Origin of the sequence: Bacillus sp. N5-665 (genome assembly GCF_022637375.2) — a bacterium.
Classification (GTDB): Bacteria; Bacillota; Bacilli; order Bacillales; family Bacillaceae_G; genus Bacillus_A; species Bacillus_A wiedmannii.
Genome location: NZ_CP093325.1, coordinates 3805850 through 4036535 on the forward strand (window position 1 = coordinate 3805850; position 230686 = coordinate 4036535).

231 protein-coding genes, 3 other RNA genes, 4 pseudogenes, 4 riboswitches and 2 other annotated features (1 of these 244 only partly in view) are annotated in these 230686 nt (G+C 34.9%); of the genes and pseudogenes, 59 read left to right on the top strand and 179 right to left on the bottom strand.

Translation table 11 applies throughout. The annotated features are described in order from the left end of the window. From MNO09_RS22040 to MNO09_RS22055, 4 genes are all read right to left on the bottom strand, one after another. Positions 1 to 261, bottom strand: the 5' portion of a protein-coding gene (locus MNO09_RS22040) for an RCC1 domain-containing protein (protein ID WP_001106801.1). 636 nt of this gene lie to the left of the window's left edge; 261 of the gene's 897 nt are visible here — the first part of the coding sequence; the start codon lies at positions 259 to 261; its stop codon lies beyond the left edge, outside the window. A 163-nt stretch (positions 262 to 424) separates the two neighbouring features. Next, on the bottom strand, positions 425 to 1066 hold the full coding sequence (locus tag MNO09_RS22045; protein WP_000387068.1) for a FusB/FusC family EF-G-binding protein: 642 nt from the start codon (positions 1064 to 1066) through the stop codon (positions 425 to 427). Positions 1067 to 1176: 110 nt separating this feature from the next. Beyond that, a complete protein-coding gene (locus tag MNO09_RS22050; protein WP_001015973.1) occupies positions 1177 to 1863 on the bottom strand; it encodes a DUF421 domain-containing protein in 687 nt (228 codons plus the stop codon). 178 nt (positions 1864 to 2041) lie between these two features. Continuing rightward, positions 2042 to 2305, bottom strand: a complete 264-nt coding sequence (locus MNO09_RS22055) for a CD3324 family protein (protein WP_000878310.1) — start codon at positions 2303 to 2305, stop codon at positions 2042 to 2044. A gap of 326 nt (positions 2306 to 2631) precedes the next feature. Between MNO09_RS22055 and MNO09_RS22060 the strand changes: the two genes are divergently transcribed. Further along, complete coding sequence (locus tag MNO09_RS22060) at positions 2632 to 3336, top strand: polysaccharide deacetylase family protein (RefSeq protein ID WP_000726878.1); 705 nt, start codon at positions 2632 to 2634, stop codon at positions 3334 to 3336. A gap of 38 nt (positions 3337 to 3374) precedes the next feature. Here MNO09_RS22060 and MNO09_RS22065 read toward each other — a convergent pair whose 3' ends face one another. After that, entirely contained in the window at positions 3375 to 4712 is a 1338-nt protein-coding gene (locus MNO09_RS22065; protein ID WP_001088179.1) for a sodium-dependent transporter, read from the bottom strand. A 302-nt stretch (positions 4713 to 5014) separates the two neighbouring features. Next, positions 5015 to 5237 (bottom strand) — a binding site (T-box leader). 221 nt (positions 5238 to 5458) lie between these two features. Here MNO09_RS22065 and MNO09_RS22070 point away from each other — a divergent pair. Further along, positions 5459 to 7093 carry a putative polysaccharide biosynthesis protein gene (locus MNO09_RS22070; protein ID WP_088107028.1) on the top strand — a complete coding sequence of 545 codons (1635 nt, stop codon included), beginning with the start codon at positions 5459 to 5461 and terminating at the stop codon, positions 7091 to 7093. Between the two features lie 38 nt (positions 7094 to 7131). Here the strand turns inward: MNO09_RS22070 and MNO09_RS22075 are convergent, their stop codons facing one another. The 4 genes from MNO09_RS22075 to MNO09_RS22090 all read right to left on the bottom strand — a co-directional run bounded on the left by MNO09_RS22075 (position 7132) and on the right by MNO09_RS22090 (position 10781). Then, positions 7132 to 7956: a DUF4037 domain-containing protein gene (locus MNO09_RS22075; protein WP_088107027.1), complete on the bottom strand. Its 825-nt coding sequence runs from the start codon at positions 7954 to 7956 to the stop codon at positions 7132 to 7134. A gap of 93 nt (positions 7957 to 8049) precedes the next feature. Then, on the bottom strand, positions 8050 to 8562 hold the full coding sequence (locus MNO09_RS22080) for a GNAT family N-acetyltransferase (protein WP_078183407.1): 513 nt from the start codon (positions 8560 to 8562) through the stop codon (positions 8050 to 8052). Between the two features lie 79 nt (positions 8563 to 8641). Then, the gene (cysK, locus tag MNO09_RS22085) at positions 8642 to 9559 is read right to left on the bottom strand and encodes a cysteine synthase A (RefSeq protein WP_078183408.1); all 918 of its coding nucleotides are present in this window, start codon (positions 9557 to 9559) and stop codon (positions 8642 to 8644) included. Positions 9560 to 9569: 10 nt separating this feature from the next. Further along, positions 9570 to 10781, bottom strand: a complete 1212-nt coding sequence (locus tag MNO09_RS22090) for an MFS transporter (RefSeq protein ID WP_001149418.1) — start codon at positions 10779 to 10781, stop codon at positions 9570 to 9572. A 244-nt stretch (positions 10782 to 11025) separates the two neighbouring features. On the opposite strand from MNO09_RS22090, the gene MNO09_RS22095 reads away from it, so the two are divergent. Continuing rightward, complete coding sequence (locus tag MNO09_RS22095; protein ID WP_000824203.1) at positions 11026 to 12666, top strand: peptide ABC transporter substrate-binding protein; 1641 nt, start codon at positions 11026 to 11028, stop codon at positions 12664 to 12666. Positions 12667 to 12707: 41 nt separating this feature from the next. Here the strand turns inward: MNO09_RS22095 and hflX are convergent, their stop codons facing one another. Together hflX and MNO09_RS22105 are read right to left on the bottom strand one after the other, a co-directional pair. Then, complete coding sequence (gene hflX, locus MNO09_RS22100) at positions 12708 to 13967, bottom strand: GTPase HflX (protein WP_000391895.1); 1260 nt, start codon at positions 13965 to 13967, stop codon at positions 12708 to 12710. Between the two features lie 483 nt (positions 13968 to 14450). After that, positions 14451 to 14990, bottom strand: a complete 540-nt coding sequence (locus tag MNO09_RS22105; RefSeq protein WP_241950053.1) for a cobalamin biosynthesis protein CbiN — start codon at positions 14988 to 14990, stop codon at positions 14451 to 14453. Positions 14991 to 15170: 180 nt separating this feature from the next. Here MNO09_RS22105 and MNO09_RS22110 point away from each other — a divergent pair, with 180 nt between their 5' ends. Continuing rightward, on the top strand, positions 15171 to 16154 hold the full coding sequence (locus MNO09_RS22110) for a ketoacyl-ACP synthase III (RefSeq protein WP_001086324.1): 984 nt from the start codon (positions 15171 to 15173) through the stop codon (positions 16152 to 16154). A gap of 87 nt (positions 16155 to 16241) precedes the next feature. On the opposite strand, the gene MNO09_RS22115 is transcribed toward MNO09_RS22110, so the two are convergent. The 4 genes from MNO09_RS22115 to MNO09_RS22130 form a co-directional block, all read right to left on the bottom strand. Beyond that, positions 16242 to 17510 carry an MFS transporter gene (locus MNO09_RS22115; protein WP_241950054.1) on the bottom strand — a complete coding sequence of 423 codons (1269 nt, stop codon included), beginning with the start codon at positions 17508 to 17510 and terminating at the stop codon, positions 16242 to 16244. 206 nt (positions 17511 to 17716) lie between these two features. Next, positions 17717 to 19465 carry an MFS transporter gene (locus MNO09_RS22120; protein ID WP_088107026.1) on the bottom strand — a complete coding sequence of 583 codons (1749 nt, stop codon included), beginning with the start codon at positions 19463 to 19465 and terminating at the stop codon, positions 17717 to 17719. 36 nt (positions 19466 to 19501) lie between these two features. Beyond that, positions 19502 to 20041 (bottom strand): PadR family transcriptional regulator, encoded by a 540-nt coding sequence (locus MNO09_RS22125; RefSeq protein WP_000678323.1) that lies wholly within the window; start codon positions 20039 to 20041, stop codon positions 19502 to 19504. A 175-nt stretch (positions 20042 to 20216) separates the two neighbouring features. After that, complete coding sequence (locus tag MNO09_RS22130) at positions 20217 to 21029, bottom strand: polyphosphate kinase 2 family protein (RefSeq protein WP_000427327.1); 813 nt, start codon at positions 21027 to 21029, stop codon at positions 20217 to 20219. Between the two features lie 250 nt (positions 21030 to 21279). Between MNO09_RS22130 and MNO09_RS22135 the strand changes: the two genes are divergently transcribed. Continuing rightward, a complete protein-coding gene (locus tag MNO09_RS22135) occupies positions 21280 to 21744 on the top strand; it encodes a YozF family protein (RefSeq protein ID WP_000821220.1) in 465 nt (154 codons plus the stop codon). Between the two features lie 19 nt (positions 21745 to 21763). Here the strand turns inward: MNO09_RS22135 and MNO09_RS22140 are convergent, their stop codons facing one another. After that, complete coding sequence (locus MNO09_RS22140) at positions 21764 to 22042, bottom strand: hypothetical protein (RefSeq protein ID WP_000582862.1); 279 nt, start codon at positions 22040 to 22042, stop codon at positions 21764 to 21766. 28 nt (positions 22043 to 22070) lie between these two features. Further along, positions 22071 to 22573, bottom strand: a pseudogene (locus tag MNO09_RS22145) (MFS transporter); the annotation flags it as partial. Positions 22574 to 22749: 176 nt separating this feature from the next. On the opposite strand from MNO09_RS22145, the gene MNO09_RS22150 reads away from it, so the two are divergent. After that, positions 22750 to 23235 carry an 8-oxo-dGTP diphosphatase gene (locus tag MNO09_RS22150; protein WP_070168667.1) on the top strand — a complete coding sequence of 162 codons (486 nt, stop codon included), beginning with the start codon at positions 22750 to 22752 and terminating at the stop codon, positions 23233 to 23235. A gap of 29 nt (positions 23236 to 23264) precedes the next feature. Here the strand turns inward: MNO09_RS22150 and MNO09_RS22155 are convergent, their stop codons facing one another. Genes MNO09_RS22155 through MNO09_RS22165 form a run of 3 tightly spaced genes read right to left on the bottom strand, consistent with a single transcriptional unit; the run spans position 23265 to position 26419 of the window. Continuing rightward, a complete protein-coding gene (locus MNO09_RS22155) occupies positions 23265 to 24890 on the bottom strand; it encodes a YndJ family protein (RefSeq protein WP_070168666.1) in 1626 nt (541 codons plus the stop codon). Between the two features lie 5 nt (positions 24891 to 24895). Next, on the bottom strand, positions 24896 to 25507 hold the full coding sequence (locus MNO09_RS22160) for a DUF4166 domain-containing protein (RefSeq protein ID WP_000002630.1): 612 nt from the start codon (positions 25505 to 25507) through the stop codon (positions 24896 to 24898). A 3-nt stretch (positions 25508 to 25510) separates the two neighbouring features. Next, positions 25511 to 26419, bottom strand: coding sequence for a DoxX-like family protein (locus MNO09_RS22165; RefSeq protein WP_070168665.1), 909 nt, complete (start codon positions 26417 to 26419; stop codon positions 25511 to 25513). 191 nt (positions 26420 to 26610) lie between these two features. Further along, positions 26611 to 26797: riboswitch (Lysine riboswitch) on the top strand. Between the two features lie 199 nt (positions 26798 to 26996). On the opposite strand from MNO09_RS22165, the gene MNO09_RS22170 reads away from it, so the two are divergent. Further along, positions 26997 to 28226, top strand: a complete 1230-nt coding sequence (locus MNO09_RS22170) for an aspartate kinase (protein ID WP_070168664.1) — start codon at positions 26997 to 26999, stop codon at positions 28224 to 28226. A 344-nt stretch (positions 28227 to 28570) separates the two neighbouring features. Continuing rightward, positions 28571 to 29023 carry a VOC family protein gene (locus MNO09_RS22175; RefSeq protein ID WP_000002878.1) on the top strand — a complete coding sequence of 151 codons (453 nt, stop codon included), beginning with the start codon at positions 28571 to 28573 and terminating at the stop codon, positions 29021 to 29023. A gap of 207 nt (positions 29024 to 29230) precedes the next feature. Here the strand turns inward: MNO09_RS22175 and MNO09_RS22180 are convergent. The 3 genes and pseudogenes from MNO09_RS22180 to asnA form a co-directional block, all read right to left on the bottom strand. Continuing rightward, positions 29231 to 29569 (bottom strand): annotated as a pseudogene (locus MNO09_RS22180) (helix-turn-helix domain-containing protein); the annotation flags it as partial. A 128-nt stretch (positions 29570 to 29697) separates the two neighbouring features. After that, positions 29698 to 29811, bottom strand: coding sequence for a helix-turn-helix transcriptional regulator (locus MNO09_RS22185; protein WP_000052039.1), 114 nt, complete (start codon positions 29809 to 29811; stop codon positions 29698 to 29700). Between the two features lie 136 nt (positions 29812 to 29947). Beyond that, positions 29948 to 30931 (bottom strand): aspartate--ammonia ligase, encoded by a 984-nt coding sequence (asnA, locus tag MNO09_RS22190; RefSeq protein ID WP_000284899.1) that lies wholly within the window; start codon positions 30929 to 30931, stop codon positions 29948 to 29950. A 70-nt stretch (positions 30932 to 31001) separates the two neighbouring features. Beyond that, positions 31002 to 31260, bottom strand: a binding site (T-box leader). Between the two features lie 405 nt (positions 31261 to 31665). Here asnA and MNO09_RS22195 point away from each other — a divergent pair. Then, entirely contained in the window at positions 31666 to 31800 is a 135-nt protein-coding gene (locus MNO09_RS22195) for a DUF3934 domain-containing protein (protein WP_000047588.1), read from the top strand. Positions 31801 to 31895: 95 nt separating this feature from the next. Here MNO09_RS22195 and MNO09_RS22200 read toward each other — a convergent pair whose 3' ends face one another. The 6 genes from MNO09_RS22200 to MNO09_RS22225 all read right to left on the bottom strand — a co-directional run bounded on the left by MNO09_RS22200 (position 31896) and on the right by MNO09_RS22225 (position 42028). Then, the gene (locus MNO09_RS22200; RefSeq protein ID WP_088107025.1) at positions 31896 to 35090 is read right to left on the bottom strand and encodes a DEAD/DEAH box helicase; all 3195 of its coding nucleotides are present in this window, start codon (positions 35088 to 35090) and stop codon (positions 31896 to 31898) included. A 118-nt stretch (positions 35091 to 35208) separates the two neighbouring features. After that, positions 35209 to 36141 (bottom strand): response regulator, encoded by a 933-nt coding sequence (locus tag MNO09_RS22205; protein ID WP_000500325.1) that lies wholly within the window; start codon positions 36139 to 36141, stop codon positions 35209 to 35211. A gap of 2 nt (positions 36142 to 36143) precedes the next feature. After that, positions 36144 to 37442, bottom strand: coding sequence for a sensor histidine kinase (locus tag MNO09_RS22210; protein ID WP_080014180.1), 1299 nt, complete (start codon positions 37440 to 37442; stop codon positions 36144 to 36146). 63 nt (positions 37443 to 37505) lie between these two features. Then, the gene (gene malS, locus MNO09_RS22215; protein ID WP_002096733.1) at positions 37506 to 39218 is read right to left on the bottom strand and encodes an oxaloacetate-decarboxylating malate dehydrogenase; all 1713 of its coding nucleotides are present in this window, start codon (positions 39216 to 39218) and stop codon (positions 37506 to 37508) included. A 74-nt stretch (positions 39219 to 39292) separates the two neighbouring features. Continuing rightward, positions 39293 to 40732, bottom strand: a complete 1440-nt coding sequence (aspA, locus tag MNO09_RS22220) for an aspartate ammonia-lyase (protein WP_000224176.1) — start codon at positions 40730 to 40732, stop codon at positions 39293 to 39295. Positions 40733 to 40756: 24 nt separating this feature from the next. Next, positions 40757 to 42028, bottom strand: coding sequence for a cation:dicarboxylate symporter family transporter (locus tag MNO09_RS22225; RefSeq protein WP_000713278.1), 1272 nt, complete (start codon positions 42026 to 42028; stop codon positions 40757 to 40759). Positions 42029 to 42405: 377 nt separating this feature from the next. On the opposite strand from MNO09_RS22225, the gene pyrH reads away from it, so the two are divergent. After that, on the top strand, positions 42406 to 43149 hold the full coding sequence (pyrH, locus tag MNO09_RS22230; protein ID WP_000806134.1) for a UMP kinase: 744 nt from the start codon (positions 42406 to 42408) through the stop codon (positions 43147 to 43149). 53 nt (positions 43150 to 43202) lie between these two features. Here the strand turns inward: pyrH and cls are convergent, their stop codons facing one another. The 6 genes from cls to MNO09_RS22260 form a co-directional block, all read right to left on the bottom strand. Further along, positions 43203 to 44414 carry a cardiolipin synthase gene (cls, locus tag MNO09_RS22235; RefSeq protein ID WP_000591945.1) on the bottom strand — a complete coding sequence of 404 codons (1212 nt, stop codon included), beginning with the start codon at positions 44412 to 44414 and terminating at the stop codon, positions 43203 to 43205. Between the two features lie 110 nt (positions 44415 to 44524). Beyond that, positions 44525 to 45670, bottom strand: a complete 1146-nt coding sequence (locus tag MNO09_RS22240) for an ABC transporter permease (RefSeq protein ID WP_000651862.1) — start codon at positions 45668 to 45670, stop codon at positions 44525 to 44527. Between the two features lies 1 nt (position 45671). Then, entirely contained in the window at positions 45672 to 46781 is a 1110-nt protein-coding gene (locus MNO09_RS22245; RefSeq protein WP_001020180.1) for an ABC transporter permease, read from the bottom strand. A 37-nt stretch (positions 46782 to 46818) separates the two neighbouring features. After that, entirely contained in the window at positions 46819 to 47757 is a 939-nt protein-coding gene (locus MNO09_RS22250) for an ABC transporter ATP-binding protein (protein ID WP_001093809.1), read from the bottom strand. A 136-nt stretch (positions 47758 to 47893) separates the two neighbouring features. Next, positions 47894 to 48994 carry a sensor histidine kinase gene (locus MNO09_RS22255; RefSeq protein WP_000397645.1) on the bottom strand — a complete coding sequence of 367 codons (1101 nt, stop codon included), beginning with the start codon at positions 48992 to 48994 and terminating at the stop codon, positions 47894 to 47896. 4 nt (positions 48995 to 48998) lie between these two features. Continuing rightward, positions 48999 to 49637, bottom strand: coding sequence for a response regulator transcription factor (locus MNO09_RS22260; RefSeq protein ID WP_000694104.1), 639 nt, complete (start codon positions 49635 to 49637; stop codon positions 48999 to 49001). Positions 49638 to 49920: 283 nt separating this feature from the next. Between MNO09_RS22260 and MNO09_RS22265 the strand changes: the two genes are divergently transcribed. Genes MNO09_RS22265 through exsE form a run of 4 tightly spaced genes read left to right on the top strand, consistent with a single transcriptional unit; the run spans position 49921 to position 52859 of the window. Continuing rightward, positions 49921 to 50403, top strand: coding sequence for an RNA polymerase sigma factor (locus MNO09_RS22265; RefSeq protein WP_001195466.1), 483 nt, complete (start codon positions 49921 to 49923; stop codon positions 50401 to 50403). Next, positions 50400 to 50843: a hypothetical protein gene (locus tag MNO09_RS22270; RefSeq protein ID WP_000972348.1), complete on the top strand. Its 444-nt coding sequence runs from the start codon at positions 50400 to 50402 to the stop codon at positions 50841 to 50843. Before MNO09_RS22265 ends, MNO09_RS22270 begins: the two co-directional genes overlap by 4 nt. After that, positions 50836 to 51906 carry a hypothetical protein gene (locus tag MNO09_RS22275; RefSeq protein WP_088107023.1) on the top strand — a complete coding sequence of 357 codons (1071 nt, stop codon included), beginning with the start codon at positions 50836 to 50838 and terminating at the stop codon, positions 51904 to 51906. The genes MNO09_RS22270 and MNO09_RS22275 overlap by 8 nt, the downstream gene beginning before the upstream one ends. Next, entirely contained in the window at positions 51903 to 52859 is a 957-nt protein-coding gene (gene exsE, locus MNO09_RS22280) for an exosporium protein ExsE (RefSeq protein ID WP_001261404.1), read from the top strand. Before MNO09_RS22275 ends, exsE begins: the two co-directional genes overlap by 4 nt. Before the next feature lie 30 nt (positions 52860 to 52889). Here exsE and MNO09_RS22285 read toward each other — a convergent pair whose 3' ends face one another. Further along, positions 52890 to 54137, bottom strand: coding sequence for a DUF445 domain-containing protein (locus tag MNO09_RS22285; RefSeq protein ID WP_000058306.1), 1248 nt, complete (start codon positions 54135 to 54137; stop codon positions 52890 to 52892). Between the two features lie 158 nt (positions 54138 to 54295). Further along, positions 54296 to 55636 carry a D-serine ammonia-lyase gene (gene dsdA, locus MNO09_RS22290; protein ID WP_000658343.1) on the bottom strand — a complete coding sequence of 447 codons (1341 nt, stop codon included), beginning with the start codon at positions 55634 to 55636 and terminating at the stop codon, positions 54296 to 54298. Between the two features lie 150 nt (positions 55637 to 55786). On the opposite strand from dsdA, the gene MNO09_RS22295 reads away from it, so the two are divergent. Beyond that, complete coding sequence (locus MNO09_RS22295) at positions 55787 to 56332, top strand: helix-turn-helix domain-containing protein (RefSeq protein ID WP_000427658.1); 546 nt, start codon at positions 55787 to 55789, stop codon at positions 56330 to 56332. A gap of 53 nt (positions 56333 to 56385) precedes the next feature. Here the strand turns inward: MNO09_RS22295 and MNO09_RS22300 are convergent, their stop codons facing one another. The 6 genes from MNO09_RS22300 to MNO09_RS22325 all read right to left on the bottom strand — a co-directional run bounded on the left by MNO09_RS22300 (position 56386) and on the right by MNO09_RS22325 (position 60161). Then, positions 56386 to 57066 (bottom strand): prolipoprotein diacylglyceryl transferase family protein, encoded by a 681-nt coding sequence (locus MNO09_RS22300; protein ID WP_000454854.1) that lies wholly within the window; start codon positions 57064 to 57066, stop codon positions 56386 to 56388. Positions 57067 to 57084: 18 nt separating this feature from the next. Next, positions 57085 to 57639 (bottom strand): TlpA family protein disulfide reductase, encoded by a 555-nt coding sequence (locus tag MNO09_RS22305; RefSeq protein WP_088107022.1) that lies wholly within the window; start codon positions 57637 to 57639, stop codon positions 57085 to 57087. A gap of 18 nt (positions 57640 to 57657) precedes the next feature. Then, a complete protein-coding gene (ccdA, locus tag MNO09_RS22310) occupies positions 57658 to 58371 on the bottom strand; it encodes a cytochrome c-type biogenesis protein CcdA (RefSeq protein WP_000990448.1) in 714 nt (237 codons plus the stop codon). Between the two features lie 53 nt (positions 58372 to 58424). Continuing rightward, positions 58425 to 59237, bottom strand: a complete 813-nt coding sequence (locus MNO09_RS22315; RefSeq protein ID WP_088107021.1) for a M56 family metallopeptidase — start codon at positions 59235 to 59237, stop codon at positions 58425 to 58427. Between the two features lies 1 nt (position 59238). Continuing rightward, entirely contained in the window at positions 59239 to 59655 is a 417-nt protein-coding gene (locus MNO09_RS22320; RefSeq protein ID WP_088107020.1) for a BlaI/MecI/CopY family transcriptional regulator, read from the bottom strand. Positions 59656 to 59762: 107 nt separating this feature from the next. Further along, a complete protein-coding gene (locus tag MNO09_RS22325; RefSeq protein WP_140399217.1) occupies positions 59763 to 60161 on the bottom strand; it encodes a DUF3942 family protein in 399 nt (132 codons plus the stop codon). Positions 60162 to 60650: 489 nt separating this feature from the next. On the opposite strand from MNO09_RS22325, the gene MNO09_RS22330 reads away from it, so the two are divergent. Continuing rightward, on the top strand, positions 60651 to 61349 hold the full coding sequence (locus MNO09_RS22330) for a peptidase E (protein WP_088107018.1): 699 nt from the start codon (positions 60651 to 60653) through the stop codon (positions 61347 to 61349). Between the two features lie 56 nt (positions 61350 to 61405). On the opposite strand, the gene MNO09_RS22335 is transcribed toward MNO09_RS22330, so the two are convergent. After that, entirely contained in the window at positions 61406 to 62815 is a 1410-nt protein-coding gene (locus tag MNO09_RS22335) for an MATE family efflux transporter (RefSeq protein WP_000804150.1), read from the bottom strand. Positions 62816 to 62914: 99 nt separating this feature from the next. Then, positions 62915 to 63679, bottom strand: coding sequence for a DUF2087 domain-containing protein (locus MNO09_RS22340; RefSeq protein ID WP_001280302.1), 765 nt, complete (start codon positions 63677 to 63679; stop codon positions 62915 to 62917). 225 nt (positions 63680 to 63904) lie between these two features. On the opposite strand from MNO09_RS22340, the gene MNO09_RS22345 reads away from it, so the two are divergent. Together MNO09_RS22345 and MNO09_RS22350 are read left to right on the top strand one after the other, a co-directional pair. Further along, entirely contained in the window at positions 63905 to 64690 is a 786-nt protein-coding gene (locus MNO09_RS22345) for an MBL fold metallo-hydrolase (protein WP_088107017.1), read from the top strand. Between the two features lie 361 nt (positions 64691 to 65051). Further along, positions 65052 to 65474 (top strand): PH domain-containing protein, encoded by a 423-nt coding sequence (locus tag MNO09_RS22350; RefSeq protein WP_088107016.1) that lies wholly within the window; start codon positions 65052 to 65054, stop codon positions 65472 to 65474. Between the two features lie 149 nt (positions 65475 to 65623). Here the strand turns inward: MNO09_RS22350 and fumC are convergent, their stop codons facing one another. The 3 genes from fumC to MNO09_RS22365 all read right to left on the bottom strand — a co-directional run bounded on the left by fumC (position 65624) and on the right by MNO09_RS22365 (position 69521). Next, the gene (gene fumC / locus MNO09_RS22355; RefSeq protein ID WP_088057819.1) at positions 65624 to 67012 is read right to left on the bottom strand and encodes a class II fumarate hydratase; all 1389 of its coding nucleotides are present in this window, start codon (positions 67010 to 67012) and stop codon (positions 65624 to 65626) included. Between the two features lie 123 nt (positions 67013 to 67135). Next, the gene (gene nhaC / locus MNO09_RS22360) at positions 67136 to 68539 is read right to left on the bottom strand and encodes a Na+/H+ antiporter NhaC (protein ID WP_088107015.1); all 1404 of its coding nucleotides are present in this window, start codon (positions 68537 to 68539) and stop codon (positions 67136 to 67138) included. A 322-nt stretch (positions 68540 to 68861) separates the two neighbouring features. After that, the gene (locus MNO09_RS22365) at positions 68862 to 69521 is read right to left on the bottom strand and encodes a class I SAM-dependent methyltransferase (RefSeq protein WP_000119207.1); all 660 of its coding nucleotides are present in this window, start codon (positions 69519 to 69521) and stop codon (positions 68862 to 68864) included. A 255-nt stretch (positions 69522 to 69776) separates the two neighbouring features. On the opposite strand from MNO09_RS22365, the gene MNO09_RS22370 reads away from it, so the two are divergent. Both MNO09_RS22370 and MNO09_RS22375 read left to right on the top strand, forming a co-directional pair. Then, a complete protein-coding gene (locus tag MNO09_RS22370) occupies positions 69777 to 70742 on the top strand; it encodes a DMT family transporter (protein ID WP_000371450.1) in 966 nt (321 codons plus the stop codon). Between the two features lie 16 nt (positions 70743 to 70758). After that, positions 70759 to 71430, top strand: a complete 672-nt coding sequence (locus MNO09_RS22375; protein WP_002096738.1) for a GntR family transcriptional regulator — start codon at positions 70759 to 70761, stop codon at positions 71428 to 71430. A 56-nt stretch (positions 71431 to 71486) separates the two neighbouring features. Here MNO09_RS22375 and fbpA read toward each other — a convergent pair whose 3' ends face one another. After that, positions 71487 to 71657, bottom strand: coding sequence for a Fur-regulated basic protein FbpA (fbpA, locus tag MNO09_RS22380; protein ID WP_000098301.1), 171 nt, complete (start codon positions 71655 to 71657; stop codon positions 71487 to 71489). Between the two features lie 193 nt (positions 71658 to 71850). Then, complete coding sequence (locus MNO09_RS22385) at positions 71851 to 72750, bottom strand: cation diffusion facilitator family transporter (protein ID WP_000510057.1); 900 nt, start codon at positions 72748 to 72750, stop codon at positions 71851 to 71853. A gap of 212 nt (positions 72751 to 72962) precedes the next feature. On the opposite strand from MNO09_RS22385, the gene MNO09_RS22390 reads away from it, so the two are divergent. Then, on the top strand, positions 72963 to 74036 hold the full coding sequence (locus MNO09_RS22390) for a WD40/YVTN/BNR-like repeat-containing protein (RefSeq protein ID WP_000825327.1): 1074 nt from the start codon (positions 72963 to 72965) through the stop codon (positions 74034 to 74036). 40 nt (positions 74037 to 74076) lie between these two features. On the opposite strand, the gene MNO09_RS22395 is transcribed toward MNO09_RS22390, so the two are convergent. After that, positions 74077 to 75177 carry a DUF4179 domain-containing protein gene (locus MNO09_RS22395; RefSeq protein WP_000653173.1) on the bottom strand — a complete coding sequence of 367 codons (1101 nt, stop codon included), beginning with the start codon at positions 75175 to 75177 and terminating at the stop codon, positions 74077 to 74079. After that, the gene (locus MNO09_RS22400) at positions 75174 to 75740 is read right to left on the bottom strand and encodes a sigma-70 family RNA polymerase sigma factor (RefSeq protein ID WP_000840017.1); all 567 of its coding nucleotides are present in this window, start codon (positions 75738 to 75740) and stop codon (positions 75174 to 75176) included. The genes MNO09_RS22395 and MNO09_RS22400 overlap by 4 nt, the downstream gene beginning before the upstream one ends. 269 nt (positions 75741 to 76009) lie before the next feature. On the opposite strand from MNO09_RS22400, the gene asnB reads away from it, so the two are divergent. Beyond that, the gene (asnB, locus tag MNO09_RS22405) at positions 76010 to 77833 is read left to right on the top strand and encodes an asparagine synthase (glutamine-hydrolyzing) (protein ID WP_000334038.1); all 1824 of its coding nucleotides are present in this window, start codon (positions 76010 to 76012) and stop codon (positions 77831 to 77833) included. A 42-nt stretch (positions 77834 to 77875) separates the two neighbouring features. Here the strand turns inward: asnB and MNO09_RS22410 are convergent, their stop codons facing one another. Next, entirely contained in the window at positions 77876 to 78703 is an 828-nt protein-coding gene (locus MNO09_RS22410) for a PP2C family serine/threonine-protein phosphatase (protein WP_002096740.1), read from the bottom strand. 124 nt (positions 78704 to 78827) lie between these two features. Between MNO09_RS22410 and MNO09_RS22415 the strand changes: the two genes are divergently transcribed. The 3 genes from MNO09_RS22415 to MNO09_RS22425 are packed head-to-tail and all read left to right on the top strand — an operon-like array spanning position 78828 to position 80427. Next, a complete protein-coding gene (locus tag MNO09_RS22415; protein WP_000651927.1) occupies positions 78828 to 79238 on the top strand; it encodes a MarR family winged helix-turn-helix transcriptional regulator in 411 nt (136 codons plus the stop codon). Beyond that, positions 79222 to 79551 (top strand): DUF3147 family protein, encoded by a 330-nt coding sequence (locus MNO09_RS22420; protein ID WP_000545632.1) that lies wholly within the window; start codon positions 79222 to 79224, stop codon positions 79549 to 79551. The genes MNO09_RS22415 and MNO09_RS22420 overlap by 17 nt, the downstream gene beginning before the upstream one ends. A 36-nt stretch (positions 79552 to 79587) precedes the next feature. Next, the gene (locus MNO09_RS22425; RefSeq protein ID WP_070168654.1) at positions 79588 to 80427 is read left to right on the top strand and encodes an alpha/beta fold hydrolase; all 840 of its coding nucleotides are present in this window, start codon (positions 79588 to 79590) and stop codon (positions 80425 to 80427) included. 39 nt (positions 80428 to 80466) lie between these two features. Here MNO09_RS22425 and MNO09_RS22430 read toward each other — a convergent pair whose 3' ends face one another. The 8 genes and pseudogenes from MNO09_RS22430 to MNO09_RS22465 all read right to left on the bottom strand — a co-directional run bounded on the left by MNO09_RS22430 (position 80467) and on the right by MNO09_RS22465 (position 85869). Next, positions 80467 to 80838 (bottom strand): hypothetical protein, encoded by a 372-nt coding sequence (locus MNO09_RS22430; RefSeq protein ID WP_000461778.1) that lies wholly within the window; start codon positions 80836 to 80838, stop codon positions 80467 to 80469. Positions 80839 to 80927: 89 nt separating this feature from the next. After that, positions 80928 to 81503: a histidine phosphatase family protein gene (locus MNO09_RS22435; RefSeq protein ID WP_000208291.1), complete on the bottom strand. Its 576-nt coding sequence runs from the start codon at positions 81501 to 81503 to the stop codon at positions 80928 to 80930. Between the two features lie 122 nt (positions 81504 to 81625). Beyond that, positions 81626 to 82288: pseudogene (locus MNO09_RS22440) on the bottom strand (serine hydrolase); the annotation flags it as partial. Between the two features lie 143 nt (positions 82289 to 82431). Continuing rightward, positions 82432 to 83562 (bottom strand): RNA-guided endonuclease InsQ/TnpB family protein, encoded by a 1131-nt coding sequence (locus MNO09_RS22445; RefSeq protein ID WP_088107013.1) that lies wholly within the window; start codon positions 83560 to 83562, stop codon positions 82432 to 82434. Between the two features lie 638 nt (positions 83563 to 84200). Beyond that, a pseudogene (locus MNO09_RS22450) lies at positions 84201 to 84629 on the bottom strand (serine hydrolase); the annotation flags it as partial. Positions 84630 to 84728: 99 nt separating this feature from the next. Further along, the gene (locus tag MNO09_RS22455; RefSeq protein WP_070168651.1) at positions 84729 to 85364 is read right to left on the bottom strand and encodes a cupin domain-containing protein; all 636 of its coding nucleotides are present in this window, start codon (positions 85362 to 85364) and stop codon (positions 84729 to 84731) included. A 161-nt stretch (positions 85365 to 85525) separates the two neighbouring features. Next, positions 85526 to 85687 carry a hypothetical protein gene (locus tag MNO09_RS22460; RefSeq protein WP_000109005.1) on the bottom strand — a complete coding sequence of 54 codons (162 nt, stop codon included), beginning with the start codon at positions 85685 to 85687 and terminating at the stop codon, positions 85526 to 85528. Positions 85688 to 85752: 65 nt separating this feature from the next. After that, positions 85753 to 85869, bottom strand: a complete 117-nt coding sequence (locus MNO09_RS22465; RefSeq protein WP_002011946.1) for a hypothetical protein — start codon at positions 85867 to 85869, stop codon at positions 85753 to 85755. Between the two features lie 41 nt (positions 85870 to 85910). Here MNO09_RS22465 and MNO09_RS22470 point away from each other — a divergent pair, with 41 nt between their 5' ends. After that, entirely contained in the window at positions 85911 to 86333 is a 423-nt protein-coding gene (locus MNO09_RS22470; protein WP_000214598.1) for a YfmQ family protein, read from the top strand. 52 nt (positions 86334 to 86385) lie between these two features. Here MNO09_RS22470 and MNO09_RS22475 read toward each other — a convergent pair whose 3' ends face one another. Genes MNO09_RS22475 through MNO09_RS22495 form a run of 5 tightly spaced genes read right to left on the bottom strand, consistent with a single transcriptional unit; the run spans position 86386 to position 92177 of the window. Beyond that, on the bottom strand, positions 86386 to 87219 hold the full coding sequence (locus MNO09_RS22475; protein WP_000755322.1) for a hypothetical protein: 834 nt from the start codon (positions 87217 to 87219) through the stop codon (positions 86386 to 86388). 20 nt (positions 87220 to 87239) lie between these two features. After that, on the bottom strand, positions 87240 to 88502 hold the full coding sequence (locus MNO09_RS22480; RefSeq protein ID WP_033657679.1) for an MBL fold metallo-hydrolase: 1263 nt from the start codon (positions 88500 to 88502) through the stop codon (positions 87240 to 87242). Continuing rightward, on the bottom strand, positions 88499 to 90169 hold the full coding sequence (locus tag MNO09_RS22485) for an ABC transporter permease (RefSeq protein ID WP_088107012.1): 1671 nt from the start codon (positions 90167 to 90169) through the stop codon (positions 88499 to 88501). Before MNO09_RS22485 ends, MNO09_RS22480 begins: the two co-directional genes overlap by 4 nt. 12 nt (positions 90170 to 90181) lie before the next feature. Next, a complete protein-coding gene (locus tag MNO09_RS22490) occupies positions 90182 to 91207 on the bottom strand; it encodes an ABC transporter substrate-binding protein (protein WP_000714705.1) in 1026 nt (341 codons plus the stop codon). Beyond that, complete coding sequence (locus tag MNO09_RS22495; protein WP_000351833.1) at positions 91185 to 92177, bottom strand: ABC transporter ATP-binding protein; 993 nt, start codon at positions 92175 to 92177, stop codon at positions 91185 to 91187. The genes MNO09_RS22490 and MNO09_RS22495 overlap by 23 nt, the downstream gene beginning before the upstream one ends. A gap of 160 nt (positions 92178 to 92337) precedes the next feature. On the opposite strand from MNO09_RS22495, the gene MNO09_RS22500 reads away from it, so the two are divergent. Further along, on the top strand, positions 92338 to 93231 hold the full coding sequence (locus tag MNO09_RS22500) for a LysR substrate-binding domain-containing protein (protein WP_070168648.1): 894 nt from the start codon (positions 92338 to 92340) through the stop codon (positions 93229 to 93231). A 40-nt stretch (positions 93232 to 93271) separates the two neighbouring features. Here MNO09_RS22500 and MNO09_RS22505 read toward each other — a convergent pair whose 3' ends face one another. Together MNO09_RS22505 and MNO09_RS22510 are read right to left on the bottom strand one after the other, a co-directional pair. After that, on the bottom strand, positions 93272 to 93796 hold the full coding sequence (locus MNO09_RS22505; protein ID WP_000736447.1) for a COG3014 family protein: 525 nt from the start codon (positions 93794 to 93796) through the stop codon (positions 93272 to 93274). A gap of 126 nt (positions 93797 to 93922) precedes the next feature. Then, positions 93923 to 95191, bottom strand: coding sequence for an MFS transporter (locus tag MNO09_RS22510; RefSeq protein ID WP_098653201.1), 1269 nt, complete (start codon positions 95189 to 95191; stop codon positions 93923 to 93925). A 118-nt stretch (positions 95192 to 95309) separates the two neighbouring features. Between MNO09_RS22510 and MNO09_RS22515 the strand changes: the two genes are divergently transcribed. The 5 genes from MNO09_RS22515 (at position 95310) to MNO09_RS22535 (ending at position 98258) form a co-directional block, all read left to right on the top strand. Further along, positions 95310 to 96524 (top strand): helix-turn-helix domain-containing protein, encoded by a 1215-nt coding sequence (locus MNO09_RS22515; protein WP_088107010.1) that lies wholly within the window; start codon positions 95310 to 95312, stop codon positions 96522 to 96524. Between the two features lie 66 nt (positions 96525 to 96590). Then, positions 96591 to 96770 (top strand): H-type small acid-soluble spore protein, encoded by a 180-nt coding sequence (locus MNO09_RS22520; RefSeq protein WP_016088502.1) that lies wholly within the window; start codon positions 96591 to 96593, stop codon positions 96768 to 96770. Positions 96771 to 96954: 184 nt separating this feature from the next. Further along, a complete protein-coding gene (locus MNO09_RS22525) occupies positions 96955 to 97290 on the top strand; it encodes an antibiotic biosynthesis monooxygenase family protein (protein WP_088107009.1) in 336 nt (111 codons plus the stop codon). Between the two features lie 2 nt (positions 97291 to 97292). Further along, positions 97293 to 97898, top strand: coding sequence for a dienelactone hydrolase family protein (locus tag MNO09_RS22530; protein WP_088107008.1), 606 nt, complete (start codon positions 97293 to 97295; stop codon positions 97896 to 97898). Continuing rightward, entirely contained in the window at positions 97899 to 98258 is a 360-nt protein-coding gene (locus MNO09_RS22535; RefSeq protein WP_088107007.1) for a hypothetical protein, read from the top strand. A 24-nt stretch (positions 98259 to 98282) separates the two neighbouring features. Here MNO09_RS22535 and MNO09_RS22540 read toward each other — a convergent pair whose 3' ends face one another. The 17 genes from MNO09_RS22540 to MNO09_RS22620 all read right to left on the bottom strand — a co-directional run bounded on the left by MNO09_RS22540 (position 98283) and on the right by MNO09_RS22620 (position 111925). Continuing rightward, a complete protein-coding gene (locus tag MNO09_RS22540) occupies positions 98283 to 98453 on the bottom strand; it encodes a DUF3951 domain-containing protein (protein WP_000602248.1) in 171 nt (56 codons plus the stop codon). Between the two features lie 62 nt (positions 98454 to 98515). Next, positions 98516 to 98827 carry an AzlD domain-containing protein gene (locus MNO09_RS22545; RefSeq protein ID WP_088107006.1) on the bottom strand — a complete coding sequence of 104 codons (312 nt, stop codon included), beginning with the start codon at positions 98825 to 98827 and terminating at the stop codon, positions 98516 to 98518. Next, positions 98818 to 99543, bottom strand: a complete 726-nt coding sequence (locus tag MNO09_RS22550; protein ID WP_075310279.1) for an AzlC family ABC transporter permease — start codon at positions 99541 to 99543, stop codon at positions 98818 to 98820. The genes MNO09_RS22545 and MNO09_RS22550 overlap by 10 nt, the downstream gene beginning before the upstream one ends. Further along, on the bottom strand, positions 99536 to 100372 hold the full coding sequence (locus MNO09_RS22555; protein ID WP_088107005.1) for a TrmB family transcriptional regulator: 837 nt from the start codon (positions 100370 to 100372) through the stop codon (positions 99536 to 99538). Before MNO09_RS22555 ends, MNO09_RS22550 begins: the two co-directional genes overlap by 8 nt. Positions 100373 to 100549: 177 nt before the next feature. After that, on the bottom strand, positions 100550 to 101848 hold the full coding sequence (locus MNO09_RS22560; protein ID WP_088107004.1) for an NtaA/DmoA family FMN-dependent monooxygenase: 1299 nt from the start codon (positions 101846 to 101848) through the stop codon (positions 100550 to 100552). A 170-nt stretch (positions 101849 to 102018) separates the two neighbouring features. After that, the gene (locus tag MNO09_RS22565) at positions 102019 to 102792 is read right to left on the bottom strand and encodes a flagellar basal-body rod protein FlgG (protein WP_088107003.1); all 774 of its coding nucleotides are present in this window, start codon (positions 102790 to 102792) and stop codon (positions 102019 to 102021) included. 42 nt (positions 102793 to 102834) lie between these two features. Further along, on the bottom strand, positions 102835 to 104145 hold the full coding sequence (gene flhF, locus MNO09_RS22570) for a flagellar biosynthesis GTPase FlhF (protein WP_064476527.1): 1311 nt from the start codon (positions 104143 to 104145) through the stop codon (positions 102835 to 102837). Between the two features lie 14 nt (positions 104146 to 104159). Continuing rightward, positions 104160 to 106226 (bottom strand): flagellar biosynthesis protein FlhA, encoded by a 2067-nt coding sequence (flhA, locus tag MNO09_RS22575; RefSeq protein ID WP_088107002.1) that lies wholly within the window; start codon positions 106224 to 106226, stop codon positions 104160 to 104162. Positions 106227 to 106250: 24 nt separating this feature from the next. Next, the gene (gene flhB / locus MNO09_RS22580; protein WP_001040116.1) at positions 106251 to 107297 is read right to left on the bottom strand and encodes a flagellar type III secretion system protein FlhB; all 1047 of its coding nucleotides are present in this window, start codon (positions 107295 to 107297) and stop codon (positions 106251 to 106253) included. Positions 107298 to 107307: 10 nt separating this feature from the next. Further along, positions 107308 to 108069 carry a flagellar biosynthetic protein FliR gene (locus MNO09_RS22585; RefSeq protein WP_001055715.1) on the bottom strand — a complete coding sequence of 254 codons (762 nt, stop codon included), beginning with the start codon at positions 108067 to 108069 and terminating at the stop codon, positions 107308 to 107310. Between the two features lie 15 nt (positions 108070 to 108084). Further along, positions 108085 to 108360 (bottom strand): flagellar biosynthetic protein FliQ, encoded by a 276-nt coding sequence (locus tag MNO09_RS22590; RefSeq protein WP_001098085.1) that lies wholly within the window; start codon positions 108358 to 108360, stop codon positions 108085 to 108087. 33 nt (positions 108361 to 108393) lie between these two features. Then, positions 108394 to 109152: a flagellar type III secretion system pore protein FliP gene (locus MNO09_RS22595; protein WP_061680559.1), complete on the bottom strand. Its 759-nt coding sequence runs from the start codon at positions 109150 to 109152 to the stop codon at positions 108394 to 108396. Next, entirely contained in the window at positions 109149 to 109469 is a 321-nt protein-coding gene (locus MNO09_RS22600) for a hypothetical protein (RefSeq protein ID WP_000121176.1), read from the bottom strand. The genes MNO09_RS22595 and MNO09_RS22600 overlap by 4 nt, the downstream gene beginning before the upstream one ends. 12 nt (positions 109470 to 109481) lie before the next feature. After that, entirely contained in the window at positions 109482 to 109841 is a 360-nt protein-coding gene (gene fliN, locus MNO09_RS22605; RefSeq protein WP_064476531.1) for a flagellar motor switch protein FliN, read from the bottom strand. 10 nt (positions 109842 to 109851) lie between these two features. Then, positions 109852 to 110838: a flagellar motor switch protein FliM gene (gene fliM, locus MNO09_RS22610; RefSeq protein WP_088107001.1), complete on the bottom strand. Its 987-nt coding sequence runs from the start codon at positions 110836 to 110838 to the stop codon at positions 109852 to 109854. A 14-nt stretch (positions 110839 to 110852) separates the two neighbouring features. Continuing rightward, positions 110853 to 111077, bottom strand: a complete 225-nt coding sequence (locus tag MNO09_RS22615) for a flagellar motor switch protein FliN (RefSeq protein WP_000775712.1) — start codon at positions 111075 to 111077, stop codon at positions 110853 to 110855. 62 nt (positions 111078 to 111139) lie between these two features. Next, the gene (locus MNO09_RS22620; protein ID WP_088107000.1) at positions 111140 to 111925 is read right to left on the bottom strand and encodes a lytic transglycosylase domain-containing protein; all 786 of its coding nucleotides are present in this window, start codon (positions 111923 to 111925) and stop codon (positions 111140 to 111142) included. A 256-nt stretch (positions 111926 to 112181) separates the two neighbouring features. Here MNO09_RS22620 and MNO09_RS22625 point away from each other — a divergent pair, with 256 nt between their 5' ends. Together MNO09_RS22625 and MNO09_RS22630 are read left to right on the top strand one after the other, a co-directional pair. Beyond that, complete coding sequence (locus MNO09_RS22625) at positions 112182 to 113315, top strand: flagellin N-terminal helical domain-containing protein (protein WP_088106999.1); 1134 nt, start codon at positions 112182 to 112184, stop codon at positions 113313 to 113315. A gap of 203 nt (positions 113316 to 113518) precedes the next feature. Beyond that, positions 113519 to 114319: a flagellin N-terminal helical domain-containing protein gene (locus MNO09_RS22630; protein ID WP_088106998.1), complete on the top strand. Its 801-nt coding sequence runs from the start codon at positions 113519 to 113521 to the stop codon at positions 114317 to 114319. A 95-nt stretch (positions 114320 to 114414) separates the two neighbouring features. Here the strand turns inward: MNO09_RS22630 and MNO09_RS22635 are convergent, their stop codons facing one another. From MNO09_RS22635 to MNO09_RS22740, 22 genes are all read right to left on the bottom strand, one after another. Then, positions 114415 to 115362, bottom strand: coding sequence for a DNA-binding domain-containing protein (locus MNO09_RS22635; RefSeq protein ID WP_098116669.1), 948 nt, complete (start codon positions 115360 to 115362; stop codon positions 114415 to 114417). 656 nt (positions 115363 to 116018) lie between these two features. Continuing rightward, a complete protein-coding gene (locus MNO09_RS22640) occupies positions 116019 to 116927 on the bottom strand; it encodes a chemotaxis protein (protein WP_016088523.1) in 909 nt (302 codons plus the stop codon). A gap of 120 nt (positions 116928 to 117047) precedes the next feature. Continuing rightward, complete coding sequence (locus MNO09_RS22645; protein ID WP_000068318.1) at positions 117048 to 117533, bottom strand: hypothetical protein; 486 nt, start codon at positions 117531 to 117533, stop codon at positions 117048 to 117050. A gap of 240 nt (positions 117534 to 117773) precedes the next feature. After that, positions 117774 to 118112: a DUF3964 family protein gene (locus tag MNO09_RS22650; RefSeq protein ID WP_088106996.1), complete on the bottom strand. Its 339-nt coding sequence runs from the start codon at positions 118110 to 118112 to the stop codon at positions 117774 to 117776. A gap of 49 nt (positions 118113 to 118161) precedes the next feature. Beyond that, positions 118162 to 119511 (bottom strand): flagellar hook protein FlgE, encoded by a 1350-nt coding sequence (gene flgE / locus MNO09_RS22655; RefSeq protein WP_088106995.1) that lies wholly within the window; start codon positions 119509 to 119511, stop codon positions 118162 to 118164. Between the two features lie 16 nt (positions 119512 to 119527). Beyond that, positions 119528 to 120115, bottom strand: a complete 588-nt coding sequence (locus MNO09_RS22660) for a flagellar hook assembly protein FlgD (protein ID WP_001143476.1) — start codon at positions 120113 to 120115, stop codon at positions 119528 to 119530. Between the two features lie 3 nt (positions 120116 to 120118). Continuing rightward, entirely contained in the window at positions 120119 to 121309 is a 1191-nt protein-coding gene (locus MNO09_RS22665; RefSeq protein ID WP_140399216.1) for a flagellar hook-length control protein FliK, read from the bottom strand. Between the two features lie 10 nt (positions 121310 to 121319). Next, complete coding sequence (locus MNO09_RS22670; RefSeq protein WP_088106993.1) at positions 121320 to 121730, bottom strand: cytoplasmic protein; 411 nt, start codon at positions 121728 to 121730, stop codon at positions 121320 to 121322. 116 nt (positions 121731 to 121846) lie between these two features. Beyond that, positions 121847 to 123151, bottom strand: a complete 1305-nt coding sequence (fliI, locus tag MNO09_RS22675; protein ID WP_088106992.1) for a flagellar protein export ATPase FliI — start codon at positions 123149 to 123151, stop codon at positions 121847 to 121849. After that, positions 123148 to 123837, bottom strand: a complete 690-nt coding sequence (locus tag MNO09_RS22680) for a FliH/SctL family protein (RefSeq protein ID WP_033660054.1) — start codon at positions 123835 to 123837, stop codon at positions 123148 to 123150. Before MNO09_RS22680 ends, fliI begins: the two co-directional genes overlap by 4 nt. Beyond that, positions 123824 to 124828, bottom strand: coding sequence for a flagellar motor switch protein FliG (locus MNO09_RS22685; RefSeq protein ID WP_000883360.1), 1005 nt, complete (start codon positions 124826 to 124828; stop codon positions 123824 to 123826). The genes MNO09_RS22680 and MNO09_RS22685 overlap by 14 nt, the downstream gene beginning before the upstream one ends. A gap of 13 nt (positions 124829 to 124841) precedes the next feature. Continuing rightward, the gene (locus tag MNO09_RS22690; protein ID WP_088106991.1) at positions 124842 to 126416 is read right to left on the bottom strand and encodes a flagellar M-ring protein FliF C-terminal domain-containing protein; all 1575 of its coding nucleotides are present in this window, start codon (positions 126414 to 126416) and stop codon (positions 124842 to 124844) included. A 22-nt stretch (positions 126417 to 126438) separates the two neighbouring features. Next, the gene (gene fliE / locus MNO09_RS22695; RefSeq protein ID WP_000701682.1) at positions 126439 to 126738 is read right to left on the bottom strand and encodes a flagellar hook-basal body complex protein FliE; all 300 of its coding nucleotides are present in this window, start codon (positions 126736 to 126738) and stop codon (positions 126439 to 126441) included. Positions 126739 to 126754: 16 nt separating this feature from the next. Next, complete coding sequence (flgC, locus tag MNO09_RS22700) at positions 126755 to 127168, bottom strand: flagellar basal body rod protein FlgC (RefSeq protein ID WP_088106990.1); 414 nt, start codon at positions 127166 to 127168, stop codon at positions 126755 to 126757. A gap of 20 nt (positions 127169 to 127188) precedes the next feature. After that, positions 127189 to 127596 (bottom strand): flagellar basal body rod protein FlgB, encoded by a 408-nt coding sequence (gene flgB, locus MNO09_RS22705; protein WP_088106989.1) that lies wholly within the window; start codon positions 127594 to 127596, stop codon positions 127189 to 127191. A 369-nt stretch (positions 127597 to 127965) separates the two neighbouring features. Further along, a complete protein-coding gene (locus tag MNO09_RS22710; protein ID WP_001058064.1) occupies positions 127966 to 128238 on the bottom strand; it encodes a hypothetical protein in 273 nt (90 codons plus the stop codon). Then, on the bottom strand, positions 128228 to 128596 hold the full coding sequence (locus MNO09_RS22715) for a flagellar export chaperone FliS (RefSeq protein WP_001149514.1): 369 nt from the start codon (positions 128594 to 128596) through the stop codon (positions 128228 to 128230). The genes MNO09_RS22710 and MNO09_RS22715 overlap by 11 nt, the downstream gene beginning before the upstream one ends. A 22-nt stretch (positions 128597 to 128618) precedes the next feature. Then, positions 128619 to 130016, bottom strand: a complete 1398-nt coding sequence (locus MNO09_RS22720; protein WP_088106988.1) for a flagellar hook-associated protein 2 — start codon at positions 130014 to 130016, stop codon at positions 128619 to 128621. Positions 130017 to 130035: 19 nt separating this feature from the next. Then, positions 130036 to 130899, bottom strand: a complete 864-nt coding sequence (locus MNO09_RS22725; RefSeq protein ID WP_088106987.1) for a flagellar hook-associated protein 3 — start codon at positions 130897 to 130899, stop codon at positions 130036 to 130038. A gap of 41 nt (positions 130900 to 130940) precedes the next feature. Continuing rightward, the gene (flgK, locus tag MNO09_RS22730) at positions 130941 to 132239 is read right to left on the bottom strand and encodes a flagellar hook-associated protein FlgK (RefSeq protein ID WP_070168629.1); all 1299 of its coding nucleotides are present in this window, start codon (positions 132237 to 132239) and stop codon (positions 130941 to 130943) included. Between the two features lie 17 nt (positions 132240 to 132256). Continuing rightward, positions 132257 to 132709, bottom strand: coding sequence for a hypothetical protein (locus MNO09_RS22735; protein ID WP_048561273.1), 453 nt, complete (start codon positions 132707 to 132709; stop codon positions 132257 to 132259). Positions 132710 to 132725: 16 nt separating this feature from the next. Further along, complete coding sequence (locus MNO09_RS22740) at positions 132726 to 133190, bottom strand: YaaR family protein (protein WP_241950056.1); 465 nt, start codon at positions 133188 to 133190, stop codon at positions 132726 to 132728. A 143-nt stretch (positions 133191 to 133333) separates the two neighbouring features. Here MNO09_RS22740 and MNO09_RS22745 point away from each other — a divergent pair, with 143 nt between their 5' ends. Further along, positions 133334 to 133831, top strand: a complete 498-nt coding sequence (locus tag MNO09_RS22745) for a hypothetical protein (protein ID WP_001020117.1) — start codon at positions 133334 to 133336, stop codon at positions 133829 to 133831. Between the two features lie 39 nt (positions 133832 to 133870). Next, positions 133871 to 134653 carry a protein-glutamate O-methyltransferase CheR gene (gene cheR, locus MNO09_RS22750; RefSeq protein WP_070168628.1) on the top strand — a complete coding sequence of 261 codons (783 nt, stop codon included), beginning with the start codon at positions 133871 to 133873 and terminating at the stop codon, positions 134651 to 134653. Between the two features lie 33 nt (positions 134654 to 134686). Here cheR and MNO09_RS22755 read toward each other — a convergent pair whose 3' ends face one another. The 7 genes from MNO09_RS22755 to MNO09_RS22785 form a co-directional block, all read right to left on the bottom strand. Further along, positions 134687 to 135403: a hypothetical protein gene (locus MNO09_RS22755; protein WP_000403983.1), complete on the bottom strand. Its 717-nt coding sequence runs from the start codon at positions 135401 to 135403 to the stop codon at positions 134687 to 134689. Positions 135404 to 135430: 27 nt separating this feature from the next. Continuing rightward, a complete protein-coding gene (locus MNO09_RS22760; RefSeq protein WP_070168627.1) occupies positions 135431 to 136771 on the bottom strand; it encodes a transglycosylase in 1341 nt (446 codons plus the stop codon). A gap of 29 nt (positions 136772 to 136800) precedes the next feature. Continuing rightward, positions 136801 to 138444 carry a flagellar motor switch protein gene (locus MNO09_RS22765; RefSeq protein ID WP_070168626.1) on the bottom strand — a complete coding sequence of 548 codons (1644 nt, stop codon included), beginning with the start codon at positions 138442 to 138444 and terminating at the stop codon, positions 136801 to 136803. A 173-nt stretch (positions 138445 to 138617) separates the two neighbouring features. Then, positions 138618 to 140621 (bottom strand): chemotaxis protein CheA, encoded by a 2004-nt coding sequence (locus MNO09_RS22770; RefSeq protein WP_064476550.1) that lies wholly within the window; start codon positions 140619 to 140621, stop codon positions 138618 to 138620. Positions 140622 to 140750: 129 nt separating this feature from the next. Continuing rightward, positions 140751 to 141119, bottom strand: a complete 369-nt coding sequence (locus tag MNO09_RS22775) for a response regulator (protein ID WP_000940570.1) — start codon at positions 141117 to 141119, stop codon at positions 140751 to 140753. A gap of 150 nt (positions 141120 to 141269) precedes the next feature. Then, entirely contained in the window at positions 141270 to 141947 is a 678-nt protein-coding gene (locus MNO09_RS22780) for an OmpA family protein (protein WP_000977943.1), read from the bottom strand. Positions 141948 to 141969: 22 nt separating this feature from the next. After that, complete coding sequence (locus MNO09_RS22785; protein ID WP_000502137.1) at positions 141970 to 142803, bottom strand: flagellar motor protein MotP; 834 nt, start codon at positions 142801 to 142803, stop codon at positions 141970 to 141972. A gap of 172 nt (positions 142804 to 142975) precedes the next feature. Between MNO09_RS22785 and MNO09_RS22790 the strand changes: the two genes are divergently transcribed. Then, positions 142976 to 143578, top strand: a complete 603-nt coding sequence (locus MNO09_RS22790) for an HD domain-containing protein (RefSeq protein ID WP_000400773.1) — start codon at positions 142976 to 142978, stop codon at positions 143576 to 143578. Positions 143579 to 143603: 25 nt separating this feature from the next. On the opposite strand, the gene hfq is transcribed toward MNO09_RS22790, so the two are convergent. Then, on the bottom strand, positions 143604 to 143792 hold the full coding sequence (hfq, locus tag MNO09_RS22795) for an RNA chaperone Hfq (RefSeq protein WP_000400657.1): 189 nt from the start codon (positions 143790 to 143792) through the stop codon (positions 143604 to 143606). 53 nt (positions 143793 to 143845) lie between these two features. Then, positions 143846 to 144064 (bottom strand): aspartyl-phosphate phosphatase Spo0E family protein, encoded by a 219-nt coding sequence (locus tag MNO09_RS22800; protein WP_002096752.1) that lies wholly within the window; start codon positions 144062 to 144064, stop codon positions 143846 to 143848. A gap of 238 nt (positions 144065 to 144302) precedes the next feature. On the opposite strand from MNO09_RS22800, the gene MNO09_RS22805 reads away from it, so the two are divergent. The 6 genes from MNO09_RS22805 to MNO09_RS22830 all read left to right on the top strand — a co-directional run bounded on the left by MNO09_RS22805 (position 144303) and on the right by MNO09_RS22830 (position 148944). Beyond that, entirely contained in the window at positions 144303 to 144422 is a 120-nt protein-coding gene (locus MNO09_RS22805) for a YjcZ family sporulation protein (protein WP_000120183.1), read from the top strand. A 165-nt stretch (positions 144423 to 144587) separates the two neighbouring features. Further along, on the top strand, positions 144588 to 145055 hold the full coding sequence (locus MNO09_RS22810) for a VOC family protein (RefSeq protein WP_046955172.1): 468 nt from the start codon (positions 144588 to 144590) through the stop codon (positions 145053 to 145055). Positions 145056 to 145061: 6 nt separating this feature from the next. After that, on the top strand, positions 145062 to 146276 hold the full coding sequence (locus tag MNO09_RS22815) for an MFS transporter (protein WP_088106986.1): 1215 nt from the start codon (positions 145062 to 145064) through the stop codon (positions 146274 to 146276). Positions 146277 to 146404: 128 nt separating this feature from the next. Continuing rightward, a complete protein-coding gene (locus MNO09_RS22820; protein WP_000459088.1) occupies positions 146405 to 146854 on the top strand; it encodes an ArsR/SmtB family transcription factor in 450 nt (149 codons plus the stop codon). Positions 146855 to 146873: 19 nt separating this feature from the next. Further along, complete coding sequence (locus MNO09_RS22825) at positions 146874 to 148094, top strand: MFS transporter (protein WP_088106985.1); 1221 nt, start codon at positions 146874 to 146876, stop codon at positions 148092 to 148094. Between the two features lie 124 nt (positions 148095 to 148218). Further along, positions 148219 to 148944 (top strand): sulfite exporter TauE/SafE family protein, encoded by a 726-nt coding sequence (locus tag MNO09_RS22830; RefSeq protein ID WP_088106984.1) that lies wholly within the window; start codon positions 148219 to 148221, stop codon positions 148942 to 148944. Between the two features lie 93 nt (positions 148945 to 149037). On the opposite strand, the gene MNO09_RS22835 is transcribed toward MNO09_RS22830, so the two are convergent. The 4 genes from MNO09_RS22835 to MNO09_RS22850 all read right to left on the bottom strand — a co-directional run bounded on the left by MNO09_RS22835 (position 149038) and on the right by MNO09_RS22850 (position 151741). Next, complete coding sequence (locus MNO09_RS22835) at positions 149038 to 149622, bottom strand: type 1 glutamine amidotransferase family protein (protein WP_000709445.1); 585 nt, start codon at positions 149620 to 149622, stop codon at positions 149038 to 149040. Positions 149623 to 149709: 87 nt separating this feature from the next. Continuing rightward, positions 149710 to 150444, bottom strand: coding sequence for an oxygen-insensitive NADPH nitroreductase (nfsA, locus tag MNO09_RS22840; protein WP_001004535.1), 735 nt, complete (start codon positions 150442 to 150444; stop codon positions 149710 to 149712). A 252-nt stretch (positions 150445 to 150696) separates the two neighbouring features. Beyond that, positions 150697 to 151014 (bottom strand): magnetosome magnetite crystal formation protein family, encoded by a 318-nt coding sequence (locus tag MNO09_RS22845; protein ID WP_000678041.1) that lies wholly within the window; start codon positions 151012 to 151014, stop codon positions 150697 to 150699. A 148-nt stretch (positions 151015 to 151162) separates the two neighbouring features. Then, entirely contained in the window at positions 151163 to 151741 is a 579-nt protein-coding gene (locus MNO09_RS22850) for a YdcF family protein (RefSeq protein WP_001227659.1), read from the bottom strand. 160 nt (positions 151742 to 151901) lie between these two features. Between MNO09_RS22850 and MNO09_RS22855 the strand changes: the two genes are divergently transcribed. Further along, the gene (locus MNO09_RS22855) at positions 151902 to 152567 is read left to right on the top strand and encodes a DUF421 domain-containing protein (RefSeq protein WP_000923942.1); all 666 of its coding nucleotides are present in this window, start codon (positions 151902 to 151904) and stop codon (positions 152565 to 152567) included. Positions 152568 to 152603: 36 nt separating this feature from the next. On the opposite strand, the gene MNO09_RS22860 is transcribed toward MNO09_RS22855, so the two are convergent. Both MNO09_RS22860 and MNO09_RS22865 read right to left on the bottom strand, forming a co-directional pair. Then, complete coding sequence (locus MNO09_RS22860) at positions 152604 to 153959, bottom strand: MATE family efflux transporter (protein ID WP_033659193.1); 1356 nt, start codon at positions 153957 to 153959, stop codon at positions 152604 to 152606. 129 nt (positions 153960 to 154088) lie between these two features. After that, positions 154089 to 154934, bottom strand: coding sequence for a MerR family transcriptional regulator (locus MNO09_RS22865; RefSeq protein ID WP_000925911.1), 846 nt, complete (start codon positions 154932 to 154934; stop codon positions 154089 to 154091). Positions 154935 to 155202: 268 nt separating this feature from the next. On the opposite strand from MNO09_RS22865, the gene MNO09_RS22870 reads away from it, so the two are divergent. After that, entirely contained in the window at positions 155203 to 156366 is a 1164-nt protein-coding gene (locus tag MNO09_RS22870) for a cation:proton antiporter (protein WP_000393879.1), read from the top strand. 63 nt (positions 156367 to 156429) lie between these two features. On the opposite strand, the gene MNO09_RS22875 is transcribed toward MNO09_RS22870, so the two are convergent. The 8 genes from MNO09_RS22875 to MNO09_RS22910 all read right to left on the bottom strand — a co-directional run bounded on the left by MNO09_RS22875 (position 156430) and on the right by MNO09_RS22910 (position 162959). After that, positions 156430 to 156708 (bottom strand): DUF3986 family protein, encoded by a 279-nt coding sequence (locus tag MNO09_RS22875; RefSeq protein WP_070168614.1) that lies wholly within the window; start codon positions 156706 to 156708, stop codon positions 156430 to 156432. Positions 156709 to 156763: 55 nt separating this feature from the next. Continuing rightward, positions 156764 to 158113 carry an aspartate aminotransferase family protein gene (locus tag MNO09_RS22880; RefSeq protein WP_140399215.1) on the bottom strand — a complete coding sequence of 450 codons (1350 nt, stop codon included), beginning with the start codon at positions 158111 to 158113 and terminating at the stop codon, positions 156764 to 156766. Positions 158114 to 158293: 180 nt separating this feature from the next. Then, positions 158294 to 159844 carry a solute symporter family protein gene (locus tag MNO09_RS22885; RefSeq protein WP_001027731.1) on the bottom strand — a complete coding sequence of 517 codons (1551 nt, stop codon included), beginning with the start codon at positions 159842 to 159844 and terminating at the stop codon, positions 158294 to 158296. 2 nt (positions 159845 to 159846) lie between these two features. Beyond that, positions 159847 to 160188: a DUF485 domain-containing protein gene (locus tag MNO09_RS22890; RefSeq protein ID WP_000817375.1), complete on the bottom strand. Its 342-nt coding sequence runs from the start codon at positions 160186 to 160188 to the stop codon at positions 159847 to 159849. A 246-nt stretch (positions 160189 to 160434) separates the two neighbouring features. Then, positions 160435 to 161064, bottom strand: coding sequence for a sterol desaturase family protein (locus MNO09_RS22895; RefSeq protein ID WP_000832139.1), 630 nt, complete (start codon positions 161062 to 161064; stop codon positions 160435 to 160437). 82 nt (positions 161065 to 161146) lie between these two features. Beyond that, positions 161147 to 161440 carry a hypothetical protein gene (locus MNO09_RS22900; protein WP_000286360.1) on the bottom strand — a complete coding sequence of 98 codons (294 nt, stop codon included), beginning with the start codon at positions 161438 to 161440 and terminating at the stop codon, positions 161147 to 161149. 19 nt (positions 161441 to 161459) lie between these two features. Next, on the bottom strand, positions 161460 to 162092 hold the full coding sequence (locus MNO09_RS22905; protein WP_000466561.1) for a LysE family transporter: 633 nt from the start codon (positions 162090 to 162092) through the stop codon (positions 161460 to 161462). A 138-nt stretch (positions 162093 to 162230) separates the two neighbouring features. Beyond that, entirely contained in the window at positions 162231 to 162959 is a 729-nt protein-coding gene (locus MNO09_RS22910; protein ID WP_001005944.1) for a YqcI/YcgG family protein, read from the bottom strand. A gap of 262 nt (positions 162960 to 163221) precedes the next feature. Here MNO09_RS22910 and cspB point away from each other — a divergent pair, with 262 nt between their 5' ends. Together cspB and MNO09_RS22920 are read left to right on the top strand one after the other, a co-directional pair. Beyond that, on the top strand, positions 163222 to 163419 hold the full coding sequence (gene cspB / locus MNO09_RS22915; protein WP_001161731.1) for a cold shock-like protein CspB: 198 nt from the start codon (positions 163222 to 163224) through the stop codon (positions 163417 to 163419). A gap of 119 nt (positions 163420 to 163538) precedes the next feature. Next, a complete protein-coding gene (locus MNO09_RS22920) occupies positions 163539 to 163787 on the top strand; it encodes a DUF2564 family protein (RefSeq protein ID WP_000534395.1) in 249 nt (82 codons plus the stop codon). A gap of 33 nt (positions 163788 to 163820) precedes the next feature. On the opposite strand, the gene MNO09_RS22925 is transcribed toward MNO09_RS22920, so the two are convergent. The 3 genes from MNO09_RS22925 to MNO09_RS22935 all read right to left on the bottom strand — a co-directional run bounded on the left by MNO09_RS22925 (position 163821) and on the right by MNO09_RS22935 (position 165306). Further along, positions 163821 to 163997, bottom strand: a complete 177-nt coding sequence (locus MNO09_RS22925) for a zinc-finger domain-containing protein (protein WP_000358801.1) — start codon at positions 163995 to 163997, stop codon at positions 163821 to 163823. 12 nt (positions 163998 to 164009) lie between these two features. Beyond that, positions 164010 to 164669, bottom strand: coding sequence for a ribonuclease H family protein (locus MNO09_RS22930; RefSeq protein ID WP_000875563.1), 660 nt, complete (start codon positions 164667 to 164669; stop codon positions 164010 to 164012). 148 nt (positions 164670 to 164817) lie between these two features. Then, entirely contained in the window at positions 164818 to 165306 is a 489-nt protein-coding gene (locus tag MNO09_RS22935; protein WP_001026468.1) for a QueT transporter family protein, read from the bottom strand. Between the two features lie 6 nt (positions 165307 to 165312). Further along, a riboswitch (PreQ1 riboswitch) is annotated at positions 165313 to 165357 on the bottom strand. A gap of 132 nt (positions 165358 to 165489) precedes the next feature. On the opposite strand from MNO09_RS22935, the gene MNO09_RS22940 reads away from it, so the two are divergent. The 3 genes from MNO09_RS22940 (at position 165490) to MNO09_RS22950 (ending at position 167738) form a co-directional block, all read left to right on the top strand. Next, positions 165490 to 166362: an aldose 1-epimerase family protein gene (locus MNO09_RS22940; RefSeq protein WP_000127425.1), complete on the top strand. Its 873-nt coding sequence runs from the start codon at positions 165490 to 165492 to the stop codon at positions 166360 to 166362. A gap of 70 nt (positions 166363 to 166432) precedes the next feature. Beyond that, positions 166433 to 166819, top strand: coding sequence for a reverse transcriptase-like protein (locus MNO09_RS22945; protein ID WP_000573873.1), 387 nt, complete (start codon positions 166433 to 166435; stop codon positions 166817 to 166819). A 13-nt stretch (positions 166820 to 166832) separates the two neighbouring features. Beyond that, positions 166833 to 167738 (top strand): DMT family transporter, encoded by a 906-nt coding sequence (locus MNO09_RS22950; RefSeq protein WP_000711191.1) that lies wholly within the window; start codon positions 166833 to 166835, stop codon positions 167736 to 167738. 2 nt (positions 167739 to 167740) lie between these two features. On the opposite strand, the gene MNO09_RS22955 is transcribed toward MNO09_RS22950, so the two are convergent. Next, the gene (locus MNO09_RS22955; RefSeq protein WP_001195212.1) at positions 167741 to 168001 is read right to left on the bottom strand and encodes a DUF6123 family protein; all 261 of its coding nucleotides are present in this window, start codon (positions 167999 to 168001) and stop codon (positions 167741 to 167743) included. Between the two features lie 182 nt (positions 168002 to 168183). Between MNO09_RS22955 and MNO09_RS22960 the strand changes: the two genes are divergently transcribed. Next, positions 168184 to 168744 (top strand): cysteine hydrolase family protein, encoded by a 561-nt coding sequence (locus MNO09_RS22960; RefSeq protein ID WP_000806341.1) that lies wholly within the window; start codon positions 168184 to 168186, stop codon positions 168742 to 168744. 33 nt (positions 168745 to 168777) lie between these two features. Here MNO09_RS22960 and MNO09_RS22965 read toward each other — a convergent pair whose 3' ends face one another. Further along, positions 168778 to 169638 carry a GNAT family N-acetyltransferase gene (locus MNO09_RS22965; RefSeq protein ID WP_088106981.1) on the bottom strand — a complete coding sequence of 287 codons (861 nt, stop codon included), beginning with the start codon at positions 169636 to 169638 and terminating at the stop codon, positions 168778 to 168780. Between the two features lie 122 nt (positions 169639 to 169760). Here MNO09_RS22965 and MNO09_RS22970 point away from each other — a divergent pair, with 122 nt between their 5' ends. After that, a complete protein-coding gene (locus MNO09_RS22970; protein WP_241950057.1) occupies positions 169761 to 184793 on the top strand; it encodes a DUF11 domain-containing protein in 15033 nt (5010 codons plus the stop codon). Between the two features lie 111 nt (positions 184794 to 184904). On the opposite strand, the gene MNO09_RS22975 is transcribed toward MNO09_RS22970, so the two are convergent. From MNO09_RS22975 to MNO09_RS23045, 15 genes are all read right to left on the bottom strand, one after another. After that, positions 184905 to 186452 carry a glycoside hydrolase family protein gene (locus tag MNO09_RS22975; RefSeq protein ID WP_000006325.1) on the bottom strand — a complete coding sequence of 516 codons (1548 nt, stop codon included), beginning with the start codon at positions 186450 to 186452 and terminating at the stop codon, positions 184905 to 184907. A 92-nt stretch (positions 186453 to 186544) separates the two neighbouring features. Next, a complete protein-coding gene (locus MNO09_RS22980) occupies positions 186545 to 187597 on the bottom strand; it encodes a glycosyltransferase family 4 protein (RefSeq protein ID WP_078183448.1) in 1053 nt (350 codons plus the stop codon). Next, positions 187594 to 188394: a glycosyltransferase family 2 protein gene (locus MNO09_RS22985; protein ID WP_000237689.1), complete on the bottom strand. Its 801-nt coding sequence runs from the start codon at positions 188392 to 188394 to the stop codon at positions 187594 to 187596. The genes MNO09_RS22980 and MNO09_RS22985 overlap by 4 nt, the downstream gene beginning before the upstream one ends. After that, positions 188369 to 189583 carry an O-antigen ligase family protein gene (locus tag MNO09_RS22990; protein WP_000429854.1) on the bottom strand — a complete coding sequence of 405 codons (1215 nt, stop codon included), beginning with the start codon at positions 189581 to 189583 and terminating at the stop codon, positions 188369 to 188371. Before MNO09_RS22990 ends, MNO09_RS22985 begins: the two co-directional genes overlap by 26 nt. A gap of 3 nt (positions 189584 to 189586) precedes the next feature. Further along, a complete protein-coding gene (locus MNO09_RS22995) occupies positions 189587 to 191023 on the bottom strand; it encodes an oligosaccharide flippase family protein (RefSeq protein WP_000533725.1) in 1437 nt (478 codons plus the stop codon). A gap of 37 nt (positions 191024 to 191060) precedes the next feature. Further along, entirely contained in the window at positions 191061 to 191699 is a 639-nt protein-coding gene (locus MNO09_RS23000; protein ID WP_000617656.1) for a sugar transferase, read from the bottom strand. 18 nt (positions 191700 to 191717) lie between these two features. Next, the gene (locus tag MNO09_RS23005; protein ID WP_002096755.1) at positions 191718 to 192338 is read right to left on the bottom strand and encodes a CpsD/CapB family tyrosine-protein kinase; all 621 of its coding nucleotides are present in this window, start codon (positions 192336 to 192338) and stop codon (positions 191718 to 191720) included. Beyond that, positions 192325 to 193068, bottom strand: a complete 744-nt coding sequence (locus tag MNO09_RS23010) for a YveK family protein (RefSeq protein ID WP_000806904.1) — start codon at positions 193066 to 193068, stop codon at positions 192325 to 192327. Before MNO09_RS23010 ends, MNO09_RS23005 begins: the two co-directional genes overlap by 14 nt. Before the next feature lie 37 nt (positions 193069 to 193105). Continuing rightward, positions 193106 to 194257 carry an acyltransferase family protein gene (locus tag MNO09_RS23015; RefSeq protein ID WP_502917629.1) on the bottom strand — a complete coding sequence of 384 codons (1152 nt, stop codon included), beginning with the start codon at positions 194255 to 194257 and terminating at the stop codon, positions 193106 to 193108. 328 nt (positions 194258 to 194585) lie between these two features. Continuing rightward, a complete protein-coding gene (locus tag MNO09_RS23020; RefSeq protein WP_001228053.1) occupies positions 194586 to 194726 on the bottom strand; it encodes an FbpB family small basic protein in 141 nt (46 codons plus the stop codon). Between the two features lie 359 nt (positions 194727 to 195085). Continuing rightward, a complete protein-coding gene (locus MNO09_RS23025) occupies positions 195086 to 195952 on the bottom strand; it encodes a 5'-3' exonuclease (RefSeq protein ID WP_000757058.1) in 867 nt (288 codons plus the stop codon). 130 nt (positions 195953 to 196082) lie between these two features. Then, positions 196083 to 196808 carry a P-type ATPase actuator domain-containing protein gene (locus tag MNO09_RS23030; protein ID WP_000964964.1) on the bottom strand — a complete coding sequence of 242 codons (726 nt, stop codon included), beginning with the start codon at positions 196806 to 196808 and terminating at the stop codon, positions 196083 to 196085. Between the two features lie 342 nt (positions 196809 to 197150). After that, positions 197151 to 197316, bottom strand: a riboswitch (M-box (ykoK) riboswitch). A gap of 125 nt (positions 197317 to 197441) precedes the next feature. Further along, positions 197442 to 197828, bottom strand: coding sequence for a DUF350 domain-containing protein (locus MNO09_RS23035; RefSeq protein ID WP_000606858.1), 387 nt, complete (start codon positions 197826 to 197828; stop codon positions 197442 to 197444). Next, positions 197825 to 199060, bottom strand: a complete 1236-nt coding sequence (locus tag MNO09_RS23040) for a glutathionylspermidine synthase family protein (protein ID WP_000084965.1) — start codon at positions 199058 to 199060, stop codon at positions 197825 to 197827. Before MNO09_RS23040 ends, MNO09_RS23035 begins: the two co-directional genes overlap by 4 nt. A 3-nt stretch (positions 199061 to 199063) precedes the next feature. Continuing rightward, positions 199064 to 199375: a hypothetical protein gene (locus MNO09_RS23045; protein ID WP_000169027.1), complete on the bottom strand. Its 312-nt coding sequence runs from the start codon at positions 199373 to 199375 to the stop codon at positions 199064 to 199066. 83 nt (positions 199376 to 199458) lie between these two features. Here MNO09_RS23045 and MNO09_RS23050 point away from each other — a divergent pair, with 83 nt between their 5' ends. Then, positions 199459 to 199908, top strand: a complete 450-nt coding sequence (locus MNO09_RS23050; protein WP_001235541.1) for a hypothetical protein — start codon at positions 199459 to 199461, stop codon at positions 199906 to 199908. 55 nt (positions 199909 to 199963) lie between these two features. Here MNO09_RS23050 and ssrS (MNO09_RS23055) read toward each other — a convergent pair. The 5 genes from ssrS (MNO09_RS23055) to MNO09_RS23075 all read right to left on the bottom strand — a co-directional run bounded on the left by ssrS (MNO09_RS23055) (position 199964) and on the right by MNO09_RS23075 (position 202065). Then, positions 199964 to 200147: non-coding RNA, 6S RNA (ssrS, locus tag MNO09_RS23055), on the bottom strand. Positions 200148 to 200168: 21 nt separating this feature from the next. Further along, a non-coding RNA gene (ssrS, locus tag MNO09_RS23060) (6S RNA) lies at positions 200169 to 200351 on the bottom strand. A gap of 116 nt (positions 200352 to 200467) precedes the next feature. Next, the gene (locus MNO09_RS23065; protein WP_000637542.1) at positions 200468 to 201301 is read right to left on the bottom strand and encodes a sulfurtransferase; all 834 of its coding nucleotides are present in this window, start codon (positions 201299 to 201301) and stop codon (positions 200468 to 200470) included. Positions 201302 to 201303: 2 nt separating this feature from the next. After that, positions 201304 to 201576 (bottom strand): YpbS family protein, encoded by a 273-nt coding sequence (locus MNO09_RS23070; RefSeq protein ID WP_000451806.1) that lies wholly within the window; start codon positions 201574 to 201576, stop codon positions 201304 to 201306. A 21-nt stretch (positions 201577 to 201597) separates the two neighbouring features. Continuing rightward, positions 201598 to 202065 (bottom strand): GNAT family N-acetyltransferase, encoded by a 468-nt coding sequence (locus tag MNO09_RS23075; protein WP_000338047.1) that lies wholly within the window; start codon positions 202063 to 202065, stop codon positions 201598 to 201600. A gap of 72 nt (positions 202066 to 202137) precedes the next feature. On the opposite strand from MNO09_RS23075, the gene MNO09_RS23080 reads away from it, so the two are divergent. Further along, positions 202138 to 202392 carry a DUF3931 domain-containing protein gene (locus MNO09_RS23080; RefSeq protein ID WP_000369740.1) on the top strand — a complete coding sequence of 85 codons (255 nt, stop codon included), beginning with the start codon at positions 202138 to 202140 and terminating at the stop codon, positions 202390 to 202392. A 3-nt stretch (positions 202393 to 202395) separates the two neighbouring features. Here MNO09_RS23080 and MNO09_RS23085 read toward each other — a convergent pair whose 3' ends face one another. After that, positions 202396 to 206055 (bottom strand): dynamin family protein, encoded by a 3660-nt coding sequence (locus MNO09_RS23085; RefSeq protein WP_241950058.1) that lies wholly within the window; start codon positions 206053 to 206055, stop codon positions 202396 to 202398. A gap of 550 nt (positions 206056 to 206605) precedes the next feature. Here MNO09_RS23085 and MNO09_RS23090 point away from each other — a divergent pair. Then, positions 206606 to 207769 (top strand): DUF418 domain-containing protein, encoded by a 1164-nt coding sequence (locus tag MNO09_RS23090; RefSeq protein WP_000193079.1) that lies wholly within the window; start codon positions 206606 to 206608, stop codon positions 207767 to 207769. Between the two features lie 183 nt (positions 207770 to 207952). Here the strand turns inward: MNO09_RS23090 and MNO09_RS23095 are convergent, their stop codons facing one another. The 14 genes from MNO09_RS23095 to MNO09_RS23160 all read right to left on the bottom strand — a co-directional run bounded on the left by MNO09_RS23095 (position 207953) and on the right by MNO09_RS23160 (position 220651). Beyond that, positions 207953 to 208651 (bottom strand): DUF1963 domain-containing protein, encoded by a 699-nt coding sequence (locus MNO09_RS23095; protein ID WP_000401865.1) that lies wholly within the window; start codon positions 208649 to 208651, stop codon positions 207953 to 207955. Positions 208652 to 209075: 424 nt separating this feature from the next. Continuing rightward, a complete protein-coding gene (gene pbuX / locus MNO09_RS23100) occupies positions 209076 to 210398 on the bottom strand; it encodes a xanthine permease PbuX (RefSeq protein ID WP_000809222.1) in 1323 nt (440 codons plus the stop codon). 3 nt (positions 210399 to 210401) lie between these two features. Further along, a complete protein-coding gene (locus MNO09_RS23105) occupies positions 210402 to 210995 on the bottom strand; it encodes a xanthine phosphoribosyltransferase (protein WP_000866483.1) in 594 nt (197 codons plus the stop codon). A gap of 106 nt (positions 210996 to 211101) precedes the next feature. Beyond that, positions 211102 to 211203, bottom strand: a riboswitch (purine riboswitch). A gap of 116 nt (positions 211204 to 211319) precedes the next feature. Next, positions 211320 to 212066, bottom strand: coding sequence for a type I methionyl aminopeptidase (locus MNO09_RS23110; protein WP_000628435.1), 747 nt, complete (start codon positions 212064 to 212066; stop codon positions 211320 to 211322). Between the two features lie 154 nt (positions 212067 to 212220). Then, on the bottom strand, positions 212221 to 212694 hold the full coding sequence (locus MNO09_RS23115) for a GNAT family N-acetyltransferase (protein WP_000640862.1): 474 nt from the start codon (positions 212692 to 212694) through the stop codon (positions 212221 to 212223). A 46-nt stretch (positions 212695 to 212740) separates the two neighbouring features. Continuing rightward, positions 212741 to 214258: a carboxypeptidase gene (gene ypwA / locus MNO09_RS23120; RefSeq protein WP_088106978.1), complete on the bottom strand. Its 1518-nt coding sequence runs from the start codon at positions 214256 to 214258 to the stop codon at positions 212741 to 212743. A gap of 100 nt (positions 214259 to 214358) precedes the next feature. Next, complete coding sequence (locus tag MNO09_RS23125; RefSeq protein WP_000493718.1) at positions 214359 to 216296, bottom strand: ATP-dependent DNA helicase; 1938 nt, start codon at positions 216294 to 216296, stop codon at positions 214359 to 214361. Positions 216297 to 216434: 138 nt separating this feature from the next. Continuing rightward, positions 216435 to 216617, bottom strand: a complete 183-nt coding sequence (locus MNO09_RS23130) for a DUF3921 domain-containing protein (RefSeq protein ID WP_000376887.1) — start codon at positions 216615 to 216617, stop codon at positions 216435 to 216437. Between the two features lie 61 nt (positions 216618 to 216678). Further along, positions 216679 to 217818, bottom strand: coding sequence for a THUMP domain-containing class I SAM-dependent RNA methyltransferase (locus MNO09_RS23135; protein ID WP_000521238.1), 1140 nt, complete (start codon positions 217816 to 217818; stop codon positions 216679 to 216681). A 180-nt stretch (positions 217819 to 217998) separates the two neighbouring features. Beyond that, positions 217999 to 218389, bottom strand: an RNA gene (gene rnpB, locus MNO09_RS23140) — RNase P RNA component class B. An 87-nt stretch (positions 218390 to 218476) separates the two neighbouring features. Then, the gene (gene gpsB / locus MNO09_RS23145) at positions 218477 to 218815 is read right to left on the bottom strand and encodes a cell division regulator GpsB (protein ID WP_000622425.1); all 339 of its coding nucleotides are present in this window, start codon (positions 218813 to 218815) and stop codon (positions 218477 to 218479) included. Between the two features lie 97 nt (positions 218816 to 218912). Beyond that, a complete protein-coding gene (locus MNO09_RS23150; RefSeq protein WP_000862919.1) occupies positions 218913 to 219467 on the bottom strand; it encodes an SLOG family protein in 555 nt (184 codons plus the stop codon). Positions 219468 to 219523: 56 nt separating this feature from the next. Beyond that, complete coding sequence (locus MNO09_RS23155) at positions 219524 to 219964, bottom strand: CotD family spore coat protein (RefSeq protein ID WP_000546280.1); 441 nt, start codon at positions 219962 to 219964, stop codon at positions 219524 to 219526. Positions 219965 to 220120: 156 nt separating this feature from the next. After that, entirely contained in the window at positions 220121 to 220651 is a 531-nt protein-coding gene (locus MNO09_RS23160) for a YppG family protein (protein WP_000487617.1), read from the bottom strand. A gap of 177 nt (positions 220652 to 220828) precedes the next feature. Between MNO09_RS23160 and MNO09_RS23165 the strand changes: the two genes are divergently transcribed. Continuing rightward, positions 220829 to 221020 (top strand): YppF family protein, encoded by a 192-nt coding sequence (locus MNO09_RS23165; protein ID WP_000242661.1) that lies wholly within the window; start codon positions 220829 to 220831, stop codon positions 221018 to 221020. Positions 221021 to 221045: 25 nt separating this feature from the next. Here MNO09_RS23165 and MNO09_RS23170 read toward each other — a convergent pair whose 3' ends face one another. Further along, positions 221046 to 221390 (bottom strand): YppE family protein, encoded by a 345-nt coding sequence (locus MNO09_RS23170; protein WP_000872967.1) that lies wholly within the window; start codon positions 221388 to 221390, stop codon positions 221046 to 221048. Positions 221391 to 221405: 15 nt separating this feature from the next. Continuing rightward, on the bottom strand, positions 221406 to 221648 hold the full coding sequence (locus tag MNO09_RS23175; protein WP_001252042.1) for a hypothetical protein: 243 nt from the start codon (positions 221646 to 221648) through the stop codon (positions 221406 to 221408). An 85-nt stretch (positions 221649 to 221733) separates the two neighbouring features. Here MNO09_RS23175 and MNO09_RS23180 point away from each other — a divergent pair, with 85 nt between their 5' ends. Then, positions 221734 to 221910, top strand: a complete 177-nt coding sequence (locus MNO09_RS23180; RefSeq protein ID WP_001982922.1) for a hypothetical protein — start codon at positions 221734 to 221736, stop codon at positions 221908 to 221910. Between the two features lie 309 nt (positions 221911 to 222219). On the opposite strand, the gene MNO09_RS23185 is transcribed toward MNO09_RS23180, so the two are convergent. Beyond that, positions 222220 to 223245 (bottom strand): DUF2515 domain-containing protein, encoded by a 1026-nt coding sequence (locus MNO09_RS23185; protein ID WP_002096758.1) that lies wholly within the window; start codon positions 223243 to 223245, stop codon positions 222220 to 222222. 103 nt (positions 223246 to 223348) lie between these two features. Here MNO09_RS23185 and recU point away from each other — a divergent pair, with 103 nt between their 5' ends. Then, a complete protein-coding gene (recU, locus tag MNO09_RS23190) occupies positions 223349 to 223951 on the top strand; it encodes a Holliday junction resolvase RecU (RefSeq protein ID WP_000155586.1) in 603 nt (200 codons plus the stop codon). A 65-nt stretch (positions 223952 to 224016) separates the two neighbouring features. Further along, entirely contained in the window at positions 224017 to 226692 is a 2676-nt protein-coding gene (locus MNO09_RS23195) for a PBP1A family penicillin-binding protein (protein WP_001283136.1), read from the top strand. Between the two features lie 23 nt (positions 226693 to 226715). Here MNO09_RS23195 and MNO09_RS23200 read toward each other — a convergent pair whose 3' ends face one another. From MNO09_RS23200 to MNO09_RS23225, 6 genes are all read right to left on the bottom strand, one after another. Then, positions 226716 to 227234: a YpoC family protein gene (locus MNO09_RS23200; RefSeq protein WP_000442664.1), complete on the bottom strand. Its 519-nt coding sequence runs from the start codon at positions 227232 to 227234 to the stop codon at positions 226716 to 226718. 3 nt (positions 227235 to 227237) lie between these two features. Next, a complete protein-coding gene (gene nth, locus MNO09_RS23205; RefSeq protein ID WP_000933019.1) occupies positions 227238 to 227885 on the bottom strand; it encodes an endonuclease III in 648 nt (215 codons plus the stop codon). Between the two features lie 15 nt (positions 227886 to 227900). Further along, a complete protein-coding gene (gene dnaD / locus MNO09_RS23210) occupies positions 227901 to 228608 on the bottom strand; it encodes a DNA replication protein DnaD (RefSeq protein WP_000728534.1) in 708 nt (235 codons plus the stop codon). A gap of 121 nt (positions 228609 to 228729) precedes the next feature. Further along, positions 228730 to 229917 (bottom strand): aspartate transaminase AspB, encoded by a 1188-nt coding sequence (gene aspB, locus MNO09_RS23215; protein ID WP_078183453.1) that lies wholly within the window; start codon positions 229915 to 229917, stop codon positions 228730 to 228732. An 18-nt stretch (positions 229918 to 229935) separates the two neighbouring features. Next, complete coding sequence (locus MNO09_RS23220) at positions 229936 to 230439, bottom strand: cell wall elongation regulator TseB-like domain-containing protein (RefSeq protein WP_000758745.1); 504 nt, start codon at positions 230437 to 230439, stop codon at positions 229936 to 229938. A 7-nt stretch (positions 230440 to 230446) separates the two neighbouring features. Next, complete coding sequence (locus tag MNO09_RS23225) at positions 230447 to 230617, bottom strand: YpmA family protein (RefSeq protein WP_000358354.1); 171 nt, start codon at positions 230615 to 230617, stop codon at positions 230447 to 230449. Positions 230618 to 230686 lie beyond the last annotated feature (69 nt).

Below are 230686 nucleotides of genomic sequence, written 5' to 3' on the forward strand. Positions count from 1 at the left end.
CACCGCTTCCACAGTATTATCACTTTTCAGAGCGATTGTATGAGCATTACCCGTGTTCGTCGCCATATGAACATTGCCCGCTGCGACTGCTTCAATATCACACCAACGGCTTACATTGCATTCTCCTTCTTTATTTCGCCCCACTGCCACAACTGTGCCATCCGATTTAAGAGCAACTGTATGACCACGACCTGCCGCTATCGTATCTTTAGGCCACCGTTTCACTTTTAACATTTCTTCTTTCGGTGAAATGTAATTCATGTTTTACCTCCTTGCATATAAGCAACTGTATCCAAATAGATATTTTATCTAATTTCATTATAAATGACCCGACTTTTTTTATAAATTTACAGCTATAAAAGAAGCCTATTATTACTTCTTCAAAAAATAAAAACCTCCAGTTTCAATACTAGAGGTTTTTTCTTTATTTCTTCAGTCGTTCAATAAAATCGTTCAATTTATCAAGAGATTTCATATTCTGATTACAAGCTACACCATCTTTGCAAATATAGTTTCCCTTTTTAACGAAAGTTCCTTGTACATCACCTTTAATTTCAACTAAAAACATCCCTACTTCTTCATGTCCATGACATAATGAACAAATGCTCTTTTTATTTAAACTTTGGAACGTTCCTTGCAGACCAACAAACTTATTTTTATCATTTTTCGCTATAATAAATTTCCTGCTTGACCCTTTATCAATCCAGCTTAAATAAGATAATTCTTTCATGTCCAGTTCTTCCATATCAGGAAGTTTTAATTTTTTCGCTTTAGGAAATAATTTTTTTAATGTTTGCGCTGTAACTTCCTGAAACGGAATGACATACGGATTTATTTTCATTAAAAACGATTCTGCATCTTCTCTATTTTGAACTGTTAATACCGTATCAATTAACTCTTTTTGTTCATCCGTTAAATTCTCAAATACATGTATTATCTTTTCAATCGCTAGTGATTTTAACGCTTGAATTACACCTCTATCATTTGCCGTTGCATGCCCGTTTGCTAAAATATAAGCTTGTGACTTTATAAAATTGTATTGATCACTTCTAATAAAAGCTTCCATCTTTATCACTCCATACAAATTGTTGATCTAGTGTTATTGTATACAAAGATTCAGCTTTTTGATATGTAAAAGATAACTTAGAAACGAATATTACATACATCGATTATGTTCTACCGCTTCATTTCCTGACAAAAGAAACCATCGTCTGTTTTCCATTCAGCATATAATACATCCTCAAATTTAGTAATCCCTCTTTGCTTTATTTGCTTATACAGCCATCCTTCATCAAAACCAGCTTCTCTCAAATTATCTTTCACTACTTTTCCATCACTAATTAATGAAATTGGTAAGTATACAGGCTTATGTTTTAAACTTAAATCATTTATGGTAGGAGATTCATATTTGCTCTTTTTCAGAACACTTATGTTTCCATTTGGTTCCAATATCATATATTCAACTTCTCTGATTGAAAAAATATCTTTTTGTTGTCTTAGCATTTGTTGTAATTGATTAATATCCAAATGATTCGATTTTAATTGCTCTCTGTCAATATGCCCATTACGAATGATAATAGAAGGGTATCCTTCAAAGAACTTTCTTGTCCCCCTAAATTTTTGTGTTATCACTTCTATTGCGTAAATTAACACTGTCCATACAAGTACCGCATATAAAATAGACCATACTCTCACTTCAGGGTCATATATCGTATTTCCGACTAATTCCCCAAGAACAATGGCAGAAATAAAATCAAATGGCGTTAACTGAGATATTTGTGTTTTCCCTAATATTTTAGTAGCAATTAATAAAACAAAAAAACCAACAAAAAGTTCTATCGTTATTTGCCCCAGATGATTCATAATCATTCACCTTTCTGTAATATGTAATATAACGTTTTTATTTCTATTCACATTTCTATACGATACAATTGTAATTCATTTTTTCTATTATCATGCCCATTCACACCCCGTATATCCAATACGGGCAAAGCAAAAAGAGTCTAGTTCAAAATGATAATTGAACTAGACTCTTTTGTTTTCATTTAGAATACACAATCTTTTTAATCGTTTCTCCGGAAAGAAAATACTCTTCTGCAAGTTGATGAATGGAAATTCCGCTTTTAAACGCTTCTTTAATAGCTTTGTTTCTTTCATCTAATTGTTTTCTTCCTCCAGATCGTGTACCCCATTTATAATGTTTCGTTTCTTGTTTTGGAATGTAAATTGTTTCACCTTGTATATACTTTTGAATTTCAGTAATTAAACTTTCTGGTAAAACCGTCGCGGCTTTAACGTATTTCATTTCTGCTCGCCCCTTATTTTTTATGGTTCATTTCAATAAGGTGCAAAGCCAAATATAAAAAATGATACGAGCTCATTTAGGCGATTGTATATTACTTGTCTACCTCACGCAAAGTATCGCCATTTCCATACTTGGCTTTGCATGAGACGCTGCAGTGTCTGGCAATTGAATTATAATCGCCATATAAACACCTCCTAATATACCTTTTGTATTTTATTATATGATAAATTCCTTCCCCTTGCATCCACATCCTTTTTTAAGCATGAAATTACTTAGTTTGATATAATACTTTTTAGTCCAATCAAAAAGTATAGTGAGGTTGCTTTATGAAAAAGAAAATAATCATTACAATCGTTACATTATTCATTATTACTGTAGCATTGTTCGGAACATACAAATTGATGAACGCAAGAAGTTTTCAATTGTTTGGAGATGTAACAAACCGAGTAGAAACAAATGAAAAAGTGATTGCTTTAACTTTTGATGATGGCCCTACGAACAATGTAAAACAAATATTACCGCTACTAGATACATACAATGCAAAAGCTACATTCTTTTTAATCGGAAATGAATTAGAGAAAAACTTATCGTTAGGAGAAGATATCGTACAATCTGGACACCAAATTGGAAACCATACATACTCTCATAACAGAATGGTTTTTAAAACACCTTCTTTTATTAAAGAAGAAATAGAAAAAACGAATTCATTCATCCGCCAAACAGGATTTACAGACGAAATTGATTTTAGACCACCTAACGGGAAAAAGCTAATTGGTCTGCCCTATTATTTAAATAAAAACAATATCGAAACAATCACATGGGACCTTGAACCTGATACTTTTTATAAATCTGCGGCTGATAAAATTGAATATGTTAATAAAAATGTAAAACCAGGTTCTATCATTTTACTGCACTCTATGTACGATGATTCTAATGAAAATTTACAAACGATTAAAGGTATTTTAGACTCTTTATCTAAGAAGGGCTATCAGTTCGTAACAGTAAACGAACTGCAAAAAAGAGCAAAATAAAAAGTAGCGTATCATAGAGCGATACGCTACCTTTCTTTTTAAATAATGCCAAGTACATTTAAGAATACGATAATTATCGCAATTGGTGCGATAAAGCGAAGTAAGAATAACCATAATACGAACAGTTTATAGCCTTTATTTTTACTTACACCAAGTTCTTTCATTAATACATCTTTCTTCATTTTTAAAGGAACAAAGATGGAAACTAATAAAACACCAAGTGGCATTAGTACGTTACTCACTGCATAATCCGCTAAATCAAAGATTGTCTTTCCGAAAATCTTCAGATCACTTAATATACCAAATGATAATGCTGATGGTACTCCAACAACGAAGATTAATAACCCTACGATTAAGGCCGTTTTTTCACGTTTGCCTTTACCTTTTGATGTTAACGACGCAACACTAATTTCTAGCATAGAAATAGCAGATGTAATCGTTGCGAAGAAGAACAGCAATAAGAAAATAACGAAGAACACTTTTCCGAACGCCATTTTACTGAAAATAGCAGGTAATACGATAAATAATAATCCTGGTCCTTGAGATGGTTCTAATCCAAATGCAAATACAACTGGGAAAATTGCAAGTCCTGCAAGTAATGTAATTACTAATGTTAAAGCTACGATAGAAAATGCTGAACGCGGTAAACTTTCTTCCTTCGGTAAGTATGAACTATATGTTACCATTACTGCTACACCGACCGATAATGAGAAGAACGATTGACCCATCGCATATAAAATAACTTCTGATGTTACATGTGAGAAATCAGGTTGTAAGAAGAAACGAACTCCTTCTCCCGCGCCGTCTAATGTAAGAGCACGAACAATTAATACAAAGAATAAAACGAATAGCGCTGGCATGAAATATTTATTTACTTTTTCAACACCGTTTTGTACGCCTTTACTTACGATAAAAATAGTAATAAGAATGAATAATAACTGTGCTCCTACTGCTAAATAAGGATTGGAAATGATTTCACCAAACGTAGCTTCGTATGCGCCATTTCCTTCCCATAGTCTACCTGTAATTGCATTCCATAAGTATAATAAAATCCATCCCCCTACAACACTGTAGAAAGAAAGTAATATGAAACAAGTTACAATCCCTAATTTCCCTAACCATGGCCATAATGTTTTTGGTGCGATTTCTCTATATGCATCAACAGCCTCTTTTTGTGTACTTCTTCCGATAACGAATTCAGCTAATAATAGCGGTAAACCAATTAATAATGTGAAACCGATGAAGATAAGGAAGAACGCCCCGCCTCCTCCGATGCCGGCCATATAGGGGAATTTCCAAATCGCCCCAAGGCCAATTGCTGAACCTGCTGCAGCTAATACGAAACCTAATTTCGATGTCCATTGCTGTGAATTCATTTGTTAATCTCCTCTCTGTCTCTTTTTCTTTGTTTCAGTTCAGTATTTATATTGTTCTATCAATACTCTTTTCTAATACGTTCACTTCCTCCCTAATCATAAAAAAACGCCCCTACGTAAATACGTAGGGACGACAAAAATATCGCGGTACCACCCTAGTTATGAAGATACAACAAAGTTAGGACCTAAATAAAAAACGTCCCTACGCAAATACGTAGGGACGATAAATTATCGCGGTACCACCCTAGTTATGAAGCCACAACAAAGTTAGGACCTAAATAAAAAACGTCCCTACGTAAATACGTAGGGACGATAAATATCGCGGTACCACCCTAGTTGTGAAACAATCTTCACCACTTTATTTGATAACGGTATAAACTACCGTCTTTCATTTCCTCACAATGTGAGATTTATGAAAGATGCTCCAGGACGAACTTCATGAATAATCTATATACTGATTCACACCAACCATCAGCTCTCTGAAATAGGGAGATATTCACTACTATACCCTTTCATTGCCCAAATATTATTTTCCGAATTGATTACTATCATTTTTATCACACATTAAAAATAGTGTCAACTTATATTTTGAATTTTTATGTATTACATTCTATTTAAAAAATGTAAAATATGACTTTTAAATGAATAATATTAGAATATTTATGTTCCATACTATATTAACTTCTCTAACAGGTTTATAGTAGTATACGATAAATGCAAGACAGCACGAGTAGGAGGAAAGAATTTTGTCTACTTCAAAAGTTTTAAAAGGTACTGCTTTATTAAGTGGTGCAACAATGATTTCACGTATATTAGGTTTTATATACTTCTTCCCTTTTCAACTATTAGTCGGAACACAAGGGGTCGCTTTATATGGATATGCATACTCTTGGTACGGTATTTTATTAAGCTTCTCAACAGCTGGTATTCCTATTGCCGTTTCCAAATTTGTTGCAAAGCATAATGCGCTCGGTGATTATAGTACAAGCAAAAAATTATACAACTCTAGTGTAAAATTAATGCTGTTTATGGGCTTCTTAGGATTTTTAAGTTTATTTATTGGGGCACCATACATATCACAATTTATTATTCGCTCGAAAACGCCAGACCCTCAATTTATCGCCGACGTAACACTTACGATGCGAGCATTAAGTTTCGCACTTATTATCGTACCAGCTATGAGTGTTACACGTGGTTATTTTCAAGGATTTCAGCATATGAAACCAAGTGCTGTTTCTCAAGTTGTAGAACAAATTGCACGCGTTGTTTTCATTTTAGTTGGTAGTTTTATCATTTCAAAACTATTAGGGGGTTCCGTAGCTTCTTCTGTTGCAGTTGCTACGTTTGGCGCTGTTATCGGAGCGCTTGCCAGCGTTTCGGTTTTAATGTTGTACTGGAAAAAATATAACAGATTAAAGCCTCCCGAAGGAGAATTAAAGTCAAGAGCATCCAATATTCCATTAAAAAATATTTATATGGAATTACTTCGATATGCAATCCCAATTGTATTTGTCGGTATTGCAATTCCACTCTACACGTTAGTAGATCAATATACTGTAGCTGATGTCCTTAGGGCGATGGGCGAGCCGTTAGAAACAGCGAATGCAGTTTTCGCTTATATAACGAACTACGCCCAAAAGTTAATTATGATTCCAGCTTCTCTTGCAACTGGATTCTCATTAACGATCATTCCGGCTATAACGAAATCTTATACAAGCGGGAAACTAGAAGAACTACAAGAACAAATTGCAAAGATATTTCAAGTCTTATTATTCTTCACTATCCCAGCTGCATTCGGTCTTGCTAGCATCGCTTACGATGCATTCCGTATGGTTTATGTAAATCCTGAAATTGCACTTGGTGGATCACAATATTTAATTTCTTTTGCACCTTCTGCTATATTAAGTGCGATTTTCACAGTGTCAGCAGCTATATTACAAGGAATCGATTATCAAAGAAAAACGATGATCGCTTTCTCAGTCGGTATTCTCGTTAAAGTTTTAGTAAATACACCGCTCTTACATTTATTTGGCGGACACGGTGCTGTACTTGGAACAATTCTTGGATACCTCGTTTCCAATGCTATTATGTTGTACTGCATCATTAAGTTTGCGAAATTTAAAATTGGTGAGACAGCAAAAACAGTACTTCTTATTACAATTTACTCCGCTGCAATGTCTGCTGTTGTAATTGCATTAAAAGCGATTTTAAAATGGATGATTCCTGGACAATCCTATATGGAATCACTTCTTATTGTCTTTATATGCGGCGCTGTAGGAGGGATTGTTTATCTTTTATTCGTCCTAACGAGTGGACTTGCTTCACATATTCTCGGTGATAGACTTCAACGATTACCCATACTAGGTAAATTAGTCAAATAAAAAGAAGGGAGGTAACTCATTGTTACATCCCTTCTTTTTTACTTCGCATATTGAATAAGTTTTTGTTGTTCCGCAATATGTAATTTTGGCGCATGGTGTTCTACTAAATGTAATAGCTCTTCAATTAACACTTCTAACTCCTGTACACTATACTCCGGTTTCCCTATTAACGTATTTGCCATACGCTCGTATAGATTTTCAGGCTTAATAATCATTCGTTCCACATTATGTGGCATCCATTTAAATGCCGGGTGATGTACATACATTTTATTCAAACCAAATAAGACCCCAAATATATTTCTTTGCACTTCACAAATAACATCATATAACATAAGCCAGTCTTTTCGTTTTAAAAGCGCTTCTCGATTATGCCAGCGATTACTTAACCAAAGATTTTCTGAAATCATCCGTTTCGCTAGGTCTTCTGGATATGCCACCACTCTATCTTTTAATTCATGTACTTTCTCTTCTCCATACAAACTAACACCATCATGAACGGATGATACGATACATTGTTTTTCATAACTTATATCATATTGATCCACCACATCCGAAATAACTTTCTCTACTGTTTCAGTTAAAAAGTTACTAATCTCTAATTTAATTCCCTCTTTTGTCAAATACGTTTCCGACCATTCTTCTTCCTCGTAAGGATAATATGACAAAATTGTTCCACCAATATGATTAATAGGCTCTTTACGATCCTCGTCCTCTGGTGGCATTGACCATAAAATATGTAATTCTATATCTGAATGTTCATCTTCTAGTTTTCTAGCTACTGAACCCGCTAAAATAATAGTCTCTACTTTCGGATTTCTCCTATAAATCTCCGACATTTCTATTGCTTTCTCTTTTAATCCCACTTCATTTCCCCCTATAATTGCAGTACACAGTTACCTTTTCATTTATCTATTTCGATATTATGCATTGCATTCCCTTTTCAATGTCCCACTAAATCATATTTCTATCCAATAACACTGAACAATTTCCCCAGTATGAACAGAAACTACTTCATCTTCTAACATACCGCCAACCTTTTGAATCGTTTTAGCCGAAGCGATATTAACTTTATCGCAAGTTATTAACACTTTCTGTAACCCTAACTTTTGTGCTTCATCTAATGCAAGTTGTAGTTGTTTCGTAGCGTAACCTTGACGACGTTTATTTGGATGTACACTATATCCAATATGACCACTTTCCCTCAATAATTCTGAGTTTAGTCGATGTCTAATATTCACAAAACCTATAAGTTCCCCTTTTTCAAAACTTAAAAATTGACTAGACGGTACTCGATTACCTTGTAAGTTTTCTCCTAGTTCCTGTCTACTCACTTTTTCAAACCAATTATCGAGAGAATCAAAATTTTGTAAAGAACTACTACCATGTGGTTTTTCATCCGTATGTAAAAATGCCTCCCGATACTCTATAATTTGTTCGCTATATTCATTTGCTGGTTTTAATAGTTTCATTTTCATTCTCCCCCTCTTTACAACCTAAAACAAACAGCTTAATCGTGACAATTTCACGATTAAGCTGTTTCTATCAATTTCATTCAAATAATCCCATACTCAAATAACGTTCTCCTGTATCAGGTGCAATACATAAAACTTTTTTACCTGCGCCTAGACGTTTCGCTATCATAATTGCTGCGTAAACAGATGCTCCAGACGATGGCCCAACTAATAAACCTTCTTGTCTAGCTAAGTTTCTCATTGTCGTTAAAGCCTCTTCGTCTGCAATTTGAATAATTTCGTTATACACTTCTGTATTTAAGTTTTTCGGGATAAACCCTGGACTTGTTCCTACTAGTTTATGAGGACCTGGAACACCGCCTGATAAAACGGGAGATCCTTTCGGTTCTACTACTGCAATATATAAGTTTGGTAGCTTCTCTTTTAACGTTTCCCCAGTACCTGTAATAGTTCCACCAGTTCCTGCCGTTGCTACGAATGCATCAAGCTCTCCATCCATTTGTGTATAAATTTCAAGGGCCGTCGTATAACGATGAATATTCGGGTTTGCAGGATTTTCAAATTGCTGCGGAATAAAACTATTCGGAATTTGCTTTTGCAGTTCTAACGCCTTCGCAATTGCTCCTGGCATTCTTTGTTCTGCCGGTGTTAAAACTACTTCTGCGCCGTATGCTTTCAATAAATTTATACGCTCTTTTGACATATTGTCTGGCATAATTAAAATCGCTTTATATCCTTTCGCAGCTGCATTCATCGCTAAGCCTATTCCTGTATTTCCACTTGTCGGTTCAATAATTGTATCTCCTGGTTGGATGAGACCATTCTCTTCTGCAACATGCAGTAAATTATAGGCAGCACGGTCTTTCACACTGCGTGACGGATTAAACATTTCTAGTTTCACATACACATCCGCTGCGCCTTCTGGTATAAATTTAGATAATCGGACGACAGGTGTATCTCCTATTAATTCTGTAACATTTTTACATAATTTCATAGTGCATCCCCTATTCTATCGTTTTCTTATCACTTGGTAATAACCAAGAAGTAAGTCCAATTAATGGTAGACAACTACATAGTAACATAATAAATTGTAGACTATATATGTCAGCCAATTTCCCAAGGACTACAGAACCTAAAGCGCCGAGTCCAAACGCAAGCCCTACAATTAATCCAGATACCATTCCTACTTTTCCAGGAACAAGCTCTTGCGCATAAACAACAATTACACTAAAACTACTTGAACTAATAAAACCGATACATAAAAATAGCGGTACGACCCACACGAGCGAAACGTGAGGTAATAAAAGAGCAAGTGGCGCCGAACCTATCATTGAAAATACAATAATTGTTTTCTTTCCAAATCGATCTGCTAACGGTCCCCCAAAGAAAGTTCCTAATACACCGGCAATCATAAATGCGAATACGAAATACTGGGCATTTTTTATAGATAAACCGTAATGTTCAATTAAGTAAAATTGATAAAAATTCCCGATACCAGCACCGTACCAAGAACGTACAAAAGTAAGAAAAACAAGAAGTATAATAACAAATTTAATATGTGTACTTACAATCGCATTTTCCGCCTCAAGCGCAGCCCTCTTTTTCCTTCTCACAGCGCCAGTTGCTAATTCATTCCTATACCAATTTGATACGAAAATTAATAATACAATTCCTACTGCCGCAAAAGCTGTAAAACCTAAAGAGCCAATTTGGCCGAGCGGAACGAAAATTAACGCTGTAAAAATAGGAGCTAGGGAATTCCCTGTATTTCCTCCCACTTGATAAATCGCTTGCGCTAAACCTCGTTTTGCACCGGCTGCCATATAAGCAACACGAGCACCTTCTGGATGAAAGACTGCGGAACCTAATCCGATAAATAAAACAGAAATAATAACAATAATAAAGTTCGGTGCAAACGCAAGTCCAATCATCCCAAGCATACTCGAAAACATACCGAGCGGTAATAAAAATGGTGATGGCTTCTTATCTGAATACATACCAAAAACCGGCTGCATAATCGATGACGTCATATTTAATGCAAACGCTATCCACCCTACTTGCATATAGGATAAATTCATCGTTTTTTCCAAAATAGGAAACAATGCCGGCACGACTGCTTGCATCGAGTCATTTAAAAAATGACCGAAACTAATCGCAAATAGTATTCGATATATCGTCGGTGTTTCAACAGTGTTTTTTTGCGAAACTGCCTGCATACGTGTATTTCTCCTTCCTGTACAAAATATATATTTATTACAGCAAGTGTAATAAAGTAAAACTTTAACCTCGATAAATTCTGACTTTTGAAACATTTCTATTCTATACTGGTTTCATTTATTTTTCCAGAAATATCACTTCTTACATAATATATTTTTTCTATATGTTTTATCGGATTTATTTATAGAAATTTTCTATATTTTCTTTTATACTAGGACAGAGATGAAGGGAAGGATGACAACAATGAAGAGAAAAACTAAAGGAATCGTTGCACTCTCAATCACATTATCTATGTTTTTAACAGCATGTGGTCAAAAACAAGAGGCAACAACTACCGTAGAAAAGAAAAAAGAATCTTCAAAACAAGTATTAAACATTGTAGAAGCTGGGGAAATTTCTACACTTGATTCATCTATCGCAACTGATGGGTTTTCTTACGCTGCATTAAACAACGTAATGGAAGGATTATATATGCCTGGTCCTGACAATAAACCTGTTCCTGCGGCAGCTGAATCATACAAACTGAGCGAAGACGGAAAAACATATACATTCACATTACACGATTCAAAATGGTCAAATGGTGATCCAGTGACTGCTCATGATTTTGAATATGCATGGAAACGTGCTATAAATCCAGAAACTGCTTCTGAATACGCACATATTATGTTCGATATTAAAAACGCTGAAAAAATAAATAAAAAAGAATTACCAATTGATTCATTTGGTGTAAAGGCGATTGATAATAAAACGCTTGAAGTACAGTTAGAACACCCCGTTCCATACTTTTTAGGGTTAATGGGATTTGCAACATTTTATCCTCAAAACAAAAAGGTTGTAGAAGCACAAGGGAAAAATTACGGACTTGAAGCTGCAAATGTAGTTTATAACGGGCCGTTTCAATTAAGTGAATGGAAACATGATACAAGTTATAAAATGACAAAAAACCCGAACTACTGGGATAATAAAAATGTGAAGTTAAGTGAAATTAATGTAAATATCGTAAAAGATACTTCCACAGCCGTGAATTTATTTGAAAGCAAACAAGTAGACCGAATTACGATTAATTCAGAGTTTGTTGATAAATATCAAAAAGATCCGAGCTTAAAGAAAATGGAACGTCCTTCTATGACATTTTTCCGATTTAGCCAAAAGAATCCTTTATTAGCAAACAAAAACGCTCGAAAAGCTATTTCGCTCGCTTTTGATAAACAAGGAATCGCAACAACGATTTTAAATAATGGTTCTATACCTGCGAATGCATTCGTTCCGAAAGGATTCGTAAAAGGACCTGATAATAAAGATTTTCGCAGTACAAGTAATGTAAAAGTAGAAACAAATGTGAAAGAAGCTAAAACACTATGGGAAACTGCGAAAAAAGAAACAAATTTACAAAATGCTTCTCTTTCAATCATAACAACTGATGAGTCTAACGATAAAAAAATTAGCGAGTTTTTAAAAGGTGAATTGGAGAAAAACTTACCTGGCTTAAAAATCACATTACAGCCCCTTCCAGTAAAAGCATTTTTAGATCGTGAAGGAAATGGTGACTATGAAATTTCACTTTCTACATGGGGACCAGATTATCCTGATCCTACAACATTTTTAAATATGTTTGTCACTGACGGACCGTTTAATAAGATGAGCTATTCAAACAAACAATACGACGAATTAATTGAGAAAACGAGCTCTACTTTAGCAACTGATTTACCAACACGTTGGAAAGCGTTCCAAGATGCAGAGAAAATTTTACTGGAAGATGATGCAACTATCGCTCCAATCTTCCAATCAGGCCTGGTATATTTAGAACGTCCAACAGTAAAAGATGTTGTCATTCGTCCATTTGCAGGAATTTATTCTTATAAGTGGGCCTCTATTACAGAATAAGAAAAAGGCGATCCTAACATATATTAGGATCGCCTTTTTTCTTATATTGCAAAACGCTTATACTTTTCGTAATCACTCGTCTTACATTCTACTTCTAGTTTCGTACCTTCGTTTTCATAACTTGTAGATAAAACGTGCGCATGATTATTGAAATAAGAAACTACCTGTCCTTGATCATACGGAATTAACATTTCACACTTCTTATACTCTTTATAGATGTGTGAGCGAATCATTTCTACAAGCTCTTCCATTCCAACATGTTTCTTCGCCGATAAATAAACGCGATCTTCTTGTACTTTCGGAATTTCAACATCTACCATATCTGATTTGTTATAAGCATAAATGGTTGGAATATTTTCTACTCCAATTTTCTTTAACGTTTCATTTGTAATATCAATTAATTGTTCATAATTTGGATTCGCGTAATCTACAACGTGAATAAGTAGGTCTGCTTCCGCTACTTCTTCTAACGTTGAACGGAACGCTTTCACAAGGTGATGCGGTAATTTGCTTACAAATCCAACTGTATCCGTTAATAAGAATGATTTGTTATCTGGCAAATCAATATTTCGCACAGATGTTTCTAACGTCGCGAATAACATATCTTTTTCAAATACTTGTTTTTCTTCAGTACCATTGTAAATTTCAAGCATCGCATTCATCGTCGTTGACTTTCCGGCGTTCGTATAGCCTACTAATGCTACAACTGGTACTTCATTTTTCTTACGTTGCTTTCGCTGCGTTTGACGCTGGGCAACAAGTGCTTCTAGATCTTTATTTAAAACTGAAATTTGTTCTTCAATTTTACGACGATCTAACTCTAATTTCTTCTCACCGACACCTTTATTTTTCGTACCAACTCCGCCGCTCTGTCTTCCTAACGATTCACGAAGACCGATTAAACGAGGCATCATATACTGAAGATGTGCTACCTCTACTTGCAACTGTGCTTCTTTCGTTTTCGCACGTTGCGCAAAAATATCTAAAATTAATATGGTACGGTCAATTACTTTGCAATCTAAATCCGCTTCTAAATTTCGAATTTGAGAAGGAGATAATTCGTCGTTAAAGATTACCATATTCGCATCTACTTCATTTACATAAGCTGCTACTTCTTCGATTTTTCCTTTTCCAATATAATGGGATGGATTTACTCGTTGTAAATTTTGCGTCACTTGCCCAATTACCTCTACATCACAAGCTTCTGCAAGATTTGTTAGCTCTTCCATTGAATATGCAAAATCCTCTTCATTACCTAAATTTACTCCAACTAAAACTGCTCTTTGTAATAATTCTTCCATATATTTATTCCTCCATTTCGATTACGTAAAATAAAAAACACAGGTTACTGCCTGTGCTTTCGTAAACGGATAAGGGTTCACCAAAGAAATAGAAGAAAGTTATACTTTCATCCTATCTCATAGTCAAAAAGTCCCATGATCATATACGCATCCACAATAAGTGTTCACCTATACGATCCCATTCTATTTATAAAGGCAAAACAAAAAGAGGGCGTATTCGTCCCTCCCTCTTTTTCACATATAAGCTTAATAAAGGGTTCCTTTAAAATAGGCAGACCAATCCCGTTCACTCTGCACACAGACAGAGCCTTTGAGCGCTATTCAATTATTTGCACAAAGTATTGAGACGTAATCTGATTAAGATCAAAGGAAGCCCCTCCGTTCATTTTAAGTTACATAAAGTGTAGCATAAGTAATTCGCTTTCACAAGATTTAACAGCCTATCTCACGCTAAAGAAATTCTTTATATTTTTACTTTAAGCGTCATTTTTTGCGCGTTTTTCTTACAATAAAAATAACAACTGCAATAATCAATAACACACCTATAGAAATAACAGCAACTTGCCACCAACTTAAACCGTTCACCATCTCACCTTTTAAATCCACTTTCTTCGTTGGAGCTGACTCTTTTGCAATATGACTTAAGGCGTTTCTCTTCAGCTCTGCCTCATCTAATGTCTGTGTTCCACTGCACATAGATGTCTCTAATTTCCCCTCCCCTCTATAAGAAGAAAAGACTAAATATTCTCCTCCCTCTGCAAAACGAAATGTACAGCTACCAAAACTTGTATATATAATAATTTGCGAAGAGCTTGTCCCTTTCCAAATTTTCTTCACTTCAAATAATGTTTTCATTTCCCCCTCTCTCTCTTGAACTTCTAACACCTTACCTTCAAACACTACATCTGTTTTTTGAAATGCATCTTCTGTGGATACTTTAGTGCAATCACACGCATAAGACTTATCTGAAAAAATAAAACTACAAATCAAAACAAGAGACAACAAATAAACGATTCTTTTCAAGAATCTCAGACCCTTTCATTATCAATTTCAGAAGCTTTCTGTATATTATTTTGACATCCCTTCTCATATCCCTTTTCGCTCATTTTTTATATAAGGATATTAAATTATTTCATAACCTGTTGACTGTTTTACCATCTGATATTAGTATCAAGTTATAAAAATAAATTAGGAGCTGTTCCTATGAATTCTAAATCTCGTATTACTGCAATTGGTACTCATGTTCCAAATCAAATGTTATCTAATAATGATTTAGAAAAAATGATCGATACGAATGATGAATGGATTGTACAAAGAACAGGAATGAAGGAAAGAAGAATTGCTAGCGAAGATGAATACTCCTCACACTTAGCCATTAAAGCAATTGAAAATTTATGTACAACTTTTAAAAAGAACTTAGAAGATATAGACTGTATCATCGTCGCTACAACAACCGCTGACTATGTTTTTCCTAGTGTCGCATGTCAAATACAACAACACTTCAACATACCTCATACAATAGCATTTGATTTAAATGCAACTTGCGCTGGTTTCACATATGGTCTGCACGTTGGGAATAGCTTGATTACTTCTGGCTCACATGAAAAAGTACTAGTCGTAGCGACAGAGACATTATCTAAAGTTACTGATTACACCGATAGAACGACCTGCATTTTATTCGGCGATGGTGCTGGAGCTATTTTATTAGAAAGAGATGAAAACAAACCGAGCTTTATTGCTGCTCATATGGGAACAAATGGGCACGGTGGTATTCATCTATACCGAACAAACTTATCTACTACTATGAATGGCACACAACTGCAAACAAATGAAAAAATCGTGCAAAATGGGAGAGAAGTATATAAATGGGCAACACGTACGGTGCCAGCAGGTATAAAAGAACTATTACATACTGCAAATATGCAAATAGATGATATAGACTGGTTCATACCACACAGTGTTAACTTACGAATGATTGAATCTATTTGTGAGAAAACCGAAATTTCAATTCAAAAAACTTTAACGAGTGTAAAATACATGGGGAATACATCTTCAGCTTCCATTCCACTCGCTCTAGATTTAGCTAGAAAAGAAGGGAAATTAAATAACAGAGACACACTTTTACTATACGGATTTGGTGGTGGTCTTACGCATTTAGGCCTTATTGTGGAGTGGGATTTAAACTGAAATTTTTCTTTTAAACAACTAACTACAAAAAAGCTGCATTCAAAGATTGGTTACCTCTCTTTGAACGCAGCTTTTTTTATCTTAATTTTATTTACCTGTCCGAGCCCATATCACAACAGGAATCAGCATGAAAGCTAAAGCTCCTCCAGCTAATGACAGTGCCGCATAACTTGAATTCGCTACTACCATACCTGACATCGCTCCGCCTGAAGCTCCAGCTAGCGCAATAAACACATCTATTTTCCCTTGTGTTTTTGCACGTGTGGAAGGTATAGTTGCATCAACAATTTGAGCCGTACCACTTATTAAACCAAGGTTCCATCCTAATCCAAGTAAAGACAAAGCAACAATTAATAGTATTAAAGAATCACTCGGCGCTATCGCAGCTATGACACCTGCTGCTAGTAAAATTACTCCACCAGCTATACTCATCGTAGTTCTGCCAATTTTATCAATTAACATTCCTGTAACGAGAGATGGAAGATACATTGCACCTACATGAAAACCAATCACAAGTCCTACTGCACTTAATCCATGACCGTGATGCCCCATATGAACTGGCGTCATCGTCATAATCGCAACCATCACGATTTGTGTAAGTATCATTACGATAGCCCCAACAGTAATACCTCGTTTGTTTTCTGTCGCTTCTTCTGTTACTGCTTGCCCTTTATTTGTATGTTCTTGTTTATATGTTTCTATCATATTTGCAATAAGTAACGGATCTGGACGAAGCATAACAAAAAGGACAAGACCCGCCAGTATAAATGCAGCTGCTGATAATATGAACGGACCAGCAAGTTCAGGAATTCCAATTGAATGAGCAAACCTTCCCATTACACCTACTAAATTTGGACCTGCGACTGCACCAAAAGTCGTCATTACCATCGTAATACTAATAGCGGTTGCTCTTTGCTTCTTATTCGCTAAATCTGTTCCAGCATAACGCGCTTGTAAATTCGTAGCTGTGCCCGCGCCATATATAAGTAAAGAAACTAGTAAAAGAATAATACTATTTGTTAAAGCTGCCACCACAGCTCCAATAGCCCCTAGTCCACCTACTATAAAACCTCCTGCAAGCCCTATGCGGCGACCATGTTTTTGCGATAACTTCCCAACAAAGAAAGCTGCTACCGCAGATCCCATTGTAAACATAGCTGCCGGCAATCCTGCATATGCATCTGTCCCAAGCATTTGCTGCGCAAGGAGTGCACCTACTGTAATCCCAGCAGCCAACCCTGCTCCGCCGAACATTTGTGAAATGCTTACGATTAGTAATGTTCGTTTGTATAATTTTCGTTGCTCTTCTTCTGTATACATACGATTACTTTTTAAAGCCCCCGCCCTATCTAACAATTCCTCATCCTCCCTTTAAAATTAAATCCTCTTGTTAATGTACTATGTTTAACGTTACATATTCAATGCTGTTTTCCATTTATCTCTTCCATTCTAAAAAACTTTCTAACCAAACTCGACTTCTCCCATGCTATATTAAAAATACTATTATTCACAATATGCAAGGAGAAAACAATAAAAAACAGGCTGCTAATAGCCTGTTATCTTTACACTTCCTCTACTACTCTTTCCCTTCTCTTTTTACTCAAAGCCTTTCTTTCCGAAAATAACAAACTTACTAAAGCACAAATTAAAATAATTGGCACACTTGCTTTATATAAATCTGTAAAACTCATAGCCATCTGATTCTTAGCATAATGATTCACATCATTCGAAAATGCACGTACTTCTTTCTTTATACTTTCCTCTTGTTTTTCAACTTCATTTGTCACTTGATTCATAACTTCTTCTCTTTTTACATCTCTATATTCTACTGGAATTTCTCTTAATACTTCATCCACTTTTTGGTGAATTAATGCATCTTTTTTCTCTTTATTTAACCCTACAAATGTTTTATTTTGATGCTTTTCTACACTTGGTTCTATACTTTGGTTCTCTATTTTTTCTTTTGTTACTTGTAGTATTTCAGCTTGCTGTGAGCTATCCACATGAATATTATGCACTTTTTCTTCTGCATAACGATATACATTCTCTTTATTTACAGCTAAATTGTGCGTTAAGTTAGATACAAATATTGCAACTGCTAATACAATTCCTACTTGCCGCAACATCGAGACAACACTTTGAGAAGCGGTTAATAATTCCCCTTCAAACGAAGAAGCACTTAAAACTGTAATTGGACCTACTACTAAACCATACCCAACACCTAATATCATACATGGAATAATAATTTCTATATTTGTTGAATTAACATCAATCATTTGCAACCAATAATAAGAGAAACCCATAACAAGAAAGCCTGACAAAATAATAGTTACTTTTCCGAGTTTTTTAATTAAAGTTGCTGCAACTGGTGAGACAAAAAATATCATTGCTGAAATAGGTGTCACTAAAAAAGCTGCTTCAATTTCCGTTCGACCTTGTATTTTCGTCAAGAACGTTGGAAGTAATACAGTTACTCCAATTAAAAATAAAATACTTAATATGACAACGATAGACGCTCCGACAAACATTCGATCTTGAAATAACTTTAAATTCACCATTGGATTATGAATCTTTCGTTCTACTAAAACAAATAGAATAAGAGAAATAGTGCTAATTGCATAACAAGACAAAGCAATATTACTTTGCCATCCCCATGTATTGCCTTTTACTAATATGAGAGTAAAAGAAAAAATTGCTGTGCTACTTAATAGTAGTCCTACCCAATCTATTTTTGAGATAATACGTTCTTCATTTTTTATTTGCAGCATAATGCAGCATAAAATGATTCCAAGAATACAAATTGGAACATTTACGAAGAACACCCATCTCCAACCGAAATTTTGTGTAATAATTCCACCTATTACTGGTCCCATTGCAGCTGATAGTCCTTGTGTTACCCCTAAAATTGCAAGTGCAACATGCCTCTTTGCTAATGGCATTGCTGATACGCCGATTACCATACTTGTCGGAAATAAAATTGCTGCACCAATACTTTGTATAAAACGAGAAAAGATAAGAAAATCGCCCGTATTGGCAAAAGCACAAAGCACTGATCCACCACCAAAAATTATCAAACCAAGAATATACATCTTTGCTTTCCCAAAAATATCAGCTATCCGTCCTAGTGGAATGGCTAGTACTGCAATCGTCATCGTATAAACATTTAATATCCAAGACATCTTTTCTAATGAAGTATTTACACTCGTTTGTATGGCTGGTAAAGCTATATTCATAATTGTCGTATCAATCATACAAAGAAATATACCTAAGCACATTAAAAAGACAATCTTAATACCCTTTGATTGCTCCATGTTCATCTACCCCTTTATTTATTATGAACGTGTTTTTCATTCTTCCGTTTTATTGTGTTTTTTTACTTCTAGTTGCTCTAGTTTTCTTTTCAACGTCTCTACTTGAGCACTATACGATGCGATACCTACATCTAGTGAAATTTCTTCAACAAAAGTAATACCTTCTCTCCACTTTTCATATTTCAAACGAAGATCCGCAATATATGCTTCTTTCCTTTCAATTTCGTCCGCAATCCATTTTTTTATTGCCTTGTCATCGCTATAATTACCGAAATACATCCTCATTAAAAAATCTGAACGTAAAACATCTTTCTCTACATCTGTTTGCATGTACTGATAAAACTCTTCACGCCCTTCATCTGTAATAAAGTACATTTTCTTATTCGGTTTTCCTTCTTGCATAATAACCTCTTTCTTTATTTTCCCCTCTTTTTCCAACTGTCGTAACGTTGGGTAAATCATTCCAAAACTCCCATCAAAGAAATGAGTAAATACGTCTTCGAACACAATTTTAATATCATAACCAGACATTTCTTTTCCCATTAACAAGCCTAAAATAACATCTCTTCCCTTCAAAATAAAACCTCCATACTATATATAATCAATAATCATATTAACGACGTTAATATGATTATTGATTATATACCTCATTCCGTTAATTGTAAAATGTTTCTAAATAAAAACACCCTGTAATTTTATTATCTAAAATTACAGGGTGGCTCTACTTTATATTTCATATACAAACTTTGTACTATTTTACAACTTCATCTTGATTAGCTTCAAAACCTTCTGTCTTACCCTCTTTCATTTCATAATAATACGAAGGTAATTCTATATTATGTTCTAAAAGGTAATCCTCAATTAATGAAATGATCACTTTCAACGTTTTCAATCGAGCATATAATTTATCGTTACTCGCGATAATTTGCCATTTTGCATTTGGCTTATTTGTTTTTTCAAACATGTCTTCCATCGCTTTAACATACTCATCCCATTTTTCACGGTTGCGCCAATCTTCGTCTGTAATTTTCCATTTTTTCAAAGGGTTGTTCTCTCTATCTTTAAACCTCTTTAATTGTTCATCTTTACTAATATGATAGAAAAACTTTCCGACTATATAATGATCATCTGTTAATAGTTTTTCAAAATCATTAATCTCATCATACGCTCTCGTCCACTCTTCCTTTGTAGCAAAACCTTCAACACGCTCAACTAACACACGGCCGTACCATGAGCGATCAAAAATAGTAATTTGCCCGTACTGAGGTAGTTTCCGCCAGAAACGTTGCAAGTAATGGTGCCGTTTTTCATGAGGTGCTGGTGCTCCAATTGGATTTACTTGGAACCCACGTGGATCAAGGTGTTCTGTCACTCGCTTAATCGCTCCGCCTTTTCCAGCCGCATCCCAGCCTTCCATAACGAGCATAACTGCGATTTTTTCCTCTTTTACAATTTGCTGCAACGCTAATAAGCGCCTTTGATATTTTTCAAGTTTCTTATTGTACTTAGATTTCGATTCAATTCTTTTCGTTACATCTACTTTAGCAAGATGTCCATTTTCCATAAAACAAATCCCCCTTGTTGTATGACAATGTTATTTTAACATATTATTGGCAATTTTTTCACATTAGAAAAAACTGTGTAGAAAAATCTCTACACAGCTTTTATAAAGAATACAGCAGTTAATATTCGCATTTAAAATGTAAATTACATTCATGAGTGTCATAAATACCACCTTACATTATATGGTATATACTCACATAAAGAGAAGATACTAATAAATAAATCCGTTACAGAATGGGAGCTCTCTAAAAATGAAACGAATAATATTTTCTCTCTTTGCACTAATCTGTTTCGCACTACCAATACAAGTTAGTGCATACACATTCCAATCACTACCAATTGAATCAAAATCAAAACAGTGGTATATCGAAATTGATAAATCCTATAACGTAAACAAGCAAGCAGCGCAGCAAAAACAAGGTGTATACGATACATATCGCTTACTCGTAAAAAACATCGGCAATGATGTGTCAAACGTAGCTGTAGAAATAGTTGATAACATTCCTACCTTTAAAGCTAGTTTTAATCCTACTACATTACATAACAACGTTTCAAAAAGTCAGACAAGCTTTGACTACATCGTATTCCCATTAGACTTTAACAGCCATAATTTCAAAGTCGTCATTACTTGGGAAGAAAAAAATTTCTCATACAACGGTCATCCGGTAAATGAGGAGGAACAAATGAAACAAACATTTGTGTTTAATGAAGAATAAGCCCTAATTTGATTAGGGCTTATTCTTCATTTACAAAACCAGATTGAATCGCTTCCGTTACTTCTTCTGTGATTTCTAGTTCTGTTGCTTCCGTACTAATTTTCTTGTCCCAAATATGTACGGAAGGCTTTTCGTTACAAAGATGTTTTACTAATACTAGTTGATTATATGTTAGCTTATTTTCTCTATGGGTGGCGATATAGACTGTGAAATTTTTTGCTTCAAAGACCTTTTCCTGCAAAGTGTATTGGCTGGCCAATTCCTTTGCTACTATATCGTTCAAGTTTTCTATAATCATATAAGTTATTCTCCTTTCCCTTATATCATCAATCAAATCGTCGAATACTTGGTACACATAATGCTACTCCAATTGTTACAAGTACTAATATAGCTAGTGTTATAATCGTTATCTCGCCACCTATGACAGTAGCTAACCATCCTACAACCACATAACCTAGTGGCACTAAAGCAAATGAACCTAGCATATCAAGGCTTGCCACTCTTCCAAATGCTTCTTCTGGTACAAGCTCTTGTAAACTTGTTTCCCAAATGAGTCCAAATATCATCATACCGAACCCTTCAATTGCCATTAATCCAATTAATGCAGGTGCCCAAGCAATAAATGGCATTATTAAAAGCGTATAACCACTTATTAATACACCACCATAGGCAAGTAATCCCCGCTTATGCCACCGTTCTCTCCCGCCAAATATTAGGCGGCAATTACAGCTCCAACACCAGAGGATGCCATTCCTAATCCATACACATATGCTTCAAAATGATGATGAACATTAAATAACCATGGAATTAATACGGTGATAATGCCGGCATCCCCCAAAGCTTTTTCTCTTTGTACGTCCCCTTGCATTTCTCTCTCCTTTTTTCAAATGATTATAGACTTTATTATATATCACTAAAAATTCCCAATATTCTTTTTCGATTATATAAGAAACCATTATGTTATGGTAAAATTATCAAAATAAATATAAAGGAGAATACATTATTATGCCTCAAAATTCTCATAACATCGAGCACCGCATCTATACAATGTGTATGATCCAGCGAAATAATGAAGTTTTACTTATAAAACGCCCCGATCATCGAGGTTTTCCTGGCTACATCGCTCCTGGCGGAAAAGTAGATTTCCCAGAAAGTATCGTTCAAGCTGCTAAACGAGAAGTAAAAGAAGAAACTGGATTACTTGTTTCAAATTTAACTTTTAAGGGATTAGATGAATACGTAAATCCGAAAGAAAATGTTCGATATATGGTATTTAACTATTGGACAGATTCATTTGAAGGTGAACTCCTTTTGAATCCTCCTGAAGGCGAATTATCATGGGTAGCAATCGATACAGCACTAAATCTTCCTATGCAAGATTGGTTTAAAGAGAGATTCCCATTATTTTTTGAAATAGGTACGTTTGAAATTCAACGTGCTTGGGACCAAGACTTAGATAAACAAGTTGCTATGACAATTACGCATACGTAAAAAAAGCTTGGTATCTCTCCAAGCTTTTTTCACTTTCCTTCTATTTTCTTAATCTCATAATCAATTTCTAAAAACTTAACTCCAAATATCCACATTCTATGGTTAGCTTCTAATATGTGATTCGTGTTCTCCTTTATAATAAAAGTCTCTGCTAACGGTAAACGAATTGTAAAGAAACGAGTATGTAAATAAATCCCCTCATCTCCTTTACCATTTCTTCTCAGCTTACTAGTAATGATTAAATCATTACTCTTATTACATAATTTTAAAACCCCCGTCATATTCGAATATGGTAAAGGTAATGCAATATTCATATATGTCTCGCTCTTATATGTGTGCTTTGAGTAAAGAGCTACAAAAATAGATTCTCCTGCTTCATTTTTTCTTAGCCAAGCCCTTACATTCTCTCTTCCATCTTTCTCATCTATTATCCCGACGATAGAGCCATGCATCGTTTCCCACTTACCGCCCATTCCTAAATGTATTTGTCCTACACGCTTACTCATTTTCTCATAGCAAAATGCAACCGGACGAAACCAACGAGCCCACTTAATATGCGATTGTAACTCATACTCTTTTGTATTTTCATAAAAACGAGTAATACTTAAAGGAATCTTCGCCATGTCAAATCCCTCACTATGAAAATCGTTCATATTATCAACTAAACCTTTGTATTCCTTGCTATCTATTAAACTTCTGTTATGTAAAAATGCTTCACCAACTGTCGTATTTCCTATTAACCTGCTCATTGGTTTCCCGTAATATTTATGATTCGGAGCACTCTTTTCAATCATCCAGCCGACAAATGCGGGTAACGCTACTCCAATTCCATTGACAACACCGTGAATCCAAACCATTTGAGCAATTGTAATCGTCATTACATGTTTCAAATTCCCATATGAATATACAAGTGAAAACATAATTGTTACCATGAGTGTGCTAGAAGATATGATTAGGAGAACTTTTGCACTAACAGCATTAAATTTCGTACACCAAACATAAATCCCATAACTATAAATAGCACATAAATATAGGAACACTGCAAAAAATTCAAATACCCTCGAGTACGTAATTCCTATTGCAACTGTCATAGGTGAAATGACGATGACAAACATAATAGCATCATATACTTTACTTCTCTTTTCTCTTTTCCTCCCAATTAAACCAGCTGATAACGGCAATAGAAATGCCGAATAATGAAAGTGTGCAGCTGTAAGCAAAACAATGTCGGAACTAAAGTGCATAATGGAAAGCTTTGCTACAGAAGCAAAAAACCAGAAACCACCTAAAAACAAATACATAAACGCACTATCGATAGCTGTCTCCTCTAACGGTTTCCATCCTCTTTCTAGCAATCTACTTATACCAAATAACGCAACAATTCCTGTATATACAAACCAAAGTAACGCAAAGAAATAATGATTTGTTACGAAAGCTAACGTTGCATTAATTGCTGCAATTGGATATAGCGGCGATACAAATTTATAAAAGAATACATACGATCCATTTCTTGTTTTCTTATCAATGATGCAAAATGACATCGGTATAAATAACAAAATAGATAATAAAATAATTGCTTCCACCGGGTTTATATTTGACCACTCACATATTAGAAAAATAATATAACAAGCAAACCCAACTATTATATTTTTCATATCATTTATTTCCTCTCTACAAATGTTCCCTTATATGAAAATAATGAACCAATTAACGGATTGCTTACTTGTACATGAATTCGAAAGCATTGTAGTGTTTCATCATAACTTTCTACAATGTTGGCCTCTCCGTATAAAAACCTAGGTAACGGGACTTTCCTTCCAAACATGTAAAACCATTGTTTCTTTGAAGAAATATGCATTGCCCCCACCTCATCAATATGAAAATTCAATGTAGAAACAAGTATTTGCGGTTCACCAAAATAATCTAAAATTTCATTATTCTCTTCATCCATCTGCATAATGGCGTTAAAGTATCTTTTCTTATTATGAAAATAAAAAGTACGATTCCACCGCACAAGTTCATTTCCATGTTCATCTCGCTCAGCGGTATTATGTATTGTAAATGGCACTTCCTTCCCCCGCTCAGAGAAAAACATTCTAAACTTCGATGCAATTTTTAATATCAATTTTACGAAAAAAGAACCTCCGTAAATTTCATCCATTTCTCCTTCTCCAGTAAAGCTATTTTCTTCCGTGATCTCATAGCGTTTCTGTAATTTCGGATGAAGTTTTTTATAAGAATCCCCTAATAGTCTTTCATACATATTAGCCATACATTATTCCTTTCTCTTCCTCTTGCAATTTTTTGCACTCGGTAAATCAGAACTATTTATATAACCGACAATCGATAACCCCATAAGTAGAACGTTTAATGTAATTGGATTAAACGGCTCTGTAAAGCTTACGATATTCGTAAAACCCGCCGCTATCGTTAAGGCTATTAACATAAAAATATGTACGATAAATACTTTTCGTTTTGGAAATGGCAACAGCCATATGGCACCAAAAATAATTTCTAATAATCCAATTATTTTAAGTACAAAAATACTATATTCCGTTGAACCAATTATCACAGATAGCATTTTTACTTCTTCTGAATGAGTAAACACTAGTTTCGGCACTATTCCTTGATACATCCATACAAAAGCAAACAAAAAACATACAAGCCAATATGTCATTGTTCTTCTAATTAGTAATCTCGGATGAAGTCCCTTTTCTAACCATAATTTTAAAGCATCAAAACTCCAAGCAGTCGCCCAGCCTAATAACGGACGAAACATATAGAAATCTATTACATTTCCTATACGACCAAACCTCGTATCGTAATCATATTGCGTCTCAAAATGAATGTGTTCTTTACGCGGTGTATACTTCCAATAACCACGCCCTATTTGAATAAGTGATAATTTATTATCTGTCCAAAATTTTAAAGAAGAAATCCGTTCACCCGTTTCTTTTCTTATTTCTCCTATCGATTCCCCTTCACCAGCTATTTCAAGTCCTAATCCAATTTTAGTTTTATATAAAAACTTCTGCGGTTCTCCTTCTTTTTTCTCTAAATACGAAATTTCAGTAAAGCGAGCATCCCATTCTGTATGTATATCTGGTTCCTGTGTATATCCCCATAATTTTTCCATTGTTGTGTTCATTTCTGCCGAAACATAAATAGGCTTTTTCCCCTTCATTCTTCCGCCTCCTATGCACTATAAATTTAATGTACATGCTATGAATTTATTTTGCTACAATTTTCACAAACTCCTTCAAAAAAAGAAAGAATTTTTAAAATTTATACAAAACACTTGATTCCCCGAAAAATTTAAATTATTATAAAACAAATGTTACCAACAACTTCATAAATCAAACACTCTCGCCTAAAACGTGAGATAGAGGTTGCGATACTTATGATTATTCTAATGGAGACACAGAGATGTCTATGAAATTAGATGAAAGGAAGTATTGCCGAAATCGATAATTTTCTCTGCATTTATCGATTGGGGCTGTTTTCGAATAGAAACAGAACTGTCATATGTACAGAAGTGTATGTATGAAGAGCTATCTACAAAAAAGAGATATCATTTTTATGGTATTCCTTTTTTGGCGGTTTTTTTATTAGCTCCGTTTTCTGTTTCCCTTTTCCTGTAACAGCACCATCCTCACTTATTTGAGATGGTGTTTTTTGTTTTTCTCTGGTAACTACAGGAATATTGGGATCTATATATGTCCTAATCTATTCTTAAAAATGGATGAAAGAAGGAATTCGTAATGGAAACGATTGTACAAAAATTTGGTGGCACTTCTGTTGGAAGCGTTGAGCGCATTCAACATGTAGCAAATTTAATTATTGAAGAATATGAACGAGGACATAGTATCGTCTCTGTCGTTTCAGCAATGGGAAAAAGCACAGATGAACTCGTAGCACTTGCTAACGCGATTTCAGAAAATCCGAGTAAACGCGAAATGGATATGCTTCTATCAACAGGTGAGCAAGTTACTATTTCATTATTAACGATGGCACTACAAGCAAAAGGTTATAACGCGATTTCATTAACAGGATGGCAAGCTGGTATTACGACAGAATCTGTACATAGTAGTGCACGGATTACTGACATTCATACAGATCGAATTCAATCTTATCTTACTGAAGGTACGATTGTTATTGTAGCTGGCTTCCAAGGAGCCAGTGAAGAACATGAAATTACAACGCTTGGACGCGGTGGTTCTGATACAACTGCTGTTGCATTAGCTGCTGCACTGAAAGCAAAAAAATGTGATATTTACACGGATGTGACCGGTGTATATACGACGGACCCACGAGTTGTAAAAGATGCTTATAAATTAGATGAAATTTCTTATGACGAAATGCTAGAACTAGCAAACCTCGGTGCTGGTGTATTACACCCGCGTGCTGTTGAGTTTGCTAAAAATCATAATGTCATGTTAGAAGTTCGCTCAAGTATGGAACAAGAAAACGGAACAATTGTAAAAGGAGAATGTAACATGGAACAACAATCAATCGTTAAAGGTATTGCATTTGAAGATAATATTACACGCGTCACAATGAAAGGATTAGAACAAGGTGCACTCTCAACAGTTTTCTCTACATTGGCAACAGCACATATTAATGTAGATATCATCATTCAAAGTATTACAAATGAAGGAACTGTTCACCTCTCCTTCTCAATCCATTCTAATGATTTAAAAGAAACATTAGAGGTATTAGAACAAAATCAAGAAACACTTCACTATGAATCTGTAGAATATGAAAATTATTTAGCAAAAGTATCCATTGTAGGATCTGGTATGGTCTCTAATCCAGGAGTTGCTGCGAATATGTTCACTACTTTAAAAGAAGAAGATATTCATATTAAAATGGTAAGTACATCAGAAATTAAAGTATCTGTCGTTATTGACCGCCTTCATTTAGTAACAGGTGTTGAGGCGCTGCATCAATCATTTATGGCAAAAATTGAGCCTTTAGTGCAGATGAGTTAATTTCCACCGGTAAAACTTTAAAAAATATATGAATCTATTTCCTTCCTATATAAATAGAAACAGGATAGGACTGTTTTGTGGGAAAGTCGAAGTTATTCTATCGAATAGCAATTACAGTATCAAATTCTTGAAATGATAGCATTCACGAAATAAAGTTCGCGCATATTTCAATAGTAAAGGGTTTACGAAGTGTTATTCGTTAACAAGATTTTATATACTATGCCCGAAAACACCTTGTCACATTTTCCTACGCTGTGACAAGATGTTTTTTGTTTAGAAAAGATTTTAGTATAATTATGAGGATAATTAAATAATAAATTTATACATAAAAGGAGATAAAAACTATGGCAAACAACCGATTACTACGAATGGACAATGTCAGCATCGTTGTAGAATCACTTGATAACGCAATCTCTTTCTTCGAGGAGATTGGCTTGAATCTCGAAGGGCGAGCTACTGTTGAAGGTGAATGGGCTGGTCGCGTAACTGGACTCGGTTCTCAGTGCGTAGAGATTGCTATGATGGTTACGCCAGATGGCCACAGCCGAATTGAACTTTCTCGATTTCTCACCCCACCTACTATAGCAGACCATCGGACAGCTCCTGTAAACGCCCTCGGTTATTTGCGCGTCATGTTCACCGTTGAAGACATTGACGAAATGGTATCCAGACTGACTAAGCATGGTGCTCAGCTCGTTGGTGAAGTAGTTCAGTATGAGAACTCGTATCGACTCTGCTACATTCGTGGAACCGAAGGAATTTTAATCGGTTTAGCGGAAGAACTCGGTAACAAATAAGTAATGTTTTATTAGACGTCTTTACTGAAGTAAAAATATTTGAAAGAACTTTACGCTTAATAAAACTTAGATTTTGAACCCCGTCCTAGCTTTAGAACGGGGTTATGCTTGTTTAAACTTTTTAACATACTATCAACATCCCGAAATCATTATAAAACAATTCAATTACTTGTTATACTCTTTCCTAGGAAATATAACGGACCCTTCTCACTTCTTATCATATATATCTTTTCTTTTAAAAAACGATCTGAACTCATTCAAAATAACTTTCTTCACGTCAGAGTAAAAAACCATCATGAATAGTGCAATTCCTAATAAAATCTCTTGCATTCCTTCATAATCAATGAAAGCACTCACAATTAGCAAACCAAACCCAATATAAAAACCAAACTCATTCTCTTTCTCAAAATCCTCATCTTCATCAATATGTATTTTCTCTTTTAAATTTCGGTTCCCTTTTATTAACTCATCGAGCGTAACATTATACATTTCGCTCAATAAAATTAAATTTTCAATATCAGGGCAACTTTTATCATTTTCCCACTTACCCCGCTTTAACAGGCAGTAAATCTCATCAAAGCTTTTAAGCACAATCAAGGCAGCCAGATGCGATTAACTGCCTATAAAAGCCCGATTGGTTCAACTAATAATCAGTAGGATAAATCGCCCACTGATTAAAGTTTCACTTTATACACTGCTTGCCTCGTTATACCAATCTTTTTAGCAACATCTTCTTGTGAAAATCCTTTTGATTCTCTTAATTTTTTAAGTTGTTGTCCTAAGCTCATAACCTCCCCTCCTTTAACAAATTATTACATAAAAGGATCCAAAAAAGAAAGAAACCATTAGTAAAACCCACTGTAAACCACTCGTTTACACTATAAAAAAGAGAGAATAACTCTTTGAGCTATCCTCTCTCTTCTATTAAAACAGATGAATGTTTTCTTTCTTGCAAGCTTCACGTAAATCGTCAGGCCATACAGAAGATTGAACTTCACCAATATGTGCTTTACGTAAGAAGTACATGCACATTCTTGATTGTCCAATACCACCGCCAATTGTTAACGGTAGTACGTCTTCTAAAATACCTTTATGGAAATCGTACTCACGTTTGAAGTCTTCACCTGTTTTCGTTAACTGCTCATCAAGTGATTTACTATCAACACGAATTCCCATTGATGATAATTCGAATGAAGATTGTAATACTGGGTGCCAGAATAAAATGTCACCGTTTAATTTCCAATCATCATAATCAGATGCGCGTCCATCATGCTTTTCACCTGAACGAAGTGCATCACCAATTCCGATAATGAAGACTGCACCGTGTTCTTTCGCAATTGCATGTTCACGATCTTTCGGTGTTAATTCTGGATATTTATCTTCTAGTTCTTGGGAAGTGATGAAAACAATTTCTTCTGGTAAATACTTTCCAAGGAACGGATACTTTTCAAATAAGTGGTCTTCTAAATCTTTGAATATTCCATAAATTGTTTGTACTGTTTCTTGTAAGTAATCTACAGTACGCCATTCTTTTTGAACGATTTTTTCCCAATCCCATTGGTCAACGTAAATGGAATGTGTTGCATCAAGTTCTTCATCACGACGAATCGCGTTCATGTTTGTATATAAACCTTCACCAGCTTCATATCCGTATTCATGTAATGCGAATCTTTTCCACTTCGCTAGTGAGTGAACAATTTCTAATTCTTCTCCTGAATGTAACATATCAAATTCAATTGGACGTTCTACACCGTTTAAGTGATCGTTTAATCCTGATTTTTTCGTTACGAATAATGGTGCAGATACGCGGAATAGTTCAAGACGTTTTGCTAATTGATCCTCGAAAAATGTTTTAACTTCCTTAATTGCGATTTGAGTCTCTCTTACTGTCATTAATGATTGATACATGGTGGTTTCCTCCTAAAATGTTTGGATGTTGTGAAAAGAAGCCAACAAAAAAAGCCCTTCTTTCCCAAAAAACTGGGACGAAAGACTTTGGTTCCGCGGTACCACCCAAATTAGCAACAGAGGTTGCTCACTTATACAATACGGAGATGAAATATCTCGATACTGTTCTTCTTGTAACGGCGAAGTTCCCGGCTAAGTCTACTTTCCTCTAAAGGATTTCGGTTAGCAACTCCAGGAGGTTCTTCATAATAGGCTTCGTATCAGGCTCACACCACCCCTGACTCGCTTAGACTACATCCTACTACTACTCGTCCTTTCATAGTCGTTTTGTTGTCACATCTCTGAAACATTTTATTAATGATTATTCTATACAAAAAATAAAGAAAGTCAACAAAAATTTAAAAATATTTTTCAATTCTTTATTTTACGGCTTTATTGATTGTTTTCAATATAACATCTTCACTTCTTTTGCCTTGTCAATCCAAAAAACGTTTCACTAACCGAGACTAACATATACACAACAAGTAATGTAATCGTTCGAAATATAGAATCCGCAGTATTTCGTATTATTTTCATTTTCTTTGTAATTCCTTTCAGTTTACGTGCAAATTCATGTTATACTATAGCATTCAAGCAGTTTATTTTTACTTAAAGCAATCATAGTCATTTATAAAGAGTATTTTCTAAATCATTGACTATTATCAAATAAGATTTTTATATAACGGAGTGATCATATGAGTAAAACGAAAGCAAAACCGAAAAAAGGTGTAGGACAAGGTACAGGAAGTAAAGGATGGAATCGTTGGCAATCAAGTGCAAAGAAAAAGGCAGCTGCCAAGCCATATAAAAGTAAAGGGACTAAAAAGTAAATTCTGTATTATCTCTTTACTTTGTTCAAAACAAATTATAATTATTACACTAAAAAAGCTATGCTCTCATATATTTGAAAGCATAGCTTTTTATATTAAATCATTAAAATATCTCGTATTTCTTCCTCCGTGATTGATGATAATTTCTCTTCTCCTGGCTCAATCACTTCAGCGATTAAATTTTTCTTACTCTCTTGCAGTTCATGCATCTTTTCCTCAATTGTTCCGTGGGCTACTAATTTTATAACTTGTACTGTATTTTTTTGTCCCATTCGATATGCTCTATCAGCTGCTTGTTGTTCAACAGCTGGATTCCACCATAAATCGTATAATATAACCGTATCAGCACCCGTTAAGTTAAGACCTGTACCACCAGCTTTTAAAGAAATGAGAAATAGATCCCCTTCTCCTTCGTTAAACCGGTCACATAGCTCTACACGTTCCTGCGAAGGTGTATTTCCATCTAAATAAAAGTATGGAACCGCTTGACGATTTAACTCACGACCAATAATGGACAGCATCTTCGTAAATTGAGAAAAGATTAAAATTCTCTTACCAGTACTTCTGCATTCCTCTAATATCTCTAACAGTTGCTCAAATTTAGCTGAGCTCCCCTTATAATCATCAACGAATAAAGCGGGATGATTACAAATTTGTCGCAATCTCGTTAAGCCAGCTAAAATTCTAATTTTATTTTTACGTAACGTATCCTTGTCTAAATGTTTTAACGTTTCTTCCCTTAATTTCGCTAAATAAGCAGCATATAGTCTCTTTTGATCTGGTAATAATTCCGATGACTGTAAGTGCTCTATTTTATCTGGAAGCTCCTGTAATACGTCTTCTTTTAATCGTCTTAATACGAAAGGTTTTACGCGCTTTGCTATGTCTTCTCTCCTTAGATCACCGAATTCTTTTCTTCCTGGTAATAATTCTGGAAATACGACGTGGAAGATAGACCATAGCTCTTCTAATGAATTTTCGACAGGCGTTCCCGTTAGTCCGAAACGATATTCAGCTTGAATTGTTTTCACTGCTCTTGCAGTTTGCGTTGTAGGATTTTTAAACGCCTGTGCTTCATCAAGAAATAGTGTATGAAACGGCCTCGCATACGATCTTATATCTCTTCTCAGTAACGGATATGACGTAATTACGACATCAAATTCCGCTACGTCATTTAAAATTTTTCGTCGTTCTGCTTGATTTCCATCAGCAATAACAGCTCTAATATGCGGGGAGAATTTTTTCAATTCACTAAACCAATTGTAAACGAGAGAAGACGGTGAAACGACTAATATAGGTAGTTTCTTTTCTCGAATTTCAGGCAACACAGAATCTATGTACGCAATACTTTGCAGCGTTTTTCCAAGTCCCATATCATCTGCTAAAATACCGCCAAAACGGTAATAGGCGAGTGTTTTCATCCACTCAAATCCGTATACTTGATACTCTCTCATTACAGCATGTAAAGTTTGCGGCACTGTAAACTTTAATTTTTTCGGATTTTGAATGCTTTCCACTAACTCTTGAACAGACTCATCTAAACTTAAAACATTACCTTCGTGAAGTCCGTTCATCCATTTCACACTCCGAATAAGCGGAACATTCACTTCTTCCCCATTTAAAAATTCTTTTCGAATACCTGATTCTTTTGCAAACTGATTAATTTCATTAAACTCTTTGCTCTCTAGTGATAATAATGAACCATTCGCTAATCGATAATATTTGCGTTTCTCTTCAAGAGCCACTAATACACCTTTAATTTCTGCTTCCGGTATTCCTTTTATATCAAAACGAAATGACAACCAATCAATTCTTTCTTTTCTTCTCACTCTAATAAGTGGTGCTGTATCCCCTTTATGAATACGTAATTTAATTGCTGTCGTCGCATAAATGTCAACCAAGCCTTTTAACGACGGAACGACGTGATATAAAAAGTTATACTCAGCCTCTTCATTATGCATAAAGTAACCACCTTCTGTTTTCGCAAAGGCACTTTCACTCATAATGTCTAAAATCTCTTTTTCCTTTTTCTCATCACGATTAAAAACAGACGGCTGTCCATCTTCTTCTAACGGATTGATCATGACGTTTCCATAATGAAATTCAAGACCTGCTAACAAACGATTTTTCACTCGATCTAAATACAGCTTTGCTTTTAGCGACGGCGTTTCAACACGATCTGATATTACTTCATCAATGCGTACCGTTCCCAGTTTCATTAATCCTGGCACAACTTTCGCTACAAAATGTTCCATCTTACTTTCAGGAATATAAAACTGATTGTTATTTGAGCGGCTCATCATCTTTTGCAATTCAATAAGTCGCATACAATCTTCCATAGGTAAATGATATAATTTCCCATTGTAAAGAGCGTTGTTATACATTTCCATAACTTGAACACGATTTAGGCCGTCTATATGAAGTGTGAATCCACCATTATTTCCTTTCGTAAACTCAAAATGTAATGGCAATAAACCGTTTGAAATTTGTAAGCCCTGAAACTGTTGTTCATTTTGTTTCAGCTGTACATACTCAACTTTAGAAAGTGAAGAGAGCATATCTTTCCACGAAGCTGGCGGTATGAATATCATACTTTCATCTTGTTTCGCATGTACTTCTAACGCATCTTCATACATTTTTTCATTATGATACATTTTAATAAGCTGCTGAATAACCGCATCTGTTTCTTGCCTGAAGCTATGTACATCTGGTGTGTATGTAAATTCATTAGAACAATGAAAAGTCTCTCTCTTCTCCACTTTAGAAAGAAATTCTCTAATATGCTTTATAAAATATGTTTTCGCAAGTTTTAACTGAATTCCAAGAAGGGCCCCACCACTTTTCGTCGCTACTGGTGAACATATAAACGCAACATCTAATATTTCACGTGTATCAAAACGGTGTTGTTTACTTTTTGGCCGCAGTGGTTTGTCTGCAAACAACTGAAACATTCCGCTCGTTAATTGATCATTTCCGCTCATATTTTCGGACATGCCGCCCGTTTGCTGGTTATAATTTATTTGTATTAGTACGGCTGCAACATGTTGACAGTACGTTTGAAAAGACGCTATTGAAGGACAACTACATCTCGCAACTACATCACCTTTTTTAGCTTTTTCTACTGTAACATGAAAATCTTCATTCCCTTTTACCGTCGCCTCACAAATTTCTTTCGTTTCATCATAATGATTCACGATTACTTTATTTGCTTTATAATAAGCTTCACCTCTTTTATATGAGGTCTCTCCGCATACTTCTTTTATAATCGATTTATTTAATGTAAAACTCATTGTTTTGACACTTCCTTAATGTAAAACCATTTTCTCTTACTTAACATTTTACATGCTCTACGAGAAAATATAAAATATTGATTGAACAAAAAAAGATGCTTATTTATAAGCACCTTCTTCACTCTATCTCCATCAACCGTTTCGCCTCAAAATATAACACTTGAATAAATTTTTTCGTATTAATTCGTATATGGCCAGAAGTCGCTAGTTCATCCTTTGTCATTTCTGTCATCCGTTTTCTAACTATCGTAAAATCAAAAAATTTCGGAGCATAGCTTTCAAATTTTGGATTTGAAAAGTCTGTTAGTCCGAGGGAGGCTAAATGATTCAATGATTGATAAATCGCTCTTCTTACACGTTGTTCAGATGCTTTTCTCTCCTTATCTATATCTGCATCCGAAGCTATATGATCTAATTTTTTTAATGTTATTTGGTGAAAAATATCTTTTAACGCAGGAAATCCAAATTCAAATGTTTGCGCCTTTTCTTGTCCGTATAAATATTCCAGCATACTAAGTAAATCTTTACTTCCGTTCTCTCCCGCAATACCGAGTTCTGCTAGTAAGAAGCGTCCTGAATCTGATATCTTTTTTCCTTCTTGCACTGTTTCACTACGCATTTGCGGATTTTCCCACTGAAACACATTATTTAATGATTTTTGAATGTCATATATAGAACGTTCCAAACGAATACGCTCCATCACTTTTCGTACAACAGATATTACTTCTATTTTGTTTAGTGGTTTCGTAATATAATATTCTACACCAAGTGTATACGCCTCACCAATGAGCTGTTTCGATTCCACTTGGGAAATCATAATAATTTTCCCAGTAAATGAAGACGCTATATGGCGAACTGTTTCAATGCCATCTCTCATCGGCATTAGTAAATCAATAAATAAAATATCTACTTTTTTATAATTTAGCTGTTCTGCTTCAACAAAAGCTCCATCTTCCGATTCTCCAATTACTTCCCCAAGATCGCCATCCTCAATAATTTGCGAAAGCATCGAACGGAAAACTTCATCATCATCTACGATATAATAAAACAAACCTATTCCCCTTCCCGCTTTAAACTGCACTCCGGTAAACAAACGATAAACTTACACCCTTTTCCTGTTTCATTGTCTTCTAACCTTACTTCTCCGCCGAGCTCTGTTACCATTTCGTGTATGTAAGAAAGTCCAATACCTGTTGACGGTGTTCCTGTTTGATCATACTTGGAAGTAAACCCTGGCTTAAATACTAATTTCTTATACTTTTGTGCAATACCAGGGCCATCGTCAATTACTTCAAAGATTACATGTTGATCTCGTTTATATAACTTAATACGAATGAGACCTCTATCTTCAATTGCTTCCACTGCATTGGCAACTAAATTATTAAAGATTGATAGCACTGTATACACGTGATATGCAGCGTGTTCACCTTCTATATGTTTTGAAAAACGTATATCTTTCCCTAGCATTTCAGCATATTTCTCATTTATTCTTACGATCATTTCTGTAAGCTCATGTCCTTCTACATACTCAGCCACATTTTTATCTAATAACAGTTTAGATAACCCTGCAAAAATTCTTTGATTATCCTTTTTTATTTCATGTACTTCTCCCGCTATTTTCAATGCTATTTTACTGCTAGAATCATCGCTTGTCTGTAAATTCCGATATAGTTGATATGCTTCTTGTGTAATCAACTCTGCATTTTGTAAAGTTTTTTTCAAGTGAACAGATTCTACATATAAATTTGAAAGGTGCATTAACATTTTTTCATTTTCTTTTCGGACTTGTGACTCTTTTAATTTCGTTTCATATAAAATCATCATATTTAAAAAGCCAAGTGCAAAGAAACTACGAAAAATAGCAATAATAATTAATTTATTCACTTCAGAAACTGTTATTGTTGTACTGAGTACTACCATATGATAAATCGCAAGTTCTGACATACTTGCGATAATTTCAATTGTAATTCCAAGGCACCCAATAACGATTGGTTTCTGATGAAACTTATTCACCCTACAAAGTGAAAAGAGACTTCCATAAATAAAATAATAAAAGAACACAGCATAGCGCAAATAAAATGATTCTGTCATATGAAATGAACCTTGCATGATCCAATCAAGGCATACACGGAATAAAACGACACATATACCGACAAGAATACCCGCAGCCCCTGCTGGTATTCTTCTTAAAAATAATAATAAAAAGAAGAAAAGCGGTGTCCCAAAGCTAACACGAAACGTATCGTTAAAAGGATGAAAATTAAGCTCTCCAGCAATCGGAACAACTACCATTAATATAATTAAAAGGGATATATCTTTCTTCCATAATTGATTCCAATTCAAAGGTGCCACTTCCTATACTTTTTTCGACAATAAAAGTGAAAGCCCGCTTATTATAATAAACGGGCTTTATTTCTATATTCTAACCTTTTCTACCGCTTTTATTTGGCGGTACTCTGGCTCCCATATTGCTTCTTTCACTGCAATCTTGATATCGTTATCACTTAAGTTCTCTCTAGCAACACCTTCTGCAACGGCAACTTTCGCTACTTCAATTGCAACCATTTCCGAGATATTACGTAGCTCTTCAACTTCTGGTAAGATAGGTGCCCCTGGCTGACTTGTATCTACCATGCTTGCAACTGCTTCAGCAGCTGCTGCAAACATTCCATCCGTCATGACGCTTGCACGTACAACAATTGTTCCAAGACCAAGACCTGGGAAAATAAGTGCGTTATTTGATTGTCCAATCACATACGTTACACCGTTGTATGTAACTGGTTCAAATGGACTTCCTGTTGCAACTAATGCTCTTCCTTCTGTCCACTCGATTAAATCGGCTGGTTTTGCTTCAGCAAGTGGCGTCGGATTCGACATCGGTAAAATGATTGGTCTTTCTACGTGAGAAGCCATTTCTTTAATAATCTCTTCTTTGAATGCTCCTGCAACAGTTGATGTACCGATTAAAATTGTCGGTTTTACATGCTTCACAACTTCAGCAAGTCCGATCACATCATTTTGTTTCCACTCACTTACTTCCGCTTCTTTTCTTGCATATGGAATTTGGAAATCAAGAAGATCTTCCATATTATCTGTAACTAACCCGTTACGATCAATACACCAGAAACGCTTATATGATTCTTCTTCTGATACGCCAACGCGGACCATTGCATCTCTAACTTGATCTGCGATACCGATTCCAGCCGTACCAGCACCAAACACAACAACGCGGTGTTCACTTAAAGGTACGCCCGAAACTTTCACTGCCGATAACACAGCAGCCAGTGAAACTGCACCTGTACCTTGAATATCATCATTAAATGTACAAATATCATGACGATATTTATCTAAAATTTTCCGTGCATTTCGAGAGCTAAAATCTTCCCAATGTAAAAGTGCTTTCGGGAATTGTTTATTCACTGCTTGTACAAATGTATCAATAAATTCATCGTAAGCTTCACCAGTTATACGAGGGTGACGATTTCCAATATAAAATGGATTGTTTAATAGTTCCTCACGATTTGTACCCACATCTAAAATTACCGGTAATACACGGCTAGGATCGATACCAACTGCGGCCGTATAAACAGCTAATTTCCCGATTGCGATGTTTATACCACCAACACCCCAGTCACCAATTCCAAGTATGCCTTCTCCATCTGTTACAACGACTAAATCAATGTTTTCAGCTGTTGCACCGATATTGGCGAATGCTTCTTCGATACCCGACGGATCGTTAATTGATAAATACACACCACGTGGTTTACGGTATTCATGACTATACCTTTGAATTGCTACACCGACTGTTGGTGTATATACAATTGGTAACATTTCACGTAAGTGATTTGTTAATATACGATAAAATAATACTTCATTTCGATCATGTAACGCTGTTAAGTATACGTTCTTTAATAAATCATCCGGCTGAGAACAAAATTGTTCATACGCTCGGCGTGCTTGTTCTTCTAAAGTTAAAACTGCTGGCGGTAATAACCCTTTTAAACCTAATTCTTCTCTCTCTTCTTGCGTGAAAGCGACCCCTTTATTTAAAAGTGGTGTCGATAATACTTCTACTCCTCTTAATGTCGTTTCTAATGAACCATTAGAAGCTACTGTAAACTTACTCATAACATCCCTACCTCTATTCATATATAGCATTTCTATATTGTAAACAAAAAAGAGGGGATTGTCCCCCTCTTCTTTTAATTTTTCTTTAAAAGAGTTGCTCCTGCAATCCCTGGGTGCGTCATTTCGAATGGATCTAGAATTAACTCTAGGTCTTCTTGTGACAGTACACCATTTTTCACACAAAGTTCTCGAACGGATTGACCTGTTGCGATTGCTTCTTTCGCAACGCGAGCTGCTGCTTCATAACCGATATGAGGGTTCACGGCTGTAATAATTCCTACACTCTTCTCAACATACTCTTTTAAGCGATCTTCATTCGCTTCAATTCCTTTTAAGCAATTATCTGTAAAGGCACGGAAACCGTTATTCATAATGCTAATAGATTGAAGTAAGTTGAAAACAAGTACTGGTTCCATAACGTTTAATTCTAATTGTCCTGCTTCTGAAGCAAGGCAAATTGTATGGTCGTTACCAATTACTTGGAACGCAATTTGATTAATTACTTCTGGCATAACAGGGTTTACTTTCCCTGGCATAATAGATGAACCTGGTTGACGAGCTGGCAACATAATTTCCGCTAAGCCAACACGTGGACCTGATGCCATTAAGCGAAGGTCATTCGCAATTTTAGACATATTCATCATACATACTTTCAGTGCTGCTGATACTTCTGTGTATGCATCCGTATTTTGCGTTGCATCTACTAAGTCTTCTGCACCAACAAGTGGCAGTTCACTAATTGTAGCTAAATGTTTTACAACTGCTTCAATATATTCTGGATCTGCATTTAAGCCTGTACCAACTGCAGTTGCTCCCATATTTACTTCATATAGATGTTGACGTGATTGCTTGATACGTTTCATATCACGTTCAAGTACGCGAGAATACGCTTTAAATTCTTGTCCAAGACGAATTGGCACAGCGTCTTGTAAATGTGTACGACCCATTTTAATAACATGATCGAACTGCTCTGCTTTTAATTCAAATACATCGTGCATATAACCCATCGTTTGTAATAAGCCTTCTAATGCATTTAATGTTGCAATATGAATCGCCGTGGGGAATGCATCGTTTGTTGATTGCGCCATGTTTACATGACTATTTGGACTAATATAATGATAGTCTCCCTTTTCCATTCCTAATAATTCAAGAGCACGATTGGCAATGACTTCATTTGCATTCATATTCATTGAAGTACCTGCTCCGCCTTGGATTGGATCTACGATGAAATGATCATGCCATTTTCCATCAAGAATTTCTTGAGCGGCTTCTGCGATCGCGCCGCCCTTGTTCAATTCCAATCTTCCTACATCTGTATTAGCAAGCGCTGCAGCCTTTTTTACAATTGCGAATGCTTTAATTAAGCCTTCATGGATTTTGTATCCTGTAATTGGGAAGTTTTCTACTGCACGCATTGTTTGTACGCCGTAGTATGCATAGTTTGGCACTTCTTTTTCACCTAAAAAATCTTTTTCAATTCGAACACCATTTTTAACTTCAGTTAATGTTGCCATGATTATTCACTCCTTAACGATTTCTTATGCTGCTTTTGTTTCTTTGACTGTTTCTACATATTGTTTTGCTTTCTCATTATCGAATTCGCCTTCCCACTTCGACATAACAATGGCCGCTAATGCATTTCCTAATACATTGACAGATGAGCGAATCATATCTAAAATGCGGTCAATTCCCGCAATTAACGCTATACCTTCTAGTGGTAATCCCATTGAACCTAACGTTGCTAATACAACAACGAACGATGCACCTGGAACTCCCGCCATACCCTTGGATGTTAACATGAGAACGAATAATAACGTAATTTGCTCTGTCAGTGACATGTGCACACCGTACATTTGTGCAACAAACAATGCCGCTAACGCTTGATAAATAGCCGATCCAGTCAAGTTGAATGTATAACCTGTCGGAATAACGAAAGAGGCAACTGCCTTTGGACAACCGAACTCTTCCATTTTTCTCATTATATTAGGTAAAACAGCTTCTGAACTTGCTGTCGTAAATGAAAGAATAAGTTCTTCTTTTAAAATTTTCATTAATGTAAAAATGTTTACGCCAACCATTCGTGCATTAATACCTAATACAATCACAACGAATAGTATAACAGTTACGTATACAGCTAGCACTAGTTTTCCTAAAGGAAGTAGTGTTGCTACACCAAATTTTGCAACCGTAACTGCAATTAATGCGAATACACCAAATGGTGCAAATTTCATAACTTGATTTGTAACCCAAAACATCGCTTCGAGTACACCTTCAAAGAAGTTAAAGACGGGCTTTCCTTTGTCTCCAATTGCCGCAACTCCTAAACCGAATAATACTGAGAAGAAAATAATCGGTAATAAGTCACCTTGTGCAATCGATTCAAATACGTTTTTCGGTACAATATGAACAATCGTTTCTGCAAAGCCTTTCTTCTCTGTTGCATCTGCTGTTTGTTTATAAGAAGAAATATCACTTTGCTGTAAATTACTCATATCAACGCCAGTACCTGGTTGGAATATATTCGCTGCAAGTAATCCCATTAAAATAGCAATCGTCGTAATAATTTCGAAATAAAGAATTGTCTTACCGCCCAGTTTCCCAAGCTTCTTCATATCTCCTACACCAGCTACCGCAACAATTAATGCTGAAATAACAATTGGTACTACAATCATTTTAATTAAGTGAATAAATATATCCCCAATTGGTGTGATATAAGAAATCGCCGTTTTATTGCCATAAAAGATTGCCCCTACTACAATCCCTAAAACAAGCGCGACAAAAATTTGTGTTGCCAATCCGAATTTTTTCATTTATGTTCATCCCCTTCATGCGAACGCTTTCATTTCGTATTTATAAAAGCTTACTCACACATCTTATAGGCGAACCTACAAAATCATACAAAAACCTACAAGTTCGTCACAAAAAATTCAAAAATTTTTCTTTTCTTTTTCATTGACACCTTTTCATTAAAAAGAAATAAAATATACTTGATAAGCAATCAGATTGTTTCGTATAATCAAAAAGATATATACTTACAACAAATCAAAATGAAAAGGAGTGGATAGTATGAAAAATTATGTACAAAAATTCGTCTTATCTTCTTCTTTTCTTTTTCATTTTCTAAAAAAGGAACAAAGGCATTTGCCTTTGTTCCTTTTTTATTGCGATCTATATAGGGGGAATTGTTATGAAGCCATATAAAAGAGTCTTAATTAAATTAAGCGGCGGTGCACTTGCCGATCAATCCGGAAATAGCTTTAACTCCAAACGATTAGAACATATCGCAAACGAAATTATATCCATTATTGACTTAGGTATCGAAGTATCCATTGTCATCGGCGGCGGTAACATTTTCAGAGGTCATCTAGCTGAAGAATGGGGAATTGATCGTGTAGAAGCTGATAATATCGGTACGTTAGGTACAATTATCAACAGCTTAATGCTTCGCGGCGTTTTAACAAGTAAAACAGATAGAGAAGTACGCGTTATGACTTCCATCCCGTTTAATGCAGTAGCAGAGCCTTATATTCGCCTCAGAGCAGTACATCATTTAGATAACGGTTATGTTGTCATTTTTGGCGGCGGTAACGGGCAACCGTTCGTTACGACAGATTATCCAAGTGTTCAAAGAGCCATTGAAATGAATAGTGACGCAATATTAGTCGCAAAACAAGGAGTAGATGGCGTCTTTACTAGTGATCCAAAACATAATAAATCAGCGAAAATGTACAGAAAACTAAACTATAACGATGTTGTTAGGCAAAACATTCAAGTCATGGATCAAGCCGCTTTATTACTTGCCCGTGATTATAATTTGCCAGCACACGTCTTTAACTTTGATGAGCCTGGAGTTATGAAAAGAATTTGCTTAGGTGAGCATGTCGGGACATTGATTAATGATGATGCTTCATTGCTTGTGCATGAAAACTAATTATTTCTCATTAAAAAAGGGTGTCTATAAAAGACATCCTTTTCCATTAATCTTTATAAATAAAAATCAACAAATCCCGCCAATTTCTCCTTACAACGCTCCCAAAATGATAACTTCTCAAAAAAATCTTTCGTCATCTCTTTCGAATCACGAAAATCTTCTGTTAACGCCTTATTCACTTCTGAAACGATAGTTCCACCATGAATATACAAATTCATCTCATCATTTATATAGAAGCTACGTGCAGTTATGTTCGTTGTGCCGATAACAGTTAGTTCATTATCAATCAGCATTAACTTTCCATGAAACATACCTTTTTTATAACCATATACCGTAATTCCGTTATTAACTGCTTGACGAATATAAGGATACGCTGCCTCTTTAATAAGAGGAATATCTGGTTTATATGACCAAAGTATTTTTACTGTAACACCACGTTTTTGCGCTTCAATTAAAGCATTCATCAGTTCTTTATTTTTCGCTATAAAATAAGGCGTTGTAATGACAATTGAATGCTTCGCTTGTTTTATTAATTCGATATACTTTTCAGCGACGTAATGTCCATTATAGCTAGTCATCGTATGTAATGTATTCCCTTTACTAGCTTTATTCGCACTTCTTTTTATATGTTCTTTCGTATCTCGTTTCCAATCTAAAGCGAATTGCTCTTCTAAATCTTTCGCTCCTTCTCCTCTAAGCCGCACATGATAATCACGCCAATATCCAAATCGCTTATCTTTTCCTAAGTACTCATCTCCCATATTAAAACCACCCGTATAGCCAATCTCCCCATCAATGGTCGTAATACGGCGATGATTACGATGGTGAAGTGAATAAAATCCGAATGGCAATTCAGGTTTTCTACTATATGTAAAATGCACACCACTTTCCCGCAATTCATTTTTCATCTTTCTTTCAAATGATAAATCATTAATGCGATCAACTGATAAATAGACGTTTACTCCTTCTTTTGCCTTCCCTTTTAATAAGTTTAAAAAAGTATGGCTACTTTTATCATCCGACAAAATAAAAAAGTACGTGTAAATAGATTGCTTCGCCTCTCTTATATCAGTAAATAACTGTTTATAAAATGACTTTCCTTCTACATATAATTGAAAATCACTATAATGAGGAGCGTACTCTGTCGGCATATTTTTCCCGACTTCCATTTTTCTTCCGAGCGTAACGTCAATATGCATCCAAATTAAAACAAAAACGAAAATAGTAATTACAATAGAAGTAACTCGCAATATTTTTTTTATCATTTTGATTTCCTTCCGCTCATTTTCTTTCCACTCTTCTATTTTGTCATTCCAATTTAAATTTCATGCTCCATACAAAAAAGGATGCGACTTAACGTCACACCCTTTCTCCATTAAACAAAGTTTCTCGCATCATTATTTCTTCCAAACTTATAAATAGCAATTAAGAAGAATGCTACCGCAAAGGCAATTAGGATTAAAATATTTAAATACAAATCTGAAACTGGAATTCCTTGTTGTAGTTTTGATACCGTATCTAATAGCCATCTTTGCGGAAGAAAATCAGCTACTTTTTGCACTGCTTTCGGCATAATATCATATGGAAAATAACATCCAGCGAGTAAACATGTCGGTACAATGATCATATTTTGCAGTGCATTTGCCGATGCTGAGTTTTTCGAAAAAGCGACAAGCACTAACGATATTCCAATCGCTATTAAAGCAAATAGCATGAGTACGCCAAGCATCACTATGAAAGGCATATTGATATTCGTATGAAAAACATTCGTTAGGAATAGGATTGTAATCAGAATTTGTACTGTTAATAGCAGCATATTTACCCCGACATTAGATAATATGAATTTCTTCCCATCTATCGGCGTTGATAAGAGTCTAAAATACGTTCTATTTTCTTTTTCTTTTAAAATATAACCTGATAAGTTCGCTGCTGAAAATAGCATAAACATAATAAGGTAACCCATCGTTTGGTTTGTCATATCTTTATTTTTCGAAGTATCTTCTAGCGTCTCAGTTTTCATTTTAAATGAACCTTTTTGATATCCTGCGTACATAGTATCAAATGCACTTTGATCTGTTCCTGCTACTTTACTAATAGCTGCTACATTATCAATATAATTGTATAAATATGATTTTATAAATCCTGTTACTTGATCACCTTTAATCGATGAAATTTCAATATGATTTGGTTTCCCTTCTCGAACACTTTTTGAAAAACCAGAATCTAATGTAATAACTCCATCAAGTTTTTTGGAAGTGAGTTTGTCTTCTACTTCAGATTCTTTAATTTTACTTACCTTTACATGATTTAATCCTTCTAAAAATTTCACCGTATCATTTGCTATAGATTGATTTTCTTTATTAATAACCCCGATATTTAACGTCCCTTGCCCCATATTCCCATACATCGAGAAGGAGATTAGTGTTCCGATTATCGGCAAACTAATAATAATGAATAACCCTTTTTTATTTTTCAAAAGTACAGATAACGTTTTTTGTATGAGCCATAAAATATCTTTCATACTATAGCCCCTCCCGTCTACGTAATGCAATAATTGCAATTAATAAAAAGAGTGCTGAAATGCCAAGGTTTAAACATATTACCGGTAGTGCTGCTCCTACATCATTTGCATAAATAATTTTCATAACAGCTGTGTTTGCCCACGTTAATGGTGATAAATTCGTAACGAAATTTTCTTCTATTACGAAATATGCACCACCAAAAATAGAGGCTAATTGCACAATAACCATAATAATCGCTCTAGATGATTCCGGTGTTTTTGTAATATATCCAATTCCTAAACCGAAGCTAATTGCTAGAAAAATTTGTGTTAATAAAATAAGAAATATGATTCCAAGATGGTCGCCCCAATTCGCTTGAAAAACAAATTTACTAAATAACATGACGAGTAATATGCACAGAGCATTTGCTACTAGGCTACCAAGTACTTTTCCAATGAATATTTCAGCCTTACTTATAGGTGCAGCAATGAGACGATCTCCTGTTTTACGTATTCGTTCTCCTCGAATTAAAGAACTCGCTCCCATCGCAGCATATAGTGCAATCATCGTTGTCATTACAACCGCGTAGTAATCCATAGAACCTGGCTTTTTCGCAGCTTGTAAAGATGTTTCTTTTATATAATCATTATGATTTCCGCTTGAAATAACCGCGCTCACCTTACTAGGATCAACTTTTGCAACTTCGGCCGCTACATTGTACTTATCAATAAATGTTGTAAGCATGCCTTCCACAATACTTCCCTCAATACTACTTTTGTCACTTCCGTAAAATTTCGCACCATCTTTATTTAATTCTACATAAGCAGCATATTTATTTTGCTTCACTTCTTCTTTCCCATCTATACTGCCGGAAGCTTTTTTAAAATGAATACCCGATTTATCGACTTCTTTCGTAAATGCTTCGAACGTTTGAGAAAATGTGCTACTTGCTTCATCTTTGTAGAGCACTTGTATATCTTTAATCGCTTGACTATCGCTATCAAATGCATTCGTTAACGCTGTTCCTAACACAAGCATTAGTACAATCGGAAATGCTAACATAAAAACTAAAGTTCTTACGTCCCTGAAATCTCTTTTAATATGCATAACTGCAATATTGAAGATGTTCAATTGATGAACCTCCCTTTACCTTTTCTTCATTTACCTTTTATTTATCTCGTAAGTTTCTTCCAGTCAACGTAAGGAATACTGTTTCTAAGTTCGGGGCCTGCTCCTCTAACGAACGAATTTCAATGTCATGATTAATGAAATGCTGAATAATTTTATTTAAATTATTTACTCCTGCATCCGAGTTTACCTTGATTACGTTCTCTTCAACTTGAACAGCTTTCACACCGTTTATCTCTTTTAACTTTTCTACATCTAAATTTTCTACTGACTTCACTTCAACCCAAATGTCTTTCGTATCAGTAATAATCGCTTTTAACTGTTCTTTCGTTCCTTCTGCAATCACTTTACCGTGATCTACAATTGCTATTTTCGAACAAATCTCTTCTACTTCTTCCATGTAGTGACTCGTATAAATAATAGTACTTCCCATTTCATTTAATTTCCGAACAGACTGAAGGATATAGTTTCTTGACTGCGGATCAATTCCAACTGTCGGCTCATCCATAATAATTAACTTCGGTCTATGAGCAATCGCACAAGCAATATTCAGTCTTCGTTTCATCCCGCCAGAAAAGTTTTTTGGGTAACTTTTATGCTTATCACTAAGCCCTACAAATTGAAGTGCTTCCTCTACTCTCGCTTTTAGCTCAGCTCCTCTTAACCCGTACAATCCAGCAAAGAATTTCACATTTTCATAGGCAGTTAACTCTTCATAAATCGCAATATCTTGCGGAACGATACCGATGTTCATTTTGGCAAATCGATTATGTTTCTTTATATTTTTTCCTAGTATACTAATTTCACCTTCATTACTTCTTAGCAATCCAGCAATCATATTTATCGTTGTACTCTTACCAGCACCATTTGATCCTAAAAAGCCAAATATCTCTCCTTCTTTAATAGATAAAGACATATTATCTACCGCGATGAAATCACCAAATTTTTTCGTTAAATTTTTAATTTCTAATGTATTCATCATTTCACCCCTATTTCGGTTTCTCTGCTTTTAGTATAAACAAAAAAAATGAACCTGCTCAGTGCAGAAGTTCATTCTTTTCGCATGAGATTATTCACTTTTTTCATATGAGATGATTCATCCTCGTCATAATTTCCTATATGGGCAACAGCATCGTTACTGAAAAACCACTTCTTCCGTCTACAATAATTTTTCCGTTTACTGATGCTGTTCGCTCCTCCATCCCCATAATCCCGAGACCTTTCTTAACGAGAGCTGCACCTTTTCCATTATCCTTCACCTGTACTTTCACCATCTTGTTAAGTACATGAATATCGATTGAAATGACTGTCGCATCAGCATATTTCATCGCGTTCGTTAGTGCCTCCGTAACATTTTCACCGATAATCTTCCACTGAATTGGAGAAATCATATCTAAATTCCCTTTATATACGAAAGGAATATTTATATCATGTTTACCGGCAAATTCCTCTATGAATAATTTCATACGATGAATACCAATTTGCTCAGTTGGCGGCTTCATATTTTTTAATGTAACCCGAATACTTTCAATTCCATCTTTCGATATATGAATTGCATTTTGTAATAACTCGGCAGATTTTTCTTTATCTATCCCCATTAACCTCTTTGCTGCTTCCATTTGAATTAGCGCCCCTGTCATCGAGTGGCCAATTTTATCATGAATTTCTTGTGACAACCGATTTCTCTCTTCTAACTTAAATGTGTACTCTGATTGCTTTATGTACTCTTTATTTTCATGTAAGCTTTTCGTCAGCCGCTGCATATCTTTTCGCATCTTATCATTTTGTGATTCAAGCTTTAATACACGCGATATATACCGTTCTGCCATAGTTAATACAATAAAAGAAAATGTAACAATTAATCCATATGTCATTCGAATACTTTCTTCTGTAAAGATAATAGGAATCATCATAATGATAAAGAGCTGCCATTTCTTCTCTATATAACGAAATATAACTTCATATAAGTTCAATGGTAAAAATAAAATAAAAAACGGATGAACCTTCCATGTAAATAATATAACTATGCCAATTGACAGACTAGATAATATGTTTTTGTACGTATCTTGTTTAAATATAGAGATCAGCACATTTACAGAAAGATATAAAAGCAAAGTAAGTATAATCCATGGTAAGTTCACAACATTTAAATAAATGTAACTAAACACAATATATATAAAGACAATTAATTTACTTACAATTAACCAAAATTCCATATCTTTAATCTACTTTCCCTGTTAAATAATAAATTGCAATTTGTGTGCGATGTTCAAGTCCAGTTTTCCCTAAAACTGATGTAATATAATTTGCAATCGTTCCTTCTGATATGAAAAGTTGCTTTGAAATTTCTTTATTCGAGAAACCTTTCGCAATTAATGCGATAATACTAAGTTCTCTTTCTGTAAAAAGACTTGTATCTATTTTGCATTCGTCCTCTTTGCTCTCCATTAAATTGCTCTTAATTTTATCAAGCACTACATCTTGCATAACAGTTTGACCGTTATATACTCCTTTTATTGCATCACGAATACGCTCTGGATCATTATTTTTTAATAAATAACCTTTCGCCCCGTTCTTCACTGCGTCCAAAATATATTCATCATCATCGAACGTCGTTAAAATTAGTGGTTTCGTTTCCGTTTCTTCACAAATAAATTTCGTTGCCTCTACCCCGTTCATATTTGGCATGCGGACATCTAAAAGAGCGATATCAACGTCGTTCTTTTTACAATATTCCACTGCTTCTTTCCCATCATTTACTGTATCTACCACTTCGAACTCTTCATATGTATTTAAAATAATTTTCATGCCTTCTCTAATAAAAGAATTATCATCCGCTATTAATATTTTAATTTTCATGTTTGTTAGTATGGACCTTCCCCTACTAACATTCACATCCTTTCTTCACGTAACATTTCCCACTTGCTCATTATATACTTCTTTTTACCATTTTTTCACACCTTTTTTCATATAGCTTCCTTCCTAAAAATATATTATTCTTTTTTTACAACATGTGTAGGGTGACCAATCATTTCTTACGTCTATATAATAGAATGCGTCAAAAAGGAGGGAGAGACCCATTGAGGAAAAACAATTAATTGAAAAAGCACAGCAAGGAAGCGAACATGCTTTTCGTATCCTTGTGCAAACATATCGTCATTATATTTTTCAAGTTATCTTTTCTATTTTAAGACATGAAGAAGATGCGAAAGATGTTACACAAGAAGTATTCTTAAAAATTCACGCCTCTCTCCCAAATTATCAATTTCGCGGATTAAAAACGTGGATGGCACGTATTGCCACCAATCACGCTATTGATTATAAAAGGAAGAAAGCTAGAGAAAATGAAGAACTCTCCTTATGTAAAGACACTGAGGAAAATATAAAATCCTCTCAGAATATTGAGGCTTTATTATTGACGAAAGAGCAAAAATTACTCATTGCTCAAAAACTGAGAGAACTTCCCGAAAATTACCGTGACGTCGTTCTCGCACATTACTTAGAAGAAAAAAGTTATCAAGAAATTTCTTTACAGGAAAACATCGAAGTGAAAACAGTCGAAATGAAACTGTACCGGGCAAGAAAATGGATTAAAAAACATTGGAAGGAGGAAGAGTTTCTATGATGCATTATTCAAAAGAGGATTGGCGCAATTATACTTTAGATTTTATAGAAAGCAATGAACGTGAATCTATGGAAGAACACCTTTATGAATGTGATCATTGTTTAGCACTTTATATGGAAAGTATCGATGAACAACATGAAAACCTTCCAATGATAAATGATGATTCATTTACGAACGAAGTTATGACGGAAATTAATTTTGAAACGCTACAACCTAATGAAAATATAAAAACAAACTCACTAAAGCGCACCATTATTCACTACATAATTGCGACTGCTGCTACAATTATTTTTATGGTAAGTGGTTTATTCCAGTATATTTTCACAGCGACATCAAATTTCGAGAAATCTTCAAAACATAACGAGTCTTCTATCTCACAACAAATTGTAAACAAATCGGTAGACACATCAAAAAAGGACGGAGGTTCAAAGCATGAATAAAAATCCCTTTTTAGCACTTGTATTAGGGCTAATTCCCGGGCTTGGACATTTATATTTAAAGAAATTTGGACGGTTTATTTTATATAGCGGAGGGGCTGTAGTTCTATTTATCTTTGCAGCATTTTGTACAATAGCATTAGGTGCGCGTGATATTGCTTTTCTTTCTCTATTTTTACTAGTCGTCTTATGGGCGATCAATTTATTAGATTTAGTTATCACTATTATTAACCAATCGAAAAAACAAGCTGCAGGAGAATTTACAGAGTCCTCTAAAGAAAGCGAACGATTTTATATCATTCTTCTATCAATCATCCCTGGACTTGGACATTTTCAATTAGGACTTATGCAACGTGGACTTACATTTTTAGTAGCTTGCACAGGAATCGGAAGTATGATTATTTTCGTTGCACTTTTAACATCGCAAGAAAGTTTCCTTATCTTCCTTATTACATTACCTGTTTTATGGATTTACAATTTCTTTGATGTTGTTCAGCAACTCCAGAAAAAAGAACGTGGCGAGCAACTAGATGATCGTACTATTTTCGAAGAGTTTGAAGAGCATCGTGAACAAGGAAAGAAGAATAAAACATTCGCTTCTATTTTAGCGATGTTCCCCGGAGCAGGACATATGTATTTAGGCTTACAACGCCGCGGCCTTCAGCTTATGGCAGCCTTTTTACTTTCCATATATTTACTCGACTTATTAAGACTTTCAGCGTTTTTATTTTTAGTTCCAATCATTTGGTTCTATAGCTTTTTTGACGCTTTACAGCAAACCGCAAAGTATGGAAAAGAACGTGTAAATGACGAACCTATCATTGATTATTTTATCAATCATCAAAGATGGATCGGTATTGGGTTAATTACACTCGGTGGTTATTATTTATTAGATCAAACAGTCCTTCCTATTTTGAACGATTACTTTGCAACTATATTTAACATTCATCTTAGCGAACTGTATTATCGCTATTTCCAAACATCTATCGTTGCACTCCTCTTAATTGGTGGCGGCTTTAAATTGTTACTTGGAAATAAAGAAAACAAAGGTGGTACAAAAGAATGAGAACATGGCGCGTTGGAACATTTTCAATGGGGCTTTCTATTATTGCATTAGGTTGCTTCTTACTATTTTCAGTTATAAAAGGTACTGAGGTATTAGATTCCTTAACAGCTTGGTGGCCTGTTTTACTTGTCATACTTGGCGTGGAAATTTTACTATACCTTCTATTTTCTAAGAAGGAACAATCTTTTATTAAATATGATATTTTTAGTATTTTCTTTATCGGTGTTTTAGGAAGCGCTGGAATTGCTTTTTACTGTTTATTATCAACTGGATTACTAGATGAAGTTCGTCATTCTATTAATACCACTCAGCAAACGAGTAATATTCCAAGTGGACAACTTGATATACCTGAATCTATCAAAAAAATCGTAGTGGATGCAGGGCATTATCCTCTAACAATAGAGGGTAATGATACAAATCAAATTCACCTTCTTGGAACATATGAAATGACAACGAAAGCTAATGAAAAACTTAATTTAAAACAAGAAGATTTCCTTTCAGTTCAAACAGCTGGGGAAACGATGTATATCACTTTGAAATCATTACCAGTTCAACATACGTTATGGAATTCAGCACCACAGGTAAAACAAACACTCGTTCTTCCGCAAAATAAAAATGTAGAAGTTCGTGCTTCAAATAACGAACTATCCCTTTATCCAGGTCAATTACAAAATAATTGGTTTGTACAAGAAAGTTCAAATGTATCTGTTCATTTAGCAAAAGAAAGTGATGTGTCTTTAATCGCCGTAACAAACAAAAAAGAAGCACACGGAAGCACTCCTTGGGAACAAGTTGAAGATTTAACGAAAAAAGAAGATAATACTTCAGAAGAAAATCCAGAATTCAACGGGCAAGAACATTGGTATAAAAATTCGATTAAAACAGGCAATGGGACGTACAAGTTAAATATTGAAAAAGCTTATAATATAAATATGAGTATTATTGAAAAATAAAAAACCTTCCACAATTGTGGAAGGTTTTTCTCATATAATCGCTTTGATTCCTTCTAATACTAATCCAATCATAAATCCGCAAACCGCTCCGTTTACTCGGATCCATTGCAAATCTTTACCGACATTATTTTCAATCATTTCAATTAACGTTTTATCGTCTAACTTATCAAGATTTTCTTGTACAAGTTTTCCGATTTTCGAATGATTCTTTTCCACAAGTGTGACAACTTGTTTTTGTAACCACTCTTCTATTTTTTGAACAGTCTGTTCATCTTCTTTTATTTTATTCATTTGTTTTTGTAAAAATGGCATAACATATTTATCCGTAAATTCTTCATTTTTCACAAAAGTAATTGCCCTTTGTTGTACTTGCCCCAGCATCTCTTTAATTTTGTCAGTAGCATCCCAATTGGCAATCCATTTTTCTTTCCAATTTTCTAATTCCTGCAGTAAAGCTTCATTTTCTTTTACATTTATAATTTCTTGACGAATTTTCGCTAATATAAGTTGTCTTGTGCTATTATCTGCATCTTGTAAGCTGTTAATATTGCTAATAATAAATTTCTGCAAAATGCCGCCAATTTTATCTTCATCTACAATATTCATAAACGATTTCAAAGTAAACTGTAAAAATCCATCTACTTTTATGTTTTCCATCGCCTTCATACCTAAGCTTCCGAGCTGGTAACGCGCTTCATCTTGCGCTGTCCAATCTTTCACTTTTACTAAAATGTAATCAAGTGTCTTTTCATCATATTCTTGCACAACTAGTTGATCGACAAGCACTTGTAATATGTTACTTGTATTAATTGTATGCAAATACGTTTTTAATTCTTTTTCAATAATAACCGCTAATTTTTCCGTATCTATTGTAACAATCGCCTTCTCAGCAATTGTTACAATTCCCTTTTTCACAGCGTCAGACTGCATTTCTCTTTCAGCAATTTGCAGTACCATTTGCGCTAGCTGCATTTCTTTTACTTTATTCGTAATACTTTCTTTCGTCAGCCACTCATTTTCTAACGTATGAATGAGCCCTTTCGTTACTCGTTTACGATTTTTAGGTAATAACGCTGTATGTGGAATTGGAATTCCCATCGGATGACGGAATAATGCTGTAACTGCGAACCAATCCGCAAGTCCGCCAACTAATCCAGCTTCAAATCCCCCTTGTATAATCTCACCTGCTACCGTTCCTTGAAAAGGAATAGAAGCCGCAAAACCTACTCCCATAACCCCAAGCGAAATACCCGCTATATATTTAGTCTGTAATGACATCGTATACACATCCTCTTATTATGTAAAATAATGCTTTTTGTTATATTTATTTGATATTCGTTCTTTATATCTATACTATAATGAACTAATGCGAAAATAACAAAGAATTTATAATAATACATATGTCATATAAATAAAAAATGAGGCCACAATTAGCCTCATTTTTCTAATATTGTTAATGACTCACCTGTTTTATAATACCCATTCATCACATCTTCTGGAACCATACTACCGCCAGTTCCCCACACAATATGAGTACCTTTCTTCATCTTCTCCATTAACTGTTGCTTCTGTAAATACTCATCTTCTTTACATACTTTCATTGGTCCTATCATGCCGGCTAACGCAGAAGGCTCTAAATAAATATTTTCCGTATCAGCTAGTTCTTTTAATAATCTATATAACTCTTCATCACTTACTGTGTAATTCCCACTCAAAAATGGTTCCATCGTTTTACCGACAAATCCAGACGGTCTTCCTACCGCTAGTCCGTCCGCGTCTGTTACATTATCAATCCCGACATCTTGAACAGCAATTTTATCATGAAGTCCTGTCATTAAACCGAGTAACATACATGGAGAGTGCGTAGGCTCCGCAAAGAAACAGTGCACGTTGTCTTTATACAATAACTTTAAACCAAATGCGACTCCGCCAGGTCCGCCTCCTACTCCGCACGGAAGGTAAACGAATAAAGGATGATCTTCATCTACTACAATCTCTAACTCTTCTAATTGCTTTTGTAATCGCGATGCTGCTACTGCGTATCCTAAAAATAAATCATGGGAGTTTTCATCATCTACAAAATAACAGCTAGGATCTGCATCCGCTTGCTGACGCCCCTCTTCTACTGCTTTACTATAATCAGCTTCATATTCAATAACGTCTACACCTTTACTTCTTAATAAATCTTTTTTCCATTCTTTTGCGTCTGCTGACATATGAACAGTTACGTTAAAACCTAGTTTTGCACTCATAATCCCAATGCTTAGTCCTAAATTACCGGTAGAACCTACCGCAATTGAGTATTTTGCAAAAAACTCTCTACATGTATCACTGTCTAAAATGGAATAATTATCTTCTTCTGTTAACATTCCATGCTGCAAAGCTAATTTCTCCGCATGCTTCAGCACTTCATAAATGCCGCCTCTAGCTTTAATGGATCCTGATATCGGAAGCCCGCTATCACATTTTAATAGTAATTCACCTAATATAGGTTTCCCATAATTTTTCTCTAAAGACTGTTTCATAGTAGGTATCTTCACTAAAGGTGATTCTATAATGCCGCCCGTTTCTTTCGTTTCTGGAAAAACTTTCGCAATGTACGGTGCAAAACGCTTTAACCTCTCTTCCGCATCTTTTACATTCTCTTCATTCAATGGGGAATCTTTTATTGCCGTTTCATACTTTTCCATGTTCGGATTTACCCAAAACACTTCTTCTGTTGCGATTAATTTATTTAATAGTGGATATTCCTCTTTTAATTTCTCTATTTCCTTCATTTCTCTTCCTCCTCATAACCTTGTAGCTTACGATTCAATAAATTATAATTAAATTAATTTTAATATAGTTTAACATAAATCATTCACTTAAGTTAATTTTAATTTAATTTTTTTAAATATAATTTAACAATTAGTAAGGAGCCTTTCATTATGGAAAATATAGATATTGGTAAAAAGATTGAAAAGCAAAGAAAAGAAAAAGGTTTAACGAGTAAAGAACTAGCAACGATGGCAGGTATTACACCATCTATGTTAAGTCAAATTGAGCGTGGGTCTGCTAACCCTTCTATTCAAACATTAAAAGTACTCGCTAAAGCTCTTGATGTACCAACATTTAGCTTTTTACTGGAAGATACAAATACAGACGATTTAATTGTACGTTCTCATAAACGAAAAAAAATGATTATTGATAATTTATCATATGAATTGTTATCACCTGATTTCACAGGAAATTTAGCAACAGCAATTATGACTGTTCCGCCAAATACAGCTTCATCAGAAAATGTACTAGAACATAAAGGTGAAGAGTTAGCATACGTATTAGACGGGAAAATCACATTGTACTTAAACGAAGAAGAATACATATTAGAAACGGGTGATAGCGTAAAAATACCCGCTTATTTAAAACATAAATGGGTAAATCAATTTGAGAAAAATGCAATTGTTTTATTTTCTGTTACTCCGCCGATTTTTTAATACAAAATAAAAAAATAGCCACGCATGGACACACTCCATATGTGGCTACCTTTTTATTTTTTCGGCACGAACATAATCCCTAAACTAATAACAAAGAAGCTCATTATTTGCTGTGCTGATAAACCAAATAAAACCGAATTTTGTTCACTAACAAGCGAAATAATGATATGAGCAACCCCTTCAATAATTAGAAAAACGCTTATATTCTTTCCATTTCCGAGCCTTTCATTTTTCATCCATAACAAGCCGATTATACAAAGGGTAAGGATGATCTCGTATGCGAAAATAGGATGATATAAAAATTTAGATTCATATATTTTCACACCCCAAGGCAATGTCGTTTGTACACCTATTTTGTGGTTGAATAGAAAATAAAAAATAATACTCATACATAGTCCAATAGGTAATGCATCAAGTAAAATACGAAGCGAAAATTGTCCCTTTTTACTTTTCCAAACAATGTATATACTCGCAATTACACATCCTGCTATAATATGCTGCATACTTCCTACAGCTAATAGTGCCTGCAATGGCGACCTAAAAGCCCATACTGGATTTATAATTGCCGGTGCAAATTTCCATACAAATACGATGACAAGAAAAGCATTTGTTACTGCATCCATCATTTTTTCATATGGTACACTTTCGTTCTTCATCTTTTGTTTCATCAACATAAACCCAAATAGACTTCCAATTATAATAGATACAGGTTGTAACCTCACGATCCACTCCATCAATACAAAATCCCCTCTTTAACTCTCAATTAATTTCTTAAATTTCTCTTCTAATTGATCTGGAGGTAATACGCCTCGCACTTGCTCTACGATAATTCCATCTTTATTAACAAAAAATGTCGTTGGTAACGAAAATACTTTATAATCTAATCCAGCTACTCCGTCCATATCTAGTAAAACAGGAAACTTAAATCCGTGACGATCTGCAAATGCGCTCGCTTCTTGTACTGGATCTCCGATTGTCGCATTTACCGCAAAAATTTCAACATCCTTTTTATATTTGTCATACATATGAACTAAGTCAGGTGCCTCCATTTCACATGGACCACACCATGATGCCCAAAAATTAATAAGATATGGCTTTCCCTTTGCATCATTTAACGAATACAGCTTCCCGTCTAACCCTTTTAACGTTATGTTTGGCGCTTTAAATCCTACTTGTGGTAATACTTCTGTTTCTTGTAACTCCGCTTGTTTTGCTTTTCTTTCTTTTTCTTCTTTCTTTATATTATAAAAATTAACTCCGGCCCAAATTAGTGCCCCGACCAGTATAATCACAATTAGCTTCTTCACTTTTCTTCCTCCTCATTATTAAAAGCCTGTAAATCCACCGAATAGACGAATAAAGAATGCTGTAATTTTCGTCATTTGATTTGTATACAATAAAATTCCTGTTACAATCATCATTCCGCCACCAATTTTCATCATGACATTGGCATATGTAACGATCCATTTTACCTTCCCAATAAAGAATGCCATCACGAAAAACGGAACCGCAAACCCAAGGGTATACGCTGTAATATAAAGAAGTGCACCTTCAGGATTCGTCGCCCCAAGCATGAGTACAGCTGAAAATATCGGTCCAACACATGGCGTCCAACCCGCTGCATATGTCATACCGACTAAAATCGAGCGAATATATCCAGTCGATTTACTTCTATACTGTACCTTTTTCTCTGCCATAAGCCACTTAGGCTGAAACAAACCTGTCATAAACAGCCCCATCAAAACAATGAAAATCCCACCAATTTGTTGAATCAATTTTTGGTTAGATGAAAATGTTATTCCAATCCAGCTTACCGATAAGCCTAACGCATAAAATATAACCGAAAATCCGATCATAAAAAATACGGTATGTATGATCGCTGATTTTTGCATCATTCCACGATTTTCTTTTAAATCTTGAATAGACACACCTGTAATATACGATAAATAAGATGGATATAGCGGTAAAGAACATGGTGATATAAACGACAGTACCCCTGCCCCAGCTACAAGCCAAATTGTTAAATCTGCTGCATTCATTTTATTCCCCCTATAACACTACAATAAGTAGTGTTTATTCTTAAAAAAAGAGGCTATATGCACTCTCCGACAATAAGTACAATCGACATACAGAATAAACCTAATGTTACATATACCGAATTCGTATGCAACGGAATATTGAGCTTAACAAATTTTTCATTTAACACTTGCTCGATTCGTAAATTTATTGCTGTTTTTGCAAATGAAGCTGTCACACATCGATTTTCCATTGTCTTTATTTTAATTAATTTTAATAATGCACTACCTAACTCGAATTTAGATTTCATTTTTCGCATCGCATACTTATCCGCAGCTAGCTCCTGATACACATGATAGCGCTGCAATAGCCCTTTTAATATCGGGATGTATATCATTCCTTCTGCTAATAACGTAAAACAAAATAATTTTAACGGATCTCGATTATTTTGATGATATTCTTCATGAAAAATAATTGCATCCATTTCTTCATCTGAAAATGTTTGAAGCATCCCTTCTGACATGACAACTTTCGGACGAAATAACCCAATTGTAAATGCCGCAACTTCCGAGGTCGGCAATATATATATTTGTTTTCCTTTTCGAATGAAAGGGATAAGTAATTTTTGTAATTTTTTACTATAGAAAAATTGTCGCCAAATTCTTTTGCAAACTATGAGTACAGTAAGTAATAGTAATCCAGCAATTATAATACGAATGAGCGATAATTCTTTCATATGTTGTTCTAACTGGAACAAGCAAAACTTTGAAAGAAAGAACGCCTTATTTTGAAACAGAAATGGATATGTAACGTAATACACTAACATACTGAAAAAGAGGGTACTAACAATTACTGCTAACAATACGATTTTACGCATTTGCCATTTCATTTCATTGATCCTCTTTTTTTAACTGATTCAATTTGTCTTCTAATTTTTTTATTAAAGTCGGATCAGCCTGCTCTAACTCATCAAGTATATGATTTACAACTAAATCCCCAAATTCCCCCATCAATTCTTGTGTCATCTTCTTCGTTTGATTGGATAAGAATTCTTCTTTTGTTTGTACAGTACGATATATGCCACTTCTTTTCACAGTCTGTTTTTCTAAGTGGAATTTCTCTACTAACCTGTTCATAACTGTCATGACCGTATTAAAATTCACAGGTGATTCTTCACTTAATTTCTGCTGCACTTCTTTAATCGTAATACCCTCGGTAGACCAGACAATCTCCATAATTTTCGCTTCAAGCGGTCCAAAGAAATGATTTAACCCTTGCTCATTTAACTTATAGTTTTGAGTAAACATAGTATGGCTCCTTTCACACTACGAATTGTAGTATAAATTAAATGAAAGGTCAAACACGAATGATATGCACTAAAATTCACTACCTATAAATCAGTACCCCGTTCTATTCATCGTAAACCTAATTTCTCTCCAAATGTATCAAAGAGATACTGCTCTAATATTTGCACACTAAACTTCTCATTACGCCCAAGTGCAAATAATTCCCGATCCTTTGCTACGATAGTATCTAACGGAATAACGACATTATCCACTATTTTTGTAATTTCAATGATGTTACTTTTTACATTTACCTCTGTTTTAAATTCAACATTTTCTAATACGATATGTGAACGTCTTCCTGATGTGAAAAAAGTAAAATTAGGATTTTTAACAACGCCAATTTCAGCCTCTAACGCATATAAATAGTGAAAAATTATATCTCTATGTCCATCTTTTATTATTTTTTCATCCTTCTCATCATCTAAGTATTCTTTCACCTTCGCTGCAAACTCAAATCGAAAATCCACCTTTTTCACGCTCCCTTTTTGTATTTTTATATTAAATAAATATATTGAAATAATTTTACCATATTGTAATACAACTTCCTATTAAAAGTAAAAAACGATTTGTGAAATCTCTATTATTTCCGACTCCTTTTTAAAGTATAAACACTAATTCAATTTGAATTAATGCTTCGTTATATCCATTTAAACATATTGTTTCCATATTTTGAAACAATAGTATGAAGTATTATATATCGATAAAGTGAAACTTTAATCAATGGGGGATTTATTCATCCCCACTGATTATCAGCCCTCACCAATCAGGCTTTTACGGGCAACCCGCAAATAGCGGGGTAAATTGTTTCAAATTCATTTTTCTATATAGTTCTCACTACCTTTACTATTCCAATATACTTAAACTATATTTTCTACTTATTCATTACATGAGAGAAGGAATGTTACTCTCTTCTATCGAATTTTTATATAACAAAAATGATTAGGTGGTGCTTTACTATGAAATTAGCTGTCATTGGTGGCGGTGATTTACAAGATTCAAATCACTCGCCTATTAATGAGCGACTTATAGAATTAACAAATAAACAGTATCCAAAAGTATTATTCATTCCTACAGCTAGTCATGATGATGAAAGCTATATAAAGCTATTTTTAGACGCGTTCGAAAAACAATTACACTGTGAGGTACAAATTTTACGTACTATAGCTGATACACCTTCTAAATATGAAATAGACGAAATGATTCAGTCTGCTGATTTAATTTATCTCGGTGGCGGGAACTACATTCACATGCTTACACAATGGAAAGAACATAAACTAGATGAAAAATTATTATTTGCTTTGCAGCAAGGAACGCTCATTGCGGGGTATAGCGCCGGTGCTATGTGTTGGTTCACATCTAGTATCCGATCCGATTATGAAGGTTCTGGTTATATAGAGTGTAACGGTTGGGGGATTGTGAACAAAAGGTTTTGTCCACATTATAATCAATTAAATAGAATGAACGCCTTCCATTCCTTTTTACAAAATCATCAAGGTAATATAGAAGGAATTGCACTAGAGGATAATTGCGCTTTATATATTACAGAAGAATCTTTTGAAATTATCGGTGAACCTGAAAAAGCATGGGAGTTTTATATGAGTGATAACAAGCTCATTAGACAACATTTTGATATCACTTTAAAAAGCTATTTGTAAACCTACACTTACAAAAAATGTCCCTAAGTATAATAGCTTAGGGACATTTACATGATTTAACTCACTAGTCGTGTAATTCGTTTCTTCTGCCATGAAAGCTTATAATATGCATACTGTAATATTAAGCTGACAATAAATGCTGCTGGATACCCAATCCATATCCCTTCTATGCCAAGACTTGTATGGTAAGAAAGGTAATACGCTACGGGTACTTCAACAAGCCAAATTGATACTACGCCGATAACAGTTGGCCATAATACTGTACCACTTGCTCGCATTGTCGCACTAATAATTTGCGCATGCCCGAAAATTAAATAACTCCATAACGTAATCATAACGAGGCTATGAGCAATTTCAATTGTAGTTTGACTCGTTAAAAATAGTGATAGAATGTCTCTTGAGAACAAATAAATAAGAGATATTAGCACACCACCGATGACGTAGTTCATAATAATCCCGGCCTTCACAACTTTCTGCAGTCGATCGAATTGATTTGCACCAATTGATTGCGCTGCAAAAATAGAAACTGTAATACCAAGGCTAACTGCTGGCATTTGTACATAACTTGCAACCTGATTCACGACGCCATATGCCGCTGTTGCATCCGAACCGTAACGATTTACAAACGCGATTACCGCAATTTCAGATAATGAAACTAATATCATATTAATACTCGCTGGAATTCCGAGTCGTAGCAATAACTTTAATAACTCCCCATCCATGCGAAGATATTTCCTTACCGTACTATCTAATTGTAGTGGGTGATTTTTCTTCTTTAAATACACTAACATGACAATAAACGTAATAACTGTAGATATAACAGAAGCATAGGCTGCTCCATACACATCTAATTTCGGAGCTCCTAACCATCCGAAAATAAGAATCGGTAATAAGATCATATTTAGCGCTGTACTTACAATTAAAAAGTAAAATGGCGTTTTAGAATCTCCTGTACCCCTCATAAATGTTGTGTATGCGAAGTATAAAAATAATACTGGCATCGATATAAATAAAATACGCGCATAATGAACACTTATATCAATAATATTTTCTGGCGTTCCCATAAGGCGCATAATATCCATCGCAAAAATACTACCTATTATCGCCAACACAACTCCAATAATAAATGTAAATGTCAGTGTCGTACCAACGATCGCTTTTAAACGATCTTCGTTTTTAGCACCAAACGCCTGACCAATTAAAATCGAACTACCTGAACCAATACCAATTACAAATGAAACGAGTAAGAAAAATAGCGGGAAGAATGCTGAGATGGCTGCTAAATCATTCACTCCAAGCCATCTTCCTACTACTACCATACCGAATAATTGTCCAATCGATTGTAGTACATTACTTAATAGTAACGGTACTAAAAACATGGACATCGATTTCCAAATTGGTTTACTCTCACTTTCTAACTTATGTGACTCCGCACCTTCTTTATTGTTATCTGTAGGTGGTTTCAAATTTCATTTCTCCTTTTATTAAAAATCTGTTTTTTAACTTCTATCTCTTTGTATATTTGTTATAATAATATGCTTCTATGCATATTCTTTTCCCTATTATTATAACTTCACCCAATATTGACTTCCATCTGCTGTTCTATCTAAAAACCCATATTCGATTAAATATCTTCTTAAAGTTACAAAATCCGGATATACACTTTCTATGACAGTATTTACTTCTTTTTCAGTGTACTTTTTATTACTATCAAACTTCGTCACTAAATGGCGTAATATAATTAATTTACGCTTTTGCTTTTTCGGAAATTTAGAAAGCGGTCCATCTAATCCTTCTGTAAAGTGTGCTTTTAATACTTCATCATTTTCTTCTTCCGTAATATTGTAGCGATCATCTACCATCGTTGCGGTTCTATGAATGGGTACAAATTTCGTTTGTACTTTTGATTTTTCTTCTGATAGTTCCATTAACGCTAAAAACACTTTCGCTTGCTTCATTTTCTCTCGAAGTGTAAATCGATGATTTCGAATGGTCGAAGTACTTCCGCCATCCATCTCGCTTACAATCTCTTTATCATTAAGCCCCATATGAAAAAACTGAACCATTTTCTTTTGCAAATCAGTTAAACCAGTATACTTCTTATCAAGGTTTAATAAATAATCAAACATAGACGTATGTTCATTTTGCACATGCAATTGTACAAACTTCTCTGCTTCATACAAAACTTGATTATCTTGATAAATAACCCCCTTAATAAACGCTTCTCCACAAGCTAAACAAATATACTCCTCTGCTTCCGCTTCAAACACATACCCTTTCTTCAATTCCTTAACCGACGCATCCCAAAACTTCTCTGAAATATCACTCATACTAGACACTCCTCCAAAACGTTTATTTAAATACTAAACAAATCGCAATAAAGTTTATTATAACTTCACCATCTTAACATAACATAAATAAACATTCCAACGTTCCGTTTACCCATTTTATAAACTTTTATAAAAAAATCTATTAAACAAACTAAAAAAAGGACTTAAAACAACGAAAAGCGAATGTATTTAATAAATGAATTACGATAGGATGTGAAACAAAACATGACTATTCTGCACGACCCTTGGTTTACTGTTAAACAAATCGCTCGAAATACATATGCAATTAGTGAATATGGACATTGGGAGAAAGTACATTCCTTCTTACTTATAGGCGATACTGCTGCAATTCTTATCGATACTGGACTAGGTATCGATAATATGAAACGTATAACGGACCAACTAACAAACTTACCCATTACAGTTGTCACAACACACGTCCATTGGGATCATATCGGTAGCCACGCACAATATGAAGAAATCTATGTACATGCTTTAGAAGAAGATTGGCTCATTAACGGCATAAAAGGACTCCCTATTACTCAAATTAGGCACGACATCGCTCGTGACATTACTTTACCTACACCTAAAACATTTCAACCTGAAACATTCGAGCCATTCCAAGGGACACCAACAAAATTACTACAAGATGGAGATATGATTGATATTGGAAATAGGAAAATTCAAATTATACATACCCCAGGTCACTCACCAGGACATATTTGCCTATACGATTATGAAACTGCGTTTTTATTCACAGGAGATTTACTTTATGAAGGCACAATTTTTGCGTTTTATCCAACGACTAATCCTGTAGACTTCGTCCAGTCTCTACACAAAATTACAAATTTCTCACCTATTAATCAAATTTACGGTTCACATCATACTCTTGGTCTCCCGCCTACTATACTGAAAGAAGTAAAATACGCTATTCAATATTTGAGCGATAACAACCTCATTCAACACGGCACTGGTACTCACTCATTCCAAAACTTCAGCATTCAATTTTAACTACAAAAAAGGTATTTCCGTATACGGAAATACCTTTTACCCATTATATATTCTATTTACAACCTCGACTAAAGCTTTACTTACCTGTACGAATATATGCTTTCGGTTTCCATCCTCAACAAATTTATTAGCACAACTACCCATAATCATCATACAACTAATTATGACTAATGCTAACTTTCTATTTTTGCAAGTCACTTTATACCTCTCCACTATTGCAAAATTCCATTTAAATTTATCCCATCAGAAAATTTTACATGAATAATAAAACGTGTGAATATGCAATTTTGCATATTCACACGTTTTATTACGATGTTGTGATTTAATTTAGTTAGAGTACACGTATACCGAGGTGACTAACTTGAATTTTAAAGCGAAAAAGAATCCATTTCACGTCATTTTTATTACATTATTTATCATTATGTTTTTCGTTCCGCTATTCTTCCAAAATAAAAATTCTATTTTTTTCACTCTCATGATGCTGTTAAATATCGTGAATCTTTCTTCATTCTATTTCTCTCACTACAACGTAACGGAATCCTCTCTTGTTGTAAAACATGGTTTCATACTGCGTACTGAAATTCCATTTGAAGATATTCGCCACATTACATACTCTGGCAAAACACTTCGCTCTGAAAAGTGGACTAGGCAGCAATTAGAAATCCATTACAATTTATTTGATTCTGTGACAGCTTTCGTACCACAAGAAGAAGAAAAGTTCATTTCACTCTTAAAAGACAACTGTCCACAGATGAAAGTATTGAATATGCCTGCTAACAAATAATATATTTTGGTACTTGCAGTAATACAAATGGAAGACTTAAAAATAAATATCAAAAAAGCCAAGATTCTAAACATAGAATGAACTGCACCTCCAATTGTTAGACCGTGTCTAACAATTGGGGTGCAGTTCAAAGAACCTTGGCTTTTTTATTACTCTTTCGGAGCAATCATTTTTTTCGGATCGACAATTTCATCAAATTGTTCTTCTGTTAGTAGTCCAGATTGCAGTGCTGCTTCTTTTAGCGTTAACCCATCTTTATGAGCATGCTTCGCAATTTTCGCTGCATTTTCATATCCGATATGCGGGTTTAATGCTGTAACAAGCATTAATGAACGATTCACATTCTCTTTAATTACTTCTTCATCTGCTTCAATACCAACTGCACAATTATCATTAAATGAAACAATTGCATCTGCTAATAAGTGAGCGGATTGTAAGAAGTTATATGCAATAACAGGTTTAAATACGTTTAACTCAAAATTACCTTGACTCGCAGCAAATCCGATTGTTGCGTCATTTCCCATCACTTGCGCAACAACCATCGTTAACGCTTCACTTTGCGTTGGATTTACTTTACCTGGCATAATAGAGCTTCCTGGCTCATTTGCCGGAATAATAATTTCTCCTAGACCACTACGTGGACCACTTGCCAGCCAGCGCACATCGTTAGCAATCTTCATTAAATCAGCTGCTAATGCTTTTAATGCACCATGCGTATATACAGCTTCATCATGGCTCGTTAATGCGTGGAATTTATTTGGTGCAGAAATAAATTGCTTACCTGTAAATTGGCTAATTTCCTCTGACACCATCTCACCGAATTTTGGATGAGCATTAATACCTGTTCCAACTGCAGTACCACCAATCGCAAGCTCTTTCATATATGTATTGCTCTCAGCAATCATACGCTCTGTTTTTTCAAGCATACGGTGCCATCCGCTAATTTCTTGTCCTAATGTTAACGGTGTTGCATCTTGTAAGTGTGTACGACCAATTTTTATAATATGTTCAAATGCAGTTACTTTTTCTGCAAACGTTTCTTTTAATTTCGTAATTGCTGGTAATACGTGATTTTCTACTGCGATTACACATGCTACATGAAGTGCTGTTGGAAATGTATCATTTGAACTTTGAGACATGTTCACATCATCATTCGGATGAATATGTACGTCAGATCCCTTCTCCTTCAAAATTTGATTCCCTCGATTTGCAATTACTTCATTTACATTCATGTTTGACTGTGTACCACTACCCGTTTGCCATACGACAAGTGGAAAATGTTCATTCCATTTCCCTGCAATCACTTCGTCAGCTGCTGCCACAATTGCTTCTGCTTTTTCTTCTGATAGCTTTCCTAATTTTTGATTACTAAGTGCTGCACTCTTCTTTAATATGGCAAATGCTTTTACAATTTCAAGCGGCATTTGCTCTGTTCCAATCGGGAAGTTTTCTTTACTACGTTGCGTTTGTGCTGCCCATAATTTATCAGCCGGAACTTTTATTTCTCCTATTGTATCTCTTTCAATTCTGTACTCCATTTTTTCATCCCCTTGAAAATAAAATACCTACATTTCTCATTTTAACAGACTTTCACCCAAATGATAAGAATTCTCACTCGTATATAAAAAAAAATACCTCCTGCCATCGCAGAAGGTATTTTTTTATGATGCTTGCTTTCCTTTTTCAACGTCATCTACATACCAAATGAATTTGCCTGTATATCCGTAAATAACTGCTAAAATTAACGATACGAAGCTTAACCACATAAATGGAACGTATGAGAACGTTGCTACACCTAAAATACCAGCCATAAAAATACCATTATCCGACCACGGAACCATACCAGAAGTTAACGTTCCACCAACTTCTGAGTTACGCGCTAATACACGTCGATCTATTTTTAATTTATCATAGCTATCTTCCATAATTTTCGGTGTTAAAATTAGTGATACGTACATCGCACAACCAAATATATTAGCTAAGAATGCCACGATTAATGTAGACAATGTTACATTGCCTGCAGAATTTAATTTCTTCTCAAATTTAGATACAATCACTTTTAAAACACCTAGTTTTTCAAGTAATCCACCAAATCCTAAACCGAAAATAATAACGGCCACTGAGCCAAGCATACCGTTAATTCCACCACGGTTTAATAACTTGTCAACAAACTCAACACCAGATTGAATTGAAAATCCGTTATACGCTGTTCCAATCGCCTCTCCAAAGTTCATTCCTTGGAAAAGAGCTGCCCAAATTGCACCAATTAAAGCTCCCATTGCAATTGTCGGCATAGACGGTTTCTTCATCGCTAATAGAACAATAACAATGACCGCCGGAACAAGCATCCATATTTTAATATCAAATTGCTTTAATAAAGCTTCTTTTAAAAACTCTACTCGATTCAAATCTACATTATCGCCGCCATATATCCAACCAGCTACAGTAAACATAATGCTAGTAATAATATAAGCCGGAACATCTAATACGAGCATAGCTCGAACGTGAGCAATAACGTCTACTTTCGCCATAGAAGCTGCAAGAACTGTACTATCAGAAAGTGGTGATAATTTGTCGCCGAAATAAGCTCCTGAAAGAACTGCACCCGCAACCAGCGGAAGTGGTAATCCAAGTCCCTCACCAATCGCCATCATAGCAATACCCGCTGTTCCTACTGTTCCCCATGATGTTCCTGTTGCGATAGAAGTAATCGAACAAATGATTAATGTTGCTAATAGGAATATGCTAGGGTGAATAAATTCTAATCCATAATAGATTAATGTTGGTACTACGCCACCAGCAATCCATGTTCCAATTAAAGCACCTACTGCAACTAAAATCAGTATTGCTTCTAATCCGTTAGAAATTCCTTTCGTAATTGCATCTTGCAATTCTTGATAACGAAATCCTAATCTTAATCCAAGCGCAATTACTAAAAACCATGAAATAAATAGCGCTAATTGAATTGGGAGATCAAAAATCGTTTGGAAGGAAAAGACAACAGCAAGAAATAGTAATAAAAGAACTATGATTTCTAGCATCGATGGTAATCTTACACTTTTCATTTTTTCTCTCCTTACAAGTCGATAACATGACGTGTGTCGTCTTACATGTATGTAATATACAATTAGCGAAGACAAAACAAAATTTTCATATTATTTCGATTTATTTTTCCAGTATAATATAACACCTTTTCTATTGTAAAAGTAGATGTTACTTTTCGCAATGGAAAATATAAAAAATGTTACATTTTTATATAGAACAATCCATAAATAACTTTTTTAATATTTGCCATAACAAATTTTTTACTATTATCCTCACCTTTTAAGGACTACCATTTTTCCCCACAAAAAAGCACACATCATTAAAATGATGCATGCTCCACTTTTATTTATACATATTTTGTATTTCTTCTTTATTTTTAAGTATTTCCACAAACTTATCACTACAACCTTTCGGAAATAACACTCCGAGCCCATATGAATGCTCAAACTGAAAATGAGGGTACTTCGCTTTGACCTCATCCCAAAATTTATACACGCCGAAATTTCGATCTTTCACCTCAATATCGTGAAATAACACGATACCGTTATTCGCAAGTTTCGGTAACCATGTTTTATAATCATGAGAAACTGCTTCATACGTATGATAGCCATCAATATGCAACAAATTTATCGTTCCATCTTGAAACTGATCCACAGCCTCATCAAAAGTAGACCGAATTAAATTCCCTATTTGAGGATAACTCGTGCTCACGAATTTACTCACTATTTGAAAAACACCTTCTCCATATGGACCTGTGTGCTCATCTCCTGCCCAAGTATCTACAGCAAAGCATTTTGTAGATACTCCTCCATCTTTTACCCCTTGGCAAAAACTAAAAAAAGAAGCTCCTAAATGTGTACCTAACTCAACTAATATTTCTGGTTTTTCAAATCTTACTAAATCATAAGCGAAGTTTAAATGTCCCACCCACGCAGAGTTCATTCGAATATATGGACTATATTGATCAAATTCAAATGTTGGTTTATAAGTAACCCAGCTCATCACATTTCTCCTTCTACACATATTTTTAACAAACCAAATTACTCTTATCTTTATTTTTTTATCCTCTTGATTATGATTTAATTTTATAATTTTATCTCGCTTTATTTCACCTACTCACTTGTATCGTAAACATAACTGGAACTACTAAAATCCCCACCTTCTAACACAGAAATTTCAGTTTATTTTTTATTCAATTCGTGATATATTGCATATTGTATCCAAAACGAATTTTTAGAAAAGGAGAATTAAAACTATATGGATCCAAATCGTTTAAAAGGAATCATTATGGTTGTAATTGGTGCTTGTTTATGGGGCTTGTCCGGGACAGCTGCACAACAACTTTTTCAATATGAAAATGTTTCTACTGAATGGTTAGTTACAATTCGTTTGCTTATATCTGGCGTTATATTGCTCATGATTTCATCATTCGGAACGAGAAAAAAAGAAATATTCGGCATATGGAAACAAAGATCTGATGCTACTAAAATGATATTGTTTGGCCTATTCGGTATGCTTGCCGTACAGTACACGTACTTCGCTTCTATTAAAGAAGGGAACGCTGCCGTCGCAACATTATTGCAATATTTAGCTCCTATATTTATTACTGTATACTTACTTTTCAAATGGAACGTTCAGCCATCAAAAATTGATTTCATTTCCATTACCCTTTCATTAGTAGGCACTTTTCTCTTACTAACAAACGGGTCTGTTCATAACTTAGCTGTTTCTACACCGGCTATTATTTGGGGTATTTTATCTGGGTTATCTCTTGCTTTTTATAGTTTATATTCCAAGACATTACTAGAAAGATGGTCTTCCTCTGTTATCGTTGGATGGGGCATGATTATTGGGGGTATTGGCGTTACGATTCTACACTTTATTTCTACAAACGAATTCATTTTATTATCGACTATGAAATATGTAAAACTAAGTACCCTACCGCTCATCACATTTGTCGTCATTTTCGGGACACTGATTGCATTTTATTTATACTTAGACAGCATACGATACCTGACTCCGAAAGAAACGACATTATTCGGTTGTACTGAACCACTCGCAGCTATTATTTCTTCTGTACTTATATTACACGTACCCTTTCAATCTTTTCAGTTATTAGGTGCTTTTTGTGTCATTGTAATGGTGCTCATCTTAAGCCAAAAACCGGATGAAGGGAAACAGGAATTAAATTTTGTTCATGAGAAAAAAGAAAATATACAATGAAAGGATTGAATTCACTATGCCTATCCCTCAAAATTATAAAAAACAAGGAAGAGTTTCGGCAAAATCACTCGTTTTAAATCAACTACAAGATTGGATTATTGAAGGTGTACTGCAGCCTGATGAAAAAATTAATGATGGGGAATTGGCTGAAGCACTAGGAGTAAGCAGAACACCTGTAAGAGAGGCACTTCAAATATTAGAGCTTTCTGGATTAGTGGAAATGGTACCTGGACAAAAAACAAAAATTTCTCCTATTAAGTTAGACGACATTCCTATCATTTATGAAACGATGGCTGGTCTTCACTCTATTATAGGAAAGCAAGCTCTTCAAAACATTACAGACGCTGATTTGAAACTACTTTCTGAAATAAATGCTGATTTTCAGCGCTCTATAGAGAAGAAAAACGCAAAACAAGCTTTAAAACTAGATATACAATTTCACAATACAATTTCTTCTATTGCTAAAAACCAATATATTGAACCCTTTCTAGAAAATATGCAACTTCATGTTCTACGCCTTGAATATTTGTTTTTCCAAAACTTTGTTCCGGCAAGTCAATCTATTGAAGAACATCACTCTATCATTCAAGCATTGCAAAAGCAGGACGAAAAACAAATGGAACAAATGATGTCTCAAAACTGGCTCCGTCCAATGAAAGAAATATCAAAAATAATTTCTACGAAATAATAATAGAGCTGGTTACACAAAATCGTAACCAGCTCACCTTTTACTAATCTATATAGCTATGCCTGAATATCTGCATAATCTTCCATATCTTCGTACTCTTTTTCCAATTCTTCTAAAGACAGCTCGTATAATTGTCGGTCGCGAATCTTAAACACACCTGCTCCAATTAACTCATCAATTAAATGCCTCTTACGATTTTCAACAGCAAAACGGAGTTGACTACTCATCTTTTAAAAAACTCCTTTCTACGATCATTGAAAATGATAATCTTTATCAATTACCACTCTAGATTATAAAAGATGACTCTTTATAAGTAAAGTAATTTCATGAAATATTTACCTTACAAAGTATTTGTGGCCACATTATATATATGTATGTCACGCGAAAAATGTTATGACACTTTTTCTAATCCTTTTTCTTTCATACTTTGCAAGTTGTCTCACTATGATTAAATTCACCATCTATTTCTACTTGAATAGTGACATGTTCTACATGAAACTTCTCCTTTAATACATCCGTAGCCTCTTTTAATACATTTTGCGTTTCATCACCTTTAATAATCAAATGGCAAGTTAATACTTGAAAATCAGATGTGACAGACCATATGTGCAAATCATGAACTTCTTTTACAACCGTAATATTTAATAATGTACTTTTTACCTCTTCAACATTTATGTGCTGCGGTGCACCTTCCATTAATATATGGACGGTATCACGTGTTACACGCCATCCGCTAATAATGACTAAAATAGACACAAGAATACTAGCAATCGCATCAGCAACAGTCCATCCGAAAAATTTAATACATAGCGCTGCAATAATCGCTCCGACTGATCCTAATAGATCGCCTAATACGTGTAGGAAAGCACTTCTTAAATTCAAGTTACCCTTCACATCTCCGCCTCTCATTAATATCCAAGCTGATAAAATATTAATAAGCAGACCAAGTACAGCAATAATGAGCATCCCATTACTAGCAATCTCAACTGGTTCTTTAAAACGGCGAATTGCTTCAATAAAAATGTATACTGAAATGACAATAAGAACGACACCGTTACATAATGCCGCTAACATTTCGACTCTCTTATACCCGTATGTTTTCGCAGCTGTTGCTGTTTTTTCTCCAAGCTTAAACGCAAGTAAACTTAACGCTAAGGATACTGCATCACTTAACATATGCCCCGCGTCAGATAGTAGTGCTAAACTATTTGTTACAAATCCCCCAATCACTTCAGCAATCATAAAACTTGTCGTTAATACGAAAGCAATTAGTAACGCCTTTTTATTGTTAGAATGACCGTGATCATGTGAATGTCCCATACAAATGCTCCTTTAAGTGCAATATCTGTATGTTAGTATGAAACAAACTCCCCCTCTTTATCCCCCATTAACTGCCCATAAACGTCCGCTTCCTCTACCTACACACTTCGCTATTTTTCAAACAAGTCCTTTTTCTCAACAAAAAATAAGACTACTTCTTTTTCAGCTTCATATTACTTACTAATGAAAGAATTTTTAAGGAGGTTACTAAAATGAAACGTTTATTTCTCTGTATGGAGCGAGAACTTGTTGTAGTGAAAGAACAATATGGTCACTTTGAAACAGCGTATCACTTACAAAATATGCAACCTACCTGTATCGCTGTTGATCCATTTCAAAAGAATCGTGTATACTGCGGAACATTTGGACGAGGTTTATGGTTAAGCGACGATGGCGGGGATTCGTGGAAACCAATTGGAGATTCATATCGTTACTTTGATTTCCCTAAAGAAGATGGGATTTTACACTCTTCGATAACTTCCATTACGATAAGTCCTAATGAACAAGTTAACGGCTATGGCGTCGTTTATGTCGGCACAGAACCGAGCGCTTTATTCCGTTCGGAAAATGGTGGTGAAACGTGGACTGAACTTAAAAATATGAAATCATTATTATCTTCTTACACGTGGGCTTTTCCGCCTAGACCTTTCACCCATCATGTACGCTGGATTACAGTTGATCCAAACAATCCAAATACAATCCATGTTTCAATTGAAGCTGGTGCTGTTATTCAAAGTAATGATAGAGGGCATACATGGATTGATAAAAAATTCGGTGCTCCTATCGACGCTCATCAATTACTTATGCACCCTGAAGCTCCAAATCGCCTTTATGCATCATGTGGTGACGGATTTATGGGCGGACCTGATCGCGCATACCTTGAAAGTTATAACAATGGAAACAGCTGGATCTCATGCAGTGAAGGACTTGAACATCATTATTTATACAGCATGGCTATCGATCCGGCCGATTGCGATACGATTCTCGTTTCTGCCGCACCAAGTGCTGACCTGGCTCATCACCGTATTCCTTATGAATCTTATATTTATCGTAAAACGAAAGATACTCCGTTCCAGCAATTGCAGCAAGGTCTACCATCTGCAATTGGTACAGTCATTTCAATGTTTGCGACAAATCCAGCAGAACCACATACATTTTACACTTTAAATAACAACGGCATGTTTCAATCCAATGATAGCGGCGAATCATGGGAACAACTAAATATTCCGTGGAAAGATGAGTATAAAAAGCAGCATCCGCATGCATTACTCGTAACTAGTTTTTAACGGAAAAGAGACTGCCTAATGTTTTTAGGCAGTCTCTCTTTTATTTCTTTAAATCAATTACGATATCATCTAGAACAATATCTTTACTCTTCTCTTCTTTTTTCGGCACTTCAATTTTCTTCTCTTTTCCATTCACATATTCCACTCCACCATGATTTTCAGGTGTATGAACTCGCAAGTGCACGTGAGGTGTAACGATAAGCTTTGTTGCATTTTCGTTTAGTTTTTGGAATGTGGCACTCCATCGAATATTGTAAGGATCGTTGCCACTTCCCCCATTTCCTTCACCCGAATAATCATTCCCTAGATCATCCTTAACCGTCAATTCAACATCTACACTATCCCATTCTTTCCTCGCACCCTTAGAAACTTCTTGATTGTAATAAAGAATAAATGAAACCGGCGACATTGCGACCTTTTCCATATTTGCTTTTATACCTTCTTTTTCCGAACTTCCACCAATTGTTCTCTCTTTACTATCCATTGATTTTACAGTTAATGCGAAATTCCAATTACCTTGTATTGATTTTTTCCTATCTGGCATCTCTATTCCCTCTATATTCCATCTAAAGTTTACTTTGTCCTTTTTATTAATATCATGGTGCGTCGTTGTTACCATACCTACATACTTTTTTTCAGTAACTTTAGTCATTTTCCCACTTCCTGAACTACCATGAGCGTCCATTATATCCAATCCGCCTAATATAATAGGATCATCCCCTAAGTCTTGCTCACTTTCCAGTGAATACGTTATAGATAATGTTCTGCCATCAGAAATTACATCATTAATTGTAACCTTAACCCCATTACTCTCTCTCGTCATATTCAATTCAGTCGAAAACTCTTTATAATTTTCATATAACCCTGTTCTACCATTATCTAAAAATCGGAATATGTCACCTACAATTGGCAATCCCCCGGCATATGTAGGAAACCCGATACCAAGCGTTGCAACTGATAACCCTACTAAAATAGATGCAGCAGCGACACCCTTTTTCCAACTTTTCATCTTTTTCTTCGTACGTATCGATTGTTTTACATTACGTTTCACTTTTTCTTTTTCAATTTCAGAAGCCTCAATTTCCTCAAGTTCATTTTCATCTATATCAATATCATTTAATAGTTCATAAATGTCTTTCATATTGCACTACCTCCAAAACTAATTTTCGTAGCATTTTGTTGTAGTTTCTTTTTTCCCCGGTACACCCGGTTATCTATGGCTGCTCGGGTTAATCCTAATTTCTCTCCGATTTCCTCTGTCTTCATACCGAGAAGATATTTCATAATGAATACTTTTTGATCTAACGGTTCTAATTGGTTAAGAAGCTGCATTAATTCTTCCCTATCTTCCATAACGATTAATTCGTCTTCCGCTGACTTTTCCGTACTGATATGAAACTCATCTGAAATAATTTCTACTTTATTAGTCGCTTTTCGGTAATAATCAATTGCTTTAAACTTTGCAATCGCTGCAATCCATTTTTTAAAATCATTCGGCTCTCCATGAAACTTATTTGCGTTATTCCAAATGGAAAGAAAAATATCATTTATACATTCTTCTATTAATCCATCATTTTGAACCGGAAGAAGAACTTTGTGCGTAATCCCCTTTATGAGTGGTAAGTATGTATCGACAACAAATTCTAGCGCATCTTCTTTTTGCCGTTGTAATCTTTTTATAAAATTTTTCTCATTTGATTTCATGTAGCGATTCCCCTTATTTTTTTGTAAAAGCTTTTACACCCTATATAACGTCTTACAAAATATTTTCTCTCATCTTTTTTATTTTTTGTATGTAATGGAATACTTTCCCTTAGCTATTGTCTCACATAACTATGCGTTCAAAGAAAATTTTCTCAAGTCTGCAATTTAATTCATGTAGTACACTATTTATGTAGTGACTTTTTAACTTGATGTACATTTTATTTCATTAATCTACTTTTCAACATTTTAAACTAGGAGATGAGATGTGTATGTGTGGAATTACAGGCTGGGTAAATTGGAGTAAGGATCTTTCCAATGAACATGTTATTTTAGAAAAGATGGCAAATAGTATTCAGCATCGTGGTCCTGATGCTGAAGGATTTTGGTTTTCACCACGTGCGGCCTTTGCACACCGGCGTTTAATTGTAATTGATCCAGAAGGCGGGACACAGCCGAAGACATTTCGTTCTGGTGATTATACGTATGCTCTTACTTATAATGGAGAAATTTATAATTTCCGTGAACTGAGAGAGCAACTTCGAAAATGTGGTCATGCATTTGAAACGCATTCAGATACAGAAGTGTTACTACATGCTTATTTAGAATGGAAAGAAGATTGCGTACAACATTTAAACGGAATTTTCGCTTTCGCCTTATGGGATGATCAGAAGCAACAGTTGTTTTTAGCACGTGATCATTTAGGCGTAAAGCCACTCTTTTATACTGAAAGAAATGACAGCATTATTTTCGGATCTGAAATTAAAGCATTATTAGCTCATCCATCTGTTCCTGCTGAAATTGATGCGAATGGCATAAACGAAATATTTGGATTAGGCTTATTTCGAACTCCAGGATGTGGCGTCTTTAAACATATTCAAGAAGTTCGTGCTGGACATTCTATAACGTTTACACGTGATAAAAAAGTAGTTAAGAAGTATTGGAATTTAGAAAGTAAAGTTCATACAGACTGTACTGAAGATACATCATCACATATTTTATCTATTTTACAAGATACAGTAAAAAGACAATTAATTGCCGATGTTCCTCTCGTCTGCATGTTATCGGGCGGGTTAGATTCTAGCGGTATTACTGCACTAGCGGGGAAAGAATTTGCCACTGAAAATAAAACACTTCATACGTATTCCGTTGACTTTGTAAATAGCGCAAAAGATTTCGAGCTGACATTTGCTCGCACTGGTTTAGACGCTCCTTGGGTAAAACGCGTTTCTGAACATGTAGGGACATCGCATCATGATATTATTGTGAATGCTGAAGAATTAGCAAATCACTTATTCGTCCCTCTCCGTGCAAAAGATTTACCGAGTGCTGGCGAAATGGAAACTTCACTATATTTACTATTTTGCGAAATGAAAAAAGATGCAACTGTAGCTTTATCCGGAGAATCTGCTGATGAAGTATTCGGCGGGTATCCTTGGTTTCATCAAGAAGAATTACTATATGTCGATAAATTTCCTTGGCTAACAAATTGGAAAAACACTTCCCCTCTTCTACTAAATGAAGTAAATAACCAATGCAACTTAGAAAACTATATTGATACACGATTCCAAGAAGCGATACTTGAAGTACCTACTCTTGAAGGTGAAAGTAAAAAATCCGCGAAACAACGTCAAATGTTTTATTTATTTTTAACGAGATTTCTCCCATTCTTACTTGATCGTAAAGACCGTATGAGTATGGCTGTAGGCTTTGAAGTTCGTGTACCGTTTTGCGATTATAGATTAGTTGAATATTTATGGAACGTTCCTTTCAATATAAAAAGCATTGATAATATTGAAAAAGGCATTTTACGTAGAGCACTGCAACCTGCTTTACCTGACGATGTACGCAATAGAAGAAAAAGTGCTTATCCAACTTCACAAGATCCACATTATTTACAAACAATCCGTCATTTATCACTCGACATGTGCAGTAATAAAAACAATCCTATCTTCTCACTTATTAATCATTCCACATTACTTGCCATTGCCGATCAAAGTAATAAAGAAATTAACAATTTTGAAGCAAGAAGTGCTATGGAATATATGCTACAAGTAAATGAATGGTTGAAAACGTATCATATTCATATTGCTTAACAAAAAGGAGTTCAAGGATAAAAACCTTGAACTCCTTTTATATTAATTAGCGCATCGTTTATTTTCAGTGTCAATAGACCACCCAATAATAGTGGCACAATCTCTACCTTTCCACTGCAGTACATTTGTTAATACTGGCTCAATCTGTAAGCAACTTCCGTCGTGCAATATTTCTACTAAAGATTGATCATCATCAAATTTTCGTTTATCACACTCTAAAATACCGTCCGTTGCCATTACAATGTGATTCATTCCTTTTTCTAATCCTCTGACACCTGATGTAAAGCAAGGTGTATTTGCAGCAAAAATATTTTTCCTACCAATATATTCGTAATTCTTCCGTTTATTTAACCGCCCTTTACCATTCTTCGTTTTTTCAGAATGGAATAAATATGCGAAGCAATCACCAACTGATAGCCAATATAAAAATTCGCCTTTTCGCAAACAAATTAAGCATGCAAGTTCCTCATCATCTTGATCACATTTTTCAATAAACAGTTCATCTGTAAATAAAGCTAATAAGTACATATGCGTATGATGAAAAGCTAAATGTATCGGGTAAGAAAATAACTCTTTTAGTTTCTCTTTTCTTTCTGAAATTGCTTCTATTATATAATCGATATTTTTTGTTTTGTGGTGTGTATCAAAAATCATAACAAATTCAAATTGTAATTCAGGATCCCACCAAGCAAGCACCGCATCTCCTCTTTCATATGCATCACTTTCTTGATTTCCCCCATATACGCCGACTGAAAGAGGACCACATTTTTCAACATGTATTTCATCTACATACATCTGTTCATGACTCATCCATTTGAATGTATTCACAGCTATCATCCTCTCTCTTGCTAAATGTATACCTTTACACATAGATTACCTTATATTTCAATAAAAATAAACTTTTTCAACATTTTTTATCCAAATAAAAGGATTTTATTTCTTCGTTCACGAATATATCTTACTATACGATATAAAAATAGGGGGATTTATCATTATGAAAGACATCAATCAACATTGGGAAAGTATTTATTATCACTTACGATATGAATATGAAGACAACCTTTCCCACCAAGCCATTCGTATTTTACAAATCGTTTCTCGTGAGAAAGATATAACAATTGGAAAAGTCGCTATTGAGCTTAGTCTCTCTCATAACACAGCGTCTGAACACGTAAAGCGCCTTATTCAAAAAGGATTTATCATGAAAGAAAGAAATAAACAAGATGAAAGGGTCGTAAACCTTACTTTAACGAAAGACGGCATTGAAGTATTAGAAAAGCATACTTTACTAGATAAAGAAAAGATAAAAATATTAGAATCACAGTTATCAAAAGAAGAACAACAATTAATTGAAAAAGCCTTTTCGTTATTAGCTAAGGAGGCAAAATATGCATTTCCTCGTTAAAGTAATCGTTTCGGCACTTATTATCGGCGTTATTACTGAAGTCGCCAAACATTATAGTACGATAGGCGGCTTTATTGCTGCTCTACCTCTTGTAAGTTTACTAAGCCTATTTTGGATTTCTTTCGAAGGCGGGAACAAACAAGAATTAAGTCAATTTGCTATAGGTGTATTATATGGATTTCCTGCATCTGCACTACTATTATTTATCGTCTATATTGGTCTAAAAAACTCCTTTTCACTTAGTACATCTGTCCTGTTTGGTATAGGTGTTTGGTGTATCGTTTTTGCTTGTCAAAAATTATTTCAAGCTTAGTTAGGAGGGTTTACTATTTATAAATTTGTAGAGGTATTGGGGCAAACAATAGAAGTATATATAAAAGGAAGTAGTAAACAAACGGTAGTTATTCAAACCGGAATGGGTTGCTCATTTTATGATTGGCTCCCTATTATAGAAAAACTTTCACAACATTTTACAGTCATTTCATACCATCGCCCAGGTTACGGAAAAAGTGAACTAGGAAATTATTCGCGTACTACAAGACAAGCGACAAACGAACTTCATATGTTACTACATGAACTTGCTATTCACGAGCCTATCATTTTAATCGGTCATTCCTATGGAGGCTTATGTGCACAACATTTTGCGATGTTACATGAAGATAAGCTGCAAGCACTTATTTTAGTTGATTCTACTTCTATGAACTTACACCGATTAGATGAACTGCATTTACCAATTTCTGATCAAACGGATTCGGATGATATGTGGCTTCAAAAATATATTACATACTCCAAAATGGATATAGATATGCTTTATAATGAACTAAAACCTATACTCGTTGATCAATCAAGACAGTACATTGAATTTTCTACCTCTCCTCTATTATATAAAGCGACAGCTTCTGAACTATGTGCGTGGAAAAATTGTGCTCGCTTAATAAAAGAGTTATATAAAACATTAGAAACACCTTTAATCGTTATTGGTAGGGACCCTCAATATTCTATTACTCAGTTGACTGAGGATGGCATGCCAAAAGAGGAAGCGACACAACTTGAATCAATGTGGCAAGAACTGATTCATGAACAATTACAACTCTCAATAAATAGCCAATATATACTTGCCGAACATGCTTGTCACGGAATTGAAAATGATCGACCAGATATTATTATTGAAGCTGTTCAATCTGTATAAATAAAAAAAGGAAGCAACTAAAGCTGCTTCCTTACTTATCTATTCATAATCTTCTTCATCATCGATTTCTTCGTAATACGAATTCCCATTACTTACATATATAGGGCCATTCGCAACGTCAATACGTAATACCCATGCCCATGGCACAGCTAAACGCTTATGTATTGATCGCCAAAAGCTCATTGATTTTCTTTCGTACTCCTGGAACTCCTGAAGTAACTCTTTGTAGGAGGAACCGTCTAACTGAATATTTGCTTCTAGCAAACGAGAATGGGCATAGTACTGCAGCTCTAGTTCAGCAGCAATTTCCATTTCTTCTTCCGTTGCCATACCAATAATTGCTCCATCTGCTGGTACAATTTCAAATACGTTCTGAACTTCAATAAGCCCTTCTTTCTCTTTCTCAAACATGTAAACAGCCTCCTTTAACACATATTTTTTATGTTACAAAGTCATACTTCTACAATAACTTCTCCCTTTCCTCTTTTTTTGATAAACTTTTACAAATTATTTATCTGATAATCTGTAGACTGTATTCTTTCAGCAGAACTGAAACAATTATTATCAAAAGTTAATTTATACACGTCAGGCATATGAAGGGTTTTCCAAAACTGAAAATCATATTTCGAATCAAAATAATTCATTAGTAATACCATAATATTCCCATGAGTACCTATTACAATATTCTTACCTTTATATTTTTTTAATATACTTTGCATACATATTACAGCACGTCTTTGCGCTACATCATTTGATTCTCCGCCTTCGTATGCAAAAGTCCAGTCTTCCCATACCTTCTGAAGAGCATCATTAAAATCCTGTACTGGTTCTTTACTTAATAGCCTTTCCCGTAAATCTTCTTCCAGTTGTATTGATAAATTATATGTATTCGCAATTCCTTGCACAGTTTGCATTGCCCTTTTGTACGGACTAGAAATCACAACATCAATATGTTTATCTTTTAATAAGCGTGTTACATGCTGCGTATCTAACAAACCTTTTTCAGATAAAGGCCTTTCCCGTTCTTCTTTTGTATATGTAGAGTGGGCATGGCGAACGAAATATATTGTGGTCATTTTTCAACTTCCCTTCTTATTTTCAATCTATATTCAATGAAGCAAATAAGAAATCCTGTATTATAAAAAGAAAAAGGACGCTTTCTAAAAAGCGCCCTTGTTTACATAATAAAATTATTTCGTTATAATTTCTTTCTAAACTCTTCATCTGTTATAGCATCTTGAATAAAATAATCTATATTATTTCTCAGCTTTTGGTATGCAACTTGATCTTCTATATCGTTAAACATAATTACAACTTCTACCTTATTCCCCTTCTTATCTGTAGTATACAAACTTTTTGTCAATACGAATGCGGTAGAGCCACCTTTTTGACCAGCAAATTCTAACTTACTATTATTAACTGTTCCTTTGAAAATATTCTCAATTTCTTCTTGCATTGATTTTGGAAAATAATTTCTACTATTTATCTTTTTCATTATACTCATATAATCTTTAGCGTTGGCACTCACTAATCGATCTGACCAAATTCGCTGAAATTCCATATCTACCTTTAATGGAATATCCCGTTTTTTCCATTCTTCTTCATCTTTCATCCATTCATGAATTTGTAATACATGTTTATTATACTCATCCTTTGACATGTTACGTATCATTTCTAATGATTGATTTTCTGGCTCATGAAGCTCTTTTTCTACATACCCTCTCATATATAGTGCAGCAGTATACGAAGAGAATTTGTCATGACTAGTAAGCTCTAATTCTTTTATACTTTCATTTACCCTTTCTATTCCAAGCTTATCTAACAAATATGTTGTATTTGCATTAGAACTATAATGAATCATCCGATACGATAAACTTAACTAAATCTATACAATTCAATCAAATTCACACAAGTTAGTGCTTCATCGTGTTCTCGCAACCCCGAAGGGACGAGGGGTATAACACTCCACACGAGGCAGTATCGTTACCTCCTATTATCAAGCATTTATTTTACCCATCTTGATAAATTTATCGAAGCATTTACATCCCTATCGTGATGGCTATTGCATCCAACACAACACCACTCACGTATTTTTAAACTCCACTGTCCTTCTGGTTGAACTGAATGGTCGTATTTTACTCCGCAACATGAACAAATCTTGCTTGAGGCGAACCATTTATCAGCTTTTACATACTCAATGCCATACTTCTCGCACTTGTATGACAAACATTGAAAGAAGAAGTTTAATTTTTGAAATGAAAATGCTTTCGATAGTTTTTTGTTTTTTAACAGGTTTGAGATAGGTAAGTCTTCCACAACAATCCTCATTGGTTTGGTTTTCACCAATTTAGCTGTTGCTTGATGGATATGGTTATTTCGGATATTCGTAATTTTCCTAGATAACCGCAGGTGCTCAGTTTTAGCTTTTTCATATCCGGCAGATTGAATTTTTACACCTTTTTTAAATCTCCTAGACATATCTCTTTGTGCTGACTTTTTCCTTTTCAAAAGCTTTTTAACCTTCGCATCTTTGTTTATATTTCGTTCTTTCGTACCATTAGAAGCTACAAACAGCTCTTTTAAACCAACATCCACACCAACCGACTCATTGGTTAGTTCTTGGGATTCAAAATCTTCTTGGAACCCTACACTAATCCACCAGTGACGACCGTCAAATGTAACTCTTGGATTGGATGGTTTTTTGTTTCTTGGTAGTTGTTGGCTTGTTTTCACTTCTCCAATAGACTGAATATGAACTACTTTCTTTCCTATAATCAGTCTTTCATAATTGGCATAAAATCCTTGAATTAAATCTTTTTTGGATTTATAAGAAGTGTGATAACCATTTTTGTACTTTTTGAACGAATGTTTCCTCGCCGTATCAAAATCCTTTGAAGCCTGTTTGGGAACTTGTGCATTGATGTCATTTAACCACTCATATCGCTTTCGCTTCTTGATCTTTGTAAATCGTTTCTGTAAAGCTAACTGTGAAACAGATTTTCCAAATAGCTTATAGTATCTATCACTCATTCTTTTACAATAGTTATAAGCAAATCTTGCAGCACCAGCATGGTTTCTAAGCACTTTTTCTTGTTCAGGCGTTGGAATTAGTCTGACTTTCTTCGCCAATATCATCAGAATTTAACTCCTTTAATGAAAGATTTGTTCTTCTGAATAGTAGCGTGTTCCACCAGCATTCTCCTTAGACTACTCGGATGCAAACCTGTTAATTCTGATACTTGACTAACTCGTGAAAATTTCATTATTATTCTCACCTCATTGAAAAAATAGCACGTACGTTCGATGTTTTCGATGAAGTTTGATAGATTCAATAAAATTTATCTTGTTCAACTAAGGGCGCAATTCCTTAGCCAGTTCTCTTATGAACTTCTCATGTTTTCACATGAGCGCAGACTATATGTTTATCTACTTAAAGATAGAGGATTTTTCCACCACCATAGGCTTGTGATGTACTCTCGTCAGTTATACGAGATAGTCGTTGAACGTTCATCTTATCCATTTTGACTTAGATGATTCGAGGCGGAAGACCCATTGTTCTAGTGTTTAGGATTTAACCTTGCACCATCTGATTGATTTTTTCTGCTTTCGCGACATTCACGCTCACCATTTCTAGCCACGCTGTAGTTCAATCAGCTTTAGGGATTGCCCGCAGTTAACCCTCACTACTAGCCAATCACTTGACTAGCAGGGCTTACTGATATATTTAATTAACTTTCGTTATAATTGGTTAAATAAATCGTAACAGTTAGTTACCCTTTTGCAACTTCTTCTAAAGCGATCTGTCCATTTTTCACTAATTCTCTCGCTTTGGCATCTTCTAACCAGTCAGGATGCGCTCCACCATCAGTATTATTAACGTAATATTTTTCTATCTCCTGCAGTGAAATTTGTTCATCACGGCTTATCTTTCCTTCTGACACTTGCTTAGCAAATTCAACTGCTATGACGATTTTTGCCGTACTCGCTAATGGCAATTTTACATTTTCATTTATAGATGTTAATACTTCCCCATTTTTTCTAATTAGTAATGAACATGTTTTATCATCTTTATGTTCTTTTATGTACTTTAATACGTAATCAGGATCTTCTTTTGACAAATAGTACTTCATAATAACAAAGAAAGCTATAACGGCTACTATAATGACTCCTGCAACAATTCCTATAATCTTTAATATGTTCACAATATGCCCCCTCTAGAAATTCCCTTCTATATAATAATTATAACGAATTGAATTACAAAATTAAACAAAACAGAGTAACTCTTCCTAAAATAGAAAGAGTTACTCTATTTCACATGATGTTATGTGTCCATTTAACGTAACGATTATATTTGAGTCGTGACTTTCTTTAATGCTATTTAGTCGATTTGAGTTAGGAGGACCAATTACAACTGACTCCTTAATTGGCGAAAGGTCCTTTCCTAATTTTTCTGCACTTACACCGTATGCAGCTTGAAATACTTCTGGCGGAGTTAATCTAAGTATGTCTGATCCTTCTGCTGTTTCAAACTGATCGTTATTGAAGAACAAATGTAATTGTACTTCTTCTGTTATCGCTGTAATCCAATGCCACCATCCCATTGGAATAAAGACAGTTTGCCCCGCTTTTACATGATAATTTTGCAATTGATTCGTTTCCGGATTTAAAATGGATGTAACTGCTTCTCCTGATACTACAACATCTAATTCCCACGCATTCGGATGCCAATGTGGTTCCCGCATGTGCCCTTTTGTCATAAATAAATCGACAAACGCTCCACCGATCATTGCTGGTAACTGCGTTGACGTAACTTCATAGGCAACGTTTTTCTCATCTCTTTTAAAAAAGATGTTTTTTCTCGAATCAAAGAAAAGGTTTGGAGTTCCTGAACTTTTCTTTAAATTTTTATTATCTGGAACATAACCTGAACTACTCATTTTATCCCTCTTTTCCACTCCGAACATTTCTAGTTTCACACTGTATCGTATGGAAAAAATGTATGAATGTGCCTATCATTCACATAACAAAAAAACATGCCTTCATAAGGAGAGCATGTTTTGTGATATTCTTCACATTATTTAGTTAAAAAATAAATTTTTTACTTACCATGATGTAACATTAAATCACTAAGTTCTTCTTCAATGTGATTTAATTTCGCAACGCCTTCTTTCCATTTATGAATATAACGTGAAACCCCAACGAAAAATAAAATGATAATTGTGGAAAGAATAATACCATACACGATTGTTACAGTACTCATAGTTACACTTCCTTATAATTAGTAATGTGGTTATTAGTTATATTTTTATTATAAACCTTTTTCTCTTAAAATACTTCGATTTCAACTTTTTGTAACAAAATTGATTTTTCTAATATTTCATTCGTAAAAATGGCATATTTTTCACAAATTATACAAAACTTCACCATATGTACTATTACCATATGAGTTATATTATTTAATAGGAAAAAGGGGATGATATACTATGACGACTTGGTTTATTGTTATGTTAGTTGTATTTGGAGCATTTAAAATTATCGTTTCGAGCCTTCCTAACACTGTTATTGAATCCATTATTAGCAAGTACGAAACACATCCGCAACTTGAAGAAGAGAATGCGACTGTTACAATCAATGGAAATAACTTAGAAGGCGAACAAAAATACAAAATTATTCATGATTTTAACGAAGGTTTATTTTTAGATCGCTATTACGCACCACCACACAATGAGGGCACGCCTTTAATTATCAATGCAAAACGTGGTAAAAAAGATTTTATCTTTTTTATTTATAGTCATGAAGAGCATGTTGATGTTGTAAAGCAACATAAAAAGAAGGTAGTTGCTTATAGTTTACGCTCTAAAAACCTTCAAAATAATGATATGTTCGTGTCAGCTGATTTAGCTTAATACTCATATATTAGAAAAAGGAATCCATGGAATATGGATTCCTTTTTACTATTCACTGAAAAATAAGCTCTGTCTTCAAACTATCTTTCGGTAACAGCCATCCTTTTTGTTCTAAACTCTTCATTAATAATTCTCTTTGTTTTGTTGCAATACTTTCCTCATTTGTTTTAAACGATACTTCTATTACGAAATCATCTTCTATTTTCCCTGTATTACTTAGTGGCCAAACTTCAATATTCGTTTTTATATTTTCAAACTCCCCTGTATACCGTTTCATTAATACAGGACCGTAAATACGAGAATTTTTGAGCATTTCTTCTCCCCAATTCGTATACAACCATTTGTTCATTTTCCCTGGCAACTTTTCTATTAACATGTTTTGAGCAGCTCGTTCTTTTGGTAAATCAAGTACTCCATATCCTTTAGCACTGTAGCTTTTCTTATTTGAAATACTTAACGTTTTCTTCTCAAATCCCCAATCTATTTCTGCCTCATAGTTATCAGTTTTACTATCAAATCCATCCTTTTTAGCCACTTCTAGTGCATCTTGAATTACACCATTTTGAATGGGATATCTTTTTTTATATGTTAGCTCAAAATCTTTACTAAATTCTTTCTTTCGAATTCTCGCAAACCAACCTTCATTACTTAAATTTTTATTTGCCGTATCTAAAAATTGCACTTGTATTCTTTCATAATTTGTACCAGCCTTGAAATATTCTAGTACCTCTTGATTTATCTCTTTGTTATAACCTAATACTTGTTCTGGTTTTAATAATAATTTCACTTCAAAACTAGGTGTCATCGGACTGGCAGCAAACCCTTCCTTAACGTTATAAAGGAAACAACAAAAGAAAATGCTTACGAATACAAATACTTTTTTCATATACCTATCCCCTTTACATTTTAAATGACTTCTATACGTTCCATAGTTAGTGAATACACATTTTCATATCCTGCTATGCTAAGCTTTTTCTGTAATCGATCCGTATCCTCTTTCAAAGCGTGTACTAACACCGTATGTTCTGGTAATAATGTATTTAACATCTCTTTCACATCTCTTATACTTTGATGAACTTTATATGGAACTCGCTTCACCCTACATTCTTTACCTGCACGTTCTTTCAAAACTTTGTCTGCAAAACTCCCTTTAGCAATATGTCCAGTAAATATAATGGAATGTCGTTCTTCATATCGCAGTTGTTCATAATATAACTGCGCTCGTTTCGTTTGCATATTCGCATCACTCATTATAACTATTCCATAACTATTTTGCGTACCAAAGTCATGATCCATAACGATTATGTTTCTTTTTAAACTCTCCATAAGCCCTTCAAGTTCTTCATTATTTTTGATCCAATCTTTATATACGAACATCTCTTGGAATCCATCCAAAATTTCTTGATCTACTATAATGGGAAGTTCTTTATATTTTTCATATAAATACAATACGATATCTTGCGCCCTACCAAGCGGTGGCAATGGCAATAATGCTATTCCTTTCTTTTGCGCAACTCGTTCAATTTCTGTACACAGTTCATTTATTCGTTCATGTTGCGAAACATCATCAGTATGATAAGCGGCATCTACGATTGCGACTTTTATATCGCCACGCAACTTCTCAGGTAAATTAGCTCGTAGTATGTTAGACTCTGCTGAATAATCGCCAGAATAAAATACATATGTATGACTCATGTCCACTAAAAACCAAACAGCCCCCAATACATGCCCACTATACCCCCATTGAAATCGTAATGTAGGAGTAATCTGTATCCATTCATTCGGATTACTAATCTCATCAATACAAACATAATTTAAACCTTTAACATTTTGGTCGTTATAAGGTACATTCCATCCTTGCGTCGAATTGTAATTTCTCCATTTTTCGTAATAAGCGGGAAGTTGCTCCTTCGTATAACGAGTCGTCCAAATTTTTTTCTTATATCCATACTTCGCTAATAAAGGTAAGCCCATCGTATGATCTTCATGAATATGTGATAAAAATACTGCATCTAAAAACGGTACAACTTCCCTATCTATTTTTGGATAACTATCCTCATATGATCGATTAATACCACAATCAAATACTATTTTCGTCTCTTTATTTTTTACGAAGTAGCAGGAGCGACCGTATTCTCCCGCTCCTCCCCATACTTCTATCCTCATCATGCGACCCCTTTTCGTTTTTGCTCCATATGTTGCAGAAGTAATAAACATATTGTTGTAAGTCCAACTGAAACGACAGCCATTGCCATGCCAATAGATACTTCTCCTTGTTCAAATTGAGCAAAAATAAATGTTGCTGACGTTTCTACTGATGGAGGCAGTACGAGAAGGGATGCTACTAACTCTCTTATCGAGATTGTAAATGTCATCGCCCACCCAGCAAGAATTCCCGGGATAATAAGAGGTAATATTATTTTTCTAAAAATATAAATATAATTTCCAGAAAAAATACTTCCTGCCTGTACTAGAGAATCATCAATTTGCACGAGCGATGCTTTTACATATTGCACCGTATAAGGTAAAAAAAGAACAACGTACGTTACGATAACCATGACTGGCGTATTGTAAATTGACATGGGCATAAAGGGTGAATTCCAAAATAAAATAAGCCCTACAACCATCACGATTCCTGGTACCATATTCGGTAACATACCGCACATATCAAGCCATTTTTCAGAAGAGTTTTTCCCCTTTCGAATCATAAGCGCCAAAAACACTCCAATAGTAGCAGCAATAATCGCTGTTATAAGTGAAAAAAGAAAACTGTTCCATAAAGCCTCTAATCCTGGAGATCCAATTGTAAACAATGCTTCATAATGGCTCGTTGTAAAGTTGTTTATATGTAAGCCACCGCCTCTTAATTTTGATAATGAAGCAATCAGTATAGAAAAATACGGGATTCCAATTGATACGATTAATAAACCAATTACATAGCCCCATGCTACAATGCGTGTAAATATAGACAAAGTATACCTTTTAGACTTCACACCTTTTCCACTAACCATTGCATATGAATACTTTCGATTCAATACATTTTGCATATACCAAATGAGCATACACGCACTAAGTAATAAAGAAGATAATGCTGTTGCACTACTAAAATCAATCGGCCAACTCGAAATAAATTTATGAATCTCTGATGTTAACACATGAAATCCTATTCTTCGTCCGAATGTAGCCGGTGTTCCAAATTCAGCAATCGTCTTTACGAAAATAAGTAAAGCACCCATTACATAACTTGATACTAATAATGGTAATATTATTTTTCGTAAACGATAGAAAAAGCTCCCACCATGAACCGCTGCAGCCTCTTCTTTACTACTTCCAATTTGAAGTAACGTGTTTTTCAACATAAAGTAAAGAAATGGGAATAAATGCAGACTCATAATTAAAACCATACCTCCTAAACTAAAAAACGAAGATGAAATCGTCTTTAGCATCGGGAAAAACTGTTCGAAATATCCGTTCGGTTGCATGAACAAAATCCAGCCCATCGATCCAATATACGGCGGAGTCATAAATGGAATCATAAAAATAATATCCAATTTACTATACTTTCCAACATCTGTTTTGCTCATAATAAACGCCAATGGAAATGCAAATACGGTTGCTTCTATTACTACGAGTACACCTAGAAGCATCGAGTTTAGAAAAATCCCGGCTAATCCACCACTCTGCATCACTTCAAAAGGCTTTAAAAAATTCCAACTACTATTTTCATATACACTAGAAAATAAAATGAGAAAAAGCGGAATGACGATTAACATCGCCACAAGTAATAACGCTACCGTCATTCCAACTTGTCTTACTGATATGAATCGATTTACCATGTAATCACCATCTTATTGAAATACTTTCTTAAATTGTTTTCCTATTTCATCTTGTTCTTTCTCAACTGTTTTCCAATCAATATTTAATACCGGAATCTCTTCTACATTTGGTCTATTTTCAGCTTTTATATCTGTTCTGCCTGGTAATAAATACGCTTTAGAAACTTGTTTTTGCACATCATCTGATAATAAATAATCAATAAACTCTTTTGCACCCTCTACATTTTTACTATCCTTCATAATACCTGCTGCACGTGGGCTAATAACTGTTCCGCTTTTTGGATAGACAATATCAACCGGTTCGCCCTTTGCTTTTGCACTGTACGTCATATAATCAACACCAGCAATGACCATATCTTTTGCACCGGTTACAACTGGATCTAACGCTTCTTGATTTGCCCCCGCAACTGTAACTTCATTTTTCTTAAGCTGTTCAAATAAATTCCATCCATCTTTTCCATTCTTTTTCACATATCCTGTCACAAAGTCTAATGCTGAACCTGATAGTGCTGGATCCGGAAGATTCACTTTTCCTTTCCATTCCCCTTTTGTTATATCGCTCCAATCTTCAGGCGCTGTCTTCACATTTTTTGTGTTATACACAATTCCTAATGCTGAAGCACTATATCCAAAATAATGTCCTTTATCATCTGACCATTCAGAACGAAGCTTATCAGCTTGTTTCGCTTCTTTATAAGCTAACGTTTGCCCATCCTTTTTTAATCCTTCCATCGCTGGTAAAGATGCAAGTACGACTACGTCAACGACTGGATTTTTCTTTTCAGCTTCCATTCTCGCTAAAATCTTACCTGTTGTTCCTTGAAACATTTCTACTTTTATACCTGTTTTCTTTTCAAAGTCCTTTTGTATTTTTTCTGCTAATCCTTTTGGCCCCGCACTATATACAACAATTTTCTTTTCATTCGCATTTTTATTTTTGGCATCTGCACTACCTGTCTTTGAACTACACCCTGTTACTACAGCAGAAAATAATAACGTACATACAAATAAAGACTTAAGCGAACTGAATTTCTTCATACGATTCTCCCCCTATATGATGAATACATTTTTTGGGCACATATAACGATACTGGTTTACCGATGCTTAATTTACTATTGTGATAAGCTGTCCATATTCCAAGTGCACCCATGTTTACTTTCATTTCATACCGTTCTCCTACATATGTAACGTGCTGAATTTCACCTGTATACATTTCGCACACTTCATTTTTCGTCCAGCTCACATGCTCTGGACGAATCATTTGTTTACCCTCTACAAGCCAATTTGCCTTACCAACAAATTTTGCAACAAATTCATGAGATGGCTTCACATAGATGTCTTCTGGTGTTCCTTTTTGTAATACTTCTCCTTGTTTCATGACAATAATTTGATCTGACATTGACATTGCTTCTGTTTGATCGTGCGTGACATACAAGGCCGTTAAACCGATCGAATGAACGATATCCATAAGCTCTAATCGCATTTCTTCTCGCAAAATTGCATCGAGTGCACTCAGCGGTTCATCAAACAAAATAAAATGCGGTTTTGTTACAATCGCTCTAGCAAATGCGACACGTTGCTGCTGTCCACCAGAGAGTTCATGCGGATACCTTTTCTCCATCCCTTGCAGGCGAACTCGCTTTATTGCATCTTCTACTTTTTCCCGTAATTGATTCGTTTGCTTTGTAGCCCTTAAACCAAATGCAACATTTTCAAATACTGTCATATGCGGCCATAAAGCAAAATCTTGAAATACCATACCGATATTACGTTCATGAGGAGATGTTTTTATTTTTTTCGCACCAGAATACATGCACTTATCTCCAAAATATATTTCACCTTTATCTGGCTCTTCAAGTCCTGCAATCATTCTAAGTAAAGTCGTTTTTCCGCATCCCGAAGGCCCTAAAAGTGTAGTGAATTCACCTTGTTTCATGACAATTTGTAACGGTTTTAACGCCTGTGTTTTTCCAAACTTCTTTTCTAATCCATAAATTTTAATATCCATCGTTTCACCTCTTTCCCCTCACTCTTAACCTGCTTTCATTCTATCTGGAAGATTTATACTGAATGTTAATGTACTGTAAAGATTAAATTAAAAAACTTCTAATAAACTATTTATTTCTATAGATTTTTTCTATAGTTAGAAGAAAAAGGAGCACCTTGCCATGAATCTCTTAAAATTAGAAATTGTAGTGCTTATTAAGAAATATAAAAAACTTACACTTGTTGCAGAAAAACTTGGTGTTAAACAACCTACTATTACATTCCATATAAAAAGCTTAGAAGAGGAACTCGGTGTGCCTTTATTTGAATTACGTTCTGGAAGATATTTCTTAACAGAGGCTGGTGAGGCACTGCATCATTATGCTTGTAAAATAGATGCACTTATGAAAGAAGCTAGGCGGGTCACACAAGAGTTTAAAGATTTTCATAAAGGTGCTATAACAATTGGCGCTAGTTATGTACCAGCGACTTATCTTTTACCAGAAATTATTCACCAATTTCAATACGAATTCCCAAATATAAAAATAACAATTATGGTAAAAACAGCTCCTGAAATTCGAGTAATGCTACAAAATCATGAAATTGATCTCGGGGTAATTTCTGCGGCACCGTTTGATGAATCAATTTTAAAAGAAACAAAAATAATACCTGATACACTTGTTCTTGCTTTCTCCAAAGAACATCATTTCTCAAAAAAAGAAAATGTATCATTACAAGATATTGAAAAAGAACGTATACTATTGCATCGTAACCCATCTACAACGAGAGATTTACTTACGCAATGGATGTTAGAACATAACATTACGTTCCAATCTGAAATTGAATTAGATTCATTAGAAACGATGAAACAAATTTTAAAATATGGTAATGGAGTTGCTTTTATTTCTAAACTCGCTATTGAACAAGAAGTACACCGAAATGAACTATGCTACATGCCCATCCCTGGATTTGAATTTCAACGTAACATTTATACGATTCATCATGAGGACAGGTGGAATTCTAAAATTATTTCTTTTTTACTACATAGCATCACTTCTTATGCAGCAAAAAATTAAAAGGCCGTCGTTATACACGACAGCCTTTTAAACTATTACTCTATTTATTTTTCTTTGCTTCAATTTTTTCTTGTGCCTCTTCAGCCTTATCTAATGCTTCTGAAACTTTCTTCTCTTTTTCTTTTACATCATCTATACTGTCGACAGCTTTAATGAGTTTATCGATTCCTTCTTCTTCTACTTTTCTCCGTTTTGCCACTCTTTCATTTACTTTCTTTTCCACATCTTTTGCTTTTTGAAGCATATCCTCTGCATTTGATGTTACAGCTTTTTCAAGTGCATCGTCTTTTTTCTTTTGTAGCACTTCATTTGCAATATCTTTCGTTTCTAAATACTTACCATCTTTTAATGCTGTCGCACCACGATCCAATAACTGAGCGACTTCTTTATATGCTTTCGCTTCATTTCCTGTTTTCTCTTTTTCCGCTTTTTCAAACCACATAATCGCATCACTATATTTTTCATTTTTCAATGATTGCATACCTGTTTCAATATACGTGTCATAATTACTGCATCCAGCCATTACGACTAATAGAAAAAGCATAACAAAACTTAATTTTTTCATGATGTTTTCTCCTTTTCTTTGCCTGCTCACTATACTGTAACATACATGAAAAAGAGTTTCAAAAACTAAAATACTAATTTGGTCATTTTTATAATGATAAGTCAAATTTTTATTATTTTCTTATTTTTAAGCTGATACATCTACTTGTTTTTTCGCCATATGTTGCTTTACTCCAACTAATACAACTAACAATAAACCTCCGCCTATCGTCATCATAACAATGCTAGTTGGCAACATATCTAATAATAATCCATATACAATCATACCGAGTGGTGCGATTGCAGTAGCAATTGTTTCAAGTAGGCCAAACACACGCCCTAAGTAGCTCGGATCTGTCGTTTTTTGCATATGTACTTGCATCGGAATATTTACAATCATAATTGCTATACCCGTTAACATCATAAAAGCAATATAGTAAATAAAACTTGCCCCTTTTGAAATGGTAACTACCAATGGGAAGACTGTACATAAACTTAAACCCGCAAACAAAAACAGCCCAGTATAAATAGAACGAAACGGATTATTCACTTCTTTACGCACCGATAAAGCAATCGCACCCATTAGCATCCCGACTGCTAACATTCCCTCTACAGTACCGAGTTGCTTTGAAGATAGATGCAATGTATGGACGATAATGTATGGAAGTGCAACGGTTAGCCCACACGCAAAAAAGTTTACCCACAATGCTATTTTCATTAAACCATATATTTCATGCTGGCGTTTTACATATAAAAAACCTTCTTTTATACTCGTCAAGAAACGCTCTTTACTCTCAGCCACTTCTTTTTTATATAAATCAAATACAATAAATAATTGCAAAATAACCGCTAAAAAGAACGTAATACTATTTAACAAAAAGAACGACTTAATGGAAAAGAAGCCAAATACAACTCCACCAATAATCGGCCCTAAAATATTTGATAAAGAAGCTGCCGTTTGATTTAAAGCACTCGCTTTTTGAATACGCCCCGCATCTACTAAATTAGGAATAGACGAAGTTAATGCAACAGAATAAAAACTTGCACAAATTGATAATAATGCCGCTGAAATATAGATAAAAAGAAGTGACGGTCCAAATATAGTAGCAAGAATAAACATAATAAGCATCGTTAAACTACTTAATAAATCAGTGCCAATGACAAGCCATTTTCGATTCACACGATCAGCTACAGCACCCGCAATCGGACCACAAATCATCCTTGGAAGTGATCCACAAACAAGCGTAATAGCAAACCCCATCCCTGAACCAGTTGTCTTTAATACGTATAATCCCATGGCAAACGTATAAATACCCGCCCCTAACAAGGACGTCATTTTTCCAATCATCATTAAAATAATATTTCTCGTTGCAACTTTCATTCTTGCATCATGTTGTCCTATACTTATATCTCCCATAATGACTCTCTCCCCTTAAAAGTTAAATTGTGTTAAACTTATTATATAATCAACTTTCCAATTTTTACAACAAAAAGTTAAATACAATTTAACTTTTTAATGATAAAGGAGCAATAATATGGCAACTCTCGGCGAAAAAATTAAGGCATTACGAAAAGAAAAAAAACTTACACAAACAGAGCTGGCAGGTTCGGAACTGACAAAAAGTATGCTTAGTCAAATTGAAAATGGAAAAGCTACACCTTCCATGAAAACATTACAATATATTGCTGAAAAACTTGAATGTGAAACGAGCTTTTTATTAGAGGAAGACGATGATGAAATTGTAGAACTCATTACAAAAATGGAGCAACTCATAAAGGAAAATAAATGTGATGAAGTATATGAAACTCTACTACCGATTGTTCAAAAAGAGCTACCTTCTACTATAAATACGGCTCGTTTATATAAACAATTTGTAACCGCTGCGGCGATTATGAAAGATTACAACATTGAATCTTACGTAGAAAAAGCTGTTTCTATTTTTGAAAAATATAAGTTATACCGTGACAGTACGGAAACAAAATTAAAATTATCTTTTGCGATATTCACACGTAAAGAATATGCTGAATGTTTACAACTTATAGCTAGTATTAGAAATGATTATGAAGAGAAACATTTAGAAATGGATCTCATTATACATATCGAGTTATGTTTATATGAAGCCATCATCTTACTAGCATGTGGCGATTATGAAAAATGTGAAAAAACGATATTAGAAGCACTCGCGTTTTCAAAAAAGCATCAAGTGTATTTTAAAACAGATGAATTTTACCGTATTTTATCTTACCAAAAAGTCATTACAGCTGATAAAGAGCAATATTTATATTACATAAAAAAATCCGAGCAATTTGCCATTTTTACAGAAGATACTCTATCCATTGCGATTATTGATATTTTAAAAGCTTACTACTACAACACAATTACTAATGAATATACAATTGCATTAGAACATCTAGAACAATTTCGAGAAAAACTAAAAGATGAACCAATTTTTCAAGACGATGGATTGTATTATCTTGAAACAGGAAAAGCTTTATACGGATTAAAACGTTACGAGGAAGCTTTACAAGCATTGCAACGTGGTATTATACCGGATTATATGAACCATCCACTTGATCAAGCGTGGCTTACAACAGCAGGTGCATATCGTGCACTTTGTTACGTCAAACTGAATGATAAAAAAAGAGCTCTTGAAGAAGCAACAAAAGCAAATGCAATAATACAATCGTATCCTGATTCTATCTTCTCTTCATTTATTAAAGAAACATTACAAATAATACAAAAACTTTAAAAATGTCTCAAAATGGTATATTATTCCTCTTTTTCAGCAAAGATAATAATGATGGGAGGAATATAAATGAATATTCAACGTGCAAAAGAGCTTTCTGTGTCATCAGAACAAGCGAATGTCAGTTTTCAAGGCATGCCTGTTACAATTCAACACGTCGATGAAAACAACGAAACCGCCCGCATATATGAAGTAAAAAATCCAGGACGCGAATTAACTGTTCCAGTTAATAGCTTAGAGGAAATATAAAAAATGCCACTTCGATTTTGAAGTGGCATTTTTCTTCCTTTAGATTGCTTATTATAAATTTCTTGTATCTTCTCTTTTACAGGAGCTAAAAAAATAAGAATTTTCTACTTCTTTTCTTTTTGTGACCTGCTAAAATACATACTATGGATTAATCATTCACACTATACATTAAGGGGGAAAAATAATGGCATCTAATTTAGAAAAAAACAAGTCTTATTATGCAGTTATATTCACTTCTAATTTATCAAATAATACAACAGATTATAGTAACGTTGCCGACAAAATGGAGGAACTTGCAAAGCAGCAACCTGGATTTCTAGGTGTAGAAAGTGCGCGAGATCATTCAGGACTTGGAATCACAATTTCTTATTGGGAATCTCTTGCGGCAATTGAAAATTGGAAACAGAACGCCTTACATAAAGAAGCGAAAAAAAGAGGTCTTGAGCAATGGTATGAAAACTTCCACCTGCGTATCTGCCTTGTTGAAAAAGAATTTAAGTTTCATAGAGGTACTTTATAACTATGAAGAAAAAATTAGCTCTCGTTGCTGTTCATGAAATATATGGTGTGAACGACCATATGCATCACGTTACCCACCACTTCACTTCATCTCAAATAGATGTATTCTGTCCTAATCTTCTACAATCACAACACGCATTTCATTATAGTGATGAAGAAAAAGCATATGAACATTTTGTAAATCATGTTGGATTTGATGATGGGAAATACCAAATTGAAGAATTCATCAATACTCTTTCAAGTAATTATACACATATTGGACTTATCGGCTTTAGCGTTGGAGCTACCATCTCATGGCTATGTAGTAACAATCCGAAAATAGATTTTATTATCGGATGTTACGGTTCTCGTATACGCGACTATGTTCACATAAAACCTACATGCGCTACATTACTTATATTCCCTGAAAAAGAATCTAGTTTTTCAGTATCCTCTTTAATCCAAACATTGCAGCGACAAAAGAATCCTTTATTAGAAATAAAACAACTACACGGTGAACATGGATTTCTAAATCCGTACTCCGAAAAATATAACGAGCACTCTACAAAGCAGGCATACAATGTAATAGATTCATTTCTTGTAAAAAACAAGCTTATAACGGAGATCTAAATGACACTTACATTACTCTTACTTTTTTTCATATTCATTGCATTTATATTAGCGCTAACTATCATTTTTATAACCGTAAAAAAAGGGGAGTTTTTCAAACGCCCCCACTTACAATCTATTATCGTCTGCATTTTATTTTTTACAAATTGGATCTTATATGTAACAACTTTTTATGGTTTACTTCCTGAGAAAGTTAGTGAATTCATATTCCTGCCCATTTGGTTTTTTCTTTGTATTTTAGGTTGTATCGTTTTCTGTCGCGAATGGAGAAACAATCGTGTGTTCTCAATATGTATCGGTTTTCTTTCTTTTATTAGTTTTCTATTTGGGTTATTGTTATTAGTGCTTTCGGGGATGTAATAGAAAAGGAAGAAAAGCCGACAATCAACTTTTCTTCCTTCTATGTTTACCTTTAGCTTTCACTGTCACTGATTCACAAGGTGTATAATATATTTGAGGTGTCGCCTTATCAACAAACATCATAAACGTGACGAAGCCGATAATAAATAAAATAAACAACGTTAACAAAATTGCTCCTATCGTTAAAAGTATCATAACACCACCCCTATATCTTTCATGTTATTACACCTTTCGCTATTATATGAGCGTAATCCTTTTTAGAAAAAGAAACGTAACAAAATAATCACAATCACTCCCGTTAATACTGTTCCTAATAAACTACGAGTATATATCGCTACAAGAAATGTTGGGATTGCTGCGATAAGGTAATCCCACTGCATCGTCTCATGCATAAATAATACTTGAGCTAAAAGTGCTGCTAATATCGCAATTGGTATGTAATTTAACCATTTTAAACCCCAGTCTGGAATTTGTAGTTTGCTAAATACGAGTAGAGGTAAAATCCGTGGCACGAGTGTGACAGCTCCAGCTACTAGTAAAAGTAATAGTACGTCTAATCTCATTTCCATTTTTCAATCACAACTCCAATCGTCGCAGCTAGTAATGTTGCGATAATAACCGCTATACTATCTGGCATAAATAAGTGTGAAACGTATGCAATCATAATCGCTACAATTGCAACAGTAAGATGAATTGCTAGTTTCGGTTTACTACTTATGAGCTGAAGGACAAATAATCCGATAAACATTGCTGGTAATGCATAATCCATCCCGTACGTATGTGGATCTGGTATCCACTCACCAAACAGCCCGCCAATAATAGTAGCAAGAATCCAATTTAAATATGCTGTTACATTTAAGCCCATCATCCACCTGTCGCCTACATATCCTTTTTGCGCTGCATGCTGTACTGCCACGCCGAACGTTTCATCTGTAATTTGAGAACCGATAAATACGTTTTTTAATAGCGGAAGTTTCGTAAAGTATGGTGCAAGGGCAGCACTCATTAGAAGGTGGCGTAAATTAACAAAAAAGACGGTGAAAATGATTGCTGAAGCAGGAGCACCGGCTGCATACATACCAGCTAATATAAATTGGGCAGAACCTGCATAAATTAAAGTGGACATAAATGCAATTTCAATGATGGAGAAACCTGCTGTTTTTGCAATTACACCAGCTGCTATACCGATGCTCAAATAACCAAATACAGTTGGTAAACAATCTTTTACTCCTTGCTGAAATGTATCATCGCTCTGCAAAGCTACATGGGCCTGAGCTTTACTCATCCGTATCATCCTCCATTCTTTCCATCGTTCGTTTTCCTGTTACGACATGAACTAAATCTATATTTTCACGCCACAACGTATCTAACTTATCAGCCCCAAACTCCTTCGTAATTTCTTCGACCATAATATCGTGCCGCACATACTCTGTAGCAACGAGAACTAGTGCTGGGTCATACGTTGTAACGGCCCATGAAGTGCTATCATTTGAGAAGTTCGCAATTAATACTTCCTCTCCATCACGAGCAATAACAGTTAAATGACCACCCATTCTCTTTTCAACAACGTGGGGCGTCATATAATTATGGTGAAACGTCGCGCCTATTTTTGTATTTGGAGCGCCAAATAAGATTGAAAATATATGTACACCTTCCTCTTCCTTTTGACGAATATATGGCTCAATTTCATGCACTTGATCTTCCCAAACAGAAATCCATAGCTCTTCCTTCGCCCTATTAATTATATTGCATATTTCTTTTACAACACGATTATTTGAGCGAATATGCGAAATTACATCTATTTGTCGCTCTTGTTCTAAACAATTTAATTTTCGGTCTAAAAATTCAAAGGACTTTTCAAAATCTTTTCGCATTCGATCCATTAACTCCGTAGCTGGTACTGGTACATATTTCACTGGTTCAGTAGGAACGATATGCACCGCTCCTTTATCCATCAATTTACCGAGTACTTCATAAATCATCGAACGCGGTACCCCTGTTTGCTTACTCACTTCATACCCGGTTACTGGGGAATGTTTTAATAGTCCAATATACGCTTTACATTCATATTGGGAAAAACCTAACTTTTGTAATTCCTTTATTATTTCATCCATCAGCAATCCCTCACATTCTATATAACTCTCATCTCAAAACGATGTATTTATATTAGTAGTTATTAGTATACCTACTAATATAAAAAAACAGACCCGTAAAGTCAATTGATAATTCTGAAATTTAATCCAAAAATAAAAAGCCTTCTTATGAAAGGCTTTTTGTACATAACACTCCTGTTATTTTAACTGCAAAGTTTTTGGTGACTTTCCCCCTAAATGCTCCCGTAAAGTAGAGCCTGTATACTCTTCCCTAAATACACCAGCTTTCACGAATAGAGGAATAACTTCACTAAAGAATAGATCTAGTGACTTTGGAGGTCCTCCTGGAATGGCGATAAATCCATCTAACGCTCCGGCCTCAAACCTATCCATAATTTGTTTCGCAACGTCTTGCGCTGTACCAACCGCAACCCAATGAGCTGAGCCAACAACTTCTGGTCGTTCTAGTATTTGTTCAACAGTTGGTTCATTTTTAATAATGTAGCTCCGTAATAATTCAGCGTGTGTTTTACTGCGAACAGTTTGATCACGGCTTGGCAACATCTCTTCCGTAATCTTACTATCTAGGGGAATCCCTCTCGCATCTAGCCCGAGAACCATTTCGAGTAACGAGTATCTCTTCTCTTTTGTGAGATGTTGATGTGCTTGCCTATGCATGTCTAACGCTTCTTCATATGTATCACCGATAAAGAAATATAATCCAGGTAATACACGTATATCATCTTGCTTTCGGCCATGCTGTTCCGCTCTTCTTCTTAAATCTTGACGCAGTTCCATTCCTGACTCTACATCTGGCGTTGCAGCAAAAATTGCATCCGCAACAGAAGCGGCGAAATTCCGGCCTGACTCTGAAGCACCAGCTTGGAATAATGGCATTTCTCCTGAAATGTGCTGCGGAATATTAAGTGGACCTTTCACCTCAAAATATTCGCCATTATGCTCAATGGGCTTTACCATCTCTCTAATAACATCAGGATTATCTACTTTCAAAACTTCATTAGGGTGACTTCCCCAAAGTTTTCTTACTAACGCTGTACATTCTGCCGCTTTCGCGTATCGTTCCTCAGATGGTGGCATTCCTTCCTCTCCAAAGTTTTCAGCGCCGTCAATGGATGTAACAATATTCCAACCAACTCGGCCGTTGCTAATCCAGTGTAAAGACTGTAATTGCCTCGCTAATATATATGGTGGATAAAACGACGTTGAAGCAGTCGTAACGACTCCAATTTTTTCTGTTGCATAAGCAATAGCAGTAAACAATAACGTCGGATCTAAAATGACATTTCCCTTATTACGAGCAATTAAATCTGGGTGCGCCACTAAATAATCTGCTTTAAAAACAAAATCTAACTTCGATTTTTCTGCTCGTTTCGCTAACTCTACTTGTTCATCAATTCCCGAATCAAATATACACTCTTCCTCTTTCTTTCTCGAAATTAAACATAATCCAATGCAAAGTTGATTTTTTGTAGACATATACACACCATCCCCTTGTTTTTAATTCACTTCGTTAAACAAATGTTGCTATCATTATGAGATTCCATTCTTATGAAAATAGATAAAACGATATTGATAATCATTATCATTTTATGATGTAACTGTAATAAAAGCAATAATAAAAAAAGACTTCCACTCAGGGAAGTCTCTTATCTCAATATTTCATTTGCTTCTTTTTCATAAATTTTATCAAATGAAGTCATAACGCGTTGTGACGCTGAAATCATTTTTTGATCTGTCATAAGATCAGCCATCTCTTTCGTCATATCTACATTTGAATTTTCTAGCATATGATTTTTTACTGTTCCTGCTCCGTTCGGTAAATCAGCAATGTTCTCTTCTGCTAGTGTAAAGCTTTTGTTCTCTCTTTGTACGAGACGATTATTCGCTTCTGCACCTACTGTTTTTGTTTGCAGGCGGGCAATATTATTTTGTGTTACTGCATCATATAACGTACCGTCTGCTTGTACAGCTACTTTTGCTCCTTCTGGAATACGAATACGTTCATTATTCTCTCCCATTACGAAAGCACCTGAAGATGTTTGTAAATAACGATCACTATTCAATGTAAAACTACCGTCTCTCGTTAAAAACGTTTCATTATTTTTAGATGTAACGAAAAACGAAGCTGTGCCAGCAGTTCCATCATCTAAAAAGAAATCTGTATCACTATTTGTCATTTGTATATTTCCTTGTACTAAGTTCACATGCGTTGCGGCTGGTACTACAGCGTAATCGACCGAACCGATATTTGTCACAGCTCCATCTCCGCGGCGATATGTGTCTTGTACATCAAATACTTTAGAAGTCATATTTTCTGCTTTAAATCCTGTCGTTTGAGCATTTGCAACGTTATTCGAATGAACATTAATGCGCTGCATGTAATTCATCATACCCATAGAACCTATATAAAGACCGTTCATAATCGTTTGAATAAGGCAGTTGCCTTATCCTTCACCTCTCTTCTATGATGTTTGCAACATTTGTTTCGCTAAATGTTCAGCTGTAGCGATATGTATATGTTGCTTCACGTCTTGTCCGTCTGTCATTAATACAATTGGAGCTGATGATACTGCTGGAATTTTCAACAATTCACCACTACTTGCTGTTTCATCAAATTTCGTAAATACGATACCATCAATATGAATATCTTTAAAATTCGTAATGATTTCAATCATATCTTTACTTTTCATCGAAGCTGATAACGTTAAACAAATATAATCTGGCTCTACTTGTCCCATCGTTTCAATCATTTCTTCTACTGTTTCTGACGCACGATAATTTTTTCCGGCTGTATCAATTAAAATATAATCGACGCGCGCTTCCTCTTTAAAATACGTAAGCGCTCTTGTCATTGCAGCTTCATCACGTACAGCGATTACTTCAAATCCAATTGTCTTTACGTAATCTTGCAGTTGCTGTACTGTTCCAATGCGCGAATGATCTGTCGTAATAAAACCGACCGTTTTTTTCTTACCGTGAAACTGCCATGCCATTTTCGCAAGTGTCGTCGTTTTTCCAACTCCAGTTGGACCGATTAATGCAATTGTTTGCACTTCTTTTTCAAAAACGTTTTCCGTGTTGAAATGGGATCTCATATCTTTCAATATATATCCGATCACTTCTTCTTCTGTAATCATCGTTGCATTCTCAAACTTCACTTTTAACTTCTCAGCATATGCATGAATGAAGTATTGTTCTACATCATTTTGCTCTAGCATGCGAATTACTTTTTGAATAATAAACGGTACAGATTCTTGGTTTTCTTTTTTTACAACCACTTCTTCTTTCTTGACGGGAACGACTTTTTTCACAGCTTTTTGCTTTTTCGTTACTTTCGTTTCTTCCGTCTGTTTTACAACGACGATTCCTTTTTCAAACAACTTTAATAGTTTCTCTTTCTTTTTTGCCCATTCTTCACTATTTCCTGTTTGCATCGCCGCGTATGACATAGGAGTCGTCACGTTTTCTAAATTGTGCAGTACCGATTGAATTCCGTTCGCCTTCACAATTTGTTCTGAAGGATCATTTACAACATCCATTAATTGTTCATGAAATTGAGCTGTGCCTTCATTCACTTCTTCCTGTTTATCCTCTGGAAAAGCAACTAACATTTCATAATTCTTTTTCCAAAAAAACGGGATATTTCGTTTTACACTTTCATCGACAACGTAATAATAATCTGTACCATATTGGTCAAATAACTTTCGATACAATTCATTTTTCGAAGCTGCTTTTATTCGCATTAACGCTTCTTTCTTTTCTGTACTTTCCATTACTTCACCCCCTACTATTCAATATAGGCAATTTGATCTACAACAATTTCCGGTGCTAATTCGCTAATACAAAGTACTTGCGCTTCTACTTGATAACGCTCAAGAAGTCTTACAATCGCAAATCTGAAATCTTTTCTACGCGTTAATAATACTGGTTCTCTTCCCATTAAACGAGCTTGTTTAAAGACACGCTGTACTTGTTCAACAACACGTGTTTCTAAATCTAAATCCCAGTTTAATAAGTAACCTTGGTATGAATTATTTACAACATCCGCATCTAACTCTATTGAATCTGAGAAGAGCGCCGCGTATATTTTACCGTCAGGATTTTTCGCATTTTCACAAATAACTTTTGAAATACATTCACGGACGAATGACGTTACACCGTCTACATGGTTTTGATAAATTTCTTTTCCGTCAATAATACCTTCAATAATGGTTGGTAAATCACGAATAGAAATACCTTCTTTTAGAAGTTGTTTAATAACATTTTGAACGAGTGATAAGTCGATTTCTTTCTTCTTAATCTCCTCTAGTAAAACGCCGTTATCATTTTCAAGCGAGTTAATTAAGTCTTTTACATGTTGACGCTGAATTAACTCATGAAGATTACGTCTAACGATAACATCTAAATGTGTAATTAATATGCTAAGTGGCTCTAATACTTGATAGCCTTTCATTTGTGCATCTTGTACCATATGTTCTAAAATCCAATATCCATCTTCACCGAAAATTGGATCTTTCGCTGGTTCTGCATCTAAATCGGCCATTACATTCGGTGTTTTCAATGCTAATAAGTAACCTGATTTCAAAACACCTTCAGCTGCCTTCGCACCTTTAATACGAATAATATAACGTCCGCGTGGTCTAAAACTCGTATTATCTTTAAAGTTAATGCCAGGAACGTTAATACCAAGGTCGGTAATAATCGACTTCCTCATAAGAACAACTTTATCACGAGCTGTTTCCCCGTTAATTTTCTGCTTTACAAGTGCTGCTAAATCTAAACCGAGTTCTACTATAATTGGATATTTATCTGTAAATACTCCGAATGAATCTTCCACTTGTTGCAGTTGCTCATCTTCGCCTTGAATCATTTCTAATTCTTTTTGAAGCTCGTCCTCTTTTTCTTTCTTTATTCGGTTTTTATTACGAATTCCTAAGAAGACAATTGTTCCACCAACGAGTGCGAATGGTAGAAATGGTAGCGGAGTAAAAATACCCATTGCTATAAATAAACCACCGAGCGCATATACAACGACTTCATGTGCTAATAGCTCTTTAAAGATACCTTCTGTTACTGTATCAGATGAACCATCAAATACACGAGTTACGATAATACCAGTTGAAATCGCAAGCATTAACGAACCGATTTGGTTTACGATTCCGTCACCGACAGTTAACTGTGTATAGTGAATAGCTGCTTCAGCAAAGCTCATGCCCTGCTGCATCATGCCGACAATTAAACCGAAAATAATGTTTACGAATAAAATAACAATCCCGAAAATAACGTCCCCTTTAATGAACTTTCCGGCACCATCCATCGCTCCGTAAAACTCTGTTTCCATATTTAACTTTTTTCGTTTTGCCTGTGCATCTTTTTCAGTAATAATACGCTGGTTTAAATCCGCATCGATTGACATTTGTTTCCCAGGTAAAGAATCAAGCGTAAAACGAGCTGCAACTTCAGCTGTACGAGACGCACCGTTTGCAACGATAAACTGGAATATGATTAATACTATGAAAATAACGATACCAATTAATAAGTTCCCGCCAATTACGAACTGGCCAAACTCTTCAATAACATGCCCCGCATTTCCGTCTGTCAAAATCGCTCGCGTCGTCGATACGTTAATCGATACGCGGAAAATCCCGATTAATAACAACATCGTTGGAAATGACTTTAATTCATCCCACTCGTTAATACTTGTTGCTCGCATATAAATAAGCACTGACATACTTAGTAAAAAAACGATAACGATATCAAGTATAAATGGTGGAAGTGGAATTAAGAGCGCCACTACGAATGACGCTGCTAAAAAGATAGAAAAATAGGTTCTTGCAGAATCTATCTTAAACACAAGAGATCTCCTCCAACCGCGCTATTATACTTCAAGTTCATTCGTTTGAATTAAATAGCGCATAACTTCAATTACAGCTACGTATAAATCTTCTGGAATCGTCTCATCTTCCTCGACTTGATAATATAAAGAACGAGCAAGCGGACGGTTTTCTACCATTGGTATTTCTTGTTCACGGGCAAGCGTTCGTATATATAATGCGAGCTCATCTTCCCCTTTTGCAACGACAATTGGTGCTGCATCAACCTGTTTATTGTATCGAAGTACGACCGAAATATGAGTGGGGTTGTTTACAATAAACGTTGCACCATCCATCTTCTTCGCAATTGTTCCTTGCAAGATCGCATGCATAAAGTTTTTTCGTTTCCCCTTTACTTGCGGGTCCCCTTCATTATCTTTATGCTCTTGTTTTACTTCTTCTTTTTTCATCTTAATATCTTGTTCGTACTCCCACTTTTGATAAATAAAATCAATAATAGATAGAACGATTAATATAATTAAAATAGCTAAAAAGATAAATTTAATTTGCCTAATAATTTCAGTAAGTGACGCAGTCCAGTTAAATCCAATCATACTAACAATTTTTTCTAAATTCTTTTTAAAGAGAACGTAAGCGACGTAACCAATTAATCCCATATAAAACAGTGACTTCAAAATATCTACTAAACTTTTACGACTAAACAATCTTGTAAAATAGTTTTTTGGGTTAATACGCGACGCTTTCGGCTTAATGACTTTAGAAGAAAATAAGAAACCGACTTGAATCATATAATTAAATAAATGAAAAGCGTATACGAGTATTAAGATTGGAGCTGATACTTTTAGTAGTAAAATCCCCATTAAATAAAAATACTCGGTCGAATCTGTATTTTTCCCAATTTGATCAAATAGCACCGCTACAGAATTTGCAATCTCATAACCGAGCCAATCTCCGAAAAAATAAACGACAACTGCTAATACGAGAATGGAAAATAAATTATTTAAATCTTTACTCCGGGCAATATTCCCTTCTTCACGCGATTTTTTACGCTTCTGCGGGGTGGCCTTTTCTGTTTTATTATCCTTTGCCATGCGCGTCCCCCTACTTCGTTAAGAAAAAGTTAAATAGTTTCGTATATTCTTCAAGCAATACATCTGTCATATTTTTAAACACATAACCGAGCATCGGTACACTCATCGCAATAAACAAAATACCACACGTAATTTTAATGACGAATGCATTCATAAAAATATTTAATTGTGGTGCATTTTTTGCGATTAAAATAAGAACAAAGTTAATGATGAATAAACTTCCCATAAGCGGAAGAGCAATTTCAACCGCTGATGTAATCGCAAATAATAACGTTGCGAGTAGACTATCTAAAAAACTAGTCGTCAGCAATTTTGAAATCGCCTCTGTATATTGAAACGACTTTAAAATCGTGGCAACGAAATAATTAATGCCGCCAAGTGAAATAAAAATAATAAGAAAAAATATATCAAAAATGGTTGAAAGTAAAGTAGACTGTGATCCTGCATTTACATCAAACAAACTTGCCTGTGATAAACCTATATCAAAGTCTAAAATATGCCCTGCCATTTTCGGAATGTTCCACAGCATTTCTACAATTTTTGAAAGCGATAATCCAATTACAATTTGCGTACCTGCATAAGCTGCAACGTCCCAAGTTGTCTTTATGTGAGAGACATCAACTTGATCGGCCACTGTAATCGAAAGTGCAAGTCCAACTGTAACCTTCGCCATTGCTGGAATGGATCGACCTGAGAAAAACGGTAAAAAATATAAAAATGAAGTAATGCGGCAAAACGCAAAAAACGTCGCCGCCCATAATTCCATATTCATTTCAGTTCACCCATCTTAGTACGAACGCAATAGCGATGGAATTTTATCAAATAAATCTAAAATAAGCGTCGTTAACTCTTGAAACATCCACGGACCTAAAATGATAATAACGAGTACAATACTCGCCATTTTCGGTAAAAACGTCAGCGTTTGCTCTTGAATTTGCATCATCGCCATAATGACAGCGATAATAATAACGACAATCATACTTACGCCGGCAACCGGCATTAAAATCATAACCCCTTTATAAAAAAAGGTTTGAAAAATATCTATAATTGGTGACGTATTCATTTATATGACTCCTATCACATAGCATCAAACGCTTCAGGCGACCGTTTTAAACATAATGTCGACGATTTTTGTATATCCACCTAAATATACGAAAACGAGTATTTTAAATGGTAAACTTAAAATCATCGGTGGTACCATCATCATCCCGAGGTACATTAAAAGTGTACTAATAATCAAATCTATAAATACAAACGCTAAATAAATGAACATCCCCGTTAACAACCCTTTTTGGATTTGCGTTAACGTAAAGGATGGTACGAGCGTAAATAAGGAAAGATCTTTCAAATCTTTCGGCAACTCTTCTCCGCGCACTTTCAGCATCATTTTTAAATCATGCTTATATGTATGCTTTGACATATACTCTTTCATAATCGGAGCTGTCGTCTCCGCAGCTTGACTTACTGTTATTTTCTCTTTCGTCATCGGATCCCAAACATCGCTCTTTAGCTGCCCAAGTACAGGCTGCATCGTAAAGAGGGATAAAAATAGTGCAAGTCCTACAAGCACTTGGTTCGGTGGTAAGTTCATTACCCCAAGTCCTTGACGTGTAATCCCAAGAACGATCATAAAATAAGTAAAATGTGTAAATAATAGAACGATAGACGAAGATAATGATAAAAGGGTAACGAGCGCAAATAGCTGTACACTTGAATTACTCGTAAACTCTTTTCCATTTTCGAAATTAATAAAACCGTTCGGGGCCGCATACGCTGGATTTACAAAAACAATTGAAAAAACGATAGAAAATACGAAAATAACGGCTAATACTGATAACTGTTTCTTTATTCTCATGATGGATCCTCTACTTTTTTCGTTTCACTCTTCACCGCGTCTTCTAGCGCTTGTTGAAACTGATTTCCTGTTCCTGTTAATTGCACAGATTGTACACCGTTATTACTAATAACAGTGAACACTTGCTTGCCGTCCACTTCAAATAAAAAGGCGCTCGTTTGATGATTTAAATACACACCGTCTTTCACTTGAATATGGCCATTTTCACCTTGCTTAAAAAACTGCTGCTTGCGCGTCTTTTTCGTCATATAATATGCACCGTAGCCGAGCGCACCAAATAGTAAAACGACTTGAAATAAGGTCGTCATATACGACATATGACTCCTCCTCTACTCTTTATCTTGCATTTGACTTTGCGCTTTCATAAGCGCAGCTTGCTTCTTGTCAGCTTCAATTTCAGAAATGATAATACCGAACTTCTCGTCCATTACGATCGCTTCACCGATGCCGACTTTCATATTACTTAAATACACATCTACTTTATGTCCTAAGTTTTTCTCTACTTCCAGAACATCGCCCACTTTTAATTGCTTCACATCACCAAGCTTAATAGATGCCTTTCCAAGCTTTACACCAAGTTCAATCGAAATATCTGAAACAGTATCAATATGTGCTTTACCTGCTTCATTTCGCTTCCCTGCAAAATCTTCTAATCCCATTAATGACACAGGAGATACTTCATGCTTCATATGGATCCTCCTACTCTACAAAACTTTTAAATAAGAGCGCCTTACGCGTTCCATCTTTCCCAATAAAACAATTAAATTTATGCTTTCCATCTACATAACCAAGTAATTCATCCGAAACTTTCGTATGAAGCGGAATAATATCGCCTTCTTCAATTTGTTCAATCTCGCCCATTGTCATCTTCTGCTCACCAATTGCAACGTGAACAGGTTTGTACACTTGATTTACTTTCACTTCCACTTCAGACGTATACTTTTTACGTTTATCCGAAGAATGTTCGACAATATTTTCAGATGTTAACTTATCCATAATTTCTTCAACAGATAAGAACGGAATACCGATACGCACTGTCGTATTCCAAAAATCCGTTTTCATATTTACGTTCAGTAATGAAATGATATCACTCGCTGTCGTAATCTTTAATGCATTCGGGTCTGTCTCCGTCGTTACAAATTTCGGTTCAATCGCCACAACACTTTCAAATGATTGCTCTAAATTTTTACAAAGGAGCATAAAAATATTATCCAGTGTTAAAAACTCAAATGCGGTAAGTGGTCTGCGCATCGTAAAGTTACGCTTACTATCTCCACCAAGCCAACATTCATGAATATAAATAACGAACGCTAAATCAATCTCAATAACAATTTCTCCAAGCTCCGGGAGGCCAAGATCAATAACGCAATATAAATAGTAATCTTTCGGCATTTTCTCCACATACTCACTCGTAAACGGAACTTGCTCAACCGTTGAAGGCTCAAGCTCAATTGGAATACGCATACGCGCTGCCAACGTCTGTGACGTCTGTTTACCAAATGTAGAAGCAATCGCTTGCAAGCTACGTAAATGCTCAACACCGAACTTCTCCGGTCTATTAAAATCATACTCTTGTAATTTCTCTTGCTTCCCTGCTTCTTGTGCGAAAGCTGGCATTTCCTCGCCTTCATTTACCGCCTTCAGCAGGGCATCAATTTGCTCTTGGCTTAATTTTTCGCCACTCATGACAATCCCCTTCCCTACCTTTTCAATTCAACGATTTCAACGTACATCTTTCCATTCTTCGTCAAAATCTTTCCGGTTCCAATCTCTTCATTCTCAAGCATAAGACGTACCGTATTTTTCGTTGAATTTTCAAGACGATACAATGTACCTTTCGTTATATGAAGCAAATCTTCAATTTTCTTTTTCGTATTTCCGATTTCAAAATAAATTGTTAACGGAATATCATCTTGTAATTTCAAATCTAGCCAACTCCCATATCATGTTCACGAAAATTTCATGTTCTCTCTATATATGAAATTTCTTATTTTGAAACGTCGATATTTAATATTTTTTTAATATATCCTTGCGTTTCTTTAAATGGCGGTACGCCTCCGTACTTTCTCACATTACCAGGGCCAGCATTATAAGAAGCAAGTGCCAATACTAAGTCGCCGTTATTTTTCTTTAAATAACCGCTTAACTCTTTCACACCGCCTTCAATACTTTCAGCTGGTGAAAATGGATTTTTTATACCCATCTCTTTCACATTCGCTGGCATAAGCTGCATAAGACCCATCGCACCTGCATGTGATACCGTTTTCGGATTAAAATTAGACTCTACTTCAATCATTTTTTGAATTAACGTTTTCGGAATTCCGTATGTACGGCTAGCGCGATCAATAATATCCTCATACTTCCCCTCATTGGAAGAACGTATTTTTTGAATATTATACTTCTTCGTTAATTCCCACGTATCAGCAGCCTCATTTTTCGTTTCTGGGAAACGTCGTTCAAACTCTTTTTGTGCGACTTGCACTTCATCTACGTTCTTCGTTTCAGCTTTTTCTTCAGGCTTACTCGCTTCCTCTACTTTATTAATAGATTGTTCCGGTTTATTTACGACCGTTTCTATTTTCGTAGATTGTTCCGGCTGACTCATATCCTCTACATTTGCCGGCTGCGTAGTACCCTTCGTCTCCTTCGCAGGTTCACTCTGCAACTTCTCTTGAAAACGACTACTAACGAATGCTTGTGGACTACTTAACTTTTGCTGAATTTGTCCTTTCTTATATGCAAGCACTTCTTTTACTATATTTCCAACTAACATAATATCACCTTTTCGGTAAACAAAGATAATCTAATATTAGAGTTTTTTTTTAAAGTTTGCAATAATCCTTTTAATAATATTGTAATAAAAAAATGAATATATTGTTAAACTGTTATTTTTTTATATTTATTAATTCGAATTTTTAGTTGACACCCGCTATGACAGGGATTACAATAAATCTCGAAATTGATTTTTTCGCATATTACCGTTTTTCAATTTGCAGAAAAGTCAATATAAAAAAATGGGGGTTCTTAACATGAGAATTAATACAAACATTAACAGCATGCGTACGCAAGAGTACATGCGCCAAAACCAAGCTAAAATGAGTAACGCTATGGACCGTTTATCAAGCGGTAAACGTATCAACAACGCTTCTGACGATGCAGCAGGTCTTGCAATCGCAACTCGTATGCGTGCACGTGAAAGTGGACTAGGAGTAGCTGCTAACAACACGCAAGACGGTATGTCATTAATCCGTACAGCTGATTCAGCTTTAAACTCTGTATCTAACATCTTACTTCGTATGCGTGACATCGCTAACCAATCTGCGAACGGTACGAACACTAGCGATAACCAAAAAGCATTAGATAAAGAATTTTCTGCATTAAAAGAACAAATTGATTACATTTCTAAAAACACAGAGTTTAACGATAAGAAATTATTAAATGGTGATAACAAATCTATTGCTATTCAAACTTTAGATAACGCTGATACAACGAAACAAATCAATATTAATCTAGCTGATTCATCTACTACAGCTTTAAATATTGATAAGTTATCTATTGAAGGAACTGGTAATAAAACAATCACACTTACAGCAGCAGATATTGCTAAAGATAAAACAAATATTGATGCTGTAGGTACTGCTAAAACAGCATTAACTGGGTTAACTGGTACTCCAGCTGCAGCAGCAATTAATTCAGCAGTTGCTGACTTTAAAACAGCATTTGCTAAAGCTGACAAAAACTTAATGAGTGATGCACAAATTAAATCTGTTACGGATGCAATTACAGCTTTCGAAGCTGATGCTACTCCAGATCTTGCAAAAGCTAAGGCAATCGGAACTGCTTATACTGCACCTGCAGCAGGTGATATTACAAAAGCTTCACCAAACGCTTCTAATGCAATTAAATCAATTGATGCTGCATTAGATACAATCGCTTCAAACCGTGCAACTCTAGGTGCTACATTAAACCGTCTTGACTTTAACGTAAACAACCTGAAGAGCCAATCTTCTTCTATGGCTTCAGCTGCTTCTCAAATCGAAGACGCTGACATGGCGAAAGAAATGTCTGAAATGACTAAGTTCAAAATCTTGAACGAAGCTGGTATCAGCATGCTTTCTCAAGCAAACCAAACTCCACAAATGGTTTCTAAATTATTACAATAAGCCATTTGATTTAGCTTCATGAATAAACCTCTCTGCTTGCGGAGAGGTTTATTTTTTGTAAAACCTTCTTTTTTTGGTGAAAGATAACATTTGCGGTGTACAGAGGTGGTCAGTGCTTATCTTGATAAGCTTTTTTGTCTTTTCATAGCCGTTTATTAGCTTTAAAACACTAAATCTATATCAATCTATAAGGAGTGTCTATTATGCGTATTGGTACGAATGTTTTAAGTATGAATGCTAGGCAATCGCTATATGAGAATGAAAAACGTATGAAAGTTGCGATGGAGCATTTGGCGACTGGTAAGAAGTTAAACCATGCTTCTGATAATCCAGCTAATGTTGCGATTATGACTCGTATGCATGCGAGAGCGAGTGGTATGCGCGTGGCCATTCGAAATAATGAGGATGCGATATCGATGCTACGTACAGCGGAAGCTGCCCTTCAAACTGTAACGAATGTTTTGCAACGTATGCGTGATTTAGCTGTTCAATCTGCAAATGGTACAAATTCAAATAAAAACCGTGATTCACTGAATAAAGAGTTTCAGTCTTTAATAGAGCAAATTGGCTATATTGGCGAGACGACTGAGTTTAATGATTTATCCGTATTTGATGAACAAAACCGGCCTGTTACGTTAGATGATATTGGTCATACAGTAAATATGATAAAACATATTCCCCCTTCCCCTACACAACATGACATCAAGATTTCAACAGAACAAGAAGCAAGAGCGGCAATTCGTAAAATTGAAGAGGCTTTACAAAATGTATCACTTCATCGTGCTGATCTTGGGGCTATGATCAATCGTTTACAGTTTAATATTGAAAATTTAAATAGCCAAAGTATGGCCTTAACAGATGCTGCATCTCGAATTGAAGATGCGGATATGGCGCAGGAAATGAGCGATTTTTTAAAGTTTAAATTGTTAACTGAAGTTGCCCTTAGTATGGTTTCACAAGCAAATCAAATTCCGCAAATGGTTTCCAAGTTACTACAATCTTAAAAAATCATCTTCCTTCTTCGAAACGATTCCATACAAAACAAAAGGGAAATACATATACACTATGTATCTCCCTTTTATTTTGTACCCAAATTTTATTACTGCGTTACAGTCATAACCTGTCCACTACGATCAACCATAATTTTCATTTTACTGTCTTGTGCGTTATATAACCCTAATTTATGCAAATCTTGTTTACATTCTTTTACGAAGAAAGGTAATGTGCGAATTTGATTGATATCAGAGCTCGTAATGAAATGAATTAAATGCTGCGTCATTTCTTTTATATCATGAACAAGCTCTTCCTTTTCTCGCTTTAACCTTTCATTTTCAACCCGTAATACATGTAATTCGCCCTCAAGACCACGAGCATTCTTTTCACCTTTTGAACGCTCTGCAGCCATGCTAGAAAGCTTATAGATTCCTTCCATGAACTGATGTAGTTCATGCTCTTTTCTTTCACTACACTGGCTGATCGTTTCAAAATTATCAACAATACCAGATATAACTGTTACAAGATTTTTTTCGTTCTCTGTATTTGGAACTTCATTTCTTAATTCTTGTTTGTTTTCTTTTTTTATTTCAACAATTGGTTCTTTTACAGGTGTATATTTTCGCTTTCGTCCTGGTTTTTGTTTTTCAATATTTTCAAACGGTATTTCACATTTTTTTAATTTGTAATACGTATTTTGTAATTGACTTGCTGTTTTTGGAAAAAGATTTAGTTCTTTTTTACTAACGTATTTTGAAATATTAATAATGTTTAAACCGTGACGTTGGGAAAATTGATACACTTCATACAGTAACTCTAGCTCAGACTTCAGCCATGTAATTGTAGATTTTTCATACGCCCGCATCCCGCCATTTTTTTCGATATCTATTTGAAATAATACCATTCTATTATATAAATCAACTAATTCTTCATACTCTACTCGGAATTGTTTCTCTATTTTTTTTAATTCCCCTTCTAGTTGCACATCGTTCATTTTATTATTTGACATGTTTTGTAAAAGATTTAATACATTGATTGCTGTGTGGTGATACATAATCTGTGCCACTCCCCCTCATCCTTTCACAATTCTTATCTGACTCCCATGTCTTTTTAGAAAATAGAATTTTTTCATATCCATATTATAACATTTCGAAATTATCTGTCAAATATTAAACATACAAAAATGTATAGAAAGTATAGAAATAGAAAAAATATTTTTAATTAATATGTATAATTACATATTAATTATATTATATGGTATTTCGGATGTATTTTCACCGAAAAAGTTTGCGTTACTACACAACTTTACTAGTATATTCCAAAAATACGTTCTCTTATATTTTCAAATAAACAAGCCCGCTATTTATTCATTAAACGAATTGAAAATCTCAAAGTAGAGACTATTCATACAGCCACAAACACTCCAGAAACGTTTAATCTTTCTACCTGTACCAGTGTATAGAATGCAAAAAACAGTGTATAGAATGCAAAAAAGGAACTAGCCAGTACTACTTACACGTGGCTAGTTCCCTCCTCCCTACTAAAAAAATAGAGTTGTATATCAGTTCTTCAAACCCTCAATCAAAGGCTCTTTTCTTCTACTGACCTAAAACCACTCCATATATCTGGTCTCACATCGCATGGGGCTCTATTATGCACTAACCGCCACCATGCATGGCTAGCTCCTCTATTCCAGCTAAAAAGAAGCTTTTAAAGCACTAACTTATCAACTAAACCAATTAACTCTTGAATATCCGGCTTACTTACTTGAGCATTTGCTCCTACAGCTTCGCCTTTATGGAATAATTCATTTGTAATTAATGAAGAGAAAATAATGACCGGTAAACGATTCATTACTTCACTATCCTTAACAACTTTCGTTAAATGATGTCCATCCATTTTCGGCATTTCAATATCAGTAATTAGCAGGTGAATATGTTCAAACATTTTTTCCCCTTGCTCTTTCGCTAATTTTTCAATTTGTGCTAATGCTTCTGCACCATTGCTGAAGAAATTCATTTTCGTATATCCAGCTGATGATAATGTTTCTTCTAATATTTGGCGAAGCATCGCTGAATCTTCTGCTATATAAATAACTTTTTCAGCTCGATCTGTTTTTTGCTCTAAACCCGAAAGTGATTTATTGTCATAACCAGTACCGCTAATTTCACATACAATTTTTTCATAATCTAATAGTAAAATAATTTGCCCATCTAGTTTTACAATACCAGATGTCGTTTCTTCTAGTCCCATAGACAATGAAGCTGGTTCATCAATTTGTTCCCAAGAAATACGTTGAATACGATGCACTTCATCCACACGGAAAATAACTTTCATTTGATTTAATTCAGAGATAATAAATTTCGTTTGATCAAGTGGCTTTGTCGATTTTAAATTAAGAGCTGTCGCTAAGTTAATAACAGGTAAAATTTCACCACGTACTTGAACAACACCTTCAACTGCATGATGAGATTCTGGCACAGTTGTAACAGGAAATGGATTAATGATTTCACGTACTTTCATTACGTTAATACTAAATAGATTTTCACCAACAGTATATGTGACAATCTCTAATTCATTTGTTCCGCTTTCTAATAAAATACTTTGTGCTTGTGACATAAAGGTGTCGCTCCCCTTCCATTAATTCCGTATATCTAATTATTAAGCTTTATTAAAAAGAAAAAGTCAACTACCTATATAAAAAATATAGATAGTCGAACGATTTATTTTAAAAGACGCTTAATCTTGTATAAACGAAGCAAGTGCCTCTAATAACACTTCTTGTGCTCCTACAATTTCTGTCGGCATTGCTTCCCACTTTTTCGAAAGCTCCGTTTCTACTCTTATTCTTAGCTCCGAATCCATTTCTTCTAGCACATATTCTTTCGTCGCTATATCAACATCGAGTAGCGCAAGCGCATATAATTCTGGATCATTTATTTTTTTAAATAATTGTTTCAATATAGCTGGTGCTATATGTTTTAATTTTTCAATATGAATTTCTTTATCTGAAAATAGTAACTCATATTGAATAAATGTAACATTTTCTTTAATCACTTTAAAATAGCAATTATTTTTTTTATCATTTACAAAATAACCGTTCGGATCTGCAATAATACTCTCTACTTTACGAATTAAATCCGGCAAACTACTCGCCGCCATTACAGTCCGCTGCTCAACCTCACTTGGCGAAATGAATGTAACGCGATACTTATTCTGCGCCATCCTCCTCACCTCTCCTTTTATAAAAATCTATCGCCACAAATAAATATATTAATCCCATCTAATACTTTAAGACCACAGGTATTATTCATACTACACTTCGTTTACATCTTCTTAAACTAACCTAGTAACTCTCCATATCTCTGGTCTTAAACAACGGTCGAGCACCCACATAAGCACTAACCGCCACCACACACCGCCAGGTCCTCTCTCAAAACCTAAAAAAGGGCTTTTAAAAACTTTTTAAGAGCTTTTCAATAACTCTATGTTATTGAACCAAAATGCAATCTGCTGATCCGTTATCCCTGATAGCGTAATAAAAAACTCACGGCACTTTATCTCGTCCTTAAACAGTTGATATTTCCATTCTCCCTCGCTACCAACACTTACGAAATAAAACTCATGAATACGGCCAATGATTGATTGCTTGTCACCAAATGAATATGGAGGCACTTGCTTAATTTCAAATTGATCCGGTAAATAGACATGCTCTTCTCGTTCCATTTTTAACACTTGCTCAGCAAGTTCACGTTTATTCTCGAAAAAAGGCAATTGTAAAATTCGCTCTTGTCTTGTCGTCATACGAATAAAAAACCCTTTCTACTACATTACAATTTTTCTTTATTATATATTATCGAATTAAGTTTACAACTTCATTTAATACTTCATCTGACACTTTAATTACTTTCGCATTTCCTTGGAATCCGCGTTGGTATAACATTAAGTCAACGAATTCTACAGATAAATCTACGTTTGAACTTTCTTTCGCTCCACCGCGTACGTTACCCGCACCATTCTCACCTGCAACACCAATTGCTGGAATACCTGACGATGGCGTTGCAATGTAATTACCATTTCCTGATTTCATTAAACCACCTGTGTTTGGGAATGTAGCCACTGCTAATTGTCCTACAACTTTCATACTACCATCTGAATACCTCATCATAACGAAACCACCGTCAGAAATAGAATAATCATTTGCAATTGCTGCTGGGCGTCCCGCTACATTTGTTGCTGTAAGTGTTTTTCCTGTTGGATAGTTTGTTAAACCACCTAAATTCAACTCTAGGTCTTTATTAGCAAATGGAATCTTTATAGTCCCACCTTGTGTAACCTCTCCTGTTTGTGGATTACGTTGCACATCTTCATCTAGTTTTTCTAATTTACCAGTTTTATCAAATTTAATGTTTTTCGTTAAAGGTGTACCGTCTTCCCCATTAACAGGCTTAAATTCTTTTTCATTTTGAGAATCATTTCTCATAGAGAATGTATATGTATATTCTCCTGGAACAGGTACATCAACTGTCTTTTCACCATCTCCATCACCTTTACCATCTCCAACAGGCTCTTTTCTTGTAGCCTGTTTAATATCTAAACGTAATGTGATTGAATTTCCTTCATCATCATAAATTGTAAAATCTGTTGATAGATTTGATTGATTTCTAGATAAATTTCCACCTAGTGTTGCCTTATCAGTTACACTTCCTCCTATGGCCGAACCAACAGGAAGTTTTATCGCACTTGGTTGCGATGAAAAATCTATTTCTTGTGTACCTGGTTTTACACCATACCCTAATACATATTGTCCACCTGTAGCCGTTATAAAATTGTCAGCAGATGCACCGAAAGAACCTTTTCTAGTATACTCAATATTTCCCCCGTTACGGTCCCCAACTATAAATAAACCATTTCCTTCTATTGCTGTTTCCATCTTCTCACCGGTTAAAGTAATAGAACCATCACTAAAATCTGTAGCTGTACCGCTAAATTTCAAACCATTACCAACACTCTTTGGATTCGTACCAGCATAAGAACCATCACCGCGTGAACCAACCGTATTATTATATAGTAAATCATCAAAAATAGCTTTTTGCTTCTTATATCCTGCTGTTTGCGCATTCGCAATATTATTTGAAGTAACACTTAATGCATTTTGTGTTGCACTCATTCCTGTAATACTTGTATATAACGCTTTAATCATAACTTATGTACACTCCTTATTTATTTTCTTTAACTTCTTCAGTTTCTCCAGCCGTTTCTGTATTTTCTTTTTTCTCATCTTCTGGATTTGTTTCCGTTATCGGTTTATCTGAAACTCTTTCTACAAAGCGGGTTGAGACAACTTGGTTACCAACAATAAGTTGGACATCATTATTTTCAGCAAGTCGCACTGTTTCCACTTGACCAAATACTTTTTCTCCCTTGTCGTTAACACCTTTAACATACTTTCCTAAAAACTTCATCCCTCCATCAAGAGCTGTCGAATACATCGTTGCTTGAAGCTTATCAACGGCTTTCGTCATATTCTGTACTTGTTCCATAAGGGACAGTTGAGCCGTTTGATTCATCATTTGGTTCGTATCCATCGCATTAAATGGATCCTGCTGTTGAAAACTAGCTAAAAAAAGCTTTAAAAAATCATCTTTATTCATAATACCAGGTGTGTTTTGAGTACCCGTTGATACCCCGTTCGCTTTTTGAACTGGCGATTGTACACCACCGTTAACAGCTGCGTTCTTTGTTTGCGCTCCTGCTTGTAACGGAATATGATTTGTACTCGTTGTATTTAATCCAACTGTTGGCACGCTTTATTCCTCCAATAATCCCACAAATTCTTTTGCATGTTGTTTCTCATGTTTCGTACTTGCTAATTTTTGTTTTTGCCTTTGCTCTTGTTCTCGCTGTTCTTTACGATTTTCATCTTTATCTGAATAACTAATTTGAATATTGATTTCTTTTTCTTTTAACTTCAGTCTCAATTCATCAAAAATGATCTCAACACGTTTTTTCGCATCATGTTTTTCCATTTCTACGTGAACATCAATTTGATCTCCATGTTTTTTCATAAACACAGTTAATGTACCAAGTTTTTCTGGATTGAGCTGGAATAAAACACGTTCTTGTTTTACTACAAATTTTTGCAATGCTTCTACTTGTGCTTCCATTTTCTTCCCTAAGTCAGGTAATGTCACTTTCTCAGTCGTTCCATTTTGTCTTACTATTGGGTCACTGCCCACTGTTTTTTGAAATAATTCAGCTCCATGCATTTCTGAGTCATTCGCTATAACTGTTTCTTCATTTTGAACTAATTCTTTTGCTTGAACTTTTTCAGAGCCTTTAGCCGAATCCTTTGGTGAAATTTTTTCTAAATCTAGAGCTCTCTTTACTATCTCCTCATCATTTTCATTTTTTAGAATTTCCGCGTTTTTCGGTTCTTCTTGTTTCTTTGCAATATTACAAGTTTCTGTTTCTACAACTTTCAAAGCTTGCATCGTTTGCTCCGCCATCGTCACCTTATCTAATACCATTTGCATTGTATCTTCTAAACATATAGCATTTTTGATATTCATATTGGAAAGAAGTTCTTGTAATTGTTGTAATTCTGCTGCGGGTAATTCGTTAAGTTTTATATTTCCATATTCTTTATACAGCTCTTGTATTTTTTGTATGTATTGATATAACAATTCTGGCTGCACACGTAATTGCTCAATTGCAACCATTTGCTCAGATACAGCTAATAACAACTTTTCTGTCTCTTTTTTTTCTTCTTTCTTTACAATTGGCTCTTCTTTTGTTACTGATTGTTTAGAAAGAATATATTCTTTTTTTTCTTCTTTTGGTGCTTCTTCTCGTTTCATTTTCTCCGTTTTCGGCTGCTTTTTATTTTCCATTCTCATCGTACGATCGAATGAAGAATCTTCACTTTTTGATTGTACTTCTAGCCCTTTTTCTTTTTGCGGAGGTAAACTTTGTTGCACCGGTAATACAGACTGTATCACTATATTCACCTCATCCATTCATACACATTTTCAAATCAAGAAGCATTTTTTCTTCCTGCTTTTCTCGTACTTTTGCAAGTTTTTTACAATCTTCTTGATACATCTCATCAATGACACGTTCTTTTTCTTTTACCTGTTCTAAAAGGCTTTCATTTTTTCGAATAAAATCTTCCGTTTTTTTAATTTTCCGATTCCATTCTTCTATTCTTTCAGGTGAAAACGTATGTGACGAAAGCATGCCAGCCATTATACGCTGCCCAGTTTGTACGACTTTACTACGCGATTTCACAACATATAAATCATATTCTTTTTTTTGTTCTATTTTTCTTTTTTCAGCTGTTAATTCATACACTTCTTTCAAAATCTGTTCTTTTTCTTGATTTATTTGCAATTTTACCGTGTCGTACTGCTGCTTATCCACCTGTTTTCATAGCCCCTTCCTATTATAACGTTCTCTTTTTCTATTATATAGTTTTTTTCCAAAAAAATCTGTGAAATATTAAAAAACAAAAAAATAAGACCTCTTGGGCAGAGGTCTTATACTGTATGGTGCATCGCTTCAACAATATCATCAAATTGGAAACTATCAGATCGACCTTGTTTTAAAAACGTATTTATACCTTCTACTTTGTTTTTACATTCAAAAATATAAGCATTTTCTGCATTTTCTTGAATCGTCCCTAATTTAAAATACAATTCATTTTCTTTATAAATAGATAAGATTTTTCTCATTTCATTTGCAAGTTGCCAATGATTTGGCGACACGATTTCTTCCATAATCCTACTTACTGAATCTAACACTGAAATGGCAGGGTAATGACTGAGCGTTGCAAGCTCACGTTTTAATACAATATGTCCATCTAAAATACCACGCGCTAAATCTGGTACAGGGCCGTTTAAATCGTCTCCATCAACGAGTACGGTATAAATACCTGTTATGGATCCCTTTTGTGTTTTCCCAGAGCGCTCTAATAGCTTCTTCATATAACTTTCCATTAAGAGTGTTTTACCACCGATCGGCAACTCTTTAACGGCAATATCAACACTTCTACGTGCGTCAGCAAAACGAGTAACAGAGTCCATCATAAGTAGTACGTTATTACCTTGATCACGGAAATATTCAGCTATAGACGTTGCGAGTTTCGCTGCACGAAGTTGCATTAGGTGACTTTCATCTGACGTCGCTACAACAACGACGCTTTTTCGCATTCCTTCTTCACCTAATTCTTTTCGAATAAAGTCTTTTACTTCTCGGCCACGTTCTCCTACTAAACTAATAACATTAATATCAGCTTTTGCATTTTTCGCAATCATTCCGAGTAAAGTAGATTTACCAACACCAGACCCAGCGAAAATACCAATCTTTTGACCGATGCCAATTGTTAGCATAGAGTCAATTGATTTGATTCCCGTTTCAAATACATCGGTAATTTCTTCACGTTCAAATGCATGAATAGGCGGGGCATCTAGTTTTATTTTTTGTAATGGAATATTCTCTGCATCCTCATTTAGTACTTCGCCATTTGCACTTAACACTTTTCCAAGTAAATGATTCCCACGAGGTACAACAACATCTTCCGCAATTAATGTAACGGAATCTCCGTAACATACTTTTTCTGTCTGTTCAAATGGAAGTAGCATATTGTTTTCTTTTTCAATCGCAATCACTTCACATAAAACATTATGTTCCCCAACGAAACAAACATCTCCAATTTTCGCTTTTGGCCCTTTCGCTACGAAAAGCTGCTCTTGCACACTATGAACTTTACCGACCTTCGTATAAAACGGCGTTTCAATAAATGTATTCCATTTTTGTTTTTCATTCATTAATAGTCGATTCATACATTTTGCTCCTCAAATAACTTCTCTTCTTCCCATTTCTGGCGAAGTTTCGCAAATATAGGTGCAAATTTAAATTCAAAGAACTCTTTCTCTTCTTCTAGAACAAATTCACCGAACTGTAAGGAGAAATCATATTTCCATTCTACTAATTGTAGTAACCAATACTCTTTCGTATTTTCCTTCTCTTCTTGAATACGTTCAAATGTTTCTGGATGTACTGTAATGATTAATTTTTCAAACGAAGTAGGCAACGTTTGAACGATACCAGTTAAAATAGGTAACACATCAAGCAATCGTGAATCTACTGCTTGATTCACGATTTTTTCTGCTAGATGAAAAGATTGATTCCATAATAACTCTGTCCATTCATATGCTGTTTCTTGTTGTTCTTTTTGAAACTGCATACGTGCTGCTTCCATCTGCTCCATTTGTTCATGAATATGCATTTGAAATTGTTCTTTATCTTGCAATAGCTGTTGACGCTCTCTTTCTAGCGTTTGCTGTTCTTGCCTTAGTTGATTCATTTCCATATGTAACGATTCTTGTTGCGCGCGAAGTTCTGCATGATCAACTTGTAATTCTTCCTCTTCTATATGAACTGCGGCTGGCTTTGGAAATTGTAATTCATACGTTTCTTCAGAAAAAGAAACAGAATTCTTCGGAATTCTGTTTTTAAATAAGGACATCATCTTCACCTCTTTGAACGATAATTCTTCCTTCCTTCTCTAGCTTTTTCACTGTGCCTGTAATCGTTTGCTGTGCCTTTTCAGCATCCGTCATCTTAAGCGGTCCTAAGCCATCTAATTCTTCTAGAATCATCTCTTTACGGTTTGAAGACATACATGTAAATAATTTCTCTTTAATTTCTTCTTTTGCAATTTTAAGTGCTTTCGCAATAACACCGTTATCTGTAATTTCTTCTAATACACGACGAAGTGCAAGATCTTCAAGTCCGAGTAAATCTTCAAATACAAACATGTTTTCTTTAATTTTCTCAGATAACTCATAATCCATTTCATCCAGCTTTTGAAAGACTGTTTTTTCAACACCTCGTGAAACGTTATTTAAAATGTTTACTATTGTTTTCAAGCCATCCGTTTTATTAATTGCATTAAATGCCATATTATTTAATTTTGATTTTAATAAATCACCAATTTGATTTATTAATTCACCATCAACTTGCTCTAGCTTCGCAATCCCCATTACCGTTTCTACTCGCTTATGATCTGGTAATCTCTCAATTAATTGAGAAGCAAGCTGCGGTTTAATATAAGAAGCGATAATCGCAATCGTTTGTGGCGATTCATCATTAAGTACAGTAAGAAGCGGTTCTAAATCCGCAAGTGAATTTAAGAATTCAAACGGATTATCTTTGTTATACCAAAGATCTTCCAATAATTTTTCTAGTTCGTCTTCTGGCATATTTTTAAATATGCGACGAATATATTCTTTATCCGGAGTCACTAGGTTTAATTCTTTTACATTTAATTCATACAAGAACTCCCCTAGTACATTTTCTAACGTTTCCGGTTTATATACACGAAACTTCGCGATTTCACGAAGTAATACTTCTTTTTCCTCAGCCGTCATATATTCAATGACTTTTGCTGCCACCCCTTCTTCTAATGTACGAATAAGGATGGCAGCTTTTTCTTTGGAGGAGATTTCATCTAACATCGTTGTTCCTCCCTTACTGTCCATTTAACCATTTTTTAATTACTTTTGCAGTTCCTTCTACATGCTCTTTCGTAGCATCATGCACTTGTTCATCTAACGTTGGTTCTTTCGGTTCTTCTGGTTCTGGTTTTGGCTCTGGTACTATTTTTTCTTCAGGAATTTCCATGATACTTTCACTACTTGCAGCAATTTCCTCTTCTGCTAAGTATTCTTCATATTCCTCTTCTTCTTTCTTTCTCTTACGTCTTGCTAACAAGAACCATACTAGACCACCAATCGCTAATAAACCAGCTGGAATTCCACCGAATAACCACCAGTTTATACCGCTTTCTTCTGGTTCTTTCTTCTTCTCTTCTTTCGGCTGATCAAACTGAACAGTTACAACGTTAACTTGACCGTTTGTAAAGTTTCCATTCGGATCAGCTTGAAGCCCAGCAGCTGTGCCGATTGCTTCTTTGAAAGTAGTCATATCTATTTTTCGTTTTACTAACGTATCGTTGTCTACCCATACTACAACATTTGTTTTCGTTAATTCTGGGTGTTTCTTAATTGTTTCAACTGTTTTATCTATTTCATAGTTTTCAATTTTGTTACCATTTTTATTATCATAGACGATTTTACCATTTTGATTATTGTTCGTACCGTAATTTGGTACTTCACCGTTCGCTGTAATACCAGCGCCTTGTTTCGTCTCTGCTCCTTCTTGTGCAGTAGAGCTTTCTTCTTGCTCTTGTTTACTACGAAGTACACCTTTATCACCATATTTTTCTGACTGGCGTGTAACTTCATCATAGTTTACAGACACTTTCGTATTCACTTTATATTCATTCGGTTTAAACATCGTCATTAACGTTGCATCAATATCTTGCTTTAATTTACCTTCAATTTGTTGCTGCATCTCTACTTCTTTTTCATAAGAAGAGGAACTAGTAGAATGCGCTTCATCTGCTCCTTTTGAGATAATACCTTTTTTGCTATCAATCACACTTACTTCTTCTGCTTTTACACCTGGAACTGCTGCACTAATCATTTGCTGTATACCTGCAACTTGATCTGCAGTTAATAATTGGCCACGTTTCACACCTACAGTAATTGCCGCTGTTCCTTTTGCTTTTTCTTCATCAAAAATTGTCTCTTTTTCAGGTAATGTAATTTGAACATTCGCCGTTTCAACTGTCGCAAAGTTTCTTACGATATCTTGCTCCAATTGCTTTTTCGTACCGACAATTTGCTTCATTTTTTTATCTTGCTCACTTGATCCGAGCGAGCTTTCTAATAAAATTTCCTCACCGCTTTTAGAATTAAACGGTAAGCCCATTCCATTCATTTCTTTTCGAACCCATGGAGCATCATTCTTTTGCACACGAATCGAACCATCGGCCGCTAATTGATAATCGACACCTAACTTCGATAATTCTGCTGTAATCTCTTGCTTATCTGCATCATTTAAATTTTGATATACAACAACATATTTATCTGGCAAGGTGAAGTATAAAAGCGCTCCTGTTACAATCGCTAAAAGCGCAGCACCGATTACTAACTTATGCCACGTTTTTAACGATTGGATAACATTTTTTATCTTTTCCATTTAAACACACCCGTCCACTTTCCTAAATTTGCATATTAATTAGTGACTTATAATTTTCAATAAGATTATCACGTACGAGAGCAGCCGTTTTCATTTGAGACTCAGCCTTCTTCTGCTGAATTAAAACGTCATGCGTTTCTCCTACCCCTTTAGTTAGTAAATCATACACTGCTGTTTGCGCATTGTTTTGCGTTTGATTCATATCTTCCAATAAATCGATAAACTTTTTCCCCTCAACTACAGATGTTTGAGACGTTTTCGGTGCACCAATTGACTGAATTGCTCCAAATGGTTGCGTATTTAACATTGGTTGGATTTTCATATTACTATATTCCCCCTTATCCTCGGCCAATTTCTAAATCTTTATCAAGCATTTTTTTATTCGCATTTAATACACTTGTATTTGCTTCGTACATTTTTTGGGCAACCATTACATTCGTCATTTCAGCAGTCACATCAATATTTGGATAACGTACATATCCTTCTTCATTTGCATACGGATGTGTTGGATCATACACTAAGTTTTCAGTTTTATCTGCTTCAATACTTTTTATTTTTACCCCATTAGTAGGAGACCCCTCTAACATATTTGCAAAACTATTGTTTGATTCTAGCACTACACTACGACGCTCATATAAATCTGCCCCCGGAGCAGCCGTTGTATTTGCATTTACAATATTGTTAGAAGTAACTTCCATCCACTTTCTCGCTGTCGTTAGCCCTGAGCCACTTGCATTAATTGCCTGAAACATCGTTGTCTCTCCTTCTACTTTTAACGTCCGCGTGCCGCTTGGTTAATTGCATATTGTGTATTAATCGCGTTAATTGAAATACCGTATAACTGATTTGCTTTCATTAAATCTAGCATTTCTGTCGTTACATCCACACTATTTCCATCTTTATTCGTTTGCATTGATCTTGTTTGAATCTTTGCATATGTATTTTTCATATTTACTGTCGGCAAGTGCATTTCATTCGTTTGATATAAATTTGGATTGCTCTTTAAGTCTGCAGCATTGTTCTTATATAATGCACTACTTTTATTCATTTGCTCAGCAAATGTTACATCTTGCGCTTTATAGCCGGGTGTATTCGCATTTGCAATATTACTAGAAACAGTATTTCGTTTCGTCACTAAATAATTCATATAATGGCCTACATCACTCACTAAATCTGGCATATTCCACACCCTTTCGTTTTTAACTTAATGATCCACTGATGGAAGTTTCACTTCATTATTTATTTTCTTATATGTGTTTATTAAAATATTAACAATCATGTACCCTTACATATTTTATTCCATTTTTCCATTGTTGTCTTTAGAAAAATACAAAAATATAAAAAAGAATACAAAAAAACTGTATACACGCAATAATCTACGGAACATTTCAATATATGATCTACAAACTAAAGTTCATTTTTACATTATTTAGATTACTACTTTTTTTCATTACAGTCATAAAATGAAACCTCAATCAGCGGAAGTCTTTATTTAAACAAAGGAATAGATCCCCCCCTTAAAAGGGGAATCCGTTTCTAAACTCTATCATTAAAATTTACCGTAAAATGAATTAGCTTTCATGCGCCCATCATTTGTCATAATCATTTCTTCCAAAATCTTTTGCTTATCTCGAATATGCTGTGCCGCCTTAATAATGAATGGGCTTACTTCTGCTGCAACTTGCGCACGTGTTTCCTCATCCAATGTCATCATCCAGCGATTTAACATCTCACTCTTCTCAGCAAACTCTCCATCTGATACTAGCAATTCACCAATTTCATTAAAACAGCCGACAAACGCCCGATAAATATCATTGTTCATTTTCAAGTGCTCCGCGGTAACCGTCTATTAAATCTTGTAACACTTTCACAATCGCATCCATGTCTTTTGCTTCACGCGTTACTTTCATCGTTTGAATTTGAATGCTGATCCAATCATATAAACCAAATAAACTATCATATAAATCTTTCGTAATTTCAGGATTTAATTGAAGCTTTAATTCTTCAAAAATGCGTTCTAACTTTTCGAGAAGTGCATCTCCTTCTTGTAGTTTAAAAGTATGTAAAAGTTCTTCTAAATTACGAAACTCTACAATACATCTTTCATAAATAAAAATTGTATTTTTAATCGGATTACTCGTCATAATATCATTTTGCATATAACGTTGCCATGCTTGCATACAATCACTTCCTCAACTTTCATTAATCATCACTTTTTTGTTTTGTCATTGCTTTAATTGTTTTTAGTTGGCTATCCAGCGCCGCTAACGTACTTTCTAACTTTTGATACTTTTTCACAATTTCATCTTGTTTTTGCAAGTTTTGCGTTTCAATATCTTTAATCTTTTTATCTAAATCACTTACACGCGAATCAATGTTTTTTACACGTTCTCCAACTACACCTTTATCACCAAATAATTTATCAAGTGGCTCTTCCATCATTTTTCCTAAACCGTTTGAACTAAAGAAAAATTGCTTTGCTGCATCTGGTTTTTCTTTTAACGCTTTCGTTAATGCTTCGTCATTAACTTCCATCGTGCCATCTTGCTTTAATTGAATACCAAATGTGAATAAATAATTGCCATCTTGTGAAAATGTTACAACATTGTTCATCGCTTGACGTACACTTTGCATAATGGCTTGTCCTTGGAAGGCCCCACCTTTACCAGCAAAGATATCTACTGTAGCAACAGCTTTATTATAATCTGCAACCATCTTTTTAATAATATTTGATGCGTCTGTTACGTTTGAGTCACTTACTGTGAATTTTAGATCTATGCCTTTTGCTTTTTGGTCTACATCTGTACCAGTTCCGCCTTCTGGTTTATTTTCCACCTTTGGTTCCGTTACTTTCAATAGCTCAATCTTTACACCTGGCAATGCTTCAATTGTATTACTATCACTTTTCCCCTCAATACCATTAATGCTGTATTTTGCATCCAACGCTTCGTTAATAGTATTTAATTTCATTTCCGTCGTAGATTCCACTTTCGAATAAAATAATTCTGTAAGTACATTAGGCGGTGTCTTTTCTAATTTAATTTCATTCGTTGCCCCTTCTTTTTTCGAGGTCATGAAAATTTTATTTCCAAGTGTATAAGCTGATACACCATAATCTCCATCATTAATTTTGTTAATTAAATCTTTATATGTCATATCAGTTGTTACTTTTAGTTCTTTATCACCTAGTTTTAATGTTTCATCTTTAGGAAGCTTTGCATTTATATCTTTAATTTCATTAGAAGCTATTTGATGACGCTGTGCAAGTTGTGTAATTGTCATATTGAAAGTGCCAGCAATCGCACCACCATCAGCTTTTACGTTAATATAACCGTCTTGTGATGTTGTTACCTTTTTCTCATTTCCTTTAAAAGCCGCTAAGTTTTTAAAAGTTTGTGTGAAAGAGCTAAATTCCGATTTCAAACTTGTATATAGTAGTTTATCATTTGTAAGGTCGTTCTTTTCTTTCGTATACGGTGTTTTCCTCATATCTAACGCTTGCAGCTCTAATTCTACTAAGTTAGAAGTATCAATCATATTATTTCCAAGGTTCCAAATCTGTTGTCTACCACCAATACCTGTCATCGTTGTTCCTACCATTTTTCTCACTCCTTGTATATTACATGTAGTCTAAAATACTCGTTTTACTCATCGTACTAACTGCTTTAAGCGTCGCTTCATACGTCGCATTAATATATGCTAAGTCAGAAATTGCTACCGCTAAATCGACATCCTCAATGTCTTTACGGTTCTCTTGAAGCGCTAAATTTTGCTCACTTAAAATTGTTTTAAATGTCTCCATTGTGTTCATTGTTGAACCGACTTCAGTTGTACGATTAATGATGCCATCTAAGTTTTTCTTATTTTCTCCTAATAACGGTTGCAACGCTTTTTGATCACCTTTTTGCATCGCTTCACTCATCTGCTTTAACGTTTTTATAACAGGGGATAATAGCGCATCTCCGTTACGAAATGCTTTTAATTCATAACCGTCATTTAGTTGCCAGTTCACATCATTTTGTCCACCTTGATACGTACCATCTTCTGTAAATGGTAGCTTTTCTGCACTATCACCACCGAAAATATAACGACCTTGCTCTTTCGTATTCGCTAAATATACAACTTGTTTTAAAATTTGATCAATCTCTGCACCGATGGCTTTCAATTCTTTTTCACCATTTTGCTCACTTAATGCCTGCACCGTTAATTGATCTGCTCTCGTTAAAGATTTAAAAATACCTTGTAAAGTATTTTCAGTTTGTGTTAACACATTTTTCGAATCCGCTATATCTTTTTGCATTTGTTCAATATTCGCCAAAGAATGTTGAATCGCAAATGATTTACTTGCCGCAAGTGGATCTTCACTCATAAGAAGGTTTTTCTTCCCTGAAGTTACTTGATTTCGGTGGTATTGCTGTTGCACATTTAAATCCATTAACTGATTCTTTGCCCAACTTGCATTTTGAAATGTAGATACTCTCATTTCTATCTCCTCCTTTTATATTTCCAGTCAATTACTATCACCTATCGAATAATTGAAAACAGGCTATCAAACACTTCATTCATCGTCGTCATAGCTTTAGAGTTTGCGACGAAGTATTTTTGGAAAGCCATTAAATTAACCATTTCCTCTTCCATATTCACACCTTCGATGCTCATCTTTTCTTGCTGAATTCCCTCTAATAAATCCCCATGAATTTTTTGATAAGCATTTACTGCACTTTTATCAGATGCAAGACCAACTACGAATTGGTCTAATGCTTGTTTATATGAAAGACCTACTTTATAATCTCCGTCTGTAATTGCTGCTAGTTTATTTGCTGTTTCAGCTGATATTTTCATTTTCGAAATATCTTTTGCAAATTCAGGGTTTAATTTCATATCTTTCGCTTGATCACCAACGAAGAACTCTTTCCCCATTACTGTGTTCACTTCATTCTTTACAGAACTCATTAATTCTTCAAGGTTTTTCTTATAACTAGCAATCTTTGCTTTCGTATCGATTGCTGATTGGATTGCTCCACTAGTTAAAGGAATTTCCGAACCATAAATCTCAACTGACATTGGTTCTTTTTCTTTATTTAATTGAAGTGGGTATGCATCTTGCCCATTTACCGTTAAAGCACCATTCATTCTAACACTCGCTATATCAGGATTCATAGATTCATAAGATACTTCTATATTTGCATACTTAGACATCTCTGTAATGATACGATCACGTTCATCCAAAAGTTGATTTGGCACTTGTGTACCTGCTTCTCCAATTTTTTTATTCGCCTCCGCTAAATTAGCAGCAAGACGATTAAATTCATTAACATGTGCTTCAATATCTTCTGTCGTCTGCAATTCCACTGAATCTAAATTTTTCGCAAGACGATTTACTTGACTTGTAAATTTTCCAGTTTCAGAAATTAATGTATCATAGTAGTTTGGTTGTTCTGGATTTTTTGCCACTTCACGAAAAGCATTAAAGAAGCCATCCATTAAACTAGATAATGAATTCTTTCCTGTCGTTCCAGCCATAGATTCTACACGTGATAAAGTCGAATTCATGTAGTTATAGTACGAGAGTTGAGATAATTGATCGTTAAACTGTTTCGTCTTCACTTCATCAGTAATACGGTCAACGCCTAGCGTTTGTACACCGTAACCTATTTTTTGTTCCGGTGAATAGCCATGACTTGCTCCAGCCGATCCGTAATTCGCCATTTGACGCACATAACCAGGCGTATGAATGTTAGATAAATTTTGTTTCGTCGTTTGTAATCCCATTTGTGCCGCTAACAAACCCGATAACGGCGTATTATAATCAGATAGTCTCATTATGTTTCACTTCCCCTTTACAATAGTTCGTTCATAAAGATTTGTGAATTATTGTTTCGCTCTAAATTATATTCAGAAACGGAATCCACAATACTTTCTGTAGTTTTTAATAGTACGTTTAAGTAATATTGATTTTTCAAAAGAATCATTTTTACATTCTCTTCTAATTCAGCTACATTTTTTTGTAATTCTTCCATTTTTTCAATTTCTTCATGAGAAAAATACGAAAATAACGCACTTACGCGAAATGATTCCACGCCCTGTTCTTTACAAAACTGAACAACCATTTCTTCAAATGAACTTGATAACTTTTTTAAACCATCAATGTACTGCAATTGCTCTACTTGTAACTTTTGAACTGCATTTACATTTTTATGTTTTAAATTCTCATATATTTGTTCCCCAAGCGCTTGAATGTTTTCATATGCTTTTTGAATAATAACGAGCTTTTCATATAATTGTATGTACATATAGCTTCCTTCCCTTTTACAAGACTAAATTTACAATTAAACCGTGGATTTCTCCAATCTGATTTAACATTTCTAAATGTCCCGTTTTCGTATTAATTAAATTCATAACATCTTCTAACTCATTTAATCCCATTTCCGCTTGTTTCACAATCGTCATTTTCTGTGAATATCCGTAACGCGGATGACGAGACATGACATCTTTATATTGCAATACATTATCTACGTAAAAATTCAAAAATGTTTTTACTGTATTTTTGTATTCCATTACATTATCAAGCGTTAATTCCATTTCAATTTTCTCTTTAATTTCTCCAATGTTATCGACAAATGCTTCCATTTGTTCTAACAATTTATCCTTTTTCGGATCTGCATGCAAATTATCCGAAAATGCAAGTCCTGTCCTGACATTTGCTTCTTTCGGCATTTGAGTAGCAGGCGGTATATGCGATAAAATCGGATTATGTGAGATCGAACGCAGCATATATATCACCTATTTATTTTTTTATTTCTTCCTAAACTTAATCGTAAAATCCAGTTATTTATAATTATACTCTGAACACTAATATTTTGCAGTTATTTTTTATAAAAGATATGTTACAATTTAGCATGAGGTGGCACAAATCTATGAATATTTTTCTTTGTGGTTCAAATCAATTAACAGCATTAGATCAAGAAGAAATAAAAAAATTTTTAACTGACTATGCTCACAAACATAAAATTTACATATTATGTTATAAAACTATCGAAAATGAGATTCTTCGCTTTTTCATCGAAAACGAAAGACTCGCTCAAAATTTATGCCTTTACACGCTACAGCCGTTACAAGCATTAACAGATGAATTTCAAGAGGTCGTTGATTACTTAAAAAAACACGGAGCCGAGTATGTCGCTTTTGATCATCCTTCCGACTCCATTTACCGATCAGATTATATGTTTTTTGTAAAACAAATAATCGAAGATACCGATTTAGTTCTCTGTTTTTATAATGGGGACAAGCATACTTCTGTCATTCCCGTTGACGTTGCAAAAGAAGCAGGAATTGATGCTGTTATTTATGATTTACCAGGTTTACATGAAAAACAGATGAAAAAAAACTTTGAACAAAAAATCCGTATGATGTAAAGGGGGAGGCACAATATCGTTATTGTGCCTATTATAAATATGATAATTGAACAAGATTATGATCATTTTATCGCGAGTTTTAAACAACAATTCAATATGGATATCGCTTCATATAAACAAGATAGAATGCGTCGTAGAATCGATGCTTTTATTTCGAGAAAGGGCTTTGAGAACTACACTAGTTTTTTAAGCAATTTACGTACCGATCAAAATTTATTTTTAAGTTTTATTGACTATATTACAATTAACGTTTCAGAGTTTTTTAGAAATAAAGAACGTTGGCAAACGTTAGAGACGAAAGCACTACCAAAATTACTCGAACAAAATAACGGAAAATTAAAAGTATGGAGTGCCGCTTGTGCTGCCGGCGAAGAGCCATATACACTCTCTTTGATTTTATCGAAGCATCTAGCTCCATATCGTTTTGATATACAAGCAACAGATCTTGATTTTCACATTTTAGAAACTGCAAAACGCGGTCAATATACAGAACGTTCTTTAAAAGAATTACCTATCGATTTGAAAGAGCGTCATTTTACAAAAGAGAATGATATATATTCATTACATCAAAACATTAAGCAAAACGTCACGTTCAAACAGCACGACCTTTTAATGCAGTCATTCGATACAAATTACGACTTAATCATTTGTCGTAATGTAATGATTTACTTTACAGAAGAAGCAAGAGTAAAACTTTATGAAAAATTTAGTCGTGCTTTACGCAAAGGTGGCGTATTATTTGTTGGTAGTACCGAACAAATTTTAACACCTGAACGTTATAATCTTCAGAGATTTGATACATTCTTCTACGAAAAAATATAAAAGAGGTCGTCACAATGTAAAGTGACGACCTTTTTATATAACTCGAATTAAAATAATAGCAACAATCCATACAAAGAGAAAAAGAAATGTCATAGACCATTTATGTTCTTGCATCGTTTGTTTCAGGGCCTGTGATAATTGTGTCATATTCATTTCTGCGAGCGCTCTCCATACACTTACATCCCGCTCTTTAGCAGTGCGATCTGTAACGCTAATTAAAATAGTTTCGTTAGACAATTTCGTTATGTAAGCAGTAATAACCGTTACCATTAAATTTATATTTCCTTCTGAAGAATCACTTTCCACTCTAGAAATGAGTGCACTTACATCTAATAACGGAATATGTACCTTTCTACCAAATGATAGTTGTACTTCTGCGAAATCATACGTTCCATCTAACAAAGGAAGTTCTTTTATATGCGCCTGCTTAACAAGCCCTTGTAAACTTCTCATTACTTGTTCAAATACTTTTTCTGTTTGCTTCCCTTCTCCAGATAACGTATGCAACTTTTTAAAGAGTTGTAACACTGTATCCATCTCTTTAGAAAGCATTTCCTTCATAACCTTTCCATCACCTAAACTCGCGAGTAAAATGCCTATTTCATTATTTTTCGAAATAATTTTAGACTGTCCAGTAAACACTAGATTACTATGCTTTCGTTCTTTCTGGATTTCATGTTCCGAAATAGCTGCAGGCTGTTTTAATGGTTGTAGCGTCTTATTTTCAATTGTCGTACGTTTAATCTCCATCTAAGCGCCTCCACTACTATGAAATAATTAGCCCCATTCTTTATTACTTTTTAAAACTAAGAACAGTACGAATAAACCAGACATAATAGCAAATACATTAGAAGCTTGTATTCCCTGTTCACTTTTTGCTTCTTTCTTATCTTCTGGCTCTTCTTTTTTCTCTTTCTTTTTCGAAATGACTTGATTGTTATTATCTTTATCTTTTTGAGCCTTCGCTTTATTTACTTCCTTGTTGTCTGTGAGAGGCTCTTTTATAACATAAGTAATTTTTTCTTTCTCTTTCAATGGTTCTTTTATAAGATCGTTTACTTTCTCTTCTTTTTTTGGAATTTGAACAACTGGCGGTTTTTCTTCTGGAAGCGGGATTTCTACTTTCGAGTCTTCCTGCTTCTCAGTTTCTTTCTTATCTTCTACTTTATCTTCATTCTCTCGTTCTTCTATCTTTTTATCCTCTTCTGGTTTTTGCTCCAAAATAGAAACGATATACTCACTTTCCTCAACCAGTTTATTGCCGGCCGCATCCACTATCTCTACAAGTATTTCGTATGTCCCGATTGGCAACGCATCCGTTATTTCAAATACTTTTTGCCAATCCATGTCGCGCTTATTGTAGTCTAATAAAAAGGTAATCTCTTTATTTTCTTTCCCCTTTAATATCACGCGGACTTCTTTCACAATTGATTCTACGTCTGTCGCCTTCACTCGCACACGTATAGAATTGCCTTGTTTTCGTTCAATTACGTTTCCCTTCGTCTCATCAATCGTAACTTTATGCAACTTCGGCAACTCTTTATCTAAAGTTGGCATTTCATTATTTATACGAATGAGCGGGACTTTCACTTCATTTTCTACAAGCTCTTCTTTCTCATTTTCTTTGTAACTTTGAACGAACTGAAGATTCCAATCACCTTGCAAATCAAAAGTTTCGACCTTGTAGTTAGCAATCCATCGCTTCGTTTCCTCATCATACTTAAACGATAGCATTCTTTCTTGTTCATACCGATCGCCGTTTTTTGGCAAGCGCAAAATACCTTTTATACTTTGAACATTTTGCTCTTTCGGCTCTACAATAACCCGCACTTCTTCGCCAACTTTTAATTCCGACTTATTTACTGTAATAACCCCTTGATCTGTCTCTATCTTTTTTTCGACCTCTTGTTCATTTGCTACTTCTTGTTGTTCCTCTTTACCTTGATTCACTTCCACTTGCTCTGGCTGCTCTTGAACTTCTTTGTTTTCTTCTTGTACATTCATTTCATTTAATTTTTGATCTGGCTCAATTTGTTCTTCCGCCTGACTTTGCAGTGGGAAGAACAAACACACATTTATGAATAACCAGCTCATTAGAAAAAACTTTACGTTTTTCATCTACTAGCTCAAACTCCTATTTCAACGACTTATAGCGATTTCGTCACTTTTACTCCGAAGAATCCATCTACATTTACAAGTTCACCATACGCCACCAATACATCATTTACATAAATACGAATTGGTTCGTCAATATCCTCATCTAGTACAACCGCTTCATTCTCTTGTAAACTTAAAATATCTTGAATTGTTTTCACTGTGCTTCCAAATACAAATTTCACATTCATTTCTACATTTTGTAAGATGGATGTGTCCATGTATACTGGTTCCATTTGTTTTACTTCTTTAAATTCAATAGGTTGCACAACAGGTTCTACAATTTTTTCTTCTTCAATTTCTTCCGTAACAATCTCTTCTTCCTCTTCCACCATTGGATATAGAAGTCTTCTTACCATTTCTTTCGCTTCTGAAATCGGTAAAATTTGATACATTTTCGATTGAAGCAGGTCGCCAATTTCAAGGTTGAACGTAATTTGGACGAGTTCGTCCACTTTCATTGACTCTCCCAAATATTCCATTTCTTCTTTTAACGTTACGAATTTAACATTTGGTGGTGTCATGTCCATTTTTTCTTGAAACATTTCTGACATCGCCGTCGCAGCATGCCCCATCATTTGGTTCATGATTTCTTTAATACCGCTCAGTTCTAATTCACTAAGCTCCTTCTCTGGATCAACTTCCCCTGTTCCCATCATCATTAAATCTACCATTGTTAAGGCGACATCTTTCGTAAATACGAATACATTTTCATTCTTTAGTCCTTCAACAAAATCAACATTTAAAATAACAAACGGGACTGGTACTCCATCATAATGACGAACATTGATTGATTCTACATTGGGCGTACTAATTGTAACTGGCTGATTTAATAGTGTTGACAATACTGTTGAAGCTGAACCAATTGAAATATTTGCAATTTCACCAAGGACGTCTTTCTCTTCTTGTGTTAAATGCTCTTTTTCAACTTGTTCTTCTACAATCTCAGTTTCCACTACTTCTGCTGGCTCATCTTTTTCTTCTGCTCCACCAGATAATTGCATTAATTTATTTACCATTCGTTTCGCATGTTCAACTGAAACAATTTGCACAAGTTTAGAGTTTACAAGATTATCTATCTTTAAATCAAACGATACTTTAACAATCGTTTGATTCCCATCAATCTCAGAAATTTTCTCCATTTCTTCTGATAACTTTACAACTTTAATTGTCGGCGGAGACATATCTACTGTATCTTGAAAGAATTCTGACATAGATGTAGCTGCGAACCCCATCATTTGATTCATCGCTTCTTGTACAGCACTTAGCTCTAATTCACCAAGTTCTTTCCCGTCTTCCACTTCACCTGTTCCCATCATCATTAAATCAGCAATGGATAATGCAACATCTTGCTTAAGGACAAGAAGGTTTTCCATATCTAACCCTTTTGTAAAATGAATATTTAATACAACGTGTGGAACTTCGACATCGCTTGAATCATATAAATCTACCAATTCTATGCGAGGAGCAGTAATACTTACTTGCCTATTTAAGATTGTTGATAATACAGTCGAAGCTGAACCAAATGATATATTTGCAATTTCGCCAAGAATATCGCATTCTTGAGGCGTTAAATGCTCATTTTCTTTTTCTAGCACAATTGTGCTCGTATCCCCTTTTGTGTGTTGCTCAGGCATTTTCTCTGCCTCCTCATTTCTGTTTTTCTATCAAATGATATAAACTCTCATTTTATTTTAACAAACTTATTATATAAAACGTTAATATGTATTTATTCCCATTTTTAGATTCGTAACGATTAACCAAAAAGCTCCCCAATTGTATACAAGTGGGGAGCTTTCCTTCATTCCTATTATAAACCTTCTGGGTTTAAAATGAGGACCACTCGTCCATCACCGAGAATTGTCGCACCAGAGAAATAATTAGAACTCTCTGCAAAGAAGTCACCTAATGACTTTAAGACTATTTCTCTTTGACCGATAATTGTGTTTACAATAAGTCCATAGCTGCGATGTGTATTACGAACAATTAACACAGGAACCATTTGACCATCATATGACGCAAACGCCTCATCTACTGTTTTCTCACCAAATACAGTACTTAAATGTTTCACTTCAATAATTTGATTACGGTAATTTAACACATCTTTTCCTTGTAAGGATTGGATGTCTTCTTTTTTAATCCGAATTGCTTCAACAATATTGCCAAGAGGGAAAGCATAACGTTTATCATTCGTTTGAACAAGCATAGATTGAATAATGGACAACGTTAATGGCAGTTCAATTCTAAATGTACTACCTTTCCCTTCTTCAGAATCAATAATTAAGTGTCCACCTAAACTATGGATCGTATGTTTCACTACATCTAATCCAACGCCACGCCCAGAAAGGTCTGATACAACTTCAGCTGTACTAAATCCTGGTTGGAAAATCAAATCAAATACTTCACGGTCCGTTAATTTATTTGCCTCAGATTCTGTTACAACACCATTTTTAATCGCTTTTTCTAATACTTTCCCTTTATGAATTCCATTTCCATCATCCGTAATTTGAATAACGACATGATTTCCACTATGGAACGCTTCTAATTTAATCGTACCTGTCTCATTTTTTCCTGCATCACGACGTTGTTCAACAGTTTCAACCCCATGATCAATTGCATTACGAATTAAATGGACGAGTGGATCACCGATTTCATCAATAACAATTTTATCAACTTCGGTGTCTTCACCTGTAATTTGCAAATCGATTTTCTTCCCTAAATCTTTCGCTAACATACGTACCATACGCGGGAAACGATTGAAAACAGTTTCTATCGGTACCATACGCATGTTTAGTAGTACATTTTGAATATCTTTTGAAATATCGCCTAATCGATTTAAATGCTCAATTAATTCCTTGTTTTGAATTGCTTGTGCCAATTCATCTATACGACCACGCTCAATTACACTTTCTTCAAACATGTTCATTAATCTTTCAATTTTTTCTAATTGAACACGTATGGAACGATTTTCCACTTTACCATTTTTTGTTTTTGCAGTGCTTTTAGCAGGTGTAGCATTAGCAGATTGCTTCGATACTTCTTTAGTTGATTCCACATGCGTAGCCGCTTGTAAATCTTCCTGCATAGCTTCTTGTGTGCCCAATTCTTTCGAGACTACTTCTTTTAATGTATGTCCTTGCTTTACTTCTACTTTCTCAATTTCAGAAACATGAAGCACTACTTGTTTTAATTCTTCTTCACTTTGATCAGTATCCATAAATACTGTGAACTCAAACCCGAAAGCATCTGCTTCAATTTCTTCAATACTTGGAACTGTTTTTTGTACATTACCTACATTTTGCAGTGCTTCAATACACATAATTGCACGTACTGCTTTTAAAATAGCATGTTGCTCAACAGTTATATGCACTTCATGCGAAACTGCATCATCATTATTTATAGGTTCTTGCTCAATATATTCCGCAGGAGTTTCTACATTGCCATTCAATAATGCTTCTAATTTCTGCTTAGTTGTAATTACATCAATATTGCCCATTCCGCCTTGTTGCACATCTGCAACCATCTTCTCTAAATTATCAATGCACTCAAAAATCACATCAATAATCTCTGCATTTACAACTATATTCCCATGACGAATTTCATCTAAAACGTTTTCCATTTTATGCGTTAAATCCGCCATTTCCGTAAATTCCATACTCGCTGACATACCTTTAAATGTATGGGCTGAGCGGAATATTTCTCCCACAACATCCATATCAGTGGGATTTTGTTCTAAAGTTAGCACATTTTCATTTAGCGATTGTAAATGTTCTTCTGATTCCTCAAAAAATATATTTAATAGATCTGTTTGCATTTTCATCCCCTACCTGTCTAACAAACATTTCATTTATGTATAACAATTTAGTGTTTTAAAGCAAGAAAAAAGGGGGCCACACGCATATCCGCTATCAATGTTTAGATTCCTTGTGGCACCCCTTCTATATTAGCTGTTTGCTACTTTTGTTAAAGCTTCAATTACGCGATCTGCTTGGAATGGCTTTACAATAAAGTCTTTTGCCCCACCCTTAATTGCATCTAATACCATACCTTGTTGCCCCATTGCGGAACAAATAACAACTTTTGCACTTGAATCAATTTTAATAATTTCTTTTAATGCTTCAAGTCCGTCCATTTCTGGCATAGTAATATCTAATGTTACAATATCCGGTTGAAGTTCTTTAAACTTCTGAATTGCTTCTACTCCATTCTCTGCTTCACCAATAATTTCAAATTCAGAATTACTTTTTAATAAGTTTTTAATCATCGTTCGCATAAACATCGCATCGTCTACAACTAAAATTTTATGTGCCATTCTTTTTAATTCTCTCCTTCTATGTATAAATATATCTTAATATTTCACCTTATCATTCTCACTCATTATACAAAATAAAATGATAAAATTTAATATTTTTTTAAAAGAATTTTCGTATTTTCATTATTTTATTATTAAAATGATAATATACTATTCTTTTATGTAAATGACAACGCGACGGTTTTTTTCCCAATTTTGCGGTGAATCATTTGGTACAACCGGCTTGGTATCTGCATATCCTACCGCAGCTAACCTTTTATCATCCACATTATACACTTCAATTAAGTGATGAATCATATTAGCTGCCCTTGCTGAAGATAACTCCCAATTAGAAGGGAATTTGTCGTTATGAATCGGTCTACTATCTGTATGGCCTTCAACAACAATCGGATTTGGTACTGATTGGAAAAATCCAACTAATTGACTTATTATCTCTTTCGCTTCCGGTTTAACATTTGCGTCACCTGTATCAAATATTAAATTATCTACTATAACGACGCTTACCCCTGTATCCTCACGATATACATTCACTTGACTAATACCGTTATTATCTACATATGCTTTTAATTTCTTATATAATTCATCCATTCTTTTTTTCGAGACCATTTTTTCATCATTTTTTTCATGCGAAATATCTGGTATTGTATTTTCCATTACTTTCGCATCTACTTGCTCCACGTCACTAAACTTTTCAAGCATCTTTGACAATTTTACTGCATCCTGCTTTGATGTAGCAACTAGTAATACAAAGAAAGTTAATAATAACATCGTTAAATCTGTAAAAGTCGTCATCCAACGAGGCGATCCCTTTTGCGGTCGTTTCATCATAACCATACCACTCCTTGAAATATTAGGCTGCTCGTTTTACTTTTTTTATCTTTGTTTCGTATACATATGTATCGAGTTTCAACTTTAATTTAGAAGGAATTTGACCACGATATAATTCTGAAATCGCTTCAATAACAAACTTCTTCTCTGTATATAAATCTTCAATACCACGATACACCTTTTCAGCAAGAGGGATTGCAATCATATTTGCAAGTACTGACCCATACAATGTCGTTAACATCGCAACTGCCATCCCTGTACCAATTTGCGATGTGTCTTGCAAGTTTTGAAGCATAATGATAAGACCGATTAAAGTCCCTATCATGCCCCAAGCTGGAGCGAAATCGCCAATTTTATCTAATAATGCTGCCCCTTTTCTTAACTCATACACTTCCGTTTCAACATCTTTCAGTAACACTTCTTTTAATTCATCTTCATCGTAACCACTTAACATTAATCGAATTCCTTTTTGGATAAAAGGATTGTCTACTTGCTCTCCATCAACTTCTAAAGAAAGTAGGCCGTGTTTTTTAGACTTTTTAGAAAAATCAACAAATAAATCCGTTAACTGTTCTAAATTTTCTTCTTTTCTATGTAAAACAGTAAAGATGCTTTTCGTATATTTTTTTATTTCTCCAAATCGATATGCCACAACAATTGTCGCTGTAGTTCCCCCTATGACAATTAAAATAGATGAAACATCTAAAAAGTTTTTAAAAGCTTTTATTCCGCCGCCGCCAATCATAATTGCCGCTATCACTATAGCAAAACCTACTATTATGCCGACTGGGCTAGAAATATCAAACTTCCTTTTTTTTCTTTCTGGTCTAGCAAATCCTTGATTTTCGTCTCCCATATTCCTGCCCTTTCCTTTTCATTTTTATAAAACATTTTTTTATTTTAATAATGCGTTTTCACATATAATAAGTATTATACGCTTATCATCTATTTATCGCAATATACTCATAGAATTGACACATTTCATTTCCATATTAGAATTATAGTATGGAAATATGAGGAGGATCACAATGGAACATAACATTTTACAAGTCATTGCACTAGCAGAAAAACTAAAATATGAAATGCGACATAGCTGGCTTTCTAACGGACGTCAAGAAAGCGTTGCTGAACATACGTGGCGCATGTCTCTAATGGCCATTTTAGTCGAGCCTTATTTAGATCAAAAAGTAAATATTGAAAAATTACTTAAAATGGTTATCATTCACGACCTAGTCGAGGCAGAAGCTGGTGATATTCCTGCTTTTGATACAATGAATAGTCATGAATTACAATTACAAAAACAAAAAAATGAGCAAGAAGCAATTTTAAATATTAAACGCACATTAAAAGGTTCTCTCGGTGAGGAATTATATGATTTATGGATGGAGTTTGAAGCGAAAGAAACGTACGAAGCAAAAGTTGCTAACGCACTTGATAAACTTGAGGTGAAAATTCAGCATAACGAAGCTGATATTGATACGTGGCTACCAATCGAGCATAAAATGACATTCCAAGTGGCAAAGCATACAAACTTTGATTCTTTCCTATCTAAATTACAAAAAATCATCGAGCAAGATGGAGAAAAGAAATTACTAGCTGCCGGCATTGACGTGGAAGCTTGCAAACGATAATGAAAAGACACTCAATTTGAGTGTCTTATTTCATTATCGTTGATACAGCCTGCTTGTAAATAAGTTGTTGTTTTCCATCAACTAACATTAAAACAGTAAATTTGTCTATCGCAACAATTTCTCCTATTATTCTAACGCCACTCTTTAAAAAAATTGTAACAATACCTTTTTCTTCTTTTATTTGTTTATATAACTCTTCTTGTAAATGTTCCAAATACTTTTCTCTCCTTTTTACAAAATATCTTAATATAAAAAACTACAAATTATTTATTTGTGTACTTTATCTTTTACATTCATAAACTTATTAATAAGTATATCTAAATCTCGGCTAAATAACAAAACTTTATCATGATCCAATCCGTGTCTAGCAACAAGTTGGATTAGCTCTTTCTTTTTGTTTTCTATTTTATTGTGTAATTTTCCCATCTCCATCTCTTTACTAAAACTCCCTTTTCCCATAATATTACTTGTAAAATTATAGTACAAATCCTCTCATAAAAAAATATAAAAATGGTTTTTTTTACAATTTTTATGTTTTTTATGAACAAATTGCAAAATATATAATGATTTCTTCACATACCCCTAGCACAATATACAATCAAAATAACCATACAGGCGTTTGTCTAATTACAAAAGAGACTGGCTCCTTTTCCATACAAAAAACATACTGTATATAGTAGTCCATGAATTATATAGATTAACTTACTCAAAAGGAGGAAAACATATGAGCTATGGTGGAAGTTGCTCTGGTTTCGGCGGTGGATTTGCTTTGCTTATCGTACTATTCATCCTTCTAATCATCATCGGATGTAGCTGCTGGGGTGGCGGCGGATACGGATACTAATATATCCTATCCTTAACAAATGAACGAAAAACTATACGAAAACAGCTCATATTTGAGCTGTTTTTTCATACTTTCGTATGAAGTGATATCCCTCCTTTTTGTGATTTCAACTAATAAAAAAACGTTTACTATGAAATAAGAAATATTTTACTAAGGAGGATTACAATGATTAAAGGTCTTTACGAAGCACATTTACCTGTCAGTAACTTAGAGATATCAATATCTTTTTATGAATCACTTGGACTGAAATTATATAAAAGAGGAGATGATATTGCTTTCTTTTGGATTAAAGAAAACGAAAGTTGGCTCGGTCTTTGGGAAGGCACAGAATACAAAGTTAATTATCATCCCTCTTTACGACACATCGCCTTTCAAGTAAGCTTACATGATTTAGAAAATGCGATTCATTGGCTAAATCAAAAAGGCATTTCAGCACGAAAAGATTTTGGAATGGAACCAATTGAACCGATTGTTTTTCCAGAATTAGCGCATGCCGCCGTATACTTTAACGATCCTGACGGAAATAGTTTAGAATTAATTGCACAATTACCTGTTGGACTTCCTACAGAGGAGAAAGTGTATTTAAGTGAATGGAAGAAACAAGTTCAAGCATCATTATTACATAAGGATTAATCTTTTATGTCAATCTCTTATAGCACACTTTTGAAAACAAATAATACCTTCAAAAAACTATTTTATGGGCAAACATTAAGTGTACTTGGAGATTGGTTTCATACGGTAACTTTATTAACATTTGTCTACAGCATAACGGAATCGCCTTTTATGGTCGCCCTTACTTTGATAAGTAAAGGTTTACCACAGCTTCTTCTTAGCCCATTCATAGGCGGGATTGTAGATCGTTTTCCTAAAAAGAAGATTCTGATTTTTACTGATATTTCACGAGGCATAATCGTCCTCACTTACTTATTTGCACTATATAAAATTGAAATTATTTTCATTTCTAACATATGTTTATCCGTACTTTCTTGTTTATTTGAGCCGGCTAAACAAGCAACCTTAAAAAATATCGTACACCAAAATCATTTCGTAATTGCTAACTCTCTTTCTAGTACAATTAATGGTTTTATGTCTATTATGGGTGCTTCTTTAGGCGGAATCCTTGCACAATCTTTACATATTGAGTTCGCTTTTTTAGTAAATAGCCTATCATACTTTATTTCAGCCTATTTTATTTATAATATGAGTGTTCCTTCTCATGATACTTGTAGCAAGAAAAAAGCATTTTTTACTGATATAAAAGATGGTTATACATACATATTACAAACAAAAATCATTTTAACGTTAATTCTTGTCGGCATTTCATGGGGCATTATTGGAGGCGCTTATCAGCTACTTCTAACGATTTATGCCGAAAAAATTTTCCACACGAACATTGGGATTTTATATACGGTTCAAGGGGCTGGGCTTATGATAGGAAGCCTTCTCGTTAATCTTTATATATCCCATAATAAAGAAAAAATGAAAAAAGCATTTGGTTGGGCCTATTTCCTACAAGGAATTTTCTTCCTCGGATTCATTTTATCCGATCAACTTATTATCGGTATCATTGCATTATTCTGTATGCGCATAGCAGGAGGAATCATCGTTCCACTTGATACGACTTTACTTCAAACTTACACGCACGAAAATATGATTGGTAAAGTTTTTTCCTTTCATTACTCAATTTACGGTTCGCTTATACAGTTATCTATGTTCATTACAGGATGGCTATTAGAAATCCTTTCTCCTCAAATGATTGGTAGTTTACTAGCTATATGTTGTATTTTTGTTAGTTTTATATGGCTTTACCTGTTTTATCGCGGGAAACTGAGTGAAGAATCTACTAACACTTAATAGCATGTTTATATACATGCTATTTTTCTTTATGTCGAAATATAAAGGAAAAAGGCGATTTATTTTCCTTACGTTCTAATTTTTTAGAACGTACAATAAATTTAGATCATAAGAAAGGAGATATCATAATGTTTGACGATAGACTTACTATTTCAGCTGAGCAGCAGAAGCTCATTTCTAATGCAACTCGCATTCAAATTCTTCACCTTTTAAAAGACGAGGCACTCACTGCAAAACAAGTAGCTACTAAACTAAATAAATCTGCTGGTAGCGTTCATTATCACGTTCAAATTTTATATGATGGAGGGTTACTTGAATTAGTAGACACGAAAGAAAAACGAGGAATTATTGAAAAATATTACAAGTCAAAATCTGCTCATTTCTATATTGAAGAAAGCGGCACAGAAGGAACGAATACAGGCAGTCATATTGTATCTCATTTATTTTTAACTCCAGAGGAATTACAACAGCTTACTTGGGAAGTTACACAAGTTTTATTACGCTGGGAAAACAAAACCGCTCGTCAATCAAACTCCGAAGAGGAATACGCTATTTCCTGCAGGATTAAAAAACAATGAAAGAAAGGTCCAACTGCTCATGAAAAATAAATTATTATTATTGTCGGGAACAGGAATTTCTCGTTTAGGTGATTTTATGTATCTCATCGCCCTAAACTTAATGGTGTTGAATAGCACAAACTCCCCTGCTGCTGTAGCAGGATTATGGATTGTAGGTCCAATTGCCACCGTTGTTACAAAAATATGGTCTGGTAGTATAGTAGATCGATTAAACAAACGGTCCATTATGCTCATCACAGATATAATTCGAGCAGCTCTTATTGGCTGTATTCCACTATTTGATTCTATTTGGGCCATTTATATTTTTATCTTTTTAACTCGCATCGCTACATCATTTTTCGATCCAGCTTCATTCACTTATAAAACGATGCTCATACGAGCTGAAGAACGCGCTCAATTTAACGCTTGGAATAGCTTATTTACAAACGGGGCTTTCATTATCGGTCCAGCTCTTGCTGGAATACTTCTCACCACGTACTCAGCATCCTTTGTGATTTACTGCAACTCACTTTCTTTTCTACTTTCTACCATTCTCATTTATTTCTTGCCAAACATTACATTACAAACAAAACAAAACGAAGAAGTTGCAAATACTTTCGTACAAACATTACGAAGTGATTGGAAACAAGTTTTTTCATTCGCTCGAACTGAAAGTTACATTATTCTCATATTCGTTTTATTTCAAGCTACTATGCTTGTCTCTATGGCACTCGATTCACAAGAAGTTGTTTTCACAAGACAAGTACTGTTTTTATCCAATATAGAATATAGCATGCTTGTTAGTATAACTGGTGCTGCTTACGTTTTCGGTTCATTTCTTGTTTCTCTCTTTGCTAAACGATTACCACTTCAACATTGTATCGGATTAGGTATGATTTTCACAGCAATAGGCTATGTAATTTTCGCCTTTTCAAATTCATTTATAGTTGCAGCGAGTGGTTTCGTTTTACTTGGCATTTCTTCATCATTTGCTGGTACTGGCTTTATAACATTTTATCAAAATAACATCCCTGTACATATGATGGGACGTATTGATAGCGTATTTGATTCCATAAAAAATTTCATCCAAATCTTTTTCATTTTAGCAATTGGGGCATCCGCACAATTTCTTTCCGTTCAAATCACTGTAATAAGCAGCTCATTACTCATTCTTTTTCTCTCCTGTTTATTAGCAATCCGTGTAATGACGCCTTCACGAGAAAAATATTTTAAAGCTACAGGGTCATCATTGGAATATTAAATGCAACATAAAAAGCGGCTATTTAGCCGCTTTTTTCCCGTTTTAAAGGACAGTAAGCCCCACTGATTAAAGTTTCACTTTATGTTAAAATATGTATTGGACCTAATTATGTAGGAGGACTATTTTGGAGATTATATTCACTTTCATATGTATTATATTAGTAGCTTCTATTTTACAAACAAGTACAGGTTTTGGCTTTTCTATTATGGCAACACCTTTCTTACTCATGCTATTTCTACCACAAGAAGCTATACAAATAAATATCATTTTATCATTAATTATTTCTATATCACTCATCTGGAAAATAAGAATGGACATTGATTTTATTCTACTGAAAAGATTAATTTTCGGAAGTATAATTGGTGTTCCTTTTGGTATTATCATTTTCACTTCCATTAACATCAACACATTTAAATTATCAATTAGCATCCTTCTCTTACTATTAACGTTGATGCTAATATGCAACTTTAAGATTCAATCAACAAAATCTAGAGATTTCATAGTTGGCGGATTATCTGGTCTTTTAACGACAAGTATCGGTATGCCAGGACCTCCACTGTTACTTTATTTTACAGGAACTGATACGAAAAAGGAGAAGTTACGAGCAACTACATTGGCTTTTTATCTATTCATATATTTCATTAGCCTACTAACTCAAATACTCTTCACTGGGACAAACAAAACAATTTGGGAATCCAGTTTATATGCTATTCCAATCGTATTTCTAGGTTTGTATATAGGTCAAATTATTTTCAAATGGCTTAATCAACGGATTTTTAAAATATTTACGTACATCCTTTTGAGTTGTACAGGTATGTATCTTCTTATTGAAAGTTTACATTTATTATAAGTTAGTTTTTCAAGATAATAGATGCTTTAGATTGTACAAAAACATATAATTTAAACGATAAAAAGCGGCTATTATGCCGCTTTTTATCTTCACTTATACTAACGTTTCATCACAAATCTCTGTTACATTTTTAAAGTATTGCAAGTTTTCCTTCACTTCAGCTTCGTTAAATAAATTGAGCTGCTTCATTATTTCAGCAGCAAATTCAACGTATGCAGACCCTACGGCTGTTATTATTTTTCCATCAACGGTTACATCTTTATTTTGTTTATATTCCCATTCATGTAAATGCGCTAACTGTTTTTCATCTGATGTTAATGATGTTGAGAATTTCTTCTTATTCAGTACTCCTGCTGCATGTAGTAAAGATGTTCCGGCACAAATACCCGCTATCCATTTATTTTGCTTATGTAATTTGTTCACAATAGATAACAATTGTTCATTTTCTAAATGATCAAAAATATGTCCGCCTGGTACGATAAACACTTCATAGTCCTCTATTTTAATTTGCTCAATAGAGACATGTGGTTGACACAAAAAACCACCTTCTCCTGTAACTGTTTTTCCGTCTACAGTTGCTGTTATTATTTCAAATTGCTTACTTATCAAAAATAAACTCGCTATATTCACTTCAAACTCTGCAAATCCATCAAATAAAAAGATTAAAGCTTTTTTCATATTATCTCCTCCCCCTATACTTATTCGAAGACAATCTCCTTTCTCCTCCAAAAAAGGCAAACCTGCATCACAGGTCTGCCTTTTTACTCATTTCTTATTAAATCCTTTTTCACTTAAAAACTCTTTCATATGCATTCTTTTTTCTTTAGACATAAACGAACTCATTGATTCCGTCCATGTTACGTTTTTCTTATTTGATGATCTTTCTTTATAATACGCGTTCATCGTTTCATCATATTCATTTAATAATTCATCATATTTCTTTTCATCATATCCATTTTCATGAAGGATTGCTGCTACTGGTAAACGTGGTTTCACTCCGTGATCTTCATCTGGTACGCCGACTGTCATTCCGAATACAGGATATACTTTATCAGGTAAATGAAGCAGTTCACTCACTTCTCTCGGATTATTACGAATACCACCAATATAACAAATACCGTATCCTAACGATTCTGCTGCTAACGCTAAATTTTGCGCAAAGAGTGAAGCATCTACCGTCGCTACGATAAAGTCTTCTACTCCTTCATGCTTTATCTCTGTACCATGTTTTTCACATGCCATTTCAAGTCGTTTTAAATCTGCACAACAAACAAAGAATGCTGCGCAATCTTTTACATGACGATTTCCGGATAACTCTGCTAGTTTCGCCTTTAAATCTTGATCTGTTACATATATAACAGAATAAGCCTGTACAAAATGCGAGGAAGCGGCATGCTGCGCAGCTTGCACCATTCTTTCTACTACATCTTTCGGAATGGACTCTTCTTTATATTTACGAACTGAAACGTGTTGCTCCATTTTATGTATCATTTCATTCATGAAAATCACTCCTTTTTTCTCTTCATAATGAAAAATTAACACATCTTTTTCAATATTCACAACTTATAAGCACAAAAAGAGCAATTCTTTTTTGAATTGCTCTTTTTTAAAACGTCTATTAATACGGTAAATGAAATTATATCGACGATTATTTCAATATATCAACGATTTTTCGAATACACCAAATATGCAAAAGGATATCGACTTACCGACAAATAACGACAAATTTACACCAACTTATTTCTTATCTTATTACGCCGTTTTCAAAACTTTAATACCTTTTACGATATTCCAAATGAAGTAATAAATCCCTACAAGAATGAATACTGCATAAGTGATCATCATTCCAATTCCAGCACCGTCAGATTGATTGAATCCTAAACCGTATATGCCTGATATCGCTAATCCTCCAAATAAAATTGCGTACGGGAAAATATGTGACCAAAATGCTTTTTTCGCATGGTATTTCACTTCATCCTCCGCAACGAAGTACACGATAATTGGCAATAAAAATGGTGCGAAAAAGATACTAAAGTAACATAGTGAAGATAATATATTATTTCCTTTCATCCGATTCACCTCTAAATAGTTTTTGTTATCTTCATTATGTCAGGAATCCATTCTAGAAACTATCGCTTTACCTTTCATGAACATGACATATTTGTAAGATTTCCCTCAAAAAAAATCCCGCCTGAACTTCCAGACGGGATTTTTTTCACTATATTCGATTCATAAACCAATATTGCGTAATGGCTAAATACTCACGTATATTCGATGGAATGACAATTCTCTTCGGTGTTTCGGCCGGAAGACCTTCTAATTGTAAACCTTGTTTTGCTGCTATTTTTTTCGCTCTAAACATATGGAAATCGTTTGTTACGATCATTCCTTTTTTCATATTGTCTGGAATTAACGGTTTTGAGAATTTAATATTCTCATCTGTACTCGTTGACTTGTCTTCCATTATAATGCGGTCTTCTGCAATTTTCAGTTTCATTAATTCATTTTTCATTGCTAATGCTTCTGAAATATCTTCACCTTTCCCTTGTCCTCCAGACACAATAGCAATTGTTTTCTCATGTGATTGTAAATATTCAGCTGCTTCCTCAATACGATATTGTAATGAGTAAGATGGTTTCGTCCCGTTTACTTTCGATCCTAATACAATTATATAATCAGCATCGTCAATTGCTTTCATATGCCCATGCTTATAAATGTTATATTGTAAAAATCCCGCATAAACGGCGCACATCATTATAATTGCTATAATATATTTAATTATTTTCTTCTTTCTCATATCCGTATACTCCTATGTTCTTTGCTTCTTTCATCATAATATCCGTTTATTTGTTTGTATACAGACAAATTCCAAATTACCCTAATTTATCCTTCAAAAAGTAATATTTATATTCCTTTCGGGAACAGTAAGTACAACTTTGCACGAAGGAGTGTCCCTATTGCTTCTCTTTTTATGTAACGTATCGTTCTTTTTTATCTTATTTTTACTATCACTTAAGATGCTCGGTAAATCTGCTTTAGCACAACTAACTCCTCATGATTTTGGTGCTATTATCTTTTTATCTTATTTAGCTTTTCAAGCCATACCAGTCTCTGGTGCTTTGCAAGCCTTTCTCGGTATGGTTGTTATTACATGTTTGCATTTACTTCTTACAAAATTAAGCTTACTAAACAAACTAAATCGTTTCATTCTCGGACATCCTATCATTTTAATTAAACATGGTGACATTATTTTTGAGAACTTACAAAAAAGTAGATATCCAATTGCTGAACTACTTTCTAACCTTCGCGTCGCAGGATATCCAAGTGTTCACGAAATTGAATACGCTATTTTAGAAGCGAATGGAGCTATTAGTATTTTACCAAAGCGTGAGCTTGTACCATTAACTCCAAAAGATTTGAACATAGATGTTACGTATGCCGGATTACCAATTGCCCTTATCGTTGATTCGCAAATTCAATACGATAACTTAAAGTTAATTCATAAGGACGAAAAATGGTTATATAAAGAATTAAAAGAAAAGGGCATCACTAATATTAAAAGCGTTTCTTTCGCGTCTGTTCAAGAAACAGATGGATCATTTGCGATTAGTTTAAAAGCATAAAAAAATCCCCTTACTTGCTTAAGGGGATTCTCTTCATTATATCGCTTCTTTCTCTCCCGCCATATTTAATGGAACAGGATGTTTCATACGATTCATCGTAAATACGATAATCGCTGTCAATACTTCAGCTACTGGCATAACGAGCCAAATTCCATTTATCCCAAATAATTTTGGCATAATCCATAATAATGGAATAATAAATAGTAACCCTCGGCTCATTATAATCAGCACTGATTTTGTCGTTTGTCGCACGGATTGGAAGTACTCTCCATACACAATGTTATAGCCTAAAAATACATATTGGATAAAGAACAAGCTAATACCCGTTAATGTTAACTCCAACAACTCTGGAGATTGGACATCAAATAGACCAATAATATATTTCCCGAAGAATAATCCGACAATTATTGCAATACCACCGAGTACTACCGCAATTTTTACAGCGAACTTTAACCCTTCACGCAATCTCTCTGATAAATTTGCACCATAGTGAAAACTAGCGATTGGTTGTAATGCTGCTCCAACACCGAAGAATAGTAGTAATGTCATCGCATGAATACTATTCACCATCGCATAAGAAGCGACTCCAACTTCTCCTGCATATTGAACGAATGCGATATTAAAACCAATCGTTACAATCGCTACGGTACTTTCTGCTGTAAAGCTCGGGAAACCTATAATCATAATTTGTTTAACTGTATCCCACTCAAAATGGAATTTCGTCCATTTTAAAATACTACTTTTCCTAAAGAAATGAGATAATAATACAAGGAAACCAATCGCTGCCGAAAGAATAGTCGCTGAAGCAGCACCTGTTACGCCCCATCCAAAGATAAAAATAAAGATGTAGTCAAACACTATATTTAATACAGCCGTTACAACTAGACCTGCCATCGCTAAATTAGGATTTCCATCATTTCGTATAAATGTACTTAAAATATTTTCTAACACGTATATCATTCCAAACGTTAATAATACGTGTAAATAATCTAACGCATACGGTAAAATCACTTCGTTTGCACCGAATAAGTATGCTAAATCTTCTATTCTCCATAAACAAATCGCAGCTAACACACCTACGATCATTACTGCTACCGTCATGGATTGCGTAAAAATAGACCTTGCTCTTTCTACTTTATTTTCACCTAGTGCAATGGAATATAACGTTGCCCCGCCCATTCCAATCCATAATGAAATAGAGAAGAAAATTGAAAACGCTGGAATAGCCACGTTTACTCCTGCTAATCCGTTCGCTCCAACTCCCCTACTAATCATAACCGCATCAATCACAATATTAACTGACATTAACACCATTCCAAGAACGGCTGGTATTAAATAAGAAATAAATAAACTTTTTATCGGTTTTTCTCTTAACTTTTCTGTTGTTTCCATCATATAAATGCTCCTTTTTCAATGCTCTGTTCACAGTTTAAACCTTCAAGTTACTTGAAGGTCAATAGAGAATTAAAAAATAGGTAACTGAATTATTGTGTTTCATGCCAATTTGTAATGATACGAGTCCTACATCTTATTGCTTTGTTTTTTCATTATAGGAATTTGAATTTCTGTTACTTGTTCCTCTGGATTGTCTGTTACAGACCAATCAATTAATGCAATCTCAATCGCATCTCCACTTACTTCGTACCCTTCTTGATCAATATATTTCATTAACTTCTTATATGTTTCATCCGTTTCTTCATATGGTCCATGATGATATACACAGGCAAACATGCCTTCTTTAATTTCATCTGAACTATGTATTTGAAAAGGCATGTAATCCAAAAGAATAAAAACACTGCTATATGCTTGAAACTCATTTTGCATTAATCCTTTTTTTGCCACCGTTACACCGATATCTCCAGAAAATAAGCTATCATCCATTTGTCTCATATTTTTTTGCAATGAATGAATATAGTACTCAAACATATCATCCGTCGTATTCGGGGCAACCGCAATGGCTGTAATTTTTCGCTGCGGGATCTCTTTAATTACCATTTGTTCAGCTTTTGCTTTTGTTGCTTCCTTAATTAAATGAATTCTATGCTCCATTTTCGCCAAAGCGTACTCAATTTCTCTTTGTTTTTTCAACATCATTTCTTGTTGTTTTTCCAGTAAATTGAGTGCGTATGCTGGATTTCTTTCATCAATATATTTCTTAATTTCCTTTAATGGAATATTTAATTGGCGTAAAAATTTAATCGTATCTAATAGTGAAAATTGATCGATTGTGTAATAGCGATAATTTGTTTGCGGGTCCACAATGGACGGATGAAAAATCCCCTTTTCATCATAGTAGCGTAAAGTAGATTCCGCTATATTATGCATTTTTGCCATTTCTCCAATTGTAAAACGTTTATTTAATAACATATACCCTTCTCCAATTCATAAAAAATGTAGCCTTATTTCTTCTTATTATATAGTGATTCCCTCCATACCTAAATCGAATCCTATCATGAAAATCTGCTATTTTTTCATTGATTTTTCATACATTTTATTATATATTAATTACAGGTTCAAATCACAAGTTCAAAAGAACTTGTAATCAGACCCTTTGTTTAATGGGTTTTACATATTTTCATTAGGCAAATTCCGAGAAATCGTATGATAAAAATAAAAATGATGAGGAGAGGATCCGATGGAATTCGAATTTTTCTTTCAAATTGCACTTATTTTATTAAGTACAAAGCTTGCCGGTGATCTTAGTGTTAGATTAGGTCAACCTTCTGTACTAGGTAAATTAATTGTCGGTATCGTTATCGGTCCAGCTTTATTAGGTTGGATTGAAAATTCAGAGCTTCTAACACAATTAAGTAATGTCGGTGTTATTCTTTTAATGTTTATGGCAGGACTTGAAACAGACTTAGAGGAATTAAATGCAAATCGTAATTCTTCTTTAGCTGTTGCACTTGGAGGTATCATTCTACCATTCGTAGGTGGTTACGTTTCTGGTCTTGTTATGGGAATGGAACAAGGAAATGCTGTATTTTTAGGATTACTTCTATGTGCGACAAGTGTTAGTATTTCCGTACAAACACTTCGTGATTTAGGAAAGATGAAAACACGTGAAAGTACAACGATGCTTGGCGCTGCTGTATTTGATGACATTCTTGTTGTTATTTTATTAGCATTTGCAATGAGCTTCTTAGGTACAGACGATGTTAACTTAACAATGGTTATCTTGAAGAAAGTTGTATTCTTCGCTTCTATTATTTTAATCGGATGGAAAGGTGTTCCTGCGATTATGCGCTGGTTATCACCACTACGCGTATCTGAGTCTATCGTGAGCGCGGCTCTTATCATCTGTTTCTCATTCGCATATTTCGGCGAACTATTAGGAATTGCTGGTATTATCGGTGCTTTCGCAGCTGGTATCGCTATTTCTCAAACGAACTACAAACATGAAGTAGAAAAGAAAGTAGAACCAATTGCTTACGCTATGTTCGTTCCCGTGTTCTTCGTAAGTATCGGTATGAATATTACATTTGACGGTATTGGCAATCAAATTTGGTTCATCCTAGCATTAACAATAATCGCTGTATTAACGAAACTAATTGGTTGTGGATTTGGTGCACGAATGACTGGATTTGACGCTAAGTCTTCTGCAATTATCGGTGCTGGAATGGTTTCTCGTGGTGAAGTTGCACTTATCATCGCAGGAACAGGACTTTCTTCAGGCCTATTAGCACAAGATTACTTTACAGCTATCGTTATTGTCGTTATTTTAACTACAATGATTACACCACCAATGTTAAAATACACTTTTGGTGCAAAAGATAAAGCGATGAAAGCAAGTAAATAAGTTTCATATAATAAAAGGAGATTGCTATCTTATAAGATAGCAATCTCCTTTTTCGTTTTATCTTTAAACAATTTTATTCGTTTTTAACCATTTTTCAAAAATAATTCGTGCTTCTTCATCATCCATATCATTACTAAATGAATACACCATAATGCCGTAATCATCTATATATTCACCTAGCTTCATTTTCTCCACTTTCTTGTAAAAATCGTCTACCTCATAGTGCGGAATATAAGCATCCCAAACTGGCTCATTTATTCTTTTGTACGCCGTCACTTCTAAATCGTATCCATCTTCATAATACCCGATGTGATAATGTTGACTAGGCTCATATTTCTTCATAAAAAAACCTCCTACTAAACAAAAGCGAGCTGTAATATACAGCTCGCTTCATTCATTAAATACGTTCCATCGCTGTCTTCAACGTTCCAACAACAAAAGCAATTTCTTCACTTGAAATAACAAGCGGTGGTGCTAATGTTAAGACGTTATTATATCCTGCTGTTGTCATGCCGTTTCGTCCAATAATTAAACCTTTTTCTTTACAAGCATTTACAACACTTGCAATTTTGTCGTTATCAATTGGCTCTTTCGTCTCTTTATCATTTACTAGTTCGATTCCAACTAGTAGACCTTTCCCTCTAATATTCCCAACAAGTGGATGCTCTCCAATTTCTTCTTTTAATTGCTCTAATAAAAGCGAGCCCATTTGTGCAGATCGCTCAATTAAATTTTCATTTTCCATAATCTCCAAGTTTTTAAGCGCTAATGCACAAGCCGCAGGATTTCCACCAAATGTATTAATATGACGGAAGAATTCATATTCTCCCTTCCCTTTAAATGCTTCATATATTTCTTTTTTCACAGCTGTCGCTGATAACGGTAAATATGCACTCGTAATCCCTTTTGCCATCGTAATAATATCCGGCTGAACGTCATAATTCATAAATCCAAATGCTTTTCCTGTACGTCCGAAACCACAAATCACTTCATCGCTAATGAGCAAGGCACCGTGTTTTTGACACGTTTCATGAACAGCTTTCATATAGTCTTGTGGCGGCATTAAAATGCCTCCGCCCGTAATAATTGGTTCCATAATAAAAGCTGCAATCGTTTCACTTAATTCCCATGTCATAACGCGATCTACTTCTTTTACACATTCTACATCATAAATGTTCTCTCTTTCTATTTCAGGCATACGATAACAATCTGGCGGCGTTACATGTAAAAATCCTGAAGCAAATGGCTCATATTGATATCTACGCTGTGCTTGTCCCGTCGCTGCCATCGTTGCCATTGTATTTCCATGATATCCGCGGTAACGTGACATAAATTTATAACGATGCGGTTCACCTTTTTGAGCATAGTATTGCCTTGCTATTTTAAAAGCCGTTTCGTTCGCTTCCGAGCCACTATTAGAGAAGAAAATAACATACTCTCCTCCAAGCCACTCATTTAATTTTTCTGCAAGCTTTATAGCTGGTTCATGCGATTGTGACATTGGAAAGTATGATAATGTTTGTAATTGCTTATATGCCGCCTCTGCGAGCTCTTTTCTGCCATATCCACTATTCACACACCAAAGACCACTCATACCATCTAAATATCTTTTCCCTTCTATATCTTCAACCCAGCACCCTTCTGCTTTTGCCCCTACCATTGTACTATTTGGACTAAAGGGACGCATTCCGTGCCAAACATATTGCTCATCTTTTGCTAATAATTCATCAGTCTGTTTCGTTTTCATCATTTCTTCCACCTTCCATAACAACTTATTTTTCACAAAAGCTGCGCTGGTGCCATGATGATTTAATTTTCTCCCTGCTTATTTTCATTCCACAAAATTAAGACAAAATCCTACTTACAATACAGTAATATTTACAAGAAAAAAAGAGCTTTTCTTATATATCGAAAAGCCCTTCTCTTTTTAATGTGACGATGCATCACTAACACCATGACCTGTATTAGATTTCACAAGAATCTCATCAAATTTCGCAGCATCTTCTTTCTTACTAGATAACACGGTTCCTAAATATGCTGCAAGGAATCCAAGCGGAATTGAAATAATTCCAGGTGTCGTATATGGGAATATCGATTCCCCAACAAATATAGCTTTTCCAGCTACAGGGTTCCAAACATTTGGACTTAACGCTACAAGAACAATTGCTGATACAAGACCAACAACCATACCCGAAATGGCACCTGTTGTATTGAAGCGCTTCCAATATATTGTGAATAATATAACTGGTAGATTTGCACTCGCTGCAACTGCAAATGCTAATGAAACTAAAAATGCTACGTTCAATGTTTGAGCAAATAACGCTAGTATAATGGATAATACCGCTACTCCAATAGACGCATAGCGAGCCATTGACACTTGCTCTTTTTCCGTTGATTTCCCCTTGCGAATAATTTCATTATAAAAATCATGTGCGAATGCTGATGCTGCTGTTAATACAAGTCCTGCCACTACCGCTAAAATAGTTGCAAAGGCAATTGCTGATACGAAAGCAAATAAGAAATCTCCACCTAACGCTTTAGCTAATAAAGGTGCTGCCATATTACCAGCAGGGTTTGCTTTCATAATTGCCTCATTTCCTACAAACGCCGCTGCTCCAAACCCTAAGAAAATCGTCATAATATAAAATGCGCCAATTAACCACGTAGCGTATACAACAGATTGACGTGCTGTTTTTGCATCACGTACTGTAAAAAAACGAACAAGAATATGTGGCAATCCAGCTGTACCAAGAACTAGTCCTAAATTTAAAGACAGTGTATCAAGACCATCCTTATACTTTACTCCTGGATTTAAAAACGAATCTTTTAACGGAGTAGCAGTTTTCATTTGCGCGAACATTTCAGTCACACTAAAATTAAATTTGGAGAAAACAATAACAGAAATAATAAATGTACCAGCCATAAGTAATACGGCCTTAACAATTTGTACCCAGCTCGTCGCAGTCATGCCGCCAAAAATAACGTATACTGTCATTAATGTACCAACGATTAAAACGGATGTCGTATATTCGATCCCTAATAATAATTTAATAAGTGCACCAGCCCCAACTAATTGTGCAATCATATAAAAAATCGAAATCGTCATCGTATTAAGCGCTGCAACGCCGCGAACTTTTTTCGCATCAAAACGTGCCGCAATCATATCCGCTAACGTGTACTTCCCTAAATTTCTAAGCGGTTCTGCAACAAGGTATAGAACAACTAAATAAGCAACTAAAAAGCCGATACTATAAAAGAATCCATCAAACCCAGTTAATGCAATTGCTCCTGCTATACCAAGAAATGATGCAGCAGACATGTAATCTCCCGCAATGGCCAGACCATTTTGCCAACCAGTTAATCCCCCTCCAGCTGTATAAAACTCACTCGCATTTTTCGTTTTCTTCGACGCAAAATAAGTTATGACGAGTGTACCAAGAACGATGATTAAAAATAGTGCAAAAGCGGTTATATTCAAAGTCAGCCCCTCCCTTTTTGCATATCTTGTAGAATTTTTTGCGAGATTTCATCGAAGGATTCTGCTTTTTTGCTATAAATCATACATAATGACCACGTCATGATAAATTGCGCAAATGCAAACACCCATGCCCACGTAACATCCCCAAATGCTGGTGTATTGAGTACCTTTGAATACGATGTTAAAATAGGTAATGCAATAAAAAAGCTTAAAAAGAAAATACTCATCGGAACGATAAACTTCTTTTTCGTATTTAATAGCAATTGAAATTCTTCTGACTGAACAACCTCTGTATAATTCACTTCATTTTGTAACTTACGTGCTGACGTATCATCTCTTTTCATTCCCATTCCCCTCTCTTACTGAAAATACAATTCCCCCTTGTATACCTAAAGACTAAATTTTATAAATATTCAGAAACTTATTTCCATTTTAGACAATCCATACATTCCTGCAAAGATTTTTCGATAGACATTTTTCGGCAATTTCCCCTAAATTTTTAATATACTTTTTCAACATAAAAATTACGTACTTCAATCTCATACCAGTTAAGATTTGATGCCCATTAAAACAGAATAAAAAAGTAGTGCTTATCGCACTACTTCTGTCTTTTTCTCTTTTTCTAAATTACGAGCTGTTTCGCTTAATTCAACGTCTTTCCCATCTTTAAGCGTTCCAAATATGAAATCGAATACTGGATTTGAAACACCAAACCAAAACTTTTCATTTTTATAATGGTGTAATATGTGCTGTTTTTTTAGCCATCTTCCAAACTTAGTGAACGGACGAATCGGCTTATGTGCAATATAATGTTTCCATTCATAAACGAGAAGCATGATAATCATTCCAATTCCAAATGAAAGTGTAATAGTAGCACTTTTTGTTATACCATATGCTATAAGTAAATATAGAGTAAAGCTAGGTATACTAAACCATACAGGCAAAAACAATAGTTTTAAATCATCTGGATATACATGATGATCATAATGTAATCTTCTTAACATTTTTAATAAAAATACGTTTTTAGGTGGCTTTAAATGGAATAAAAACCGATGTGTCATATATTCGTTAAGCGTATAAAAAACAATCCCAAACAAACACGCGAACATACCGATCCATGTAAAAAATTGCATTTTTAAAATAATGATGAAAATAAATAAAATACTATACATAATAACGATATCATGTTGTAAAAAGAACTCTTTCCCCACTCTCTTCATCTTCCTTCCCCCTTTTCCAAAAAAACAGCCGCAACATATCGTTACGACTATTTCTTTTATTTTTTATTTTATTCTATTCACTTTACAAATTTGCCTGCTGCTCTATTGTCGAGAAAAAATTGTTCGATCCAAATATATTTTGCTTTGGAATAATATGTTCCACCGCAAACACTGTTACTTCTCCTCTTTGTACCTCTCCAATAATGAGCCCAAATATTTCATGATTTAGCGCAAACGTTGGTTGCTTTGTTTGTAGTAATCTTGCTGCATTATGAAATACCGCTTCATATAGTGGATTCCTATCAGTAATTTCTTTTCGAATTTTTGGTGCTAACGTAATAATAATTTCTTTTCCGTCAATAGTGGTTCGATACATAAAAATCTCCCCTTCAATCTTATGTGAACAACTGTAAAGCTTTGTATGCAAAATGGATAGAATATCCTACTAAAATAATACCGGCTCCGGCTGTTATATAGCCAAGTGCTTTTTGCTTTAATAAAGTTCTGCCAAAATGGACAGAAAAAGCAATATTTAAATTCCATAATATAATGCCAACGATAATACAGAGACTGTACAAAAAGGCTTCTTGTTTCGTTACCTTCGTAAGCAATGAGCTAAGTGTACTTCCGTATATCCCAAACCAAAAAACAAGATTTAATGGATTGGATATCGCAATTAAAAAACCTGCCATAAACGATTGTTTAAGGCCACCTACCTCTTCCTTTTTATATTCCATATTCGTGTGGGAAATTCCTTGTTTTACACTTTGAAATCCTAAATAAAATAATAAGAAAAACCCTGTGCAATACATAAAAGCTTGTACATATGTATACATAAACACAGAAGATAAACCGAAATAGATGAGAAGCATAAACAAAATATCTGCAGTCATCCCACCAATTCCAACAACCCACGCATGCCAAAAACCTCGTTCAATTCCTCGTTTTAACATTTCAATATTAATCGGACCTACTGGTGCAGCTAATGAAATACCTAATACAATTTGTTGTATAATCGCTCCAAACATCGCTCTATCCTTTCTACTTCCTTTACTATTAAGTAATGATGTAATGATTAAAAATAGACTAGCTTTCATCAAAATATTTACTACTAAAATACCCTTTTTTATCCAAAATATGCAAAAGAGCCATCTGGATGATGGCTCTTACTTTTCTAACTTATGAAGAAAAGGACATTTTCCTTTTATCGGCTCTACATCGTCTCCTATGAAGTATTGTTTCCATTCGCGATGATCTGGATCACCATAATGACTAATGTTAGGGTGTTTCGGCAGCTGATCCCACTTTTCAACTCGATCTCGGACCGTTTGTCTTGAATATGCTCCTTTAGGGCGATCCCCTTCTAATCCATCAAAGATGGTACGCGGTTGAAATCCAATAACGAGAGAATTTCCTAAATGCCTAGTTTTTCGTTGTTTATAAGCTGGCGCATTTCCAAATGCGAATATCGGTTCACCACCAAATGAAAATTCCCATAAGTAATGGTCTGTGTCTTCAGGAATTTGCTTCGGCCATGTTTGGTCATCGTTTTCATGTAAATATTGTAGTACTTTCCAAAAGTAATCACGATAATATTCCAGTGGTTGTTCCTCACATTCCGGTTCCACAAAAAGAAAGAATCCTCTTCTTACAATTGGGCGCTCTTTCATTAACTCTAAAAAAGATAACATTGTATGTGGCAAATGACTCCAATCATTATGAGAGAGAAATGAATAACGAAGTTCATTCTTTTTTAAAGCTGTTAAGCCGAAATAACATGGGAAAGTTGGTTCTAGCACGACACTCGAAAAATTTTGAAATTCTTTTGTAACCCAATTTGGTATGTCAGTTCTCGTTCTCATTCCTTCATTATCTAATAAATAAGACTCATTCATTCTTTCACCTCATTATGTATAGCATTCAATTAAGAATATTACATACTCGGCCTGTCCTATACCTATTTAAAAATTCGGCCGGAAAATTATTTAAAAATACAAAAAAATAAAATCGCTTACTTGACTAATTTCTACCAATTCGTGTATATTTAAATTAATCATTTAGCAGAATATTCAAGATTATAGCATTTTTAGTTTATATTATCTTTCAAATGAATTTCACTAAATGAAAAAAGCAAATGTTTTTAGGAGGAATTGTAACATGCAAGGAAAAGTAAAATGGTTTAACAACGAAAAAGGTTTTGGATTTATCGAAATGGAAGGCGCTGACGATGTATTCGTACATTTCTCTGCTATTCAAGGTGACGGCTACAAAGCTTTAGAAGAAGGTCAAGAAGTATCTTTCGATATTACTGAAGGAAACCGTGGACCTCAAGCTGCTAACGTAGTAAAACTTTAATCCAACATATAACAGGAGGTTACCTTACTTGGTAACCTCCTTTGTTATTCCTTTGTATATTTCCGTTTTACAGAGCAAAAACTATGTGAAATGCGCAATATACAAAGGAGGAAGTAATAATGGGATCAGAAGTAAATGATTTTGAAGAAGTGAAATTCCGTGTAGAAACAGCACAAAAAATGGTAGGGTCAGCGACAATTTCAATGGATCCAGATACATTAGAGCATGCGACTACTGCTGTAGAAGCCGCTCGCTCTCAGCTTGAAATTATGAAATCTGTTGCGACAGATTTAGATGAGCCATTTTTAATGAATGAGGAAAAGAAATTAAGTAAATGCGAGCATCAACTAAACGAAGCAAGACACTAAAAAAGATCCAGAGAATTTTCTCTGGATCTTTTTTCATGATAACTGTTCTCCATACTTTTTCAATGTTTCTCCAACTGTACATTGTCGTATACAAAATGAATGAGCGTAATACTTACTATTTGTCTTTCGATTATGTTCTCGCAAGAAACACCCTTCACAATACGTTTCTAATAAGTCATTTACCTCTGTAATGAGTTGCTTTTTATCCACCTTTGCACCTCTCTATTCGGTTATTTCTTTATGACTATCAATGACTGTTCCTTCTAATGCTTGCGTAGCTAATTGATGCGCTTCTTTATTTTGTTTTCTAGATATCGGCTCACATACAAGTTTTAATTTCATTTGCTTCGCTTTTTGTTCAATTTGATCTAAGTAATGATTTAAATGCTCATCATAACAAGGCCATTCTCCAGCCAATTGCTGCAGTACAACTTGAGAATCGCCGCGAAGTGTAACTGCTTCATACTTAATTCCGAATTCCTCGAGTATATTCATGCCATGTAGTAATGATGCATATTCCGCTTCATTATTATCATATATACCTTCTATATATGCATTACGGCGAATTCGGTATTTTGTATTTCCTTTTTTATAGTATACACATATACCTACTCCAGCTTCTTTCGTCTGTACATCATAACCGCCATCAAAATAAACGAGTATTTCTTGGGGCTCTTCCTCCACTTGTTTACTCAACTTTTTCATTTCCTTTAATGACCATTCTGCATCCATTTCATCATAAAATGATAGTTCTTTCACTCTTCCTGTTTTCTCGAAATCCTCTGCAAATTGCAATACATCTTCTATGTTCATATAATCTGTCGTTAATTCCGTCTGCAATCCGGTCTTTGTTTTATACAACCAATGAATTTTATATTTCATACTAGATTCCCCTTATATAAGACTTCTTATATGTAGTCAGCTAATGAAAGCCTCACTTTATTTTATTATATTGTATCAAGAGTCACAGCATTATATTCAATATGATTACATACAAAAAGAGCTATCCCTATAGGAATAGCTCTTTCATCTATTGCATAAATCTTTCAAATTGTACTCGTTTATTAATCCAGTACATTACAGGCATACCAATTGCCATGACAACAAATTCACCGATTGCACATGTTAACCAAGTCAACATAAATGGTAAATCAAATGCAAGATGAAGCTCAATTGCAATCATAAACATTGTAATTGTAAAAATCACTGTATTAAAAATCATACGAGCCCAAACACCTTTAATAAATCGCATAGAAATAATCGTTGCAACTAATGCAAGAATAGATTGCCCCACTCCAAATACTAAATCGTAAGCGATCATTGGTGAGAAAAAGAGATTTGTTAAAAATACACCTAATACAATTCCGTAAATTGCTTTCTTATTAAATACAACAAGATGATTAAACATCTCTGAAATACGAAACTGTACATTCGTAAAGCCAAATGGCTGAATAAGCATAGAAACAGCAATATATAATGCCGCTAAAATACCATTACCGACTAATGTTCTAATATTCATGACAAAATCTCCTTAGTTTTTTTACGTGGGATGGTTTCGAACCACGTTATTCGTTTTTTAAGCAACAAGATTATATTGTACGCAATACACACTCTTTCGTCAATAGATTCCTATCATTAACTACCTTTTTTCTTTTGGACAACGTATAATAAAACATATGAAAGATTTAGGAGGTTTCACTTCATGACAGCAACAATTCAAAATGAAAAAGTAATCGTTTCCATTTCTGACAAAGGTGCAGAATTACAAAGCGTTCGCTTAAAAGAAGATAACACTGAATACTTATGGCAAGGCGATTCTACTTATTGGGGGCGCCGCTCACCAATTCTATTCCCAATTGTCGGCCGATTAGTAGATAATACATACTACGTAGATGGTAAACCATATTCTTTAACACAGCACGGCTTTGCTCGTGATCTTACATTCTCTGTAAAAGAACAAAGTGAAACGAAAATCACTTATATTGTAACTAGTAATGAAGAAACATTAAAAAAATACCCATACGAATTCGAATTACTCGTTTCTTATGAGCTAGACGGACAAATCGTTCATGTAACATATGAAGTAAATAACCCTACTTCAAAAGAGATGTTCTTCTCAATCGGAGCACATCCTGGTTTCAACTTCCCCTTATTAGAGGGCGAATCATTTACAGATTATCATTTATCATTTAATGGTTCTGAACGCTTAGAAACAAGCGTATTAGAAGGACCTTACCTTTCAAGTAAAAAGCAATTAATCGCTGAAAATACGAATGAATTACCACTTACATACGATTTATTCAAAAATGATGCGCTTATTTTTGAAAATATGAATACGGATGAAATCTCTATTCGTTCTCATAAACATAATAAATTTGTAAAAGTAGAATTTGATGGCTTCCCATTTGTTGGCGTATGGACACCAGGCGAGAACGCACCTTTCTTATGTATTGAACCTTGGTACGGGATTGCTGATGAAGTAAATCCAGCAAAAGATTTCAAGGAAAAAAAAGGAATTCAATCTTTACAAGCGAATGAAACATTTACATGTCGTTATAGTATTACAATCGGCTAAGTTACTCTATCCCCTACTTCAAAGAAACATATAAGTAGGGGATCATCTTATAATTTGGAGGTTTCTCATTTTGATTGAAGTATATATTGATGGTGCATCAAAAGGAAATCCTGGTCCTTCTGGTGCTGGAGTGTTTATTAAAGGGGTGCAACCAGCTGTACAATTATCATTGCCCCTTGGGACAATGTCCAATCATGAAGCAGAATACCACGCTTTACTTGCGGCATTAAAATATTGCACGGAGCATAATTATAACATTGTCTCTTTTCGTACAGATTCGCAACTTGTCGAGCGAGCTGTCGAAAAAGAATACGCAAAAAACAAAATGTTTGCACCACTATTAGAGGAAGCATTACAGTACATAAAAAGTTTCGATCTCTTTTTTATTAAGTGGATTCCAAGTAGTCAAAATAAAGTTGCTGATGAATTAGCTAGAAAAGCTATCTTACAAAATTAACGGGGGTATGAGTGTGAAAAAAGATTGGGTTGCTCCTCTTGCGTTATTATTTGTCTCTTTTATTTGGGGAGCTACGTTTGTTGTCGTTCAAAATGCTATGTCTTTCGTTGGTCCATTTACTTTTAATGGTATTCGCTTTTTATTCGCTGGAATTATTTTATTATTCGTTCAAATGATTTTCTCAAAAAAAGCTTCAAAACAAGATATAAAACAGAGTAGCTTCGCTGGATTAATTGTTGGATTCTTTTTATGTATTGGCTATGTATTACAAACATTCGGCTTACTTTATACAACTTCTTCAAAAGCTGGTTTCTTAACAGGGCTTAGTATCGTTATGGTACCAATTTTGTCTTTTATCTTTTTAAAACAAAAAGCTACCATTTTTATCGTAATGGGCATTGCTGTAGCAACAGCAGGTTTATACTTATTAACGGCTGGTGATTCTTTTCAATTAAACATTGGAGATATACTCGTTCTCGGTTGTGCAGTTGCTTTCGCTGCCCATATTCTTGTTAACGGCTTCTTCTCTAAGAAAATATCACCTTTATTGTTAAGCACGTCGCAAGTATTAGCTGTCGGTATGTTTTCTTCTATTTGCGCTTTTTTGTTTGAAGATTGGGAAAAATTATTTTCAGTGGCACTATGGACGAATTCTTCCTTTTTATTCGCTCTATTTCTAACTTCCCTATTTGCGACATCCATTGCTTTTTTTATTCAAACATCAGCACAAAAACATACGTCTCCAACGAGAGTAGCAATCATTTTCGCAATGGAGCCCGTTTTTGCTGCCTTAACAGGCGTTCTCGTTGCAAACGAACAACTTTCTGTCTCTGCTATTATCGGATGCCTATGTATTTTCCTAGGCATGGTTTTTGTTGAATTACCTTCCAAAACAAAAAAAGAAGCGCAGGCTGCATGAAGTTACGCTTGTAACTTCCGCATAAAAGCCTTAGCGCTTTTTTTATCTGTAATTTCTTCTTCTTTCAATCGTTCTAATAACGCAACAAAATAACTTCCATCAAACTGTAATTGATGTTTAATTGTCGCTTCTATTGCCGCGTTCACAATTCCATCAGATGCACCAGTATATCCTTGTCCGAACATAATAAATCCTTGTGCTTCCTCTGATAATTTAAATCCTTTCGTATGTAAGAATGAAAGATAATCTTCTACTGTTTGCATGTTATTCCCACCTACTCAAAAATTCTCCATCTCCTATCATACATGTTTTTACACGCTATGAGAATGAAATTTCTTTGACAACTTTGTAAATCTATCGTCTACTGCATAGACAATAGAGGATTTCCTTGCAATATGAATGAATATGTATAGTGGAACTTATTTCATATTAAAGGGGAGACACGATGAAACAAGCACTATTAATTATCGATGCGCAGCAAGAATTAATGGATGGAAATGAACAAGAAAAAGAAGTTTTTCGTAAAACCGAGTTACTATCTACACTAAATACAGCCGTACAGAAAGCGATAGATGCAAATGCCCTTATTATTTTCGTAAGAGATATCGATGTTGCTTCTGGTAGTGGAGAAGGATTTGAAGTACATAATGAAATTAAAGTACCTCAGTCTGCAATCCTTATTAATAAAGCAGCTACAAACTCATTCTATGGCACTTCTCTACTTGAACTTTTAAAAGAAGAAAAAATTAATCATATCGTTATCGGTGGATGTAAAACAGAACATTGCATCGACACCGCAGTTAGAACAGCTACTGTACAAGGATTTGATGTTACATTAATTAAAAACGGTCATTCCACAACTGATTCTAACGTATTATCTGCAGAGCAAATTATTGGTCATCATAATAAAACTCTACATGGACATTATAACGTTGATCATTTTTCAATGGTTAGAGATGTCGAGGAAGACCTTTTTCAACCAACTCACGACCAATATCGTAATTAATAAAAAAGAATCCTTCATCAGAAGGATTCTTTTTTATCCAAAAATTTGCGCTGCAATACTATACAGATCATTACTCCTTTTTAATAATTCATCGCTATTTTTCATCATAATTGGTGGTGTATTAACCTTTTGAAAACCAATAATCTCTAATTCTTTCATGAAACCTCTCTTTCCTTCTGGTACATCAATTCTTAATTTACCATGATGCTGCCTTGCTAAATCATGTACAATCCTCATTGCCATCGCATCATTTTTCGCGACGACTGGTCCTATTATTTTATTTTCTGATGTTTGTATACTTAAACCGTAACCTAATACATTTTGTTTGTTGTCCTTTACAACGATGCACTGTTCACTTTGTATAATTCTTTTCGTTAAAAATGCTTTTCTATTTGTTCCAAACGCATTTTCATCTAATTTTATTATTTCTTCTAAATCACACTCTTCATACTTCATCATATAATCTTCATTTCCTACACAATAATTATTCACATTGTACGAGTTACATATGTATTTAGAAACATAGCTTACTGCCCTAAATCCTAGTTTTTCATATAACGGCTTTCCTTCATCCGTAGCAATAAGCATAATTGAGGTTTGAGCCGATACGCTCTTAATACATGCATTCGTTATCACCTTTCCAATCCCACTTCTCTTATAATTCGGATGTACAATGACCATTCCGATAGACGCTAATTTCTCCCCATATAATATAATTGCCGAGCTCGCAATAAGTTCCTTTCTCTTATTCCACACACCGTATATAATACCTGAATCAAAAATAGTCTCAATTTCTTCTTTGTTATAATCCCACCCAATATAAGAAGATAATGCTACAATATCGCCTATTTGTTCGTCCCTAAGACGCTCCACCTTAATTTCCAATTCAAGCATACTTCATCCCCTTATCTAGACATTTAAATCATTATTATCAAATCAACTTGTACATGTTTCACTTTATCTGTCACACACATATTCTATTTTGACCAAGACTATATTGTAAATGAGGTGACAACATGCCCATTACGAATCGATTTTCTACCACCACTAACGGTGCACTCGCAATTACAGGTAATACACTCGGGTTAAGTAAAATTAGTAATCAAAACCGTGCTGGTACAATCGGGGCAATTGGGGCATTCGTAACTACGAATACCGCTTTACAAGTAACGACTTTTCCTGCTGGTACAACATTAAACTATACACAAAATAGTTCTACCGCTCTTTTAAATATCCCTGCTGGTAGTACGATTCTTTACGCAGAACTTGTTTGGGGTGGCAACTACTTATCTCGTGATCAAAATATTACAAGTGTTTTAGGAAACCCCGTTTCTTTTACAACACCTGTGTCAACATACTCAATTACCCCTTCAGCTGTTACAGCTTCTAATCAAACATTCGTTTCTGGATCTGTCACATTTGGATTTTATACGCGTTCCGCAGATGTAACATCCCTCGTTCAAGCTGTAGGATCTGGCTCTTATACAACCGGTTCTGTCCCTGGACTTGTTGATCCTTTAGATGCTTCTAACGGAGCTATCAATTCTTCTGGATGGACGCTCATTGTCGCTTATCAAAACGGTTCCTTACCCGCAAGAAATTTAACAATTTACGTAGCTGGTAACCGCGTTTCTGTAGAAACTGGTAGTGCAGATGTATCTGTCTCAGGGTTTTTAACACCTGCCGGAGGACCTGTAAGCGGGAGATTATTTATAAGTTCTACTGAAGGAGATGCTGATTTAACTGGGGATCAAGCATTATTTGGACCAAATTTCAGTTCATTAAATGCATTATCTGGGCCAAATAATGCTGTAAATAATTTCTTCGGTTCTCAAGTGAATAATGCTGCCGGAAATTTAGATACAACTGGGACATTTGGAACACGAAATCAAAGTGCTTCTACAAGCACAAATATCTCCGCAGGAAGGCAAGGCTGGGACATTACTTCTATTGATATTTCTCCTTATTTAACAAATTCTCAAGTGTCCGCCGCAATCCGTTTAACAACTAACGGAGATGCATATATGTTAAATACAGTCGGGTTACAAATTAATATAAACTCACCAAATATACAAGCAACGAAAAGCGTGAATAAAAGCGTCGCTGCAATTGGAGATATTCTCACTTATACCGTTACTATCCCTAACACCGGTCTTCTTCCTGCTAATAACGTTACTTTTACAGACATACTCCCTAACGGCACTTCCTTTATACCTGGCACTGTCACGGTAGATAACGTACCACAAACAAATGCAAATCCGGCTGCTGGTATATCTCTTGGAACCATTAATAATAATTCTTCTCGTACAGTAACTTTTCAAGCTACTGTCGTTTCTCTTCCAAACCAAAACCCTATCTCTAACACTGCTAATATTACATTTCAATATACACCAATTGCCGGTGGAACGACTTTTAATGGCCTTGCAACAAGCAACTCTGCAGGAACACAAATTAACCTCGCAGATATTAATGGCTCAAAATCAGTTAACAAGATCTTTACCGATATTGGCGAAACGTTAACTTACAGCATCGCCTTAGCTAATATAGGAAATATTGCAGCAACGAACGTTATATATACGGATCCGATTCCTAGCGGGACTACTTTCATTCCAGGGAGTGTAACTGTTAACGGCGTCACTCAAGCTGGAGCGAATCCCGCTAATGGTATATCCATTGGAACCATTGCTGCTAATTCTACGACTACTGTTTCATTTCAAGTATTCGTTCCTTCTATTCCCCAAACAAATCCAATATTAAATAGTGGCACAACAACATATCAATACATTCCTGTACCAAATCAACCAGCAGTAAGTGGGACTGATACGACCAATATCGTATCTACTCAAGTGAATAACGCTACTGTAACTATGGCAAAAGCAGTAGATAAAAACTATGCAGATATTGGCGATACACTGACTTACACTGTTGCCTTTACAGGTACAGGTAATACGAATGCGAACAACGTTATTTTTACAGATGTCATTCCCACTGGCACAACTTTTGTTCTAAACAGTTTAACGATAGATGGCATGACACAAGTTGGAGCAAATCCCTCTACTGGTGTGAATATAGGATCTATTCCAACTGGTACAACAAAAAATGTTTCATTTCAAGTAGTAGTAAACACAATACCCGCGTCAAATGTCGTATCTAATGGATCCAGCGCTTCTTATCAATATACCGTCAATCCTAGCCAATCACCCACTACAAAAAACATTTCTTCTAATCTCGTTTCCACTCAAATTAACAATGCGAATTTAACATTAACAAAATCAACAAATAAACAATTTGCCACAATTGGCGCAACGATAAGTTATACAATCCTCATTACAAACAGTGGAAATACAGCTGCAACTAACGTGCAACTAACAGATCCACTTCCAAATGGAACGATATTGACTCCTGGTACTGTAACACTAAACGGAGTTTTGCAAAATGTAGATTCTCTCGTTGCTTTACCTATCGGCACAATTCCTGGCGGAGCTACTTTTACACTTTCTTTCCAAGTAACAGTCATCAATATTACCGCCCAAAATCCTATCATTAATAATGCTTTCGTTTCTTATCTATATAGTGTAAATCCAAGTCTGCCACCAACTTCAAAAACAGCAAATTCTAATTCTGTTACATCAACAATTAGACTAGCAAATCTTCAAGCTACTAAATCTGTAGATAAAACATTTGCGGAAGTTGGAGATGTATTAACTTATACCTTTGCTCTTACAAACGATGGAAATGTTGCGGCGAACAATGTAGTACTATCCGATTCAATTGCGAATGGTACTGCCTTTGTGCCAGACAGTGTTATAGTTAACAATGTTGCTCAGCCAGGTGTTACACCAGCTAGCATCAATATGGGTAGCATCAATGCTAATACTACAATTACTGCTTCATTCCAAGTATTAATAACTAGCATCCCAAATCCAAACCCTATTTCAAATAGCGCTTCTATTTCCTATAACTTTATCGTGGATCCAAATGCTTCCCCTGTAAGTAAGAACACAACTTCAACCACTACATTTACTCAAGTAAATGACGCAAATGTCATTTCAGCAAAAACAGTGGATCAAGCGTTTGCTACTGTTGGGGATGTATTAACTTATACCATTCTTTTAACGAATGCAGGAAGCGTTACTGCTGATAGTCCAACTTTCGTAGATACAAATCCAGATGGCACTACCTTTATTCCAAACACTTTCCTTATTAATGGTGTGCTACAAAATAATGCAGATCCGAACATCGGCGTTCCGTTACCTTCCATTCCTGCTAACGGTGAAATTACTGTTTCTTATCAAGTAACTGTCACCTCTTTACCAGCGCAAAATCCAACATTAAATTCATCTAGTACACAGTATAGTTTCATTCTAAATCCGGGCGATCCACCAACTATAGAAACATCTTTAAGTAATACTGTAAGTACACAAATTAATTTAGCAAATGTAATTATTTTCAAGGATGTAGATTTAACTATCGCCGATGTTGGGCAACCAATCACTTATACAATTGCCTTAGCTAACCCTGGAAATACTTCAGCAAATACCGTAGTCGTTACCGATATACTCCCTCCTGGTACGACTCTTGTACCAAATAGTATTTTTATAGGCGGTGCTTTACAACTAGGTGCAGATCCAAGTGTTGGTCTTCAAGTTGGTACGATTCCAGCAGGCGGCATTACAACAATTGTTTTCCAAATTAGTGCAAATAGTTTACCTACACCAAATCCAGTTCAAAACAGTGCTGCACTTCAATATAGCTTTATCGCAGATCCAAATTTACCTGCTGTTGTTAGAAATGCTACTAGCAATATAGTAACGACACAAATTAATACCGCTAATATTGTTGCTACGAAACTAACAAGTACAAATTTCGCTGATGTTGGCGATGTCATAACTTATGCAACAGTTTTAAGTAATAACGGCAATATACCTGCCTCCAATGTAACGTTTACAGATATTATTCCAGTTGGTACCATCTTCCTTCCTAATACTGTAACGATTAACGGTGTCCCTATAGCCAATGCAAATCCTGCTAACGGCATTCTTATTGGTACGATAGGAGCAAATTCATCACGTACTGTTGCATTCCAAGTTTTTGTACCAACTATCCCTAGTACAAATCCAATTACAAATCAATCAAGCACTACATTCCAATACACGTACGATCCATCCAAACCAACTGTCATGCAAATGGTGGCATCTAACACTGTACAGACAACTATTAATAACGCCTCGATTACCGCTACAAAATCTGCTGATAAACAGTTTGCGAACGTAAATGATATTATTACGTATACGACTACTTTAACGAATAATGGGAACACACTTGCATCAAATATAGTATTTACAGATGCTATCCCAAGCGGGACGTCTTTTATTCCAAATAGTGTAACAGTAAATGGTACTCCACTCTCTAATGCAAATCCCGCTAATGGCATAGCAATTGATCCAATAAATTCGAATGTAAATACGATAATTTCGTTCCAAGTGCAAGTAAATTCCATTCCGAATCCGAACCCTATCCCGAACCAAAGTAACACAACGTACCAATATGTCGTAAATCCTAACTTACCTCCTACACCCTCTAATGTGCTAAGTAACGTAATAACAACTCAAATTAATAACGCTACGATTATCGCTACAAAATCAGTGAACACACCGAATGCTGCAATTGGAGATATCGTTACTTATACGATTGCAGTTACGAACACAGGAAATATCCCTGCTAGTGCTACAGTTTTAACAGATGGACTTGGACCAGGCGCATCCTTCATCCCAGATTCCGTTACGATAAATAACGTTTCCCAACCTGGATTAGACCCGTCATTAGGTATTCATTTAGACGATATTTCACCCGGAGGCACTACTTTCATTACATTCCAAGTGAAAATCCTCGCTATTCCACCTAGTGGAACTTTAACGAATAATGCTCTTGTAAACTACGAATATGCAGTGAATCCAACTGAAACACCAGCTGTTGGTAGTACCGTAACAAACACGACAGTTACACCGATTGTTGATGCTACTTTAGTAATAAATAAAAATGCTAGTACAACTTTTGCTACAATTGGAGATACAATTACATTCACTTCAGTTGTTACAAATACCGGAAATACTACTGCTAATAACGTTGTATTTACAGATACAATTCCAAACGGTACCGCTTTTGTCCCAAATAGCTTTAAAATAAATGGTGTAACCATCCCAAATGCAAATCCACAAAACGGTATTACTATTGGTAACTTGAATTCAAATGCATCGGTTACACTTAGTTTTCAAGTAAATATTACAACTCTTCCAAACCCTAATCCAATTCCTAACAAATCATCGCTTCAATATAGCTTTATTGTTGATATTAATGAGCCGCCTGTTTCACGAACAGTTCAATCCAATACAACTTTTACACAAGTAAATACTGCCTCCGTTATCGCAACAAAAACTGCGAGCAGTGCATTTGCCGCTGTTGGAGATACAATTACGTATACAACTACGCTCACTAATAGCGGAAATACTACCGCGAACACACCTGTTTTTATCGATATATTACCACCTGAACTTTCATTCGTGCCTGATAGCGTTCAAATTAACACTATCCCACAACTCGGCTTTAGACCAGATAGCGGAATTTCTTTAGACGCAATTCCAGTTGGAGGAACGACAACAATTAGTTTTCAAGCGATCGTCGGCTCAATACCAGCTACAAATCCAACGTTGAATCAATCCAGCACGACATATTCTATCATTGTGGATCCTACCCAGCCGCCAGTGACAGAAACAGCTACAAGTAATCCAACTTTAGTACAAATTAACGAAGCAATTATTCAAGCAACGAAAAGTGTAGATCGTCTATTTTCTGACATCGCACCTGGAAATTCATTTTTAACGTATACGGTTTTATTAGAAAATATCGGGAACACGACTGCTACGAATATCATTTTTACAGATCCGATTCCAAACAATACAGTATTTATAGAAGATAGCGTTCGAGTAGGTGGGGTTTTATTACCTGGGGTAAATCCAGCAAACGGAATACCAATTGGGGATATTATTGCAGGAGATTTTACAAACGTCACCTTCCGCGTGCAAGTAGTTAGCATCCCAAGTCCTATTTTTACAATCGGACCTGGAGGACCAAACTCACCAGTTGTAAACGGAGCTTCTATTAATTATCAATTTATGACAGGACCTAATTTACCACTTGTTTCACGAAGTACAACATCTAATCCTGTTTCGACACAAATAAATTCTGGAGAAGTTGCACTCGTTAAATCTGTAGATAAAAATTTCGCAACAATTGGGGATACACTTTCTTATACAATTTCATTAAGTAATCCTGGAAATGTAGCATCACAAAATGTGATATTTACTGATATTTTACCTGAAGGCACAACATTTATTTCCGGAACTCTTATAAACGAATTAGGCACTCAACAAATTGGGAATCCAGCTAACGGGATTCAAATTGGAAATATAAACCCTGGTAGTACCGTTGCTATTACGATAAACGTACTTGTTACAAACATTCCGAGTATAAATCCAATTTCGAATTTTAGTTCTGTGCAATTTGAACATGTGGTCGATCCTAGCCAACCTGCCGTATCACAAACGAATGTATCTAATGCAGTTTCAACAACAATTAATAGTGCAATATTAAATACGACAAAAACTGTTGATAAATCTATTATTTCCGTCGGTGATACACTTACGTATACAACTACGATTACGAATACAGGAAATACACCTGCTACAAATATAACTTTTACAAGTGCCATTCCTCCTAGCACTACTTTCGTACCAGATTCGGTCACAGTAAATGGCATCCAACAGCTTGGTACACAACCAGCACTTGGAGTAACTATACCAAATATCGCTCCAGGTGAAACAGTAACTGTTACTTTCCAAGTAAATGTTATTTCTGTTCCCCCTTCAAGCTCGATTATGGGTAACGATACGATTTTATACTCTTACACTGTTGATCCAAACGGAGCTCCTGCTACTACTTCTACTTCAACGAATATTGTTACAACCCCTTTATTAGATGCTATGATTACGATGATTAAATCAGTCGATCAAACACTTGTAACACTAGGTGATACTATTACCTATACGACACTTTTAACGAATAGTGGGAATACAAATGCTACGAATATTACGTTCACTGACCTTATTCCAGACGGTACAACTTTCGTTTCGGATAGTGTCACAATAAATGGCATCACACAACTTGGTCTTAATCCTAATACAGGTATTACAATTGGATCAATTGCTCCTAACAGCTCAATAGCAATAGCATTTCAAGTTACCGCTACTTCTACTCCTGTTCAAAATCCTATTGCCAATTCGGCTAGTGCTTCTTACACATTTATCGCTGACCCTAATGCCCCTATTGTTTCAAGGAATGTTACTTCAAATACAGTGTTCACTACAATTAACACAGCTACCATTCTTTCATTAAAACAAGTCGATAAATCCTTTAGTCGTATTGGAGATACACTCACCTATACTGTTACTTTAACAAACAATGGAAACTCGTCCGCACAAAATGTTATTTTCTCAGATACAATGCCGAGCGGAACTACATTTATTGCAAACTCATTTTCTATTAACGGGGTTTCTCAAAGTGGTGCGGACCCATCGAACGGTGTAAATATTGGGCCTATAACAGCTGGGTCTACAGTAACTGTTTCATTCCAAGTTACTGTAACGTCATTACCAGCCGAAAACCCAGTTGTAAATTTCTCATCAACATCGTATCAATTAGTCTCACCGCCTGATGCAGAAACTTCAATTAGCAATCCTGTTTCAACGCAAATTAAAGAAGCTATATTATCCATGACGAAAAACGAAAGTGTATCCTTTATAGACGTCGGGCAAACTGCTTTTTACACTACTTCTATTTCGAATATAGGAAATACAGATGCAGCCAACATTGTATTCACAGATGTATTACCGAGCGGACTCACATTTGTTCCTAACACATTAACTGTTGATGGTGTTTTACAACCTGGCGCGAATCCAAATACAGGTGTATTACTTGCAACACTTCCACCAAATGAAATATATAGTATTGTATTTCAAGTTACGGTTAACAGCATCCCACCTATTAATCCTGCACCAAATACAGCATCAACGACGTATGAGTTTACTGTTGATCCTGTTAATCCTCCCGCTTCAAGTACAGCTAGTTCTAACACTACGCTTCTTCAAATAAACAATGCAACTATTATTAGTACAAAAATAGCAAACCTTACTTTTGCGGATGTTGGTAATACAATAACATTTACACTTAACCTCCCTAATACCGGGAATGTGGCTGCAACTGATGTTACCGTTATCGATATACTTGATAGCAATTTAAGTTTCGTTCCAAACAGTTTCACAGTTAATGGGCAAACCATTCCAAACGCTGATTTATCTACTGGTGTAAATATCGGTTCAATTAATGGTGGAAACACATCGATTGTCACATTCCAAGCCATCGTTTCAACCCTCCCAATCAACAATCCTATTTCTAATTCGGCTCTTACCACTTACCGTTATATTGTTGATCCAGATCAGCCGTTCATTTCAACTTCTAATCAATCTAATACAACGACAACACAAGTTAATAGCGCTATCCTTACTGCACAAAAAAATTCAAATGTGGAAACAGTAGATATTGGGCAAGATATTGTCTACTCAGTTACGATTACAAATAGTGGAAATGTTAGTGCGACGAATGTTATTTTTACCGACCTAATTCCAGACGGAACTTCCTTTGAACCGAATAGTTTTACACTTAACGAAACTACCATCCCAAATGCAGACCTAATTACAGGCGTTCCAATTGGTGATATCGCGCCAAACCAGTCTGTCATCGTAACATTTCATATTAGTGCCGATGAAATTCCGCCTATAAATCCAATTGCCAATGAAGCTAGTGTTAGTTTCCAACATATCGTCAATCCAGCTAATCCTCCTGTTTCAAAAAACATTACTTCAAATAGTGTTACAACAACAATTGAAAGTGCTATTTTAACTACCACTAAAATCGGAGATAAAGCTTTTGCAACGATTGGTGATACGATTACGTATACAACTACGATTACGAATACAGGAAATATTCCTGCTAATAACGTTATTTTCTCAGACCCGATACCATCGTGGACACAATTTGTTGCAGGATCAGTTATTGTTGATGGCACTCCATTAGCATCTGCTTCTATCATTGACGGTATTGGCATAAATACGATCATTCCAAATCAAACTGTAACAATCATATTCCAAGTTCAAATCGTAAGCAACCCAACAACGTTCACACCTGAACTCCAAAACTTAGGATTTGTGAACTTCCAATATAACGTAGGAAATGCATTACAGGCTCAGCCTGGCAATGTGGAAACGAACGTCTTCGTTACTTCTATTAATTCAGCAATACTTTCAGCTGTAAAAACTGCTAATACTGCCTTTGCAAACATCGGCGACATGATCACTTATACAGTTTTAATTCAAAATAGTGGCAATACAAACGCTACGAATGTAAATTTCTCAGATCCGATTCCAGCAGGAACAACTTTTGTTGAAAATAGTTTTACTGTAAATGGAAGTACCATTCTAGGTGCAAATCCAAATAACGGAGTTACTATCGGAACCGTTAACGCGGGTAGTTCCTTAACTGTCACTTTCCAAGTCATAGTTACATCTACTCCACCTTCGAATCCAATTACAAACGTTGCATCTATTCAATACGAATTTATAGTTAATCCAGCCTCTCCTCCTGTTACAGGCACAATAACTTCTAATAGTGCTTCCACACAAATTAATAACGCGACTGTTACAACTGTTTTAGAAGCAAATCGTACAATCGTATCTATCGGAGATATCATTACGTATACAGCAACATTAACGAATACTGGAAACTTCCCTGCAAATTCTGTATTACTCATTAACGGAGTTCCTGAAGGGGCATTATTTGTTCCAAATAGTGTCACGCTTAACGGGATTTCACTTCCAGATGCAAGTCCAACTCTCGGTATTCCAGTTGGTATTATCGCACCAGGTAATTCTGCTACTATTACGTTCCAATTTCTTGCAAGTTCTATTCCACCGCAAGGAGCAATTATAAATCAAGCACTTACAAGTTACACTTACATTGTCGACCCAAGTCAACCTCCAGTTACAGCAACATCTTCATCTAATACGGTAAATACAGCTGTCGTTGATGCATCGCTATCTGTAATTAAAAATACAGATTCTCTCGTACAATCTACTGACGGTACAATCACTTACACGGTAGTCGTTCAAAATAACGGAAATACAACTGCAAATACAGTTACTTTAACAGATTTGGTCCCAGAAGGAACTGCACTTATTCCGAATAGCGTAACCATAAATGGCGTTTCAGCTCCGGGTGCTGATCCAAACGTAGGAATCTCCTTAAACGCCATTGCACCTTCAGAAATCGTCACCGTCACATTCCAAGTTATCGTTCAATCCATTCCAAGCGTGAATCTAATTTCTAATATAGCCCGTATTGACTATACTTTTATCGCCGATCCAACTGCTCCTATCATCTCTCGAACAATTACATCTAATCCAACTTTCACACAAATTTCGGATGCGAATGTTCTTTCTTTAAAAGCTGTCAATGCACAACAAGCAACAACCGGTGACATTTTGACCTATACGATAACGCTAGAAAATACCGGAAATATTCCAGCTACTAATCTCATATTTTCAGATACGCTTCCAGAAGGGACTACATTCGTAGAAAATAGTTTTACACTTAACGGAACAGCTATACTTGGTGCAAATCCAAATGCAGGTGTTACTTTGCCTAACCTAGTAGCAAACGCTACTCACCTTATTTCGTTCCAAATTCTTATTAACGATTCATTCTCACAACAATCGATTACAAATCAATCTATTACAACATATACAATTCAACCAGACCCAGGACAACCGCCTATTACTGAAACATCTACAAGTAATATTGTCATTACAAATTTCGTGCAAGCACAATTGACAGTTACAAAAACGTCCAATCCAATAACTGTAGATATTGGCGGAACTATACTTTATATTTCTGAAGTGAAAAATATCGGCAACGTTGACGCAATAAATATTATTTTTACAGATTCTATTCCAGCTGGGACTACATTCGTTCCCGACAGTGTCACAATTAACGGTGTACTTCAACCAGGTGTAAATCCAGAAAACGGAATTCCAATTGGAACGATTCCACCCAACAGTTCCAAAACAATACTATTTCAAGTACAAACAAATAATCCACCAACTGCAACCGAAATTGTAAATCAATCATCTGTAAATTACCAATATGTAAGTATTCCTACAGCACCACCAGTGAATCGCTCTGCAAATTCTAATATCGTTACAACATCACTTCAAAATGCAAATATTATTTCTGTTAAACAGGCGGATGTTACTTTCGTAGCCATTGGGCAAACTATTACCTACACAAATACACTACAAAATATAGGAACTGTTCCAGCGAACAATACGGTGTTCATTGACAACATTCCAGAAGGTACTATATTCATTGAAGATAGCTTATCAATAAATAATGTGATTCAGCCTGGTGCAAATCCTCAAAATGGAGTAACTCTTGGTACGATACAACCAGATGAAACAATCACTATTTCATTCCAAATACAACTTACAAATATACCAGAGGGCAACACAGTCATTAACATTTCAGACACTTCGTATGAATACCAAATTGACCCCAGTTCTCCGATTATTCAGCGTAGATCATTATCAAATGCAGTAAATACTGAAGTGCGGACGGCAAATGTTAGTGCAATTAAATCTGCTAACAGATCTATTACACGTATCGGTCAAATCATCACCTATACAGTCGCAGTTACAAACGCTGGTACAGTACCTATTACAAATACTCTCCTAATTGACGCAATTGCTGCTGGCACCACATTCGCTCCAAATAGCATCCTTGTAGATGGCATACCAAGACCTAACGAAAATCCAATTACCGGTATCAATCTTGGTATTATCCTTCCAAATAATACGATTATTGTTACGTTCCAAGTAAACGTAGTCTCTATACCTGCACAAAATAATATTAATAATATCGCTGTTATACACTATGAATATCAACCGGAACAAAGCGCACCACCAATTTCAGAAACGACCTCTTCCAATACTACAAATATACAATTTATTGATGTGATTCTTATCGCTACAAAATCCGTTAATAAAGTATTAGCTAATATTGATGACACCATTGAATATACAGTATTCATTCAAAATAACGGATCTACTACAACTAACTCCATCTTTTTTACAGATACTATAGAAGATGGAACAGTATTTATTCCGGGAAGTGTAACAGTTAACAACACTGTACTTCCTGCAGCAGATCCGAATATCGGCTTTTTCATTCCTAATATTGCGTCAGGGCAAGCGACTATAATAACGTTCCAAGTTTCCGTTACGAATTTACCAGCTTTAAATCCAACGCCTAATACTGCAAACATCGTCTACGACTTTATTTTCAATCCTGACTTTGCACCAATTCAAAAATCTACTACTTCCAATACTACTTTCGCCCAAATTAATGATGCTGATATCGTTTCACTGAAAACTGTTAATTCGACTTCTGTAACGATTGGCGACATTTTAACTTATACAACAACTTTAACGAATATAGGAAATACAGATGCTACTGCTGTTGTATTTACAGACAATATTCCTGTTGGAACAACCTTTATAGACGGTAGCGTTTTAGTAAATAATATTCCTCAGCTTAACGCGAATCCAAGTATTGGTATACTTGTAGGAACGATTGCTCCTAACATTTCTATCCCAGTCACGTTTTCCGTTACTGTGTTAGCTCTTCCAGCTAGCGGTCGTATTCAAAATCAATCCACTTCTCGTTATACAATTAATGGGGAAGAACAAGTATCGACTAGTAATATTACCTTCACTGAAGTTATTTCTGCTAATGTAATTGCAACAAAAACAACGCCTATCCAATACGCTGACCTACAAACTATCATCCCTTACACAATTTCCATCACAAACAATGGAAATATACAAGTAGAAAACATTCATGTTACTGATATCATCCCAGCAAATACGAGCTTTATAGAGAACAGTGTTATTGTGAATGGCACCGCTCGTCCAAATGACAATCCACTTAACGGGATACAACTTGATAACATTCCGCCTAGTACGACAGCAACTATTCTATTTCAAGTACGGGTTACTTCGATTCCGCAAACCAATCCAATCTCTAACACGAGTACAATTAAATACCAATACACGTTACCGAATCGACCACCTATTACAGAAACTATTATTTCATCAGCTGCCGTAACAACAATTAATCATGCGAATTTGAATAGTAATAAAGCAGTTGACCGTGCATTTGCAACAGTCGGTGACACATTAACGTATACAATTACACTCAATCAAACTGGTAATGTTGCAGCAAATGATGTAATCATTCAAGATATTATTCCTCAAGGTACTACGTTTATAGAAAATAGCGTTATTGTAAACGGAGAAGCTCTTCCGGGAGTTAATCCAGTAAACGGCATACCAATTGGTACTATAACTGTTGGCGGAGATGCTAGTGCTTCATTCCAAGTATCTGTGACTTCTATCCCAACACCAAATGAACTCAACAACAAAGCAATTACTACCTTTAACTATATAGTCCATCCAAATAACGTACCCGTTACGAATACCACTACAACCAATACCGTCACAACAACTGTCCAAAATGATAATGTCTTTGCTATTAAGTCTGTTGATGTAACGAATGCCTTACCCGGTCAAACTGTAACGTATACAATCACAATTACGAATAGCGGTAATGTAACGATTGAAGATCTTCTTGTCATAGACACCGTACCAGTAGATACAGCCTTCGTTACGGGCAGCGTTACAATTAACGGAATCAATCAGCCTAATGCAAATCCTGAAATTGGTATTTCATTAGGAAACCTTGTTCCTAATGAATCTGCTATCATTACTTTCCAAGTAACAATATCTTCTTCAACTCTTCAATCTGCAATCAATAACGATGCTTCTGTTTCCTATACTGTTACCATTGATCCGAATGAACCGCCTATTACAATTACAAAGCAAACAAATACCGTTACAACAACAGTAGTTGATCCGATGGTTCGCATTGAAAAGACAGCTGATAAATCTATCGTAACAACAGGAGAGACCATAACTTTCACATTAGAAGTAATAAATCATTCACCAATTCCTACAATCAGTACTTCTATCCTAGATATCATTCCAGTTGGTACAACATTTATAGAAAACAGCGTAACAATTAACGGTACTCCGGTTCCAAATGTTCGTCCAGACACTGGTATTAATATCGGCGCTTTACCTGCAGGTGGAGTATCAACGATAACATTTAAAGTTCTCGTCACTTCTATTCCTTCAAACAATACAATTGTCAATTCCGCAACAGTTACAGCAGCTTTCCAATTGACACCACAAGACCCAATTATTACTTTTATTGTTAATTCAAATACCGTTCGTATACCAGTTCAATTTATAACGACAACAGTCACGAAAAACGCTTCCGTCAGCTCGGCTTATTTAAAACAGTATTTTGATTATACGGTGCGTATTACGAATACTTCTGATATTTCACTTTCAAATGTTTCGTTACAAGATACCATTCCAGCAGGTTTACAATTTATGAACGGAACGGTCTTTATTAATGGGGAACGCTCTCCACTAGCGAATCCAAATATCGGTTTCCTAGTCGCTACTAATTTGGAACCAAATGAAACAATTATCGTCTTATTCACAGTACAAGTGATAAGTCCGCCTGTTAATAATGAATTTAAAAATACGGCCAATATTTCATTACAACTTCAAGTCTCGCCTACCAATCCACCAATTACAGTAACCGTTACAAGCAACGAAAATATCGTCACCTTTATTCCAAAAAATCCTGATGAAACACTTCCAAATTTCAATTGTTTCTTTGACGGCGAACGTTTTATACGCATTACCCCTCGAAATATACGAAATTACTTTTGGACTTGGATTTGGTGGCGTTAATTTAAACAAAAAGAGATTGTAGTTTGGTTGAAACCAAATTACAATCTCTTTTTTATTCCCTTTATCGTACTACCTAATAACTCGTCCAAGCATTTACAACCAATCATCATCTCAAGTTATTTTAGTCGTAATAAGCTGGCCAGCCTCATTAATCGTTACTTTCCATTTCGCTCCACTAGCAGTCTTCATAATGATACCTTTACTTGCTTCTATTTCAATATCTCCAAACATTCTTCCGCCAGTTGTCGCTAACCAAGCATTCCCATTTTCCATCGACGATCTTGCAAACATACGATTAATCCGAAAACGCTTATGGTCTTGAGAATAACCACTCAATGTAATTCTTACTTTATATAGTTGACTCGCCTTCATATTCGATATAATTGTATCGCCTACATTTAATGGAACATCCGATGCAACAACCCAATTTCCAGTTGCACTTAATGCATATTCAATTTTAATTTTCTTCGGACTCTCTCCCCATCCAAAATACATACCAAAACAATTCAACATTTTGATTGGATTTTTCGTAAAATCTAGCTCAATCACAACTGGATTACTATCTGGAACATCGATATAGTTTACACTTTGTTCATCTATTAAATTAAAGCAATTTGCGAGATTGCCCCCGTAAGGTAATTTCCCACTTACTTGCTTAACAGTATACTTCTGCGAAGCATTTACTAATATATCATCTTGGTTCCCTATTAAATGTGGTTTATTTAACGTAATCGGTAACTGAATCCGAAGAGATTCTTCATAGGTAGACTTACAAACATTGTATTGTCCTTTATCTACAATAGTTGTGGAAAGTAAATTCGAAAAAAGGTAGTTACGATGCGAATTAGCAGAAAATTCAATGACAATCTGTTCACTACTCATCCGGTACGTATCCCAAATCATACAATCAAATGTATTATAGGCACCCGTACAACGAATGACTTTTTTCGTTTGCTGTCTACATTGTACTTGAATATCATGAAACGTATTTCCTGAACTTTCATTTGGTAAATCACTGTTTCCATCAACTTCTATCCCATACTGACATCCATCAATAAATATAGATTGAAATACATTTGCGTTAATCCAGCAAGGTGTATTTATATCATCTATATATTCTGTCTTCAAATGTATTGCAGTTTGAAAGTTTTTAATTTGAATAAAGTTAACTTGAAAGAAACTAATATAATCCCATGCTTTTTGACAATAAAAGTGTATAGCCTTACCTTTATATGACGACGTTGCATTTATTATATTTATATTTGATATAAGAGAGTGATTAGGAACTTCTATTTGTTGTGAGCCGGAAACATAAATGACAGCAGATTGAAACACTGGATTTATAACTTGAACTGTACCACCTGTAATAGACGCATTTTGTTGCAGTTCAAACGCATTAAAATCTCCATCAATTTGCAACGTAACAGTAGGATCTAGCTCTAACCTTACATTTGATTTAATAACAATCGGCTTTACAATTTTGTACGTATTTACCCCTGTAATTCTAACCGTCGAAATTCGGTTCGCTACACAATAATTTATAGCTTGCTGAATTGCTAATGAGCTATCATTCCCTGAGTTCGGAACTGCTCCAAAACAATTAATATGAACGCTATTTTCTGGTGCACAATCTTCTTGGGAAGAAGTATATTCTGACAAAATAAATTCACTCCTCATATTACCTTTTTCATATAATATGTGAGTTTTCTCTTAAAAGTTTCTATAATAAAAAAAACAAACGACTTGCACGGTCATTTGTTTAATTCATATATACTTTTCGTTTCTTCTATCATTTTAGTTAATGAGAAATATCTCTCTGCTTTCTCTCGTGCTTTCAGTCTAATACCATTCACCTTTTCCTCATTTCCTTGTAGTTCCTCAAGCGCACTTGCAAATTCCGATTCGCAATATTCAGATAACAAAACGCCTGATTCTCCATCTATTACCGCTTCATTTATTCCGCCAACATCTATTGAAACAATCGGTGTTCCTGTAGCCATTGCTTCAATTACTACCATTGGAAACACTTCACGAAAAGATAATAAAAGTAGGGCATCCATATTTCCTATAAACCTATGCGGCTCTGAAATATTCCCTAACATCTTTACACTTTGCTGCAATCCATACTTTTCTATTTCTTTCATAATAGATTCTTTCTCTGGTCCATCACCAGCAATATAAAACAAAAAGTCATCTCTTTTTTTCAACACATTTGCAATTTTTACAAATAATTGATGGTTTTTCTCCTTGGATAGTCTTGCTAATATCCCTATTTTATAAATAGATTCTGTCTTTTTCTGCTGGAATAAAAATCTTTCAATATCCACACCGTTATAAATTGTCTTTATTTTCTCTTCTGCTACATGCATTGAAATTAAATTTTTTTTTTCAAACTCACTTACTGTAATAATATTATTCACATATTTATTTATAAGATAACGAAAAAGAGTTGGCATTTTCTTTTCTAATATCGTTACATTATGTTTCGTATACACGACTTTTATCTTTTTTTTCATGAACTTTTGAATTAAAAAGGAATATAATACCATTCGCAAACTATTTGCATGAATAAGTTCTATCTTTCGTTTACAAATTTCTTTTCGTAAGTAATGAATATTTCTCAAATGATTCCATCGACTAAGTAACATGAAATTTTCTTTTCTAGTAAGAGATTCATATAGTTCTCCCTCACCTGCAGCTGTATAAACCGTAAATTTCTCATCACGCAAATTGCTTTCCAATTTACAAAAATAACTCTCGGCTCCCCCAGTTATCAATTTATCTGTCATCAACAGTATATTCATAATTGCGTCTTCCCAACTACATTGATTTTATTTTTTCTATAGGCATGAAAAGCATACTTACTAAAATAGTAAAAGATTTGCAATGCATTCAGTCGTTTTTGTTCCCTTAATAATTTCCAATACCGAAAAGCCGCTCTAATTTTATTTCTCGAAACAGAATTTGCTACAATTCTATACTTCGCTAACACTTGCTGTATTCCTTTCGCTTCATGTCCTTCATCTAATAAGTTTAGCCATAGCGCTGTATCTTCCGGCTGGACACTAGGCATTTCAATATGCGGAATTTTTTCACGATCAATCATTACTGTTAAACAACCGATAATTGTATTTCCTGCCAAACGATGATAGTCAACAGATTTCGGTACATTCACTTCTCGATTTAATTCATTACCGTTTTCATCGATTAAACTATACGATGCATATGAAAAGGCCACATTCATTTCTTCCATAAATAACAATTGCGTCTGCAATTTATGTGGCAACCATATATCATCGCTATCTAAAAAAGCAATATATCTTCCTCTCGCCTCTTCAAACGCTAAATTCCGAGCTTTAGCAGCACCAACATTTTCTTTTAATGATAATAGTCTAATACGCGAGTCCCCTTCTATTATCTCTTTAATTTTTGCAAGAGATTGGTCCGTTGAAGCGTCATCAACGATAATCATTTCCCAATTTTCATATGATTGATTCTGTACAGATAAAATCGTCTCACCTATAAATCGTATACTATTATAAGAAGGTGTTATTACAGAAACATGAGGCGCCTTATTATGTGCTGATAGACATTTTACCATCTACCTTTCCCCTTCCTTCATATATTGAAATGTACTTTACAACCATTGCTAAAAATAAAAAGAACGCTTCGTTAATAATGAGTGACAATGACATCATCTGAAATAAAAATGCAATCATAGTTAATAAAAGATACGGTTTTTCACGAAACAAAGTATACTGCGTTAACTTGAACATTAATATGCATAAAAAAGCGCTATATAAAAGAAAACCAATTGTACCCGATTCAGACAAAATTTCTAAAAATGTATTGTGCACATATAATTTTTCGTTAAATTGAAACTCATAATAATTCGAAAAATTAAACGCACCGATTCCGATATATGGATTGGATAAATAATATTTAAAAGCAGCTTCCCATAATGTAAATCTTCCACTTCCATTATCATGCGAAAAATCAGAAATTCGTTTATTCAATATGTCATCCAATTGGCCACCCATTACACTATTCGATAAACAAAAAATCACTACACCAAACATTAGTAAACTCATTATTATTTTTATTTTTTTTGCAAAACTAGATGTACATACATATACAAAAACGACAAGCACAAGTGCTAATATTCCTCCCCTTGAAAAAGTTAATAAACTTGTCGTAACACATAAAATCAATCCTAAAATGTTCGTCATATTATGTAGGTTTGTCATATAATACATAAAAAATATTGTATTATAAAAAATAAAAATGTTAGGATCATCTAGCAAACCAATTAATCTTGGATACCCTCTATCAACTAATAGTCCAGCAAAAATTTCTCTTTCTTCTCCACCGTACAATCCAAAGTGCTGTAAACCGACTATATACAGTATTAGGCTTACAATATTAAATATGAATCCTACATAGACAATAGATGATTCAAGTGTTGCTATTTCAACATTTCCTAATAAATTTCTCATTATAAAATAACAACCTAAAACAAGTAGCACACCAAAAATCATACGAATACTAGCATTTAAATATATAGATAGAATTCCACTGAAACAATAGATGAAATAAAATAGCAAAAATACAACTTCATGAAAATATAGCTTTTGCATATGAAAGTTTTTAACTGTTAAACAAAAATATATGACTAAAAAAATCATATATATCTTCAGCGAAAATCCAATATATATGTTGTATTTACTTAACATGACAAATAATATTAAGAGCATAATCCATTTCATCGATATTTTCATATTATTTTCCATAGGCTATATCCCCTGTTTCGTAATATAATCCTTTTTGCGTGTTTTTCTTATAAACGAAAGAAGAAGTTTTTTCAGCTCATAATCATATAGGAATATACCAACTACTACGATTAACGTATTCAGAACGAGCGCAATGAAATGATATGTGTGCAATATATATTGCACTCCAATAAAAGTTACGCCAAAATAAATTGTATACGGTATTACAATTTGGAATACAATTTTTTTCTTCACTACACTTACCGCTATATACCCAACTAAAGCCACAATTTCAAATAAAACCATAGCATAAGCCGCTCCTATCACTCCACCAATACTACTAAAGCTATAAAGCATAATCCCACCTATCACTAACGCTATACATTGCACAACCGTTCTTTTATTTTGACGTCCACTCGTTGTTAAGCCGTCAGCTATAGCAATATTTAAACTTTGCAGCACAATGAGAAATGATAATATTTGGAGTGGCTCTACTGCATTTCTCCATTCTTCCTGAAAAAATATAGAAATAAAGTATGGCGCTAAATGATATAAACCTATCGTCATACATATTCCCACAATCGCCATTGATTTTATTTGAAGTAAGTTTAATTTCGTATGCTCTTCTAAATTATTCTGATTATAATGCTTAAAGAGCACTGGATAAAATGCACCTGCAATCACCCCTGGCACTTGATATAAAGCTGCTGGCATCCGATACGCCACTGCGAAAACACCTACCATACTTAATGGCAATGTATAGTTAAGTAAGATCGGTGCTAATTGTGGCGTACTCATTATTAAAAAACCACTAATAATAAAAGGTGTCAATTGCCAAAATAACGCTTTATGAATTACGACTTTCATATTCATACTCGTCTTTCTTTTCATTACATATATGCTGAATACACCACCGATCATATAACCAAATCCATATAAACGAGCAGTTATATAAACTGGTAACTCTCCGAAAATACAAAAACATGTAATGATAATGACAACTGCCGCTGATACAACTTTAATAAGCGCTATATACTTCATACGCTCCGTCAGCTGAAAGTAGGCAATCCCTATATTTTGCCCAGTTAATCCTATTAACATGAAAAACATTACGTTTATCATCATATAAATCAAATTTCTATCCGCATACATATAATGAATAGCAATATAGCCGATTATAGAAATAAAAATAAGTAGAATCATCCTTACTTTTATATACGACGATAAAATCGTCTCTAAGTCTACTCCATCTTTTGCGCCTTCTCGAAGAAACGTATTTGTAAGTCCTAAATCTGTAAAAAATAACATAACAAACGTCACTGCTATAGCAACACTAAACATCCCATAATTTTGTGCATTAAAAAAATTTGCTAAAGCAATTAAACTCACAGCTTGAAGAAGATTAGCTAAAATTGTGCTATAAAATAGATGGATAATATTATTTAAAATAGATCTACCCATACCGGCTCTCCTTTGCAAGCAACCTACTTACATATATTTATCTTGCACCATTACCGTTCAATACTATTAAAACGGTTTTACATAAAATCCGAATGTCCATCTTAATCGTTTTCATTTCAATATACTCCATATCCAATTTCAACTTTTCTTTCGGATCAAGATTATATCCTCCATTAATTTGTGCCCATCCTGTTAACCCTGGCTTCACTATTAAACGATCCTTGAATTCTGGAATATACGTATCAAATTGTTTATAAAAATACTCTCTCTCTGGTCTTGGTCCGACAAAAGACATATCACCTTTTAAAATATTTAAAAGTTGCGGTAACTCATCAATTCTCGTTTTCCTTATAAACGATCCAACTTTAGTAATTCTTGGATCATTTTCATTTGCCCATTGTGGTCCATTTATTTCAGCATCTTTTACCATCGACCTTAATTTAAATACATTAAATTTCCTTCCATTAATCCCTAAACGTTCTTGAAAATAAATTGGAGCTCCTGCTGTTTCGAAAGCAATCATAATACAAAAGAACAACATAATTGGTAGCGTTAATAGTAACAATATGAGTGAAAATATAATATCAAACAAGCGCTTTATACTTCGATTCAAAATACTGGTCTTTTCTTGAGCCGGAATCGTATACAACTTGGCTTGGTTTGTTTCACGAATCATAGATCGTTACCCCCACATTCAAGAATATAAAACTATACCTATTAATTCACATTCTTTCCTCTTTATATTTGCTATCACTTTTTGCACCGTACGTAGGGAATCGTTTCTCTTTTTGACTGCTAAGACCACTCCATCGCATTTCCCTGCAATCATGTGCGTAGCAGGAAGCTCAAATACTTCAGAGGAATACAAGAAAATGTAATCAAAATCTTCTTTCCACTTCGCAATTACATGATCAAATTCATCCGTAGCAACTAAAGGTGTTCCGGTGTGTACTGTTTTTTGGGCAGGAATACAATATAAGTATTTAGATAAATTACTAGAAAAAGATTCATAACTACAAGGGGAATCGTTTATTATATCGTTCACTGTTTTCGTATAATTGCTTTGTAATAGTAGATGTAGTTTAGGATCAGAAAAATTCACATCGATAAGTAACACCTTTTTTTTCATCTCTGCAAACACTAGCCCTAGATTTACTATAAGCGCCGCGATAACACCTCTATCCTTCGTTGAAGTAACTGTGAACACTTGTTTCCCCGATTTTTTCAACTCGTGATACACCGTATAAAACTGCTCTTTCATTAGAGCATCATGCGGATTAAATGGCAGCTTTTTCTTTGTCTTAAACATCGACATGTTCACCTCGATATATAGATGATTGCGCATCAACTTCTGTAGATTTCTTTTTTCTTTTCGGTTTCATATTTATGTGACCAATAACAGATACTGTTGTTATTTTCTCTAAATCTTGTTCCACGTATATACGCTCATCAAAATAATCTCGAAATACAGCTAAACCTATCCCAACAAAAAAACTAACAATTAAAGAGATAGGAATGATAAGTTGCAATTTAGGGAACAACTTTTCAGCTTTTTCCTGTAACTCAGGGTCAGTTAATATTTTTATCCCCTGTACATTCGTATACTGTTGAAAGCTTTTTTGAGATTGTTCTGCCAATGACTTTACAATTTCTTTGACGATTGTAGGATCTGAACCTTTTACTGTAACAGTAACGATTTGAGAGTTGTCCATATTCACCACTGAAATTTTTTGTGCTAATTCATAAATTGATTGCTCTAATTTTAAATTTTTTTTAACCGTTGAAATAATGAGTGGACTTTTTAATATATCAACATACGACGTTACAAGTTGCTTATTTTCCTGTGTTTTATTCACTGCATTTTCCTTATTAAACCCATCTAAATTTCCAACGAGAATTTGCGTTGAATATTGATACGAAGGCTTTAATACATACATAGAAATAAGAATTAAAGAAAATGTTACACAACACATCGTCAAAATAATTGTTACTACTCTTCTTTTCAATAGCTGCTGAAAATCCTTCATACTAATTTCTTGCTTCAATTATTTCACCGCCTTTGTTTGAATGACATCCTGCAACTCACTTTCTACAGATAGTCTTTTCTAAATTCGATTGCTTTGTTATATACTTTCCGATCCTGAATGCAAATTTTTCTACAAACAAATAAGAAATTATTGCTAGTATAAACGAAAGAATGAGCGATAACATTAAAACAATGGGTAACGGAAATATTTCATGAAGCATATACACTAGGGAAAATAAAGATATGATGTGGTATAAATAAAGACTATAAGAAATCTTCCCCAAATATAACAAGTATTTATTACGTAGCAAGGATGACAAAGTTGATACCGACAAGCTTAATATGACAAATAAACATGCACTTATCGCTACTACGTAGTCTCGAAATATAAAATTATTAAGCAAATTAATTTCTCCAACAAGCCCTTCATACATATAAAGTAAAACCGCAAATAAAAACCATGCAATTTTCTCATTTTTAGTACGATTACTATAAAAAACTATTAAATTATTTTTATATTTCGCAACTAGTGCTCCTAGTAAAAACAGCACTGTGTAATGCAGAGTTAATGCATAACTAGTTAATGTGAAACTTGAGTGAAATAAAAATAAAATCACGACAGAACATATACTAAAAATAAACAATGACAATAATGAATACCTCAACGTTTTTCGTAAACAAACCATCAAAACTAATGGAAAAATTATCGATATTCGCATTTCATGAACAAGTGACCAAATTACGCCGTTATATGCATCTGTATTATATTTCCCAATCAATAAAATATGTTGCGCTATTAAGCTTAAAGAACTTTCAATCGTCCATGAGCGATTAAACCATTCACTTAAATTAGAAATACCATATTTACTCATTGTATTCTGGCATAAAATAGCTATACTTATTGCTACGATATATGGAATATAGATTCTAGATATACGCTTTAAAAGGAATGATCCATAGCTATCGTAGTTTTTTTGAATGGATCTATACAAAACAAATCCACTCAAAACAAAAAAGATAATAACAGATTCGTTACCACTACTAAAAATTAGACGAGCAGGTGTTTCTTTTAATAGATAAATAACAAATGGTTTATTATCTTCATAACTGTAATTTTGAAATACTGAAAAAATCATTAAATGATGGCCAATCATTACTATCAATGAAGAAATTCCTCGTATAGAATCCAGTTCTTCATGCCTATCCATCGTTTTACATCAACTCCTACTGAAATGATAATAATCATTTCAAAGCGACACCATTATTCATATTCCTCTCCTTTCTTTTCATTCCAATTTTTCATATTAAAATGATTTTATAGCGTAATTTTGAATGTATTGTAACATTTTTTGTAATATTATGAATAGTGAATCTTCAAAATTGATATATACCAATTAAAACCTCGAAAAATGAATAATATTGACAGAAAAACACTATAAAAACATCTTGCATAGTTGCAAAATTAAAGAGAGGAATAAAGTTTTTTCAATATAAAATAAAAAAGATAGCCTTTAAAGGCTATCTTTTTTATTTTATTTAATTATTGGCACCACTATATGCTACATGTCGTTTCTCAATTCTCTCTTCAATTTCTTTCATATTTTCTTTATTATTTAATAGTGTTTGTTTATTTTCAATTAATAATTGTTTAAAAGATTTTCGCACTTTTTTTCGCATTTTCATTTCCTCCTTGGGGGATGGTTTATATAAAAGATAAAGAATTATCTGGTTGTTCTTATAATAATTGATTGTTGTGAATTCTATTTGAACTTCATATGAAAATTACGTTTATTTTCTGACAACTTTGTGAACACACAAAAATTTGATCACCCTAAAACCATTTTGAAATTGCTTCATTTCATTATAAAAGTTGCTATTGTCATCAACTTCTATCAATATATTTTGTCGAAACATTTATATATTTAAAATTGAGTTCGATATAATTTTATTTACTACGATACTGTTCGTAAAAACCAAAAGAGGGATGTTGTATAAGTCAAAGTTTGACTTATACAACATCCCTCTTTCAAAACTATTTACAGCATATTTATTAATATTTCTGGTCTTCCCCAATTCATTTCTTCACAAACGAATCTAAGTTTTTCTTCATCCATTGTGTGTAAGCCTTCTTCTAATGAACATGAAATTGGAACTTCACAATGAATTTGTGCTAATTGTAATGAAATATTTAAGTTTTCTAGATCACTTTCAATCTTTGTACGCTGCGCTTTCGTTAATGATGCTACATTTTCTAGTACAGTTGCTACTGTTCCGTGCTCTTGAATCAATTTATACGCTGTTTTTTCCCCGATACCTTTTACACCTGGGTAATTATCGCTCGTATCTCCCATGAATGCTTTCGCATGCACGATTTGCCACGGCTCTACGCCTTTTTCTTCCATGATTTTATCTGGTGTGTAATATTCGTAATTTCCAATTCCTTTGCGCAAGAGCATTACTGTAACGTTCTTATCAACAAGCTGAAGTAAATCCGTATCACCTGTTAAAATATACACTTCCGCTTCATTACAGTATTGTTTTGCAAGCGTGCCGATACAATCATCCGCTTCATACCCTTTCATACCGATAACTGGAATAGACAATTTCGCAGTCATTTCTTGAACTAAATCAAATTGCGGAATTAATTCTTCAGGCGGCGCTACACGATTCGCTTTATAATTCGAGAACGATTCTGTTCTAAATGTCGTACTACCCATATCCCAGCATGTTACGATATGTGTCGGTTCAATTGCTTGCATAGCTGTTAATAAATGTTTCATATAACCATGAATCCCATTTGTAGGGGTACCATCTTGTCGTTTCATAAATTGTCCGTAGACACTTGTTGCGTAAAAAGCACGAAATAATAGTGCCATACCATCAACTAATAATACTTTTTTCATAATCCCTCTCCTACCAAAAAAATAATAACCCCACGTCATCACGTAAGGTTATATAAATAGATTACCATTCTACGTTTTTTCAACTTTGTCTATTATACATTGTTTTTGTATATTTAGCATCATTTACACATTAAGACGTTCTACTACAACAAGTATGAAGAATTCCTGTATACGTATTTTTCCCAGTCGAAACAACTACAGCCTTTGCATTTCCGCCAACAATATGAGTCCCTTTGAAACATACGTTTTCAAGTTCAAGTGGATTATAGTCTTTCATTCGTTTTAATGGAATAAATCGTTTACGCTCAAGGTGATAGCAACTTTCAAATTTCTCAATACTTGCATCTTTTCCTGTTAACACGGATTCATTTACTAATAAATCATTCGCGTAAATGATACGTACATCTGCTGGTACAGTATCACCTTCTGAAAGAAAAATCATATCCCCAGGAACAAGCTCTTGTACTGGCACATTCATCATTTTTAATTCGCCGTTTAAACCTGTTACACTAGAACATTCTACTCGAGACACAGTAATTTTCTCACATTGAAACCCATCACGCACATGTTGTTTTGAAAAACCTGGAATCATTCCACTTAGCTTCATCATTATTTCCGCAATACGCGCTCTTTTTGAAATTAATTCGTTACGGCCGTATACTTGAATGCGTTTTTGTGCCTCTTTCATAGATAATCCGTCTCTTGTTGTTTTAAAATACGCAAATACAGATTTTACATCTCTCGTTGCGATTTCAATTAATAAATCTTTATTTTTTTGAAGCATTGTTTGTTCTTTCATTGATTTTTTACTTAATTTATATGACGTGTTACCCACAGTTTTGTTTGCATATAACATATTATCGTCTCCTCCTGTACAACATAGGAAGAAACGCTTTGTTTCTCAATTTATCCACTTTACCGTAACAGTGTCTAGCGCTTAAACATGCATATAAACGCTACATTATGATAAATATAGAGGGAGGAACAAGTCGTTTCCTGCCTACATCATATATTTTTGATTTGAAGTATATGGGTAACGGAACCGAGTCAGAATTTGACATGCTCCTCACCTCCTCGTTTAATTTTATAGTTTATACTATGAAGTTACTCATAGCTTTGTAACAAAAAGACCCTTACTCCGAAAAGAGTAAAGGTCATGACATACACAAATAAACGATTCCTAAACAATTAGAAATCTACGGACCTCTCCCTCGCCGAGTTTTAGCACTGTATAGCATAGGTACATTACCAGCTACGTTAAGAAAAACCTTAATTCGATCATTCCTGTTGACCCATTGGCGTCTCTCGACATTTTTGGGCAGTAGCATTTCTCTATACAGGAGCCTCACCTAACAGAGACTTATTTTTATTACATAGAAAATGTTACTCTTATTTAAAATAGATGTCAACAGTAGCCTACAATTTTTTCGAAAGGTATGGCGAACTAACGTATATAAAATAAAAACCTTTACGTCTAAACGTAAAGGTTTTAATAAGTTATACAACCAGCAATTACAATCCCAATGGAAAGCGATAAAAACATAAGAAAAAGACCGACTGCTTGATTATCTTCTTCAAGACTTTTGTTTATATTAAAGCGTGGTGTAAGCCACTCAGCTAAATAAAAGACGATAATTTGAGCAAAAATCCCAACGGCTCCCCACGAAACCATATCAAGAAGTGAAATGGAATTAGCTGCTGTCGAATATAAAACAATAGCTAACCCAAGTAATCGTCCTCCAAGTACATAGCTTACCGCCTTATTTCCTTGGGCCATTAACTTAAATTCTTTTACTTTCGTTGTCACTTCCATGAGGAACAGACCAATACATAAAAGGCCCAGTGTTACTGCTAAATATAATAAAAAATTAATCATATACTTTCCTCCTTTTTTATACCTACCGGTAAATAGTACGATTCATTCCCCGTAATTTTTTCCCCAGCGCGAATACCGATACTACTCGCTTTTCCAGCAATTAAAAACGAACCAAACACATACGACAGTTTCTCCATCCCTTTCTCTGTTTCCAAAGATACGACTGGAAGTTCTGTATACTTTTGAAATATCGGCAGTGACGCTTTATACGTTTGGTGTGCATTTTGAATCATAATATTTTCGTCCTTATCGCGAACGGTAATTGTGTCTCCTTCTCTACCAAATGAAGGTTTTTGAACGAAAGAGCCTTTTCCTAAAAATAAATCTGGTTCTAAATATGTAGGTAACATATATTCTTTAATCCACTGTTGTTCCTCATTTGTATAAAAGGCCTTTTCTTCTGCTAACCCCCAAATAAGACACTGAATTGATTTTGGCTGAAGCAAAAATGCTGACAAAGGATTTATTATAAAAAGCTTTCCGGCTTTTACAAGCTGCAACAGTTCCACACCTACGAAGTCTCCTGTTTCAGGATCTTGATCCTCAATTAAATCTTCTATCGGATATGTTTGGCGATATAAAACATCAATCTGTACTCCATCCCTATCCACTAAAGCATCTTTTGTAATTCTAAGTTCTGACATTGGCACTACTTTATTTTCAACATGGCATAACTGACTCAAATACATAGTCGTATTCCAATCCTCAATATGTTCATGATGTGCTGTAAAAACAACATTTGGGTTATCTATTCCCTTTGTCGCTTCCATTACGGCCTTTGTAACACCAGAAGATAGTAATCGTTCTTGACCCAAGTTTGGATTATCATAGCCTAGTTTTCCACAAACTTTTCCATTCATTTGAAAGCATTCCATAATAAAAGTTGGTGTATCACTATTAAACTCAAGCATTTTAATTTGATTATCACTTGTTAAAACGAAATCAAATCGTGAAATAACAGATTCAGGATATAATCCTTTCATTCTAATGAAAGATAAGCTTGCAGGAGGATACCCAAGTTCAAGAAGCTGTTCGTCACTTAAATTCCGCAAAAGTTTAGCAGTCTTAAAAAATATTTTCCCCATTCGTTCAGTTGCTAATTGCAATTGTTTCATAGTCTGATTTGTTATAGAGAAAACATGAAACAAACTATACTCACATTCATATAAATCCGACCAAAAATTCGGATATTTCGAATAAAAATCTTTTCGCTCCCTGATGTATTGCGACATATGTTAGCCCCCAAATCCTCCCTTTGAACCGCTTCCAATTCCACCTTTAAATTCCCCAGACGATTGATAAGATTTAAACGCCGATGAATTTTTAAAAGTGGATTTATTTTGATAGTAACTCCCACCATAAAAATAATGCCCACGATAACCTGACCTACTATCATCACACTGCCATACCCCAAGTTCATCATCCCAATCCCAATCTGAACAACTATTATCATTCGGTTTTGGGGGAAGATCTTGTGCGCAGCCAAATAAGGTGCCAGTCATTAAAGACGTTACGACACCACCTACTAGCCATTTCGTTTTTGTCACCTTCGCACTCCCCTTTTTAAATTCTATTCCTATTATATAAGATAACATGATAAAGTAGAAGAAAAAGGAAGAAGAGGGATAAAATGCGCTTAGAATATCGACTTAATGATGAAACGAAAAGGTATCCTGCTTTATGGAACTACGCAAATATTTCTAATTCTGAAATCATCGCACGCATGACGTGTGAATATTTTATAAAAGATAACAAGACATATGTTGTTACTGCTACTTCAGTAGATCCAGACGGAACAGCAGTTATATATATTCAAAAAGAAGAGTTTGCAAATGACCCTTCAGATCCTACATACTCTCACATCGGTTTTGAGGTTAGAGAACTAAGTGAAACGAGTTCAAGCATAATAGATCGGAAAGATGTATGGAACTATGAAGAAATTTTGCCATCTCTTCATTCAGATCTTATATATATTCAGCGCGACGGCATGCATATGGAGTTCGCTTTAGATTCAAGAGAGATTGATGAAGATAGAAAGTGCTATATTTATTATGGAAACTTCACAGGTGAATCCAGATAAAATAAGATATATTTATGCAACAAAAAAACCTTACGTATAAAACGTAAGGTTTTTATATAGCCCCACATATGCCGTTCTCTCTAGATGTCCATAAACCTGCTCTCACAGGTGGATGCTCTCACAAATGTTTGTAACTTCCTTCTTAAAAAGACGGCTTGTTAGCTACATTTAAATATTGAACTTCCATATTAAACTTATTGGTTTAAGACATGCATAAGCTACGTACACCGTAGGAATTTTATATAATGTTAGTTGAAATAAGACCCCCGCACGTGCCGCTCCTCGTAAATGTCCAAAAACCCGCTACTCGCAGGTGGATGCCCTCACAGTTACCGTACATCTTCCCCCACAAGGAAGGCTTGATGATGGTCGCTAAATATTGAGCTTCCGTATAACTAACATCGGTTTTAGACATAAATAAGTTACGTACACCGCAGGATGTATTATTTACTTGTCGTTATATTATCACATTGTTTCCAATGTGTAAAATACAAAGTTTTTCGAGCAATTTCTTGCTTGTGACCTTATTTTAATACAAATTATTTTTGCATGCAAGTGATTAATCTTCTTCTTTTGCAATTTGATTTTCTGGATAAGAAATCCAATCACTCCAGCTACCTGCATACAATTTAACATTTTGGAATCCAGCTAATTTCAATGCAAGGATATTTGGACATGCTGTAACACCAGAACCACAATATACAATTGTTTCCTTATCTTTCGAAAGATCTTGGAATCGTTCTTGTTGCCCAGCTTCATTCTTAAATTGTCCTGATTGGGCAATTCCATCCTTCCAAAAATAGTTTACTGCTGTCGGAATATGCCCTGCTTTTGAATCAACTAGTTCCTCTACACCAGCATAACGTTTTGGCTCTCTAGAATCAATTAACGTAACATCTGCACCTGCATGAATATTCTCTCTCACCGTTTCCATCGTTACAAGCATATGATCTTGTACATTTGCTTTGAATGTTTTTCGTATAGCAACAGGAATTTCCGTTGTTATCGGTAGTCCATTCTCTTTCCAAGCTGAAAATCCGCCATCTAATATATATACTTTCTCATGTCCTACATAGTTTAATAACCACCAGAGACGAGAAGCATTTGCCCCCGCTTGACTGTCATATGCAATTACTGTCGTATGTTCACCAATACCAGCTTGTGAAAGCTTGTCTGCAAACTCCTCAATATTCGGCAATGGATGGCGACCACCATGTTCTGTTACAGGACTTGATAAATCTAAATTTAAATCAAAATATAATGCATGAAGAATATGTTCTTCCTCATACTTTTCTCTACCCCAATTAGGATTCGCTAAATCAAAACGACAATCGATTATACGGACATTCTCATCTTCTATATGCTCACGTAACCATTCGACTGTAACTATCATCTTTAACGACCTTCTTTCTCTTGCAAACGACTTACATACTCCATAACCATTTCTTCTGTAACAAATTTACGCTGCAGTGTAACACCATTTTTTGCAAGATCATTAATTTGCTTTGTTACAACATTAATGATATCAACCGAAAATTCTTTCCCCTTTGACGCAAGAGATACGGCTGCTTCAATAGCTGCTTCACGCTGCGCATCTAATTGTAAACATGCTTTTACACTTTCATTTTGTTTACGAGAATGTGCTGTAATTGCTTTATGTACTTCCATCTTCTCTTCCCCCTAAATAAGTTATACGTTCTTATTCAATTCCATTGCAAGCCGAATCATATCACGACATACAATCCCATTTTCAATAATCTCTTCTTCATAATGCTTTGAAAAGTAATCAAAATCAATAGAAAAAATACGAAATCCACATTTTTGATATAAAGCAAGTTGTGAAACACTAGAATTGCCCGTACCAACTTCAAGTTTTGACATACCATATCCTTTAGCAGTTTCTACGGCATGACTTAATAGCTGCTTTCCAATCCCTTTTCCTTGCAAATGCTCTACAACCGCAATATTCATAATTTCCATCGTCTTCGGCCTTGTTTCCAAAAGAACATATACACCGACAACTCTCTCCTCTTGCTTAGCTACATATGTTACCCCCCTTTGTACATATGCATCAATTTGCTGCTCACTTGGATCAGCAAGCAATAATAAAGGTTTCGGTATAGCTTCTTTCGAAATATACTCTATTACTACACACATAAAAAACTCCCCTTTCTCTATTGTTCTAAACCCTCCTTGTCTACCATAAATAATAGAAAGGAGGGATTCACCATGGACAACAATGAGAAAAAGTGCAACGTCATCTCTATTGATGGAAAGAAGAAGAAAAGCGACACGTATTCCTATCCAAAATTAGTAGTAGAAAACAAAACATATGAATTTTCTTCATTCGTCTTATGCGGTGAAACACCAGACGGCAGACGCCTCGTTCTTACTCATATGATTTCTACCGATGAATTTGCTGGGTTTGTCAAATCTTTAGATACAGTATTGCAAAAGAAAATTGAACGAATCTTTTTCTCATAACGACTATATCACATAAATTTCTTTTTCAATCTCTACTAACTGCTTTTGCAATTGTTCTTTACTTTGTTCATATAGTGATACATCAATTGTTTCAGCCAATGCAAATAATACACTTTCATAATAATTCATCACATCTTGCTGCATCACTTTTTGGAATAAGTTCCATTTCAAATCCCACTCTTGCTTATAATGATGAACAAATAAAGCTTTTTCATCAGCTACATAGTTTGATACGAAAGGCTCTAATACAACTTTAGCCTCTTCTTGCATGAAAGCTTTATCATTTTTTTCAAAAAAGCTTTTTTCATTTTTAAAATGCGCCAGTGCTTTTTTGAAATCTTTTATTTCAACTGAAGGGAACGGTTCTTTATGTGCAATATCTTTATATTCATAATCCACTGTTCCACTCATAGAAATTGATTCATTTTCTACTTTACAGTTCACCACAATTTCATTCTTTGCACGCTTCATCGCTTCATCTATCCATTTCTCAAGGCGTAATGATGTCGCACGCATTTCTTGTAATAAATCATGCTGAATAAATGCTACTAATTCCATAACGCACTGTTGCAACTGCACTTTCACATTCCCATCCGTTCGCAGCGATGCCGGATTAATAAATTCAGTAAACACATCGTTATAGCGTAGGAATAGACGCTGTTGCACGTAATAAAGCAATTCTTTCACTTCATTTTGCATCGCCTGCTCTTCAGCAAGCACACTATATGATGAAATAATATGAAGTAGCTGATTACGCTCTGCTTCATATTTTTTCGTTTGCTTCTCTTTCTCTTCATTCCCCTGCTTTGCACCGTTTATCATATTTACTAAAAGCTGATCTGCTCCTTGCAATGTACCATATAAAGCATGAACAGATACGAGCATTAAATCTCTCATCATAAAGGATGTAAATGATTCCTCGAACTTAGCAATCCCAGAGTTTTGTAAAATACCGTACTTCTCTTTTTCAATATTCTTTCCTTGCTTCTCTTCAAGTGCACATAAACTTGAAATTGCAAATAAACGCGGATTTCTAATACCGTATTGCAGTAGCTGGTCTGCGATATAACCTTTTACCATTTCAAGTTCTTCTTCAGACTCTGCTAAATCGGCCGCATTAATTAAGAAGAACATTTTATCAAGTGCAAAAGTATCCTTTACACGACCAAGCTGGATTAAGAATTCACGGTCAGCACGAGAGAACACATGATTATAATACGTTACAAATAAAATTGCATCTGCGTTTTTAATATACTGGAACGCAACGTCCGTATGGCGGGCGTTAATAGAATCCGCTCCAGGTGTGTCTACAAGCGCTACTCCTTGCCTTGTTAAAGCACAATCATAATAAAGCTCCATATACTCAACAAAACATGATTTTTCTTCATTCGCTACATAATCAGAAAACTCTTCTAGTGTAACTTGTACTTGCTCCCCTAAATGAGCAGAAACCGTATCATACCCTTTTTGTACCGCTCGTAAAAAGCTAAATGTTGTTTTTTGCTTCCCAGTAGGTGAAGGATATTTCATAACTTTATCAATTTGTGCTAACGCTTCATCTAACGTAGTAATCTCATAATGAAACAACTTATAAACAGCTTTCATATCTTCTAATAGAGCTTGCTTTGATTTGAATTGAACCATTACTGTTCCGTGTGGTTTTTCCTCTGTAACCGGCAAAATTTGATTAATCGTTGCCGTCGTCGGATTTGGTGATACAGGAAGTACCTTCCCACCAAGCAATGCATTGGCAAATGATGATTTTCCAGCACTAAAAGCTCCGAATAACGCTACTGTAAATTGTTTCGTTTCCACACGACGCCTTTTTTCTATTACCTCTTGTTGTACATGTTTCAGCGCTGGCAATGGCTCTAATATCGTTTCAGCTTTCTTCACCTTCTCTAATATACGCTGAATATTTAAAGCTGCCGTTCCTTTTATCTCTTCCTCACGAGCCATTACGTTATCGTTTACGCTTTCCTGCTCTTGTAGTGTGAATTTCTCACTAACAATTTGTGTTTTACTTTGCAATATCTCCTCTATTTTCAATCCTTCTGGTGTAGCAACACGCTCGTGCCAAACATTTTGTAAATAACTTTCATATGTCTCTAAATTGTTACTGTATTGCAATTGCGTTTCTTTTGCCGTTTGCAACATCATATATTTTTCAATCTCTTCTTCAATGCGTGCAACTGCTTCCTTCACCTTTTGCTTTAAAACGACTGCACTTTTATCAAAAATTTGCTGCGCTTTTGTAAAATAACGCTTCTTCAGTTCATTCGCTACATCCGCTGTATAAAGAAGTAAGTAATCACCTGTAAAACCTGCACCTTGTTTAATGACTTCAGCTAACATTTCTGGTCCAAAAACAATTTCTAAAGCATATATGTCTTTCCCAATTTCCTCTGTGAACAATCCTTCTTCTTTTAAGAAGGCAACAATAAATTCTTTCACATGAAAATCAAGTTGCGTTTCAACAGTCTTTTGCAAAGCAGAATAAAAAGCATCTAAACGTCTCTGTTTTTCTTGCTCCGTCTTTCCTTTCGCAAACAGCAAACCGACCTTAAATTTTGTTAATTTCGTTTCTAAATACACATTTGCCAATTCTCTCATTTCAAATGGCATTAAATACGCGTTATCTAATATAGCTTGTAAGCCTTTTATAAATTCGTTTCTCACATGAGATTCTTTACTAACCTCGCGTTGTTTAGTTTCCGTTAGCTCTTCTTTCTTTTCAACTATCTCTGAAATAGAAAGCGGCGATGCTAGCTCTTCCTCATATTTCAAAAGAACTTTTTCATTTTCTGAAAGAATAAACGAGAAATGTTCCCCCATTAAATATTCTGTTTCTCGCTCCATTCCATCTCTTACATACTGCTCTTTTTCTTTCATAATAGAAGTAATTAATGCTTCTAAGCTTCCAATTTCATTATGTGTATGGTTCATCATTCGTAATGAAGTATAATACACTCCATCTACTTCAATATCCCAGTTAGAGAACGATTGTTTTACACTATCTTTATAATCCTCAAACGATAATTCATTTTCTTTATGTTTATCTATTTGATTTACAACGAGATAAACCGTTTTATTACGTTGTTTCAATTCTTTAACAAATTGTAAATTCACTTCCGATTGGACGTGATTATAATCCATCATATAAAAAATTACGTCTGCTAGATGCAACGTTGATTCTGTCGCTAATTGATGGGCATCATCTGTTGAATCAATCCCTGGTGTATCAACTAACATAACACCCTCAGGAATTGGCGCATCATTCCGATAAATATGAACACCAATTACCTCATCACCGTCTTTACAAATTTGTTTTAATTCTTCAGCTGAATATGCACCGTCATATTCGTACTGTTCTCCAGATTTAACTGTTACAACAACACGATCCATTCCTTTTTCAATTTTGACAACGTTAGCGCTTGTCGGAATTGGACTTGTTGGTAACAACTGCGCTTTATATAGATGATTCATCATCGTTGATTTCCCTGCCGAGAAGTGACCGCAGAACGCTATCATAAGCTGTTCTCGTTTATATTTTTGAATCACCTCAAACAACTTTACACTATTCTCTGCATCGCCGTGTTTTTGCCACTCTTCATAAAAACAAACAAGTTTTTTCATACCGTTTGTCTGTACTATGTTTGTCATCCCCTTGTTCCCCTTTATCCAAGATGTATATACTTTTTCCCGCCATTTGCGAGCTCATAATCATCAGGAAATTCATCCCCTCATCGATTACAGTTTCACTTTACTATCATACTAAATTTTCAGCATATTCTCATTAAAAATAAAAAATCCCTTTCATTCTTTTTACAAATGAAAGGGATTTTATGTCATATCACTCATTTTGCTGTTCCTACTCCATTTAAAACATACTTTGCAATAACTGCATATACAGCGACTGTACCTGCTACTAATGCATATACCATACTCATGCACCAACCTTTTTTTGATAATGATTATCACTTTTGAATACATTTTATCATTAAAGAGAATCATTATCAATACTTTTCATAAAGAAAGCTCCTTATAGAAAGGAGCTTTACTGCCTGTTTTGAAGAAGGTTAAAACTTGTTGTGCACTCTTATTATATCTCATAATACATATCTTAACAGTTTTAAAAATTGGAAATTACCTATATACCCTCCTCTTTACATTTTGTATAATAAAAGGGAATTACTTAACAAGGAGGAAAATAATGACACAAAATATTTCACAAGGCGAGAGGATACATTCCATCGATATTATTAGAGGGATAGCTGTACTAGGTATTTTTCTTGTTAACTGGCCTATTATCGCTGGGATTGACTCACGTGATCTTTCAGGAGTTTATGAGGGGCTAGATAGCTATATCCGTCTATTTTACGATATGTTTATTCAAACAAAATTTTATACAATCTTTTCTTTTTTATTCGGCCTAGGCTTTTACATTTTTATGACTCGTGCTGAAGCGAAAACAGATCGCCCAAAAACTTTATTTGTTCGTCGCTTACTTATTTTATTATTATTTGGTTTCTTACACTACGTTCTTTTATGGGACGGGGACATTTTACATAGTTATGCAATCGCTGGATTTTTCTTATTTTTATTTTATAAGAGAAAACCTCGTACCATTTTAATATGGGCAATCGTTTTATTAAGTATTTTTCAATTTCTTATGCTAATTGCTAGTATTGGTATTGCCTTCATGCCAAAGGATGAACTTGGATTATCCCTACCAATCATGCCACTTGAAGACTGGGTATCACAAATACAAAATCGTTTCCATGCATTTTATGCTAATGGAATAGGGCTAAATATTTCAATGCTCCCAGAAACACTCGGATTATTTTTACTCGGTTTATACGCTGGTAAAAAAGACATTTTCCGTCGTACGAAAGAGTTAGATCCGAAACTTAAAAAATGGCAAATCATTATGTTCGTTTTAACATTACCGTTTTGGTTCTTTATGGTTCGTTATTTCTTATCAACCTCTTCATATGAACCACTTTATATGCAAGGACTTGCAATGTTTAGCGGAAAAACATTATTCATCTTCTACATTTTCACGCTTATGCGTTTATTACAGAAAGAAAAATGGCAAACATTATTACGACCATTCCAATATGTTGGTCGAATGGCGTTAACAAATTACATCTCGCATACAATTGTTACGTTACTTGTATTCGGACTATTGTTCAAAAATGATTATCTTGCTCCATTATGGGTAGGTCCTCTATTTTGCATTAGTTTCTATACGTTACAAATCTTTATTAGCCGCTGGTGGCTGTCACGTTATCAATATGGTCCACTTGAGTACATTTGGCGTCTTGGTACTTACGGGAAAATGATGCCACTTAAAAAGAAAAGCAAGGTCTCGTAACGAGACCTTGCTTTTTTTACACTTCTCTTACCGCACTTTGCATCGGTTGTTCTAGTTGCAACATTTGAAGTAGCACTAAATAAACCGTTTTAATTGATGTAAGGGGGCACAATGTAACTGGAGAAATATTAAAAGGGACTAGAGAAAAAATAACATGAGAGAACGTCACTTTATATTATATTCCTATAAGAAATCACAAAGTGCGATCCAATCATTTGTTTTACTATTTTTAGCAAAATAAATTCCACCGCCATGAATAATCTTTAAATGGGCTTTGGGATCGTCTGTTATTTGAAAAATAAATTCATAATCCGCGGGCCATTGGATACCTGATTGGGCAAAGCAAGCATAGCCTCCTAATTTGTGTATGTAATGATTTTCTTCAAAAATGTCCTCGTAGTAGTCAATCTCAATTGTGTTTTCAAGTTCAATAATTCTATCTTGCACGTTGTTAGGGAAATCTTCCGTATCCCATTGTGGAAACTCATCAGCTACTAATCTTGGTATTAAGGGAAAAGGTTTTAGATTTGGAAACGTAAGTGACATTTCATTCGGTACTAGTTCCTCTAAAGAATCATATTCTCTAACACAAAAATTTCCTGATAAATTGGACAAATCTTTAGCAAAGTTTGGAGAAAGAAATACTGCAATGACTTTCATATCTTTTACTGCTTCTGGAATAAAAGGTATTTGTGTTAAATTAAGCATCATAATCGCATACATTTTGTCTTGATAACGGTCGATTGGGCAAGTTTCATTTGGTAATGAATAGGGAATCTTTCCAATCCAACTTTCATTTATAGATAAATCAGGTCTTTTTCCGCCTGTTTGAAAGATAGTTGCTCTTTTCCTTAAGATATTCTTTATTTGATCTATTTCCAAAATATTTCTCCTCCTAAATATATATTTTGGTTTCTCCTTATTTTAACGGATAATTATATTCTAACAATAATGTACATTTTTTGTTATAACGCCCCTTTTGAAAGCTGTTGTTAAGCAGCAATTTCAAGGGTCTTTTTCTAGTTTTACTGTCGATTTAAAACAAATTTGTACTGTTTATAAAAAACATACCTTTTTGAATAAAGTTGCACCGTTTTGCATCATCAGGTAAAACTCCTGTAGTAATGAAGCTTTAGAATTAAAAGTAGATCTGGAAATTGAGACATTATAAACTTATTAAACTAGCTCAGTAATAAAAACGATGGGTTCAATTTGACTGGTGTTTTAAACATCACTACAAATTAAAAACCTATCTCAAATGAGATAGGCTTAATTACATACAATTCGTATTGTGTCTACTTACTTTTTATGCTTCCCTTACTGCACTTTGCATAGACACTGGCTCTTCTTTTACTTTCACTTTACGCTGCGGCACCATATTAAATACGATATTTAAAAGTACTGCTGACGCACTTCCAAGTACAATTCCGTTATCTGTTAAAATACGAATGTTTTCAGGAAGTTGTGAGAATAATGTAGGAACAACTGTAACCCCAAGCCCAATTCCTACAGAACATGCAACGATTAATAAGTTTTCTTGTTTACCAAAATCAACGCTACTTAACATTTTAATACCATATGCCATTACCATACCGAACATCGCTAACATTGCACCGCCAAGTACTGATTTCGGGATAATAGTTGTAATAGCTGCGATTTTAGGAATGAATCCAAGAACAATTAACATACCACCACAAGTATAAATAATAACGCGATTTCTTACTCCAGTTAATTGAACAAGTCCTACGTTTTGAGAGTATGTTGTATATGGGAACGCGTTGAAAATACCACCTAACACCATCGCTAATCCTTCTGCGCGATAGCCTTTTGTTAATTCTTTTTCACCGATCTTTTTATTGCAAATATCAGATAATGCGAAATATACACCTGTTGCTTCTACAATCCCTACGCAAGCAACTAAAATCATCGTAATAATTGGCGTTAATTCAAATGTTGGTGTACCGAAGTAAAATGGCTGAATACCGTGGAACCAATCCGCTTCTCCAACCGCTTGCAAACTTACTTTCCCCATAAATGCTGCAACGATTGTACCGAACAATAGACCTAATAAAATAGAGATTGAACGAATAAATCCGTCAAAGAAACGATACATAATGATGATAAATAATAATACACCAAATGCTAACGCTAAATTTTCAAGACTACCGAAATCTTTACTTCCTACTCCTCCAGCCATATCATTAATTGCTGCTGGAACAAGTGTAACTCCAATTACGGTAACGACAGATCCTGTTACAACAGGTGGAAACAGTTTTACGAGCTTTCCAAATAATTTCGCAAAAATAACAACGAATAACCCGGCAGCAATAATCGCTCCATAAATAGAAGACACGCCGTATTGTTTCCCGATTGCAATCATCGGCCCAACCGCTGTAAATGTGCAACCAAGTACAACGGGAAGTCCAATACCGAAAAAGCGATTTGATAATGCTTGTAAAATCGTCGCAACGCCGCACATTAATAAATCAATCGAGACTAAATATGTTAACTCTTTTTGATTTAAACCAAGTCCGCCGCCCACAATAAGCGGAACGATAATTGCGCCAGCATACATCGCCAGCATATGCTGCATACCAAGCGATGCGATTTTAAATGGATGTTGCTTCATCGTTTATTTCACCTCCGCAGTTTCTTGCTGTACAAATGTAACTGTGCCGTTATCAAGTGATGCAATTTCTGCTAGTGACTCAACACGAACTCCTTGTTCACGAAGCTTCTTTCCTCCATCTTGAAATGCTTTTTCGATAACAATACCAATTCCTGCAATACTTGCTCCTGCTTGCTCTACTAAACTCATTAAACCTAAAGCAGCCTGACCATTTGCTAAAAAGTCATCGATAATTAAAACACGATCATTTTCATCGATATGATTTCGAGATAATGAAATTTCATTCGTTTCTTGTTTCGTAAATGAATATACGTTTGCAACGTACATATTATCTTGTAACGTTAACGATTTACGTTTTCTTGCAAAGATTACTTTTACACCAAGCTCTAATGCAGCCATAACAGCTGGTGCAATGCCTGAAGATTCAATCGTCACGATTTTTGTAATGTTCTCTTCTTTAAAACGTTTAGCAAATTCTTTTCCGATCTCTTGCATAAGTACTGGGTCAATTTGATGATTTAAAAATGCATCTACCTTTAATACGTCACCAGATAAAACCTTTCCTTCGTTCAAAATCTTTTCTTGTAATACTTTCATGTTTGTTCCCCCTCTTATGCAATAAAAAACTCCAAAAGCCGCCACCACTCGTTACAAGTGAGAGACGCGCTTTTGGAGTTTCGCAAAAAAGAATGCTAAACAAGCAAATATATTCGTCCTCACTCATAGTCAAAGTATTTACGGTACTTCGGTAGAAACTTGCAGGCCATATCCCCGCGATTATATGAGTGTAGCTAACTATTTATTTTATAGATGGATTATAACGCACTTTTTATACTTTGAAAAGCATTTCTTAATAAAACACGTACAAATTTTATAAAAACATCATTTTCGTTCGAGTTTTGTAAACTCTTACATATTATTTCAAAGTGTCGTTAAAATGATTGGCCCATCTTTTGTAATAGCAATTGTATGCTCATATTGCGCTGATAATTTCCCGTCCATCGTTCTTGCAGCCCATCCATTTAAATCTACTTTCGAATATCGCATACCTACATTGACAATAGGCTCAATTGTAATTACCATTCCTTCTTGTAGTTCAGGCCCTTGTCCTTGTTTCCCAAAATGAAAAATTGCTGGTTCTTCATGAATCTCTTTACCTATTCCATGTCCCGTAAAGTCTCTTGCGACAGAAAAACCTTCATTTGCTACATAACTTTCAATCGCATAGCCAATATCTCCTACATGATTACCGATTATCGCCTGATCAATTCCTTTATACAATGCATTCTCAGCTACTACCAATAACATTTCTGCTTCTTCAGAAACATTTCCAACTCTATACGTCCAAGCAGAATCTGAAAGACCACCATTTAAGTTTACTACCATATCAATTGTTACAATATCACCCTCAGTTAAAGGAACATCCGCCGGAAACCCATGACACATTTCATCATTTACAGATGCGCATATCGCATATGGATACCCGTTGTAACCTTTCTGTTCAGATGTTGCACCATGCTTTTCTAAATATGCTTCAACAAACGTATCAATTTCTTTTGTCGTAATACCTGGTTTCATCATTTTGGCAATTTCCCTATGACATGAAGCAAGTAATTTCCCAGATTCATGCATCAAATCTATTTCATTTTTCGTTTTAATTGTAATCATTCTACCTCTCCTTGCTAAACCTGCTATTTGCTACTAAAGTTCAATCATACACATCCTCTGTCAAAATTTCAAAACTCCCAATTACAACAAGTACAAAAATATGTATCCTATACTTCTAAATCAAAATAAAAAAACAGAAGATCCCCTCTGTTTCTTAATCATTTTTACATATATAATTCATTTTCAAAAATTCAAAACAACTACCGTTCGTCTTCTGGATAAACGTTCCAACCGCTTCGAATCCTGCTCTTTTATAAACTTTAATTGCTCTCTCATTAAATGTCGCTACTGATAACGTTATATAATTGCATCCGTATTTTTCTTTACTAAAAGCTAGTCCAGCGTTTACGAACTGTAAACCACATCCATTTCCAATTATATCAGGTCTCATTCCAAGACCTATATCAACCGTTCCATCATTTATTTTACAAACAGTAAAAAAACCAATGAGAGTGCCGTTTTCCTTCACAGAAAATGTATGATCTCCTCTACTCTCGTCATGTAAAAACTCAGCTAAATCTTCTTCATCTACCTCTATATCATAAAAAGAATATTCCCCTTCATAATGCCAGTTATATGCAATTTCTTCCGCTTCTTCTTGCGTCATTACTGTATATGTATAAATCATTCTTCTATCCCCTTTAAAAAAAGAGCTGCAATTAAGCAGCTCTTTTTTATAACTCATAGATTTCTTTATACTTCGCTTCTAAATAATCTGCTAAGTAGTTTGCATTTAATCCTTCACCTGTCACATCTTCTAAAATTTCAAGTGGCTTTTTCGTTTTACCGTATTGGTGAATATTTTCTGTTAACCATTCACGAATTGGTGTTACATTTCCTTCTTCTAATAATGCATCAAAGTTCGGAATGTCTTTTAACATTCTTTGCTTAAATTGCGCTGCATACATATAACCAAGCGCATAAGATGGGAAGTATCCAAATGAACCACCAGCCCAGTGAACATCTTGCAATACACCTTGCGCATCGCTTTCCGGACGAATTCCTAAATATGCTTCCATCTTATCATTCCAAGCCGCTGGCAAATCCTTCACTTGTAATGTACCATCAAATAATTCTTTCTCAAGTTCATAACGAACCATGACGTGAAGCGGATATGTAAGCTCATCTGCTTCTATACGAATGAACGATGGCTTCGATTCGTTAATCGCATCATAAAATTCATCTACTGATATATCATTGAATTGACCATCGCTATACTCTTTTAATAAATCATAATTTTTCTTCCAGAATGATTTATTACGACCGATAAAGTTCTCAAAGAATAATGATTGTGACTCATGAATACCCATAGAAGTTCCACTACATAGCGGTGTACCTTCGAATTTCTCTGCAATATTTTGTTCATATACAGCATGGCCACATTCATGAATTGTTCCAAACACTGCCATACGGAAATCTTTTTCATCATAGCGTGTTGTAATACGAACGTCCCCTCTATTTAATGTAATCTCAAATGGATGTACCGTTTCATCAAGACGACCTGCTTCAAAGTCATAATTCAATTGCTTTAATAACTCTAATGTAAAGTTCTTTTGTTTTTCTTTTGAAAAATGTTCCGATAAAGCACTTGTCTTTAATCTCTTTTGTGACTCCGATATTTCTTTTACGAGCGGAACGATACGCTCACGAAGTTGACCAAATACGTGATCTAACACTTCTACTGTAATACCTGGCTCATACATATCTAATAATGTATTATATTTATATGTTTCGTAACCCCAATATGTAATGAATTTCTTTTTAAATTTAACTATTTGTTCTAAATATGGACGGAACATTTCGAAATCAGATTTTTCTCGAGCTTCTTCCCACACACTTTCCGCTTTCGCTTCTAATTTCACATACGCCTCGTATTCCGCTTGTGGAATTTTCTTATTTCTATCATATTCTTTACGACACTCTTCAACCATTTTCTTCGTCGTTTCAGAAAGTTTATCTTCACTTATTAAAGCTTCAAGCTCTGTTAAATAATTTCCCATCTCATCTGAAGTCGACATGACAAACACTTCTGATGAAAGCATACCAATTACTTCTGAACGCTGGTCTACACCTTTTTTAGGCGCACCTGTTCTTAAGTCCCAAAACATTAAGCTTAATGCTTCCTCGTAATTCTGTATCTTCTTCACATATGTTAAAAATTGTTTTTCTACTTCATATGTAGCTACTATCATCGTATAAAACCTCCCTTTTCTACCTCAAACTTAATTCGACATGGAACTCTAAATCCCTTTTATAATAGAAAAAAAGCTTGGCAAGCGCCAAGCTTTCTCCTTATAATTCTTTACCTTCTACTGGTAGTACGTTTTTCACCGCTTCTATCACTTTCTCATCTTCTGTATCAGATAAGAAGATTGATATAGCACCTTTATCGTCGCTCGTACGAATTAAACGTCCAATCCCTTGACGAAGACGTAAAATCATATACGGTACATCTACATCCCAGAATGGATCATTTACATGTTTACGCTTCGCTTCAAACACAGGATCGTTTGGAGGGAATGGTAATGACCAAATAATAACATGCGATAATGATGAACCAGGAATATCTAAACCTTCCCATAAATGAACAGCACAAAGTACAGTCTCTTCTTCATTTTGGAAACGAGAAACGAGCTGACTAATTTCTTGATCCCCTTCATATAGGAATGGAACGGACATTTGTTCTTTACTTACATATTCTTTAAACGCTGCAAGTTCTTGTGTTGTACGGAATAATACAAGTGTACGTCCATTTGTTTTCTGTATATTTTCAAGTGTATATTGACACTTTCTTTCCCATTCATTTTCTTTCGTATGCGATAGTAAGTTTACTGCCATTTGCTCCTCATAATCAAACGGTGAGGCAACTGAGAATGATAAGTAATCTTTTACCCCTAGGCTATTTGCTGTAAATGCGAATGAATCGTTGTTAGATAATGTAGCAGAAGAGAAAATATACGGGATTTTCTTCGAGAATACTTTCTCTTGTAATACTTCTTCAACTGCACGTGGCATAATCACTAACGTGAAGGCTCCATCACCTTCTTCACCCCATGTAATTACATTTTTCTCGTGCATGAACAGACGAAGTGAATGTTCTAATACATCTAAATGTTCATCAACGATATTTAAATCATACGTGTTTACTGTATGCATTTCACTTTCAAATACTAATGCATCACCGACTTCACCAATTTTCGCATAAAGTCTATTCGCTTCAGCTGTTACTTTTTCTGTCACAGTAATTTCTAAACGATCAGAACCGGCGATTTCCTTTTTATTTTCTTGTAACACATCAAAGAATCGCTCTGTTTGCCAAATTGTTTCTTCTACTAAATGCGCAAACTCTTCACGAATATCGTTTTGCAACAATCTTGTTAAAAGTTGCTCCATCATCGTTTGCTTTAAACGATATGTTAAAGCTTTTTGAGCTGCATATTCTACAAGATGTCCTTCATCGAATACAACGCAGCTACTTTCAGGTAATAACGGAATTTGCCCTTCACGCTTACGAGCATCGTACGTCCAAATATGATCCATGTAGAAATCTTGAGAACAAATAATTAAATCTGCCGCTTTACGATAATGTTCACGAGAAAGAGTTTGACCACAACGATGACGAGAATCACAAGTGAAGCAATCTTGGAAGTAATCCCAATTTACTTTTGACCATTCCTCATCATTTAAAAGTGGAAATTCTTTTCTGTCACCGTAGTGGGTAAAGTTTTGCATCGTACCATGATCGAATACAAACTGTGGTAATTCGTAGTATACATCTTCAATTACTTCTGGAGCTCGTCCACTCATAACATCTTCAAGTTTACGTAAACATAAATAATTATCCATTGATTTCGCAAGTCTAACATCAACAGATAGTCCTAATGCTTCAGATAACTTAGCAATGTCCCCTTCTTCTTTCACAAGCTGCTCAATTAACGTTTCATCAGCACAAGCGATAATAGCTGGTTTTCCAGTATAACGCGCATAGCAAATTGCATATAGAAGATATACAATTGTTTTCCCTGTTCCTACACCCGCTTCTGCGAACATTACTTTCTTTTCTTGGAAAGCACGCTCTAATTGAAACGCCATAAAAATTTGTTCATCACGCTCTTCAAAGCCTTTTTCCGGAAGGATATCATAAAACACATCTCCAATCCATTCATTCAACTTATCATAAAAATTATCTTGTTTCCCTACTTCAAATGGTAATCTCTTCTCAGTAAACATCCTTAGCCTCCAACCAAAAAGTTTTTCTATAAAAAGATATAGCAACTGCTACTCATATGTGTGCAGCCACTTTCCCCTGTTGCCATACATAGAAATACACGAAAAAAAATTTTCCTTTCGAAAAAGGAAAATTTTTTTCTATATTAATGACTTTAAATACCGTTTATCAATCGCTGTTTCGTGTGAAAGAGCTGACAAATATTCTTCTTGTGCTTTTTGTATTTCATCTACAATCGCACCTTGGCTATCCACTTCTTTCCCGATCTCATCATACGTACGATGAATAGCTTTTTGAATCATCGATAATTGGAAACTATCCATATCACGTCCTCCTTTACGCATTACATAATAGCCAGTATATGCGCGCTGGAGGAGTTTTATACTATGAATTACGCGGTGGACGTTTTCCGAAGTATTGGTAGTAATCTGTACGGATAAATCCATTAAATAGTTTACGTTTCTTCGATGCATCTTTTCCATAACACTTTTCAAATGCTTCGTAGCTTGTTAATACATACGCTGACCATGTGTCTAATGGGCGGAATACTTGTCCCATTTCTTTGTACAATTGTTCAACGAGTGCTTTTTCACTTAAACGTTCTCCGTATGGAGGATTCGTTACAACATAGCCATAATCCTCTTTTGTCGTGAAATCTTTTACTTGCATTTGTTTAAATGTGATTAAATCACCTAAACCTACTTCTTCAGCGTTGTCTTGAGCAACTCGGATCATACGATGATCGATATCTGATCCAATGATTTGTAGTGGTTGATTATAATTCGCTAAATCTTCAGCTTCTTGACGAGCTTCACGCCAGTTTTGTTTACCAACCCAGCCCCACTCATCTGATGCGAAACCACGGTTAAATCCTGGTGCAATATTTTGTCCAATTAATGCCGCTTCAATCGGAATTGTACCTGATCCACAGAAAGGATCCACGAAAGGACGATCCGGCTTCCAGTTTGTTAACTTAATTAAAGACGCAGCCAATGTTTCTTTTAATGGGGCTTCCCCTTGATCCATACGGTATCCACGTTTATGAAGTCCAACACCACTTGCATCAATTGTTAATGTTGCAATATCCTTAAGCATTGCGATCTCAATACGGAATAACGGACCATCTTCTTCAAACCAAGTTGTACGTTTATATGTTGTTTTTAATTTTTCAACGACAGCTTTTTTAACGATACGTTGGCAATCTGAAACACTGAACAACTCAGATTTTAACGATTTACCAATTACAGGGAACTCTCCATTCTCTGGAATATAATCTCCCCAGTTTAATGCTTTCGTTTTTTCAAACAGCTCATCAAATGTTGTCGCTTTGAATTCGCCAACTTTAATTTTCACACGGTCCGCAGTACGTAACCATAAGTTCGTGCGACAAATCGCCTTTTCATCTGCTTCAAATGTTACTTTGCTGTTTTCCACTTGGCATTCATAACCAAGATCACGAACTTCTCGGGCAACTAACGATTCAATACCCATTGCCGCTGTTGCAATTAAAGTAACTTTTCCCATTTGCATTCACCTCTTATGTATAGTTAAACAATAATTAATAGCAATTTGTCCTATTAATCATTACATTTTACGAAGAATTTTCTCATTAACCATTTTAACTCATAATTTATAACTTCATACAAATAAAAAGCCCTCCTCTAACAAAGGAGAGCTGAGTTATTTCATAGTTGGTTCATAACGTTCTGTAAGCCATGTTCTGTTCCTTTGTACTGCAAACGGCCCACGCCTCGTACTCCGGTGGCAATCATCTATCTACAGGTTATACAACCTGTCCTTTCCCATCGTTCATTTCCTTGGAAAAGATTCCCCTACCATTATTTGGGTTTCTCGCTCGTGGGGTTTACCTCGTTCCACTCCTATCATTTCTTCAAGGACTTCGTCACTGTGGCACTTTAAAGGTAGTCAAACCATATCCGAAAGGACTTAGGTTTTTTCCCTGCCGTTAAACCAGCCTTACAGCCAGAATACCCTAGCTTATGAATTGGCTAGGCACGAACACTACAGCCATCTCAGGCCGTGCGAGCATGGACTTTCCTCTACAACGTTGGCGTTGCAGCGATTACCCAAACGTTATGACATCCATTAGTATAGTGGAAACAAAAAGATTTTGCAATGTTTTTTTCTATGTAAAATGCTTTAACCTTTTTACCACTAGAAATTATTCGTATAACTTACTTCCAAATACAGCTTTTTCTAAATTAGATAGACGTTTTAAAATGTCCGTATTCGTGTTGTTATATACAGGTTGTGCAACTGGTGTTTGTACAACTGGTTGTTGTGGCACTTGCGTTGCTACTAATTTTTGTTCCTCTAATTCACGCTTTAAACGAGCATTTTGTTGCTTTAATTGATCAAACTCCTTGTGGAAAGCTTCATAGTCTTTAATGATCATATCAAGAAACTTGTCTACTTCTTCTTGTTGATAGCCTCTCATGCCTGTTTTAAATTCTTTTTCTAAAATATCTTTCGCCGTTAATTTAATTTTATCCGAAATCATTTTCTTCACCTCAAATTTTTGCCAAAACTTTCATTACCTAAATTTTTTCAGAAACAATGCCTTTTGTCAATCATATATACGAGTACTATATTACATATTACTCAGCATTATTCCACTGTTCCTCTTCTATTATATCTTGTAAATCAGAAAAAAGAATGAAATAACTGTGATAATTTTCTATTTCTCCTTTTTTCTTTGCTGCTTCTACAATATATTTGGGACTCCCTGGTTTTTCTTCATCATATACAGCTAAAAGTGCATCACTTTTTTCAATAAAAAATTGATTTTTTAATTTAAATTGTTCCGGGCTCTCGTACTTCCGTTTCGTAATACTATCAATATGGTCTGCTTGAGAGAGAATACATTCGTAATATTCACGGTTATCTTCCTTCCAGCTTTCTTCTTGTTCTAAAAACGGAGTAAATACCGCTAATTTTAGATCTGGATATTCTACTTGAATTTCAAAAACAACTTCAGCAGCCCATAATTCGACTCCTAACTGCCCACTTATTATCACCCATTCCAAACCTTCTTCTACAAAAGTAGTTAATTTTCGGTGCAATGCTTTTTTTATACATTCCACCCCTGGATGATCATTTTTAAATATACCAAGTTCAAATGGCTTATATCCCGTTACAGCAATAACTTTCATATCAACACTCCAATTACAAAAAAAGAACTAGCATTTCGCTAGTTCTAACATATCATTTACTTTTTAAATATTCCACCAACGTTTGGTCCAATATTCGGACCTACTGGTGATACATTGTTTGGTAAAAATGGCGATACATTTGGTCCGAATGGTGATACGTTTGGTCCAAACGGAGATACATTTGGTCCTGGACCAAATGGTGATACGTGATGTCCGTGATGTCCATGATGTCCATGACCACATGGTCCACATCCACCGCCGAATCCTGGATCGATTGGGTCTACAACATTTACATTCGAGTTTGTTTGTGGGAAGAAGTTTTGGTTTTTAATTTGTTGATGATGAACATGTGTTGTATGTGTTGGGAAAATGTGTGGCACCACCGTTGTTGAAAAAGAATGTGTTACACACTGTTTCGTCGGATGAATGACAGGAGCAGTTGTACAGATAGGTCCTACAGGCTTATGCCCTCCAAAACAAGGATGACAATGATGCATAGTTTTTTCTCTCCTCTCTCGTTAAAAAAATCTGACTACACTTTACATTATGAGAAAAGAGGGAAAGCCGTTTGTTATATATACCCATTTATTACAAGGAAATTTGTCTAGCCTTCTGCTTTATACGTAATGCTTTTTATAGACAGCCCCCCAAGATTACTTACCAAAAAAACCTCCAACTTGCTTTACAATACCTGTCACTTGGTTCATCGCATTCATCATTTGTCCAGCTGTATTCATCATTTTATTTACATCATAGTTACCATCTGAGTTTTTAAATTGGGAAACAAAACTAGAAAATTGACTCGGTTGCTGTTGTTGTTTTTGTTTATTCTGCGTCGGGTACGGTTGTTTTGGTGGATAAAACATCGCTTGTTGATTTCCATAGGGAGATGGTGGTGGCATATAGTGTTGTGAATTCATATAAGATTGCTGTTGTTGATCCATATAGGGCTGCTGCTGTTGTGGTTGATTCATATAAGGTTGCTGTTGCTGATCCATATAGGGCTGCTGTTGCTGTTGTTGATTCATAAACGACACTTCAAATGGCTGGTAATAATTTTGATTTCCATAATGAGGCTCGAAAGGATACATATTATACCGTAAATATGTATCCGTATTATATTGGTACATATTTTGCTGTGTATATGGATTAGATTGCTGATATACGTTTGGTTGTTGAAACATGCATTCTCTCCTCCTTCACATAAGTTTCTACATATATAATATGTACCAGTAAAATAATATGTGTAACGGAGTATCTGTCTATTTTTGTCGGAAGTTTAAATTTTTAAAAAATTAAAAAAGAAAACCCTTCCATGCTATGATAATGAAGAAGAAGATTCTCATGGGGGAGGAATCAACATGGTATTAGGGGATTTAAAACAAGCGTTTTCTCAAAAAAAGGGGTATTACACAGAGAATGTAAATGAATTGTTAGACTTTGCGAGACATTGGTATCTCGAAGGAAAAATATGCATTTCAGATTACCGAACATTAATAAAAGAATTAGAAATAAACGGTGCAACAAAACCTACAACAATGACAGAAGCATAAAAAAACAAGAGGGTTTCCCCTCTTGTTACTTACATTGCTCAATTATATTTTGCAAAGTATACGAAATGGCTTGATGTGTTTCAAAGAATCGCTTACCTTTACCTTTATTTACAAAACATTGCAACACATTTGTCTGTAAATTATCGTACACTTGATCAATTTGCTGTACATGTATATACTTCGGTTTTTCTTCCTTAATCCATTTATAAGCTAATTCTTTCCACACTTTTAATTCCTCGTCTACCATATCTACAAATGGTTTCATATCCTTATAAAAATCGTACTCAATCATTTCTCTTTTTTTCACATTCGCTTCATTATTATACTGCATGAGTTTTTCTGAAGATTGTATTAATGCTTCATACTTCATTTTATTCCCACCTTATTATGCACTCACTACGACGTTTTGAAATGCCTTCACCCAATTCCCTTTTTCTTCGTGATGCACTAATTTATTTTCCATATGCTCAATATGCATTTCTGTTATTTCTATTTTATTGCATATTTTTTCACTCGTATCCTTCAATGCATGATTCATTCTAATCCCTATATTCATTTCCAGCAAATCGAGAGAACTTAACATTTGATCCATTGTTTTCATTACATCTTCCTTCTGAACCATCGCCATATACAAAACGCCCCCTTCTTTGCTTTTCCTTTGTCATGTAATTTCGCCGAATGACTCCTCACTCCTGCTCACATGACAAAACTAGTTGTTATTCGTCAAAGAAATCATTTTGTATGTCATTTATAGAAATGGTAACAATACAAAAAGGAGGTGTATGAAAATGGCAAAGAACAAAAACGAAAAAAAGAAAAAACAAAACAAACAAAATAAACCCGAGACTGGCAACCCTAAGTTAGATGGTCCAAACTTCCCTGCTACATAAAGTGAAACTTTAATCAGCGGGGGTTTTGTTCATCCCCACTGATTGTTAGCCTTCTCAATCGGGCTTTTACGGGCAGTTGATCCACACCTAAATTCTTTGCTTTCACTGAATTTTGAGACGTGGGTCTTACTGCCCGGCAAGTAGGGGGATAAAGTGAGACTTTAGCGCTTTTACAAAAAGCTAATTTCTGAAGCATCCTTAATCTCTTATATTCATTACGTTTTGAGATTAAATTTTTAGCATACACGGCAGGATTACTTCACATTAAGAAGTCCCGTCTTCATTTATGAAGATGGGACTTCTTTTTTATTATATCACGAACTCATCCATCCTTTTAACAAAACGATTTACGATAGAAGCAACATAGATTTGCTCCCTCTTTCTTTTATACCATTCTGTTATATCAACTTCACCCTTATACTCTTTCAGTAAAAACAACTCATTTATTTCCGTATCTCTACAAAACCAATCTCTCATACTTATTTCCTTATGTGCAACGACAGGATAAACCTCTCTAAGGGCTGGCGTACAAGATTTTCTAGCTTCTCTTACATAATATTCATAATCTGCTCTTGATCCTGTGTGTATAGTTTGCAATGCAAACCTATGGAATAAACTTTTATAATTCGGATGAAAAAGTAACTCCGCTAATTTCTGCCCTAGTTCTATACGCTTTTGTAACGTTTCAAATTGATAAACTGAAAAACCGTACATCCTCCCGTCGACAGTCGGAAAAATAACAGCACTAATATGCAGCATTTCTTGCAATTTAAAAAGTGCAGTATGGAATACATGTTTTTTAAAATATGTATTCTCAATAACTGGTTTTTGAATTTTATTTTGCTCATTTATAATAAGCGCTGTCATGAGCCTATTTATATCTTTTTTTTCCCAAAAATAAATCCATTCTTTTTCCATGAAAATTGATACGTTAAAATATTGTAACAAGTAGAATAGTGGTACCTGTCTCCTCTTACTTTCTTCATATAACAATAGCTGGGGAAATGCATCTAAAAAAATAATCCAATTCGCTTCTTCATAAGTCAGAAACAAATGTTTTTTTACTGTTTGAGGTAAAACAGTAGCATAATACCTCCCTTTTAAATCAGTCATATTCCATCCCGCATTTCTCGAGACCATACTTGCTAAAAAGGCCCACCTAATTTCACTGTTCCTTACATAATATTCTTGATAAGACTGTGTTCGAGAAATGTTGTCCATATTAGCCATTTCTATTTCCCTCTTAATGTTATAAACGATTGTTTTTTCTTCGTCTGTACAAACCATATTTTTACGATATTGTTTAATTTTTTCATAATCATTCCATGTAAACATGAATAAGTCATCATACCTTTCTTTAAAAAGGTCACATCTTTTTTCATTTTTTGTTATAATCACCTTTGTAAGTAATTCTTAGCAAGTTGGGAGTGGACACACTATGACCATTCGTTACCCAAATGGAAAACGGTACAATCAAGCTTCACACCCTCATAAAACACCAATTAAAAAACATACTTATAGTAATAGAGGTATGTCCCTTGAAGAGGAATTGAATGAAACAAATGAATATTACTTAACCCATAATATTGCATGCGTACATAAAAAACCTACACCTCTTCAAATTGTAAAAGTAGATTACCCCGCTCGAAGTGCTGCAGTGGTAAAAGAAGCGTATTTTAAACAACCTTCTACAACAGATTACAACGGTGTATATAAAGGGAAATACATCGATTTTGAAGCGAAAGAAACAAAAAATAAAACCAGCTTTCCACTTCAAAACTTCCACCTTCATCAAATTGAACATATGAAGCAAGTAATTGCTCATAATGGAATTGCATTTGTTATTATTAAATTTACACTTTTTGATGAACTTTATTTATTAGATGCAAAACATATTATTGCATTTTGGAATCGTCAAAATACTGGTGGAAGAAAATCAATTACGAAAGAAGAAATAGAAGAGCATGGATCTTTATTATCGTGCGGTTATCACCCTCGGATTGATTATATCCGTGTACTAGACACGGTTTATTTTTCGTGATAGAGTCATCACTAAGGCTCTTTTTTCGACTTTTGGGGAGAGAATGAAAGGTAGGAGAAAGTATAATGTCAGATAATTATCGTTCTCGTACAGAACGAAATCATGTAAAAAATCAAAAGCAAGAAACAAATACAGAGAAAAAACCAAAGAAAAAAGGCTCCTTTTTTAAAAAATTCCTTATAGGTTGTCTACTTCTTGGTATCGTTGGTCTTGTAGCTGGCGTTTCCGCTTTCTTTGTTATGGTGAAGGACGCTCCAAAATTAGACAAATCAAAACTTGTCAATCCTTTATCAACAAAGTTTCTTGATAAGAATGGGAATTTTTTCTATGAATACGGTGCTGAAAAACGAACCCACGTTACGTATGATCAAATTCCAAAAGTAGTTGAAAATGCATTCCTTGCAACTGAGGATTCGCGTTTCTATGATCATAATGGAATTGATTTTAAACGAACTACAAAAGCAGTTATGGAAAATGTCACTGGAGGATTCGGATCTCAAGGTGGTAGTACGATTACACAACAAGTAGTCAAAAACTATTTTCTAACGATGGACAAAACTGCAAAGAGAAAAGTGCAAGAATGGTACCTATCTTACAAATTAGAGCAACAATACTCTAAACATGAAATTTTAGAAATGTACTTAAATAAGATTAACTTAGGTAACCGTTCGTACGGTATTGCAACAGCAGCAAAAAAATATTATGACAAAGATTTAAAAGACTTACAGTTACATGAAGCTGCAATGCTTGCAGGTTTACCCCAAGGTCCTAATATTTATGATCCAACAAAACCAGATAACGTTGAACGAGCTACACAACGTCGTAACGTCGTATTATCATTAATGAATCGACATGGTTATATAACAAAAGATGAAATGAATAACGCAATTAAAATCCCTGTAACTGAAGGTCTTCAACCATCTTCAGAAGTAACAGAGATGAAGTATCAAGCATTTTTAGATGCTGTTGTAAAAGAAGTTGAAAAAGAATATCCGGATGTAAATATCGGTTCAGATGGTTTAACGATTCATACAACACTTGATCAAGATGCTCAAGATTATGCTGATAAAATTATGGATGGCAATCTTATTAAGTATCCGAACGATCAATTCCAAGGATCATTCGTATTTATGGATACACAATCTGGAGAAGTTCGAGCAATTGGAGCTGGGCGTAAAGGAAGTAAGTCTACTTTCAAAGGTCATAATATGGCCACTGATTTAAAACGCCAAGTTGGTTCAACAATGAAACCAATTTTCGACTACGGCCCAGCAATTGAGAATTTACAATGGTCTACATACCATCAATTAAATGACTCAGAGTATACGTATTCTAATGGTAAAAAAATACGAAATGCAACAAATAGTTACAAAGGTGACGTTTCACTACGTGAAGCTTTGAAAAAGTCATTAAACATCCCAGCTTTAAAAACAGCCCAAGCGGTTGGTATTCCTAAGTCTCAAGCGTTTGCTGAAGGATTGGGTATGACATTTAAAGACGGCAAAGCATATGAATCAACAGCAATTGGTAGTAACGATAGTTCTCCATTACAATTAGCGGGGGCATATGCAGCCTTTGGTAATGGTGGGAACTACAATAAACCGCACTTCGTAAAAGAAGTTATCTTCCCAGATGGGAAAAAGAAAAGTTTTAAACCGAAAGAACAACGTGCAATGCAAGACTACACAGCTTACATGGTGACTGACGTTCTTCGTGACGTCGTAAAACCTGGTTCTGGTGGTACAGGTCCAACAGCATACGTTTCAGGTATTGATGTTGCCGGTAAAACAGGAACACAAAACTTTGATGAAGACGTTATTAAAAAATATGGTATTCCAGCTGATGCAAACAGAGATAGCTGGTTCGCTGGATATACACCGCAATATACCATGACTGTTTGGACTGGTTACGAAAAAGATGGTCCAGAAAATTACATTGGCGATCGTTCTACTAGAATTGCACAACAAATGTTCCAAGTAATGATGAGTAAATTCGCTACAGATAAAACTCGTTTCGAACGCCCTTCTTCTGTACAAGAATTAAATGGTGAATTGTACGTAAAAGGTGCTAAGAAAGATGCAATTAAACAAATTAAAGTAGATGCACCTAGTGGTCTTAATGTCACTTTTGATGGCGCTAGCACAGTTACACTAAACTGGTCTGGACCAGCAGAAGTTGATGCGTATGCAGCAAGCTATAAAGCGACTGACGGTTCAAGTGGTAGTTTATCAATAAAAGGTACAACAGCTACTCTTGGTGGTATTAAACCAGGCGTTACTTACAGCTTCTCTGTAGTAGCGAAAAAAGGTACTGGAACAAGCCCTGCCGTTGGTGCATCCTTCACTGCGCCTGGCGGAACTCCAGACGCGAAGAAAGCCGAGGAAGAAGCTAAGAAGAAGGCTGAAGAAGAAGCTAAGAAAAAAGCTGATGAGGAAGCTCAGAAAAAAGCTAATGAAGATAAACTAAAACAAGAAGAAGCTCAGAAAAAGGCTGCTGAAGAACAGCGTAAACAACAAGAGCAACAACAAGAACAACAACGTAAACAACAAGAAGAGGCTCAAAAGAAAGCTGAAGAAGAAGCTAAGAAAAAAGCCGAAGAAGAAGCTAAGAAAAAAGCTGAAGAAGAGGCTGCTAGAAAAAAAGCTGAAGAAGAGGCTAAGAAACAACAAGAGCAGCAACAACAAAATACAGGTGAAGATACACCTCACGCAGACGGAAATGTTGTTACAACAGAGTCTTAATACAAAAAAAGAAGTCCTTTCTCTTAACGAGGAAAGGACTTCTTTTTTGTTATCATTTTCTTTACATATAGCTTTTCTATTTCAATATACAACTGTGCTAACTGAATATATGAATGATAATTATTCGGTTTCTTTATAATGAACGTATATCGCTCCATAAAATTAACTGGTTGTACTTCCAATTTACTCGTGTAATCTTCCATTTCGTTCAAACTATGAACAGGTTGCTCATTTAGCCAATATACAATTGATAACAAATGCGCTGCCAAAAGAATCATTGGGCCTTCAGCTTCTTGCTTATTTCTGTTTCGAAATAGTGTAGCAATGTCTTCATGCTCACTTTTCCATACATTCAATAGTGCTGGAATACTATTTTCAATTTCATTCCACGGCTCATATTGTCTTTCCATATCATATATAAAGTAAGTATTTTGTATGATTTCTTCAAAAGACTGTTCTGTATAATACGCAATCGAATTTATACTTTCTTTAAAAAATGGTAAGCACCGAAATTCTTTCGGTATTTCTATAACTCGCTCCATCCTTTATTTCCCCTTCATTCGCTTCTTTCCTTCACGACATACTTCTAGTAAGCGACACTCTTCACATTGTGGTCGTTGTGCTTTACAGTGATAACGTCCAAAGAAAATCATACGGTGATGTGTAACACTCCATTCATCCATCGGAATTTTCTTCATTAATGTCTTTTCTACTTCTAACACCGAATCTTTCCATCTACAAATCGCTAACCGTTTACTCACTCTCTCTACATGCGTATCAACAGCAATTGCCGGAATTCCATATGCTACCGAAACAACTACATTTGCTGTTTTTCTCCCTACTCCTGGTAATTTCGTCAGCTCGTCACGATCTTCTGGAACTTTTCCGTTATAATCATCCAGCAACATCTGGCACAATTTTTGAATGTTTTTCGCCTTATTTCTAAACAATCCAATGGAACGTATATCTTGTTGTAATTCTTCTAAAGACACGCTTAAATAATCTTCTGGTGTTTTATATTTTTGAAATAAATTTTTCGTCACTTTATTTACAAGTGCATCTGTACATTGTGCAGATAACGCCACCGCGATTACTAATTCAAACGGATTATCATGAATTAATTCACAATGTGCTTCTGGATACATATCCGCCATTGTGTCTAAACAATAGCGAATTTGCGTTTTATTTAACATATACTTCCTCCTACATTACTGCTCCAACCAATTATAAAAAGGCACTTTCCCAGTAAATTTCGTCTCTTGTTTTGTCGTTTGCTGCGTTCTTTGTTGATTTGCTCTAAATTTCCGTCCTTGGTTTTGGGCTTGATCTACTGTTTTAATACCATTCTTTTTCCACTCAAATAAAATACGATCAATATATCGGAAATTAAGCTTACCACTCATTACAGCTTCCCTGAGGGCCGCTTGAATTAAATTCGGATGATGTTGATCTTGATCTTCCCACATACCCAACGTTTCACATTCAAACGGAGAAAGTGGTCTTCCAAATTCTTTTTCAAATACTGTATATAAATTTACTTGCAGTTGTTTTATTTCTTTTTGTTCTTCCTCTATTGATTCGTTCATTAAGAAATGCAATATTTTTTCCCATAGCGGTTGTAAAGAATAACTTTCACACATCATCGCTTCTGATTTTTGTCCACCTTCTAGTGATAAAAAACCTTTTTGAATCAATGTCTGAATTACTTCCATACATTTCATTTCAGTAATCGTCATCCGTTCTGAAATCTCTGACGGAGTCGGAAACGAATTGCCCGATTCTAAAAATGTGTGTACATGAAGTACAACCATAAATTCCATTTCATTTAACCCTAATTTTTTATAATGCATCATAAGTAATTTTGGAATTGCAATGCTTCCCTGCTCAAACCACTGTAACATCATTTTCTTTTTCATCACCAAACACCTCGCTCTCTAGTATAACACACCTTTCGCTATTTCTTTTTGCCACAATTCGTCAAAAAAACCTTCCTATTATGTAGGAAGGTTTTTTGTATTGCGTTAATAAAATATACAATTAAGCTTGCACTTTACTTTTCATAAACGTATGAATGCGTTCTAATGCTTTCTCTACTTGTTCAAGAGATGTCGCATATGATAAACGAACGTTATTTGGAGCACCAAATCCTGTACCTGGTACAAGAGCCACTTTTTCCTCTTCTAATAGAGCTTTTGCCCAATCATCCACAGTTTCGTATCCTGATAAAGCTACAGCTTCTTTTACATTAGGGAATAAGTAAAATGCACCTTGTGGTTTAATGCAAGTAAAGCCAGGGATTTGAATTAATTTATCATAAATAATGTTTAATCTTTCTTCAAATGCTTGACGCATTGTTTCTACAGGTTGTTGTGAGCCTGCGTATGCTGCAATTGCACCGTATTGAGCGATTGACGTAGGGTTTGACGTACTATGACTCGCTAAGTTCGTCATCGCTTTAATAAGCTGCTTATTTCCTGCTGCATATCCAATACGCCATCCTGTCATAGAATGAGATTTAGATACACCATTAATAATAAGTGTTTGTTCTTTTAATGCATTAGAAAGCTGGGCAATCGAAGTATATTCTGCTCCACCATAAATTAACTTTTCATAAATTTCATCTGAAACGATTAAAATATCGTGTTCTAAACATATTTCTCCAAGCTGTTGTAATTCCTCTTTGCTATAAATCATTCCTGTTGGATTGCTCGGTGAATTAATAATAACTGCTTTCGTTTTCTCTGTAATTGCCTCACGCAGCTGCTTCGCTGTAATTTTGTACTCATTGTCTTCCAGGCCTTCTACGTAAACTGGCTTACCTTCAGCAAGCTTTACTTGCTCAGGATAACTTACCCAATAAGGAGTTGGGATGATAACTTCATCTCCTTCATCAAGCAACACTTGGAATAATGTATATAATGCATGCTTTGCACCGTTACATACAATAATTTCAGATGGATCATACGCAATTCCTTGATCACGTGTAAACTTCTTCACAATTTCTTGTTTTAACGCTTGTAATCCACCTGTTGGTGTATACTTCGTATGTCCTTCTAACATCGCTTTATGTGCAGCATCCATAATATGTTCTGGCGTATTAAAGTCAGGTTCTCCTGCCCCTAATCCAATTACATCATGACCTTCTGCTTTTAATGCTTGTGCCTTTGCTGTAATTTCTAAAGTTGCAGATGGTGTTAAAGCAGCTACTCGCTTTGCTAATTTCATTTGTAGTTCCCCCTACATCTATTTTTCAATGCTGTAGTGACCAGCATAAGCCCCATTTTGAAACTCTAAATAATAATACGTATAACGATCTTCCTGATCAATATATGTAATTTCCCACAACGGAATATCGTTTTGAGCACCTAATTTTACTTTTATAATTTCTTTTGGCTTTGGCTTCGGCTCATCGCCTTTTCCTGTAGCTTGTTCAGCCAACTTTTGCAAAGCTTCTTTTTCAGGAATACCTTCACTCTTTTTCTTCACAAGGACATTCCCTTTTTTATTAGGCACCCAAACAATAATTTGTTCTCCTTTTTCGTCTACACCTTGTACGACTGTATATGAAGAATTTCCGTTATAATAATCTACAGATTTTACTTTTGTAAGCTTTGCCTTTTCTTTTGCAATTTCTACAGATTTTTCCTCTTTATGGATTTTCTTTTCCATTGCTTTATTATAAACATACGCCCCATATATTCCGCTAGCAACGATTACGATAACGATTGCAAAGATCCACTTTTTCATTGTATCACTACGTTCTGTAAATCGTAAATACAGCTGTTTCTTTATCTTTTTCGTCTAATGCTAATCCGAACATGAGGTCCTGCTCTTTTAACGTACGATTCAAACTATCAACGATTTTATACAAGTCAGACGAATATTTAAGACGCGTCGTTGATAGGACTTCGATTTTCTTATCCATGAAAAAACTCCTCCGTTACACAAAAATTTCTAATTATAGAAGAACGCAATACGGTTACAATAAGAGTAC

What these genes read in the sequence shown, in the direction of transcription:
- MNO09_RS22480 (WP_033657679.1), bottom strand. Translation starts at nt 88,502, where the DNA reads ATGATGAGGATAGAAGTATGGGGAGGAGCGGGAGAATACGGTCGCTCC.
- MNO09_RS22345 (WP_088107017.1), top strand. Translation starts at nt 63,905, where the DNA reads ATGACTATTCTGCACGACCCTTGGTTTACTGTTAAACAAATCGCTCGA.
- MNO09_RS23115 (WP_000640862.1), bottom strand. Translation starts at nt 212,694, where the DNA reads ATGATTTATACATATACAGTAATGACGCAAGAAGAAGCGGAAGAAATT.
- MNO09_RS22650 (WP_088106996.1), bottom strand. Translation starts at nt 118,112, where the DNA reads ATGACGACAAGACAAGAGCGAATTTTACAATTGCCTTTTTTCGAGAAT.
- asnB (WP_000334038.1), top strand. Translation starts at nt 76,010, where the DNA reads ATGTGTGGAATTACAGGCTGGGTAAATTGGAGTAAGGATCTTTCCAAT.
- MNO09_RS22375 (WP_002096738.1), top strand. Translation starts at nt 70,759, where the DNA reads ATGCCTATCCCTCAAAATTATAAAAAACAAGGAAGAGTTTCGGCAAAA.
- nth (WP_000933019.1), bottom strand. Translation starts at nt 227,885, where the DNA reads ATGTTAAATAAAACGCAAATTCGCTATTGTTTAGACACAATGGCGGAT.
- MNO09_RS22365 (WP_000119207.1), bottom strand. Translation starts at nt 69,521, where the DNA reads ATGAGCTGGGTTACTTATAAACCAACATTTGAATTTGATCAATATAGT.
- flgC (WP_088106990.1), bottom strand. Translation starts at nt 127,168, where the DNA reads ATGTTTCAGGCAATTAATGCAAGTGGCTCAGGGCTAACGACAGCGAGA.
- MNO09_RS22045 (WP_000387068.1), bottom strand. Translation starts at nt 1,066, where the DNA reads ATGGAAGCTTTTATTAGAAGTGATCAATACAATTTTATAAAGTCACAA.
- asnA (WP_000284899.1), bottom strand. Translation starts at nt 30,931, where the DNA reads ATGTATCAATCATTAATGACAGTAAGAGAGACTCAAATCGCAATTAAG.
- MNO09_RS22545 (WP_088107006.1), bottom strand. Translation starts at nt 98,827, where the DNA reads ATGGAAATGAGATTAGACGTACTATTACTTTTACTAGTAGCTGGAGCT.
- MNO09_RS22055 (WP_000878310.1), bottom strand. Translation starts at nt 2,305, where the DNA reads ATGAAATACGTTAAAGCCGCGACGGTTTTACCAGAAAGTTTAATTACT.
- MNO09_RS23160 (WP_000487617.1), bottom strand. Translation starts at nt 220,651, where the DNA reads ATGTTTCAACAACCAAACGTATATCAGCAATCTAATCCATATACACAG.
- nfsA (WP_001004535.1), bottom strand. Translation starts at nt 150,444, where the DNA reads ATGAATGAAATGATACATAAAATGGAGCAACACGTTTCAGTTCGTAAA.
- MNO09_RS23035 (WP_000606858.1), bottom strand. Translation starts at nt 197,828, where the DNA reads ATGATTAATTTTTTATTATATTTAGCAGTAACACTGGGCCTTTTATGT.
- MNO09_RS22760 (WP_070168627.1), bottom strand. Translation starts at nt 136,771, where the DNA reads ATGAAAAACGTAAAGTTTTTTCTAATGAGCTGGTTATTCATAAATGTG.
- MNO09_RS22195 (WP_000047588.1), top strand. Translation starts at nt 31,666, where the DNA reads ATGAGTAAAACGAAAGCAAAACCGAAAAAAGGTGTAGGACAAGGTACA.
- MNO09_RS22420 (WP_000545632.1), top strand. Translation starts at nt 79,222, where the DNA reads ATGCATTTCCTCGTTAAAGTAATCGTTTCGGCACTTATTATCGGCGTT.
- MNO09_RS22435 (WP_000208291.1), bottom strand. Translation starts at nt 81,503, where the DNA reads ATGACCACAATATATTTCGTTCGCCATGCCCACTCTACATATACAAAA.
- cspB (WP_001161731.1), top strand. Translation starts at nt 163,222, where the DNA reads ATGCAAGGAAAAGTAAAATGGTTTAACAACGAAAAAGGTTTTGGATTT.
- MNO09_RS23030 (WP_000964964.1), bottom strand. Translation starts at nt 196,808, where the DNA reads ATGTTATATGCAAACAAAACTGTGGGTAACACGTCATATAAATTAAGT.
- cysK (WP_078183408.1), bottom strand. Translation starts at nt 9,559, where the DNA reads ATGAAATTATGTAAAAATGTTACAGAATTAATAGGAGATACACCTGTC.
- MNO09_RS22430 (WP_000461778.1), bottom strand. Translation starts at nt 80,838, where the DNA reads ATGTTTGAGAAAGAGAAAGAAGGGCTTATTGAAGTTCAGAACGTATTT.
- MNO09_RS22740 (WP_241950056.1), bottom strand. Translation starts at nt 133,190, where the DNA reads ATGCTGCGTTCGATCTCACATAATCCGATTTTATCGCATATACCGCCT.
- MNO09_RS22780 (WP_000977943.1), bottom strand. Translation starts at nt 141,947, where the DNA reads ATGATGAAACGACCGCAAAAGGGATCGCCTCGTTGGATGACGACTTTT.
- MNO09_RS22630 (WP_088106998.1), top strand. Translation starts at nt 113,519, where the DNA reads ATGCGTATTGGTACGAATGTTTTAAGTATGAATGCTAGGCAATCGCTA.
- MNO09_RS22370 (WP_000371450.1), top strand. Translation starts at nt 69,777, where the DNA reads ATGGATCCAAATCGTTTAAAAGGAATCATTATGGTTGTAATTGGTGCT.
- MNO09_RS22590 (WP_001098085.1), bottom strand. Translation starts at nt 108,360, where the DNA reads ATGAATACGTCACCAATTATAGATATTTTTCAAACCTTTTTTTATAAA.
- MNO09_RS22515 (WP_088107010.1), top strand. Translation starts at nt 95,310, where the DNA reads ATGGCAACTCTCGGCGAAAAAATTAAGGCATTACGAAAAGAAAAAAAA.
- MNO09_RS22565 (WP_088107003.1), bottom strand. Translation starts at nt 102,792, where the DNA reads ATGAACGGTCTTTATATAGGTTCTATGGGTATGATGAATTACATGCAG.
- MNO09_RS22140 (WP_000582862.1), bottom strand. Translation starts at nt 22,042, where the DNA reads ATGATTATAGAAAACTTGAACGATATAGTAGCAAAGGAATTGGCCAGC.
- MNO09_RS23165 (WP_000242661.1), top strand. Translation starts at nt 220,829, where the DNA reads ATGGTATTAGGGGATTTAAAACAAGCGTTTTCTCAAAAAAAGGGGTAT.
- pbuX (WP_000809222.1), bottom strand. Translation starts at nt 210,398, where the DNA reads ATGAAGCAACATCCATTTAAAATCGCATCGCTTGGTATGCAGCATATG.
- ypwA (WP_088106978.1), bottom strand. Translation starts at nt 214,258, where the DNA reads ATGATAGTAGCTACATATGAAGTAGAAAAACAATTTTTAACATATGTG.
- MNO09_RS22330 (WP_088107018.1), top strand. Translation starts at nt 60,651, where the DNA reads ATGAAATTAGCTGTCATTGGTGGCGGTGATTTACAAGATTCAAATCAC.
- MNO09_RS22175 (WP_000002878.1), top strand. Translation starts at nt 28,571, where the DNA reads ATGGCAAACAACCGATTACTACGAATGGACAATGTCAGCATCGTTGTA.
- MNO09_RS23105 (WP_000866483.1), bottom strand. Translation starts at nt 210,995, where the DNA reads ATGAAAGTATTACAAGAAAAGATTTTGAACGAAGGAAAGGTTTTATCT.
- MNO09_RS22825 (WP_088106985.1), top strand. Translation starts at nt 146,874, where the DNA reads ATGAAAAATAAATTATTATTATTGTCGGGAACAGGAATTTCTCGTTTA.
- flgB (WP_088106989.1), bottom strand. Translation starts at nt 127,596, where the DNA reads ATGCCAGATTTAGTGAGTGATGTAGGCCATTATATGAATTATTTAGTG.
- MNO09_RS22820 (WP_000459088.1), top strand. Translation starts at nt 146,405, where the DNA reads ATGTTTGACGATAGACTTACTATTTCAGCTGAGCAGCAGAAGCTCATT.
- MNO09_RS22510 (WP_098653201.1), bottom strand. Translation starts at nt 95,191, where the DNA reads ATGGGAGATATAAGTATAGGACAACATGATGCAAGAATGAAAGTTGCA.
- MNO09_RS22600 (WP_000121176.1), bottom strand. Translation starts at nt 109,469, where the DNA reads ATGTCGTATATGACGACCTTATTTCAAGTCGTTTTACTATTTGGTGCG.
- MNO09_RS22410 (WP_002096740.1), bottom strand. Translation starts at nt 78,703, where the DNA reads ATGTGTAAAGGTATACATTTAGCAAGAGAGAGGATGATAGCTGTGAAT.
- MNO09_RS22905 (WP_000466561.1), bottom strand. Translation starts at nt 162,092, where the DNA reads ATGTTTGGAGCGATTATACAACAAATTGTATTAGGTATTTCATTAGCT.
- MNO09_RS22250 (WP_001093809.1), bottom strand. Translation starts at nt 47,757, where the DNA reads ATGAATACATTAGAAATTAAAAATTTAACGAAAAAATTTGGTGATTTC.
- MNO09_RS23005 (WP_002096755.1), bottom strand. Translation starts at nt 192,338, where the DNA reads ATGTCGATGTTTAAGACAAAGAAAAAGCTGCCATTTAATCCGCATGAT.
- MNO09_RS22475 (WP_000755322.1), bottom strand. Translation starts at nt 87,219, where the DNA reads ATGAAAAAAGTATTTGTATTCGTAAGCATTTTCTTTTGTTGTTTCCTT.
- MNO09_RS23110 (WP_000628435.1), bottom strand. Translation starts at nt 212,066, where the DNA reads ATGATTACAATTAAAACGAAAAATGAAATAGATTTGATGCATGAATCT.
- MNO09_RS22645 (WP_000068318.1), bottom strand. Translation starts at nt 117,533, where the DNA reads ATGGCGCAGAATAAGTATCGCGTTACATTCATTTCGCCAAGTGAGGTT.
- MNO09_RS22895 (WP_000832139.1), bottom strand. Translation starts at nt 161,064, where the DNA reads ATGAAGAGAGTGGGGAAAGAGTTCTTTTTACAACATGATATCGTTATT.
- MNO09_RS22505 (WP_000736447.1), bottom strand. Translation starts at nt 93,796, where the DNA reads ATGAAAAAATTAAGTTTTGTTATGCTTTTTCTATTAGTCGTAATGGCT.
- aspA (WP_000224176.1), bottom strand. Translation starts at nt 40,732, where the DNA reads ATGGCAACATTAACTGAAGTTAAAAATGGTGTTCGAATTGAAAAAGAT.
- cheR (WP_070168628.1), top strand. Translation starts at nt 133,871, where the DNA reads ATGATAATTGAACAAGATTATGATCATTTTATCGCGAGTTTTAAACAA.
- MNO09_RS22160 (WP_000002630.1), bottom strand. Translation starts at nt 25,507, where the DNA reads ATGGCTAATATGTATGAAAGACTATTAGGGGATTCTTATAAAAAACTT.
- MNO09_RS23075 (WP_000338047.1), bottom strand. Translation starts at nt 202,065, where the DNA reads ATGTGTGTAGTAATAGAGTATATTTCGAAAGAAGCTATACCGAAACCT.
- MNO09_RS22225 (WP_000713278.1), bottom strand. Translation starts at nt 42,028, where the DNA reads ATGAAAAAATTCGGATTGGCAACACAAATTTTTGTCGCGCTTGTTTTA.
- MNO09_RS22625 (WP_088106999.1), top strand. Translation starts at nt 112,182, where the DNA reads ATGAGAATTAATACAAACATTAACAGCATGCGTACGCAAGAGTACATG.
- MNO09_RS22965 (WP_088106981.1), bottom strand. Translation starts at nt 169,638, where the DNA reads ATGCTTGAATTGGAAATTAAGGTGGAGCGTCTTAGGGACGAACAAATA.
- MNO09_RS23015 (WP_502917629.1), bottom strand. Translation starts at nt 194,257, where the DNA reads ATGGATAGGCATGAAGAACTGGATTCTATACGAGGAATTTCTTCATTG.
- MNO09_RS22185 (WP_000052039.1), bottom strand. Translation starts at nt 29,811, where the DNA reads ATGAGCTTAGGACAACAACTTAAAAAATTAAGAGAATCAAAAGGATTT.
- MNO09_RS22970 (WP_241950057.1), top strand. Translation starts at nt 169,761, where the DNA reads ATGCCCATTACGAATCGATTTTCTACCACCACTAACGGTGCACTCGCA.
- fumC (WP_088057819.1), bottom strand. Translation starts at nt 67,012, where the DNA reads ATGGAGTACAGAATTGAAAGAGATACAATAGGAGAAATAAAAGTTCCG.
- MNO09_RS22920 (WP_000534395.1), top strand. Translation starts at nt 163,539, where the DNA reads ATGGGATCAGAAGTAAATGATTTTGAAGAAGTGAAATTCCGTGTAGAA.
- flhB (WP_001040116.1), bottom strand. Translation starts at nt 107,297, where the DNA reads ATGGCAAAGGATAATAAAACAGAAAAGGCCACCCCGCAGAAGCGTAAA.
- MNO09_RS22540 (WP_000602248.1), bottom strand. Translation starts at nt 98,453, where the DNA reads ATGATACTTTTAACGATAGGAGCAATTTTGTTAACGTTGTTTATTTTA.
- MNO09_RS22775 (WP_000940570.1), bottom strand. Translation starts at nt 141,119, where the DNA reads ATGGCACATAAAATTTTAGTTGTAGACGATGCGATGTTTATGCGAACG.
- fliM (WP_088107001.1), bottom strand. Translation starts at nt 110,838, where the DNA reads ATGAGTGGCGAAAAATTAAGCCAAGAGCAAATTGATGCCCTGCTGAAG.
- fliN (WP_064476531.1), bottom strand. Translation starts at nt 109,841, where the DNA reads ATGAAGCATGAAGTATCTCCTGTGTCATTAATGGGATTAGAAGATTTT.
- MNO09_RS22990 (WP_000429854.1), bottom strand. Translation starts at nt 189,583, where the DNA reads ATGGAAAATAATATGAAAATATCGATGAAATGGATTATGCTCTTAATA.
- MNO09_RS23050 (WP_001235541.1), top strand. Translation starts at nt 199,459, where the DNA reads ATGCGCTTAGAATATCGACTTAATGATGAAACGAAAAGGTATCCTGCT.
- MNO09_RS22810 (WP_046955172.1), top strand. Translation starts at nt 144,588, where the DNA reads ATGATTAAAGGTCTTTACGAAGCACATTTACCTGTCAGTAACTTAGAG.
- MNO09_RS22065 (WP_001088179.1), bottom strand. Translation starts at nt 4,712, where the DNA reads ATGAATTCACAGCAATGGACATCGAAATTAGGTTTCGTATTAGCTGCA.
- ccdA (WP_000990448.1), bottom strand. Translation starts at nt 58,371, where the DNA reads ATGAATGCAGCAGATTTAACAATTTGGCTTGTAGCTGGGGCAGGGGTA.
- MNO09_RS22870 (WP_000393879.1), top strand. Translation starts at nt 155,203, where the DNA reads ATGGAATTCGAATTTTTCTTTCAAATTGCACTTATTTTATTAAGTACA.
- MNO09_RS22315 (WP_088107021.1), bottom strand. Translation starts at nt 59,237, where the DNA reads ATGAAATGGCAAATGCGTAAAATCGTATTGTTAGCAGTAATTGTTAGT.
- MNO09_RS22385 (WP_000510057.1), bottom strand. Translation starts at nt 72,750, where the DNA reads ATGGGACATTCACATGATCACGGTCATTCTAACAATAAAAAGGCGTTA.
- MNO09_RS22165 (WP_070168665.1), bottom strand. Translation starts at nt 26,419, where the DNA reads ATGAAGGGGAAAAAGCCTATTTATGTTTCGGCAGAAATGAACACAACA.
- MNO09_RS22770 (WP_064476550.1), bottom strand. Translation starts at nt 140,621, where the DNA reads ATGCAAACAGATCTATTAAATATATTTTTTGAGGAATCAGAAGAACAT.
- MNO09_RS22320 (WP_088107020.1), bottom strand. Translation starts at nt 59,655, where the DNA reads ATGTTTACTCAAAACTATAAGTTAAATGAGCAAGGGTTAAATCATTTC.
- fliI (WP_088106992.1), bottom strand. Translation starts at nt 123,151, where the DNA reads ATGAATCGACTATTAATGAATGAAAAACAAAAATGGAATACATTTATT.
- MNO09_RS22685 (WP_000883360.1), bottom strand. Translation starts at nt 124,828, where the DNA reads ATGTTAGATGAAATCTCCTCCAAAGAAAAAGCTGCCATCCTTATTCGT.
- gpsB (WP_000622425.1), bottom strand. Translation starts at nt 218,815, where the DNA reads ATGATTTCGGATAAAATTAAATTAACGGCGAAAGATATTTTAGAAAAA.
- MNO09_RS22270 (WP_000972348.1), top strand. Translation starts at nt 50,400, where the DNA reads ATGATGCATTATTCAAAAGAGGATTGGCGCAATTATACTTTAGATTTT.
- aspB (WP_078183453.1), bottom strand. Translation starts at nt 229,917, where the DNA reads ATGAAATTAGCAAAGCGAGTAGCTGCTTTAACACCATCTGCAACTTTA.
- MNO09_RS22415 (WP_000651927.1), top strand. Translation starts at nt 78,828, where the DNA reads ATGAAAGACATCAATCAACATTGGGAAAGTATTTATTATCACTTACGA.
- MNO09_RS22845 (WP_000678041.1), bottom strand. Translation starts at nt 151,014, where the DNA reads ATGAAAGGAAATAATATATTATCTTCACTATGTTACTTTAGTATCTTT.
- MNO09_RS22170 (WP_070168664.1), top strand. Translation starts at nt 26,997, where the DNA reads ATGGAAACGATTGTACAAAAATTTGGTGGCACTTCTGTTGGAAGCGTT.
- MNO09_RS22680 (WP_033660054.1), bottom strand. Translation starts at nt 123,837, where the DNA reads ATGTCCTTATTTAAAAACAGAATTCCGAAGAATTCTGTTTCTTTTTCT.
- MNO09_RS22530 (WP_088107008.1), top strand. Translation starts at nt 97,293, where the DNA reads ATGAAGAAAAAATTAGCTCTCGTTGCTGTTCATGAAATATATGGTGTG.
- MNO09_RS22295 (WP_000427658.1), top strand. Translation starts at nt 55,787, where the DNA reads ATGGAAAATATAGATATTGGTAAAAAGATTGAAAAGCAAAGAAAAGAA.
- MNO09_RS22455 (WP_070168651.1), bottom strand. Translation starts at nt 85,364, where the DNA reads ATGAGTAGTTCAGGTTATGTTCCAGATAATAAAAATTTAAAGAAAAGT.
- MNO09_RS22640 (WP_016088523.1), bottom strand. Translation starts at nt 116,927, where the DNA reads ATGTCACAAGCACAAAGTATTTTATTAGAAAGCGGAACAAATGAATTA.
- MNO09_RS22955 (WP_001195212.1), bottom strand. Translation starts at nt 168,001, where the DNA reads ATGCAAACAGTAGAAGATTATCTTTCATTCTTACATACGAAAGGATTT.
- MNO09_RS22525 (WP_088107009.1), top strand. Translation starts at nt 96,955, where the DNA reads ATGGCATCTAATTTAGAAAAAAACAAGTCTTATTATGCAGTTATATTC.
- MNO09_RS22755 (WP_000403983.1), bottom strand. Translation starts at nt 135,403, where the DNA reads ATGGAGATTAAACGTACGACAATTGAAAATAAGACGCTACAACCATTA.
- MNO09_RS22710 (WP_001058064.1), bottom strand. Translation starts at nt 128,238, where the DNA reads ATGAACAATGATATTTATCGGGCGTTTGTCGGCTGTTTTAATGAAATT.
- flgE (WP_088106995.1), bottom strand. Translation starts at nt 119,511, where the DNA reads ATGATTAAAGCGTTATATACAAGTATTACAGGAATGAGTGCAACACAA.
- fbpA (WP_000098301.1), bottom strand. Translation starts at nt 71,657, where the DNA reads ATGAGTAGTCAACTCCGTTTTGCTGTTGAAAATCGTAAGAGGCATTTA.
- MNO09_RS22815 (WP_088106986.1), top strand. Translation starts at nt 145,062, where the DNA reads ATGTCAATCTCTTATAGCACACTTTTGAAAACAAATAATACCTTCAAA.
- MNO09_RS22465 (WP_002011946.1), bottom strand. Translation starts at nt 85,869, where the DNA reads ATGGTAATAGTACATATGGTGAAGTTTTGTATAATTTGTGAAAAATAT.
- MNO09_RS22275 (WP_088107023.1), top strand. Translation starts at nt 50,836, where the DNA reads ATGAATAAAAATCCCTTTTTAGCACTTGTATTAGGGCTAATTCCCGGG.
- MNO09_RS23065 (WP_000637542.1), bottom strand. Translation starts at nt 201,301, where the DNA reads ATGATAGTTACAGTCGAATGGTTACGTGAGCATATAGAAGATGAGAAT.
- MNO09_RS22340 (WP_001280302.1), bottom strand. Translation starts at nt 63,679, where the DNA reads ATGAGTGATATTTCAGAGAAGTTTTGGGATGCGTCGGTTAAGGAATTG.
- MNO09_RS22715 (WP_001149514.1), bottom strand. Translation starts at nt 128,596, where the DNA reads ATGCAAGCATGGCAACGTTATATGCAAAATGATATTATGACGAGTAAT.
- MNO09_RS22850 (WP_001227659.1), bottom strand. Translation starts at nt 151,741, where the DNA reads ATGAGAAAGAAGAAAATAATTAAATATATTATAGCAATTATAATGATG.
- MNO09_RS22050 (WP_001015973.1), bottom strand. Translation starts at nt 1,863, where the DNA reads ATGAATCATCTGGGGCAAATAACGATAGAACTTTTTGTTGGTTTTTTT.
- MNO09_RS22470 (WP_000214598.1), top strand. Translation starts at nt 85,911, where the DNA reads ATGACGACTTGGTTTATTGTTATGTTAGTTGTATTTGGAGCATTTAAA.
- MNO09_RS22940 (WP_000127425.1), top strand. Translation starts at nt 165,490, where the DNA reads ATGACAGCAACAATTCAAAATGAAAAAGTAATCGTTTCCATTTCTGAC.
- MNO09_RS22635 (WP_098116669.1), bottom strand. Translation starts at nt 115,362, where the DNA reads ATGTATCACCACACAGCAATCAATGTATTAAATCTTTTACAAAACATG.
- MNO09_RS22060 (WP_000726878.1), top strand. Translation starts at nt 2,632, where the DNA reads ATGAAAAAGAAAATAATCATTACAATCGTTACATTATTCATTATTACT.
- MNO09_RS22860 (WP_033659193.1), bottom strand. Translation starts at nt 153,959, where the DNA reads ATGGAAACAACAGAAAAGTTAAGAGAAAAACCGATAAAAAGTTTATTT.
- MNO09_RS22535 (WP_088107007.1), top strand. Translation starts at nt 97,899, where the DNA reads ATGACACTTACATTACTCTTACTTTTTTTCATATTCATTGCATTTATA.
- MNO09_RS22520 (WP_016088502.1), top strand. Translation starts at nt 96,591, where the DNA reads ATGAATATTCAACGTGCAAAAGAGCTTTCTGTGTCATCAGAACAAGCG.
- MNO09_RS23135 (WP_000521238.1), bottom strand. Translation starts at nt 217,818, where the DNA reads ATGGGAAAAGTTACTTTAATTGCAACAGCGGCAATGGGTATTGAATCG.
- MNO09_RS22765 (WP_070168626.1), bottom strand. Translation starts at nt 138,444, where the DNA reads ATGCCTGAGCAACACACAAAAGGGGATACGAGCACAATTGTGCTAGAA.
- MNO09_RS23125 (WP_000493718.1), bottom strand. Translation starts at nt 216,296, where the DNA reads ATGTTTACTGAGAAGAGATTACCATTTGAAGTAGGGAAACAAGATAAT.
- MNO09_RS23185 (WP_002096758.1), bottom strand. Translation starts at nt 223,245, where the DNA reads ATGTTTACATGGAATGATTATGAAAAAATTAAACAATATCGTAAAAAT.
- MNO09_RS22785 (WP_000502137.1), bottom strand. Translation starts at nt 142,803, where the DNA reads ATGGGAGACGAAAATCAAGGATTTGCTAGACCAGAAAGAAAAAAAAGG.
- MNO09_RS22400 (WP_000840017.1), bottom strand. Translation starts at nt 75,740, where the DNA reads ATGAAATCAAATGAGAAAAATTTTATAAAAAGATTACAACGGCAAAAA.
- MNO09_RS22595 (WP_061680559.1), bottom strand. Translation starts at nt 109,152, where the DNA reads ATGAGAATAAAGAAACAGTTATCAGTATTAGCCGTTATTTTCGTATTT.
- MNO09_RS22980 (WP_078183448.1), bottom strand. Translation starts at nt 187,597, where the DNA reads ATGAATATACTGTTGATGACAGATAAATTGATAACTGGGGGAGCCGAG.
- MNO09_RS22500 (WP_070168648.1), top strand. Translation starts at nt 92,338, where the DNA reads ATGAATCTCTTAAAATTAGAAATTGTAGTGCTTATTAAGAAATATAAA.
- cls (WP_000591945.1), bottom strand. Translation starts at nt 44,414, where the DNA reads ATGATAAAAAAAATATTGCGAGTTACTTCTATTGTAATTACTATTTTC.
- MNO09_RS22725 (WP_088106987.1), bottom strand. Translation starts at nt 130,899, where the DNA reads ATGAGAGTATCTACATTTCAAAATGCAAGTTGGGCAAAGAATCAGTTA.
- MNO09_RS22550 (WP_075310279.1), bottom strand. Translation starts at nt 99,543, where the DNA reads ATGAGTAAAGCTCAGGCCCATGTAGCTTTGCAGAGCGATGATACATTT.
- flhF (WP_064476527.1), bottom strand. Translation starts at nt 104,145, where the DNA reads ATGGAAAGTACAGAAAAGAAAGAAGCGTTAATGCGAATAAAAGCAGCT.
- nhaC (WP_088107015.1), bottom strand. Translation starts at nt 68,539, where the DNA reads ATGAAAAGTGTAAGATTACCATCGATGCTAGAAATCATAGTTCTTTTA.
- pyrH (WP_000806134.1), top strand. Translation starts at nt 42,406, where the DNA reads ATGAAGCCATATAAAAGAGTCTTAATTAAATTAAGCGGCGGTGCACTT.
- MNO09_RS22865 (WP_000925911.1), bottom strand. Translation starts at nt 154,934, where the DNA reads ATGTTATTAAATAAACGTTTTACAATTGGAGAAATGGCAAAAATGCAT.
- MNO09_RS22720 (WP_088106988.1), bottom strand. Translation starts at nt 130,016, where the DNA reads ATGGTAGGAACAACGATGACAGGTATTGGTGGTAGACAACAGATTTGG.
- MNO09_RS23080 (WP_000369740.1), top strand. Translation starts at nt 202,138, where the DNA reads ATGGACAACAATGAGAAAAAGTGCAACGTCATCTCTATTGATGGAAAG.
- MNO09_RS23155 (WP_000546280.1), bottom strand. Translation starts at nt 219,964, where the DNA reads ATGCATCATTGTCATCCTTGTTTTGGAGGGCATAAGCCTGTAGGACCT.
- MNO09_RS22985 (WP_000237689.1), bottom strand. Translation starts at nt 188,394, where the DNA reads ATGGTAAAATGTCTATCAGCACATAATAAGGCGCCTCATGTTTCTGTA.
- MNO09_RS22910 (WP_001005944.1), bottom strand. Translation starts at nt 162,959, where the DNA reads ATGAATGAGTCTTATTTATTAGATAATGAAGGAATGAGAACGAGAACT.
- MNO09_RS22805 (WP_000120183.1), top strand. Translation starts at nt 144,303, where the DNA reads ATGAGCTATGGTGGAAGTTGCTCTGGTTTCGGCGGTGGATTTGCTTTG.
- MNO09_RS22095 (WP_000824203.1), top strand. Translation starts at nt 11,026, where the DNA reads ATGAAGAGAAAAACTAAAGGAATCGTTGCACTCTCAATCACATTATCT.
- MNO09_RS23025 (WP_000757058.1), bottom strand. Translation starts at nt 195,952, where the DNA reads ATGAAAAAAGTATTATTAGTTGATGGTATGGCACTATTATTTCGTGCT.
- MNO09_RS22880 (WP_140399215.1), bottom strand. Translation starts at nt 158,113, where the DNA reads ATGAAAACGAAACAGACTGATGAATTATTAGCAAAAGATGAGCAATAT.
- MNO09_RS23225 (WP_000358354.1), bottom strand. Translation starts at nt 230,617, where the DNA reads ATGGATAAGAAAATCGAAGTCCTATCAACGACGCGTCTTAAATATTCG.
- MNO09_RS23195 (WP_001283136.1), top strand. Translation starts at nt 224,017, where the DNA reads ATGTCAGATAATTATCGTTCTCGTACAGAACGAAATCATGTAAAAAAT.
- MNO09_RS22260 (WP_000694104.1), bottom strand. Translation starts at nt 49,637, where the DNA reads ATGAAAATTAAAATATTAATAGCGGATGATAATTCTTTTATTAGAGAA.
- MNO09_RS22930 (WP_000875563.1), bottom strand. Translation starts at nt 164,669, where the DNA reads ATGAAATATAAAATTCATTGGTTGTATAAAACAAAGACCGGATTGCAG.
- MNO09_RS22935 (WP_001026468.1), bottom strand. Translation starts at nt 165,306, where the DNA reads ATGAATATTAGAACATTAGTCGGTAATGGTATTTTAGCGGCATTATAT.
- MNO09_RS23020 (WP_001228053.1), bottom strand. Translation starts at nt 194,726, where the DNA reads ATGCGAAAAAAAGTGCGAAAATCTTTTAAACAATTATTAATTGAAAAT.
- exsE (WP_001261404.1), top strand. Translation starts at nt 51,903, where the DNA reads ATGAGAACATGGCGCGTTGGAACATTTTCAATGGGGCTTTCTATTATT.
- MNO09_RS22735 (WP_048561273.1), bottom strand. Translation starts at nt 132,709, where the DNA reads ATGTACATACAATTATATGAAAAGCTCGTTATTATTCAAAAAGCATAT.
- MNO09_RS22390 (WP_000825327.1), top strand. Translation starts at nt 72,963, where the DNA reads ATGAAACGTTTATTTCTCTGTATGGAGCGAGAACTTGTTGTAGTGAAA.
- MNO09_RS23085 (WP_241950058.1), bottom strand. Translation starts at nt 206,055, where the DNA reads ATGACAAACATAGTACAGACAAACGGTATGAAAAAACTTGTTTGTTTT.
- MNO09_RS23090 (WP_000193079.1), top strand. Translation starts at nt 206,606, where the DNA reads ATGACACAAAATATTTCACAAGGCGAGAGGATACATTCCATCGATATT.
- MNO09_RS22490 (WP_000714705.1), bottom strand. Translation starts at nt 91,207, where the DNA reads ATGAAGAAATTCAGTTCGCTTAAGTCTTTATTTGTATGTACGTTATTA.
- MNO09_RS22120 (WP_088107026.1), bottom strand. Translation starts at nt 19,465, where the DNA reads ATGGAGCAATCAAAGGGTATTAAGATTGTCTTTTTAATGTGCTTAGGT.
- MNO09_RS23200 (WP_000442664.1), bottom strand. Translation starts at nt 227,234, where the DNA reads ATGGAGCGAGTTATAGAAATACCGAAAGAATTTCGGTGCTTACCATTT.
- MNO09_RS23000 (WP_000617656.1), bottom strand. Translation starts at nt 191,699, where the DNA reads ATGATTCGTGAAACAAACCAAGCCAAGTTGTATACGATTCCGGCTCAA.
- MNO09_RS22900 (WP_000286360.1), bottom strand. Translation starts at nt 161,440, where the DNA reads ATGTATCGAACCACTATTGACGGAAAAGAAATTATTATTACGTTAGCA.
- flgK (WP_070168629.1), bottom strand. Translation starts at nt 132,239, where the DNA reads ATGAGACTATCTGATTATAATACGCCGTTATCGGGTTTGTTAGCGGCA.
- dnaD (WP_000728534.1), bottom strand. Translation starts at nt 228,608, where the DNA reads ATGAAAAAGAAAATGATGTTACAGTGGTTTGAGCAGGGAAGCATTGCA.
- MNO09_RS22960 (WP_000806341.1), top strand. Translation starts at nt 168,184, where the DNA reads ATGAAACAAGCACTATTAATTATCGATGCGCAGCAAGAATTAATGGAT.
- MNO09_RS22560 (WP_088107004.1), bottom strand. Translation starts at nt 101,848, where the DNA reads ATGTCTACAAAAAATCAACTTTGCATTGGATTATGTTTAATTTCGAGA.
- MNO09_RS23170 (WP_000872967.1), bottom strand. Translation starts at nt 221,390, where the DNA reads ATGAAGTATGAAGCATTAATACAATCTTCAGAAAAACTCATGCAGTAT.
- recU (WP_000155586.1), top strand. Translation starts at nt 223,349, where the DNA reads ATGACCATTCGTTACCCAAATGGAAAACGGTACAATCAAGCTTCACAC.
- MNO09_RS23130 (WP_000376887.1), bottom strand. Translation starts at nt 216,617, where the DNA reads ATGGATAGTTTCCAATTATCGATGATTCAAAAAGCTATTCATCGTACG.
- malS (WP_002096733.1), bottom strand. Translation starts at nt 39,218, where the DNA reads ATGAGTAAGTTTACAGTAGCTTCTAATGGTTCATTAGAAACGACATTA.
- MNO09_RS22585 (WP_001055715.1), bottom strand. Translation starts at nt 108,069, where the DNA reads ATGAATATGGAATTATGGGCGGCGACGTTTTTTGCGTTTTGCCGCATT.
- MNO09_RS22745 (WP_001020117.1), top strand. Translation starts at nt 133,334, where the DNA reads ATGAATATTTTTCTTTGTGGTTCAAATCAATTAACAGCATTAGATCAA.
- MNO09_RS22155 (WP_070168666.1), bottom strand. Translation starts at nt 24,890, where the DNA reads ATGAAAAATATAATAGTTGGGTTTGCTTGTTATATTATTTTTCTAATA.
- MNO09_RS22890 (WP_000817375.1), bottom strand. Translation starts at nt 160,188, where the DNA reads ATGAAAAGAGATGATACGTCAGCACGTAAGTTACAAAATGAAGTGAAT.
- MNO09_RS22690 (WP_088106991.1), bottom strand. Translation starts at nt 126,416, where the DNA reads ATGGAAAAGATAAAAAATGTTATCCAATCGTTAAAAACGTGGCATAAG.
- MNO09_RS22555 (WP_088107005.1), bottom strand. Translation starts at nt 100,372, where the DNA reads ATGGATGAAATAATAAAGGAATTACAAAAGTTAGGTTTTTCCCAATAT.
- MNO09_RS22130 (WP_000427327.1), bottom strand. Translation starts at nt 21,029, where the DNA reads ATGGAAAATGGACATCTTGCTAAAGTAGATGTAACGAAAAGAATTGAA.
- MNO09_RS22460 (WP_000109005.1), bottom strand. Translation starts at nt 85,687, where the DNA reads ATGAGTACTGTAACAATCGTGTATGGTATTATTCTTTCCACAATTATC.
- dsdA (WP_000658343.1), bottom strand. Translation starts at nt 55,636, where the DNA reads ATGAAGGAAATAGAGAAATTAAAAGAGGAATATCCACTATTAAATAAA.
- MNO09_RS23040 (WP_000084965.1), bottom strand. Translation starts at nt 199,060, where the DNA reads ATGTCGCAATACATCAGGGAGCGAAAAGATTTTTATTCGAAATATCCG.
- MNO09_RS22790 (WP_000400773.1), top strand. Translation starts at nt 142,976, where the DNA reads ATGGAACATAACATTTTACAAGTCATTGCACTAGCAGAAAAACTAAAA.
- hflX (WP_000391895.1), bottom strand. Translation starts at nt 13,967, where the DNA reads ATGGAAGAATTATTACAAAGAGCAGTTTTAGTTGGAGTAAATTTAGGT.
- MNO09_RS22240 (WP_000651862.1), bottom strand. Translation starts at nt 45,670, where the DNA reads ATGAAAGATATTTTATGGCTCATACAAAAAACGTTATCTGTACTTTTG.
- MNO09_RS22620 (WP_088107000.1), bottom strand. Translation starts at nt 111,925, where the DNA reads ATGTTAGTTGGAAATATAGTAAAAGAAGTGCTTGCATATAAGAAAGGA.
- MNO09_RS22285 (WP_000058306.1), bottom strand. Translation starts at nt 54,137, where the DNA reads ATGTCATTACAGACTAAATATATAGCGGGTATTTCGCTTGGGGTTATG.
- MNO09_RS22485 (WP_088107012.1), bottom strand. Translation starts at nt 90,169, where the DNA reads ATGGTAAATCGATTCATATCAGTAAGACAAGTTGGAATGACGGTAGCG.
- MNO09_RS22300 (WP_000454854.1), bottom strand. Translation starts at nt 57,066, where the DNA reads ATGGAGTGGATCGTGAGGTTACAACCTGTATCTATTATAATTGGAAGT.
- MNO09_RS23220 (WP_000758745.1), bottom strand. Translation starts at nt 230,439, where the DNA reads ATGAAAAAGTGGATCTTTGCAATCGTTATCGTAATCGTTGCTAGCGGA.
- MNO09_RS22135 (WP_000821220.1), top strand. Translation starts at nt 21,280, where the DNA reads ATGAAACGAATAATATTTTCTCTCTTTGCACTAATCTGTTTCGCACTA.
- MNO09_RS23150 (WP_000862919.1), bottom strand. Translation starts at nt 219,467, where the DNA reads ATGAAAGTTATTGCTGTAACGGGATATAAGCCATTTGAACTTGGTATA.
- MNO09_RS22995 (WP_000533725.1), bottom strand. Translation starts at nt 191,023, where the DNA reads ATGGGTAGATCTATTTTAAATAATATTATCCATCTATTTTATAGCACA.
- MNO09_RS23070 (WP_000451806.1), bottom strand. Translation starts at nt 201,576, where the DNA reads ATGGAAGTACATAAAGCAATTACAGCACATTCTCGTAAACAAAATGAA.
- MNO09_RS22090 (WP_001149418.1), bottom strand. Translation starts at nt 10,781, where the DNA reads ATGCAGGCAGTTTCGCAAAAAAACACTGTTGAAACACCGACGATATAT.
- MNO09_RS22150 (WP_070168667.1), top strand. Translation starts at nt 22,750, where the DNA reads ATGCCTCAAAATTCTCATAACATCGAGCACCGCATCTATACAATGTGT.
- MNO09_RS22080 (WP_078183407.1), bottom strand. Translation starts at nt 8,562, where the DNA reads ATGAAACTATTAAAACCAGCAAATGAATATAGCGAACAAATTATAGAG.
- MNO09_RS22445 (WP_088107013.1), bottom strand. Translation starts at nt 83,562, where the DNA reads ATGATATTGGCGAAGAAAGTCAGACTAATTCCAACGCCTGAACAAGAA.
- MNO09_RS22255 (WP_000397645.1), bottom strand. Translation starts at nt 48,994, where the DNA reads ATGGAATTTTGGTTAATTGTAAGTAAATTAATTGTCTTTATATATATT.
- MNO09_RS22495 (WP_000351833.1), bottom strand. Translation starts at nt 92,177, where the DNA reads ATGGATATTAAAATTTATGGATTAGAAAAGAAGTTTGGAAAAACACAG.
- MNO09_RS22200 (WP_088107025.1), bottom strand. Translation starts at nt 35,090, where the DNA reads ATGAGTTTTACATTAAATAAATCGATTATAAAAGAAGTATGCGGAGAG.
- MNO09_RS22395 (WP_000653173.1), bottom strand. Translation starts at nt 75,177, where the DNA reads ATGAAAGACATTTATGAACTATTAAATGATATTGATATAGATGAAAAT.
- fliE (WP_000701682.1), bottom strand. Translation starts at nt 126,738, where the DNA reads ATGAAAATCCAACCAATGTTAAATACGCAACCATTTGGAGCAATTCAG.
- MNO09_RS22110 (WP_001086324.1), top strand. Translation starts at nt 15,171, where the DNA reads ATGAATTCTAAATCTCGTATTACTGCAATTGGTACTCATGTTCCAAAT.
- MNO09_RS22875 (WP_070168614.1), bottom strand. Translation starts at nt 156,708, where the DNA reads ATGAAGAAATATGAGCCTAGTCAACATTATCACATCGGGTATTATGAA.
- MNO09_RS22835 (WP_000709445.1), bottom strand. Translation starts at nt 149,622, where the DNA reads ATGAAAAAAGCTTTAATCTTTTTATTTGATGGATTTGCAGAGTTTGAA.
- MNO09_RS23175 (WP_001252042.1), bottom strand. Translation starts at nt 221,648, where the DNA reads ATGGCGATGGTTCAGAAGGAAGATGTAATGAAAACAATGGATCAAATG.